This window comes from Lysinibacillus sp. FSL M8-0134, from assembly GCF_038069745.1.
GTDB lineage: Bacteria > Bacillota > Bacilli > Bacillales_A > Planococcaceae > Lysinibacillus > Lysinibacillus irui.
Genome location: NZ_JBBPAJ010000001.1, coordinates 3,339,645 through 3,570,330 on the forward strand (window position 1 = coordinate 3,339,645; position 230,686 = coordinate 3,570,330).

Here is a 230,686-nt window from a genome sequence, read left to right on the forward strand (position 1 = left end):
TGGGCGTAGATCAAATAGTTCACGAACCCATTCTACGATTTCACTTTCTTTCACTCTGCCTGTACCAAATGTATCGACAGCAATGGAAACAGGTTGTGCAACACCAATCGCATAGGCAAGTTGTACCTCAGCGCGGTCTGCTAATCCAGCTGCTACAATATTTTTCGCTACATAACGTGCTGCATAAGCTGCTGAACGGTCTACCTTTGTCGCATCCTTACCTGAGAATGCTCCACCACCATGACGCGCGTAACCACCGTATGTATCAACAATGATTTTACGTCCTGTTAACCCAGCATCTCCTTTTGGTCCACCGATTACAAAACGGCCAGTTGGGTTGATGAAATATTTCGTGTTAGCATCTAATAATTCACTTGGCACAACAGGTCCAATAACAAATTCTTTTAAATCTGCTTGAATTTGATCCAGTGTTGCCTCTTCATCATGCTGTGTTGAAATAACAATAGTATCCACACGTACTGGTACATTATTGTCATCATATTCAATCGTTACTTGAGTTTTACCATCAGGACGTAAATACGCTAATTCTCCTGATTTACGTACTTCTGTTAAACGACGTGCTAATTTGTGTGCTAAACTAATTGGTAGTGGCATTAACTCTGGTGTTTCATTACATGCGTAACCAAACATTAGACCTTGGTCACCAGCACCAATAGCTTCAATATCAGCATCTGTCATTGAGCCTTCACGCGCTTCTAATGCTTGGTCAACACCTTGTGCAATATCCGGTGATTGTTCACCAATAGCCACAAGCACGGCTAAGTTTTCAGCATCAAAGCCATATTTACCGCGTGTATAGCCTATTTCGGCTACAGTATCACGAACGATACCTTTAATATCTACATAAGTAGAAGTTGTAATTTCTCCTGCTACTAATACTAATCCTGTTGTTACAGTAGTTTCACACGCTACACGTGCATTTGGATCTTCTGCTAAAATAGCATCTAAAATGGCATCCGAGATTTGGTCACAAATTTTATCTGGATGTCCTTCTGTTACACTCTCTGATGTAAACAGTCGACGGTTTGTCATTTGGTTTTCCTCCTATTACTTTTACGAAAAGTAGTTGTGTATGAATACGGTACTCATTACCCATGTCAAGTCCGCTCCTAAGGATTGAACTCTCAAGCCGTTACTGCTGCTTTTAACACGAGGATTTCGAAAGATCCGTCATTATAATAAGGAAAGAACTACATATACTTACCTTTACATTCATTTTAAACAATAAAAAAATCCTTTACTCACGTTACTTTACATGAGGAAAGGAATAATGACTTCGTAACCTTTCACTCTTATCGTTCAAGGGATGTTCCCTTGCATCAGGTTGGCACCAACGCATGTCGTGAAATGATTCATGCAGGTTGCCGGGTTTCACAGGGCCTGACCCTCCACCAGCTCGGGATAAGAGTATCCGTTCAATTGTATGTTACTGAAAAGGTCGAACGTTGTCAAATATTTTCTAATGTATTACTGTATAGAAAGGAAGGAACTGATTAAACAAAAACTTTTCATACTTGGATGATGATGTAAATAGAAGCAAATTAATCCCTACAACATACCTAGCATCTTGTGGTAACATATGTGTGGCTCAATTTTTATGCCTAATTACAGTAGGATTGATTGGATTCTACTCGAAAAACATTATTTTTTGTCAGTTTATTGAAAAGTGATAAAAACTCTAAAATAATTTCTTAATTAGTATAGATTATTTAAGCAATTGTGTTATACTATTTTTGAAATTAAGAAAAAATCCCTCTAAATCAAGGGAATACTATAAAAAAGGATGGTATTTAATCGATGAATTCAGTAGAAATTGCAAACGAACTGAAGGAATTATTAAACGGCGGTAACATTAATGTTCAACTTTCAGTACCACAATTAGCAGAAAAAGCTACATCTCGTGGTGAAGCAATGTTAACAGTAGATGGCGCAGTTCGTGCAGAAACTGGCAAATACACTGGTCGTTCACCTAAAGATAAATATACGGTAGAAGAAGAAAGCACAAAAGATCAAATTGACTGGGGTAAAGTCAACCAACCTATTTCTTCTGAAGTGTTCGATAACCTATATGTAAAAGTAATAAAATATTTAAAAGAACGTGACGAGTTATTCGTATTCAAAGGCTTTGCAGGTGCTGACAAAGATTCTCAATTAAGCATTCAAGTGATTAATGAATACGCTTGGCACAATCTTTTTGCTCATCAATTATTTATCCGTCCAACTAAAGAAGAATTAGCTTCTCATGTTGCAGACTTCACAGTTATCTCTGCTCCTAACTTTAAAGCAGATCCTGCAGTTGATGGTACATCTTCTGAAACATTCATCATTGTATCACTTGAAAAGAAAATTATTTTAATTGGTGGTACTGAGTATGCTGGTGAAATGAAAAAATCTATTTTCGGTATCATGAACTACTTATTACCACAACAAGGAATCCTTTCAATGCACTGTTCAGCAAACGTTGGTGAAGCTGGCGATGTGGCATTATTCTTCGGTCTATCTGGTACTGGTAAAACGACTTTATCTGCTGACCCAGATCGTAAGCTTATCGGTGACGATGAACATGGCTGGTCTGATAATGGAGTGTTCAACATTGAGGGTGGTTGCTATGCAAAAACAATCAACCTTTCTGCTGAAAAAGAACCAGAAATCTACAATGCAATCCGCTTCGGTTCTGTTTTAGAAAACGTAGCTGTTGACCCAGAAACTCGTATTTGTGATTATGATGATGGTTCATTAACAGAAAACACACGTGTTGCTTATCCAATCCAATACATCGAAAATATTGTTGATCCATCTGTTGCAGGTCATCCAAAAACTATCATCTTCTTAACAGCTGATGCGTTTGGCGTATTACCTCCAATCAGTAAATTAACAAAAGAGCAAGCAATGTACCACTTCCTAAGCGGTTTCACTTCTAAACTTGCTGGAACTGAACGTGGTGTAACAGAACCAGAACCAGTATTCTCTACTTGCTTCGGTTCTCCATTCCTTCCACTTCCTGCAACAGTGTATGCAGAAATGTTAGGTCAAAAGATTGACGAGCACGGCGCACAAGTATTCCTAGTAAACACTGGTTGGACTGGTGGCGAATATGGTACAGGTAGCCGTATGAAGCTTTCTTACACACGCACAATGGTACGTGCAGCAATCGATGGCAAATTAACAAATGTAGAAACAACACAAGATGCTGTCTTTGGTTTACACATTCCAACAGCAGTTGAAGGTGTACCTTCTGAAGTGTTAAACCCTCGTGAAGCTTGGGCAGATAAAGCTGCTTATGATGAAAAAGCGGCTGAACTTGCAGGTCTATTCAATGAAAACTTCAAGAAATTCACAAACGTTTCTGAAGCTATCATTACACTTGGTGGCCCATTAAAATAAACTAGATACAGAACAAAGGGAACGAGTCACTCGTTCTCTTTTTCTTTATTCTGAATGGTAGTATAGGGAGTTACGTATGATTATTTTTAAGTTAACTACAATTGTATGATTAGTAGTGTTATCTTGGAAAAAGGCATAACCTGATAAAAGTAATCGTGGTGAATTTCGTTTTATTGACTCCTTTTTTCTTTCATTACCTGTTATAGAATATCTGTACCCGAATAAAGGTAAGAAAAAACAAGAAACCTTCTTCTTGTTCATGTTGGCAAAGCAAGGGGTAGATTTCCGTTCCGCCAGCGTCCTTTCCTGGGGGCGTCCGATAAGCCGCTTCACTCACTTCGTTCGCTCCAGGGTCTTATCTGTGACGCTAATCCCCAAGGAGTTACGCTGGCTCCACTCCAATCAACCATACTGCAAAGGTGTTTTTTCCATGTCCTTTTTTTCTAGGCGAACAAAATAGCCCATCCTTACTAATAGAAAGGATGGGCTATTATTGGTAAATGTCGGGAGAAGAATAGTCACACATTAATAAATGAGTAATCTATGAAACCTTTGGCTAAAAGATAATTCGTATCTGAAACGAATAGCATATTCACCTTTCACCACATTCCATTGATTGTTTTGTTCTCTCAAATTACATACTTCAATTTTCTTTGTTTCAATTATTGTTGTTTCATCCATTGGCAAAGAGCGCGGACGGTTTCTCGATTTTTAGCAGGTGGGTATTGATGGGCATAGTTAGGGTCATACCATGTTTCGTATGTTTTATTAGCCTCGTCTAAGAAAAAGGCCAATTGTCTAGCATGTTCGATATCAACATTTTCATCCCGATAGCCATGGATAATTAATACTGGAGCTGTTATTTGCTCAACTTCGAAAAGCGGTGTTCGTGCATCATAAGCTTCAGGTACACGATTCGGTGTTCCTCCAATCACCCGTTTCATCATTCTTCGCATATCTGTTCGCTCCCAATAAGTAGCTGTTGCATCAGAAACACCTGCCCATGTGACGACAGAGGTGATATCCTTTCTTAAAATAGCTGTCCAAAGAGCCATAATTCCCCCACGGGAAAAACCAAAAACATGTATATTATCATTGCAAAATTGTTTGAGAACATCTACAGCATAGACTGCATCGTAACGGTCTGCACCTGCAAATTCGTCACGACCTTCTCCACCACGATTTCCACGATAGTATGGAGCAAACACAATAAAGCCCTGAGCTGCAAATTGAGCAATACGTGATGGTCTTACCATTCCAATGCTTTGCATGCCCCCTCTTAAATATAAAAAGCCATCATATGTACCTTCTGCCTTTGGCTCTGCTAATAATCCTTTTATACGTAAACCCTGTGATAAATAAGTTATTTCAGTTAACCGTATGGCTGGATTTGGTGAAGGATAGGCTCGCTTTTCTACAATTTCACCATTGTTTGTCACGATGTTTCAACTCCTCCAGCATTTTTCTCATGCCCTCATCCTTCATATGAAAGCTTAAGTTAGGATGATGGATGAATTCTTCATCTGTTAACCAAAGCATGCCCGATGTTTCTAGATCAAATTCAATATGCTCTTGACCTGCAAATTGTGCAGTAAAAACTGTTTTACAAAATTTCACTTCATCGTGAACCGCATATTCTGCGAACCATTGCAGATTTTTCACATGGACACCCGTCTCCTCAAAAACTTCCCGAATAGCTGCCTCCTCTAAGGTTTCGCCCTCCTCTAATTTGCCCCCTGGCACCTCTACACCACGTCGTTTATGGATAGTACATAGCCATTTATTTTCATGCTTTAAAAAAACAAGGACATGCTTGGGCTCTACTTCAAATTCCCCTCTTGAAAAACTTAAATCGACTTGTAGGCCATGTAAATCTGTAAATGTTAGCATAGTTTCACCCTCACGTTCTTTCTTGATGAAAACAGAAGCAACACTCACTCATTGCTCCTATTTTATGGACAGAATCTCTCGTTGATTCCTTTTTATAATGGACACTAGATGTTAATTATTATCATCCTCTAGCTTATCTATGTTAACTATAGTGTAATCCAACAAAGACAAGCAACTCTAAATTACAGCAAGCAAAAAAGCGTGCTTCATACGAAGACACGCTTTCGCTTAGATTACTTGCTTCCCATCAAAATAAACAACAGGACTTTTTACAACACAATCAATATGAACATCTGCCGCATTTGCCCCACCAAATGGCACATTACTGCCAAATGCAATATGGATTGTTCCATACACCTTTTCATCCTCTAATACATTACCACATAGGATTGCACTTTTATTGGCTCCGATGCCAAACTCTGCGATTACTCTACCATTACCTTCGCCCAGTAATTGCAGTAATTGTGGACCATCTGGGCCAATTGCCTCTTCTAAACGTCCATTCTTGATTTTTAATAATAATGGCTCCTTTAGAACACCAATATTAGCAATTGAACCATCCACTAAAATTTCGCCATTTGCAGATGTTTCGATTGGGGCAATATAGGATTCTCCTGAAGGGATATTCCCGTGCTCCCCTGCTTGACGAATGATTCCTGTAGAGGGAATTCCTACACGTTTTTCTACACTGAAGGTCAACTCATGTCCACCTTTAACAATTCGAATATCGTTTGCCGCATCGAGTAGTTGGACATATTTTCCCACCAACTCTTCTATTTCCTGTGCATTTGCATGAAGTGCACCTTGCTTAAGCATCTCCAATGTAACACCTGGCATTGTCGCTACGCGTCCACCATGCTCACAGGCATTTTTACGTGCCGCTGTATGAGTTAAGGAATGTGAGGTAATACAAAGCGTAACATCAGCATTAGCCATAAGTGTCGATACTGCAATGATTGGCTCCTGACCAGATTTTTCTAGTAACGGCATGACCATAAACATTGTCTTAGCTGTAATCGTCAGCCCAGCTTCATAAAAAATTTTCGCAATGTCTTCCTTGTGAATATCCGTCAAAATCAATAATGTTTCTGATGATTGAACATTTAAATTACCTTTTAAGATAGTAAGTGCAATGTCATGTAAATGTTGCATAATAGGACTCCTTAATTAAAATTCAAATGATATCTCCGAATAATTCCTTCTATTTCATTTCTGGCCTCTGTTAAAGGGCCTAACACTTCTGGAACACGTTCCTCGGTAAAACGATAGATGGGTCCCGAAACAGTAATCGAGGCGACAACCTGTTCTTCACTATTGAATATTGGCATAGCGAGCGCCAAGACGTCGACAGAGTATTCACTATTACTTAGTGCATAACCACATGCACGTATTTTTTCAAGCTCTGCACGTATTTCATTGGCATCTGTCATTGTATTATTTGTATAGGCTTTTAAGGGTTCGTCAATAACCTTTGCAATTTGCTCTTCATTTAGGAATGCAAGCATAGAGCGATAGGAGGCCCCTACGTAAAGCGGAGACCTACTCCCTCTTGAAACAGTAAATTTCACCTTATTTACAGGTTCTGCTTTTAGTAATGTTAACGCTTCCAGTCCATTCAAAACTGTAAAAATAGCAGTTTCACCAGTGACATCCTTTAATTGATCAAGAACTGGCATACATAGCTGATCTATGTTTAATGAATCATACATATTCATACCAATTTCCCATAATGCAATACCAAGTGAGTATTTTTTAGTTACGGGATCTTTCGTAATAAAGCCATTATTTTCAAAGGTTTCAAGAATGCGATATAAATTTGTATGATTCATATTCATCGCCATTGCTAACTCTCTTCCGCCCCATGTGGGCTTTTCCTTTGTAAACATTTTTAAAACTGCAATTGATAAATTTAACGTCTTTAGCATATCTCTCATCCTTCTGATCTATTTATCTGTACAAACGGCTGCAAATCTTTCGCTTAAGGGGGAATAATTGAAAGATTTAGCAGCCGTCAGCACCTGATATCACTTTATCAAAAGTAAGAGAGTAGCTAATCTCTTACTTTTGATATAGGAAATCAACAGCAGCAGTAATATATACTTTTGCACAGCGTACGATATCCTCAACACGCACTTTTTCATTATAACCATGAATACTTGGCAAATACGCTGGACCATATTGTAATACAGGAATGTCATATTGTCTGAAATGTCGAGCATCACTGCTTGCCCATTGCATCACACCATATGCCTCTTGACCTGTAACAAATGAAATATTGTCCACAATCGATTGACACACAGGATTTTCAGCTGGCGTATAATTCGCTACGCTTTTGAAGCCAAAACGTTGAATCGAATAATCGATAGCTAAACTATCTAGTTTATTCTTCAAAATTTCTGTTACTTGTTCTTGTGTAATACCAAAAGGTAAGCGACAATCAACCTGTACCTTACAATAATCTGGGATAACGTTGGACTTCGTACCTCCCTCAATTGTACCAATATTTACAGTAATTTTCTCTAAAACATCTTGATATTTCAATCGATCTTTCTCCACCTCACGCATGTATTTCTTTGATACTTCGATAAGTGGCTGTACTTCTTCAGGAATGGAAATGTCCATATCCCATAATGTACGAATCTCTTGAATAGCTCGAATGGCATCGACAATAGCATTTCGTCCAGCTAAAGGAGATAGACTTCCATGTCCTGGTTCCCCACGTACTTCTAATTCAAACCAGTAAGAGCCCTTTTGTCCGATTGTAGGATTCAACGGTGAAGACGGCTCTGCAATTAAACAGCCATCTCCTTTTACTAAACTTCGTTCTAACAACCAAGGAACACCATATTCTCCACCCGTTTCTTCATCTGGTACGATCGCCAACGTTAATTTGCCTGGTAATTCAATATCCATTTTCTTCAGTAGCTTTGTCGCAAAAATAATACCCGCTAAACCAGCTTTCATATCACTTGCACCACGACCAAGCATCCAGCCATCCTTTACCTCTCCTGAGAATGGATCGAAATCCCACTTCGATAAATCGCCCACAGGTACAACATCTGTATGACCACAATAAACAAGTTCTTTTCCTTCACCATTACCAATAGAGGCAACCAAGTTAAACATTTTATCTGCAGCTTCATATTTTTGGTACGTAATGCCCACTTCATGTAAATAATTTTCGATAAAGGCTGTTATTTCAGTCGTATCTCCTGGAGGGTTGACACTGGGAATTTGAATAAGTTTTGAACAAAATTCAATTAATTCATCTTGATGATTTTCGACTGCATCGAGTAATTGCATTTTCAGTGCTTGTAAATCATTCATGTGTGTGCACCTCATTTCCTTTCGTTTGTAAGTGACTCATACTACCATATAAATTTTTCATATGGGTAAATTGTTCTTCATCATAGAAGGAGCACTTCTTAGCACCGTATGTTTTTGCTACTTCCAAGACAAATCGCACAACACTTTCAACATCTGTAACATGTGTTGCACCTGTCGCACAGCCTGCCACGACAGATTCTGTAGTAATCGCCACACCAACAACAGGGCTGGATGTTGCAACAGCTGGTTGTAAAATACTATTAATATGATATAGACCATTTCCATAAGGTGTAATATCTTGCATCGTAATCGGCAGTACAACTGGTGAAATTCCTGCTGATTGCGTATAAGCATGTAAAAGATCATCACTAATTTTCAATATGTAACCTTCTTTGACTGTTGGTGTAATAGCAAACCCTTTATGGTTACACACTTGATTGCCTTTTGTTGTATCAATCGAGAGAATCGCATCCATCGTATCTTCTACTTCATTTTCGTTCATGACACTAATATCCACCGGTGAGTTCATAAATGGCACCGGCTCATGTGGTAAGGTTGGTGCTGTTGGACAAATATGCGTCGAGAAAATAACATCTCCTTCTAACTGATCACCCTTAAGGGCCATATCAATGGCTTTAGCTGCTCCTGCCATACATGCTAGAGCGCCATCTCCATCCGATACAAAGCCTGTCATTTCAGGGCGTGCTCCAATACCCCCTAAACGACCAATAATTCCTAATGTAGGTGCATTCCCACCTGAGGATTTACCATTCTTTCCTTTCACTAGAACGCGAACAAAATCTGTTGAGCCACTTTCACCTTGAATCGTTTTTACTTTGACATCTGCTTTTGAATCAATATCGTGTAAATACTCTTTAATTGTTTCTCCATTTACATTGATACTATCCATTACCTCGTATAATTCAATAACATGCTTCAATGACATAATTAGTCCGCTCCTTTTTCTATTAACTAAATTTTATTTATATCGATGATACTTCTTGCTGTATTGACTTGAATAAATGACATGATACTTGATGTGTCGCTGTCACTGTATCAAGTGTAGGTTGGACCTCTGCACATTTTTCTGTAGCAAAGCGACAACGCTTGTGGAATGCACAGCCACTCGGAGGATTTACCGGACTCGGAACATCACCCGATAAAATAATCCGTTCCTTTGAATCGAAAGGATTTTCCTTAGGAATGGCTGATAACAGGGCTTGTGTATATGGATGTTGAGGGCTTTCATAAATTTCCTTGTATGTGCCAATTTCCACAATTTTACCTAAATACATAACTGCAATGCGATCACACATATAATTCACGACATTTAGATCATGTGAGATAAATATATAGGTTAAGCCGAAATCTCTCTGTAAATCTTTTAATAGATTGATAACCTGTGCTTGGACGGAAACATCTAACGCTGAAACAGGTTCATCACATACAACAATATCTGGATTGAGTGCAAGGGCACGAGCAATATTAATGCGTTGTCTTTGACCACCCGAAAATTCATGTGGATGACGTTTTGCATGGTATGCACTTAATCCCACTGTTTCAAGTAATTCAATGACACGCTTTTTGCGTGATGCTTCATCACCCATACCATGGATGACTAAAGGCTCTGCAATGAGATATTCAATTGTTTTACGAGGATCCAGTGATGCATAAGGATTTTGGAAAACCATTTGTATCGATTTTCGGGCAGAACGGATATCCTTTGTATTTAAACTAGCTAAATCTGTTCCCTTAAACTCCACGACTCCCTCCGTTGGTGAAATCAGCTGGTTGATTAAACGGGCAACCGTTGATTTACCACAACCCGACTCGCCAACAATCCCAAGTGTCTCTCCTTTATATAACTCAAAACTTACGCCATCTACTGCTTTCACAAATTGAGTCGATTTTTTAAAAGGAATTGAACTTTTAATTGGAAAGTGCTTTTTTAAATTACTTACCTTTAAAACAAGTTCATTGTGCTGTTGCATTAAAAATTCCCTCCTTCCTTGCGACAATTTGTTCTTTTGATTGTAAATGACAAGCCACAAAATGATTATCCTGCACTTCCACTAAGTCAGGAACAGTACTACGGCAAAGATCTGTTGCTAAAGGACACCGTGCTGAGAAATGGCAGCCGCTATGTGACATAGTTAAATCTGGTGGACTACCAGGAATGGCTGGTAATCTTTGTTGACCTTGTGTGCCCATTGTAATTTGAGATTCTAATAATCCCCAAGTATAAGGATGTAACGGTTTTTCATAGAGTTGTCTTGTCGTTGTAGATTCCACAGTACGTCCTGCATACATGACATTTACTTTGTCACAAAGCTCCCAAACGACACCTAAATCATGCGTAATCATAATGATGGCTGTATCATGTTCTTGCTGTAATTTCTTCATCAAATCAAGAATTTGAGCCTGCACGGTTACATCCAGTGCAGTAGTTGGTTCATCGGCAATGAGTAGCTTTGGATTACAAGCAAGTGCAATAGCAATCATGACACGTTGACGCATTCCACCTGAAAATTCATGTGGATACATTTTCAAACGCTTTTCAGGTTCAGGAATGCCTACCATTTTCAACATATCTACAGCTTTGAAAGCAGCATCCTTTTTCGATATATTTTCATGTGCTTGGATGACCTCTATAATTTGATTGCCCACGGTTAGTACAGGATTCAAGCTTGTAATTGGATCTTGGAAAATCATCGACATTTCATTGCCCCGTACATTACGCATTTCTTTCTCAGAAATAGCCATTAAATCACGGCCATTGAATTGAATTTTTCCATTCGTTATCTTTCCTGGCGGAGATGGAATTAAACGCATAAGAGCAGTAGCAGTCACACTCTTTCCTGACCCTGACTCTCCCACAATACCTAATGTTTCCTTCTTATTTAATTGTAAATTAACTCCATTGACAGCTTTCATCGTAGAGCCGCTACTTTTAAATTCTACTGTTAAATTTTCTACATCTAGTAAACGTTCAGTCATGACTCCACCCCCTTCCATTAGACTTTCATTTTCGGATCTAATGCATCGCGCAATCCATCACCTAAAAGGTTAATACCAAGAACTGTTAGTAAAATACAAATACCTGAAAATGTTGCCATTTGGGGGTTTAATACTAAAAAGTCTTTACCATCCTTTAAAATACTGCCCCAGGAAGCGGTTGGTGGTTGAACCCCTAAACCTAAAAAGCTAAGGGCTGCCTCTGAAATAATAGCGCCTGCTGTACTCATCGTTCCGTAAACAATTAATGGTGCTAAACAATTCGGTAGTATATGACTAAAAATTACCCGTCTATGTGTAGCGCCTAAAGAATGAGTGACTTCGATAAATTCTTCCTCTTTAACGCTTAATACTTGGCCACGAACAAGCCTTGCGAACCCTGGGATATTAGCAATACCAATGGCAACAATAACATTGACAAGCCCTTGTCCTAATACCGTCATTAACGTAATCGCTAGTAAAATGAATGGAAATGCGAAAAGACCATCCATTGTGCGCATGATAATAGAATCAATACGACCACCAAAATATCCTGCAACTAAGCCTAATAACGTGCCAAACACAGCGCCAAATAACACTGCTGCAATGCCAACAATCATTGAAATTCGAGTACCATAAACTAACCGACTAAACAAATCACGACCATAGTTATCTGTTCCTAGTAAATGTCCCTCGGTATTCATAGGTAAAAATGATTTACCAACAAGCATTTCATTCGGTGGATGGGTAGCAATCAGAGGTGCAAAAATAGCAATAATGCCCATCAACGTTACAATAATTAAGCCAATTGATGCTAATTTATTTTTTAGCAACTTCCGCAACAATGTATTTCTTTTTCTCGTTTCATTGACGATTGCTTGAGTCATTATTATTTTTTCCCCCCATCCGATTCTAAGTTGACCTTAGGATTTACAACTTTATAAAGCACATCGACGATTAAGTTTATAAGCACAAAGATAAACGCAATGAAAATGACAGTTCCTTGTACGACTACAAAATCACGTTTATCAATAGCGTCTACAATCAACCGCCCCATACCAGGCCAACTAAAAATAGTTTCTGTTAAAACCGCCCCACCAAGTAAATTTGAAATTTGCATACCTAGTACCGTTAAAATAGGTGTTAGCGCATTTTTAAATGCATGTTTCCCAATCACTAAATATTCTTTGATCCCTTTAGATCGAGCTGTTTTAATATAATCTTGTGAAATAACCTCTAGCATACTAGAACGTGTAATCCGTGCGAAGGTCGCCATTGGAATTGTTGCTAAAGCAAATGCTGGCAAGATTAAATGCTTCACATATGTCCAAAGACCATCACTGATATTCCCCATCCCAGTCGCAGGGAACCAACCAAGATTGACACTGAAAAATAAGACAAGCATAATCCCCAACCAAAAAATTGGCATAGATACACCGACTAATGACACAAGCATGACAATATAATCAATGATTGTATTTTGCTTTCTAGCTGCTAGGATGCCTGCTGGTATTCCGATGATGACGGCTATTAACAAAGCTGCTAATGCAAGTATGACTGTGTTAGGAAATCTTTCGATAATAAGCCCGATGACAGACTCACTATAAGAATAGGAATATCCTAAATTTAACTGCGCCAAGTCTCCTACATATGAAATAAATTGTGAAGGCATTGATTTATTTAAACCTAGCTCTTCTCTTAAATTTTCTACATCTTCCACACTGGCTTGTGGCCCAAGCATAACTGCAGCTGGATCGCCTGGAATCATTCGCGTAATAATAAAGACGATAATCCCTACTACTAGCAGTGTTGGAATAAGGTTCACTAACCTTTTTAAAATAAATGAGCCCATCTTATGCAAGACCTCCTTTTCATTATTAGAATCAGTGGTTCATATTGTGAATAACCAAATACTACACTACATAATAATTGTTTGTAAATATATTTTTTCTGAATCTTTTTAATTTTGTATTTACTTTCTATTTACAAGTGTGCTAATTTTATTGTCGAACCTACCATTTTTGAATCAACGGTTCATATTGTGAAACATAAATTAAGGAGGCTAGCGTATATGAAGAAAATCAACGTAAAAAAATCTTTACTACTACTCTTTTTAACTTTAGTAATTGGTGTTTTAGCAGCTTGTGGTGGGAATACAGAGAAAAGTAATTCAGCAGATGAAAAGGATGGAGAAGTCACTGCAGGTGGCACATTAAATATTGGCCTTTCAGCCAATGCCAAAACATTTGACCCTATCAAATATACGGGGGTTTATGAATCGCAAGTTATGCGTCAAATGGGTGATACTTTAGTTGTTTATAACAAAGATTTATCTGATATCATTCCATCTTTAGCAACAGAATGGAAAGTTTCTGATGATATGTTAGTTTATACGTTCAAATTACGCGAAGGTGTGAAATTCCAAAAAGGTCAATACCAAGATGGACGTGACATGACAGCGGAAGACGTTAAATATTCATTAGAGCGCTCTGCCAAAGAATCCGCTATGAATCGTTTAAGTGGTGTGACGGAAGTTAAAGTGTTATCAGATTATGAAGTAGAAATTCACTTAGCGACACCGAATGCTGCACTCCTTGCTATGCTAACGGATGCAGGAAATATCATTATTCCAAAAGAAGAGGTCGAAGGATGGGGCGATAACTTCTCTGAACACTTCATTGGTACTGGTCCATTCCAATTAAAAGAATGGAAAAAAGATCAAGAGGTAAAACTAGTTCGTCACGAAAATTATTGGGGTGATAAGCCGAATATCGATAACTTAACAATGAAGTTTATCTCAGATCAAAACATGATGACGAATGCATTACGTTCTGGTGATATTGATATTGCCATGGATGTTAAAGGCCAAAATCGTGAAATCATCAAGCAAGATAGCAATCTTGAACTTTTAACGAATCCTGGTCTATCTATTGTTTATCTTGATCTTAACAATAAGGTAGGTCCTACTGCTGACAAACGTGTTCGTGAAGCTATTTATATGGCAACGAATGTTGAGGAAATTATTTCTGGGGTTAACCAATGGGGTGGTGGAGATGTTTCTTACTTACCATTACCACCTGGTTCATGGGGGTATGATCAATCGTTAATTGATTTAGTACCAAAATATAATCCTGAAGAAGCTAAAAAATTATTAGCAGAGGCTGGCTATCCTGATGGCTTCAAAACAGAGATTTTTGTGTCAGAAGCACGTGTTCCTTACGCTACAATTTTCCAAAGTCAATTAAAGAAAAACCTAAACATTGATGTAGAAATTAAAGTGCTTGAATGGGGTACTTACAGTGATACTGTAGCAAAAGGAAATGCCCCAATGAACATTGGGGGCTGGACTTGGTATCCAGATCCTTATTTCTTCCTTTATCAGTTATATCACACAAATCAAATTGGAGCTTTAGGTAATGGTAAAGGCTATAGTAATCCTGAAGTAGATAAATTATTAGAACGCGCGGTATCAGAAACAGTTGTTCAAGAAGAAAGAGCAAAATTATACCAAGAAGCGTTAAAACTAATATTAGCAGATGTACCACGTATCGAATTAGAAGCCACTCAAACTGTTGCAGGTGTGAGTAAAAAAGTACAGGGCTTTGAGGTCTCTGCCGATAATTCCGTACAAATTGTGCATCCAAACGGTACGAACGTATCAATCGCAAAATAATTAAACTAGAAAAGTGGAGATCTTGTCTCCGCTTTTCTCTTCATAAGGAGAGATCTGATCGAATGACTCGATATATAAATGGACTTGTTTTTAACTCTGAGACTCGTAGCTTTGATAAACAGTCGTTTCAAGTACAGGGGCAATACTTCGAACAATCTTCTCGTACAACTGAAACAGAAATAGATTTAGATGGTTATTATATTACACCTGGCTTTATCGACAGTTGTTCACAAATTGGTTTAGCTGAAATAGGGATTCGCTGGGAGGGCGATGATAGTTATGAATTTGATTCCCATCTTCAATATTCTGTAGTTGATGGCATTTATCCATTTGATGCAGCATTCCAAAAGGCAGTCTCTCATGGAGTAACAGCATCGCACATTGTTCCCTCCCCTAAAAGCTTAATCGGTGCGAAAACAGCCATCATCCATCATACACCTACAACGGTCGATGAAATGGTCCTGATAAAGGATGTTGCTTATTCCTTCTCCATCGGCCATCAGGCAAAAAGTACATTTTTTGCTGAAAAGAAAAAGCCATTAACTCGTATGGGAATTGCCAAAATAGTAAGGGAAACATTGCAACAAATTCAGCAGCAAGAGCCACGGATTAAAAAAATTGTTATTCGGGCCCATAAAGCAGTAGATATTGAATTTGTTGGACGACTTCAACAAGAATTTGGCACTATTTTCGATTTTCATATTATTCATGGTACTGAAGTTCCTTTACTTAAGGGTGAATCCTTTAATACGGTCATTGCGGGACCAACATTTCGCTATATTGAGCATAATGAGATGATGGCACTATCGCCAAAACTTTACCGTCATCTGTCCAATCAACATATTCCATTTGTTTTTTGTACGGATCACCCTGTTAGTAGTACATCCCACCTAACTTTAGAAGGTTGCCTAGCCGTAAGAGAAGGAATGACACGCCAGGATGTTCTGTATGCATTAACAACAGGGGCTGCTAATTTTCTAGGTATAGCCCATAAAACAGGCGCTATTTGTGATGGACTTCTAGCTGATTTTGTCATATGGGATAAGCATCCATTAAATTTAGACGCCCAAGTTGTCGCTACTTATATTAAAGGGACAAAAGTTTATGCACGGGAAGAAGGGTTGACAGAATGATTATTTATCACCATGCAAAAATTTTCACAGTCGATGAACAAAATAATATTTTTGAACAGTTATGGATTGAGGATGGGCGAATTGTTTATGTTGGTCCAGCGAAGGATACTCCTCCCGATGCTGAATTAATTGATCTACAAGGAGCATATGTTACTCCTGGATTAATTGACATTCATGCTCATGTCGGAACATGGGCAGAAGTAACCGAAGATATTAATGATGCCAATGAATATAGTGAGCCCTTTACACCACTTATGCATGCTTTAGATAGTGTAGATATTCGGCACTTTTCTTTTCAGCATGCGCTGGAAGGTGGCGTGACAACTGTGCAAACTGGGCCAGGCAGTGCTAATGTTATCGGAGGCATTTGGAGCATCCTTAAAACAGCAGGACCTACCCTCGCCTCCCGTGTTCTTATAGAACGAAGTGGATTAAAAGGAGCATTAGGTGAAAATCCTAAAAATGTCTTTGGCAATCAATATAAAAGAAAGCCTATGACGCGAATGGCTATTGCCCAGCTTTTACGAGATGGTTTCCAACGTGCGAGTCGCTTGAATGAACAAGAACAAACGGATCAAATCAACCACAACACAGAGTTACGCCCATTTATTGAGGTGCTACAGGGTGACATGCCCCTTCGCATTCACTGCCACCGTGCAGATGACATTATGACAGCTATACGAATCGCCAAAGAATTTAATGTAAAGCTTCACTTAGAACATTGTACAGAAGGTCATCTTATTGTTGATGCAGTTAAGAAGAGTGGCTTTCATGCAACACTTGGTCCCTACATGCTAACGCCATCTAAATATGAAACACGCCATTCTACACCAGCAATTGCAGCTATTTTTAAAGAGCATAATATACCTTTTGCCATTATGACGGATCATCCGTTTATACCGATTCAGTATTTAAAATATTGTGCAACAGAAGCCATTCGCTATGGTTTAGATGAAGAAACAGCCATTAAAAGTATTACGATAAATGCTGCTAAGCTTGTACAGCTTGATCACCGAATCGGTAGTCTGGAGGCAGGCAAGGATGCTGATTTTGTTGTTTGGTCACACCCTATTTTTGAAACAGAAGCAAAGGTTTTACAAACTTATGTAAATGGAAAAAAATATTACGAAGCGGAGTGAGCACGTTGAAACATTCAAACATTGCCGTTGTCACAATTGGTCAAGCCCCTCGCAAAGATATGGCTAAAGATATTCAGCAATTAAGAGAATCCGGTCTCCATGTTCAAGAATACGGTGTACTTGATTTACTCTCTTCCGATGAAATTGCTAGGCTATCACCAGCTATTAAAGACACAGATGTTTTAGTGACACTTCTAGCAAATGGTGAGCAAGTAAAGTTAAGTAAACAAAAGCTTATGCCCTATATTCAGCAATGCATTAGTAAGCTACACGAATTCACTTGGGTATTACTTATGTGTACTGGAGACTTTACGAATAAGCTTTCTTCTAACAATCTATTACTTCCTGATCGTATGATGACAAATTTAGTAAAAGGGTTACATACAGAATTAACACTTGGCTTAATAGGTCCTGAGCCTGAACAACAACATACTGTTGCTGACAAATGGCAAAAAGCACAGTTCAATGTAATGTTTTCAGCAAGCTCCCCCTACCACTTCAATGCTCGACATCTATTAGCAAAAGCACGACTATTAGAAGATAAGGGAGCCGATTTGCTTATTCTTGATTGTATGGGCTATTCTTCAACAATGAAAAATACTATTAAAGATCAACTTTCTATACCTATCATTGTGCCGAGAGAAGCGGTTTTTACCATATTAAAAGCCATTAGTTAAGATTGAAAGAGGTCACTGTCCATTCAGTGACCTTTTCCTTTTTATTTAAACACGCTTATTGAAATAAGGAAGCTGTTCCACGAAAGCCTTTGTATCATCATCCCCATATTCATGAACGAGTGCATAAATTTTCATTAATCGCTTATCTATTTCATCATTTTCTCTATCTAAGTGATACTGTATATACGGTAGCTGGGCACGCCATGCATTTGAAATTTCTAACAGCTGCATTTGCTGAAAGATTCTTTCAAAAACATCTAATGCTTGACGATCTACGTTCAGTTCAAAGTTCCACGGCCCTGCATATGGATTTGTATAATACGTTCTATTGGCAAGTGAAAAATATACGCGCTGACGATCCATCTTACGATTCACTCCTTTTTCCATAGTATGGAGAGAAAGGAGTCGTTTTATTCGCTTGAATGTCAAACTTCCTTCACAATTAAAACGGTACTATAATTTATAATAGGTATGATGAACAAAGAACGGAGTGAATACTATGAGTTTAACTACGCTCTTAATAATTGCAGTTATTATTGTTATTACAATTGCGACGATTATTAGTGTCAACCGTGCTTATGCCTTTAAACATACAATCGATGAAAGGCCGAAGCAAAATCATCAAGAAGAGCCATAAACATAGCCTTTTTAATAATATAAACTTGGAGTGAAAGCAATGGGTGTACCTTTACCAATTATCATTATGATTGCCATGATGATGCTAATGTTTGGTCTTTCTGTCATTATTATTATGAAGAAAAAAAATAATATTTTTACTCAAACAATTGATCCAAAGCCTGAACAAATGACGTCTCAGCAAAAGGATGAACAACGATGAAATACCCCTTTATTTGGCTCATTCAGTTTTATCGAAAATTCATTTCACCGATGACGCCCCCTACTTGTCGTTTCCATCCTACATGCTCTTCTTATGGACTAGAAGCTTTTCAAAAGCATGGGGCAATAAAGGGCTTTATCTTAACTATTACCCGCGTATCCAAATGCCATCCGTTCCACCCTGGTGGCTTTGATCCTGTACCTGAAAAATGGCCTTCGAAAAAGAAATAACTTTCGAGGGGCATTTTTTTCTTGTACTTTTTTAAGGAGTAGGTTATTATAAGAACTGTTCTAAAAAACAAATCGTAATCATTACTATTTAAGAAAGGGATTTTCTTATATGAAAAAACTATATTTAGTATTGCTCGTTGCCGTTCTTGCTGTATTTACTGCAGCATGCGGAGACAAATCGACGACTTCCCAAAAGACTGAGGAAAAGGATACGTTAACAGTCTATACAACTGTCTATCCTTTAAGCTATTTTGCTCAACGTATTGGAGGCGATTATGTTGACGTCTCTTCTATTTATCCAGCCGGTGCAAACGAACATACATTTGAGCCTACACAAAAAGATATGATGAACTTAGCAGATGCCGATATCTTTTTCTATATTGGCTTAGGACTAGAGGGCTTTGTGGAAAATGCTAAAAAAACATTAGCAAATGAAGATGTCACAATGGTGGCAACTGCTGATAATGTTTCAGATGAAAAGTTAGCTGTAAGCACAGGCCATGTTCATACCGAAGAAGAACATGAAGCAGACGGACATGACGACCATGATCACGCAGCTACAGAGGAGGAGCACGATCATGATGGGCACGGACATGACGAGCATGAGCATGGTGACATCGATCCACATGTTTGGCTATCTCCTACAATTAGTCAAGATTTAGCACTTGCTATTAAAAATACACTAGTTGAAAAAATGCCTGCTCAGGAATCGACTTTTAATAAAAATTACGAAGCTTTAGTAAAAGAGCTACAAGATTTAGATAATAATTTTAAAGCGATGACAGACAAAGCACAAAACAAAACATTCTTTGTATCACATGCTGCATTTGGCTATATTGCAGGTCAATATGGCTTAACACAGGTGCCGATTGCCGGCTTAAATTCACAAAATGAGCCATCGCAAAAAGAATTAACAAAGATTGTAGATAAAGCAAATGAATTGCATATACACTATATTTTATTTGAACAAAACGTATCTTCTAAATTAGCAGAGGTTATTCAAAAAGAAGTTGGCGCAGAATCTCTTGTACTGCATAATTTAAGCGTGCTAACAGCTGATGATGAAAAAAATAATGAAACGTATTTCACATTGATGCAAAAAAATATTCAAACATTAGAAAAAGCTTTGAACGATCAATAAATGAGTAAGGAGGTGCCCCGAAAATAGATGGGACACCTCCTTTATTATGACGTATTTTTCTTGTGGCATACGTTTTTCCGTACGATAGATAGACGTTAGCTTACTTGTTGATTTTAGCATCGTTTTACGTTTTGCTTTTGAATGATTTACTACACTCTCTACTACTACCTTTGGCCATTCATTAAAATCGTGCAGAACAACAGGGTTTTCCTCTGTTTGTTTTTGTGTCACAAGCATTGTAGGCTGTAATTGTGTTACTGCTTGCCTATTCTCTGCAATTATTGAAATCCCTGCATTTTGATTAAAGCTTTGTTGTAAAGGCATTGTCAAACTCTGTCTTTTCGTTTCTTTTTGTATATCTGTATATTTTTCACTAGTTGCTGCCGGGAAACGGGCGTAGTCCCAAGTATGGTCTTGTGATAATTGGCGATCCGACACTAAAAAATATTGATAGCGTACTTCACCCTTACGATCTGGCAATGGATCATCCCACGTCACATCAATATGATACCACTCATGATCAAGCTTCACTAGCACCCAAGCATGAAGCTGTTCACCCACTTTGCCTGGTACATATTGCACTTCAAACCCTAACATCTCCAGCATTCGATATAACACTAACGCATACGCCTGACAAACTCCCTTATTTTCTGTAAGCAAAGTGTAGGGCGAATATTGACTTCCTTCTGTTTCCTTAGAATATTCTGCTGTTAAAACAATAAAATCATGTGCAGCCTGTAATTTTTCTATGTCACTTAATCCATGCATAGGTGCAGTAATGGTTGATAAAGTTTGCTCAACAAAAGCTGCCTCTGTTTGTGAAATATGGTAGGTAAATGCAAATTCGATGACAATATTATTGTTATAACCATCGTATTTCCATTTAAAACTAGAAATATTAGTATAAATATAAGAGTTTTGAATCGCAGTTTTCGTAATTTCTGTTAGTTCATCTTTTATCTCGGATATGTCACCAGTATAGCGTATTGAGAATTCTGTAGAGAGCTGCATAACTTCTTTATTAATGAGAGATTGTAGAGTTTCAATTGAATGAGCAGTTGCTACATTATCTTCTTGATAGTTTGCAAATACTTGCACATGACTCATTTGTAGAACAAATAATATAATGACAACATTATATATATATTTCCTCATATGAGTCATTCTCCTTTACTAAATAGTTTATGCCTCTCTTTTTTTATTATGTTAATGAATGTTTAATTTCATGCTAAAAGTTTAAATGTTTTGCATGATGGATTAGCCGTTTCCATTTTTAAAAACAAAATAAAAAAGAAGCCTCCATACGAAGACTTCTTTTCATCTATTTTTATTGTAATAATTTCCTTCTCAGCAATTTATCCGCTCCATTTCTCGGTAGACTGTCTGTAAATATAATTTCTTTAGGCATCTTATATTTAGCAAGTTTTTGTAAGCAAAAGGCCTGTAGTTGCTCAACAGACACTGGCTCATTTAACACAAGGAACGCAATGGGAACCTGCCCCCATTGCTCATCATCTACCCCACATACACCCGCTTCTTTGACCGCAGGATGTGTAAGTAGTACATTTTCTATTTCTGCTGGATAAATATTCTCGCCCCCAGAAATAATTAAATCTGCCCTACGATCAATCACATACAAGTATCCATCTTCATCTAAACAACCGATATCTCCCGTATGTAGCCAGCCATCAATCGTGGCATTTTTATGTGCAAAACGGCCAATATAGCCAGGTGTGACATGAGGACCTCGAATACAAATTTCCCCCTCACCTTTATCATTAGGATCTGCAATTTTTATTTGATTAAAAAATAAAGGCTTGCCAGCAGAACCGATTTTTTGCATGGCGTCTTCACTCGCCAAAGTAGCCGTTTGTGAAGATGTCTCTGTCATCCCATAGGTTTGCGCAACGGCTAAATTTAGAGAATGTGCTCTCGCTAAATAATCGACAGGCACCGGCCCTCCTCCAGCTAACATTAGCTTAAAATGAGGTGAAGCTTTCATATTGCGCTGCTCTAACGTATGTAGGATTCGTTCCAACGTCACCGCGACAACCGACATATGGGTTACTTCTCCGTCTATAATGTTTTGTGATATCGCTTCTGCATCAAATTGATCATATAAATAGACCTGATTACCATATAAAAGTGAACGTACTAATATGGAAAACCCACTAATATGAAATAAAGGAACTGCACAAAGCCAAACATCTTGAGGCTGCAGTCCAATATTTAAAACAGAGGCTGTTGCGCTTGCCTGATGGTTCCCAACTGTTTGGCGAACTCCCTTTGGAAAGCCCGTTGTACCTGATGTATACATAATAGTAGTTGTTTGATCTAATGGCCATTCCTTTTCAATAGTTAACTCGCCTTCCCCCCCATTTTCAATCGATGAAAATAAGTAATGGGCTGTTTCAGGAGGCAACTTCTCTATATCTTCATCTGCGATTAACACTGTCACTGCCTCTGAATCTTCTAGTTGATAGGCCAGCTCTTCCGGCGATAGTCTACGATTAAGCATCACCATTTCACATTGTAAATGCATGCAGGCATACATCATCATGACCAGTTCAGGCTTAGTTGGTCCCATAATTGCAATTCGATCACCCTGCTGAATACCGATCCCTACTAGTTGACGAGCACGTTTTATAGATAATTCATTTAATTCCTGAAAAGTCCAGCTTTGATTTTTATAAGCTAATGCCTTTCGTAACGGTGTTAAATATGCTCGCTGTAAAATCCAATTTGGATACATCTTCGTCACTCCAATCCCCTACATCTTAACGCTTAATCATCTATTTTGTCTATTTGCATGTCTGTTATTTTAGGGATGCTACTCGCTACTTTTATTGTAATGTCCTGCTCCTCTATCCTTCACTTTCCTAGTTCTATCCTTCACTTTACGGGCTGTATCCACCACTTTATTAATTCTATCCGCCTCTTCTATCGTAACCCCTTGCTTTCAGGCATAGAAAAAGCTCGTATCTCTAAAGATACGAGCCTTAAACCCTTTAGAATCAAGGGAATCTTGGGAATTGACCGAAATCTGGTTGACGTTTTTCTTTGAAAGCGTCGCGACCTTCTTTTGCTTCATCTGTTGTGTAGTAAAGAAGTGTAGCGTCTCCAGCCATTTGTTGAAGACCTGCTAAGCCGTCTGTATCTGCATTCATCGCTGCTTTTAAGAAGCGTAGTGCAGTTGGTGACATTTGTAGCATTTCTTCACACCATTGAACTGTTTCATCTTCTAATTGCTCATAAGGAACAACTGTATTGACTAAGCCCATATCAAGTGCTTGTTGTGCATCGTATTGACGGCAAAGGTACCAAATTTCACGTGCCTTTTTATGTCCAATAATACGAGCAAGATAGCCTGAGCCATAACCAGCATCGAATGAACCTACTTTTGGTCCAGTTTGTCCAAAGCGAGCATTGTCAGCAGCAATTGTTAAGTCACAGACAACATGTAAAACGTGACCTCCACCAATTGCATAGCCTGCTACCATCGCTACTACAGGTTTTGGAATTACACGGATTAAACGTTGTAAATCAAGAACGTTTAGACGTGGAATTTCATCTTCTCCTACATAGCCACCATGACCGCGAACTTTTTGGTCTCCGCCAGAGCAGAAAGCATGTTCACCTTCACCTGTTAAAATAATTACACCGATATTTTTGTCATCGCGTGCTCGTGAAAATGCGTCAATCATTTCCATAACCGTTTTAGGACGGAATGCGTTACGCACTTCTGGACGGTTAATCGTAATTTTTGCGATTCCGTTATAGAACTCATACTTTATGTCTTCATAAGTATGTAATGTAGTCCATTGACGTGTCATTGAATAGCCTCCTATATCATTAAATTCGTCTCGTTACTAGCGAGGCGCTAACGTAATATTAGATTACGTTAAATACTCCTCTACTATTGTAGCAAACTCAGCGGGATTTTCCACATGAATTGCATGTCCAGCGTCATTTACCGTCATATGGCTAACAGTATTTAATAGCGCTTTCATTTCTAGTGCAATTTCACAGAATTTCCCATCCATTGAACCGGTAATTAGCAATACAGGGACTGCTAACTGCGCCAATCTATCCCAATTTGAAGGTTGAGCTCCTGTACCAATACCTCTCAAGCTGCCCGCTAGTCCCTCTTTCTTCTGTGAAAGTCTTTCTGCTCGAATGACCTGTCTTACACTTTGAGGTAGACGATGCTGTGTACTAAAAAGCGGTATGTTCTCCCATGCATTCACAAACGATTCCAAACCATTTGTTAGAATTTTTTGTGCCAGTGCTTCATCTAGCTCACAACGCTCCTTACGCTCTTCTTCTGTACGTAAGCCTGGAGAGGCGCTTTCTAAAATAAGCTGATGAATACGATCTGGATAAGCCAGGGCATATGATAGAGCAATTCTACCACCCATTGAGTATCCTAACAGTGTAAAGTTTTCTAGATGCAGCTGGCAAAATATTTCTTCTAAATCTTGTAATTGTTCCTCCATGGAGAAACGTTGACAGTGCTGTGGAATAGCCGTTTGTCCATGTCCAATTAAATCAATGGCAATGACGCGTACATTGGGTAGGGCCTGTGCTAGATTGTGCCATGTAGCCGTGCTTCCCGTAAATCCATGTAATGCAACGAGTGTATGGATCCCATTTTGATTCCATATCTCAATATGCGTTTCAAGACCACGAATCATTAAATTTGTCATGCTTTTAACTCCGTATTAATACGTTTCCATAGCTCACGATGGGCAGTGACATTCTCTGTTCGATCAGTAAATATTTCAATCAAACGTAAAGGACGTTTTTTGCTTGTAGAAAATTTCTCGGAAAGCTCGGCAATCGTTTCTACACGGATATAATCCATATCATACATATTGGCAATATCACGGAATTCAAGGGCTGTTGGTGTGCCAAATAAGTCCTCATAATGAGCTTCCACTGTTGACTGTGGTAAATAAGAAAAAATACCGCCACCATCATTATTCATGACAAGGATCGTTAAGTTACATTGCTGATATCTTGAAGCAATGAGACCATTGATATCATGTAAAAAGGCTAAATCACCAATTAGTAAGAAGGTTTCTCGGCCATTTCCTTGACTGAAGCCCATTGCCGTTGACACTACGCCATCAATCCCATTTGTACCACGATTTGCAAAAATACGCAGATCCTTCGGTGTAGCTAGTAAAAATGTATCGATATCACGCACTGGCATACTGCTGCTAACGAAAATATCACTACCACCAGGAATCATTTTCAGTAAACGACTGACCATGGCTCCCTCATCTTTTTCTACTTCTGAATATTGCTCGATATGCATAGCAGCAAGCTGATTCGCTTTTTGCCATTCAGCTAGGTAAGTCTCCTCAATAGCAGTTTTCGTAATAGCTAGTTGAGTCAGCCACTGATCGATATTGGCATGAATAAAATGCGTGGAAACGCCCGTAGCATCTCTAAACATTGGGTCTTCATCAATAATCACATAGGCATTTGGCTGTGATTTTGTGATGAATTGCATGATAAACTTCGAGACAGGCTGTGCCCCTAAGCGTATAACTGTATCTGGTTGCACCAGTGCTTTGAAGTCATCACTTTTCATAATGGCATCGTAGGTAGTCACAATATATGGTAAGCAATCCTCTGGTACGGATGCCCGCATATTCGATAAACTCTCAACAATTACTGGCCACTTTAGCTGACGCACAAACTCCCAAACGATGGCTAAATCCGTGCCAAGAGCTAGTTCACCTATTATAACAAAGCCTCTCTTCGTCGATTGTAAAATAGAGGAGAGCTCCTGTTGATCGGCAGTTGTTGGGATTAGTTGTCCCATACTGCTGTGCTTGAACGTCGCTGTTGGTAGTTCATTTCGAAAATCAATTAATAAAGGCTCTCGGAAAGGTACATTGATATGTACTGGACCAAAAGGCGCACTCGTTGCAATAGCTACAGCACGGGCAAGATGACGCTCAATAAAAGGTAATGTTGGATCAGCACCATCTGCTAACGGAAAATCAACACTCCATTTTACATGGGAACCATATAAATTAGGCTGATTGATGGCCTGTGGTGCGCCGACCTCTCGTAATTCATGAGGACGGTCAGCTGTTATGACAATCAGTGGAACACGTGCATAGCTTGCCTCCACAATTGCAGGAAAATAGTTTGCTGCAGCTGTACCTGATGTACATAATAGAACAACAGGCTTAGCTGTGGCCTTCGCTAGACCTAACGCAAAGAATGCAGCCGAGCGCTCATCTACTTGACGATACATTTTTACTTGATTTGTAGAAGCAACAGCATAGGCAAGTGGTGTTGAACGTGATCCTGGACTGACTACCACATTTTCTACACCCGCTTGTACTAGCGATGCGACCATTTGATAAACATAATCTGTTAATATTTTCCGTTCACTCATGTAATTGTCCCCCTAGCGCGCGAAGCATTGGACGGAATTTTACTAATGTTTCTTCATATTCAGATTGTGGTTCTGAATCTGCTACAATCCCTCCGCCTGCATATAAATAAGCTTTATCGCCTAGTAATGCAGCCGAGCGGATCGCGACTGCAAATTCGCCATTACCCTCTGCGTCTAACCAACCAATTGGTGCTGCATACAAACCACGATTCATAGGCTCATATTTACGGATGGCTGCCAACGCTTCTTTACGTGGTACTCCCCCTAAAGCGGGTGTGGGATGTAAAGATTTTGTAAGCTGTAAGATTGTAGCATCCTCATTTAACTGACCTTCTACAGGTGTATATAGATGTTGGATGTCTCGTATTTTTAATAGGCGAGGTTTGTCAGGTACCGTCATGTTCACACAATTTTTGCGGAATGTGTCCGCAATCATATCCACAACATATTGATGTTCTCCACCGTTTTTTGGGTCATTTAGTAAACTTTGTCCATACGCTTCATCTTCTTCTGCTGTTTTTCCTCGTTTAATTGAGCCAGCAACACAAGACGAAAACGCACGGCCTTCTTCTACCTTAACAAGGCGTTCAGGCGAGGCTCCAAAAAATAATAGATCCTTATGCTCTAAACCAAATAGATAGCTTTCTGGCTGCTCATGAATTATTTGAGAAAGCACTTGAGGTGCAGATACAGATTCTTTAAATTGCAAGGCAAGTGAGCGAGCAATAACCACCTTATCTGCCTTCTTCTGCTTAATTAATGCTGTCACTTGGTCGATTGAGGCTAAATAGGGCTCCTTATATGGCTCAAAATAACTTGTAATTTCAGGTTTTGTATACGTTTTCACTTCTTTAACCTGCGCTGCGTGAATTAAATGATCTCGCTCTTTCCTTAGAGCTTCTAGCTTACTCTCCGCCTGCTGATCTTGTGTTAAAAGATGAATACTTACGTAAGCTTTATCATCACGGATTACAAGTTGAAACGTTGCTAGTGCAAAATAAGCCTCTGGGAAATCCGTCCATTCCCCATCGACATTATTTTGTGGATCAAATGTAAAACCACCAAATAAAATGGGCTGTAGCTCGCTTTGTCCCTTTTGACAGTTTTTCGTTAAGTTCTTCCACTCCGCTTCTACAGCATCAAAACGCTCATTTTTTGCATTGTTTTGAATGGTATGGGCATGTCCCAGCCCTACTAATGTCATTGTTTTTTCTCTATTTTGCCAATAAAATCGTTCACCTTTATAACGCTCCTCACCTGCCGCATAAAATGCAAGTGGAGATAAGCGACTTACTTCAATTGTTTCCATATAAAAATGAAGGCTTTGGCCCAAATAGTCCACTTCTACTTCTGTGGCTTGGTACCACTTCTGTTGCATGAAAATTACCTCCGTTGTTGCAATGTACATAATTAAAATGATGAATCAAACACATCATTTTTTGGTTGGCAACAGTGTCATTCTTACTGTTGCTAATACCCTATTTTTATTTTCAGTTCATAAATGCATGTTCTATTGTATCACTTTTTTTCATTTAACAGTATGTAATAAGCTGTGAACCTACCCATTTTCTCAATCTTCGTTTAAAATAGAAAGAGTCGACAACATTTGAAGGAGAGAAAGACCTTATGACCAAAGTCATTGAAGCTGATAGGGGTTTTAAAGTTTGGTGGCATTTAACGCGTCCACATACTTTAACCGCTTCATTCGTTCCAGTATTCCTAGGAACAGCAATTGCTCTAGCAATTGAACAAGAAACAATTGATTTTGGACTATTTTTTGCTATGCTCATTGCAAGTATGCTTATCCAAGCAGCAACGAATATGTTCAATGAATATTACGATTACAAATTAGGATTAGATAACGAGCATTCTGTTGGGATTGGCGGAACCATCGTCCGTCATGGAGTACAGCCAAAAACAATTATGATGATTGCACTAAGCTTTTATGCTATTGCCATGCTTCTTGGCATTTACATATGTGCCTCAACATCTTGGTGGTTAGCAGCTGTAGGCCTTGTTTGTATGCTTATTGGTTTCTTATATACAGGAGGACCATACCCAATAGCCTATTCCCCATTTGGAGAGATTGTCTCTGGAGCAGTAATGGGCATGGGAATTGTGTTAATTGCCTTCTATATTCAAACGCTTACAGTGACACTCGATGCTGTGTTGCTGTCTGTACCAAGTATGATTTTAGTCGGAGCCATTATGTTATCCAATAATATCCGTGATATTGTGGGTGATACAGAAGGTGGAAGAAAAACTTTAGCTATTTTAGTAGGACGTGATAATGCCATTTCTGTGTTATCTGGCTTTTTTATCGTCTCGTATTTATGGGTCATTGCCCTTGTAGCAGTTGATGGCATTACTTTTTGGGCATTAATTATCTTCCTGAGCATTCCGAAACCATTACGTGCCATTCAAATTTTCCGAGACAAAAAAGAAGCCAAAGAAGTGATGCCTGCGATGAAATATACAGCGCAAACCAATACATTCTTCGGCTTCCTATTAGGAATCGGTTTATTAATTCATTATTTCTTTTATTAAAAGATGCGGCAGCCTTAACGGGTTGCTGCTTTTTTTACATAACGTCTGAAATTTTGACTTGCAATACCATGCACTTCCGCGTCTGAAAAACGTGCTCGTAATGCCTCTAATAAATTTTGCGCTTCTCCTGCATGTGCTAAGCCATTGACAGTCCGATCAATACCATCAAAATCTGAGCCTAGCCCTATATGCTCTACACCAACTAGCTTTGCTAAATGCTCCACATGATCGACTAGATGATCTAGTGTTGCATCTCGATTAATGAAGAGTGGAAAATAAACAACATGGATATGTCCCCCATGTTCTACAAGTGCCTTTGCCTGTGCATCTGTTAAATTACGTGGGTGGTCACAGAGTGCACGAGCATTACTATGACTTGCAATAATATGCTTCGCTAATGGCAACACATCCCAAAAGCTTTGTTCATTTAAATGGGAGACATCAATAATAATATCCCGTTTATTTAGTAATTGTATGACCTCTTTACCAAATGGCTTCAAACCAAGACTTGCATCCTGCTCAGCTCCATGTGCAACAGCATTCTCTTCATTCCATGTTAAGCCGACTAATTTTACGCCCGCATCGAGTACTGCTATCAGCTTTGCTAGATCTTCTCCAATTGCACTACAGCCCTCTAAACTTAATATAGCTCCTATTTCATGTGGAGCTAAATGGTCTAACTGTGCCCAATCTGTAATATGCACCATGCCCTCTGTTTGTAATACATGGGTATGAAATGCTTCGATTTGACGCATGACCTCAAGAAATTGAAGATTTTGTGGGATTTGCGGGTCTATAAAAATGGCGAACACTTGAGCCTCTACTTGCCCTAATTGCAATCTTTTTTGATTGGCATGTAAACGCCCATCCTCAGCAAAATTTGCCGATTCAAGAGTAGTTAACTTTAAAAGCGCATCACAATGTAAATCAATAATCTTCATATCCTCACCTCTACAGTTATTATACTGCTTCCATGAGGAAAAACAGACTAAATTTTATCCTGTGGCGTATCGGAAGAGCCAAATTCCTCAAGCTCAATAAAATCATCTGACTTTGGCATTGAAGAAAGAATATCTTCTTCCACTGGTCGTAAATTGTCTTCTTTCTTTTCCGCATGCTCCACACAGGTCAGAGCTTGCGGCATTGCCTCTAAACGACCAATTGGAAGCTCTTTACCACATACCGCACATTTGCCGTATGTGCCGTCAGCCATTGCTTGAAGGGCTTCTTTTATTTCCTCTGCATTATCACCGCGATGTTCATCAATAGCCATTTCTGTAAGTTGATCCGTTAAATCACTAGCATTATCAGCTGGATGATTATCATAATTCGATAGCTCTGTCGCTTGTGGTCGCTCCGATTCCTTTATTCGTTGTTCTATTGTTTGTAATTCTTGCTCTAGTTGTCTTTTAAATTTTTGCATAACTTGTTGATCCATAAAAATCCCCTCCTCATGCCTTCATATTTTCCTCATTTACGATTTCTAAAACATGTCAGCAATAAGGATGCTTTTATTTCCTCGTATAAGCTATAATCGCATCATGTAAAAATTGTGCTGCTCCCGTCGCACTTCGCTCGTCATAGTAAGCAGTAAAACGTTCATCCGAGATATACATTTGAGCTAGCCCAGCATGTGCCTCTGTTGAATATTCCTTCCACGTAAAGCTCAGCCAGCGTTTATGCAACTCAGCTACTTCCATCGCCAAGTCACTTGTAGCATCACCAAGCTCCATTGCTTCTGCTAAACGCTCAAACATTTGCTGCTCTAACTGCTGCATTGCTTGATATTGTTGTTCTGTCATATTCATCAGCTTAGCATTCGAAGCATCCACTGTTTCATCTCCATATTTGGCGCGAATTTCTTGGCCATATTGCTTTTCATTATCCTCGATTAACTTTTCTTTAAAACCTTTAAATTTTTCTTCATTTGACATTGGTCGTTCCTCCTCAATGGATTGTATTGTTTTTTCTACTGTCTGCAAGATGGTTTCAAGCTGCTCCTTGCGTTGAAGCAAAGCAGCTCTATGTGTTTTTAGCGCCTCGGCATGTTGAAAGTTAGGCGCCTGAATAATGGCCTGAATCGTTGCTAGCTTCATATCCAATGCACGATAAAATAAAATCTGCTGTAGCATATCAATTTCATATTGGCCATAAAATCGATAGCCTGCCTCATTGGTTCTAGCTGGCTTCAGCAGCCCAATTTCATCATAATAGCGTAATGTTCTCGTACTAACTCCCGACATTTGGGCTAGCTCTTGAATTGTATATTCCATGTTGTCACCTCCCACTAATGCTACTGTAAACTTTGACGCAACGTTAAGGTCAATAGCAAAATGAAAATAAATTTTCTAAACCATATTCATCCTTTCAGTTCATATAATTCCATAAATACCTATAAAGCAATTTTTACTTGCCGATATGAATAGTAAATATTTCACAGGAGCGTGATAGGATGAAGTGTCCAAATTGTCAGCATGAGAATCTTTCAGACAGCAAATTTTGCTCTGATTGTGGCAGTAAACTTATGAATTCATCATTATTAAAACAAGGTATCCCAACATGGGCAATTATCGTATTATCGGTCTGCTTTCTTGCCATCGGTGGACTAGGCTATGCATATTGGGACTTTTTCACTGATAAAAAGAATCAAACTACTACTTACTCAGAAGTAAATGATAAGCAACAGGTAAATACACAGCAAGTTTCCTCTGAAGAACTCACAAAAAAACAAGAAGCTCATGCACAGCAGGTTGATCGTGTCACCCTAATAAAGGAAATTCAACAAAAGGTATTCACGGTCCTCAGTAACAATAGTCAAGGTTCTGGCTTCCTGTATAAAAAGGGTGGTTATGTTATTACAAATGCACATGTTGTTCAAGGAGAAGTGGATGTCACGCTTCGTAATGCCAATGGTCAAGAATCACCAGGAACGGTTATCGGTATATCAGACCGCTACGACATTGCTTTAATTCATGCACCTAGCTATCAAGACACACAACCGTTGGGAATTGAAACAACCGAATCACCTATTGGCTTAGAGGTTATTGCATTTGGTAGTCCACAAGGCTTTGAAAATTCAGCATCTATTGGCTATATAACAGGCAATAAACGGGACATGAAGCTTGAAAACTTTATTTATAAGCAAATTTATCAGGTAGATGCACAAATTGATAAGGGGAGTAGCGGTGGCCCATTGGTTGATGTCAATACAGGCAATGTCATAGGGATTAATTCTCTACTTTACACAACTGAAACAAGTACTAACTTTGCTTTCTCCATCCCTCTTTACAGTATGCTTGACCAATTTGAAGGATGGGTTGCTAAACCACTTTCTGCAAATGAGGTTCGTGCTGTTGCGAATGTTTATGAAAATAGTCAACAATCCACTATTGAAACAAAATCCACTAACGAAACAGATGCTTTGCTAGCAGGGCAATTCGTGCAAGCATTCCGTCTCTATTACGAGATGGCACTGAATGAAGGTGATTTTTATTGGATTATTGATATGCTTGCACCTGACAGTTCAGCTTATCAAGAACTAGAGAAATATATTAATGAAATTGCCTATCAAGGACATTACTTCTATTTTACTAATAATGAAGTGCTAGATGTACAATATTCAAATGGTCAATATTTCGTGGATATGAATGAAACATTTGATTTTTATGATGCACAAGGGAATTACCAATTCTATGATCGCTATAAAACCTATACAGTTATAACAGATGATTACGGTGCTTTTAAAATTTCTCACATTACCATTCACTAATAATTTCTTTGTCATTCGAAAACAAGGAAAAAAACAATCAATCGGAATGCTTTTAAAGTGTCTCAAAGGTTAGACACTTTTTCTTGCACTTACTACCTCAAATTTTCCCTTCATGATCAACTTCTTCGTCTATCATTTTTTATAAGAAATAAAAAAACTATACATTCATCTAATGCCGATGAATGTATAGTTAAATGATTAATTATTTAACAAAAATTTCTTCCACTTGATCTAGCATAATGTTGGCTGCTAAAATGCCTCCAGCAGTATTCCAAATAACATCATCTACTTTATGTGCATTGCCTTTTTGAACAGCCGTTAGGTTTTTCCAAAGTGGATCTTGTGTCCACTCCTGTTCAGTTGATAATGCTGAATCATCACCTGTTGGCATGTACGTGAAGTAGAAAATAACATCCCCATCCATTTGAGGAATTGCTTCTTTTCCTACTTCAATCGCTAAGTTACCTAATTTTGCATTATCTTTAAATAAATCTGCTTGTGCTGGCACACGTTTAAATCCTAAAGCATCAAAAATAACGCCTGAGAATGAATCTGTGTAATAGATACGAGATTTATCTGCCATAAAGCGTACAAATGAAACTTCTTGGTTTGTTTGTTCTCCAAGCTTTTCTTTCAGCGCTAGTAACTTATCTTCGTAGGCTTTTAGCACCTCTTGTCCCTTTGTTTCTTGATTTACTGCTTTTGCGTATAATTTAAAGTTCTCTTTCCAATCACCACGTAATGTGTCTGAAAACACAGTTGGCGCAATTTTGCTAAGCTTCGCATAATCTTTTTCTTGTCGTAATTTATTACCGATGATTAAATCTGGCTTTAAAGAAGCGATTTTTTCGATATTAATTTCATGTTCGATACCGACAACTTCCACACCGTCCATTTGATCCTTAATGTGATCATACCATGGATCGCCTGTCCAAGATTGTACTGCACCTACTGGTTTAATTCCTAGTGCTAATAATGCTTCTGTTCCTTCATTTGTTAAAACAACGATACGCTTTGGTGTATCTTTTACTTCAGTTGTACCCATTGCATGTTCGACACTGTATGCATTGCTTTCTTTTGATTTTTCATCTTTGGTAGTATCTTTAGAATCGCCACATGCTGCTAGCACAAAAATAGCCATAACAGCTAGCAAAACTAATAGTTTTTGAAATGCTTTTTGCACCTTTTCTTCCTCCATTGTATATGATAAAATGTTTAGGCATATTAGACGAGAATGAAAATCACTTTCATCTAAGATCGATATTAATCGTATTGTATGTATCTATTAATGTCAATCATTAATTTAGTAATTTTTTAGAAAAGAGTATAGTTCAATATGATATTAAAAAATAATTATTCCAAGATAATGGCTTTACTAGTAGGGGTTGTTCTCTTACTTCTTTGTATGGGGATTAGTATTGTTTACGGTTATGCGAATACTTCTATTCAAACGACCTATGAATCTTTTATACAATTTAACAATTCAAATGAGCATATTATTATTCAAAATGTTCGTATTCCAAGAGCACTTATAGCCAGCTGTGTTGGTGCTTCGTTAGCTATTACAGGCGTGCTTATGCAAACCTTAACAAAAAATCCATTAGCCTCTCCAGGAATCTTGGGTATCAATGCAGGTGCAGGCTTTGCTGTTGTCTTTGCCATGATTTTTTTCCATATTTCCAGCCTGCAATCTTTTGCATGGATCGCATTTCTAGGTGCAGCAATCGCTGCTTTATCCGTTTATGCGATTAGTTTTTCAGGTAGGGATGCTGTTACTCCCGTGAAAATCACTTTAGCAGGGGCTGCCATTAGTGCACTTTTTGCTTCATTTACACAAGGTTTACTCGCTACTAATGAAGCTGAACTCGATCAAGTATTGTTTTGGTTAGCTGGCTCTGTACAAGGTAGAAAACTTGAAATTCTACTTTCTGTTCTTCCTTATTTAGTAATCGGATGGATAGCAGCACTCATTATTTCTTCCAAAATGAATATTCTTGCTCTTGGCGATGATGTAGCAAGAGGATTAGGATTACGATTAGGGCTGATGAAAATCTTAGTAGGACTTATCGTTATTTTTTTAGCAGGTGGCGCTGTTGCGATTGCTGGTCCCATTGGTTTTATTGGCATTGTCGTTCCCCATTTTGCGCGAAAGTTTGTCGGCACTGATCATCGATGGCTTATTCCTATGGCTGCGTTACTTGGAGGGATACTTTTATTGCTGGCTGATGTTGCGGCTCGTTATATTATTATGCCCCAAGAAGTTCCAGTAGGAGTTATGACGGCTATGATTGGCACACCATTCTTTATTTACCTTGCGCGAAAAGGTGGAAAAAATAAATGAAACATGTAAAAACAATTCGTTTACTTCAACAAAAATTTTCTTTTTTATTAGATGTACAAGCTGCAAAAAAATTAATGGTGATTAGTCTACTAGCAGTTGCTGTTTTCTTTTTTAGTGCATCATTTGGTGATTCTTTCATCAATCCATTAAAGGTTTTACAAGCTTTTCTTGGTTACGGGTCAGATTTTGATCAGCTAATCATTATTGATTTCCGAATGCCTCGGATTTTCATTGCTGCCTTTGCTGGAATGGCGTTAGCCGTAGCAGGTGCCATTTTACAAGGAATCGTAAAAAATCCACTTGCCTCACCTGATATTATCGGGATATCAGCTGGTGGTGGTACAGCAGTTGTTGGATTCTTAGCTATTTTCAGTGATTCTAATCACTCTTTAACAGTTAGTATAGAATGGTTACCATTAGCAGGCTTTATAGGAGCTACTGTTGTCGGATGTATTGTCTATCTATTTGCTTGGAAAGATGGTGTCACACCAAATCGTCTTGTCTTAATCGGTATTAGCGTGTCAGCTTTTATGCAAGCTATTACTACCATGTTAATGATTATCGGGCCAATTTATCAAGCAAGTGAAGCGAATAAATGGATTACGGGTAGTGTCAAAAGTGCAGATTGGGATCAAGTACAAATCGTTGTACCATTGATCATCGTTCTACTACTTATTACATTCTTTATTACACGACAGTTAAATGTTCAAGAACTAGGTGATGATACAGCGTCAAGCCTAGGGCAATCTGTTCAAAAAACACGCCTTTACTTAATCCTATTATGTTCCAGTCTAGTAGCGAGTGCTATAGCATTTGCTGGCGCCATTGGGTTTGTAGGATTAATGGCACCTCATATTGCACGACGCATTGTTGGTTCATCATTCGGTGTACTTATTCCTGCATCTGCAGCAATCGGAGCATTGCTTGTGATGATAGCAGATATTATTGGTCGTACTGCTTTTAGCCCGTTAGAAGTACCCGCTGGTGTCTTTACCGCTGCCATTGGTGCTCCCTATTTTATCTATTTACTATTTAGAAATCCTAATAAATAAAGGAGTCTATACTACATGACTGAATCGTTATTAACCAAATCCCTTACATTAAGTTATGGTGATTCCAATATTATCGAAGATCTCAATTTATCTATCCCTTTGAATGAAATTACTGTATTAATTGGAGCGAATGGCTGTGGTAAATCCACACTCCTACGCTCCATCGCTCGATTATTAAAACCTAAAAAAGGTTCCGTTCTATTAGATGGAGAGGATATTTTTAAATTATCAACAAAGCAGGTGGCTAGAAATCTTTCGATTCTTCCCCAATCCCCTGTTGCACCAGAAGGCCTAACTGTCCTACAGCTTGTGAAGCAAGGTCGCTATCCTTACCAAAGCTGGCGTCAACAGTGGACGGAAAAGGATGAAGAAATCGTATTAAATGCCTTAAGAGCAACAGGCACAGAACATTTACAAGATAGACCAGTGGATGAGCTATCAGGAGGACAACGTCAACGTGCTTGGATTGCTATGACGCTTGCTCAAGATACGGATATTATTCTTTTGGACGAGCCTACGACATACTTAGATTTAACTCATCAGATAGAAGTTTTAGATTTATTGTACGAGTTAAACCAACAGCAAAAGCGAACGATTATTATGGTATTACATGATATTAATCTCGCATGTCGCTATGCCGATCATATTATTACTGTCCGTGATCGTGGTGTCTATCGTCAAGGTAAACCAGAAGAAATTATGACAACTGATTTAGTTAGTCATGTGTTTGACCTTGATTGCCAAATGACGACAGATCCAATATTTGGTACACCTCTATGCATTCCATATGGAAAAGGACGTAGAATTTCATAGCTTCTTAGTAAAATTAAAAGCCTACACAGATTAAACTATCCTGTGTAGGCTTTAATTTATGGTAGCTATATTATAAATCTATGACTAAAATTAAAAAGTGCAGTAGATGAAATTCATCTACTGCACTTAGTATGACCCGTACGGGATTCGAACCCGTGTTACCGCCGTGAAAGGGCGGTGTCTTAACCACTTGACCAACGGGCCAATGGCGGAGAAGGAGGGATTTGAACCCTCGCGCCGGTTACCCGACCTACACCCTTAGCAGGGGCGCCTCTTCAGCCTCTTGAGTACTTCCCCAAATAAAAAATGGCTCCGAAGGCAGGACTCGAACCTGCGACAACCTGATTAACAGTCAGGTGCTACTACCAACTGAGCTACTTCGGAATAATGGTGGGCCTAAATGGACTCGAACCATCGACCTCACGCTTATCAGGCGTGCGCTCTAACCAGCTGAGCTATAGGCCCTTGGAGCGGGTGATGGGAATCGAACCCACGACATCAGCTTGGAAGGCTGAGGTTTTACCATTAAACTACACCCGCATAAATGGTGGGTCAGGACGGAATCGAACCGCCGACACTTAGAGCTTCAATCTAATGCTCTACCAACTGAGCTACTGACCCATTTCGTCCATGCTAAGCTTGCTCACTCTTTTGCTTCTCATGTTTTTCATTATAATAATGGCGGTCCCGACCGGGATCGAACCGGCGATCTCCTGCGTGACAGGCAGGCATGTTAACCGCTACACCACGGGACCTTTTGGTTGCGGGGGCCGGATTTGAACCAACGACCTTCGGGTTATGAGCCCGACGAGCTACCACTGCTCCACCCCGCGATAATGATATTCTGTTTCGAGTTTTTAAAGCACCATTTATAAAAATTTAAAACTGGAGGAGGTAGAGGGATTCGAACCCCCGCGCGGTGTTACCCGCCTGTCGGTTTTCAAGACCGATCCCTTCAGCCAGACTTGGGTATACCTCCGTTACACTATATAAATGGTGGACCTTGCAGGACTCGAACCTGCGACCGGACGGTTATGAGCCGTCTGCTCTAACCAACTGAGCTAAAGGTCCTTTAAGATGGCGGCAGAGGGGATCGAACCCCCGACCTTACGGGTATGAACCGTACGCTCTAGCCAGCTGAGCTACGCCGCCAGGATCTTTATACTGGTTATTTACTATGGTGGAGCCTAGCGGGATCGAACCGCTGACCTCCTGCGTGCAAGGCAGGCGCTCTCCCAGCTGAGCTAAGGCCCCATAATTTTAGGAAATGGTCGGGAAGACAGGATTCGAACCTGCGACCCCTTGGTCCCAAACCAAGTGCTCTACCAAGCTGAGCTACTTCCCGTTCGTTCTTTTGGCGCGCCCGACAGGAGTCGAACCCATAACCTTCTGATCCGTAGTCAGACGCTCTATCCAATTGAGCTACGGGCGCATAATAAATGGTGCCGAGGACCGGAATCGAACCGGTACGGTAGTCACCTACCGCAGGATTTTAAGTCCTGTGCGTCTGCCAGTTCCGCCACCCCGGCACATTTGGAGCGGAAGACGAGGTTCGAACTCGCGACCCCCACCTTGGCAAGGTGGTGTTCTACCACTGAACTACTTCCGCATGTGCATAAGTTTTTTTATCTGGCAATGAAAATAATGGTGCGGGTGAAGGGAGTCGAACCCCCACGCCTTGCGGCGCTAGATCCTAAGTCTAGTGCGTCTGCCAATTCCGCCACACCCGCTTATTATTATTTCAAAATGGTGAGCCATGAAGGACTCGAACCTTCGACCCTCTGATTAAAAGTCAGATGCTCTACCAACTGAGCTAATGGCTCGAAAAAATGGTGCCGGCTATAGGAATCGAACCCACGACCTACTGATTACAAGTCAGTTGCTCTACCTGCTGAGCTAAACCGGCATATGGTGGAGGATGACGGGCTCGAACCGCCGACCCCCTGCTTGTAAGGCAGGTGCTCTCCCAGCTGAGCTAATCCTCCTGGGTATTATGCCTAGCGACGTCCTACTCTCACAGGGGGAAGCCCCCAACTACCATCGGCGCTAAAGAGCTTAACTTCCGTGTTCGGTATGGGAACGGGTGTGACCTCTTTGCCATCATCACTAGACTATTTTATGTATCTTGTTTTGAAGTTGTTTACCTGTCCTTCAAGACAAGAATTATTGTATAACGTTTTTTAACATTGTGCAATACTTTTTTATAAAAAAAAGAAATTATTACTTTTTAAAGATATTTTTGTTAAGTAAGAGAAAATATTGCCCTGCAAAATATTATATCAATTGTTGTTTCAAAAGAAAACAATTATTTTTCTTGATATGTTTTATAGCCTAAAATCTATAATAAAACAAGTGAAGGCCTTATGATTTCCCTCACTTGTTATCTAATGAAATGGTTGAAAGCTCTATTGTTAATCTTGTAATTTCTTCAATTGTTGTCGAAGGGCCAAAAGAGATTCTAAAAAATTGACGTGCTGCTTCCAAAGAAAAACCCATCGATAAAATAGCCTTCGTTCCAGATTCACTATGAATATCACATGCGCTACCTGTAGAGATACAGATTCCCGACTCGTTCAGCTTTAAAAGAACATATTGGCCCTCTAATCTATCCATCATTACACCACAAATATTAGGTAATTGCTGCTTACATTCTATTAGCTTGCATGATTCAGGCAGTTTACTTTTTAAAACTCCTCTTAACATCACATAATGTTTTAATTCATATTGATAGTTTTCAATTGCAGCTGCAAAGGCCACAATTGCAGGCGTATCTAATGTACCTCCTCTTAAACCTCTCTCATGTGTCACACCTGGTGTTAATGCTTGCACGCGGATGGAGGGATTTAGATAAACCGCACCACACCCCTTTGGCCCACCTATTTTATGAGCCGAAATTGTAATAGCATCTATTCCTTTTGGTATAGCTAATTTTCCAAATGACTGAACACAATCAATATGACAGTAAACACCTGATTCTCCTGCCAGCTCTATTATTTTCTTCAAAGGCTGAATGGAGCCAATCTCTGAATTAACATGTTGAATGGTAATCAAAGCCGTGTCTAATCGTATTGTTTTTTGAAGTTCCTGCAAATCAATACAACCATCCTTCTTTAACGGCAATTTTGTCACTTCATACCCCATTTTCTCAAGTGTATTCAAAGCTGCGTGCACTGACGTATGCTCAGCTTGAGATGAAATAATATGCTTCCCTTTTTTAGAGGCTAGTGCTAATGACAAGATGGCCATAATATTTCCTTCTGTTCCGCTCCCAGTGAAAATAATACCATCGCTAGTTACGCCTAGAGCTTGCGCTACAACTTCTCTTGACTGTTGCACGAAATAATGCGCTTGTCCTCCTAGATCATGAAGACTTGAACTGTTTCCATAATAACGCTGCGCTACCCCTATATATGCATCAAGAGCTTCCTTCATCATAGGTGACGTTGCAGCATAATCCATATAAATCATCATCTTCTTCCTCTCTAATTCATCGGGTCTTGTTTTCTTTTTTATTTTATGTAAAGATAGGTGTCAAGACAATTGTAAAGAAGGTATAACTATGGATGTAAAGACAGACGTCCTTATCATCGGCAGTGGTATTGCGGCACTTCAGGCTGCTTTACTACTCGAAGAACATTTTCAAATACAAATTGTTACAAAATCTTCTGTTTATATGAGTAGCTCTTATCGTGCACAAGGTGGTATAGCAGCCGTTACAAGCAAAGAAGATCATATTAAACATCATATTGCTGATACATTGAAAGCTGGAGAATATCATCATGAAAAAAGAAATGTGGAAACACTTATAGAAGACGGCACTAAAATTATGCAGAACTATTTAAAAACTGGTCTCCCAATTGATCGTCACCTCGATGGAAAACCTGTTCTAGGACTAGAGGGGGCACATAGTCATCATCGTATTTTACATGCAGGTGGTGATCGAACTGGTCAAATTTTCATAGATTATTTGCTTCATAAACTTTCACCCAAAACAAAGGTCAATTGTTATGAAATGGCTTATGAGCTTTTACTGAATACAGATGGTGATTGTATAGGTGTACTCACTAAAGGCGAAAAAGGGATTAAACGCTATTTGGCTCATCATGTTATTTTAGCCACAGGAGGTGCAGGTGCACTTTATTCAAGCACATCCAATTATCCAAACAATACAGGAGATGGTATTGCTTTAGCATTTCGTGCAGGCGCTGCGATCAGTGATATGGAATTTATGCAGTTTCATCCAAGTTTACTATGGTGTGAAAATAAGGCAAAAGGTTTAATCTCCGAAGCTGTACGAGGTGCAGGCGGTACCTTTGTAGATGCACAGTGTAAACCTATTATGAAAGGCTTACATCCACAAGGTGACTTAGCCCCTAGGCATATTACGGCACACGCACTATTTACTAAACGTGCTGCTGGGGAGGAAACGTTTATTGATATTGCCACCATCCAAAACTTTGATGCAAAATTCCCAGCAATTGCTCAGCTCTGCTATGACAATCAAGTTCATTTGCAAGATGGTTTAATCCCTGTGGCTCCAGGTAGTCATTTTTTAATGGGTGGTGTTATTGCTGATGACAACGGTAGAACTACTATCCCAAACTTATATGCAGTTGGTGAAGTGGCTTGTACAGGTGTCCATGGAGCGAACCGTTTAGCAAGTAATTCTCTATTGGAGGGCATTACATTTGGTCAAAAAATGGCGTATTTCATTATTCAACAAGGTTGTCATCAAAAAAATTTTTTACTTGACCAACCTCAATATGCTGATAAAAAACCACCTTTATTTAGCAAACAGCAATTACAGCAACGTATGATGCAGTTTGTAGGCATCGTTAGAAATATCGATGATTTACAGTACTTTGTTCAGCAACTCCCCTCTCTACAATCTCTTCTTCACACTAATCTAGAGGGTATGGAGCAAGCAGAATTGGAACTATTTATGATGCATGTTGTCGCAACACTGATGACACATGCGGCCATTATAAGAACTGAAACACGTGGTGCCCACATACGTACAGATAAATCCGAAATGGATGCACAATGGGCAAGCCGGTGGATTATTTTTTCGCAAGGACAATTGAAAGTGAGGAACTCATTGTATGAATATCATCAAACTCGAGGAAATGCTCAAACAGTTTTTTAATGAAGATTTAGGTGATGGGGATTTATCGAGTGAATTTATTTTTTCAGCCGAACAACAGGGATCTTTTTCGTTTTATGCTAAAGAAAAAGGAATTTTTTGCGGAGCTCTCATTATTGAGCATGGCTTTCTTCTACTAGATTGTTCTATGGAAATTTATCTTCATAAAAAGGATGGAGAGACAGTAGATGCAGGCGATATACTAGCCGTGATAAAAGGTCCCTTACAAAAATTGTTAATAGGCGAACGTGTCATCTTAAATCTTATTCAACGTATGTCTGCCATTGCAACAGCTACTCACCAAGCAGTCCAAGAAACGATAGGTACGCATGCGAAAATATGTGATACTCGTAAAACAATGCCTGGCATGCGTATGCTTGATAAATATGCAGTGAGAGTCGGTGGTGCTTTTAATCATCGAAATGGACTGTATGATGCCATCATGTTAAAAGATAATCATCTTGCCTTTGCAGGTAGTATAACAAAAGCTGTTCAGACCGCTAGAGAGAAAGTCGGTCATACCGTGAAAATTGAAGTAGAAATTGAAACAAAGGAACAGCTAGATGAAGCCATCATTGCTGGAGTAGATATCATTATGTTTGATAACCGCAGTCCAGAAGAAATTCGAGATTGGCTTCCTTCTGTCCCCCCTACTATTGCAACAGAAGCTTCAGGGGGTATCACACTGGATAATTTAAAGGCTTATGCACAGTCAGGTGTTCAGTGGATTTCACTTGGTTCATTAACCCATTCTGTCAAAGCTTTTGATATTAGTGCACTTGTTCAAATGAAAGGAGCTCATTCCCTTGTCCATCACTAGTTTATTACAACAGACGACACTACTTCCTGAGCATTATCGGACATTATCCGTAGAGGAAATGGAATCTCGTATTTTAGCAATAAAGAAAAAATTAGGCTCTAAACTTTTTATCCCAGGACACCATTATCAAAAAGATGAGGTTATTCAATTTGCTGATGCAACTGGTGATTCTCTACAACTAGCTCAATTATCTGCCGCTAATAAGGAGGCTGAACATATCGTATTTTGTGGTGTACATTTTATGGCAGAAACGGCAGACATGCTGACAATGAAACAGCAACATGTCTATTTACCAGATATGCGTGCAGGCTGTTCGATGGCTGATATGGCGAATATTTATCAAACAGAACAAGCATGGCCAATCCTTCAACAGCTCTTTGGCGATACGATTATTCCTCTAACTTATGTCAATTCAACCGCGGCCATTAAAGCCTTTACGGGACGACATGGTGGTGCCTGTGTTACATCATCGAATGCAAGGGAGCTTGTTCAATGGGCATTTACACAAAAACAGCGTATTTTCTTTTTACCCGATCAACATTTAGGGAGAAATACCGCCTATGATTTAGGTATTCCCCTTGAAAATATGGCCGTTTGGAATCCTCATAAAAATATGCTCGAAACTAAGGAATCACTTGAAAACATCCAGGTTATTCTGTGGAAGGGTCACTGTTCTGTGCATGAGGGGTTTACAGTTCAACATACGGAAGTCATTCGCAAAGAACATCCCACAATGAGAATTATTGTTCATCCAGAATGTAGTCGTGAAGTTGTTGCAGCAGCTGATGATGCCGGCTCGACAAAATACATTATTGATACAATCAATCGAGCACCAAGCGGATCTGCATGGGCCATTGGAACAGAAATGAACCTTGTCAATCGTATCATTAAGCAACATCCAGATAAACATATTATTTCGCTAAATGAAAATTTTTGTCCTTGTCTAACTATGAACCGAATAGACCTTCCACATTTACTATGGAGTCTTGAAAGTATTGAACAGGGGCAACCTCATAATCGTATACAAGTAGATGAACATACTACCGCTGAAGCACTTAGCTCACTTGAAAGAATGCTTGTACGGGGGTAACAAGAAGAATTTTAAAAGCAGACATGTTGTTGTATCAATATTTCTGCTTTTTTTGTAAAGTTAAGGAGTTATGAAAAACGTCGTTCATTTTTTGATATGACTTATACTTTTTCATTAAGGATGTTGGAAAAAATATATTTATCAATTTACCAGTAAAAGATCTTAACAAATCAATCAACTTTTTTAAAGACTTAGGTTTTGAATTCAATCAACAATTTAGTGATGAAACAACAGCTTCAATGATTATTAGCGAAAATATCTTTGCATTAATAATGGTAGAAGAACGATTCAAAGGATTTACAAAGAAGGAGATTGCAGATACAGCTACTTCTGCAGAGGCGATATTATGTCTTTCCGCTGAAAACCGAGAACAAGTAGATCAATTAGTAAATAAAGCACTAGCCTCTGGTGGTAAACCTTACAGTGAACCACAAGATCACGGATTTATGTACGGCTGGGGATTCCAAGATGTAGATGGGCATATTTGGGAAGTAGTATATATGGATGAAAGCGCACTAAATAATGAGTAATTATATATCTATCTAAATATGAAAAAAACAGTAGCTGCAAATGCAGCTACTGTTTTTTAGTATGACCCGTACGGGATTCGAACCCGTGTTACCGCCGTGAAAGGGCGGTGTCTTAACCACTTGACCAACGGGCCAATGGCGGAGAAGGAGGGATTTGAACCCTCGCGCCGGTTACCCGACCTACACCCTTAGCAGGGGCGCCTCTTCAGCCTCTTGAGTACTTCCCCAAATAAAAAATGGCTCCGAAGGCAGGACTCGAACCTGCGACAACCTGATTAACAGTCAGGTGCTACTACCAACTGAGCTACTTCGGAATAATGGTGGGCCTAAATGGACTCGAACCATCGACCTCACGCTTATCAGGCGTGCGCTCTAACCAGCTGAGCTATAGGCCCTTGGAGCGGGTGATGGGAATCGAACCCACGACATCAGCTTGGAAGGCTGAGGTTTTACCATTAAACTACACCCGCATAAATGGTGGGTCAGGACGGAATCGAACCGCCGACACTTAGAGCTTCAATCTAATGCTCTACCAACTGAGCTACTGACCCATTTCGTCCATGCTAAGCTTGCTCACTCTTTTGCTTCTCATGTTTTTCATTATAATAATGGCGGTCCCGACCGGGATCGAACCGGCGATCTCCTGCGTGACAGGCAGGCATGTTAACCGCTACACCACGGGACCTTTTGGTTGCGGGGGCCGGATTTGAACCAACGACCTTCGGGTTATGAGCCCGACGAGCTACCACTGCTCCACCCCGCGATAATGATATTCTGTTTCGAGTTTTTAAAGCACCATTTATAAAAATTTAAAACTGGAGGAGGTAGAGGGATTCGAACCCCCGCGCGGTGTTACCCGCCTGTCGGTTTTCAAGACCGATCCCTTCAGCCAGACTTGGGTATACCTCCGTTACACTATATAAATGGTGGACCTTGCAGGACTCGAACCTGCGACCGGACGGTTATGAGCCGTCTGCTCTAACCAACTGAGCTAAAGGTCCTTTAAGATGGCGGCAGAGGGGATCGAACCCCCGACCTTACGGGTATGAACCGTACGCTCTAGCCAGCTGAGCTACGCCGCCAGGATCTTTATACTGGTTATTTACTATGGTGGAGCCTAGCGGGATCGAACCGCTGACCTCCTGCGTGCAAGGCAGGCGCTCTCCCAGCTGAGCTAAGGCCCCATAATTTTAGGAAATGGTCGGGAAGACAGGATTCGAACCTGCGACCCCTTGGTCCCAAACCAAGTGCTCTACCAAGCTGAGCTACTTCCCGTTCGTTCTTTTGGCGCGCCCGACAGGAGTCGAACCCATAACCTTCTGATCCGTAGTCAGACGCTCTATCCAATTGAGCTACGGGCGCATAATAAATGGTGCCGAGGACCGGAATCGAACCGGTACGGTAGTCACCTACCGCAGGATTTTAAGTCCTGTGCGTCTGCCAGTTCCGCCACCCCGGCACATTTGGAGCGGAAGACGAGGTTCGAACTCGCGACCCCCACCTTGGCAAGGTGGTGTTCTACCACTGAACTACTTCCGCATGTGCATAAGTTTTTTTATCTGGCAATGAAAATAATGGTGCGGGTGAAGGGAGTCGAACCCCCACGCCTTGCGGCGCTAGATCCTAAGTCTAGTGCGTCTGCCAATTCCGCCACACCCGCTTATTATTATTTCAAAATGGTGAGCCATGAAGGACTCGAACCTTCGACCCTCTGATTAAAAGTCAGATGCTCTACCAACTGAGCTAATGGCTCGAAAAAATGGTGCCGGCTATAGGAATCGAACCCACGACCTACTGATTACAAGTCAGTTGCTCTACCTGCTGAGCTAAACCGGCATATGGTGGAGGATGACGGGCTCGAACCGCCGACCCCCTGCTTGTAAGGCAGGTGCTCTCCCAGCTGAGCTAATCCTCCTGGGTATTATGCCTAGCGACGTCCTACTCTCACAGGGGGAAGCCCCCAACTACCATCGGCGCTAAAGAGCTTAACTTCCGTGTTCGGTATGGGAACGGGTGTGACCTCTTTGCCATCATCACTAGACTTGCACATGGATGTGCTGGCTTCTGCGTTGCAACATGGATGTTGCGTTCTTAGCAGAAGTTCCATTATTTTAAGCTTTAAAATACACAAGGTATTGAAGCTCTTATGAAAGAGTTGTTCTTTCAAAACTGGATAAACGTACATTGACTGCTTCAAACAATTTGGTTAAGTCCTCGATCGATTAGTATTCGTCAGCTCCATGTGTCACCACACTTCCACCTCGAACCTATCTACCTCATCGTCTTTGAGGGATCTTACTTACTTGCGTAATGGGAAATCTCATCTTGAGGGGGGCTTCATGCTTAGATGCTTTCAGCACTTATCCCGTCCACACATAGCTACCCAGCGATGCCTTTGGCAAGACAACTGGTACACCAGCGGTGTGTCCATCCCGGTCCTCTCGTACTAAGGACAGCTCCTCTCAAATTTCCTACGCCCACGACGGATAGGGACCGAACTGTCTCACGACGTTCTGAACCCAGCTCGCGTACCGCTTTAATGGGCGAACAGCCCAACCCTTGGGACCGACTACAGCCCCAGGATGCGATGAGCCGACATCGAGGTGCCAAACCTCCCCGTCGATGTGGACTCTTGGGGGAGATAAGCCTGTTATCCCCGGGGTAGCTTTTATCCGTTGAGCGATGGCCCTTCCATGCGGAACCACCGGATCACTAAGCCCGTCTTTCGACCCTGCTCGACTTGTAGGTCTCGCAGTCAAGCTCCCTTGTGCCTTTACACTCTACGAATGATTTCCAACCATTCTGAGGGAACCTTTGGGCGCCTCCGTTACCTTTTAGGAGGCGACCGCCCCAGTCAAACTGTCCGCCTGACACTGTCTCCTGCCCCGCTAAGGGGCATGGGTTAGAATTTCAATACAACCAGGGTAGTATCCCACCGACGCCTCCTTCGAAGCTGGCGCTCCGAGATCTCTGGCTCCTACCTATCCTGTACAAGTTGTACCAAAATTCAATATCAGGCTACAGTAAAGCTCCACGGGGTCTTTCCGTCCTGTCGCGGGTAACCTGCATCTTCACAGGTACTATAATTTCACCGAGTCTCTCGTTGAGACAGTGCCCAGATCGTTACGCCTTTCGTGCGGGTCGGAACTTACCCGACAAGGAATTTCGCTACCTTAGGACCGTTATAGTTACGGCCGCCGTTTACTGGGGCTTCAATTCGCAGCTTCGCTTGCGCTAACCACTCCTCTTAACCTTCCAGCACCGGGCAGGCGTCAGCCCCTATACGTCACCTTACGGTTTTGCAGAGACCTGTGTTTTTGCTAAACAGTCGCCTGGGCCTATTCACTGCGGCTCTCATGCGCTTGCACGCTCAAGAGCACCCCTTCTCCCGAAGTTACGGGGTCATTTTGCCGAGTTCCTTAACGAGAGTTCTCTCGCACACCTTAGGATTCTCTCCTCGACTACCTGTGTCGGTTTGCGGTACGGGCACCTCTCACCTCGATAGAGGCTTTTCTTGGCAGTGTGAAATCAGGAACTTCGTCCATACGGACTCGCCATCACAGCTCAACGTTACAGTGTGCGGATTTGCCTACACACACGCCTTACTGCTTGGACGCGCATAACCAACAGCGCGCTTACCCTATCCTACTGCGTCCCCCCATTTCTCAAACGGTGAGGAGGTGGTACAGGAATATCAACCTGTTGTCCATCGCCTACGCCTGTCGGCCTCGGCTTAGGTCCCGACTAACCCTGAGCGGACGAGCCTTCCTCAGGAAACCTTAGTCATACGGTGGACGGGATTCTCACCCGTCTTTCGCTACTCATACCGGCATTCTCACTTCTAAGCGCTCCACCAGTCCTTCCGGTCTGACTTCAACGCACTTAGAACGCTCTCCTACCACTGACATCGTAGATGTCAATCCACAGCTTCGGTGAATCGTTTAGCCCCGATACATTTTCGGCGCAGCGTCACTCGACCAGTGAGCTATTACGCACTCTTTAAATGATGGCTGCTTCTAAGCCAACATCCTGGTTGTCTGTGCAACGCCACATCCTTTTCCACTTAACGATTACTTTGGGACCTTAGCTGGTGGTCTGGGCTGTTTCCCTTTTGACTACGGATCTTATCACTCGCAGTCTGACTCCCGTGTATAAATATCTGGCATTCGGAGTTTGTCTGAATTCGGTAAACCGGGATGGCCCCCTAGTCCAAACAGTGCTCTACCTCCAGTATTCTCATCACGAGGCTAGCCCTAAAGCTATTTCGGAGAGAACCAGCTATCTCCAAGTTCGATTGGAATTTCTCCGCTACCCACACCTCATCCCCGCACTTTTCAACGTGCGTGGGTTCGGGCCTCCAGTAAGTGTTACCTTACCTTCACCCTGGACATGGGTAGATCACCTGGTTTCGGGTCTACGACCACGTACTATTTCGCCCTATTCAGACTCGCTTTCGCTGCGGCTCCGCCTTCTAAAGCTTAACCTCGCACGTAATCGTAACTCGCCGGTTCATTCTACAAAAGGCACGCTATCACCCATTAACGGGCTCTAACTACTTGTAGGCACACGGTTTCAGGATCTCTTTCACTCCCCTCCCGGGGTGCTTTTCACCTTTCCCTCACGGTACTGGTTCACTATCGGTCACTAGGTAGTATTTAGCCTTGGGAGATGGTCCTCCCGGATTCCGACGGAATTTCACGTGTTCCGCCGTACTCAGGATCCACTCAGGAGAGAACGAACTTTCGACTACAGGGCTTTTACCTGCTCTGGCGGACCTTTCCAAGTCGCTTCATCTAACTCGCTCTTTTGTAACTCCGTATAGAGTGTCCTACAACCCCAAGAGGCAAGCCTCTTGGTTTGGGCTCTTCCCGTTTCGCTCGCCGCTACTCAGGGAATCGATTTTTCTTTCTCTTCCTCCAGGTACTTAGATGTTTCAGTTCCCTGGGTCTGCCTTCAAGACGCTATGTATTCACGTCAAGATACTACGCGATTAAACGTAGTGGGTTCCCCCATTCGGAAATCTCCGGATCAAAGCTCACTTACAGCTCCCCGAAGCATATCGGTGTTAGTGCCGTCCTTCTTCGGCTCCTAGTGCCAAGGCATTCGCCGTGCGCCCTTAATAACTTAACCTACAGCTTTCAATACACATCGCATTTCGTTGTCAGCTTCACTCGTTCAATCAGTCACGTACTGAAGTACGCTCCTTCATTCACTCGATTGCTTCCTAGAACTGCTTGTGTCTTGAAACCTTACTAATGTTATTAAGCCTATAAAAAACTTAAAAAATAAATGTGTTTGTTACAATTTCAATGTCGTTTTATCCAGTTTTCAAAGAACAAGTTTTGAAGTATTTCATTCGGAAGAATGAACCTTCAAAACTGAACGCAAAACGTAATCTTACAAACCCTAGGTTTGTATTCCGAAATAATCCTTAGAAAGGAGGTGATCCAGCCGCACCTTCCGATACGGCTACCTTGTTACGACTTCACCCCAATCATCTATCCCACCTTCGGCGGCTGGCTCCAAAAGGTTACCTCACCGACTTCGGGTGTTACAAACTCTCGTGGTGTGACGGGCGGTGTGTACAAGGCCCGGGAACGTATTCACCGCGGCATGCTGATCCGCGATTACTAGCGATTCCGGCTTCATGTAGGCGAGTTGCAGCCTACAATCCGAACTGAGAACGACTTTATCGGATTAGCTCCCTCTCGCGAGTTGGCAACCGTTTGTATCGTCCATTGTAGCACGTGTGTAGCCCAGGTCATAAGGGGCATGATGATTTGACGTCATCCCCACCTTCCTCCGGTTTGTCACCGGCAGTCACCTTAGAGTGCCCAACTAAATGATGGCAACTAAGATCAAGGGTTGCGCTCGTTGCGGGACTTAACCCAACATCTCACGACACGAGCTGACGACAACCATGCACCACCTGTCACCGTTGCCCCCGAAGGGGAAACTATATCTCTACAGTGGTCAACGGGATGTCAAGACCTGGTAAGGTTCTTCGCGTTGCTTCGAATTAAACCACATGCTCCACCGCTTGTGCGGGCCCCCGTCAATTCCTTTGAGTTTCAGTCTTGCGACCGTACTCCCCAGGCGGAGTGCTTAATGCGTTAGCTGCAGCACTAAGGGGCGGAAACCCCCTAACACTTAGCACTCATCGTTTACGGCGTGGACTACCAGGGTATCTAATCCTGTTTGCTCCCCACGCTTTCGCGCCTCAGCGTCAGTTACAGACCAGAAAGTCGCCTTCGCCACTGGTGTTCCTCCAAATCTCTACGCATTTCACCGCTACACTTGGAATTCCACTTTCCTCTTCTGCACTCAAGTCCCCCAGTTTCCAATGACCCTCCACGGTTGAGCCGTGGGCTTTCACATCAGACTTAAAGGACCGCCTGCGCGCGCTTTACGCCCAATAATTCCGGACAACGCTTGCCACCTACGTATTACCGCGGCTGCTGGCACGTAGTTAGCCGTGGCTTTCTAATAAGGTACCGTCAAGGTACAGCCAGTTACTACTGTACTTGTTCTTCCCTTACAACAGAGTTTTACGATCCGAAAACCTTCTTCACTCACGCGGCGTTGCTCCATCAGGCTTTCGCCCATTGTGGAAGATTCCCTACTGCTGCCTCCCGTAGGAGTCTGGGCCGTGTCTCAGTCCCAGTGTGGCCGATCACCCTCTCAGGTCGGCTACGCATCGTCGCCTTGGTGAGCCGTTACCTCACCAACTAGCTAATGCGCCGCGGGCCCATCTTATAGCGACAGCCGAAACCGTCTTTCAGTGTTCCACCATGAGGTGGAACAGATTATTCGGTATTAGCCCCGGTTTCCCGGAGTTATCCCAAACTATAAGGTAGGTTGCCCACGTGTTACTCACCCGTCCGCCGCTAACGTCAAAGGAGCAAGCTCCTTCTCTGTTCGCTCGACTTGCATGTATTAGGCACGCCGCCAGCGTTCGTCCTGAGCCAGGATCAAACTCTCCATAAAAGAAATTTGATTAGCTCAAATTGTTTTGCTGGCATCAATTTTGATGTCCAAAATTTTGTTTCGTTCACTAGCCGAAACTAGTTACTCAAAACTTTATTGATTACGTTTTGCTTGTTCAGTTTTCAAGGTTCATTTTGTTTAAGTCGTTTTAGCGACTTTACTATCATATCTCATTCTCAACGAGAAGTCAACAACTTTTTAAAATTCTTTTTTAAAGTGTTCCTTCTTGTTAAGGACAAGTAATAATATATAATATATCATTTTTAAAATCAAGCATTTTTCATAAAAAATTTAAAGATCTTTTTTATATCAATTACAAACAATAGGATTCCTACTAATACAATTAACCCACCAAAGATTTGGGTAACGATTAAATACTCCTTAAATATCCACAATGCTAAAAGAGCTGCACCAACCGGCTCAAAGAGAATAGCTATTGAAACAACATTCGTACTTACGTATTTAATAGACCAATTAAATAAAGTATGACCAAATAAATTAGGTATTAACGCTAATAAGACAAACCATAACCAATCAGAAGAAGAATACGGTCCAAATGATTCTCCTTTAATTAGTACATAGATAAATAAAGTAATTGTACTCACTACATAAACAACCATTGTATAAGTCATTAACGATAATCTTTTGCGTACATCCTGTCCTAATAAAAAATAAGCTGTAGCAAGTGCACAAGCAATGAGCGCTAATATATCTCCGTAAAAAGCTGTCCCACTTACTTTAAAATCGCCCCAACTAATTAAAATACTTCCCGCAATAGCAATTGTTCCAGCAACGATTGTTTTCATCGTTATCTTTTCTTTAAAGAAAAAGTATGTCCCCACAAAGGCAAACAAAGGTTGTAGCGTTACCAGAACTGTTGAACTTGCGACAGAAGTATAGTTGAGTGACTCAAACCATAAAATAAAATGAAATGCTAAAAAGATTCCCGCGGCTGTGGAAAAAAGCCAATCACGCCTCTTTAATGTTGTAAGCTCCTTTGAATATCTCCCCAAAAACAATGGAAGCATTATTAAAACCGAAAATAGCATACGATAAAATGCTATAATGCCCGCTTCCGCTGATGCTAATTTCACGAAAATAGCGGACATAGATACTGAAATAACACCAATTACGATTGGAATGTACGGATGAATCTTCGGCTTCTCCATAAAATCACCTCCATCAATTTCGCTCTCCTATTTCTTACGAAAGAAAACAATTAAGTAACCCTCCCATTAATGAGAGAGCATTCCATACTAATGCTTCATTTCAGAAATAATAGATTCTTGCTGTATCAAGATAAAAAATACTTATATTTCCTTCCTTTCATGTTGTACAATACAAAAAAGTAATGGCACATATAATAATGACAGCTTGCATATCTCTTAGCAATACGAAATATCAATGGAGGGTTGTGTATGGAAACATTATTGGAAAATATGATTACATATGAAGTTGGCATAAAATTAGTTATTGCAGCCACATTAAGTTTAGTAATCGGTATCGAAAGGGAATTAAAGAAGAAGCCAGTTGGATTAAAGACAAGTTTGGTGATCGCTACTTTCAGCTGCTTACTTACCATCATCTCCATTGAAACAGCCTACTCAACTCCTCCCAGAGAAGATATTAATATTACGATGGATCCGCTTCGTTTAGCTGCACAAATCGTTAGCGGGATTGGATTTCTTGGCGCAGGCGTCATTTTAAGACGAGGCAATGACAGCATTACAGGTTTAACAACCGCGGCCATGATATGGGGAGCTGCTGGTATCGGCATCGCCGTTGGAGCAGGATTTTATATGGATGCAACATTAGCTGTTGTGATTATTGTTTTCGGAATCGAAATTCTATCGCCTTTTCTCATGAAAATTGGTCCTAAACGCATTCGCATGCGAGAGATTTTATTAAAAGTGCAAATAGATGATGACAACAATACAGAATCGTTTCTATTATTTTTAAAGGACAACAACATCATCATCGAAAATATTCGCATTAAAGATGTACATTTAAAAAATAATAGTGTTTTACACGAGTTGGATTTACGTCTATCTTTAATTGTTTCTGATAATTTATTGTCATTTTATCGTTCATTACGAGAACTATCCTATATAGAAAAAATCGAAATGGAAATTTTAAATTAGTTGGAGGATTTTTTATGGCAGAACTATTTAAACTACTAAAGGATGGCAACAAACCCTCCCTTATGGCGGCATTTGTAAATGCCTTTTTAGGAATTATCAAAGGAGCCGCCTTTTTCTTTACAGGTAATGTAGCCATGTTTGCAGAAATGATGCACTCTCTTGGTGACGCAGCAAACCAATTTTTTGTATATATAGGTTCGGCCCTTTCAAAAAAGGCACCTACTAAAAAGTTCCCCGGGGGCTTCGGCCGTATTGTCAATTTGGTATGCCTATTCGCCGTTATTATAGTAGCTATACTTTCTTATGAAACAATAAAAGAAGGCTGGCATCATTTCATTCACCCTGCCGGTGAGTCTAGTGGGGTACTTATTGCACTTGGCGTATTGTTAATAGGGATTGTTTTAGAGGGCACAGTACTGGCTAAAGCAGCTGTAGAAGTACTACATGAAGCAGGACAAGAGAAAGCTGGAATCACATCTATTATTAAAGCATTTCCTTTCTTAAATCGCGCAAAGCCTGCAACTAAATTAGTCTTTATGGAAGATTTAGTCGCTACAAGCGGGAATATTTTAGCCTTTGCCGCTATCGTGATTGCTTATTTTACAGGTTGGGGCAGAATAGAAGGACTTGTTTCGATGATTATCGGGGCGATGATGTTCTATGTTGTCGGTAAGGTTTTCCTCGATAATGCACGCGGCGTCATTGGAGAAACAGATGAAGAGATGTTAAATCATATCGCTCACCTTGTAATGGATGATCCGAACATTAAAGACATTGTTCGTCTTGAGGTAATTAAAGAAGGGGAATTTTTACACGTTGAATTAGTTGCTGAAGCTGACCCCCATCTATCACTTGCTTTTTTAGATGATGTTCGCGATCATTTAACTGAGGTCATATTAAGTCAAAAAGGGGTATCCAAAGTAGCGATTTTATTCGATGAAGATGATGGAAAAACTAACTGGGTACATGTCGGAGAAAGACCAAACAACACTATATAATCATAAAAAAACAAATAGCCAATTGCCGTATTTCAGGCAGTTGGCTTTCTTTTATACTAATTTTAAATGGTTGCGTCCGTCATCACTATTCACTTCATTTAGATCTTCAGGGATATTCTCGTACCCCACAAAGACATGATTGGTAATCATAAAAGTGAGCAATCGGTTACAAGCAATGGTCCTTCTTTTACCATTCTGTTGAATGACGATTTTCGAAAATTGTAATGTTGCTTGTCGATTCGCTAAAGCATATTCTTCTGCATTATGAATGTCTCTACCATCGACATGACAGCCTAACACAAAATTACCAGCGAATGAATCCTTTAAAACGTTTGGATGCATGGAATGATAATGTACTTCAGCAATGGAATCTTCCATATTCATCAATTGATGGGCTACCAAATAATGCTTCAAAGCACCTTTTAGGTCAATTGCTATAGCAGTATCTGCTAAAATTGTTCGATAATACACCGTAACAATTTCAGCATTCCCTAGATACGGCTTTACTTCTACAACAATTTCTCCTGAAGGACGAACAAATAATTGTACAATTGCTTTATTTACACCATCTGAAAAAATAATAGTCGTTTGCCCAAAACGTAAGCTTTTGAATAATATACTCTGATCAACAATGTATCCTGTAATAATTTTATCATTTTCAATTTGCAGTGATTTTGCTTCAATTCCCAATACTTCTACACAATTTTGCATTTTATAAACATGCTGCTGAAACGGTATCTCGATACAGCTTAATGTAACGATACGGTCCTCTAGCAATTGTTTCAACATTTGATCCCTCTCCTTTTTGTTTAATAGTGTAATTATTTTAATAAAGATGACTGAACAACTTCTGAACACCCCTACATTAATTGAGCAATTACGACAAAAACCTATCTTTCCCCTTCATTCACAGAAGGTTTCTCATAACAAAAATTTGATATTATAGACCAAAAGATACATTGAACAAAGTGACTTTTATCACTACAAAACCCCAAAAAATATAATTACCTCCATTTTGTATCTATCCATTTCATTATACACCAAGGACTTTAGAAACATCTACGACATTATTCAACATAAATCGTTATTTTTTCTAAACCTTTCAACAAAAAAGTGTGAGACTATAATCACAGTCTCACACTCATACCTTATAAAGAATTTCGCAAAATTGTTCTGACATCTTCCTCATGCAATTTATTAAAGTTTCCAAATGGACCGTTCTGCATTGCATGCTCTACAATCTGTTCAAATTTCGAATCATCAATATGATAATCAGCCAAACGATCAGGTGCACCTAATGATGTCCAGAATGCAGATAAACGATCGATGCCTTCGTAAGCCACTTCTTCTGCTGTCTTGTTCGTTGCATCGACGCCAAATACACGTGTCGCTATACCGGCAAAACGCTCTGGATTGACTGGCACACTTAAGCGCATCCAATGTGGCTGAAGAATAGCTAAACCACCCGCATGTGGAATATCATAGACAGCCGAAACAGCATGTTCAATATTATGTGATGCCCAATCACCACGAGAACCAATCGATAAAAAGCCATTTAAGCCAATTGTTCCAGCTAATAGAATCGTTTCACGTAACTTAGTATTTTCTAAATCCTCTAGCAATTTTGGTGCAGTCGTAATGACTGTTCGTAATACCCCTTCACACATCTCATCAGTAATCGGGGTATTCGTTGTATTATGGAAATATTGTTCGAATACATGTGACATCATATCAACAATCCCATAAACAGTATGGTTTTTAGGTACGGTCACTGTATAGGCAGGATTGAGTATTGAAAATTTCGGGAACGCTGCTGGGCTACCCCAGCTTAATTTTTCCTCTGTAGCAGCATTGGTAATGACTGACCCCGAGTTCATTTCTGAGCCAGTAGCAGCAAGTGTTAATACTGTTCCTAATGGTAGGGCTTGCTCTACAACTACCTTACGTTTAACGATATCCCAAGCATCTCCATCATATTTTGCACCCGCAACGATTAATTTAGAACAATCAATAACAGAGCCGCCGCCAACTGCCAGCACTAAGTCGATTCCTTCTGTTTTACAAATCTCAATACCACGTCTAGCTGTTTCTACACGTGGATTTGGTTCTACACCACTTAATTCAAAAATCGTTTTACCAGCCTGCTGTAATTTGTCCATGACAGCCTTGTACACACCGTTAGCCTTGATGCTTCCACCACCATAAACAACTAATACTTTTTTTCCATATAGCTCTAATTCTTTCGGCAGCTTTTCTAGCGCATCCTCACCAAAATGTAGCTTCACTGGGTTATAAAATGTAAATGAATCCATGTCATTCGCCCCTTTCTTCTTGGATTTTCTCATATTCCTGTTGAAGAAAGCAAAGATTACACTTTCGACATGTAATCATTATAAATTTTATGAATGTTCTCAGGGACAGGCATATTAATCTCCGCTAATTTTTCCTGAATGGCTTCGTAGCACTTCGTACAATCCTGTTTTTTATTTTGCGAGATTAAAAATTTTAACAAAAGAAACATATACTTTTCATTAAATTCATCTAGCTCTAGCAATTTTTGCAGGCAATTATATTTCAACAATGAATTAACAGAATTTGAATGGGCAATATATGTTTCAAGCACATGCATTACACCCTGCTTTAAACGAAGTCTCATTTGAATAGCCCATGAATATTCCTCCTCAGCTAAAAAATCACCTTCATAGCAATTCAATAGTTGCTGAATGGAATCTTCATCATGCGCACTCTGTTCCAATAATTGGTTCAGATAATCAAAATCACTTTTAATTTCTACATTTAATTGATAGTGGTTATTAATTAATTGAATGGAATCTTGCATTCCATTTTCTTTTAGCAGTTTTCTTAATTGATAGATCGTCGTATGTAAATTACTTGTCGCCTTCTCAAAATCTAAATCTGGCCATAATTCCTCTATAATGACAACATTCATCATAGGCTTTTTTTGATGAAACCATAGATATAAAAACAGCTCGCGTGTCTTCCTAGTACGCCACTTAATGACCTCCTGCTTAGCATCGAGTAAATAAAAACTGCCTAAAGTATGCGCATATATAGAATTCTCATTACGAACGGGTTGTGCTTCTACTTGTAATTGCATTTTCTTCTGCGCTTTTACTAATGCATTGACCAGTCGTTTTTCATGGACAGGCTTTAATAAATAATCTGTTGCCTCTACTTCAAATGCATCCACAGCAAATTGTGCATGGGCCGTCACAAAAACTATTTGTAAGGATGGATGCTTTTCTAGCAATTGTTTAGCCACTTGCATACCATGCATATCAATCATTTCAATATCTAAAAAGACAAGATCAACTGACTCTTTTTCAAGAAAACGGAGGGCATCCGCTGCATTTGTAAATGCCCCCTTGATGTCAATCTGAAATTGCGTAAGCCGCTGTAGCATGATGCTTAAAACATCGATTGCCATTTTTTCATCATCAACAATAATTATGTTCATGCTCCACCACCCTCTGGTAATAAAACGACAATAGTGGTCCCTTTTCCTTCCTCGCTGTATAAACGTAAACTTGCATTTTTCATTAATTTGAATTTCTTTAACGGATTCATAAAGCCAATACGGGTACTTTCTTCATTTACCAGCTGATGAAGTTTTTCCTCAGGGATACCCACACCATTATCATAGATTTTAATGCGGACAAACTGCCCCTCACGCTGTACACTGATCTCTACTGTACCGCCCTCTTGTTTTTTAGAAATACCATGGAAAACAGCATTTTCAACTAATGGCTGAATAGATAATGCAGGAATCATTAAATGAATGGATTCATCAATATCATATTTAATCGTTAAACGATCACCAAAACGCATCTTTTCAATATATAAGTATGCTTTTACCAGCTCCATCTCTTCTTCAACAGAGACAAAGCTATTTCGATAATGGACATTAAGCTTGGCTCGGAAATACGTTGCCAAACAATAAAGTGCTTCACGAGTATTGTCCATATCCGTATAGCTCAAACCAATAATTGTATTAAGCGTGTTATACACAAAATGTGGCGTGACCTGTGAATACAAATAATTCATTTCTACTTCTATGGCATCTATTGAAGATTGACGAACAGCTAACAAAGATTCAATGCGAATAAATAATTCATCCATTGAAATAGGTTTTTGTAAGTAATCATTTGCACCAACTTTTAAAGATAATACTAAATCAGAGTGCTTCATGATTGCTGTTAAGATAATGATCGGCAATTCCAGCATATCATATTGTTTGCGTACTCGTTTACATAACTCATAACCAGACATCCCATTCATCATTAAATCTATTAACATACAATCTACTTTATTTGCTTTAATATAATCTACAGCATCAAAGCCATTATCAACAGCTATCACTGTATATCCTTTGACAGCTAATGCGTCAGCTAAAGCTTTTATATTGACATGATTGTCATCCACAACAAGTATTTTTTTATCATTTCCTTTATGAATAAGTGGTAAGTTAAGCTGGAGTACCTCAGTAGTTGTCTGTGTGACAATCGCAGGTGATTGCTCAATGCTAACATTTTCACCAGTTGCAAGTGGCATTGTAAACGTAAAGGTTGTCCCTTGTCCTAACGTACTTGTTACATGAATGTCACCATTTAATTTTTCTACAATATTTTTAGTAATACTTAATCCCAAACCGAGCCCTTCTTTTTTATGTTGATTATTTACTTGATAAAAGGCATTAAAGATACGATCTAAATCCTGTGCAGGAATGCCAACGCCTGTATCACTCACTTGGATCACCATATGCTCTTCATTGACATAAGCCGTCACTACGATTTCGCCATTTTCTGTGTATTTCATGGCATTATGCAGTAAATTATAGAGCACTTGCTTAAAGCGTAACTCGTCTGTCCATATAGCTGGAAGCGCTAAATCAACTTCAGCATGTAAACGGACTTGACTATTCTTAGGCATCACACTAAGAATTTCTTCTACTACCTCATTGACAACAGAGATAGGGACTTGACGAGGAGAAACTCTTACTTCACCCGTCATTTGGTTGGATGAAAACAATAAATCCTCTACTAAATGTCCTAAACGCTGTGTGACATTATGGATCAAAATGACTTGCTCCTGTTGCGTCCGCTTCAACGGTCCCTGCCCACCTTCCATTAAGGTTTTTGATAAATTTAAAATACCATTAAGGGGGGTACGTAATTCATGGGATGTTTTTAGTAGAAATTCATCCTTCATTTGATTGTGTGCTAGCAATTCTTCTGATAAAGTTTGGATTTTCTCAAATGCTTGATTAGCCCGGTAATTTAATAATGAAGCAAAGCCGAATAAGATCAGTAAAAACAGCACAAATTCTGTATAATCAATCGGTATACCAAATATAAAATTAATAACAAGTAAAATCGTATAACAACAAATAGCTGAAATAACGATTAATACATAACGAACACCTTCAAGTCGATTTAACATCACCCGGATCAGAATCCAAACATTATAGAAAATAACGGGTAACGTTACACTGATATACGCTATTTTCCTCAGGAACACCTCTAAATCAGAAGACGCTCTTGCATTTTGAGTAATTGGATTGTAAAAACCGTAAAATACAAAAACAACACTGAGTAAGGCCACAAGCATATAAATAACTTTTCTCTTTTGTAATTGTGGGTACATCGTATAAATAAATAATGTTAAAGAAAGGAGCGCTATTGGAATCGAACCTAGCTGTAAACGCAATTGATCGATTGGTACTATATCAGAAAATAATAGGAAAAATACTTTTTGATTAATAAACGACATATAAAATCCTAATGAAATCGTAAATAGGCCAAAAAACAGTTCTTCTTTACGTCTACGATTCTGTATATAGGTAAAAGTATAAACGACCCCAATAACGATATGCCCAATGCTGATTAATGCATCTAAAAACACTTTCCAATTATAATGCTGTTGAATAACCTTCTTTTTGCCAAATTCAATAGGATAGACGATACCAGGCTGAAAATTATTGTAGTTCACAACATGAATAATGATGTCTAATTCTTTATTTTCACTATAGGCGTAGACAGTATATCTATCATCATTTTCAGAGCCATATTCGCTTAGCACTGTACTTACTTTTCCTTTAGCCCCTACCTCTACACCATTTAAAAAAACACGATTAGCCTGTCGAATTGATCGAATATATAACCCATAAAATCCATCTTTCGGAACCTCTACTTTGACGTGGTAGGTGCCAACCTCAATCCCTTCTTCATTTGGCTGTACATATTTCCCCCAATCAAAAGGAACATCAAGTGTAAGCCGTGTATTTTCATAGTTATCAAGCTTTTCCCATGAAGGAATTAAGACATTAGGATAAAAAGCCCATTCTCCTTCTAGCTTTATTGGTTTTTGTAATTGCTCCTCCTCTATTTTTACAACACCTTCATGTACCGTTTGAAGATGATTATTGGAGAAATAATGCCAATTGCTAAAGAAAAAGACCATAACAAACAGCATGATAATACTCACAATAAGTAGGATATTCTTTTTCATTATCACGCCTCCGTAGACGAGTAAATTCTTATGTATGTTAACATCATATTGCTTATGTTTTTTTCAATCAACTCCTTTTGAATAGTAACATAGAATGCATGAACAAAATCTGAACAAGAAATCATTTGAATGAATGATAAATCTATTAAAAAAACAGGCTAAGGATTTTACCCTAGCCTGTTTAAACTATCATTATTTTGAAAGCTGTTCTTTGCCATCCTCATCAATAAAATATTTGTGAGAGTTAGCTGCTTCTTCGATTTCTTTGAAAGCCCAGTGTGTAGCTTTCACATCTGGGAAGCTTGGTTTTGCCACACCTTGTAATGGACCACGTTCAAACATGCGGTTCATCATCACAACAGCCTGTGCACGTGTTAACGCTGCATTTGGTGCAAAGCTTCCATCCTCAAGACCGTTGATGTTGCCTGAGGCGCGATTTGCTTCTATGATCCATTGTGCCCAGTGGCCTTTTGTATCCTTGAATGTAATAGCTACCCCCTGTTCTACTGAAAACTGCTTATAGTTGGCTACGACTGCTGCCATTTCAGCACGCGTGATGTTGCTATTTGCATGGAAGTTACCATTGTTATCACCATTCATAATGCCTTGTTCTTTTACAAAGGCAATCGCTCCTGCCGCACTATGATCTTTTGCTACATCTTTAAATGGTGCTTTATGGACTGCTTGTCCTTCTGTGTAGCCTAAAATACGAGCCATCATGATCGCTATCTGTGCACGTGTTACATTCTTATCAGGACCAAATGTGCCATTCGGGAATCCTTTAATATAAGCCTCGTGCTCACTTACCTCTGGTTTTTCAAATTGAATAATCGTAAATGTACTAAACTTCTCTACAGTGAAACGTAGACCCAGTTCACCCTTCGCCATTGTTACAACTTCAGGGAACACTACTTTTTTCTCGCCATCTGAGTGTTCAATGAATACAGCTAATTGATCAAGAAATGCTTGACGCTCTGCTGTCGCTGTTGGTACATTCACTCCTTTTAAAGGTAGTGTCACTTGCACTGGACGACTTGGCATATTCGTTTCAATTGTCATTGGACGTGCTACAACATGTACATCATCACTTTGTAGTGTCTCACGTACTACTTGCTCTGCTTTTGCACGTTCCTCAATTGCTTGACGCTCACTTTCCTTCTTCACTGGTACTAAACGGAAGTAGAAGCTGTCGTCGATACCTTCCATTGAACTATGCGGAATCGCAATATGACCATTTTCCGTAGAAATTTCTAATGATAAACCGTTGTCTCGTAACGTTTGTAGAGATTGTTTTGGTACTTCTACCGTTACTTGATCCACTTCATCATTCACATCAGGAATAACAATACGTGCAATGCTATTACCAATTTGTTTCGCTTTTTCTACTGCTTCTAGTGCTTGCGCTGGTGTTAAGTTGACAAAGTCTGTTACGTCACCATTCACATGCTTCGTACGTTCAATTTCCACTGTTGTTTTTTCAAGTGGGTTGTCACCGTCAATTTCAAGTTCTACCTGAATTTTTGTTTTTGTTTCACTTGGTGTCGGTGGTACTGATGGTGTTGGATCAGGCGTCCATGTACCTCCGCCGCCTGAATTACCTCCACCTGTATAAGCTTCACGGTATATTTTAATCGAGTAGTGTTTCACATTGCCGTTCGCATCTGTCACGGTGATCACAATGATATTTTCCCCTACTTGTAGTGGAATTTGTTCAAGAGTGCCTAGTTGTCCATTGACTGTTGTTGTCACCGAAGCACCTGGAATAATTGGTGTTGCTAAGAACGATAATTGTGATGTGGCATAATCAACGTTCATTGTATAATCTGTTACTTCTGAAGAGAAGCTTGGACTTAATGTGCCTTGAGATGGTATTAATGAGCCTAGACCTGGTGTTAATACAGGTGGCGTTTTTGTATTGATAGTAATCGTCTTGTTAATCGAAGTTGTTTCGCCATCTTTTTCTGCCGTTATTTCAACTGTGTAATCACCATCTGGTAAATCCTTTGTTGGCTCAAAGCTCCACGTACCATCTGGGTTCACCGTTACAGTTGGTGTGTCGATGACATTTCCAACTTTATCCTTAATTGCTACGGTTACTGTTGAACCTGGTGTTGCCGTTCCTTTGAACTCCGGCTTCGCTGTTGCAACTTTATCACCGATTGGCTCAGTTATACCCACTGTTAGGGCTGTTGTATCTACTGTAACCTCTTTTGTTTCCGTTGCTGTTTTGCCATTTTTTTCTGCCGTTACTTCAACTGTGTAATCACCATCTGGTAAATCCTTTGTTGGCTCAAAACTCCACGTACCATCTGGGTTCACCGTTACAGTTGGTGTGTCGATGATATTTCCAACTTTATCCTTAATTGCTACGGTTACTGTTGAACCTGGTGTTGCCGTTCCTTTGAACTCTGGCTTCGCTGTTGCAACTTTATCACCGATTGGCTCAGTTATACCCACTGTTAGGACTGTTGTATCTACTGTAACCTCTTTTGTTTCCGTTGCTGTTTTGCCATTTTTTTCTGCCGTTACTTCAACTGTGTAATCACCATCTGGTAAATCCTTTGTTGGCTCAAAGCTCCACGTACCATCTGGGTTCACCGTTACAGTTGGTGTGTCGATGACATTTCCAACTTTATCCTTAATTGCTACGGTTACTGTTGAACCTGGTGTTGCCGTTCCTTTGAACTCCGGCTTTGCTGTTGCAACTTTATCACCGATTGGCTCAGTTATACCCACTGTTAGGACTGTTGTATCTACTGTAACCTCTTTTGTTTCCGTTGCTGTTTTGCCATTTTTTTCTGCCGTTACTTCAACTGTGTAATCACCATCTGGTAAATCCTTTGTTGGCTCAAAGCTCCATGTACCATCTGGATTCACTGTTACAGTTGGTGTATCGATGACATTTCCAGCTTTATCCTTAATTGCTACGGTTACTGTTGAACCTGGTGTTGCCGTTCCTTTGAACTCTGGCTTCGCTGTTGCAACTTTATCACCGATTGGCTCAGTTATACCCACTGTTAGGACTGTTGTATCTACTGTAACCTCTTTTGTTTCCGTTGCTGTTTTGCCATTTTTTTCTGCGGTTACTTCAACTGTGTAATCACCATCTGGTAAATCCTTTGTTGGCTCAAAGCTCCATGTACCATCTGGATTCACTGTTACAGTTGGTGTATCGATGACATTTCCAACTTTATCCTTAATTTCTACTGTTACTTCTGAACCTTTTGTTACAGATCCTTCGAAAATTGGTTTCGATGTTGTAATTTTATCACCCTCTGGCTTGATTATCTCAACAGTTGGCGCCTCGACAAATACAATCTTTTTGGATGCACTTAATGCAAAATTTTCATCCTCTGGCATGCCACCATACTCGATAACGTAACCTTTAACAGACGGATCATTAGGCCTATAATCATTCCATTGTCCAGGATTAGATTCTTTTGGCCCAAAAATATGCGCTACATATTCACCAATACCGTTATAATCATTTGGTTCACCCGATTGCCAATTACTATACATATCTGGTTCAATTTTCCCAGGTGAATAACCCGTATAAAACTTCAAACCTTTTCCTTGATCTATTAGCCCCTCTGGACCAGTTACCCATCGCCAGTCACCAATTTGTTTAGGGAAAGTTCCCCCATCAGGATTATTATCTACATTTCGTTCGATATCTTTAGCACCAATCCAACCAAGACCTAACGTCTTTTCCTTGACAAAGTTATTTTCGTTTTTACCTGTGATTGTAACAAGATATCCTTTTCGGCCAAAGTAATTTTTTTCTTCAGCTTCCTTTTTTGCATTAAACCATGTAATAGGAGCATCTTTGTTTATATATTCATAAAAGTGTCCATTCTCACTAAATGCTAATGCACTACCTAATGTGAACGTTATATTACGATCCGTTTGATCAGTTGACGTTGTTGTAAATGTTACACTTCGTAGTATAGCTTGATAGTCTTCAATTGATGCTTTACCACTTAATGTTAGTATCCCTGTTGCAGGATTGAAATTACCTGTAATACCATTTACATTTGTATATTCAAGTTTGTCCTCTGCTTTGAAGTTTTCAATCGCTACAGTTGCGCCGTTTAAATTATCTTCATATCCATTTAAAACACTCGAGTCAAGTGTTACTCCTGCATCTACTACAACAGCGCCATTTTCAATTTTATTATTCACAATAACAGCCACAGTATCCCCTGGAGATGTTGTGATAGCTGGACCGCCAGTTGTTGATTTTTTAAGGTTCTCTCTTGCAGTATCTAAAGCAGTTAATGCTTCATCTACTTGTTTCTGTGTAGCGTTTGGATCTGTTAAAACCCCTTTTGCTACCGTTAAGGCTTGTTGCAATGCTTCCCAAGAAGATGTTGTCCATTCTGCTTCTTGTAAATTTTCAGCATCAATATTATTTACTTTTGTCTCCATATCCTTTTTATCTATATACTGTACAAATGTGAAATAACTACCATCTTGTAATCTATTTTCATTGATTTGGAATGTGCCTGATTCTTTATCCATAGAAACAGCTACCGTAGAATCACTCATAAAAGATTCTTCTGGACTTATATACAACGCTAATGTATATAAGTCTTTATTTAAACCATCAACTTGTAACGTAATGTTTTCGTCTTGCCATGTTCCGTTTTTCTCTACTTTAAAGATACGTTCCATTCTTTTAGCTGCTATTTTGGTAGTATCGTTAACCAATGCTAGTGTCGAAGGTAAATTAGCTTCATCAATGTTAATGTTATAATCCTTGGCACGATTATTATCGCTAAATGTTAAGAATGATAAATCAGGGATTTCTGCATTATTTGCACTGTTGGAAGGTTCAATAGTTTTCCCTACTGCCATTGTAACTAATGCGTTCGTATCTACTGACTTTGATTGCTTTTGGTATAATACACCAGCATCATCACGACCAATCCCTGTAATACGATAGCCATAGCCTTCATTCTTTTCAGCTGTCCACATTGATGAACCATCACTTGCGATATAGTCACTCTGCAATGTAATGCCATATTTTAATGCAAGATAGCTATTCACCTTTTGTCGTTCATCAGGGTCTAATTTTCTATTAAAAACAATAACTTCTGAAAGATCACCATTTAAAACACTACTATGACCTGCCCCAATGTAATATTTAAGAGTTCTAGAATTATTACTGTGATACAGAGGTGTATTTTCATTTTTTTGTTTTAGCAGTTCCCCATCTAATGACAATGCCCAATCATTAACAGCACCCCACGTATTTAATATTCTTGGTTGAGTCAAACTAAGTACATTAGGAATGATTTCTCCTTTGTCCGAACCAAAATATGCTTTAAGATTTGTATTTTGATATTTCGGGCTCTCATCTGTACTTCCACCACCAAATTCAAAAGGAAAACCTGTTGAAGAAACAGAATCATTTTTTTGAACTGAAAATATTTCTCTTTCTGTTTCATCAATATTAAACTGATCTGTTGAATACCAAACCAACTTATTAGAAGTACTAGTCATTCCAGCATTAAAATTAATTTTAGACTCACTATCTGCTTTTGTAAAAGTTTCTCGCGCTGGTACCCATTTTCGAGTAACATCTGCTAAATCTTTTAAATTAATAACATTATTATTAGCATCATATTGCCTACTCTTACCAATATCAACCCAAGAGAGTAAATTCTCACTTACTCCTCCTGGTGTTCCTGTTGTTGCAGCTTCAGTGTTCATCGGAGCTACTGATAAAGATAAGCTGCTTGCTACTAATGACATTGAAAGTACCGTAGCACAAGAACGTTGCCACCATTTTTTCTGTTTCCTCTCCATTTTTAAACCTCCATTCAAAAACTCTTTTATTTCAATTATTTTCGCTACTCCCTCCTATAATTCTAGTATTTTCAACACATTCTAATGTACTATATTGTGTCTGAACAAAATCTGAACAAAAGGCTCATTATACTGGTTTTATCTAATCGTAATAGTTCATCTGTTCAGATTTTGTTTAGGCTGCATCTGTATAGTTAGGGTTACTTTAAGGAAAAGGGATTTTGCTATGGTTATGCTTATAATTGTCGTTTTTTGTTGTATCCTGTTGATCGGGGGAATCATTACGTTTAAATATCTTCAGGTACGGAGAGTTCGGCAGGAGAAAAAAATGATGTTAGAGCAGCGACTTGAACATCTTATTTATACGAATAAACATGAAAAAAACGAGCCATCCGATTAAGGAATGACTCGTTTTTCGATCTATTGCTTACACCCATCCACGGAAGCGAGAAGCTTCTGCAGTACGGCGAACACCTACCATGTAAGCTGCTAAGCGCATGTTGATGTTACGTGTTGTAGCTGTTGTATATACATTATCAAATGCTTCAACCATTTTTTTGTATAGACGTTCTTCCACTTCTTCTTCTGTCCAGTAATAACCTTGGTTATTTTGAACCCATTCAAAGTAAGAAACTGTCACACCACCAGCAGAGGCTAATACGTCTGGTACAAGTAAAATGCCACGCTCAGTTAAGATTTTAGTTGCTTCTGCAGTTGTTGGACCATTTGCTGCTTCTACTACGATATTGGCTTTAATATTGTGAGCATTGTCAGCAGTAATTTGGTTTTCAATTGCAGCTGGCACTAAAATATCACAATCAAGCTCTAATAATTCTTTGTTTGAAATTGTGTTTTCAAATAAAGTTGTTACTGTTCCGAAGCTATCACGACGATCTAATAAATAGTCGATATCTAAACCTTCAGGATCATGAAGTGCACCATAAGCATCTGAAATACCGATTACTTTTGCACCTAAATCATGCATGAATTTCGCAAGGAAGCTTCCTGCGTTACCAAATCCTTGAATAACAACGCGAGCACCTTTAATATCAATACCACGTTTTTTCGCTGCTTCTTCGATTACGATTGTAACACCTTGTGCAGTCGCACGGTCACGACCTTGAGAACCACCAAGTACTAGTGGCTTACCTGTGATAAAGCCTGGAGAGTTGAATTCATCCATGCGGCTATATTCATCCATCATCCATGCCATAATTTGTGCGTTTGTAAATACGTCTGGCGCAGGAATATCTTTTGTTGGTCCTACGATTTGACTTACTGCACGTACGTAGCCACGGCTTAAACGTTCGATTTCGCCCATAGACATTTGACGAGGGTCACAAATGACACCGCCTTTACCACCACCGTATGGTAGGTCGACAATACCACATTTCAATGTCATCCACATTGAAAGCGCTTTAACTTCCTCTTCAGATACTTGTGGGTGGAAACGAACCCCACCTTTTGTTGGTCCTACTGCATCATTATGTTGTGCACGGTAACCAGTAAACACTTTTGTTGTACCATCATCCATTTTCACTGGGATACGTACTTGGAGCATGCGAAGCGGTTCTTTTAGTAATTCATACATTGCTTCATCATAGCCAAGTTTATTTAGAGCATCTTGAATGACATCTTGTGTTGATGTGAAAAGATTTAAGTTTTCAGACATTATTAAATCGCCTCTTTGTTTTTTTTAATGATAGTTATCGGCATCATTGTAACATACTTCCGAATTAAAATGTGAACATTTTGTTAAAGTTTAAATACTTTTTCAATTTGTTCGATTGACCAATCTAAATCCTCTTGAGAAATCACTAGTGGTGGTGCAAAACGGATAACTGTATCATGTGTTTCTTTACATAATAAACCTAGTTCTTTTAGTTTTTCACAGTATGGACGAGCAGCCTCTGTTAATTCCATACCGATAAATAAACCACGACCGCGTACTTCTTTAATGACTGGGTTGTTAATTTCTCTTAATTTACCTTTGAAATATTCGCCAAGCTCATGAGAACGCTCTGCTAATTTTTCATCAAGTAAAACTTTAATAGATGCAATAGAAACTGCACATGCTAAAGGATTACCACCAAAAGTTGAACCGTGTGAGCCTGGGTTGAAGACACCTAAGATGCTACGGTTTGCAGCCACACAAGAAATTGGGAATACACCGCCACCTAGTGCTTTACCTAGGATGTACATATCTGGCTCTACTTCTTCCCAATCACAAGCAAACATTTTACCAGTACGTGCTAAACCAGCTTGAATTTCGTCTGCGATGAATAATACATTGTTTTCACGGCAAAGTTCACGAGCTGCTTTTAAGAAACCTTCTGGAGGAATAACGATACCAGCTTCACCTTGAATTGGTTCAATTAAAAATGCAGCAGTATTTGGTGTAATAGCCGCTTTTAATGCTTCAAGATTACCGTAATCTACTAGTTTAACGTTTGGTAACATTGGACCGAAGCCACGACGGTATTCTTCATCAGAAGATAAAGATACAGCTAGCATAGTACGACCATGGAAGTTACCATTACATGCGATAATTTCAGCTTTACCATCTTCTACGCCTTTTACATCATATGCCCAACGACGAGCTGCTTTAAACGCAGTCTCTACAGCTTCAGCACCTGTATTCATTGGTAATACCATTTCTTTATTTGTTAATTTACCTACTAGCTCATACCATTCACCTAGGTTTTCACTGTAAAATGCACGAGAAGTTAACGTTACTTTATCTGCTTGCTCTTTTAAAGCAGCGATAATTTTTGGGTGACGATGACCTTGGTTTACAGCTGAATAAGCAGATAACATATCTAAGTATTTGTTGCCCTCTGGATCTTTAACCCAAGCACCCTCAGCCTCTGAAATTACGATTGGCAGTGGATGATAGTTTGCTGCACCAAAATTTTGCGTTTGTTCAATAACTTGTTGACTTTTTGTCATATCCTGTTCTCTCCTAACTAAATCATAATAAAAACTCTATGGAAGAAAGGGACTATGTATCTCTATAAGTAGAATGATTAACCAATAATTCAAACGGTAAATTTGTTCACTTCTCCAAAGTAAACTACCATGTCATGTTACGGTTTTAGCCAGGGGTAGCATTACCTGGAGAAGTATCCCAAATTCATTTGAAATGCCTCAATTTCTACTTATTTGAACAGCCCTAACGTCAATTTGAAAATTAAAGCATTTCTGAAGTTGTTTTAGCTTGCATATGCAGTTGTAGGTAGTCTGGGCCACCAGCTTTTGAGTCTGTACCTGACATGTTAAAGCCACCAAATGGTTGGTAACCTACGATTGCACCTGTACAGCCACGGTTGAAGTAAAGATTTCCTACATGGAATTCTTCACGAGCTTTTTCTAAATTCATACGGTTCTTCGTGATAACTGCACCTGTTAAGCCGTATTCTGTGTCATTTGCGATGTCAATTGCTTGGTCAAAGTCTTTTGCTTTTGCAATCGCAACAACTGGTCCGAAGATTTCTTCTTTCATAATACGAGCTGAAGGATCAACGTCAGCGAATACTGTTGGTTGTACGAAGTAACCTACTGAATCGTCAGCTGTACCACCAGCTACTAGACGGCCTTCGCCTTTACCGATTTCAATGTACTCAGTAATTTTGTTGAAAGCGGCTTGGTCGATAACTGTTGCCATGAAGTTGCTGAAGTCTGTTGGGTCTCCAACTGTTAAAGCGTTTGTTAATTCAACCACGCGCTCTACTACTTGGTCATACACATCTTCTACGATGACTGCACGAGAACATGCTGAACATTTTTGACCTGAGAAACCAAATGCTGATTTCACGATCGATTGTGCAGCTAACTCTAAATCCGCTTCTTTATCGACAACGATTGTATCTTTACCGCCCATTTCAGCGATAACACGTTTAATCCAAATTTGACCTTCATTTAATACAGAAGCACGTTGGTTAATACGTAAACCAACATCACGTGAACCTGTGAAGCTGATGAAGCGCGTTTTTGGATGATCGACTAAGTAGTCACCCACTTCAGCACCAGAACCTGGTACGAAGTTAACAGCTCCTGCTGGAAGACCAGCTTCTTCTAATACTTCGATAAATTTATATGCTATAACTGGAGTTGTTGACGCTGGTTTTAATAACACTGTGTTCCCTGTTACTAATGCAGCTACTGTTGTACCAGCCATGATTGCAAATGGGAAGTTCCAAGGAGAAATCACGATACCGATACCTAATGGAATGTAGTCATAACGGTTGTATTCACCTGGACGGCTTTCTACTGGGTGGCCATCTTTAATGCGTAGCATTTGGCGACCATAGTATTCCATGAAGTCGATTGCTTCTGCAGTATCTGCATCAGCCTCTGCCCAAGGCTTACCAGCTTCTTTTGTTAATAATGCAGAGAATTCATGTTTGCGACGACGGATAATCGCTGCTGCTTTGAAAAGAACGTCTGCACGAATAGCTGGATCAACTTTTTTCCAAGTCTTAAATGTTTCATCTGCTGCTTGCATCGCTTTTTCAGCTAAATCTTTGCTCGCTTTTGAAACGCGACCAATTACTTCTGTTTTCTTTGCAGGATTGTACGAAACGATTTTATCTTCAGTTGTAATGCGTTCGCCACCGATAATTAGTGGATAGTCTTGACCTAAGTAACCTTCAACTTTATTTAAAGCCTCTACATAAGCATTGTAGTTTGCCTCTTGTGAAAAATCTGTGAATGGTTCGTGTTTGTATGGAATCATACTTAATCCTCCCTTGTGAGATCTATTTGGGTATGCAAAAAACATTGACGCAAAATATCTTTGCGTATAAAATATTCTTACACTTATTATAATGCAAAATTTCGTTGCATATTTCAAGTAAAAAATTTTTGAGGTGCACTTTTTTATGAAAAATTCTGAACCTTTACTACCTTTTTATGAGTTTATTGCAACAAATGTATCCGTTGGTATTCATGCAGTAGACCTATCTGGTAAAACAATTATTTACAACACAAAAATGAAAGAAATTGAAGGATTTCATTTTGATGAACTTGCAGATCGTTCAATTATTGAAATGTTTTCCTTTCGTCAACACGAAAGTACATTAATGCGTGTTTTACAAACAGGAAAAAAAGAAATCAATGTAAAACAATCCTATTGGAATAAAAATGGCCATGAAATTACAACAATCAATGATACTTTTCCACTTTTTGTTGAAGGTAAGCTGATTGGAGCAATCGAATTTGCTCGTGATATTACTTCTTTGGAAAAGCTTGTTTATCAACCCCTTCGTCGTTACGATGAACCCCTAACATTTGATATGATTAAAGCTGACTCTGAAGCAATGAAGCAGGTGATCGAGAACGCTAAAAAAGCTGCTGCCGTAAAATTACCTGTCTTATTAATTGGCGAATCGGGCACTGGGAAAGATTTAGTTGCTGAAGGTATTCACCATGCTGCTTCTCCGGATCCTGACGCCTTCGTAACACTCGTTAGTCGCCGCTCAGCTCAATCGGTTCTTGATAAATTACAACAGCTTTTAGAAGAAGATAAAGAGTATACCTTTTTCTTTGAACGCATAGATTTTCTGAGCTTAGACATTCAAGAGCAGCTGTTAGATATACTACAATCGCTTCCCCAGTCCAAATATATGCTGATTGGAAGTGTAGGTAGTGACCCTATTACATTGATTGCCGAGAAAAAGCTGTCAAAGTCTCTTTATTATTTCTTTGCAACAATGGCTATTACCATTCCTAATTTAACGGATCGAAAAGAAGATATTCTTCCATTTGTCGAAGATTATTTTAGTCGACATCGAGAACGATTTGCCTCACAAGTCACTGAACTTGCACCAGATGTACAAGAATTATTTTTACAATATGATTGGCCAGGCAATTTAAAGGAACTTGAGCTACTACTGGATGAAATTGTGTCCTTTATGACAACGGAGTCCACTGTTACTTCAGATTTATTGCCTTTACATTTCCGCTTCAAAGTACAACAGCAAGACACAAACAATCGAGAGCCCGAGTTCTTTATGTTTCATCAAAATCATAATGTCATGCCACTTGATGCTTATTTGCGTGAAGCCGAATCATATTATGTGCAAAATGTCTTAAATTTATATGAGGGCAATATTACAAAGGCAGCAAATGCGCTTGGAATGAGCCGACAAAACCTACAATATCGAATTCGCAAACTAAAAAAACAATAGTAAAAAAACGAGGATACCTTCATTCGAAAGCATCCTCGTTTTCTTATTGACCGGATTGTTCAATCCAGTCCTGTAATTTATCTTTTAAGGAATTAAAACCATTTGCATCCGATTCATCTACACGGTCCTGCAATGATTTGCGTGGTGGTGCATCTTTTTTTCTTACTGTTGCTGGGCGATCCTGTAGCGCTCTCATCGATAAACTTATTTTTTCGGCCTCTTCATCGATTTCAAGTATCTTAACCTCTACTTCTTGCCCAACAGCTAAAAATTCACTAACGTCCTTCACAAAGCCGTATGTTATTTCCGAAATATGCACAAGGCCTTGCGTATTGTCATCTAATGCAACAAATGCACCGTATGGTTGAATACCTGTAACTTTTCCGGTCAACACGTCTCCTAATTCATATTTTTTTACCATAACCTTTGCCCACTTTCTATTTGTTTGCTACGTATATATCGCTTAAATTATAACATACGAGTAAAAACGGGGCAAAAAATCTCCTTACTCGGAAATGGCTGTAATGATGCAACGTTTTTCACCTTTTCCTGTAGTCACTGTACCTAACTGGAAGGTTATATGCTGACCAATTAGTTGAACTGATTCTGGCTTAACACCAGCTTTAATGGTTGTATGAGAGGCATCTGTTGCATAAAGAATTGTAAAATGTTCCATCCCATCAAATGGAGACACTTTCCTTAAATCGACATCTTGAGATAGTAACTGCTTAGCTGTTTCTTGATCACCTTTACCTTGTGCATATAAGAATAGGCTTACAACGTTTATTGGATTCAATGATTCTAGAATGCTATCATCTTTACTTGTTATATAGGCATTGTAAAGGGATTCAGTTTGATAAATCCATCGAAAATCAATACGCAAACTTGTTGCACCATCTTCTGATTGTCTGTAGACATCATTACTTAAACGAGAAAGCTCTATCCCAATATCCTGTTTTGTTAGCTGAACTAGTGTTTTGGATTTCCCACTTCCCTTAAATTCTTCAACGATAAATTGTGCGGTCAAGCGCATCGATTCTCCATACTTCCCATTTGCCGTATCCTTTAATAGCTTTATATGTTTGGGTGAGTATCTCATTTTGTCATCAATACCTTTTAATAATACAAGCCAGGCATTTTCGAACTCTTTGTTTAAATTTCTCACTTGGATATCGAGCCCTGATGTTGATAGGTCATTTACTAATGTTCTTTCGTATAACTTTAAAATACGAGCAGATTCTTCTGCAGAAAATCGTAAATCCTCACCATTGAATAAAGAGCCCGTAGCCAAATATTTAAAATAGCCTAATACATCAGGATGAAGACGGTCAATAGATACTGGTGCATCATTCATAAAAATGGGATTTGTTCTAAAACTATAGTTTTGTCCATCATAAGACAACTCAAAATATTGTTTTTTGGCCGTTGCAATTAACTGATTTAGCTCTTTAGGATAATCTTTCTTTTTTTGTGACAACACCGTATTATAGTGGGAAAGCTCATTTGTATAATATTGTAAAACGCCTTTCGTTGGGTAGTAATATTTGCTAAAGAAATATCTAGACTCGCCAAATGACATCGGTTTTTTGTTCTTCTCAATTCGCTCAATCATTTCTCGAGGTGTTTGCAAACTATCTAGTATTTCTTGCTCTAACTGCGTTAAATATTTTGAATCATAAGCCATTCTATTTAACACTATTTTTTTATTTTTAGCTTTATCATTGTATATATAGTCCGCCGTTTCAACAAACGAAAGTTTCTTAAAGTCATCCTCAGGTATATTCAACTCAATGCGTGTTTTTTCACGTTTATCTTGATACTTCTTTTGTAAACTAGAGAACCACTCTTCATAGCTGCTTTCAATCTTTTCTTCATCTGACTGAACGAATGCTGAAGGATACATATAAGACGAAATTAAAATACCTACCAAGAGCACACTGGCAATGCTAGCGATCCATACAGCCGTTTTTTGCCACTTTGCAGAAGGCTTTTGAGCCATATTGACGCTTTCTAAAGATTCTCTTGCGTAATCCTCGGCATCAATTTGCTGAAGAACTCGTTGTGGATCTAACTGTGATTCCATTCGCTCATAGGATTTATTCAGTAGTGCCATACGTTGCTCAAATTGCTTATCATCCATTTTCAACACTCCCCTCCTGCATTAACGCTGCCTTTAGCTTTTCTTTCGCACGTAATAATCGCACTTTGACCGTAGATAATGAAATATTTAAGACTTCAGCGATTTCTTCGTATTTTAATTCGTGGAAATAATACAAAACGAGAGGATAACGGTATTTTTCATCAAGAGCTTGAATAGCACTGTGTAGATGCCTGTCCTCTTCGAACAAAAGTACATTATCTTCTGCTGATGTATAGGCATTTTGTTGCTGAGCATGGAGTTTGTTCTCTTTTGCCTGCTGTCGTTGTTCCTTCCGATAATAATCACGTGTTGCATTTAAAGTGATTTTATAAAGCCACGTTGTAAATCGATCCTGTTTAAATTGATGTAAAAACCGATACAGTTTCACAAATACTTCCTGTGAAACATCAGCTAAATCGTTTGTATGTACACCACATTGAAAGGCAAACTTTTCAACGGTTCGTTGATGAATGCGGATAAGTTCAATATAAGCATCTTTATCCCCTTTCTGTGCCCTCGCTATTAACTCAGCTTCCGTCAACATGATCCCTCCTTTTGTTAATGGAACGAAACTTCTCATCCAATTGTTACAAACTTTTACTCAAAAAGGAGTACCTTCCTAATAAGTTACCAGTCTAGTTCCTATCCACTGGGAATGAACAAATAGCCATCATCAATATTCTGATAATAGCTTGTGTTATGCGAATATTGAGGTAAAATAAAACTTTAGTATAAGGAGGATTTATTTTCGTGTCATCGAGAGATCAATTTACAACTAAAATTGGGTTTATATTAGCTGCTGCAGGAAGTGCAATTGGGCTAGGGGCCATTTGGAAATTTCCTTATATGGCAGGTACAAATGGCGGCAGTGTCTTTATTTTATTATTTATTTTATGTACATTCTTTATTGGCTTACCAGTGCTCATAGCAGAGTTTATGATTGGTCGACGAGGACAAAAAGATGCTGTTACATCATTTAAGGAACAAGCACCAGGAAAGCCTTGGTATTTAATTGGCTGGGGCGGTATGGTGATTGCGGGCCTTATTTTATCATTTTATAGTGTTGTTGGTGGATGGATTTTAAGCTACTTAGCACGCGCCATTTCGTTTAAGCTGACGAATGCTAGTTCAGACATCAACTACGCTGATTTATTTGGCACTATTATTTCCAGCCCAATTGAAGCAGTGCTTGTACAAGGACTATTTATGTTGCTAACAGTGGTCATTGTGTCAGCAGGTATTAAGGGTGGAATCGAAAAAGCAAGCACATGGATGATGCCTCTACTCTTCATTTTCTTTATTGTGTTAGTGATACGCTCCTTAACTTTAGATGGAGCAATGGAAGGCGTTAAATTTATGTTTGTACCTGATTGGTCTTACTTTAACGCTGAAACGTTTTTAATGGCATTAGGACAAGCATTCTTCTCACTAAGTGTAGGTATTGCTGTAATGATTACTTATGCCTCCTACTTGTCTAAAACCGAGAAGATTGGTAACTCTGCGATTAATGTTGCATCCATGAACATTATCATCTCTTTACTTGCGGGTCTTGTTATTTTCCCTGCAGTATTTGCGCTTGGCTATACGCCCGATCAAGGGCCGGGTCTCGTATTTATTATTTTGCCAGCTGTCTTCGAGCAGTTACCTCTTGGTGGTCTTTTCTTAACAATCTTCTTTATCCTATTACTTTTTGCTACAGTCACTTCTTCCATTTCCATGTTAGAAATAGTTGTGGCCATTGCGATTGGAGACAAACCTGAAAAGCGTAAAAAGATTGCTTGGATTGGCGGCATTATCATTTTCATCTTCGGTATTCCAAGTGCGCTATCATTTGGTATATTATCCGATATAAAAATTTTAGACCGCTCTATTTTTGACTTTGTTGATTTTATGACAAACAGCATAGGCATGCCTATTGGAGCCTTTTTAATTTCTATCTTTGCAGGTTATTATTATACAAAGGATATTTCGCGTAAGGAATTGGCTGCATCTAGCTTCATGTTTACTATTTGGTTCATGTTAATTCGTTACGTTTCCCCTATTGCTATATTCATTATTTTCATTCAGGGAATCCTACCTTTATTTAAATAAGAAGTGGCCTCAAATATGCAATAAAAAAGAGGTTGTCCCATGACAACCCCTTTTTTATAAGAAAAATGCAAAATATTTTAAATAATACATTTTGCTTCAAATTTAATCGCAATCAGTTTATAAGAAATGGCTACACAATCTTCAAACGGTATCCATTGTTCAAACGAATGCTCATATGTTTCTTGAATTACTTTTGCAAGAGTTGAAGGATCATCAATTCCTTGCAATGCCGCTACAACATCTGCTGTTTCCGTATCATAATGGTCTGGACCTAAGTGGAATGGATCCCACTCCTCTAGCAGATGGACAGCTGCTTGATTCATTTTTATATTTTCCAAAATACTCACCTATTATCCTTTGATCATACTCGTATGATACCATAGTAAATAAAAAAGAAAAGAGTGATTTGCTTGTCTATTTTTGATCAAACTATTAAACGTCGTTGTACAAATTCCGTAAAATGGGACGCAATGGAAAAAGTTTATGGCTTACATGATGCGTCTGATATCTTGCCAATGTGGGTAGCTGATATGGATTTTGCAGCTCCAGCAGCTGTTTCAAAGGCATTACAGCAACATGCAGCACAAACTGTTTTTGGTTATAGTTTTATTGGCGAAGATGCAATCCAGTCAATCGTAGACTGGCAAAATACTCGTCATGACTGGCATATTGACAAAGAGTCTATCGTATTCTGCAATGGTGTCGTCGCTGCTTTAGCCAATAGCATTGTAGCTTTCACTAACCCTGGCGACAAAGTACTCATCTCCTCACCGGTTTATCCACCATTCTTTAACATACCGAAAAGTAATGGTCGTGAAGTTATAAGCTGTCCATTAGTTGAAAAAGATGGTACCTATGTTTATGATTTTGAAGCGTTTGAACAAGCATTAGCGCAAAATGTGAAAGCCTACATATTATGTAATCCTCACAATCCAGGGGGTTATGTATGGGATGAAGCAACTTTAAAAGAAATTGTACGACTTTGCGCTAAATACGATGTCATCATTATTTCTGATGAAATTCACGCTGATTTAATGATCAATGGGGAAAAACACATACCTTTAGCAAAAATTGCAGGAGATGAAATTAATCGTGTTGTCACGTGTATGGCTCCCACTAAAACATTTAACTTAGCAGGAATTCAAGTTTCTTATATGATCGTGACAGATAAGAAAAAACGTTTACAACTAGAGGCAATTAATATGGCTAGTGGGCAAGGCTCACTGAATACGTTTGCCTCTGTAGCACTTCATGCCGCTTATACTGAGGGCTCAGCTTGGTTAGATGAACTACTCACATATATTTCTGCCAATATGGACTATGTAAAAGCCGAGTTAGAGCAGATTCCAGGCATTCGCGTGACGAAACCACAATCCACTTATTTAATTTGGATTGATTACAGAGAGCTAGCTCTTGAAGAAAAAGATCTTATGAATCGCTTATTAGAAGTAGGTAAGCTTGCATTAGAACCAGGGACAAAATACGGTGAAGAAGGCCGAGGCTTCCTCCGTATGAATGTAGCTTGTTCATTTGAAACCGTACAAGATGGTGTAAAACGATTTAAAAAGGCTTTTGAACAATAATAAAGAAATAAAAGAATGGGATATCTCCACTTTGGTAGATATCCTTTTTATGTTTAAAATGATTATTTTGTGGAAAAGTATCTTATCAATTGGATGTAAAGAGAGGTGTTTTTCATGAGCTTGGCTCCATTAACGATTAAACGCGCATATATGACGTTCCTTTTTCCCTTTGCCTATTCCACTAATAATCGTGAAAAGATTGGTGATGTACTATTACAAGAAGGCTTTTCCTTTTTCACGTTGAATAACACCACTCTTGAAGAAGCATTTTATGGTGATATAACGATTATCCATGAGGAGCTTGCTCAATTTTTCTATCCCTTTTTAGAGGATAAATTATTTCCAAACGAAATGGACAGTCCTGATTTTATCCGTTTTTCAAAAGCATTCTATATACAAGGTTCCTTACAACATCAAGAAAGTCACAGCCATTATGACTACGAGGTGATGAGTATCGATGTGACACTATGTCCCTTTGGGAATGGTATTGTCACTGTACGGACAAGCATGACAGATACCCCAAATGATCTTAGTGATATTTTGAATTTTATTCACTATTTTAGAGTGTTAGAGGCTAAGTTGCGTGAGGAAAAGGGAGCCAGTCATCTTTTTTCATTTGGCCATTGTTCATCCACAAGTGAACTATTATTTAAGCATTTCATCCCCTATTTACGGCCTTTTCTACTGCACCAACAAGATCATAGCTACGAAGGCTTACCTTTTTTTGAGGATGAGCGCATGTTAGCATCTGCTTATTTAATAGCTGAGGAAGAAGCAGAAATTTTACCTGAGCATTTATTTCGATTAGGGCAAGTGGATGGTAGGACACCAGATGGCAAGCCTTTTATATCTAGCACGAATCCTCAATATATCTCTAATTATGTGCAAGAACACGCTCATACACGATGGGCACCTAACAGTTATATTATCACCTCATCACAGGCACAAATAACGATTACAAATAAGCCTTTTGATAAATGTACTCATAGTATTCAGGAATTTATGGGTACCCATTATTACAATCTGTTCATTCATTATTTTTATAAAATGATGCTCTTAAAGCTGTCCTATGAATATAGTGAAATAAAGTGGGGCAAAGATAAACAGGTTGTCAACGAATTAATCGAGCTCATCACAAAGTTTTCTGCTCGTTATTATTTTGAAGAAGTCATTGTTCGAACAGAAGGCAGAGAAATATCTCAAATGCTGCGAACGTATTTCCGTATAAACGAGCACTATGTGGAAACGAAAGAAACATTGAACAGCTTATACCGAACACAAGAAGATCAATCAGATAATCGCAGTAATAATTTACTGTTTATCTTAACTGTATTTACTGTTGTGTCGGGTATTTACGGTATGAACTTAGTCATTGAAGGTTGGAAGGATAGCAGTGATTTTGAGAGTATATGGAGCTATACACTGTTTGAATGGGTAGCCTTTATTACCGCATTAAGTGGGATTGGCTTATCCCTAATCCTTGTTTTTGTCACTGCCTTTAAAACGCTACAAAACATGGTTCGTCGGGCTAAAAGAAAAATGTAAATAAAAGAATCTGTCTCCAGTGGAGGCAGATTCTTTTTAATTAAATATTCTGTTGGTTGTTTGTACTTTTCTTCTCTGCTAAGATACGCGCTTCAATTTCCTTTGATTTCATTTCTTGCTTCTTTGAAATTTTTCGGAAAAGCGTAAACACGATGATACATAAAATAAGCATGATTAAAAATTCAAATGCCGCTGGAATATATCCTGATTTATCTTCAGGGAAATATAAAAATTGGTACATTAAATTTTGCATACTCTACACGTCCTTATAAGAATTATTCAAAGACTGTAATTGACTCAATTTTCACATCTTCTAATGGCTTATCACGGAAATCCTTTTCTACATCTGCAATTTTATCTACAATGTCCATACCTTCTACAACATGGCCGAATACTGTGTGTTTATGGTCTAACCAAGGTGTACCACCGTTTTGAGCGTAAGCTTCAATAATCTCTTCTGGGAAGCCTGCTCCTTGTAATTGACGAAGCATATCACTTGGAAGGTGCTTCATTTGTACAATAAAGAACTGAGAACCATTTGTGTTTGGACCTGCATTCGCCATTGATAGCGCACCACGAAGGTTAAATAATTGATCAGAGAACTCATCCTCGAAAGAATTACCCCAAATAGATTCTCCACCCATACCAGTACCAGTTGGGTCACCGCCTTGAATCATGAAATCTTGAATAACACGGTGGAAAATGATGCCGTTATAATAGCCTGATTTAGCATGCCCTAAAAAGTTCTCAACAGTTTTTGGTGCATGTTCCGGGAACAATTTAATTTTGATAGCACCTAATGTTGTGTTCATTTCTACAAGCACTTCGCCTGCTTGTACGTCTGTTGTTAATTGTGGAAACATGGAAGTCTCTCCTTTAGTGATAAATTTCAGTTTCAATGAAAAAGATGACATTTCATCCTTTCTGACCTCATTTTAGTCTAACATACTTCCTATTGGTTTTCTTCATCAAAGTATTGACGATTTTTGCACTTTTAACATTCATTCTCAAAATGCTGGAAATAGGTCCGACCGAGTATTTGGAATCAATCCAAAATATGTTATTCTGATGAAGGATTTATAGAAAGAGTGGAGGCACACATGAAAAAGGCTTTTGGTTTTTTTATTATACTTCTTTCCCTACCGGCTCTATGGTGGATTAGTACCAACATCCGAACAGAAATCAATACAGCACAAGCACATGAACAGCAGATTTCACAGGCTATTCATTTGCCTGAAGTACAAACACAGCTACCTGTCACACTGAAAGATCAAGACGGGCAAACATTTAGTGAGGAATATGTCGAATGGCGGCAGCCACTAACCTTACAAGAAATTCCACAAATTGCCCAGGAAATATTCATCACAAGTGAAGACGCTGATTTTTATGAGCATATCGGCTTTGATTTAAGTGCAATCATAAGAGCAGTTGTTGCGAATTCGAATAGCAACACCACTTCCCAGGGAGGTAGTACGATTACACAGCAACTCGTTCGAATGCGTTATTTATCTGATGAAAAAACATACGAACGGAAATTAACAGAGCTTTTCTATGCTTATGAATTAGAAAAAGAGTTTGATAAAGAAACGATTTTAACAATGTACCTGAATGAGTCTTATTTTAGCAATCAAGTGTATGGCATTGGTGGAGCAGCTACTTATTATTTTCAAAAGCCACTCCAAGAATTATCCATTGCTGAAATAGCCTTTATTGCAGCTATTCCAAATAACCCCTCACTTTATAACCCGTTAAAAAATTTCGATCAAACTAAAGCGAGGCAGGAACGATTATTAGATACACTTGCAATAAATGGGGCTATTACAAAAGAAGATGCAGCTACCTATAAGGCTGCACCGATTACATTGAATATTAAAGATAAAATTCAAAGTTATCCAATGTACAGTACCTATGTACTCCAAGAGTTAAAATGGTTAGTTGCAGAAAAGGAAGGTTACGCCGATCGACTGAGTAATACCGATAATGAGGAAGAAAAGAAAGCAATTAAGGCACAACTAGACAAACGACTGGATACCTTATTTCAAAATGGACTAATTATTAACACGGCTCTTGATCCAACTAAGCAGCTACACGATGAAGAAAAAATATCAGCCATTCTAGGAACAGGTGAATTGCAAGCAGCAGGTGCTGTCATAAATAATCAATCGAGAGAAATTGTTAGCCTGTATGCAGGAAAAAACTATGAAAAGTTTGATTATCATCGTGCATTCCAAGGAACCCGTCAGCCAGGCTCAGCCTTTAAGCCACTAGCCGTCTATGCTCCTTTTTTTGAAACGACAGCACATACACCCGATTCAATTGTGAATGGAGGTCGTTACTGTGTTGGCTCGTTTTGTCCGCAAAACTATGGGGGCTATACCTATGGAGATGTGTCTATTCGAACAGCCTTTCGACACAGCTATAATACATCTGCATTGCGTCTCTTTCAAACAGTTGGCGTGGAAACGGCCTTCCATTACTTAGACCGTTTTCACTTCCGCTCCATTGTAGAAAAGGATCATAATTTTGCCGCTTCTTTAGGGGGGCTTACCTATGGTGTGACAACACTAGAGCTGGCAGACGCATATACAAGCTTTATTGACGGATCTTATGCTCTAGCCCATAGCATACGGAAAGTCACTGCTTTAGATGGTACAGAACTTTATAGTTGGGATACACAGCGCGATCAAATCTGGTCTCCTAAAACCGTAAAATACATGCGGGAACTGCTTGCAGATGTTGTAGCAAACGGAACGGGACAGGGTGTCTATAGTAACAGCAGCTACGTTGGTGCAAAAACTGGAACAACGAATGACTATCGTGACTACTGGCTTGCTGGACTTAATGATGAATATACTGCAGCTGTATGGCTAGGGTATGATAAGCCTCAAACGATGCAAAAGTTAGAGGAATACAAAATCCATCATCAATTATTTAATGTTTTACTTGAGTAGAACTAAAAGGTAGCAGTCTTGAAGCGACTGCTACCCTTTTTAGTATGTGTATCTAATTTGCAAACGGCAAACTTGCCAAAATACCATTGTATAGTTTCAACACAACATAAATAACAAGTGTTAAAAGAATAGTCCACATAAAAAGCTCAAAGATTAATAGACCGATTGTGCTGCTCATTGACATGAATTGGCTCATTTTATAGATAAGGTAAATAAAGTATGTAAACACCGTAATCACAAAAATACCTATTAAAACATAAATAAATTGAATGGCAAATGCCGAACACATTGCACCTATAAATAAGATAATATAGCCGCTTCGAGCCTGACTAACAGTTGCTCCATCGTTGTCTTTAGAAAAGAACAGCATACCTAACTCATGAATCGTTTCCCCTACTAGTTTAAGTGCAGAAAATAACATAAAAAAAACAATGGCGAAAACGATAAGGAGAAATACACGTAATTCAAAATCAGATAAAAATTCCCGCATACCTGAATAAACGCCAATCGATTGAAAAATCTGTAAGGATTCGCCAACAGCATACATGCCAAATGTCAAACTAAACAATAAAATTGTAATTAATGGTAAATAACCATAGATATATGGATTCCTCATAAAAAATTTTTTTCCTCTATTTTTATTGATAACTTCCTATTTATAATATAACGAAAATTCTTCCACGACCGCAAGCTAAATCCCATTAGTGCATATGCATTCCCAATTAAAGTACGTTATAATTGATATACTTACCTGCATAAAGGAGGGTTTTTTTGTTACAAGTACTTTATATTTTCATTCCAATGCTTGCTGCAATATTAGTGCCATTATTATATAAACGCATGAAAAATATTCACACAGGCTGGTTTGTGCTTGCTGTACCTGCTACGCTTGCGGTTATTTATGCAACATATATTGCTCAAGTGTCTAAGGGGGAAGTATTCACTGCAGAGCTTCCTTGGATTCCATCGCTTGATATTTCCATCGTCTCGTATTTGGATGGACTAAGCTTATTATTTTCTTTACTCATTACTGGAATTGGCTCGTTAGTCGTACTTTACTCTATTTTTTACTTAGATAAACATAAAGAAAAATTACATAACTTTTATGTTTACTTACTGTTATTTATGTCAGCCATGCTTGGAGTAGTACAGTCAGATCATTTAATTTCATTATATTTCTTTTGGGAACTAACCTCTATTTCGTCATTTTTACTCATTGGCTATTGGTATACTCGTGATGCCTCTCGTTTTGGCGCACTCAAATCAATGATGATTACGGTTGGTGGCGGCTTAATGATGCTAGGTGGCTTCGTTCTTCTTTATTTAATGGGTGGGACCTATTCAATCCGAGAATTGATTGCCATGGCACCTAATTTAGTAGAACATCCTTTATTCACTTGGTCACTTATTCTATTGCTCTTAGGAGCATTTACAAAATCCGCACAATTCCCATTCTATATTTGGCTACCTGATGCAATGGAAGCGCCTACACCAGTTAGTGCCTATCTGCACTCTGCAACAATGGTAAAAGCAGGTATCTATTTAGTTGCACGATTTACACCGATTTTTGCAGCCTCAGAGCTATGGGTGTGGCTTGTTACGGGTATCGGTATCTTAACATTATTCTGGGGTTCCTTCTTTGCAGTGAAGCAAACGGATTTAAAAGGTATCCTTGCATTCTCTACAGTAAGTCAACTTGGTCTTATTATGTCGCTCTTAGGTGTAAGTGCAGTTGCCTTTCATTCTAGCGAATCCATAGATACGATAAAATTTGCGGCATTTGCTGCTATCTTCCACCTGATTAACCACGCTACATTTAAAGGTAGTCTATTCATGATTGCCGGTATTGTCGATCATGAAACAGGTACACGAGATATTCGTAAGCTTGGTGGGCTAATGAGTATGATGCCGATTAGTTTTACAGTTGCGGCAATAGGGAGCTTATCAATGGCTGGTCTTCCACCATTTAACGGCTTCCTAAGTAAAGAAATGTTTTTAACTGCTATGCTTGCACTTCAAAAGTTTGAATTTTTCGGCTTTGATACATGGGGTGCTTTATTCCCTATTATCGCTTGGATTGCTAGTATATTCACATTTATTTATAGCTTTTATTTTGTTTTCAAAACATTCAATGGAAATTATAAGCCTGAACAATTACCTCATAAGCCACATGAGGCGCCAATTGGGATGTTAATTTCCCCTATACTTTTAGCAGCTTTAGTTGTGACAATATTCTTTATTCCGAACTTTATCGGGAATACCTTTGTCAAGCCAGCTGTTCAAGCCATTCAACCATTTTTATATGATACACCTCAAGCGATTAATATACATGTAGAAGCTTGGCATGGTATTACCCCTGAGCTACTCATGACTATAGGGATTGTTATTATAGGTGTACTGTTATTTGTAGCCTTACCAAAATGGCAAGGAATGTATCAAAGATTCCCACAAGCATTCACACTCAACAATGCTTACGACAAAATTATGCAGGGATTAGATACTGGATTAAACCGTCTATCACGACTATATATGACAGGCTCTATGCGTCATTACTTACTATATATGTTTAGTGGTATAGCTATTATTGTCATCGGCTCTCTTTTTGTAAAAGATGCCTTTAGTATTTCATTCGAAGAGACCTCACCAATCAAGCCATATGAAATTATCTTAATCTTGGTGTTATTGATTGGAACAGCTATTACTATACTGGCAAAATCTCGTTTAACAGCTATCATCGGTCTTGGTGCTGTTGGATATACAGTTGCATTATTCTTTGTCATTTTTAATGCGCCTGATTTAGCGCTAACACAGCTAGTTATTGAAACCATCTCTGTAGCACTATTTTTATTGGCGTTTTACCATCTACCTAAGCTTGGTAAACGCGAAGAGCGTATGAGATTTCAGTTAAATCGAGCTGTTGTTTCCATTGCAGTTGGTGTAATGGTGACGCTTGTTGCACTATCATCACATTCACAAAAACTTATTCCTTCCATCTCTAAGTACTATGAGGAAACCGTTTACTCAAAAGCTGGTGGTGGAAATATTGTCAACGTAATTTTAGTAGATTACCGTGGCTTCGATACATTATTTGAAATTACAGTGCTAGGCATTGCCGGTATGGCCATCTTAGCCATGATTAAGCTACGTATGAATAGAAAGGAGAAAACACATGAAAACAAATGATGTGATAATACAATTTACAGCTAAAATTGTATTTTTCATTATTTTCTTCTTCTCCATTCATATCTTTTTAGCTGGTCACTACACTCCTGGGGGAGGCTTTGTTGGGGGACTGTTAACTTCAAGCGCGATTGTTCTTTTGGTGTTAGCCTTTGATATTAATACAGTTCGTCATATTTTACCTATTAATTACACGTATCTAACAGCAATTGGCTTACTTTTAGCCCTTGCTACAGCGGCATTTCCCATGTTTGTAGGGAAACCGTTTTTCACTCATTTCTTTGATTATTTCGATTTACCGCTTCTAGGCAAACAGTCCTTACACACGGCTATGCTTTTTGATAGCGGTGTCTATTTGGTTGTTGTCGGCGTTACGATGACCATTATTCAAACGATTGGGGAGGATGAATAATGGAAATAATTATGGCCTTTGTGATCGGCTTTCTCTTTATGGCAGCTGTCTACTTACTATTATCGAAAAGCTTATTACGTATTATTATAGGCACGGGCCTGCTCAGTCATGGTGCCCATTTACTAATCTTAACAATGGGTGGTCTTGGTGGGGAAGCACCTCCCGTTTTAACTGAAGGATCTAAAACTTTTGCAGATCCATTACCTCAGGCACTCATTTTAACAGCTATTGTTATAAGCTTTGGGGTAACAGCTTTCTTCCTGGTACTTGCCTATCGTTCCTATCAGGAGCTAAATACAGATGATATTAGCTTAATGAGAGGAAGTGATGAGGATGAATAACTTCCTACTACTGCCCATTATCATCCCGTTTTTCTTTGGCATGATTTTAATGTTTGGGCAAAAAAATCTAACGTATCAACGATCATTTTCATTACTTGGAATTGGACTTGCTTTTATTTCAGCCATTTCCCTACTTTTTAAAGTGAAAAATGATGGTATTCAAAAAGTTACCTTCGGAGACTGGCCAGTTCCTTATGGGATTACTATGGTTTCTGATATGGTATCCGCGTTACTCGTCACAACGACATTGCTTATTGCATTTTTTGTTGTTTGGTATGGCTTTGGTTCCATTACTAAAGAGCGTGAACGCTTCTTTTATTATCCTGGTATTATGTTTATTTTAACTGGGGTAAACGGAGCCTTTACAACAGGCGATATTTTTAACCTGTTCGTTTTCTTTGAAGTATTGCTCATGTCTTCCTATTTACTGATCGTTCTAGGTGGAGAAAAGGGCCAACTGAAAGGCTCTATCAAGTATATTTTAATTAATGTTATTTCATCAGCCTTATTCGTTATTACCGTTGCCTTTTTATATTCGGTAGTAGGTACATTAAATATGGCGGATATTGCCGTCAAAATAGCTGATATCAATCAACCAGGGATTATTACAGTTATTGCTGTCCTATTTTTAATGGTATTTGGACTAAAAGCAGCTATTTTCCCACTCTATTTTTGGTTACCTACTTCGTATGCAGCAGCACCTATTCCGGTATTAACACTATTCGGTGCCCTGCTTACAAAGGTTGGTGTTTATGCTATTGCACGTACCTATACACTGTTCTTTGTACACGATTTATCCTATACGCATGATTTACTAATGGCATTAGCTATCGCTACTATTATTGCGGGTTGTATTGGGGCTTTAGCCTATTTTGATATCAAACTCATTATTATCTACAATATTGTCATTGCAGTCGGCGTCATTTTATTTGGAGTCTCCCAAATGAACGAGGTTTCATTAAAAGGGGGTATGTTCTATTTAATTCACGATATGCTTATTAAGGCCGCGCTCTTTATGTTAATTGGTATTATCATCTACATTACTGGTACATCCGATTTGCGTAAGATGGGTGGTCTCATGAAGAAATATCCTGCTCTTGGTTGGTGTTATTTAATTGCAGCCTTTGGTCTTGCTGGTATACCTCCACTTAGCGGGTTTGTTGGAAAGTTGTTGATTGTACAAGGTGGCTTTGAGGCTGGAAGTATGTGGAGCAGTATTTTCATATTAGCCTCTTCACTACTCGTGCTATTGTCCGTGATCCGTATCTTCCTTTATGCCTTTTGGGGTGAGGAGAAAAACACACATGGCACTATTAACAAAGCAAACTATAAAATGCTGTTTATCCCTACGGCCCTTTTAGTGATTATTTCTGTAGCATACGGGGTTGGTTCCGAATGGGTAACACCATTTATGGACGATGCTGCAAAACTATTACATGATCCATCTATCTATATAGATGCTGTAATGAAGGAGGACTAACACTATGGCATTTCAAATGATTTTAAACTTTGTCCTTGCCTTTGTATGGATGTTCCTTTCCTCTAATTACACAGCAGCCGGCTTTATTATTGGGTTTATAATGGGGATTATTTTACTGATCATCATGCGGAGATTTTTCAAGTCACGACTTTATGTCTACCGTTTATGGGCCCTTCTAAAATTAACTTTGCTGTTCTTTAAAGAATTAATATTAGCCAATGTGCAAGTTTTGAAAGTTGTGTTAAAACCTAAATTGGATATGCAACCAGCCTTTTTTGCATATCCTACTGTGCTAACACAGGACTGGGAGATCACTTTACTATCAAGTCTAATTACTTTAACGCCAGGAACAGTTGTCGTTCATGTTTCAGATGATGCGAAAACATTGTATGTACATGCCATTGATATTAGTGATGTAGATGAAGCAATTGCTTCCATACGAGATTCATTTGAGAAAGCAATTTTGGAGGTGAGTAAATCATGACAACATTTATTATTGCAGTCATTGTAGTGATTTGCTTATCGATGATTGCTGTCATATATCGAATGGTAAAAGGCCCTTCAGCATCTGACCGTGTTGTAGCTTTAGATTCCCTTGGTGTATCACTTATTTCCCTTATTGGCCTATTTTCAATCTTAGTGGAAACAAGCTTCTTCCTTGAGATTATTTTATTGCTAGCAATTTTATCGTTTATCGGTACAGTGGCCTTCTCTAAATTCATAGAGAAAGGAGATATCATTAAACGTGACAATTCTCGCTAATAGTTTAGTTATCTTTTTCATTACAGTTGGTGCACTGTTTATTGTCGTGACAGCGATTGGACTTATCCGCTTACCTGATTTGTATACGCGTGCCCATGCCGCTTCCAAAAGTGCCACACTCGGTGTTATGTGTGTACTAATCGGTGTATTCTTTCACTTTTGGCTGATTGAAGATCATTTCAATCCACGTATATTACTGGGGATACTATTCCTCTTCATTACTGGACCTGTTGGTGGACATATTATGACTCGTTCCTCCTATATTGCTGGTGTAAAGCCATGGAAAGGGACAGTACGTGATGAGCTAGGTCCTGAAATTGACAGAATGAAAAAGGAACAAAATGTGAAATAAATATAGAAAAAATCTGCTCGATGGTCCTCTCGAGCAGATTTTTTCGTTAAATATATCCCTTGGCTGTTAAAATATCCGTCAGCTGTTCAACGCATTCCTCTATGGAATATTGTTCTGTATCCAAAATAACTTCTGGATTTTCTGGTTCTTCATACGGTGCGCTAATTCCTGTAAAGTTAGCAATTTCCGCATTTCTTGCTTTTTTATACAGACCTTTTGGATCTCGTTTTTCACATATTTCTACCGAACACTTAACAAAAACCTCAAGAAATTCGCCATCTTCTACAAGCTCGCGTACCACTTGGCGATCCTCCCGATAAGGCGAAATAAAAGCTGTTAACACAATTTGACCGCCTTCTATAAATAGCTTAGAAACTTCTCCTATTCGGCGAATATTTTCCTTTCTGCCTGCCTCATCAAATCCTAAATCCTTATTCAAGCCATGACGGACATTATCACCATCCAACACGAAGGCTTGATTACCTCTTTCAAATAATCTCTGAGCAAAGGCATTTGCTACCGATGATTTTCCTGAAGCAGATAAGCCTGTAAACCATAATATAAAGCTATGATGTTTGTTTTTTGAACGGCGCTCCTCTTTCGTAATGGAGGCTTCATGCCAAACGATGTTTGAGCTCATTTAACTACCTCCTTTCGCATGCCTTTAATTAGGACGTCTACCACTTCTTTACGACTGAATGTGCTTGGAGGCACTTCTCCATTTCGTAGCATTTCACGTACTTTTGTTCCTGATAAAATCACATGAGCCGAACTATCGTGTGGACACGTTTTTGTCGTAGCCATTCCCTCGCATTGTTGACAATAAAAACTATGCTCAAATTTTAATGGGACGATGCCTAATTCATCTTCAGTAAATTGCTCAAAGATTTTTTGTGCATCATACGTACCATAATAATCACCTACACCTGCATGATCACGACCTACAATAAAATGAGTGCAGCCATAATTTTTTCTCACTAGTGCGTGAAAAATAGCCTCTCGTGGTCCTGCATAGCGCATAGCTGCTGGGAACACACCTAATTGAACACGATTTTCAGGATAATAGTTTTTCAATAAAACTTCATAGCTCTCCATTCGAATTGCAGCTGACACATCGTCCGATTTTGTTTCACCAACAAGAGGGTTTAGAAATAACCCATCAATCGTTTCAAGTGCTGCCTTCTGAATATATTCATGTGCTCTATGGACAGGATTACGAGTTTGGAAGCCGACAATCGTCTTCCATCCCTTTTCAGCAAATAATTGTCGTGTTTCCACTGGATCAAAGGAATATGTAGGAAACTTTCGAGCGATACGGTTGATTAATGTAATTTTTCCTCCAACATACATTGCAGGTCGGTCATGAAGCTTTTGAACTCCAGGATGGGCTAAATCCTCCGTACCATAAACGAGCAATGCCTCTTTTCGCTTATTCGGTTCATAAATATCTGCCACTTCAATAACCCCATAAATTACATCATTAAATACTAATGTAGCTTCATCACCAGGCTCTAGCGTTGCAGCTTTCTCTTTTGTAACAGGTAAAGTAATAGGAATACTCCATACTACTCCAGATGCTAAGCGGCTTTGTTCCACGACTGACTCATAGTCTTCCTGTGTTAGAAAGCCTTCAATTGGGCTATAGCCTCCTATCGCAATTAGCTCTAAATCACTCAATGAAATTGCATCCAGCTCTATCTTTTTGTGAATCGTTGTAATATCCTTTTCTGGATTAAATGCTTGCACAAGAAGACCACCATGTGGTTGTAAACTCATTAAAATCTCCTCCTAATTCTAGCGAATTACTAAGTTTTATATATTAACATATATTTATAGGAACTAATTTAAATGCCTTCCCCTGCATCATAGATAGATTGCTCCTCTTCACGCATTGTACGCATTAAACTAATGACTCCCAGTGTTCCAACAATAATACTGCCAATTAAAATAATGGCGTAGAGATCCTTCTCTAAAAATAGCTGTACTAGAAAATAAGAAATAGCTAACGAAAAGATGGGCGAAACAATCCAAATGCGAATAATTTTTTTCACAATATGCTGATGAAAAATTTGTTTCCCATTCTGTGCCATACCCATTCCAATAATGGATGAAGACGTTACTTGTGTTAATGGAACCGGAAGTCCAAATATTGAACTAATCCCTACAAGAAGTGCACCTGTACTAGATATTAAAATTCCTTCTGCTTTTTTAAAGCGCACAATTTTTTTGCCGTTTGTTTCAAGAACACGTTTGCCAAGTAGCATAGCGCCGATTGCGACAAAGGCCCCACCAAGGATAATACCTGTCGTAACGTCCATCATACCTGCACCAACAAGTGGTCCAACTGCATTTGCCACATTGTTCATGCCAGCCGAAAAAGCTTCAAAAAATCCAGCCAATACTAGAAGGATCGTTAAAATCGGACGATCTTTTAGCTGTCCTCTACTTTGTAATTTATATAACAGCTTGCCAAATATAAGAGCTATAATAAAAGCTACAAGTGGTACAATAATCCAAAATGAGATGATAACAAGCAAAGAATTGACGAATAGCACTTTATAGGCAATACCAACCCCAACAACTGCACCTACCGTTACTTCACTTGTTGATAATGGTATGCCTAGAAGATTGGCAAAAAACAAAGAGCTTGTTGCTGAAATTAAAATAATGACAACAATTTTTACCGTTATATACTCCTGTGGCATAATGCCAGAGCTAATCGTTTTGACAACTTCTCCTCCGCCTAATATCGCTCCACTAAAAACACCTACTGCGCATAACAGCAATGCTTGCCACGCTTTTTTGATGGCACCTGCACCATAAGCAACCCCCATAGAGGCTGCTGCTCCGCTAGCACCTATATTCATCGCAAAAAATAAACTAATCGCTATTGCAAAATATTCAAGCATGGCATAACTCCTTTACTCATGTAACCCGCACTCTGTTTTACCCGACCCTTGCCATCTGCCCGACCGTAAATCATCCATTGTAAATGCTGGCTTTGTACAATGCTCACAGCCAATACTTGGATAACCTTGATCATGCAAAGGATTGTATGGCAGATTGTGCTTAGAGACATAGCGCCAGACATCCTTCCAAGTCCAATGAATCAATGGACAAACTTTAATGGATGTAAATTTCTCGTCGCGATTAAGAAAATTTGTTTGTTGACGTGTTGGCGACTGTTCACGACGTAAGCCAGAAATCCAAGCCTTTTTCCCTGACAAAGCTTCATGTAAAGGCTTAATTTTACGAATGTCACAGCATTTATTTGGATTTGACTTCCATAGTTCATCGCCATATTGTGCAGCTTGTTGTTCAAGTGTAAGTGCAGGCTTTTTCATAACGATGTTTAATAGCGGATATCTTTCTTTAACTTTATTAATAGTTTCATATGTTTCTTTAAAATGAACATCTGTATCTAAAAAGACAATCTTCGCATCAGGCCTTACCTTTGAAATAAGATCAATGAGTACTATTCCCTCAATACCAAAGCTACATGCATAGACGATTTCATCCCCATATTCTTGAAAGCTCCACTTTAACACCTCCAGTGCTGCCTTATACGTTTCATCGATTTGAAAATCAATGGTTGGTTCTTGCCAATTTGCATATGTTAACATCGAATCCCCCTCATAGCGAAAAAAGGCGTTCTAACAACAGACACAGTAAAACAGGTCTTTGTTAAAACGCCTCTAGTTTGACTAGCCAGCTCTTTATTTAATGATTGCTCACTAGTAGTTGCTACCTCGTTCTTCAATCATTTTTCTTATTACCAAATATATACTAAAGTACACCTAGCAGTCAACTAGGTTTTTAAAATTTTTAAATAATCCCACTTTTTCAATTCTCCAGCTGCATATGATGAATGGAAAATTGAAAATAAAAAATCTTTTTATAATTCCTTGTTGACTAATAGGAAATATATGTTTAATGTATTACTAAAGCTTTGACACCAACAATAACATGCTGATCAGAGGATCTGAAGGCCATCTACCCATGAGGTGAATTCACTATGGGGGGTGGCCTTTTGCATTCTTTAGACAGAAAAGGAGCGAAATGATATGAAAAAAAGAAAATTTGTACTGCAATCAATAGCGCTAATATCTTTATTAGCTTTGGGCTTAACAGGCTGTGGGCGTGCTAGCTCAGACAAAGAAGCAAGTGGCCAGGATGCAAAGAAATCTGTAGAACTACTAAATGTCTCCTATGATCCGACACGTGAGCTTTACGATGAATTCAACAAAGACTTTATTAAAAAATGGAAGGATGAAACAGGTCAAGATGTCACGATCAATCAATCTCATGGTGGATCTGGTAAACAGGGGCGGGCGGTGATCGATGGGCTTGAGGCTGACGTTGTCACACTTGCACTAGCTTACGATATTGATGAAATTGCTCAAACGCGCGATCTCTTGGATAAAGATTGGCAGACAGAGTTTGATCATAACTCTACTCCATATACATCAACCATTGTTTTTTTAGTACGTAAGGGTAATCCAAAAAACATTCAAGACTGGAATGACTTGATTAAAAAAGATATGTCTGTCATTACACCAAACCCTAAAACTTCTGGTGGTGCACGTTGGAATTACTTAGCTGCTTGGGCTTATGCTGGGAAATTATATAACGATGATGAAACAAAAATAAAACAATTTATGAAATCACTATATAGCAATGTAGAGGTACTAGACTCCGGAGCTCGTGGTGCCACTACAACATTTGTAGAACGAAAAATCGGTGATGTCTTAATTGCATGGGAAAATGAGGCATACTTATCTCTAAATGAATTAGGTAAGGATGAATTTGAAATCGTTACACCTTCATTAAGTATTTTAGCTGAACCACCAGTTGCTATTGTCGACAAAATTGTTGATAAAAAAGGGACACGCGAAGTAGCTGAAGCTTACTTACAGCATTTATATAGCGATATCGGGCAAGAAATTGCTGCGAAAAACTATTATCGACCACGTAATGAAACGATTTTGGCGAAGTATAAAGAACAATTCCCACAGCTTGAACTTGTCTCAATAGATGATTTTGGTGGCTGGGCACAAGCACAAGCAACCCACTTTAAAGATGGTGGTACCTTTGATGAAATATACGTACCACAATAAGGAGCGTTTTAATGAGTAGTTTAATCCGTCTTAAAAAATCGCATCGCATTATTCCAGGCTTTCATCTATCACTCGGTTATACAATGCTTTATGTTAGTTTACTAGTGTTATTGCCACTTTCTATGATTTTTATTCATACCATGTCATTAAGCTGGACGGCGTTTATAGATATTATTACAGACCCTCGTGCTGTTGCTTCTTATAAAGTAAGCTTCAGCACAGCGTTAATTGCTGGTTTACTCAATGTTATTTTCGGCACAATTATCGCTTGGGTTCTTGTTCGTTACCAATTTCCCTTTAAACGAATCATCGATGGACTTGTCGATTTACCTTTTGCCTTACCAACTGCTGTCGCAGGCATTGCTTTAACGTCACTCTATGCACCAAATGGTTGGATCGGCCAATTTTTCAATTTTAAAATTGCCTTTACACCTCTTGGTATCATTATTGCCTTAACTTTTATCGGGCTACCCTTTGTTGTGCGAACAGTTCAGCCTGTATTACAAAATAGTAGTGCTGAGGTGGAAGAAGCTTCAGCAAGTCTTGGCGCAAATCGATTACAAACCTTCCGTAAAGTTATTTTGCCTGAGCTATTACCCGCCATATTAACTGGCTTTTCGTTAGCCTTTGCTCGGGCATTAGGTGAATATGGCTCTGTTGTTTTTATTGCTGGAAATATGCCGATGAAAACGGAAATTACGCCATTAATCATTATGACAAAGCTAGAGCAATATGATTATGCGGGTGCAACAGCAATAGCAGTTGTCATGCTTGTCACATCCTTTATTTTGTTATTCACCATCAACTTCATACAATGGCTAGCTAATCGTCGCTTTGTGCATTAGGAGGTACGTTATGGAACAATCAACTTTTATTCAACAGTCAAATAAAGCTGTCACAACGTCTGCTGCATTACAGGAGCCTCGTATTATTCGCTATACGTTAACTGGCATTGCCTTCGCTTTTTTAGCTTTATTTATTGTGCTGCCGTTAGTATCTATTTTTATTACTGCCTTTCAACAAGGAATAGATGTTTATCTAGCAGCTATTACACATCCAGATGCATTAGCAGCTATTAAACTTACTCTTATTGTTGTGGCGATTACGGTACCATTGAATGCTATTTTTGGTGTAATGGCTGCTTGGGCACTCACAAAATTTAATTTTAAAGGAAAAAATCTTTTACTTACCATTGTTGATCTACCTTTTGCAGTCTCGCCTGTTATCGCAGGTTTAGTGTTTATTCTTTTGTTTGGCTCTCAGGGACTATTTGGTGATTGGCTGTTCGCAAACAATATAAAAATTGTTTTTGCCCTCCCTGGTATTGTTCTCGCCACTATTTTCGTCACGTTGCCCTTTGTAGCACGTGAGTTAATCCCGCTCATGCAGACACAGGGAACCTCTGAGGAGGAAGCGTCTATTTCACTTGGTGCTAGTGGTTTTAAGACCTTTTGGTATGTCACATTACCGAATATTAAATGGGGACTGTTTTATGGGTTAATTTTATGTAATGCCCGTGCTATTGGAGAATTTGGTGCTGTCTCTGTTGTATCCGGTCATATTCGAGGTTTGACCAATACGATGCCACTTCATATTGAAATTCTTTATAATGAATATCAATTTTCAGCAGCCTTTGCTGTCGCATCTTTAATGAGTGTCATGGCAATCTTTACATTAGTAGTGAAAGACATGATTGCCTGGAAATCAAAATCTAGTTAAAAGGAGATCGTCACTATGAGTATACAAATTCAGAACGTATCCAAAAAATATGGTTCCTTCCAAGCATTAGAGGATGTATCAGTCCATATTCAATCTGGAGAGCTAGTAGCATTGCTTGGCCCTTCCGGTTCAGGAAAAACCTCTTTATTACGTGTCATTGCAGGGCTTGAAGCTACTGATGTTGGGGACATATTATTTGATGGGCAATCTATAACCAATCAACATCCAAAGGAACGCAATGTAGGCTTTGTGTTTCAACATTATGCACTTTTCCGTCATATGACGGTCTTTGATAATGTGGGTTATGGCCTAAAGGTTCGTCCAAGAAAAAACAGACCTTCAAAGGAAGAAATAACAAAAAAAGTAATGGAATTGTTGCAACTAGTTAAACTTGAAAATTTATCTGACCGGTATCCAACGCAGCTTTCCGGAGGGCAACGTCAACGTGTAGCACTAGCAAGAGCACTGGCTGTAGAGCCTAAAGTCCTTTTATTAGATGAACCATTCGGAGCCCTTGATGCAAAAGTACGCAAGGAGTTACGTCGCTGGCTACGGAAGCTGCATGATGAGTTTCATATTACAAGTATTTTTGTTACACATGACCAAGAGGAAGCACTTGATGTAGCTGATCGTATTGTGGTCATGAACAATGGCAAAATTGAGCAAATTGGCAGTCCAGACGAGGTATATACAAATCCTAAAAGTCCGTTTGTTTATGATTTTTTAGGCAATGTCAATCTTTTTAAAGGGCGCTTACATAATGGCAAGCTCTTGCATGGCGAAATTGCACTTGATGTACCTGATGCTTTAACACATACTGAAGACAACGCCATTGGCTATGTACGCCCGCATGATATTCATATTGAGAAAACAAGTGTTCCAGGTACGGTTCCTGTTATAATCAGTCATATTCATTTGTTAGGCCCTATTGTTCAGATGGAGCTACGCCGTGAGGATCTTGATGAGTTTTTAGAGGTAGAGTTATCTAAAGAGCAATTTCATCATCTCCAGCTTCATGTTGGCGATCAAGTATTTGTAAAGCCGAAACAATTGAAGGTTTTTATACCTGAGGATTACTCTATTTAAATAGAATTTTTGTGGCAGGTGGAACGGATATCCCCCCTCACCCTACCCATCATCTTTTTCTAACAACATAAAACCATGTAGCAAAGAAAATGCTACATGGTTTTTAAGATTAGTGAAAATCTCTTCCATCATACACGGCTGTTACATACCCAGCGCGAATAACAAAGTCTCCAAAATGCTCGCCCTCTAAACGTTCCTTCGCAAAATGTAGAAGAATTGGGCGTAGCTCTGCTAAAATTTCCTCTTCGCCAATATTTTCACGATAGATTTTATTTAAGCGATTGCCTGTAAAGCTAGCACCTAGGTACATATTATATTTTCCTGGCCCTTTACCGATAAAGCCGATTTCCGCCATAGCTGCACGTGAGCAACCATTTGGACAACCAGACATACGAATGACGATCTCGGTTTCATTTAAGCCCGCTTCATCAATAATCTCATCGATTTTAGTAATTAGAGAGGGTAAATAGCGTTCTGCTTCAGCCATCGCTAAACCACATGTCGGTAAAGAAACACAGGCAATAGAATTGCGACGTAAAGCTGAATAATGGGCCCCATCCGTTAGCTTGTATTGTTCAATAATCGTATTTATTTTGTCCTTGTTCTGTGGTGTTACATTACTAATCATTAAATTTTGGTTTGGTGTTAAACGAAAATCACCTGTGTGTACCTTAGCTATTTCTCGTAATCCAGTTAACAACTGATAATCCTCAAAATCTTTTAAACGACCATTTTGAATGAATAATGTATAATGCCAATTGCCATCAGACCCTTTAATCCAGCCAAATTCATCACCTGTACGCTCAAATGTATAGGGGCGAGCCGGCTGAATTTCCCAGCCTAGACGACGAGTTAATTCTTCTTGGAACCATTCAAGTCCTCTTGCATCAATCGTGTATTTAAAACGTGCATTTTTGCGAACAGAGCGATTTCCATAATCACGCTGGATCGTCAGTATTTTTTCTGCTGTTTCTAGCAATTTATCGGGTGTAATAAAGCCAATTACACGAGCAAGCTGTGGATAGGTATCATGATCACCATGTGTCATACCCATTCCTCCGCCAACAGCAATATTAAATCCGATAAGTTCGTTCTTTTCAACAATGGCAATAAGGCCGATATCCTGTGAAAAAACATCTACATCATTACTTGGTGGAATGGCAATTCCAATTTTAAATTTACGTGGTAAATATTGAGCTCCGTAAATCGGTTCAATTTCTTCATCCTGACTATCTACTACCTTTTCTCCATCCAACCATAATTCATGGTATGCACGCGTTCGAGGTAATAAATGCTCACTTAATTTAGCTGACCAATTATACACTTCCTCATGCAATGCAGATTGATTTGGATTCACATTACACATCACATTGCGGTTTACATCTCCACATGCTGCAAGAGAATCCAATAACACTTCATTGATTTCCTGCATATATTTTTTCACATTCCATTTTAAAATGCCGTGTACTTGAAATGCTTGACGTGTTGTTAATTTTAAGGAACCATTCCCATACTTTCTTGCCATTTCATCCATAACAAGCCATTGAGCCGGTGTAGCTGCTCCTCCAGGTGTTCGTACACGAACCATAAATTGATAGGCTGGTTCTAGCTTTTGACGTTGACGCTCATTGCGAAGATCTCGATCATCCTGTAAGTAACTGCCATGGAATTTCATTAGACGATTATCATCCTCAGGAATACCAGAGCTTAATGGATCATTCATCGATTGCTCAAGTGTTCCACGTAGGTAATTACTTTCGGTCTTAATACGTTCTACATCGCTTGGTTTCCCAGGCTGTGGAGGTAATACTATTTTTTCTGACATTCCTTATCGCTCCTTTAATCCATAACACTTCGGTGTTTTCTGACACACCTAAGACCCCGCTTGCTAGCAAAGGTTCACTATAGGTTTTTTAACATGCACGAAATACTGTTAATAAACGTCCCGTTGGTAGCGTTTTTGCTGCTTTAATTCTTTCACAAAGGATTTTGCTTCTTCTGGTGTTTTCTGTCCTTGCTGCTCAATAATTTGATGAATGGTTGCATCGACATCAGCTGCCATTGATTTTTTATCCCCACATACATAAATGACCGCACCCTGCTCAAGCCATTCATAAAAACTTGCTGCATGTTCTTGCAATTTATGTTGAACATATACTTTTTTCTCGGTATCCCGTGAGAAGGCAACATGCATTTGGCTTAATGTGCCAGAAGCAAGCCATCGTTGCCAATCCGTCTGGTAGAGGAAATCCGTGACAAAATGTTGATCACCAAAGATGAGCCAAGCTTTCCCCTCAATGCCTAACTCCTCTCGTTCTTCTAGAAAAGCACGATAAGGAGCAACACCTGTGCCCGCACCAATCATAATAATTGGTGTATCCTCATTTTCTGGTAATCTGAAGTTCGGGTTTTTATGAACATAAATTGGTAAAGTATCGCCGGGTTGAATGCGTTCTGATATACTACCAGAGCAAACACCAAGACGTTGTCTACCATTAGTCTCATAACTTACCTTACTAATCGTTAAATGAACCTCTTCACTATTGGCCTTTTGGCTACTAGCTATGGAATAAAGTCGTGCTGGAATTTTACGGAGCATCTCGACAAATTGCTGAGCACTCCAAGTAAAAGGTGCAAAATCCTCTACTACATCAAGTAAGTCTCTTCCCTCTGCATAGTCCTTCCAAGCATTAGGCTCTTCCAATAGCTTTAAAAACTCAGGATGTTTTGTATAGGCACTAACTTTTTCAAGTAACGGCTTAGATAACACGGTAATTTCTAACTTTTTCTGTAGAGCCTGCTTGATAGTGATTGCTTCATCCAAAACCGTCACTTCGGTTTCTGGATTAAACTCCAGTGCAGTCAATAATGCACTAACTAACTGTTCATCATTCTCCGGTTGAATCCCAATACTATCTCCAGGTTCAAAATGAAAATTAGCGCCCTCAATAGATAATTCAAGATGACGTGTTTCTTTATTAGAGCCGCGACCATTTAAATTAATATTTTCTAACACTTCAGCGTAAAATGGATTTTTTCTTGAATATGTAGAATCTCCTAGACCTTGGTTTTCTTTGGTTTGTGTTGCTGTTACTGCTGTCGTCTGTTGCAGAAATTCCTTTTCTACGGCTAAGAACCATTGTGCAGCTGCGTCATCATAATCCACATCACAATCAGTTCGAGGAACAATTCTTTTTGCGCCTAATTTAGCAAATTGTTCATCAAAATCCTTACCAGTCTTACAGAAAAATTCATAGGAGCTATCCCCTAAAGCAAGAACTGAATAGTGTAAATGCTCTAGTTTTGGTGCACGCTTACTATGCAAAAATTCATAGAATTGAATCGCTTGATCTGGTGGATCTCCCTCTCCATGTGTACTGACAATCAGTAAGAGATTGGTGATCTTTTTTAAATTCGTTGCTTTAAATTTCCCTAGGGATGAAATTGTAACATCTACATTCTGGGCTTTTAAAGCTGACGCGTATTTTTCCGCTAATCCTTGACTATTGCCTGTTTGCGAGCCATATAAAATCGTCATTGTTTTTGTAATAGGTTCGACCGCTGGTAATGCATCTTCAACAAGCGCTTCAAGTGTTGCTTGTGGTGCACTTAAATAGCCGTTTAGCCATATTTTCTGTTCGATTGTTAATTTAGGAAGAAGCTCATTTAATAGCTTCACCTGCTCTTCATTAAATGGACTATTTATTACTTGCAATTTCAATCTTTGCCACCTCACGAATTATCATTTAATCCTCTTTCAAAGAAATTATCGAAGTCTTATTTTTTCCTTTTTTTCTATTTGAACCACATAAGAGTTTTGAACAATCAATGTAATTGATCCGTGGTTCACTGTATTTAACATTTGGCGGACATTATCTAATGCTAGATTTACATTTTCTGCCCTTTTATCTACCATTACGAAACACCTTCCTCTTTAACTTGTAGTAATTCATCAATACGTTCCACTAACACCTTTTTTACATTGTCGTCATAGCCTAAGCTTTCACATAACATGATGTTCTTGCTGTCAAAGCCCTGTAATTGTTTGGTAATGCTTTGCCGTAATATACCTGTAAATAATAAATAGGGTACGATAAAGACTTGTTGTTGCTCCACTTTTGCTTGTTGAAGCCAGTCTTCAAATGTTGGTCCCATCCCATATAAAAAGCATGTTTCCACTGAATAATAGTTATATTTAGTACGTAACCGCGCGGCAATTTTAGCTAAATCTCTTTTGACGCTTGGATCACTACTCCCACGCCCAATAAGTAAAACACGGGCATTGCGATTAGGTTGCTGTTTTTCTATAATCCTAGCTTGTAAGGTATCAATTAATCGTTCATGGATTCCAAGAGGCTCACCATAAGTGAATTTTACATAAGGATATTGTTTTTGTGCTTTCGCAATTTCTATCGGAATATCTTGCTTTGCGTGTTGGGCAGCCAGGAGCAGAATGGGCACCACAGCAATCGTTGTTGCACCCTTTCGTATACAGCTTTCAATTCCTTCAGCAATTGTTGGTGTTGCAAGCTCTAAAAAGCATATTTCCTGAATAGATACATGGACTGCTTGTTGAACTCCTTGAAGAAATGTTACGGCTTGCTCTACACCTGCCTTGACACGACTACCATGTGCAATATATAAAATAGCCTGCATAAATCCACATCCTTACCCAGTAATTTGGACTGGCTGTGGATGGTTACTCTCAAACCATTGAATGGTTTCTCTTAGTGTCACAACCTTCCCCACTAAAATGATGCTAGGGTTTTGAATATTTTCTAAACAGACATTTTCTTCAATTGTGGCTAAAGTACCCGTAACCGTTTTTTGCTTAGATGAAAAAGTGCCCCAATGAATAACGGCTACAGGTGTTTCTTCATCACGTCCATATTTGAGTAGCTGTTGACGGATGTATGGCAGATTACCAACCCCCATATAAATGGCAATCGTATCGATCCCTTTTGCAAGACTTTCCCAACGTATAGCGTCTTCCTTACCATCTTGCATATGCCCCGTAACCATGGCAAAACTTGAACCTAAATCTCGATGTGTCACAGGAATCCCTGCATAAGCTGGTGCTGCTATACCCGACGTAATACCAGGAACAATTTCAAATGGTATATCATTCTTAGCTAGTACCTCAGCCTCCTCAGCTCCTCTGCCAAAGACAAATGGGTCTCCTCCTTTTAATCGTGTTACGACATAGCCTTGCTGTGCGTAACTGACAAGTGTTTGATTGATATGCTCTTGAATCATGGCATGCTGTTGTGGTAATTTACCGCAAAAAATTAATCTAGCATCTTTCTTTGCGTAGGCTAATAGCTCTTTATTTATGAGTCTGTCATATAAAATGATGTCTGCACATTCAATACAACGTAATCCTTTGACCGTAATGAGGTCAACATCCCCAGGACCTGCACCTACGATATAAACTTTCCCCATTTATTTCACTCCTCTTCTGTACAAGACACATTGCTTTCGAAAAAAACAATTACTGAATCAAGATAAAGAAAAAAGGCCAATATTATTCCTTAGACACAAAAATGTCTATGAACAATAATAGCCTCTAGTTTGCTAGTCAGCCTCGTATTTAATTCTTAGTAATATAATAAGAATAATAAATAATTTAGTATATTCTGTCAACACCAAATTTGCACCATGTTCAATAAATACAAAAAACCAGTCGCCGATTTTGAAACCGACAACTGGTTGATCTTTTATGTGCTTACCATGGTCTACGATATCTCGGACCTGGTCGAAAATATGGACCTGGCGGATATGGTCGATAGTTTGGATAATATGGATTGTAAGGATATTGATTAAATTGAGAGCCAAGGAAACTTCCTAAAAACCCACCAAAAAACGGTGCGCCAAATGGCCAAATAAGACCACCAAATCCTCCTCCTGGGTAACCTCCGAAATTGCGCATATGCTACCTCCCCTTTTTACTCTATCGTATGAAGGAAGACACATCTATCATATGTATAATGCCTAATCTATCGGGATTAGTACCTGTAATCATAAAAAATCAGCGGGAAAACTCCCGCTAATTGATATGGTCTATTATTTTTCTTCGCCTAGACGTTGAACAAAATTCGCAAGCGTACGAACCATAACACCTGTACCGCCTTTTGGTCCTAAATCATGAACAGCTACCGCATCAGATGTGCCAGCAATATCTAAGTGAATCCATGGTGTATCACCAACGAATTCTCCTACAAAGCCCCCACCGAAAATCATATGACCATCACGGCCAGGAGAGTTATTTAAATCAGCTACATCTGACTTACGAATTCGTTTTTTATCGTTCTCTGTTAAAGGCATGCGCCAAACAAATTCATCAGTTTCTTTTGCGGCTTCCATAAATGCTTCAAAGAATGCATCATCATTCGCAAGAGCACCTGTTTTATCCATACCTAATGCAGTAATGACGCCGCCTGTTAAAGTAGCAACATCGATAAGTGATGTAGCCCCTTGCTGTTTAGCATATGTAGTCGCATCTGCCAGAACTAAACGTCCTTCTGCATCCGTATTTAACACCTCAACTGTTTTTCCACTATACGTTGTAATGACATCATCTGGTTTAAATGCTGTATCAGAAACCATGTTGTCTGTAGAACCGATAACAGCTACGACGTTTTTATTTGGGCGCAGTTCACCGATAATGTTCATGGCACCAAGTACAGCAGCGGCACCGCCCATATCACCCTTCATACCAACCATCGAGTCTTTTGGTTTTAAAGAATAACCACCAGTATCATATGTTACACCCTTACCAACAAGGCCAATCGGATCTTCAAAATCTTCAGTCGCTTTATATTTTAAGGTAATTAATCGAGGTTCCTCATAAGAGCCTTGGTTAACACTCAAAATACCACCCATGCCTAGTTCCTCTAGTTGGGCTTTACCTAAAATCTCTACTTCAAAGTTGTATTTAACTGCAAGAGATTCTGCATAATTAGCTAAATCCGTTGCTGTTAGTAAGTTTGGCGGTAAATTAATTAAGCTACGAGCTTCATTGACAGCATCTGCATAAATGACACCTACTTCAAAGCTGGCTACTACCTCATCTAAATCCTCTGAGTTTGTTACTAGATGAACAGCATCGATTCGTTTATCTACTTCATTTGATGTTGTTTTGTAATGCGGAATCGAATAATAGCCAAGGCCAATTCCTTCACCCGCTAAAAATGCTACATCTGCTGCAGTAATTGAATCTGTTGTAAACGATTCAAGCCAAATGGAATATTCTTTTACTTTTAAAGCTTTTAATTCTTTTCCAACTAAGCCAAATGCAGCTCGAACATCCCCTTCTGTTAGGTTTTTACGCTCATCCAGTCCTACAAATAAAATACGCTTAAGGTTGGCATGTTCCTTCACAAATGGTAACTTTGTTAGTTTCTTTAATTCAGTTGACACATCTCCTGCACTAATCCACGCATCAAGTGATTCACCATAAAATGATGAAAAGCTTGTCCAGTCCTGCATTTGTTCACGATGTTTTGTGACTCCCACCACTAATAGTTCAGTAGAAATCGTTTCAAATGTTTTTGCTTCTTTTACAATATGCATGTAAATTCCTCCATTCCATTACTATTATAACGAAGTTTCTGAAAAGCGCGTAATATTTGCCTATATCTTCTTTTAGAAAATAATGAATGTTATAATAAAAGCAATTATTTGTGAAGGTTGTGATGAATTTGAGTTTACTTCAAAATACCCCATTACTAATTGCCCTCTTTGCAGTACTCTTTGCCCAGTTTGTCAAAATCCCCATCCATTTTTTAATGACTCGACAAGTAAAATGGAGTCTCTTTACTTCGACAGGTGGTATGCCAAGCTCTCACTCCGCTTCTGTCACTGGACTGGCAACCTCTATAGCTTATGAGACAGGCTTGGATTCCCCCATTTTTGCGGTAGCTGCCATGTTTTCAATTATCGTTATGTACGACGCAAGTGGTGTTCGATACCAGGCAGGGCAACATGCAGCTATCCTCAATCAGCTACGCAAGGATTTCCAAACATTACTACATGATTTAAAAAAATGGCCACAGATGGATGGACAGGAGAAAATGGAGGAATTGAAAACACTATTAGGTCATAAACGAAGTGAGGTATTTTTTGGGGCTCTCACAGGAATTTTTATCGCCATCATAACCTACGAGTTTTTCATATTGTAAACACTCTGACACAGCCTTTAAAAAGGAGCTGTGTTTTTTTCTATAAAAAAAGTATTCCTCCCTCGATTGAAAGAAGAATACTAACCACATTAGAACATTCGGTATCCACTTTTTCGTAAAAAAATCATCACAATGCCCGCCACAATCGAACCTGCAAAACCACCTGATAAAATAGCAATATCTACAAACTGAAGAGCTTGTAATTTATCGATTAACGCTGGAAATGCAGAGCCTGGCTTAAATATATAATCTAAGAAGCTGACTTCATCAACGATAAAGATGACAACAATTGGATACACAATCGCCATTAACCACGTCATACGTAACAGCATATTTAATAAGAATCCGATACCAAAGAACATGACGAAAAATAACAAAATAGAAATGATTAACTGTACTAATGAAACTGGACCATCCATATATGTATAACCTCCGTTTTCCTCTCATTAGTTTACATGATTACGACAACGCTTTCAATGAACATATCCTTGATTTCGCTTGTTCGACATATTTAGGAAAATCACTGATTTATCATCGTCTGTTAACTACGATTAACGTTTGCGGGTGTTCACTCTTCTTCCGCGGGTATTCACTCTTCTTCCGCGGGTGTTCGCTTCTCTTCCGCGGGTATTCGCTTCTCTTCCGCGGGTATTCACTTCTCTTCCGCGGGCGTTCGCTTCTCTTCCGCGGGTATTCACTTCTCTTCCGCGGGTATTCACTTCTCTTCCGCGGGTGTTCGGTTCTCTTCCGCGGGTGTTCACTTCTCTTCCGCGGGTGTTCACTTCTCTTCCGCGGGTATTCACTTCTCTTCCGCGGGTGTTCACTCCTTTCCTTTTAACTAAAAAAACTATTGAAGACAAATACTTATCTTCAATAGTTCTACTATTACTTTATGAAGTTGATTGGGTTAACAAAAACTTAGGTGATTTCCAAAGCTGGGCCCACTTTTTAATGGCTGTGATGACAATTAATAGACCGAGCATTAGCATAATAACCGATAAAATACCGTTTAACATATTGAAGCCTGCAGCTGCTGGATTCCAATATACATTTTTAATCATCCAGTAGCCGGCAACATTAACAGTGACGTATAAATAAGCCAATGGAATAAAGCATGTCAATGCATAAATTCGCTTATCAGCAACCTTTAATACCATCGTCACCCCACATACTAAACCAATGGCTGCCATTAGCTGATTGGATACTCCGAACAATACCCAGATGGAGCTAATATCGCCTGAATACAATAAATACCCCCACATAAAGCAAGCAAGTGCACTAGCAAAAATTGTTCCTGGCACCCAATTAGTACGCTTTAATGGTTTATAGACATTGCCTCCAAAGTCTTGTATTAAGTAACGAGCTACCCTCGTTCCTGCATCGATTGCAGTTAGAATGAAAACAGCCTCAAACATGATGACAAATTGATAGAAATAAGAAGATAAGTTCGCAAACCATGGAATCCCTGTAAAGATATCCGTCATCCCGACAGCAAGTGTTACAGCTCCGCCTGTGCGCCCTTCTAAGTCCATGCCAATACTTTGTGATAAGGCTTGTAAATGAACAGGCTCCATTCCTAATGTAGCAAACACAGCTGGTGCTGAATTAATCGCAAAATAATCTGCTGGATGAAGTGCCGTTGCAGCAATTAATGCCATTACACCTACTAAAGATTCTACTAACATAGCGCCAAAGCCTACAATACGTATATCTTCCCAACGGTCAATCATTTTAGGCGTTGTACCTGATCCTACAAAAGCATGGAAACCAGAAATGGCACCACAAGCAATTGTGATGGATACAAACGGCCAGACAGGACCTGCTATTACTGGACCACCACCATGAATAAACTCCGTAAATGGTGGGAATTGAATAGCAGGGTTGACGAAGAAGACACCAATAATTAACGCAATGAATACCCCAATTTTCATGAAACTACTTAAATAATCACGTGGAGCTAATAATAGCCACACAGGTAAAGCTGCAGCGAAAAATGCATAGATCGGTAGGATAATTGCTAACGTATCACGATCAAATGTTAAAAATTCACCAAAAGCTGTACCTTGAATAAGCGGTCCTACAAATACACCAATCATTAATAAAATAAAGCCAATAGTTGACGTAACAATTAAATTACCTGTTTTACGATAGGCAATCCCCACGAGCATGGCGATAGGAATAGTAATCCCTACTGCAAATGTCCCCCATGGGTTGCGTTCTAATGCACCTAGCACTACCATCGATAGGCCAGCCATTGTAATCGTAATAATAAATAGCATCGCAAGGCCTGTACAGAAGCCCGCAATAGGACCAAGCTCCTCCTTCATTACTTCCGATAATGATTTACCACCATGACGCATGGAAGCAAATAGCACAACTGCATCATGGACTGCCCCACCAATTACCGCTCCTATTAATAACCAGAGTAGTCCAGGTAAATATCCAAACTGTGCAGCCAAAATTGGTCCAACTAAAGGTCCTGCTGCGGCAATTGCTGCAAAATGATGCCCAAATGTTACCCATTTATTCGTCGGAACATAGTCCTTACCATCTTCCAAAGCGTGGGCGGGTGTGGGCGTATCATCTTTTATTTTGAGCACCTTCTTTGTAAAGAAAATGCCATACAAACGATAGCTGATCATTAAAATACAAATCGAGCCTATCACAATTGTAATCGCATTCATCTCAAAACCCCTTTTACTTTTTTTCACATCATAGCAAAGGAATGTCCACATTATTCACAAAATTAATTGAAATGTCAGAAATCAATGTTGAAAGGTAGTATTCTATTGTTGAAATGCAACTATTTTGAGAGGTCGAAAATTTTTCGAACATCCTTCATATACAGCCTACTTACAGGAATTGAATGTCTGTTATGCAAGATTAAATTATATTTAGAATTGCTCCAAGGCTCCAGTTCCACAATATGCTCTAAATTGACTATAAACGCACGGTGGACACGCACAAAGCCTTTTAACGATAGCCTCTTTTCTAAGGCTGCTAATGACTCGGAAGCAAAAAATCTTCCTTGTTCTGTCACCACAACTGTTTTACTATCTTCAGATGTACAATATAAAATATCCTGTACTTTTATTAATAAAATTCGATCGTTGATAAAAACTGTTAATTTATCAAGCTTATCCAACTGTGACCCCTTTATTTCTTCCAATGTTTTTACCTGAGCAGCTCGTTTTTTAGCTATTAACTTTTCTACAGCTATTTGTACCCGCTGTGCCTCAAAGGGTTTCAAAATATAATCAAATGCATTCACTTCAAATGCCTGTAATGCATAGTCATCATAGGCCGTAGCAAAAATAATTTCAGGTCTCTGTTCATTTAGCAAAAGCTGTCTGGCTAAATCAAGACCATTATTCATCCCTAATTCAATATCTAAAAATACACAATCTACCTCTTCAAGCTGTGATTCTTTGTAAAATTCCTCTAGATTTTCAGATTCACCACAAACATTGACTAAAGCCGTTTGCTCTAACAAATAACGTAGCTCAGCCCTTGCTAATGGTTCATCATCAACAATATATACATTCAATTTCGTCTACTCCCATCTAGTCGCCTTTAACGGCAGTTGAATCATAATTTTTGTTCCTACATCTAACGTACTTGTTATATGAAAATCAGCCTCAGAACCGTAAATTTCATGTATTCGCTGATAAATATTCCATAACGCCGTGCCTGTCCCATGTTCCGATTCCATAATACGTTTGCCCAGTTGTTTCACCTGTTCCTTCCTCATGCCACAGCCATTATCCTCGGTCAATAGCAATAGTTTGTCGTTCACGCGTTGTACTTTGACATAAATTTTGCCTTCCTTACGATTTTTAAAGGCATGGTAAATAGCATTTTCGACGAGTGGCTGTAAGGTAAATGGAGGGATTTGTACATCAAAGAGTGTTTCATCCATTATAAATTCAACTTCATAGCGATTTGGAAACCTTGTTTGCTCAATGGATAAATAAGCTTCAACATGATCAATTTCATTCTTCAATGGAATGAGCATTTGTCGTGCGCCCTGCAGATTGCTTCTAAAAAATGTACTAAGCTTGATTAATAAAGCTCGCGCCTCATCCGCATCTGTTCGAATTAAGCTTGATATAGTATTAAGGCTATTAAAGAAGAAATGGGGATGGACTTGTGCTTGTAACGCTTTAATTTCAGCATCCTTTAATAATTTCCGTTGTTGTTCACTTTCAGCATATTCAAGCTGTGAGGAGAATAGTCTACTTAAACCCTCCGCCAATTCCTTCTTCACCCCTGTCAAAGAATCTGCTTTAGTGAAATAAAGCTTCAAGCTTCCTACTGTTCGATGCTGCACCTTCAATGGTAGGACAATGGCAGCACTTAATGGACACCCTTCATGTGGACATTGAATTTCCTGTTCAGATGTAGCCATTAAAATTTTGCCTTCCTCTAATACCCGTTTCGTCAAAGCCGTCATTATTTCACGATGTATTAAATGATGATCCTCACCAACTCCAACATGTGCTAACACGCCATTTTTGTCAGTAATAGCGACCGCATCTACTTTTATTTCTCTTTTAATAATTTCAGCAACCGTTTGGCACGATTCTTCATTTAAGCCTTTTCGAAAATGCTCAATGGTTTGTTGGGCAATAGAAAAAGCCTGATGTGTTTGTAATGCCTTTGTCCGCTCCTCTTCATCAATAAACGTTTTAATAATCATAAAAAACAAAAATATCCCAAAGGCATTCATTAAAATCATAGGCATCGCAATTAATGATACTAACTGCAAGGCCTGTTCAAATGGCTTCGCGACTACTAAAATCACCATCATCTGTATCGTTTCCGCGCAGATTCCAATGATGACAGCTTTCTTATAGGAGAAAGTTTGCCGTATTTTGAAACGTTTACTTAAACCACCTGTAATAAAACCAGCTAGAATCGTCGAAACACCACATGCTATTGCTGTAAAGCCCCCTAGTGTAATACGATGAATACCTGCAATAATACCTACACAAACACCAACAAGAGGTCCACCAAAAATACCCGCAATGGCGACACCGATTAATCTCGTATTGGCAATGGCCTCCTCTGCATTGATCGTACTATGTATCATCTGATTTAAAGGATGGATGGTACCACTTTCAATTTTAATCCCTGTATAACTACTGATAATACATAGGCTACTAAAGATGATAATAAGCCATATTTTTTCCTTCGTTCCTTGCTCCTGAAACAACTTCTCTCGAAACAGTCGCCACCTTGACATTAAAAAGGCAAACACAATGATCAGCCCGACTCGCTCTAACATAAATAAAAATAGCTCCATCAAGGTTCCCTCCTGAAGCCCTATCATTTTTTAAAGAACAATCGATAGGAAGTATAACCAAAAATATCCCCAGGATTAATTCCCTCGATCGCTTCTAATTGATGTTTTTCAAATTGATTGGATGCCATTTCCTTTAACATCACAGAGGTCGTTTCATCTTGTGCTAGTTCCTGTGGATACAACCATTTCGCTTCTAATATTTCTTTTTCCTGAATGGTAACCTGCTGTCGCGCATCTAGCATATGACAATAGAATATGGCCATATTATCACTAATATCATCACGGATAACACCTGTTCTAAATCCAATTAAGCCCGATACTTTACAATCGATTCCAGTTTCTTCTTTGATTTCACGAATGACCGCCTCATCTACTGTTTCACCCGCATTCACAAATCCCGCTGGCAAGGACCAACGCCCCTTCAGTCCACTATACGTCTTTTTAACAACTAACCATTGCCCATGCTCGTTAACTGTAACACCGGAAACACCTAACCATATTTTCCCTCGATCTTTTCTCATAACCTTCACCTCTATCTCCCTATTATACCTGCTTGCTTTCAATGGAATGAAGCATTTATTCTGAATTTTACGGCTAATCCACATTAAAAAGGCCTCTTCCATTGAACATCAATGAAAGAAGCTTTTTTATTGTACATCGACTGCTATTTCATCAAAGAGAGACTCGCCGATGTAAACATGTAACTCCCATACCCCAGCTGACGGGAAATCCATTAAAGTAGGAAAATGTGTATCAGCACCATTGTTCGGACTTAACCCAATTTGATTAGAATAAGCCCAAACCTTCCCATTAGAATCTTTTAATATTTTATGTTCTTTTCCCTCTTCATCAATCCCTATAATCTTTAATGGGCCCTCTAGTTCTTCCTTCTTTCCCCAAAAGTGCCACATATACTTATTAGCTTTTCCATGTACAATCGGTTGAACCTCAGACTCTCCTTTCTTTCCTGAACCAATTAAAAAACCAAGCCTTCCTTCTTTTCCAATTAACACATATTCACCTTCAGTCCCATCGTCAAAAGTCACAGGTAGTTTAAAATTTGGACTGACAGTCATACGCTCATCATCAGAGCATCCCATTAATAGAACAGTGAACAACAATCCCGCAAAAAGCCGCTTCATGCCTAACCTCCTTATCCAAAGTAAATTGGGTCTCTATTATTATTTAAACAAGTTATGAGTTCTCTTTTGAAATTTTCATTTTCAATAAGTATGAATGCTGTCTCCAAATCGAAAAAACCAACCTCTAAACTTTCATTACTTGTTTGACATGTACCACTAATCGGCATTCCGATCCACCACATATTACAGACATTACTCTTTACTTCCTGTGAAACACCGCAAAATTTTATAATTTCAATATCTATTCCCGTTTCCTCTTTTACTTCTCTAATAACCGCTTCTTTAAACGTTTCATTCTTTTCTACACAACCACCCGGTAACTCCCACCCCCTAATCGGATCTTTCTTTAAAAGGATTTTATTCTGATGATCTACTACTACTGCACCTGAAGTAATTTTAAACAGTTGTATGATTCTCATCTCCTCTATTATTTAGCAAAAAACATTCCCTCTATAATAAATTACCATATTCCTACCATTATATATGATACCTTGTTACAATTCACAATAGGTATTTTTACTTGCTATAGGAAGGAGATTATAATGATCATTAAAATGAATCATCTAAATATGAAAGACTTTAATAAATCCAACGAGGGTTTCATGGTCTCTGGTAGAATTATACCGACCTTAGAGAATAATGTTTGGAGCTATACAGAAGAAATATTTACTCAACCATACGTTAAGAAGTACGAAGATGATGAAATAGACATCAGTTATATTGAAGATGATAGGAAAGCTGTATTTTTTTATTACGTGGACAACAACTGTGTTGGACAAATAAAGCTCTGTTCGAACTGGAATGGGTATGGACTTATTGAAGATATTGCTGTTAAGAGTGCTTATAGAAAAAATGGTGTTGGAACGGCATTAATCAATCAAGCAATGAAATGGGCTAAGGAAAACAATTTATGTGGACTGATGCTAGAAACACAAGATATTAATGTATCCGCTTGTTATTTTTATGCTAAAAATAATTTTGTTATTGGTGCCGTTGATACAATGCTTTATTCAAACTTTCCATCAGCCAATGAACTAGCAATTTTTTGGTATTATAAATTTTAGATATATTGTTGTTTTGAACAAAAGGACTTGTGTTTAACTAAACAAGGAGGGGCAGTTCATAGTAAAAAACGCTCCCCTCCGTTATTTCAATACGGAAGAAAGCGCAGGTTAGCATTCATATTCAAATATTCGTTAAACCAACGATCAACTCGTTGGTATCATTACGTAAGCATGACATCCTATTGTCTGTTCAATGAATTACTCACAAACCTCAGGTGTACCTTCACGCTTTGCTGTTCTGAAAGACGTACCACAGCCACATGATGCAATGGCATTTGGATTATCGATTGTGAAGCCACCGCCCATTAGCGATTGTTTATAGTCAATTTTTGTTCCCATCAAAATCGGCGCATCTTCACGGGAAACAAGAATTGTTAAACCATGCTGTACATCTTCAAAATCATCTTCTTTTTTCTCTTGATCAAAATGCATGCCATAGGATAGCCCGCTACAGCCACCACCATTTACTACTACGCGTAAAAAAGAACCTTGCTCTTCATTATGCTCCATCATTTCATTAATATGAAAGCCAGCAGCTTGTGTAATTTCAATAACTTGCTTTTTACTTGTCATCCCAATCACCTTCCTTCTTACGTATTATCATATCAATTTTGACCATTGTATGACAAACATTCAGCTTCAAGTCGATTTTTAGTCATAATTCTAATATTCTTCACTTTATTAGTTCATTTTATTCATGTTTATAAAAACACCATTGGTATAATAGTTACAATGACTTCTATGCAGGGGGTAATATATATGGAGATTTCACCATATTATGAAAAACAAATTCAGTGTTTGAATTGTAAGAAAGAATTTCCAACGTTAAAAGTTCGCTCTAAGTTTATCAAGGTAGATCATACAGAAACAGATTTCCAGCCAATTTATTCAGATGATGTGAATGCGCTTTATTACAATGTCTTTGTTTGTGAGCATTGCGGCTTTTCCTTTACAGAAGACTTCACAAAATATTTTGCACCAGGTATCCAGGATGTCATACGCACACAAATTACGGAAAAATGGGTGCACCATGATTTCAAAGGTGAACGTACTGTATTTCAGGCGATTCAAGCTTATAAACTTGCCTTTCTCTGTGGCACAATTAAAAAGGAAAAAAATGTAGCAATTGCTGGATTAGCTTTACGACTTGCATGGCTTTATCGTTCTTTGAACAATAGTGGACAAGAGGAACGCTTTATGAAGTTAGCACGTGATCATTATATGGAATCTTACTCAACTGAAGATTATAGCTCCACACAAATGTCAGCTGTTCGTATTATGTATATGATTGCTGAACTATCTAGACGAATAGGGGATATTGAAAATGCCACACGCTTCCTTTCAAGAGTTATTGAAAAGCAAAGCTCAGGTGGCGAAGCAAAAATTATCGATATGGCGAAAGAACAATGGGCTATTATACGTAAGGAAAAAGAACATGCACGTCATGTGTAATAATTAAAAAAGTTCTAGCTGGCGATCAGCTAGAACTTTTATGATGACTTAGAATACTTGCTCTACTTCCACAATACCTGGTACTTCTTCTAATAAAGCACGTTCAATACCAGCTTTTAGCGTAATCGTAGAACTTGGGCAACTACCACAAGCACCTAATAAACGTAGTTTAACAACGCCATCCTCTACATCTACTAATTCACAGTCTCCACCGTCACGTAGTAAGAAGGGACGTAATTTATCTAATACCTCTTGAACTTGGTCATTAATTGTTGCTTCTGCCATTTATCTCGACTCCTTTCCTTATAATGATTATAATGTTAGCAACAGAAAAAATCCAATAATGAATCACAAGGAGAGTAAATACTATGCAACCAACGAAACCTATGATTGAAATTTATGGAACAGCTGTCATCTGTGCTAGCTGTGTCAATGCCCCATCTTCAAAGGATACATATGAGTGGCTACAAGCAGCCATCAATCGCAAATATCCAGATCAAGCATACGATATTCGCTATATCGATATTGAAGGTCCAATTGAGAATGACCGCGACCAAGAATATGCGACACGTATTCAAGAAGATGAGTTCTTCTACCCTCTTGTCCTTATTAATAATGAGGTTGTTGGAGAAGGCTATGTCCAGTTAAAGCCTGTATTTACAGCACTTGAAAACTTAGGCTTTGTTCCAGACGAAACGGTATAGCAAAGGCAAAGGGATTGTTTCAAAATGATTTTGAAACAATCCCTTTCAACTAATTAATCATTTTGACGTTTGTAATACCATAGTAATCCTGATTTCATCAAGCGAGCGATACGACCTGTTACTGTTGTATCAGCTAAATACACAAAGCCTTGTTTTTTACCAAGAGCTCCCATAAAGCCTTTTAATTTAATATCCGGCATTTTCTCTGGTAATTGCTCACCTTTCCAACGCATACGAAGTACTTTCACGATTTGCTCCGCTTGTTCCTCAGCCAATTGGGCTGTTGGTGGCAAATCTGATGCAGCACAATCCCCTACAACATAGACATGCTCATCATCAAGTACATTAAAGTATTGCGTTACAAGAGGTCGATCATGTTTATCCTTCTCAACATCTAGGTCACGAACGATTTTGACAGGTTGAACCCCAGCAGTCCATACGACAGCATCAAGTAAAATTTCATCATCATGATTGAAAATTTTACCTGCCTCCACTTTTGTAATATTAGAATTGGCAACGACATCTACATTATGTTTTACAAACCAATCCTTGACGTATTTACTTAGTTTTTCTGGAAAATCCTTTAGAATACGTTGACCACGGTCAAATAATTTTATTTTTAAATCTGAACGACTTTCACGTAGCTCACTTGCAAGCTCAATTCCACTTAAGCCAGCCCCTACAATTCCCACTGTAGATCCAGCCGGTAAACCACAAAGTGCTTGGAATGTAGCACGAGATTGTCCCATTGTTTGGATGCTGTATGTGTTCTCTGCAGCACCTGGTACACCATGATATTTATCTTCACAACCTAGACCAATGACTAAATCATCATATTCAATACGTTGTCCGTCTTCTAAAATGACTACTTTTTCCGCACGATTAATTTCAACGACTTCACCATATATAGCTGTTAAACGTTCATGTTCTGGGAAGCTTACACGAATTTCTTTATCTGTTGCAGTCCCTGCTGCTAATGCATAAAACTCAGTTTTTAAACTATGGAATGGGGCTCTATCTACTATAACTACCTCTCTGTCTAATGGCAGGTTATTTAATAGACGAAGCATGACACGCATATTGCCGTAGCCGCCACCTAAAAGTACTAATTTTCCCATAATAGTCTCCTTTTATGTCTCTTTTAATAATTGTTCACAAAGTATCCACAAACGAGTATAACTGATTGTGAGAAGTTTCACAATATCAGAATGAAATTTTGTGAAAGATTTCACAAAACAAACGAGAACTTGTTGATTTCGCACGTTTTTATACGTAATTACTAACGATTTTCCCTTTATCTGTTATAAAAAAACGTTCCTTTACCTTAAACTTAAATAATTGACGAAAATCGTAAAACCGAGTAGCATTACTTTGGTGAGGTGACATGGATGAATCCAATGGTTGAATTTTGTATTAGTAATTTAGCAAATGGCTCTCAAGCAACTTATGAAGTACTCGAACGCGACCCGAACATCGACGTTTTAGAATATGGCTGCCTCAGTTATTGTACAAAGTGCTCAGAATCTTTTTATGCCATTGTAAACGGTGAATTAGTCGAAGCTGATTCTCCCGATGCATTAACAAAAGCCATTTATCAGTTTATTGAAGAAAATCCATTATGGTAGTTTTTCTTAAATACCTATATGAATAAATTTGAACAAATAAAAAGGATGTTATGCTAAAACAGCATAAACATCCTTTTATTACTTTAATACATCCATTACATATGTAGGTCGACTTTCTTTCTCTAGAACAACCTTGGTAGGCGTAACGCCAGTATTTACGTGGATGGTGTCACAGCCAAAATTAATGCCACACATAATATCCGTATCATAATTATCACCGATCATTACCATATCTTCTTTAGTAAAGCGATGCTCTATAGCGATCATTTCTAGCATGGCTGGTGATGGCTTACCTATGTAGATTGGTTCAACATCAGCAACCTCACCTACTAAGCGAGCAAAGGAACCATTACCGGGTAAGAAACCATATTCGGTTGGGAATTTAATATCTTGATTAGTAGCAACAAAAACGGCTCCCTTTTGGACAAAAATCGTTGCTCTAGCTAGCGCCATATAATCAAGCGTACGATCAATCCCCATAACAAATACATCCGGCTCATCCTCAACAGGCACAATATTTTCATTAAGTAATGCCTGTCGAATACCATCTGTACCCATCATGGCTACTTTTTTACCTGGAAAATTAAGTGCCACATACTTTGCTGTTACCAATGCACTTGAATAAATATGCTCTAATGGTGCCTTTATACCAATAGACAATAAAGCTTCTTGCAGTTGTTCTCGCGTCTTCGAAGAGTTATTTGTTACATAGAATGGCTCGATTCCTGCTTGCTGTAAACGATGAATAAAAGCAACCGCAGAAGGAATTCCTTCCTTCCCACGGTAGACAGTGCCATCTAAATCAAAACAATAGGCTTTATATTGTTTCATTGATGATCCTCTGGCAAAAATGCAGAAACTGGCCCTAATTCATTTGTTAAATAATTATGGACCGCTGGCGAGAATTGCTTAAGAGCTGATAAATTGTCTGTTAATACATTGATAACCTCTTGGATATCTACATCTATAAACTCGCGTACAAGCATTTTACGCAAGCCCACAACGGCTTTATATGGTGCTTCCATTTCAGCAGCTACAACTTTTTCATCGACTAAAATATCAATAATATCCTCGTAGCTTCCTGGATCGCGCATAATGAAACCGTCAATCATTAAATTTCCTACATCCATCATTGACTCCATAATGTTGTGTCCAATTCGCTCGATAGCTAATTTCTTTATATCATTTTGAAGCCAGTTATCCTCTGACTCCAAAATTGCTAATAGCCCATCTAAGTACTGTAAATTTTTTGTGATTTTATTACGATCTACAAAATACACAAGGAAAGCCCCCATTCAAATCATTAAAAGTTGATAGTCTTTTCTCTTCTATAGTACCATAACTATAGGATTGGAAGGAGATTAAAAGATGGAACGTTTTTTTTTATATGATGATGTCGAAGATACAAAAACACGCTTTGTTAGTTTTGCTGGGAAAAAGTTACGTTATGATTTAGCTATTTTACAATCAGGCCGCTTCTTTGGGAAAGTACTTGTCATGGATATCCAATTTGGTCGCTTTGCTATTATCGGCCCTGATGATGTAGAAGAACCAGGTTATTTAGAACATGTGTATAATCGCACAGAGGAAGAAACAATCGAATTACGAGAATATTTACGTGAATTATTGAACTAACACCTTTTATAAACTGCCCCGTAAACGTTAGAAACAACTTTTAACGACTACGGGGTGTTTATATATGGCATAAAAAAATTTCGCAGCTCTAAGCTATTGCGAAATCTTTTTACTTATAGTCTTTTTACTTATAGCTATTTATTTAAAGTGGATGGATTATCTTTATTATGTGGCTTGTCTTTATTTTCATTATCATTTTGTTTTTTCGCTTGCTCATTTTGACCAATGACAGCTAAATCATCTACACTTAAATCAAAGCCAAACCCATATTCCTCTCGATCTAATGGCTTTTTATTACGTTTTTCCTTTGCCAATATGATCACCTCCAATCATAAATTATCCTTTTTTTTATGATTTATACTTCTTTTTTATCATAATATTAAGCCGTTGCATCCTTAATAATCCATTGCGCAGCGCTAATTAAATCTGGAAAGACAGCATCAGCTAATGGGTCTTGTTCCCCTAGGAATACACCCTTTGTTCCCGCTCGTTTTCCTGCCATAATATCCGTATCGGTATCTCCTACCATATAGGATTTTGATAAATCAATATTATATTTCTTCCCTAGATCCACAATTAATTTACTATTGGGCTTTCGGCAAGCACAGCCAGACTTTGGCTTATGCGGACAATAAACGACTTCGTGGATGGTTGCTCCCTTTTTCTTTAACTCCTTCACCATATGCTCATGTATTTTTTGCAAGCCACTTTCCTTCATAAAACCTAAACCTACGCCACCTTGATTTGTCACGACAAAAACATAATCAAAATGCTTATTTAGCTTTTTTATCGCTTCAGGTACATGTGGCAAAAAATACAGATCTTTCGGCTTATTCACGAATTTTACACGATTCGTTAGTACTTCATTGATGACACCATCACGATCTAAAAATACGGCTCTTTTCATTTCAACACACCTTTGATAGCTGTTTTGAGCTTTAGTTTTCCCCAATTTTTCTAAAGATAACAAAAACAAAGAAAAAACCTGATGCCTAGCACATCAGGTTTTAGTAATTTATTCTGCTAATGATTCGTGATCTGTTGGCTTTGATAGCTCATTCGCATCCAATACTTCTGGTTTTTTCGTGACTTTACCAGTTTTCCGTAGGACAAAATAAGCACAGCCAAAATTACAATACTCATATAGGTAATCTTGCAACGTACTTATTTTCGTATCAAACGTTGATTTTTGATTTTTATCATCAAAAAAGCCCTTTAAACGTAATTGGTTATAGCCCCAATCGCCTACAATATAATCATATCTAGCTAAGATATCTGAGTACCTTTCCTGGAAAACATCCTCCTGAAAGGCTTCTCGATAGTCTTCTATTAGTTCATATTCTAATCCTTCAACTATGATCAAAGTGACACCACCCTTTTTGTTCAGCCTTGACGTTTAGAATTCTGCTTGTAATTGACGTTCTTTTGTTGCAGCATTTACTTGTTCGTCAGCATGGTAACTACTACGTACAAGTGGGCCAGCTTCACAATGTTTAAAGCCTTTTTCCATAGCGATCTTACGCAGTTTACCAAATTCTATTGGTGAATAATACTTTTTAACTGGAAGATGCTTTTTCGTTGGCTGTAAATATTGTCCAATCGTCATAATATCTACATTATTCGCACGTAAATCATCCATTACTTCTAAAATTTCTTCGTGTGTTTCACCTAATCCAATCATTAAAGATGATTTTGTTGGAATATCTGGCTGCATCTCTTTAGCCAAACGAAGGAACTCTAAAGAGCGTTCGTATTTTGCACGAGCACGTACTCTTGGTGTTAAGCGACGTACTGTTTCAATATTATGATTTAAAATATCTGGTTTCGCATCCATAAGCATTTGAAGGTTTTCCTTCACTCCACCTAAATCTGATGGTAATACCTCAACAGATGTGAATGGACTTTTACGGCGAATAGCACGAACTGTTTCTGCTAAAACCTGTGCACCGCCATCCTTTAAATCGTCACGCGCTACCATTGTAATAACCACGTGTTTTAGGTTCATAATAGCTACTGAATCTGCAACACGCTCTGGTTCTGCTAAATCTAATTCATTAGGTAAGCCTGTTTTAACGGCACAGAAACGGCATGCACGTGTACATACAGATCCAAGAATCATCATAGTAGCAGTTCGTCTTTCTCCCCAACATTCATGGATATTTGGACAGCGAGCCTCTTCACAAACTGTATGCAGATTTTTTTCACGCATTAGCTTTTTAAGCCCTTTATATTCATCATTCGTGTTTAGTTTTATTTTTAGCCACTCTGGTTTTCTTAAATGTTCTTCTTTACTTGTAGGTTTACAAGATGTCATACGAATATCGCCCCTATCAAAAATATGCATTTTTTAATATTAACTATCTTCACTGTTGTCAATGTAACATATTAAATGAACTCCAACAACTATCACAACAAACATTTCTATTTAAATGGGACAGGTATTTCAATGGAAGGTTGAGGTGCATCACTGCTATTTGTATAAATGTTTGGAACAGGCCCTCTTGTTAAGCCCATTGCTACAGGGATATCCTGTGCAACGGTTGAAGATTTACTTGCAAATGGGACAATAATCTGGACATTTACTTCTAAATGAATGCCTACCTCCACATAGGCACTGTTAATCCCAAATTCTTGAATGGAGGATGTCACATTGCTATGAACGTTCCCAATTACGTGGAAGCGAATCGGGATTTTTGGTCCTAGATTTCCGAGCAAAGGGATATTAGCCGCCTGACCAAGTGGCACAAAGAAAACTATACCATCACCTTCTTGAATTCTGTTTATATCGTATTCAACATTCTCTAATTCAGGTAAATGGGATAATTCCCCTTGTTCAGCTTGCTCTAAATACATTTTGACAAGCTCTAATGTCTCCGCTCGAACACGATTAATAATTTCCGTATTAAATTTTGTCGTCATCATTTCAGACGTACCTGGAGGAATATCTTCAATGATATCATTTACATCTAATACATTGGAGGTACGCGAATTAATTGCTTTACTCACAACATATGATGCAATTTTATTGGTCTGTACTTCAGCGTATTGCAAATAGGTGGGCATGAGCCTTTCATTTAAAAAATAAATAAATAATATAAGGCAAGCAACCATACTAATAATTAAAATGGTTAATCGATTAAGACGCATTCCCCTTCTACTATATGAGCGTAATTTCATTCTTTTTCGAGGGAAAAACAAAAAAATCTCCTCCTGTTCCATAACGTATGAACAGGAGGAGCAATTTATTCTACTTTTGTAGGAACCACATAATCTGTCTCAACATTTTCGATTGTCACTCCAGGATAGTCCACTAAATTAATTTCATATGTAGCTGCGAGCAATTGATTTTGCTCCTCAAAAATACGAATCCACGGCAATGCTGCATCTAATGGATTTTGTCTAGAGACAATACCACGTCGTCCATCAGATAACTTTAAAATAACGCCATTAGGATAATGGACAACAGCTCGTTTTAAAGCTTTTACAATTCGTGCATCAAACAGAGTACCAGAGCCCGCTTCAACGATAGCTAGTCCTTGTGAGGGCAACATCTTTTCACGATAAACACGATTTGTAGTAACAGCATCAAATACATCAGCAACGCCAATAATCTTGGCAAATGGATGAATTTCAAAGTCTACAAGGCCTCTTGGATAGCCACTTCCATCAATGCGTTCATGATGTTGAAATGCACAGTGTGCCACAAGCAATGAGATGGAATGTAAATTGCGCAATAAATCAAAGCCATAACGAGCATGCATTTTCATTGCTTCAAACTCCTCATTTGAGAGGCGACCTGGCTTTGTTAAAATGTCTTTCGGTACCATTAGCTTACCAACATCGTGCAATAATGCACCAATCCCTATCAAGCGTAAATCCTCAGCTGAATAGCCAAGTTCTTTGGCAATCGCAATAGAATACAATGTCACTTGGAAGGAGTGTTGATAAAGATATTCATCAAATAAATAAGCATCTGTTAGTATCGTTAAAATTTCATCATTGCCTGTAACAGCCGAAAGTAGCTCATCTACAATGGAGACAATTGTTTTAGATTGCTGATCTAAAATATAAGAGGCATTTACTTGATTTAAACCATCAATTGATTGGAATGAATCCTTAATAGTTGTAATGACTTTACTTCGCATAGCTGGTGGAACTGTCTCTTCTACTTCTATGCCATTAGAAATTTCATCGTCAATATATAAATAGTGTGTATTTAACTGTTGAAGTCTTTGAATAATACGGTCATTAATGACAACATCTTTCTTTAAAAGCGGATGACCTGCTTCATTCCAAATGGTTCTTCCTAATACCATTCCTTCTTTTAATACATCGATTGAAATTAATCGCATGACTTCTTCCCCAATCCATTCTTTAAGCTCTCTCTATTGCTTAAAGAATCTTTGACCATAATCTATCATAATGTTTCGTAAAAATTCAGGTAAAATATATTGTTTCTTTGCATATTTAAAACTTGGATAAAAATAACCAAATGTAAACAAATCTAATGTTACAAGTTTATAAATGTGATCTTGATCCGCCAACTTACCATTAATTAGTAATTGCCGATTTTCATTCATTGAAAAGCCATATGTTAGCATTTTGCCAAAAATAACGCCTCTAAAACCTAAGCCTTTTAATTCAATATAGGGCCACTCTTCATTTTTAGATTGCATATAAATTTCTTTCATTTCAGCAACGGATAATTCAATTATACATAAATTAATAGGATGCGGAAAAATACGATGCAAATCTAAGGCTGTTACCGTTCCTTTAGGCAGACCATCTAAAAATATCCCTGCATTGAATAATGCACAATCGGCACCGCTTTTTTCTAGAATAGCTTGGGCAAATAAATCAGATAGCTGTGAATAGTGGAACCATTCTTTGTTGTAGGATTTCGTCGTTGTAAAGACTGGAGTGTTTAGTATTCTATTCCCTTCATCCTCGAAAAACTGGACCCTTTCCTGTTCGTTTTGAACGATTGGCAAATCCTTATTATGAATTAAAGTATCCTTTTTTTCAACAATTTTCCTCATTTTTTTATCGTATTCAATGACAAGATGGCCAGTATATTGTCCAAATTTCCCTCCTCCTGTCAGTAATACACCATTAATGAGTTTGCCGGTTGGCAGGACATGATGTGTATGGGAGCCGAATATCACATCAATTTCTGGACATTCTTCGGCTAAAAGCTCATCCTCTGTAATGCCTAAATGTGATAAACACACAATAATGTCTACCTCTTTGCGGAGCTGATGAGCTAGTTGTAGTAGTGTACTGCGTGGCTCGTCCATTTGCCAATTTAATTCCTGATAATACACTTCAAACATAGCCGTGGCTGCTATTACACCCACCTTTGTACCTGCTTCGGTTGTTAACACAACATAGGGCTTCATCCACGCAGGATTTTTCCCCGTAGTTGAATAGACATTTGCGACCACGACATCAAAATTTGCATTATCATACAAATGAAAGAGCTCTTCGTGGGATAATGTAATACCTTCATTATTACCGATAGTCACCACATCGTACCCTGCATCATTTAGTAATTGTACATTACCTTTACCAACAGTTGCCTCTGTATAGATATTGGAGCGGTCTAAATGATCGCCAACATCAAATAAATAGCTTGTTTCCCCTATTTTTGCCAAACTGTTGCGCATCTCTTTCACAAAGCTTTGCATTCGTGGCCAATACTTAAAATGACTGTGCAAATCATTTGTGTGAAATATATGGATCTTTTCAAGCATTAAAGCCACCTCATTTCTTTAGCTACCATACTTAAGCCAATATGCCTTCAATGATGGATCGAATTCCTAATAATAATAAAATAATCCTTAGTGCAAGAACAAGCGTATCTGATTTAATTTTTTTATTTAATGCTGCGCCCAATTTTGCGCCAATATATGCTCCTGGAATAACAGGAATGGTATAAAGCCATGGAACATGTCCCAAAGCAATATGACTCGCAGAATTAACAATGGACGTTAAAAATACCATAAACATGGATGTCGCCACTGCAACATGTGGTGGAAATAAAAACAAAATAATCATGGCTGGTACAATCATCGAGCCTCCACCAATGCCAAACAACCCTGAGGCAAAGCCAATACCAAATGTTAATGTAATCGCAAACCAAATAGGATACCCATAGACAAAGGTTTGTCCTTCAGAGTCTGTAAATTCTTGTTGCATCCCGTTTTTTACAAACCACTTCACTGGCTTGAGCTTGTCACGGACAAGCAATATAATTGATAAAATAATCAATAGAATACCGAAATACAAATTAAAGGATGGTAATTCCAATCCTTTATTCACCCAAGCACCTAGAATGGTACCTGGAATGCTTCCAATAAAGAATATAAACCCGCTTTTATAGTCTACTGTTTTGGATTTCATATAGCTTAGCGTGGAGGCAAGTCCTGTGAAAATCATCATAACTACAGATAAACCGACTACTTTTTGTGGTGTAATATCTGGAATCATGCCAAGATTTAAACCAATGTATAACGTTGCTGGCACGAGCACAACGCCACCACCTAGCCCAACTAACGAGCCAATTAGACCAGCAAATAAAGCAATGACTACTAATAAAATAAACTCCATTATAGTTCCCCTTCAAATATGTTTAATTGTTTAGGTGCTAACCCGACATCTTTAATATTTAAAATGCTTTGTAGCTCCTTTGCGTTTTTCGCTGCATGATTACCTGAATTATTATTAAATAATACGAAGAGTTCATGGACCTCCGATTCGAGCTTTAGCATACTTTGTCCAAGCTGTTGCAATTCTTCTTTATTATAATCATATAAAAAGCGAACTTTACGCCAATTTTCTGCGTTTCCTGTGTTTCGCCATCCATGGATATTACGACCATGGATACGAATAAGTGCCTTATTGGCAGTTACTTCAGGGTAGAAGGGGACGGAACCTACACCAGCCTGTGGTTCATCACAAATCGTATGAATAAATTGATGTTCACGTAAAAAATTCATTGTCTGCTGAACAACATGATCTGCATACCATGTTTGATTGCGAAACTCTATCGCTACTTCAAAATCCTTAAGTTGCTGCCGAATATATAATAAATATTGAACATTTTTTGCCTGACAATCAAACCATGGTGGAAACTGAGTTAAAACCATTCCTAACTTTCCATAACGTTTAAATTCATGGGCACATTCGATAAAAGCGTTGAACATGTCATTTTTCGATTCAAAAGGAATATCTCCCCGCAAATGTCCGGTCATGCCTTGATAGGCCTTTACGACAAAGCGGAAATTTTCTGGTGTATCCTCACACCATCTACGAACATGCTCTTTAGATGGTATAGCATAAAAAGAAGTATCGACTTCAACTGTTAAAAAATGACCTGTATAATCGAATAATTTATCCTTTGAGGGAGTCACTCCACTATAAAGTGAAGGGTGATCACCCCATCCAGTTAAACCAACTACAATCATGTGACATCCTCCTCTATGTACATAATCATAGCACACAGCATGACACTACAAATAAACATCATGTAAAAAATATCGCTTTCTTTTGAACATTACAATGAAAAGGTTTGTCTCTTCTCGAGAATTTATACAAACGAAAAAGCATGAGATATATTACATTGTCCTCATGCCATTTGTTTTAACTGTCTAACAACATTTAAGTAGCTCTATTAGTATGTAGACTTGCAAGGCGAGCTATAAAAAAACCCTTGCCACAAATTTAATTGTGACAAGGGTTGGTTAGTAAATTAACCGATAGAACCTTCCATCTCGAACTTGATAAGACGGTTCATCTCAACTGCGTATTCCATTGGTAATTCTTTTGTAAATGGCTCAATGAAGCCCATTACGATCATTTCTGTCGCTTCTTCTTCAGAAATTCCGCGAGACATTAAGTAGAATAATTGCTCTTCAGATACTTTTGAAACTTTTGCTTCATGCTCTAAAGAAACATTATCATTAAAGATCTCATTGTATGGAATTGTATCAGAAGTAGATTGGTTATCCATGATCAGTGTATCACACTCGATGTTAGCACGTGCACCACTTGCTTTAGGACCGAAACGAACTTGTCCCATATACGTTACTTTACCACCTTGTTTTGCAATCGATTTAGAAACGATTGTTGAAGATGTATTTGGTGCCATATGGATCATTTTTGCGCCAGCATGTTGGTGCTGTCCTTTACCTGCTAATGCAATGGATAATGTCATACCACGAGCACCTTCACCCTTTAGGATACATGCTGGGTATTTCATTGTTAATTTAGAACCGATGTTACCATCAATCCATTCCATTGTACCGTTTTCTTCTACAACTGTACGTTTCGTTACAAGGTTGTAAACGTTGTTCGCCCAGTTTTGAATTGTTGTATAACGGCAATATGCATCTTTACGTACAACGATTTCTACAACCGCTGAGTGTAAAGAGTTTGTTGTGTAAACAGGAGCTGTACAACCTTCAACATAGTGTACGTGAGCGCCTTCATCTACAATAATAAGTGTACGTTCGAATTGACCCATATTTTCAGAGTTAATACGGAAGTAAGCTTGTAATGGAGTTTCGACTTTAACACCTGGTGGTACATAGATAAATGATCCACCTGACCATACAGCTGAGTTTAATGCAGCGAATTTATTGTCAGTATAAGGAATAACTTTACCCCAATATTGTTTGAAAATATCTTCGTTTTCACGTAATGCTGAGTCTGTATCTTTGAACACAATTCCAAGATCCTCAAGGTCTTTTTTCATGTTATGATAAACTACCTCAGATTCGTATTGAGCAGATACCCCAGCAAGATATTTTTGCTCTGCTTCTGGAATACCTAATTTATCAAAAGTAGCTTTGATTTCATCAGGTACTTCATCCCATGAGCGTTGTGTTGCTTCTGATGGTTTTACATAGTACGTAATTTCATCAAAATCTAAATCCCCAAGATCGCCACCCCATTGTGGCATTGGTTTTGTATAAAAAGTTTCAAGTGCTTTTAAGCGGTACTCAAGCATCCACTCTGGCTCTTGTTTCATATTAGAAATTTCACGGACGATTTCTTCAGTCAAACCACGTTTTGAACGGAAAATTGATACGTCCTTGTCATGGAATCCGTATTTGTAATCGCCGATATCAGGCATTTTTTTAGCCATCGTTTCTCCTCCGTTCATTGAGCTGTATTTTTCTGTACATCCTTGCCCTGAGTGAAAGTTTGTAGCTTTCACTCAGGTAACAAGGAAGTAAGTTTTATTTCACACCTTTTTCCATCGCTTTCCAAGCTAATGTCGCACATTTAATACGTGCAGGAAATTGTGATACACCTTGCAGTGCTTCAACATCCTCAAGGTCATATTTATCGCTGTACTCTTCGCCCATCATCATTTTAGAAAAAATATCGGAAAGCTCTACTGCTTCCTCTACTTTCTTCCCTTTGATAAGCTGTGTCATCATCGATGCAGAGGACATAGATATTGAACAGCCTTCACCGTCAAATTTCGCATCCTCTACAACACCGTCTGTCACTTTCAATGTTAAGTGAATACGGTCGCCACAAGTTGGATTGTTCATATCAATCGTTACAGCATCCTCTTCTAAAGATCCTTTATTACGAGGATTTTTATAGTGATCCATAATAACTGAACGATATAGTTGATCTAAATTATTAAAAGACATCGCCAAAATACTCCTTCGCAGAACGTAACCCTGCGACTAAACGGTCAATATCCTCCTCTGTATTGTACAGATAGAAGCTTGCTCGTGCTGTCGCTACTTGCTGAAGACATTTCATTAGTGGCTGTGCACAATGATGTCCTGCACGAACAGCAATACCGTTCATGTCAAGCACCGTTGCCACATCATGTGGATGTACATCATCTAAGTTAAATGTCACAAGTCCACAACGCTTCATTGGGTCACGTGGGCCGAAAATTTTTAAACCGTCGATTGTTTCAAGCTGATCCATTGCATAGCCCGCAAGCTTATGCTCATGCTCCGCAATTTTATCTAGCCCAATATCAGTTAAGAAATCAATAGCGGCACCTAAACCTATTGCACCTGCAATAATAGGGGTTCCACCTTCAAATTTCCACGGTAATTCCTTCCACGTTGACTCATAAAGCCCAACAAAGTCAATCATTTCGCCACCAAACTCAATTGGCTCCATTTTTTCAAGGTGTTCCTTTTTACCATATAGTACACCTATTCCTGTTGGACCGCACATTTTATGCCCAGAGAAACCTAAGAAATCGACATCCAAATCTTGCACATCAATTTTCATATGTGGGGCAGCTTGAGCACCATCGGCAACCATAACCGCTCCATTAGCATGTGCAATTTGAGCAATTTCTTTAATGGGATTAATTGTTCCAAGTACGTTTGAGGCCATTGATACCGAAACGATTTTTGTGTTAGGCGTAATCGTCGCACGTACTTTTTCCAGACTAATCGTGCCATCTGCTTCTAGCTCAATATATTTCAATGTCGCATTTTTCTCTTTAGCTAGCTGTTGCCAAGGAATAATATTGGAGTGATGCTCCATTTGCGTAATGACAATTTCATCACCCTCGGCAACATTTGCACGTCCATAACTTGATGCTACTGTATTTAAAGCTGTTGTTGTACCACGTGTGAAAATAATTTCCTGTGTTGATTGAGCATTTATAAACTTTCGAACCTTTTCACGTGCACCCTCATATTTATCTGTAGCACGGTTTCCTAATGTATGCACACCACGATGTACATTAGAATTATCAAATTCATAATAAGCCTTAATGGCCTCAATCACTTGAACAGGTTTTTGAGACGTCGCTGCACTATCAAGATAAACAAGTCTATGCCCATTTACATCTTGATTCAAAATTGGGAAATAGCTTTTAATGTCTTTATTCATCATTAGCGAACTTTCCTTTCAATAACCTCCGTCAGTTGCTTTTGAACGCCTTCGATTGGTAATTGCGTAACAACTGGCGCAAGGAATCCATGGATAACAAGGCGCTCTGCTTCTGCTTTCGAGATACCACGACTCATTAAATAGTAAAGCTGTAATGGATCTACTCGACCAACAGACGCTGCGTGTCCTGCTGTTACATCATCTTCATCAATTAAGAGAATTGGGTTTGCATCCCCACGAGCTTTTTCTGATAGCATTAATACACGTGATTCTTGCTGTGCATCAGCTTTTGTCGCACCATGCTCGATATAGCCAATACCGTTAAAGATAGATTGTGCTGCATCCTTCATGACACCATGCTTTAGGATATGCCCGTTAGAGTTTTTACCCCAATGACGAACCTCTGTAGTGAAGTTAAGTTTTTGTTCTCCACGACCAACCACTACTGTTTTAGTATCTGCATGAGAACCGTCACCAATTAAATGCGTAATGTTTTCAGAAATCGTGTCTGAGTCATTCATTAAACCAAGAGCCCAGTCAACTTTAGCATCACGAGCTAAACGTGCACGACGATTTACGTATGTTGTATAGCCTTTTGCAAGGACATCTACCGCACCGTATGTTACTTGAGCATTATCTTGGACTACAACTTCCGCAATAATATTCGCTTGGCCTTTTGCCTCTTCCACTGTAGAAATATATGTTTCCACATATGTTACAGCAGAGTTTGCTTCTGCTACTACTAACACGTGGTTGTATAGTGAAGCTTCTGCATTATCGTTTAAGAAAACAACTTGAAGTGGTTGTTCAATAACTACATTTTTTGGTACGTATACAAACACACCACCATTAACAAGTGCAGTATGAAGTGCTGTTAACTTATGCTCATCCACTTTAACTGCTTCAGTCATAAAGTATTTTTGTACAAGCTCACCATGTTCACGAACTGCTGTAAAGATATCGGTATAAATAACACCTTTATCTGCAAGCTCTTGTGATGTCTTAATGTAAGCTGGTGTATTATTACGTTGAATATATAGGTTTTCCTGTGCTTCAAGGTCAATTAAACCTTTTGCTTCTTCAGGTAAAGCGTCCAATGAAGGGAATGCCTCACTATGAACTGTAAATGTTGGGAAGTTCATGAAATCCCATTTTGTAATATTAGTTCTATCTGGTTTTGGCAAATCTAAACCAGTTACTTTGTCTAGTGCTGCCGCGCGAAGCTCTGTAAACCAAGTTGGTTCACCGTTTGCTTCTGAGAACGAGCGCACGTCCTGTACTGTTACAGGCAAGTTAAGTTCCACTGTCATGCTAGTTCGTCCTCCCTCTTATGCTTCTTGTTCTTCTGTTTCTTCTTCGATACCTAATTCTTTTTTAATCCAGTCATAACCATCTGCTTCTAAACGTTGTGCAAGTTCTGCACCACCAGATTTAACAACACGTCCTTGCATCATTACGTGTACATGGTCTGGAGTAATGTAGTTTAATAGACGTTGATAGTGCGTAATCATTAAGCAGCCAAAGCCTTCACCGCGCATTGCGTTGATACCCTTTGATACTACTTTAAGTGCATCGATATCAAGACCAGAGTCGATTTCGTCTAAAATAGCAAATGTTGGTTTAATCATCATTAATTGAAGAATCTCATTACGTTTTTTCTCACCGCCAGAGAAACCTTCATTTAAATAGCGTTGAGCCATATCTTCATTCATTTCTAGGAATTCCATATTTTTATCTAATTCACGGATAAATTTCATTAATGAAATTTCATCGCCTTCTTCACGACGTGCATTAATGGCTGAACGTAAGAAGTCAGCATTTGTTACACCTGCAATTTCAGATGGATATTGCATAGCTAGGAATAATCCCGCTTGAGCACGCTCGTCCACTTCCATTTCAAGTACATTTTCACCATCAAGCTCAACAGTACCTGAAGTTACTTCATATTTAGGATGACCCATAATAGCAGAAGCTAGTGTTGATTTACCAGTTCCGTTTGGTCCCATGATTGCGTGAATTTCATTTGTATTAATTGTAAGATTTACGCCTTTTAAAATCTCTTTCCCGTCGATAGCAACGTGAAGATCTTTAATTACTAAAGTTGACATGAAAATACCTCCATAGTGTTCAGTGAATGGGTCAACCATTCCTTAATTATCATCATTCTAATCTTAACTGAAAATCGTTCTCTATGCAAACCATTTCAATTACTTTCCTACTTCTTAAATAAAATCTTGAAAAATAAAGGCTTTGTAAGCATTTTCAGATTATTACTACTTGAACTAGATAATGAGAATGGACTTTCTTCATTTTCAATAAAATATCCCTAAATGAGAATCGATTTCATCTAGCTACATAGTGAAAACCTCTTGGAAAGTGCTAATTGTAGCGGTTTTGTGACAAATATGCATAAACAACATATCTATACTATAACCTATTTCATTAAAATGGAATCAATAAAAGAAGATATTTATATGATGTTTCTTTGAGACTTTACTATCCCAAACTATCCTACGAGATAGCATGCTACTTTAACTTTTATTTTGTCGTTACCAATCACTTTTCATCTTAAATAATATATAATTAAGGTAAAACCAATCTTATAATTAGATTAATAGAGGTGAATTATTAGTGGAGTTACGTCAATTACGCTATTTTGTAGAAGTTGCTGAACGTGAGCATATTTCAGAAGCCGCCGAGCATCTCCATGTAGCCCAATCTGCCATTAGTCGGCAAATCGCCAATCTTGAAGATGAGTTAGGTACTCCATTATTCGAGCGTGTTGGACGAAATGTTAAATTAACCCCTATAGGGAAGACGTTTCTAGAACATACCATAACAGCATTAAAGGCTATTGATTTTGCTGCCAAACAGGTGGAAGAATATCTTGATCCTGCTAAAGGCTCGATTAAAATTGGATTTCCAACAAGTTTGGCAAGCTATGTCCTTCCTACCGTTATATCAGCCTTTAAACGAGAATTTCCTGATTTACAATTCCAACTGCGACAAGGATCTTACCGATTTTTGATTGATGCTGTCAAAAATAGAGAATTAAATCTAGCCTTTCTGGGTCCTCTTCCCCCAAAGGACGAATCGATTCAATCCACAATCCTGTTTACTGAAAATATTGCTGCTCTTTTACCGGCCAATCACCCATTAGCTAAAAGAGAGAGTATCCAGCTTGCAGAGTTAAGAAATGATCTATTTGTATTATTTCCCGATGGCTATATTTTACATAAAGTCGCGATGGACGCTTGTCGAGCTGCTGGCTTCTTGCCAAATGTAATTTCTGAAGGGGAAGATTTAGATGCACTAAAAGGATTAGTGGCTGCTGGCATAGGTGTTAGCCTATTACCTGAAAGCTCCCTTTATGATTCTGCCGCTCGATTTACTGTCAAGGTTCCGATTGAATCTCCCACAATACCTAGAACAGTTGGTATTATCTCCCCTGTTAATCGAGAAATCGCACCATCAGAAGTCATATTTTTAGATTTTGTGAAAAACTTCTTTTCCCGCCTTTCCCAATTCCAATAAAAAAATCGCCTTTTGGGCGATTTTTTTATTATTCTGTTGATTGCTCAGCAATCCATTCTATTGTTTTCTCTCCTAAGCCTCCTGCACGCCATAATACAACGTCATGATAGCTTTTCTTCTGTACGTAAGTAACCCATTTTTCTAGCGTTTCTTGATCAGCATACCAAACTTCATGGCTGACATTATTGTCATCTACATATGAAAAATAAACGGCTCCACTTGCTTGATCACGCTGCTTAGCTGCTTTTCTATCGGCTAGTAATTGTTCGGCCTCAAGCTCTGTTAAAGCGACTGTTTTGCCCTGAGCTACCCAATCGAAACCTCCAGTGGCAAAGGCGATAGCTAAATCTTGATTAGACTTCTTTATTTTTGTTACTAAATCATCTAGAAAAGAAAAAGTAGCTTTAGCACCTGGCCCACTGTGATAACCATGAACATTATAGGCCATTACTGTATAGTGAGGTCCATCTGGCAATTTCACATCAAAAGGAAAGCGTGGTTCGAGTACAACATGCAATGTAACATCCTTTTTGGAAAGCTCTTGGTAAAGCTCTTCTAAAAATAGGATATAGTTTTGAAGGTCATCTTTAGCCACCTTTTCATAATCAATCTCAATGCCATTTACTTGATATTGTTCCACAACCCGCAAAATATTTCCAATATGCTTTTGCCTTGCTGAGGAATCCTGCAATAATCTATGCAAAAGCGTGCTATCCTTTTGAACAGATGGGGCATTCTCTGTTACATAATCATTGATGAGTGTTAGGATCACATGATGGGAATCATTAAATTGCTGCTTGGTCTTTTGCAACATATCTACGGCATTTTCTGTTAACAATAGTTCATCCTTGCTATTAAAATATGCGCCAAAAACACGTATATCTTGTAATCCAAGTTGAGAATTTTCCACATCTTTCATGGCGGATTTATTTTGCCATTCTGGTAACCAAATAGATAATCGGAGCTTCTCCTTATCGTTAAATTCTTCCTTTGCTTTAGCTGGCTGTTCTTTACTATTACTACAAGCTGTAATAAATAGTAGCGCAATACAAATAAATAACATAATGTTCTTCACTTGACTCTAATTTCACCCCGATTTAGAAGGTCTCGATAAAGAAATCAACGACATGATTAAATAACGCAGTGGATTTATACTTAACCTTTTCGAAATTCGTATATTGGTTCGTAAAAATAGTTTGATCGTTTTTATCTGTAATCAAAATATCTTCAATTAATGTATCGTAAATATCATCTGCATACTGTTCATGTGAAGTGTTCTTATTACTGTACAACGCACCAAATCCAATCTGTGCCCCTTGTAATTTCGGATTTATTTGAACGGTCTCGGATAATACATTATCTACATCTATTTCTATTTTATCCTTATTTATAGCAATGTTAAATACTCTTTTTTCCGTTAGGTTTCTTGGGTACTCTTCTTCATCTATACGTGACCCTTTTTGCGTATCATGGTAAGTGTAAACTGTTGCTTTATTAAATGCGTATTCTTCTTCATTCCACTTAATTTCATTTAATGGAAAGCGTTCTTTTTCGACAATTCCCCCGCCTGGTAATTTTTCACTTATTACAATCTCATTATCGACTAGTGCAATTCGTAAATAACTATTTGTTTTTTCATCATAATTTACATAGAAAGCTTGTTGGCCAACCACATTCCCTTTAAACGCAAAATTCACATTATATTGATCTGGCAGTTGCTCCTTTAGAAGAATTCTGCCTTCACTTGATGGAGCTGAAGTTAAGGTGATCTCATTATTTTCATATTCTGCCGCACCATTTATCACTTCCCAGTGTTGAGCTACTTCCCGATCTCCTATTTTAAATTGTACGTTTTGTCTACTGGCCTGTCTGATCTTCATCATCACATGATTGGTTGACCAATATGGCGATACTTGTAATCGGCTTAAATTATAAAGATCTGCCTCTTTATCATTGTAGGCCCCTAATTCTCGATTAAAATGCATACGAAACTTGTCCTTAATTTCTTTGTTATTGACACTTTCCACGAGAGGATCCATATTGTTATAAAGTGAGTTTGCATGCATAATTGCGTAGGCTTTAGGGACTTCCCCCAGCTCTTCATGATAGATATCCTGCATTAAATTGTAGTCCTTCTTAATTCGAGCCTCCATCTCTTGTCGAGTTTCACTTGGTATCATATATTGATTACGAATAAAATCCATTAAATAGTGATTATAGTATTCTATTGTTGTTTTATTCGGTACGTTGTTTTCATCGATGACGCCTAAGGACTGTCCTTTATCATTAAAAATATTAATATAAGTTAACCTATATCCATTGGAGCCCATTTCCCAATAACCACTTTTTTCCATCAACTTTAAATCTTTAGGCTTTAAAAATTTATTATCGGTTGTATCCATTTTATTGGCATACGTAAACATCGTTGCCTTATAATTTAATTTTTCCATAATATTTTGAGCAAAAATACTAGAATCTGTACGACCATCTTCAAATGATAGATACAAAGCTTTTTCCGGCAATGGTTTATCATGCTGATAGAAGTCTAAAATATCCTTTTGAGTAATAGTTTGATACCCTTGTTTTTCTAACAAAGTTAATTGTTCTTCTAAATTCTTTTTAGACACATATTTAGGTGATTCATTTCTACTGACACCAAAATAGGAAAGGGCAATAAAACCCTCTTTATTATTTAATGGAACTGTTTCAGCTCCTCTTTTCTCTGTTAGAAAAACAGCTTTAATTAAAATGACAGCTAACAATACTACTATAATTAATTGAGCGATCGAACGAATGATTTTCCGACGATTTTTTTTAGCTGGCTGAAGCTCTACACTTTTTCCGTTCATTCCTTCTCACCCTTTTTTCTAATTTTCAACATCGAAAATCGGGATTTTCGTAATTTTTGCTTTTCCATTTTCTTTTCCTTCGCTAGAACATCCTGTGGTGTTTCCCTTGTCCCCCATGTAGATTTCCAAAAAGTCACCCAAGCAACTGGCATCTGCCATAGCAAAATAAATTCATAATAAAGGACAAAGATAAAACCAAATCCCCATAGTTTACTTTTTCTAAAGAATAGATGAGCCAAACTCATTAGCATGGCCATTAATAGTAAACCTATTAAAAACGTTGTAGGAAAAATACCATACATGACTGGTACATAAATTAAGTTATAAACAACGACAATCGGTGCTGCAATCGGCACAATTAAACCGATAATGAAGAAAAGGAACATAAACGGTTCTTTTTTCCACATAAATAAAAATGCGCGCAATGATTCTCGAAGCCAAGAACGTTTCCATCTCATTTGCTGGGATAGAAAAACTTTTGTGTCAGATGGAACAATTGTCGAACAAATGGCATTGTCCTGATAGCCTGTTCGATGTGTTTTTAAAATATAGTTCGTCATACTACGGTCATCACCAAAAGTTGCTGGCTGACCAAGAAATTTTTGATTAAGCCAAGCTGTTTCATTTTTTAAAATTAGCTCTTTTCGGTAACAGGCTAGTGGTCCTGATAAGCAAGTAACCGTATCAAACCATGATTCAGCTGCTTTCATGATACGGAAGGCAATATAATAACGAACCGTTTGTAATTTAGTTAGCGCATTCGTAAATTTATTTTCAACCTCTGTTCGACCAGCCACACCGCCCATTTTAGGATCTTGAAAAGGTTGTACTAAATTGCGGATTGCATGTGGTTCTAAAAAACTATCTGAATCCACAAAAACAACTAAATCATGCTTTGCTTGATGAACACCCGCAACTAACGCTTCCCTTTTCCCACCATTTTGCGGAAGCTTATAAAACTTTAATCGATCATTCGTCTTAAATCTTTCACCCTCCTGATGAATAAGGTTAATCATGTCGTTTGCCTTTTCCTCTGTACGATCCGTTGAACAATCATCAACAACGATTACTTCTAATTTATCCACTGGGTAATATTGATTGATACAACTAGAAATCGTGCGGTGAATCCACTCTTCCTCATTAAAGACTGGGATAATAATGGAGACACCTGGTTCAAACTTCGGATTGATCGGTACACTTTTATAAAAAATACCAAATAAATATCTACTTAATAGAAATGTTGCTGCAATAATACTATAAAGATATAAAAATTTATTAAACCTAAAGTAAATCACACTTTCTGCTCTCATTAACATGACAATAAGCGATACGACCAATAAAAATAAACTGGCCATAAAAATAGAAATGCCCCAACGTTTTTTTGTCATATATTCGTTTAAAGGCTGTAAAAATTCACAGGCAGCATAATAACGTAGTTCTCCATCCACTTCTTTTGTAAAATAACGGACAACCTTAGCCTTTAACTTCACTTTAGCTTCATAGCCCTCAGGCATTGCACCACCCGGTATAGTGAAATTCATTGTTAAAATTTCATCTATTAAAAATTGATGAGGTTGATTAGAGTAAACGAGGATACCCGTTACCGAAATATCCTCTGCATAAAGTTTTTCTACGCTCACTTGGCGTTTTGCCCTTTTAATATGAACCTCAAAATGAGTTTCGTAGCGTAAACTCAATTGTTGAAGTCGATAAATTTCATTCACATCTGTCGGATCAATTTCCTCTTTCTGATAGGATGCTCCACGACGATTCACAAGGCTCCTTACATTTTCGGGATCGGGAATATTTGAAAGAATCCTACGGTCAGAGCGTGGTATCGTTAAGATCTCTTTTTTTGTTTTCATTGTTCATTCACATCCCTATTTGAATCTTCTTCAATCCAAGTTGACATTTTGCTAAAGCTATAACCATCTTCTAGAAGTTTTTCAATGATGAGTGGAAGTGCTTCTACCGTGTTTGTCCCATCTAGGATATGCATAACAATGACCTTTCCGGGCGCAACTCTAGAAATCACCCGGTCGTAAATATCTTGTGCTGAGTAATCTAAATTCCAATCAAAAGAAGCGATATCATACATAGCAATCGTTTTGATTCCCGCAGCAGTAATGATTTTAGCTGTTCGTTCATCCATGATTCCTTGAGCTGGTCGGAAATAAAGAAGTGGCGGCTCTTGTAATGCATAGGTTAATGCCTGATGTGCCTTCACTAAATCCGCTTGTAAGTCTTCTGGTGTCATCTTTGTAACATCTAAATGGTAATAGGAGTGGCTTGCTACCTCATGTCCTTCCTCTACAATCATCTTCGCTAATTGCGGATTCTTCTCTACTCCACTTCCTATTAGGAAAAAAGTGCTTTTGATATTATATTTACGTAATACATCCAACACTTCTTTTACTCTTTTTTCATGTGCCCAATCATCAAAAGTGATAGCTATTTCCTTTTTGGTTGTCTCTTTTCGATAATATAATTTTGGCTGGACTTGCTCATAATTTAAATTGGGACTAACAGCATCATATCCAGCAATCTCTTCCACTGACTTTGTTAAATAACGTTCATCTAATAGATCACTTAAGGTAGTAATAGTATACTCGCGTTCTTTAGCTAATTGAGCTAATAATGGTATTGCATCAATAATGGCTGGATTAATGTATGTGTTGAGATGAATAATAGAGCCCCTATCAATATATTTACTGATATAATTAATCAGCTCCTGAGCACTTTGCATTTTTCTATCAAGTGGGTTAATAGATAATCCAATAACAGCTTTCATATCAAGCGCCTTAGCTGCTAAGCGCATATTATCGGTAACGTCGCCTGAACGACTACGAACAAATTTTGGTGTATAGCCTAAATGCTCTTCAAAAATTTGATTGGTTAACATAATTTCTTCATACGTTTGCTCATAATTCAAGGTCGATACATCTGGAAATGTTAATGTACCGTTTTGCACCTCATGTCCTCTTTTTAAGATATCTTTCACAAGCTCTGGCTCCTGAGCAACACGCATTCCGTCCAGAAAAAAGGTAGCCTTCATATTCGAATCATCTAGTTTCGTTAATAGCAACTTCATCGTGTCGTTATCTGCTAAGCCATTAAATGTTAACGATACTTTCGGCACTACAATATTGGCATGACTGATTACATCACTTTTACTTCCATCAGATTTTTTAACCTCTATAGAAGAATCGATGGGATGAATCGTTTCTTGGGTCGCTGTCTGACATCCCGCTAAGAATAGTATGATGAGCAGACCACATAGTTTTAGTAGTTTCATTTCCTATGAATTCCCCTTATAATTTGTAATAATTTTTATTTTCGAACAAAAAATGGGTATTGCGTGTATCAAAAATTAAAGAAGCTTGTTGATCAATTAAAGAGTAATCAATAGTTGAATGATTCGTTAAAATTAATACTGCATCTGCTTGTTGGATTATTGGTGCTGTTAATGCAACCGTATCGAAATGCGATTGTTCGATAGAGAATGTTTGTATAAAAGGATCAATGATCGTTAATTGGCATTGTTTATCTAGTAGTTGTTGAATAACATGAAGTGCTGGCGATTCACGTGAATCATTTATGTTAGGCTTATAAGTGACACCAATGACAACAATATTGGCTCTATACAGCTCTTTATTTTGAATACGTAAGTAATTACTTAGTCTCTCGACTACAAAGTTGGGCATTGAGTCATTGATTTTATCAGCTGCTTCAATTAACGTTGCAGAGATACCATGTTGTTGCCCAGCCCATAGTAGATATTTGGGATCGACTGGAATACAATGTCCTCCCACTCCTGGCCCTGGTGTAAATGGCATAAAACCATACGGCTTTGTAGAAGCTGCATCAATAACTTCCCAAATATCAATGTTCATCTTATAGCAAATCTGACTTAACTCATTTACAAGGGCTATATTAATTTGGCGAAAAGTATTTTCAAGTAATTTCTCCATTTCAGCCACTCTAGGGCTTGTCACAGTACACACATGTGTATGAAGGACTGTTTCATAAAAAATTTTTGATAATTCTAGGCATGTGGCTGTTATTCCCCCAATGACTTTAGGTGTATTCGACACGGAAAAGGTGCTATTTCCTGGATCAACACGTTCTGGTGAATACGCTAAAAACAAATCATGACCAATAGCAAAACCATATTTTTGTAAAATAGGCTGGACCATTTCTTCTGTTGTCCCAGGGTAAGTCGTACTTTCAAGAATAACTAGCGTATTCGCTTTAATATTTTGTCCAATAGCATGCGTTGCTTCCTCGATATATGAAATATTAGGTGTCCCATCAGCAGTAGTAGGTGTAGGTACACAAATAATCACAACGTCTACTTGTGAAAGCATAGAAAAATCTTTAGTTGCTTCAAGTTGTTTACTTTCGATTGTTTGCTCTATATTTTCTCTCGGTAAATCAGCAATATAACTTTCACCATTTTGCAACTGTCTGATTTTTTCTTGATTCTTATCAAAGCCAATAACCTTAAATCCTTTTTGAGCCATTTCCACAGCAAACGGTAAACCTACATAGCCAAGTCCGATCACTCCAATTGTTGCTTTTTTTGTTTGAATTTTTTTCAATAAAGCTGTACTCAGTGATTTCGTTTCGATTGTCATTAAAATTACTCCTTTAATTAATCTGTTTTTCAATTTTTCGTTATTTTAACCGAGGAAAGTATTCCATAAAGTAATGGTTCAATTCCAGTCATTCTTTGTAAAAAGCCCCCTTCAACATTCAAACTTACATATGTCTCTTTAGTCGAAATAGATCAGTAGGATTACATATCATTCAAAATAAATTTATTAACGTTTATATAGTACTAATTGAAACTGAACAATTTCTAAACAATTACATTCTCGGTATTAAAGACCTATCATTTAAATAAATACACCGTTTTATCATTATAAAAATATCCATTTACAATACTTTTACATTAACCATTAACTGTAAAATAAAAATACTTTGTTTAGAAAACTTTTTCTTTCTACAATTCTAAAAATCCCCTTAATCGCCGGTTGTCCACCGACACTTAAGGGGATTGATAAATAATAAAAAACTAAGGGCAGAACAATCTACCCTTAGCTTCTTTAATATGCTTTAAATAATTTTTGTAAAATATAATAGGATTGTTTTAAGCGCTCTTCGTATTTTGGTACTTGCCATGTTTCCCATGTATAAGCAGACAGTGGTGGTAAAACACCATTAGTAGCTGCTGGCATAGATTGAACAACGTTGTTCTCTTTATCTACAAATAAAGCACCAATATAAATATTGTCTACTTTAACGGAAGCCTGATTACCATCTTTATAGAGGTCACCTATAAACTCACGTTGACTTGGATCTTTGGCTTGAATCAATAACCAAGGGATGCGAAGTTCTATAACATTATCTTCAGCCCAAGTATAATCAACTAGAGAATCATAGTCTTTCGCTTCTGGATTAGCATTTCCTTGATGTAATTTTCCTGTTTCATAAATACTAAAATCAGTCGTTCTATTTTGCTCAGGTAAAAATAGTTGTTTATTTAACACATAGTAAATAGGGGCGAACTTTCCACTATTTTTCATAGCATTAGCCATTCGAGGAGCAACTAAGTTTAAACGGTGGCCATATAAATAATCATAAAAATCGTAGTATTCATCAATAACAACCCGAGAATCACCATTTTTATTGAGCTCAACTATAAAATCAATACCATTTGAAAACGTCATATTTTTTATAGATGTAGCAGACGTATTTCCTTGATCTGGTACAACATCTAATAAAATGCGAGGGGAGGTTTGGGCTAACTCCTCACTTTTTAATTTAATGTACAAATAGCGCTCGTCATAGTCTACTGCAAAATCTGTTGGATTGTTTGGTGTAGTATCATATAGCTGTTTACCCATCCATTCCGTTGTCTCGCCATCTACTTTTACCTTCATTCTATCAAAGCTTAATAAACCAAACTGTTGCTCATTTGTTTGGGCATTGGACCAAAATGGTCGACGATTCGGATCATCATAATCCATCGTATTCCACGTTCGTTTAAACCACTCATCTTGCCATGTAAAAACAAGTCCTCCCATGAGCCCTTCATGCATAATATCCTCAAATAAATGTTGAAGTGTTTCTCCCTGTGCTTGTTCTGACATTTGCCCCTGATTCCAACCATATACATTATCATGTGTTTTACCACGTGATGCAGGGATACCAAATTCCGCAATAAGAACTGGCATATTATGAGCTTCATGGAGCTCTTTTAAATAACCTGCATAGCTATTTTTGTTCCCTCGGAAATCGACATAATTTAAATAATCTTTATCAAAATTAAAGAAGTCAGGGTAGTAAGGATACACATGATAGGAAGCAAATTGTCCCGGTGCAGTCATCTCTCCTTTTGTATAAATAACATTTGGATTGACCCCTACTAAATCTTCATCCTCAGATGGCTCTGACGGATGTTCAAGAATGTCAGTTGTGACCCAGTTCGTAAAACTCATTGGACGTAGCCAGTTATATTTTTCCTTTTCATAAACTGACACAAGATCCATTTGTTCTGCTAGCCAATGCTCAAATGGAGAGGCATCCTTTGTTTCAAAAAAAGTACCGTTGTATTGACCAATATTTGCATGTTTTTCATTCGTTCCAACAACCATATGTGGATACCATTCGATTCCTAATACCCATCCTATAACATATTTTGATACGTCTACATCATACAAACCAGATGCATGTCCTGGTTGAGGCTCCACATAGATATTTCCATGAATGACATCTACCATTCGTTTCATTTCTAATTGAAAATCTTCTAACGTATCTTTATCATAGGCGTCCAATGAATTTGATAAGCCCTCTTCATTAATCCAAACTCCATGTAAAACATATAATGGATTTTTTGGATGTTCTTCATTATATTTAGCAAGTGCTCTATAAAAGCCGGGTGGATGTAATGTATAGACTCGTATCGTATTAGCATTCATGTCTGCTATTTGTTTAAACCATCGATAATATTCCTCTTCAGTAATTGCTGCTTCTCCAGGAAAGGCACCAGGTTTCCCCATTCCGATATTGACACCCTTAAATACGATTGGTTCCCATTTGCCGTCTCTTCGCACTTCAAAAGATTGTCCCTGAATCCGTGCATTATAGTTTAATTTCTCATGATTCACAGTATCCTGAACCTCTTTGTGCTCAAATGAATCAAATATTTTATGCATTACCGGGATGTAAATGGACCAATAAAACGAACTGTCTGCATACTTCTCAGCATATTTATAGATTGTTGGTAACCCTTTTATCTTATAAATATTTGGTACCCTTGCGATATCATTAAAATCTCCCGCAAAATAATAACTAGATGTGTAGCGCTTATCTTGACCTACAATTGCTGCAAATTGTTCTGGAATACCATTAGCCTTTAACAGCTCTGTTCCCTTTTTCGTTAAATCCCATTTATAATTTGCAAGAGCATCTTCAGCATATTTAGGTGTAATAATATCAAACCAATAATCGTATTGCGCCCTTGCAGATGAATGAAAGAATTTTTTACCATTTTCAGTAAACTGTACTTGAATACCTGCAGATTTAACATGCTTGTCCAATTCAAGTACAAGTAGCTCTTCTGTTATTTCATTAAATAGTAAAAATCCTCCACCCTTATATGACCAATTATCGCCATGTTCATCGATAACCCATTGCGGTATTTCTAAATTTTTATGATAATCAAGCTCATCGAAATAACGCCCGATCCAGCCAGACCATGTGATTCCTAAATAATCCTGTAATTCTTTACGAACTTCCTCTGATGTTGGTGAAGCAAACGTGTTATACTCAGCAATTAACATGCTCTTCTTTTTGCTGGCTAAGCGTTCGACGATTGCCTGCCATTCTTTCTGTTCAAGTCCTCCAACAATTTTTTCAGAACGTTCACCTAAACGTTTTGTTTGTTGCAAATCATCTTTATAAACTCCGTACGTATCTGCCAAATAAATAACATCATAGTCACTATAATCATTTGGCAACTTCTTTTCTACAACACTTTTAGTTTCATCATTTGGAGCTGTTCCATAGTAATCGCGTTCTACGTCATAAGGTTCATTATTTAATCTATATTTATAATGGTTTAAAAACCAATTCACCCCTAAGTGCTCTCGGTAAGACTCATTCGGAACCGTTTTATCTATAACGGCTACATTTAGCTGTTTCTCATCTTCCAAGTACCACCATGCAATAGGGATTATCATGAGGCCTAGTACGACCATAATCCCTATATAGATTCGTTTCATACACTTTTCTCCTTTTCAGCAATGCCGACACGTTTCATATTACCCCATTCACTTTTTCTTAAGACAAAACGAACTAATCCCTCACAGCGCCAGAATAATGTTAGTGGGCGATACCAAAAAATTTCTGTAAACGCTAAAAGAATCATACGTAACAACTCTCGTTTTTTCGGATACGTATTCATACTCCACGATTCAAACAATACTGCCGCTATTGAAAAAATAACACCATAAATAACGAATAGTAGTAGCAGCATGAGCGCAACTTCATAATAAATTTTCCCTAAGAAAAAGGCTATGACAATATAAATATATCCACCTAACTCCACAAGAGGCCCTAGACATTCTACTAGCCAAAAATACGGGAACGAAAGAAATCCAATCATGCCATATCTAGGATTCAAGGTCATTTTTTTGTGCTTCCATAGACTTTCAAATAACCCTTGATGCCACCTTCTTCGTTGATTGCGCAGTACCCCTAATGTTTGAGGTGCTTCCGTCCAGCAAACTGGGTCGGGTACAAATTCAATACGTTTATTTTCTTTTTTTTCTTTTATAAGTCGATGAATATTCACTACAAGTTCCATATCTTCGCCAATAATATTGGTTGAATATCCACCTGCTTCAACAGCCCATTTTTTAGAGAAAACACTAAATGCTCCTGAAATAATAAGGACTAAATTGAATTTACTTAAGGCTATTCTCCCCATTAAAAATGCCCGCAAGTATTCGATTACTTGCATGATTACTAAGTAATTACTAGGTAATTGAGTCTCATAAATAGAGCCAAACTGCATCTTTGCGCCATTTGCAATACGAATATTACCACCTGCTGCAATGACCTCACCATCAGATAAAATGATAGGCTTCATCACCCGCAGCAAGGATTTTTCATCTAAAATGGAATCCCCATCAATGGAGCAAAAATACGGATATTGAGAGACATTAATACCCACATTTAATGCATCAGCCTTACCACCATTTTCTTTATCAACTAAAATACAATTTTTATAGATTTCAGATTCATATATTTGCTTAATATCTTTTGTAGGGATGTTAGTTCGGACAATTTTGTTGATTGACTTCATTTGAAAATGTTCGATGACCGTTTGAAGGGTTTGATCTGTAGACCCGTCGTTAATAATGATAATTTCAGTTTGAGGATAACGTAAATTCAATAATGAATAAACTGTATCTACAACCCCTACTTCTTCATTGTAAGCAGGAACAAGTAACGACACGGGTTTTGAATAAAAAGCATCTATATGTGCATCATCATACTCTGATAGATCGAGACGATAGCGTTTTCTTAAATCCAGCATAGCAATGATGAACATTGTACAATATGAAACGATAACGAACAGCATATAAAATAAAATAATGCCCCCAAAAAACATCATGCAATAGTCAATTATTTTCATTTACTTCCCCTCTTTTCTCGCTGCAATTTCCTGGGCCATTTCAATTGCATATTGGTCATTTGAGGATTCAATGAATTGCTGTAATTTAGCTATACCATGTCGATCTTCTACAATCGTTTTTGCCGCTTGAGAACGTACCCACCAATTCTCATCTTGAAGAAGTTGCTCTAAATAACTATAAGTGTAAGTAAGCGGTACATGCTTAAAAATTTTGGCAACCATTAACCTTGCTTCCCACATTTCTGAAGTCACAAAAGGGATAAAGGGATCCATCTCATCAATAATACCTATTTCATAAAGGCCTTTTAATGCTCTGATGTTTATTTCCGTCGTATCATGGTCTAATAATTTTTTTAACTCCTCCAAATACTCCATCTTTCTTTTTACAGCAGCAGTATCAATAACAGCAAATTGCATATTAGCTGGCAAGCTATTAAAATCGTGGAAAAATTGAATAAATACATTATCATCTAATAATACAAACAGTCTTCTATATTCACTTTCAGCGTAATTTACATTGGAATTTTTTATTTTCTCCATAAATAAATCTGGTTGGAAAAGGGAGTATATTTTTAATAACTGGAAATGTTCTTCATCTGTAATGTTATTTTTTTCGAATTCTTGGCACTTCGTTAGCAATTGATCTATTTGTAAGTCTGCAATTCGATAGAGGGCATTCATTCGAATACTCCATCGTCTACTTGATAAATCTTTTTCGTAGAATGCTTTTAAATATTGATTGGAGAATTGTTTAATTTTTAGTTCCAACTGTTCATTCCTTATATTCTTTAAATAGGATGAAAAAATTCTTTCAATAGCTTCAACTTGCGCCCTTCCTCTAGGTACCAATACGATACTAAATAGTGCGTTATTGAATAAGTAATCATACCAAAGTTGAGAATAATTTTGTAAATAACGGTCACGAACTTTTTCAAAATAGCTTTCACGCTGTCGCTGAACAAGTAAATACAGTAAAAAGATAAAGAGCACAACTAGTAAGAAGGAAATTATTGCGAAAAGCGTAGAAATAGTCAGCTTGATCATAGCCAAAACCTCGCAAAAGTTCTTTTAATTTTGGCTTCGAGCAAACGTAAATTAAATGGTTTGACAATATATTCATCAACACCGCCTTCATAAGCATTAAGCGCTGCCCCTTCAGAATTGCGTTCTGACATCATATAAATAATAAATTTCTTTTCATTTGGCATATGTCGTAAGATATGCAATATTTCTAAGCCATTTTTTAGAGGTAAAATATCATTCATAAGAATTAGATGCATATGCCCTGATTTATAATCATCTGATTGTAAAAAGCTATAACCATCCTCATAAGCCTTTACATCCAGAGTAAAATGAGGGATATCTATTTGGTTAAGCGTTGACTCTAATACTTGTCTAAAAATAGCGTTCTGTTCAATAATACTAACTTTCACTAATTCTGTTGGTTGCTCACTATAATCTTTTACTTCTGCTATACTCCAAGTTAATTGCTCATCCTCTGATAGCATTTGTTTATTTTTATTTAACAACTCTTCAAAGATAACGTTATTATTTCTTATTTCTGTTATAGAGGCCTTTAATGCAATATGTTGAAACTTCCGTTCTGCTTTTAGGATGGCAAAAATTCGTTTTAAAAATGCTTTAGCTTCTACATCACTACTTTGTAAAAAAAAGATACCCCAATGATTTCCATCGGATAATTGAAAAAGCAAATCTGTCTTACGTATTTTCGATTGTAAAAATGAGGTAACTTGATCATTCGTGGTTTCATTTGGTTGTGTAGAATTAGCTCTTTTTAAAAAGACTGCTGTTATTGTAAGGCGTGATCTAATAACACTTTCCCGCCATATTTCAAAGTAGCGTTCTACTTCATGTTCTTGCATGATATCATGGGCGAATTTTATATCATTCATTAGAATCACTCCCTATTTGTTTTTCTATATTATTATTTTCTATCATTTATTTAATAAATTAACAACAGTATTATAGTAAAAAATATAACTAGACAATATCTGAACATACCTATACGTCATAAAAAGTACATAGTTGAGGATAATTAATCATCTGTACCCTTTCTTAGGAAAGGTGGGCTTCCCAATGACCGAGATGAAAAGCAACCGCCTCGCTTTTTTCAAGTGACATTCTCTTTTTTCAATAACACAAAAGGGTACATAAGTCATTAAACTTATGTACCCTTTTGAAGAATTTTCAATTCTTATTTTACCGGCACTACTGCACCTTTCCATTCTTCTAAGATGAAGTCTTGGATTTCTTTCGAAGTTAATACTTCTAATAATTTTTTAATTTCTGGTTTTGTTTCATCACCTTTACGTACAGCAATGATGTTTACATATGGAGATTCTTTGTCTTCAAGAGAAATAGCGTCTTCGATTGGGTTTAAGCCGTTATCAATAGCAAAGTTAGAGTTGATTAATACTGCATCACCTTCGTCATTTTCATACATTTGTACAAGCATTTCTGGTGCAGTATTCGCATCGAATTTAAAGTTTTTAGGATTTTCTTCAATATCCTTTAATTCAGCTGCTGTTTTATCAATACCCTCTTTTAGTTTAATTAAGCCTTTTGCTTCTAATAATGATAGCATACGACCATGGTCGGATACTGAATTAGAAAGTAAAATTGTTGCTCCTTCAGGAAGGTCCTCTAATGATTTATATTTTTTAGAGTAAATACCGATTGGTTCAATATGAACGCCACCTGCATTAACGAAATCATAGCCATTGTCTTTAATTTGTAACTCTAAGTAAGGAATATGTTGGAAATAGTTTGCATCAATTTCTTCTGACTCTAAATCTTGGTTTGGTAAAACATAATCTGTATATGGTTCAATCTCAAGATCAATACCTTCTTTTGCTAAAATCGGTTTTGCCTTTTCTAAAATAACAGCATGTGGTGTGTTAGAAGCACCTACTTTTAATGTTACGTTTTCTTTGCTATCTGATTGATCATCTGATGCTGAATTAGCATCTTCTTTTTTATCAGTACCACAAGCTGCTAAAGCTAGGACAAGTATTGATAAAAATAATCCTGCCAATAATTTCTTCATTTATGACACTCCCTTTTACTTTGTTTGAAATATGTTAGCGGTAAGAACCGGAATAACCTCTAATGTCTTTCTAGCGTTTATCGATTTTATCGGTAATGACATCACCAATCCATTGAATGATAAATACAACTACTAAGATCAAAATAGTTGCCATTAATGTCACATCTTGGCGATTTCGTTGGAAGCCATCTAGGAAAGCTAAGTTTCCAAGACCACCTGCACCGATAATCCCTGCCATCGCAGTGTAACCAACAAGTGCTACAGCCGTTACGGTAATACCAGAAATCAGAGCTGGTAATGATTCAGGGATTAGGACTTTCCAAATAATTGTGGACGTTTTAGCCCCCATTGAACGAGCTGCTTCAATGACACCTTTATCAATTTCGCGTAATGCAATTAAAACCATACGAGCGTAAAATGGAGCTGCACCAATAATTAAGGCTGGTAAAGCCGCATTTGCTCCGCGAATTGTCCCAAGTAAAAACTTCGTAAATGGAATTAATAAAATAATTAATACGATAAATGGAATGGAACGGAATATATTAACGAGTGACCCCGTTAAAAAGTTAACAATTTTATTAGCCCATAACTGATTAGGACTTGTTAAAAATAGCAAGATACCAATAACCAATCCAAGAATAAATGTGACAACTGTTGAAATAGCTGTCATATACAATGTTTCATACGTAGCTTGCCACATATTTTCCCAGTCTACGTTCGGAAAGAGATTAGTTAGCATTTGCGATCACCTCCGTTTGAACTTCGACTGTATTTAAATAATGTAGGGCATCAGCCACATTTTCCTTAGAACCATCAATTTGCACAATAAGTGTACCGTATGCTCCATTTTTCGTTTGCGAAATATTGCCATGAACAATGCTTACTTCCACATCGAATTTTTTAACAAGATGTGAAATGACGGGCTGTTCCGTTTTTTCACCAACAAAGATCAGCTTGACAAGTTGACCAGTTGGGTAGTTTGCTTTGATCTGTTCCACTGTATCCTTTGTTTCTTTTGTGTCGGTAATCTGGGCTACAAATTTCTTAGTAATAGCTGCTTGTGGTGCTTGGAAAACTTGCAACACCTCACCACGCTCTACAATTTCACCAGCCTCCATTACGGCTACACGATGACATATTTTACGGATAACGTGCATTTCATGGGTAATCAATACGATCGTTAACCCTAAACGTTCATTGATATCAACTAGTAAGTCAAGAATAGCATCTGTCGTTTCAGGATCCAGTGCAGATGTCGCCTCATCACATAGTAAAACTTCTGGATTATTAGCTAATGCTCGTGCAATCCCAACTCGCTGCTTTTGACCACCTGAAAGTTGTGATGGGTATGCCTTATCACGTCCTTCTAAACCTACAAGTGAGATTAACTCCTTCACACGGGCTTCTCGTTGAGCTTTTGGAACACCTGCAATTTCCAGAGGGAAAGCGATGTTTTCAGCAACTGTTCTAGACCAAAGTAAATTGAAATGCTGGAAGATCATACTTACCTTTTGTCTAGCAGCTCTTAACTTTTGCCCTTTAATGGATGAAAATTCTAGATTGTTTACTGTTACCGTTCCTGTTGTCGGTTTCTCTAATCCATTTAATAAACGAATCATGGTACTTTTACCGGCACCACTATAGCCGATGATGCCAAAGATTTCACCTTTATTTATAGTAAGGTTGACGTCTTTGACTGCCGTTAATTCGCCATTTGCTGTTTTGTATTTCTTCGTAATATTTTGAAGCTGAATCATAGCGAATACTCCTTTTCTTATATAAAAAAACCCCTTCACTCATAGACAAGTAGAAGGGGTCACGTATGATACGTTAAACCGTTCTCTCATCTTTCAAAGAAAAATCTTTGGGTGATTTGGCACCTTTTCACATGGTGATGGTTGCCGGGCTTCATAGGGCACTTCCCTCCGCCGCTCTTCATAAGAGTTCGATATATTTAATGTTTTAGTAATATATTTGATACTTTACCACGCTAGTAATGTTCAGTCAATTGATTTTTTTAACAATTCGTACAAAAAAGGTACAGATTGAAAAGCATAAATTTTATCTGTCACTTTCCCGCCATCAGTAACAAGTAAACATGGGACACTTTCAATTTGATGCTCATAAGCAATCTGCTCTAGAAAGTTGATATTTGCTTTGCCGATTTGAAGCTGTGGCAGCAATTGTTCAATAACTGACAGCATTTTTGATGCCACCGCACATGTTCCACACATCGGTGTATATAAATAAAATGCAGCTTTTTCACCCGACTGTATAGCCGCTTCCCACTGCTCTTTTGACCATTCTTCCATTGATTTCACGCAACCTTACAAAATATATTCATTATGGATTGAGAAATGAGCACGCAATAAAATCATCGCTAACACTTTTCTTGGTGTTGTCTCTACTTCCTTATATGTTGGCATTGTACGTAAATGCTCAGCCTCTGGATAATGTCTGTCCATTAATGCACGTAGCTTATCGCCAGACGTATCTGCATCAAAAAAAGTGAAAAGCTCACAGCCCTCATAAGGATCGAGTAGCTCTTCTAATTGATGCACACCAATTGTACCATTCGTACAAAGTATTGTAACATTCTCATTTAAAATAGGCTCAATTTGTAGCTTATCTGAGCGTCCTTCTACGATCAAGCATTTTCCCTCGAACATTACGCCACCTCCAATTAGACATCCCCACTTATAAGTCATTATATAACAAAAAACGCCGGTAGTTTCCGACGTTTTTCGATTATAGCTTGTCTTATTCAGCGATCATTTCTTCGTATTGCTCTGCTGTCATAAGTTTTTCAACTTCAGATGCATCAGCAGGCTCAACAACGATCATCCATGCTTTTTCATATGGTGATTCATTAACGAATTCTGGGCTATCTTCTAAATCTGCATTGACTTCAACTACAGTACCTGAGATTGGTGCATATAATTCAGAAACAGTTTTAACTGATTCTACGCTACCGAATGGATCATCTGTTTTGATTTCGTCGCCAACCTGTGGAAGCTCAACGAAAACGATATCTCCTAATTCAGATTGTGCGAAGTGAGTAATACCAATACGTACTTTTCCATCTTCTACTTTTACCCATTCATGTTCTTCAGAGTATCGTAAGTCTTTAGGTGTGCTCATGCAATAAACCCCTCCATAAATATGTAATATATTCACTTTCAGTGTGCCATACTTCTCCTATAAAAACAAGATTCAATTACACCTCTAGGTAATTGAAAGCATATTTTTTCGAGTTCGCTTCAAAAATTAGAAACATCCATCGGAGACATTATTTTCATTCAGATCATGCCTTACACTTCCAAATAGAGGTAAGTCCTTTATCACGATCAAGACGGCTATTTCCAAGTTTGCTCAAAATCAGCTTCTTTAAACCCTAACGTTACTTTTTTTCCATCAGTCACGATAGGTCGTTTAATTAACATACCATCAGAGGCAAGTAGCTCAAGCTGTTCCTCTTCCGTCATATCAGCCAGCTTGTCCTTTAAACCAAGCTCACGATATTTCATACCAGATGTATTAAAAAACTTCTTTAAAGGTATTCCACTTGCCTGCCATAAAGCTGTTATTTCTTCCTTTGTAGGTGGTTGCTCTACAATGTGTACCTCTTCATAGGAAACTTCATGATCATTTAACCACTTTTGCGCTTTTTTACATGTTGTACATTTAGGGTAATGAATAAATTGAATAGTCATTAATATGCTCCTCTACTGTCTTTTTCTGTAGTATACCATCATAATTGTTTTGAATGGAGGAACTTCTCTCATTTTCATCAGTCTATCCATCTGTTTTGCTTTTTTATCCGTCACTTTTATGATTCTCTATTTTGCAATTTATTGGTATCGCAAAAACTAGCTACCCAAAAGAGGATAGCTAGTTTGCTACATTGATGATTAAACGATATATTTTTCTGCTTCGATTAATTTTACAGATGCTTCACGTTTTTTCGCAATTAAGTTGTATGGGTTATTGCGAGTTAGCTTACGAAGCGCAGATAATGTCATACGCGCTACATCACCATCTGCTGAAGCAAGAATTGTATCTTTTGCTTCTTTTTCGATTTCTGCAAATGCTTCTTGGCAGAAGATTTGTGTATAAAGCAATTTTTGATGTGCTTTTTCAGCGCCATCACGAGCAATTGCTTTTTCTGTACGTAAAACAGCCGATTCCATCGCAAATAATTGGTTAGCGATATTCGCAATATTCACTAATACTTCCTGCTCCTGATCAAGCTTTGCACCAAAGCGTTGCGCTGCTAAACCTGCTGCTAATACAGCAATCTTCTTCGCATTTTTCACTAAATATTTTTCTTGAGCAAGTGGCTCTGTACCGATATCTTCTGGCATTAACATTAGAAGCTCTTGCTGTAAGTTTTGGGCAACCTGTAATAGTGGTAACTCACCTTTTAGCGCCTTTTTCATAAATGTGCCTGGTACAATCATGCGGTTAATTTCATTTGTACCTTCAAAAATTCGATTGATACGAGAATCACGATAAATACGCTCAACCTCGTATTCAGCCATAAAGCCATAGCCACCATGTAGCTGTACTGCTTCATCTGCAATGTAATCTAGTGTTTCTGAACCAAACACTTTTGCAATAGAGCATTCAATTGCGTATTCTGCGATAGCACCTGCAATCACTTTTCCTTGCTTTTGCTCTTCAAGGCTTAACTGACTTAAACGATCTTCAAACAGACCAACCGTACGATAATTTAAAGATTCCGATGCATACAGTTGAGAAGCCATTGTTGATAATTTCTCTTTAGTAAGATTGAAACCAGAAAGCTTTGTTTTAAATTGCTGACGTTGGTTTGTGTATTGAATTGCTAACTCTAATGCACGTTTAGAGCCACCAATTGTGCCCACACCCAGCTTATAACGACCAATATTTAAAATATTAAACGCAATTACATGCCCACGGCCAATTTCACCCAATAGATTTTCTACAGGTACTTCCGCATCTTCTAACACTAATGTACGAGTTGATGATGATTTAATCCCCATTTTCTTCTCTTCAGGGCCAACTGAAACGCCGTTGAATGCACGTTCTACGATGAATGCAGAGAATTTATCGCCATCAATTTTCGCGTAGACAACAAACACATCTGCAAAGCCTGCATTAGTAATCCATTGCTTTTCACCATTTAAAATATAATGTGTTCCTGCATCATTAAGCTTCGCAGTTGTTTTTGCTCCAAGGGCATCTGAACCCGAACCTGGTTCTGTTAATGCATAGGCTGCAATTAACTCCCCAGAGGCAAGCTTAGGTAAATATTTTTTCTTTTGATCTTCATTACCGAAAAGAACGATTGGTAATGAGCCAATCCCCACATGAGCGCCATGTGTAATAGAGAACCCACCTGCAACAGACATTTTCTCAGCAATTAAAGCAGAAGAAACTTTGTCTAATCCAAGCCCTTCGTATTCTTCTGGTACATCTGCTCCAAGTAAACCTAATTCGCCTGCACTTTTAAGAAGACGCACTGAATGCTCAAATTCATGGTGCTCTAAGTTTTCAACTACTGGTAATACTTCATTTGCTACATATTCCTCTGTTGTTTTAGCAATCATTTTATGCTCATCAGTGAAATCTTCTGGTGTAAATACACGATCTAATTCCACATCTTCAATAAGAAATCCGCCGCCTTTAATGAAATCAGTTGTTTTTTCAGTCATGTTTAATTCCTCCCAATGTATCTATTTTGATTGTCTAATCCCCTAATAAGTGACACCTCAGCGCCATAAATTCATCGTCCCTATAAAGAGATAGCTGACGCTTCGATTGCACTCCAAAAACCATGTTTCTTGGCTTAACATATCTATAGAAAAGCTTGATGTATACAATGTTCGGAGGCAACCGTAAACAGTACACCTCAAGCTTATCTAGCAAATTATTAAAGAATTTCAAATACCCCAGCAGCGCCCATACCGCCACCAATACACATTGTTACTACGCCATATTTCTTACCTTGGCGCTTCAATTCATGAATAAGCTTAAGTGTTAAAATGGCTCCTGTTGCACCAAGCGGATGACCTAACGCAATGGCTCCACCATTTACATTGACTTTTTCTTGGTCGATCCCTAAATGACGTACGACCTGTAATGATTGAGAAGCAAATGCTTCATTGATTTCCCATAAATCTATATCCTCTATGGATAAACCTGCGATTTCTAACGCTTTTGGTACAGCAACAATTGGACCGATCCCCATTACTTCGGGCGGTACCCCTCCAACAGCAAAGCCTAAGAATTTTGCCATTGGCGTTAGCCCTTGCTTGACAGCTTCTTCACGGTCCATTACGAGTACAGCAGCAGCACCATCAGAAGTTTGAGAGGCATTACCAGCCGTTACACTGCCTTTTACATGGAAAGCTGGACGTAGTTTTGCTAAACCTTCAACAGATGTACCTGGACGTACCCCTTCATCCATACTAAATGTGAATTTTTTCACTTGTGGTTTATTTTGATCATCTACATAATGCTGTTCCACTTCGATTGGTACAATTTCATCATTGAATTTACCTTCTTTAATGGCCTTTTCAGCAAGCTCATGTGAGCGAACAGCAAAAGCATCCTGGTCTTCTCGACTAACATTGTACTGGCGAGCCACTTCCTCAGCTGTATGGCCCATCCCCATATAATATTGTGGAGCCGTTTCAGCTAACGTTGGATTTAGGCGTGGTGTATTTCCAACCATTGGCACCATACTCATAGACTCTACACCACCAGCAAGAATCGCTTTGGAATGTCCGAGCATGATTCGTTCTGCCGCATAGGCAATCGCCTGTAAACCTGACGAACAAAATCGATTAATCGTTAGAGCAGGTGTTGTATCTGGTAACCCAGCAAGTGCACCAATACTACGTGCTACATTCATCCCCTGCTCCGCTTCTGGCATCGCACAGCCTAAGATTAAATCATCAATCGGTCCTTCATAGCCCGCTCTTTTCAATGTTTCTTTGACTACAACAGCACCAAAATCATCTGGTCTCACCGTTGCTAATGAACCTTTTTTTGCTTTTCCTATTGGAGTTCGTGCTCCTGCTACAATAACGGCTTCACGCATCCTATTAATCCCCCTTTGTTTCATGTGCAAGATTGATCTATTTCGTCATTTAATTACGAAGTGGTTTACCTTTTAACAGCATATGTTGCATTCTTTGCTGTGAAAGTGGATCAGCAACAAGGCTTAGGAACGCCTCACGCTCTAAGTTTAATAAATACTGTTCATCAACTAATGTGCCGTATGGAACCTTACCACCTGCAATAACATAAGCTAATTTTTTAGCAATTTTTAAATCATGTTCACTAATAAAGCCTGACTCAAACATCCCTTGCGCACCGATGAGTAATGTACCGTAACCTGATGCACCGACAACAGGCACTTTTGTAGGTACAGGTGGTTGATAGCCTGCTTCATAAAGCGCTAAAGCCGCTTGCTTTGCATCATATAATTGATGATCTGGGTTAACGGAAATACCATCTGCAAAGTTTAAGAAGTTATTTTCACGTGCTTCTTCGCCAGAAGTTGATACCTTAGCCATCGCAATTGTTTCAAATACTTTATTGGCAATATGTTGATAGTCTACCTCTACGCCATTTGGCAAGCCCTTAAGGAATTTTTGATAAAGCGCTTTATTTCCGCCACCGCCAGGAATTAAACCAACGCCTACTTCCACTAAGCCCATATACGTTTCCATCGTTGCTTGGATATGCGCAGCTGGTAGACAAACCTCTGCTCCACCGCCTAATGTCATCGCAAAAGGTGCTGCCACAACTGGCTTACGGGAATATTTAATTTTTTGCATAGCATCTTGGAATGACTTAATGACGAAATCTAGCTCGAAGATATTATCATCCTGTGCTTCTACTAAAATCATTCCTAGATTTGCGCCAACGCAGAAGTTTTTCCCTTGGTTACCGATAACTAGGCCCTTGTAGTTAGCCTCTACTTCATCTATTGCAAAGTTAATCATTTGGATAATATCTAACCCAATTGCATTCGATTGTGAATGGAATTCAAGTAATGCGATACCATCCCCTAAGTCTATTAAACTAGCACCTGTATTTGATTTAATGACACCATGCTTTTTCTTATAACGTTTTAAATTAAGCTCTTTTTCATTAACTGGCACTTTCACATATTGTGACCCATCGTAATAAGCTAAATCGCCATCTATTTCAGAATAGAATGTCTCAAAACCATTTGCCAGCATCTCTTTAACAAATGCAGGTACATCAAGACCTTCTGACTCCATTTTCGCTACAGAGTCTTTTACGCCAAGAGCATCCCAAATTTCAAATGGTCCTTGTTGCCAGCCGAAGCCCCATTTCATGGCATTGTCAATGGCTACGATATCATCCGCAATTTCACCATGTAGCTGAGCAGAATAAATTAATGTTGGTGCAAAAATCCCCCATAATAGCTCACCTGTACGATCCTTCGCATATGTTAATGCTTTGACTTTATTAGCTAAACCTCGCGTTTGTTTTGCCATTTCAATAGAAGGAGTTTTCAACTTTTTCACTGGGCTATAAGTTAAAGTTGTTGGATCAATCTCATGTATGTCCTTACCTTGTTTAAAGAAGAACCCTTGACCAGATTTAGCACCTAGCCAGCCATTCGCGACCATTTTCTGTAAAAACTCTGGTACAGCAAACACCTGCTGCTCCTCACCTGTTGTTTGATCATAAACATTTTTAGCTACATGAATAAATGTATCTAATCCCACAACATCCAGTGTACGGAAAGTAGCAGATTTCGGACGACCAATAAGTGGACCTGTTACAGAGTCTACTTCACCAACAGAAAAACCACCTTTTAACATTTCCTGTAAAGTTATAAGTAAACCATACGTTCCGATACGATTCGCAATAAAGTTTGGTGTATCCTTTGCTAATACAACACCTTTCCCAAGCACGTCTTCCCCAAACGTTTTCATGAAGCTAACTACTTCAGGCGCAGTTGTATTAGCAGGAATTACTTCTAAAAGTTTTAAATAGCGAGGAGGATTGAAAAAGTGCGTTCCAAGGAAATGCCTTTTAAAGTCGTCTGAGCGTCCCTCTGCCATTGCGTTAATACTAATTCCTGATGTGTTTGAACTGATAATTGTTCCTGGTTTACGAACAGCATCAATTTTTTCATAGAGACTTTGTTTAATTGGTAAATTTTCAACTACAACTTCGATTATCCAATCTACATCTTTTAGTTTCCCTAGATCGTCTTCAAAGTTGCCAACCGTTAGTAGTGATAAATTTTTCTTAGAAGTAAGTGGTGCTGGCTTTTGCTTTAATAACTTTTGCAAAGCTCCGTTTACAATACGATTTCTTACAGCTGGATGCTCTAAAGAAAGACCCTTTGCCTCTTCCTCTTGCGTCAGTTCCTTCGGTGCAATATCTAATAGTAATGTTGGTATACCGATATTGGCTAAATGTGCTGCAATTCCAGAGCCCATCACCCCAGAACCTAGAACAGCTGCTTTTTTAATGTTGTAAGTCACAAGCAATTCCCCCTTATTCTCCCATTGAATGAATAGCCATTCATTTTTTGGCCAAAAAAATATCAAGTGTACCTTAGTGTTTTTTCGTCCTGTTGTTGGATGAAATTCATTCCAGGCAACTAAGCCCGACTAAGGCTTATCTTCGTTCTTAACTCACTTTTTAATGAATGAAGATAAAACTACTTTTCTGTTTTTAGTGTAGATTATTTTGTCTAATTTAGCAATCTTTTTTCAAGAATTATTTTTGCAATATACATCTTTTTCTGTTTTTTACGAGCTAAAAGCAGACAATAAGTAGCAATCAAAACGGCCAAACAGAAAACTTTCAGCTTAAGAGAAAAATGTGTAGAATGGAAAACAAGGAGAGTGAATATATAATGAAAACAATTACTACAGCAGATCAATTTAATGAACTAATCGCGGGTGACCAAAAAGTACTAGTGAAATTTTACGCTGGCTGGTGCCCAGATTGCACACGAATGAACATGTTCATCGATCCAATCATTGAAGAGTACAACCAATATGACTGGTATGAGCTAAACCGTGATGAGCTTCCAGAAATTGCAGACAAATATGATGTAATGGGAATCCCAAGCTTATTAATTTTCCAAAACGGTGAAAAACTTGCACATTTACACAGTGCCAATGCAAAAACACCTCAGCAAGTAACAGAATTTTTATCTGCTCAACAATAAAGAGCAAAGAGCTGCATTTCATTGAAATGCAGCTCTTTTTAAAAGGAGATTGTTATGCACAAACAATTAGTTCTACTCGGTACATCACAATATGATACATCGATTGCACCAAGCTATCGTTATTCTGCCTGTGGACCTACTACCATTCACGTTATGTTAAACTTTTTGAACAAATCAGCCCCTTCAATAAATGAACTCTACAAGCTGCTCGGTGGCACAAAAATTGGCTTATTTAAATGGCGACTTATCCATAATCTCCGTCGACTATATCCAACTTGGGATATTCGAAATTGTTCATTAAAAGAAGCTTTACAGGAGATTGACGCCGGTCGCCCCGTTGCTATGCGTTTTGATCGTTACTTTAGCCTTCAATGGCGAGATAAAAAATCGGCCTTTGCCTATCATTGGGTACCGCTAATTGGCTATGACATAAAAAATGGCGACCTATCGTTAATTTTTCATGATAATGGTAGACCTCATCATGAAAGTACTATTCGTCGAGCTTTCTATAAAGATAATGAGAAGGTGTTATCGTTTGTTAAAATTAAACCTCAATAGCGCTTATTTATAAAAAATAAAAAGCAGAGCATATTACTATACTCTGCGTTCATTGTTAAATAAGGGAATACAAGGAGCGTGCGTGCTTGGCGATTAGCGTGTAGCCACTCTCTTCTATTTCTTTAAAAATATGTGGTTCATAGCTTGGTAACGCTAGGCTTGCAAAATCTGCTTCAATTGGTACATCGGTTTGAATAGTTGCAAGCTCATGGGATAATTTTAGCATGTCCAAATTTTCCTGGATTTTTGTGCGTTGGCCTGGCTTTAATTCACCAAGTGATTCTAGAATCTTGTCAATTGAGCCATATGTTTGAATGAGCGTCAATGCTTGCTTCGGACCAATACCCTTGACACCTGGATAGCCATCACTAGTATCGCCCATAAAGGCTTTCACCTGTGCAAACTGCGTTGGCTCTATACGATATTCTTCTTTAAAGCGTGTATGTGTATAAATATCGTACTCTGTGTAGCCCTTTTTCGTAAAGGCAATTTCTGTAGAAGGTCTTAAAAGCTGAAGCAAGTCTTTATCCCCACTAATAACCGTAATATCTGCCTCATCCTGCCATTTAGTAATCATGGAACCAATTAAATCATCTGCTTCCATACCCTTCACACCGAAATTTTGCCAGCCAATTTGCTGCGATAATTTTTTCGCCATATCAAATTGAGGCAGCATTTCCTCTGGTGGGGCTGGGCGATTTGCTTTATAGCCATCAAATAAATCATTGCGGAACGTATGTGCCCCCATATCCCAGCAAACAGCCATATGCGTTGGCTTCATAATTGATTGTGCTGTTAAAACATGACGTACAAATCCTTGGGCCCCATTCGTCGGTGTCCCATCTGCCAAGCGAATAAAATGTCCCATTGCAGCTGAGGCAAAAAATGAACGGAATAACAGTGCCATACCGTCAACAATCAATAGTTTTGGTTTTGTTGTCATATAATTTCCTCTCTATTACAAATACAAAGTTTGTATAAAATAAAATGTTTCCTATTTTACATTATAACAAACTTTCACTAATCAGCATTGTCAATACACGGAAATACTATTACTTTACGGCGTAACCTTCCCTTTTTTTGAAATACGATTACGGTGATCAAGTTGAATGCCTGTTAACCACTGTAAAAATGCTGTTACCCCAATTTTAACGGTTTCCGGACGTAGCATTCCTTCCTTAGGATCAGCATAAACAAAATCAATATGACGAACTCCTTCATTTTCTCCAATCAGCTTGAGAATATCAAATAATTCGTAGGCCGTTAAGCCACCTGGTGTTGCTGCAGGAACGTCACGAGCAAACATAATATCTAGAGCATCTAAATCTACTGAAACATAAATACGATCTACTTCATACATCAGCTGACGAAGCATTTCACGAATTGTGAGCTGTATACCATCTCGTCGCATTTGCTTTAACGTAATCATATGAATCCCTTGCTCTCTTGCGTAATGAATCATTTCAGGTGAATTGAAAAAGCCATGCAAACCGACATTATACACATGTTTCCCCTCAACAACTCCTGCTGCCATTAACTGATGAATGGGAGAATCTTGTGCTAAACCAACCTCTTCTTGATTCCTTGCATCTAAGTGTGTATCAATCTGAATAATGCCAATCCGATCTTGCGGAAAAGCATTTTTTATACCTCTTAAGGAACAGGCAGTAACCGCATGATCTCCTCCAATCAAACAAGTAAAGCTTTTTTGAAAAGCAATACTTAAATTTTCCGCTGCTGCTTCGATGGCAGATTCAGAAAGCATACGATCTTGTTCATGAATCGCCACATCTCCTATATCCACGACTGACAGCGCACGTAAATTAACCTGTTCATCTAAATTATATGATTGAAAACTAGGCCACACTTTACGAAATTCAGTTGGATATTGCGCTTTTGTTGATCCTCCACTGGCATACGATAAAAGCGCACCATAAATTACAATATCCACATCATTTGGATTCGGATTAGCTTGCTGCTTTATCCATTGATGCATTGCTGATCCATTTTCTTGCTTCCACTGGCATTCCGGTTGAATAAACATTATTCTCTACCACCCTTCATATCTTTTCCATCCAAGTTAAATTGACCTACATAAATTTTTACTTTCCGCAAAATGTCCTGCCATAAAATTTCTATTATTATAGTACCATTCGTACATTCATTTTCGTCATTGTTTTACTTTTTTCCTCTTTTCTTTTGAAATTTCTCAATTAGACAACAAAAAAGCAAACTAGAAACCGATCTAGTTTGCTTTCAATAACGAAAGGGTGATTTTCATATTGTGAGTTGGCCTTATATCTTTCATTTAAAGTGAGGAGCACCATAGTTAGGAGCGCTTTGCTCAGATTTTGGAGCGGTTACCTCCTCTTTTGGAGTGCTTTGTTCACACTTTGAGCGGGTATCACAACCTTTGGAGCGCCTTGCCCTTACTTTCGAGCGGTTACCTTCTCTTTTGGAGCACCTTGTCCACACTTTCGAGCGGTTACCTTCTCTTTTGGAGCACCTTGTCCACACTTTCGAGCGGTTACCCCCTCTTTTGGAGCGCCTTGCCCACACTTTCGAGCGGTTACCTTCTCTTTTGGAGCACCTTGTCCACACTTTCGAGCGGTTACCTTCTCTTTTGGAGCGCCTTGCCCTCACTTTCGAGCGGTTACCTTCTCTTTTGGAGCGCCTTGCCCTTACTTTCGAGCGGGTACCACAACCTTTGGAGCGCCTTGTCCACACTTTGGAGCGGTTACCCCCTCTTTTGGAGCGCTTTGCCCTCACTTTCGAGCGGTTACCTTCTCTTTTGGAGCGCTTTGCCCTCACTTTCGAGCGGTTACCCCCTCTTTTGGAGCGCTTTGCTCACACCTTCGAGCGGGTATCACATCCTTTGGAGCGCCTTGCCCACACTTTCGAGCGGTTACCTCATCAAAACTATTTCTGCTGTTTAAAGTGGCTTTGGCATAGCTCAGCAACTTCATGCATGGAATAACTTTGAAAATTGTATTGGCTGCGCAACTCTTGATAATAGCGTAATAGCTCTTCCAGCATCGCTAAATTTTTATCAATGTGCTTGCCAAAGTTATGAGGGTGCCACCATAAATGATAAAATGCTTGCGCCTTTGCAGCTTCGAGCATACTTTCCTTAATACGTTTTACTTTTAACCCTTCGAATACGCGCAATGGACCACAATAAGGCCTTAAAAAGGCACTTGACCGAATATTAATGAGCTGCGCCTCTTGCATTTCTGCTAGTGTTGCCATATGGTGTCCGGTTAGATTCCAATAGCTATCTAGCCATTTCTTTGCTCCGAAAAGTCTGCCCTTCTTCGTAAACTTTTGAGCTTGATACAATGTATGGTTTTCAGTTCCTCTGTAGCAAATATAGCCAGCTTCTGAACACGCTGATAAATAGTCTTTGTTTATTTGGTTACGTGGAAAGACAATGGATTTCATCGGAGCGATATATCCTTCACTAATTGTTTTTGTAGCATGTAAATCGGCACGAAAAGCTGCCTCTGTTTGCCCCTTTTCCAAGCAATAGAAATGGGAGAAGGTATGACTTCCTATTTCCTGATGTGGTGTACGTTTAATATCCTCGATTAAAGATTTACCAAAATGTAAAAGATCCTCTTGTTCATTTTCGCCTACTTTTGCTAGCTGTGTATGTGCAGCAAAGCGCATATTTTCATATTTCACAGGGATACCTCGTAAATAATGAGCCATTTCTGCCTTTGATTCTGCAAACAATAATCCGACTGTAGCCCAAGTCGCATGAATGTCATATTGCTCAAATAACGTTAGTATTCTGGGCAAGGCTTTACGTACACCATATAGGTTTTTATTGTATTGTCCATATCGAAAAACGTCATGGACACCCCAATTTAGCTCAAAATCTAATGAAATAACGAGACCCCCACCATTCATGTTGCTACTTCCTCCATTTTTGTACACCTAATAGCAGTGCACGTATTTTTGATTGGGTGATGTAGCCTGAGTAGACATGGACAATTTGGCCACCAAAGCTTAGTTTAAAGGCTCGTACATTATGACTATTTGTTAATTCACCCATATCATATAAAACAAAACCTTGCTCCTTTAAGTGGAGTAGATTATGCCAGATTAAAAAACGATTGGCATAACGGATCGGTCGTTTTAAATGTGAAGGCATAGCTGATGCATGACAAGTAGCCTCGTAAAAAGACATCGCTCTTTTCTCATGAACAATATCTAATCGATAGCACAGTGTTTGTCCACAAATACTCTGGATCTCGGATAATAATAATGCACCCTGTTCATTTAGGAGCATGAGTGTTTCCATTTGTGACTTGCCAATTGCTTCAAGCTTTTTTCTTTTGGCAAACTGATTGTAGAATTGCTGGAAGGCTCGCAAGTTGTCCATCGAGGGCTCTTTGTACAAAATAACTTGATAAAATTCTTTTTGGGCCCGTCGAAGGATTTTACGATTCCCTTCTGAAAGTGCTAAATATAACGAAAGCTCATGCTCTTGCAAATGAATGTGAACCGTTTCGCTTTTTACAAGCTTTCTGCTAGGTACAAGTGAATGTGTATAGCCTACAACTTTCATTGAGTTTCGAACATTTGCTGGCTTTTCTAGAAGATAAAAATGCTGCATTGCGATATTCCATCGCTTACTTTTAATGGACAGAATGAACATCGCCCCCACTCTCCGTATATTTTTCTACACGATTTCGCTCAAAGCGAGCGAATTTAAAATGTTTCATTCGAGAAATAGGTTTATAGCCTAGCTGTACTAAGCGCTTACGCTTCCGCCATTGCCAAAAGCTTGCCGTTACCCATAGTGTTTGTGCCGGTTTTATTTTTCGAAAATAAGCTGTAATAATATCGATTTGTTTGAAAACATCATAGGCTAAAAAATAGGTCTGCTTCGGTAACGGTTCTATAATCCGCAATGAATCGACTCGCCAATTTGTGGCATGTAACGCAAAGGCTGGTTTATTCGTTTCTGCAAAGGAGTCTTTATAAATCGTATATCCCTTATAAAAGAGGGCAATGACTTCCTCCTGATCAAGCTGCATCGCTTCCTGAATCGACATTTCTTCAAATAAGTTACCAACAGGCTGCTGTGGCGATACATCCTCTGAGGGAGTTAATTCATACAGCTCCACTTGTTTCATACGAACAAATCTTTCTACGAATTGTTGTCCATATTCTAGCCAATCTTTTAGCTTTCCATACTTTACTAAAAAACGTAAATGACCTAGTGAATTACGCTTCCAGTCCACAATTCGCTGATTACTTTTTACGTATTCCTTAAGTCGTTGCTTTAATGATAAAAATCCTGTCAGTAAATTTGTACGTTTCGAACCACTGCTGGCAAGCATATGCCTTGTAAAATCAATGCTAGAGCGCCAGTCAAATTTATAAGGCTCATAGCCAATACTCATATCAAATAGGCGATAATTGGCTGCGAACGTTCGCTGAATGGTTTCTTGATTGACGATACGTCCAGCACCAAATAAATTAAATGTTGGCTCATGTGCAAGAGCGTAAGTTACATAACGCCCCCGACAGCAAAGTCCATATGTGAAACCAATCCACTGATTTTCAAAGACAAGTGCATCGACCTCCACCTGTAAGGCCTCTCCCTTTAGCATTGTTAAACGTTCAAAAAAGTCTCTTTTCTTACCCTTTGTAAATTCACTTGTATCAATCTTTTTTGCCCAACGACGATTAAATAATCGAAACATTTGCCAAAGCTCGTCCTGCGATGGAGCACGTCTTTCTAATGAGCCTAAATTTCGTAGCTTTCGTTCGCGTCGATCGACACCATGCATTTTTCGTCGTTGATTGAAATGATGTTGAAAATCTACTTCCGAAAATGCTAGATACGGTGTCACTACACGGAATATGCTTGTACGTAATTGTCTTTCAACAAAATATTGCTCCAAGATTTTAGTAGATGCTTTACTTTCTAATAAGCCATGAAGAGAAAAAACAACGTGTCGATATTTTTTAATCAGCTCATCAAATATAAAGGTTGCTGCTTGGAGTAACCACTGTTGTTTAGCGACTATCCCGGTATAGTTAGCAATCTGTTTACCTGCAAATGTATACACCCTTATTCCCCATCGAATAGACACCGTAAAGGGGAAAAAGGCGATGATTGTCCCCTCATGTTCAATGGCATAAAGCTCTACACGTTCTTTCCGTCCAACAATTTGCCACCAATTATAAAACCAAGCAAATTCTATAAATGGGTTATCATTGTCCTCTGCTTCTAAAATGGCATCCCAAATTTCCTTGTACCACATAAGCTCATCATCAGTTCTAATGCGAATTAATTGCAATTTAATCCCCTTTCTTCGCTAGTTCTGAAACAGCTTGCTGATAGACCATTATTGTTTTTTGATACATAGGGGTAAACGTGAAATACTGCAAATAACGGCATTCACTTACATTCCCCATTTGTTGCCTTAAATCGGCATCCATTATTAGTTGGTGTAGCCTCTGCTTTAATAATTCAAAATTATCTCGTTCTACTAAAAATCCATTACCATGATCTTCTACGAGCTCTTTTACACCACCTACATTTGTTGCAATAATAGGGAGACCTACACGCATCGCTTCAATAATAGAAATCGGCAAGCCTTCCCAATCTGACAACAAGACAAAAATGTGGCTTTTCTCAAGATAAGAATGGACATCTAATTGATTGCCTAAAAATGTTATACGTGCTGTTAAACCAGACTGTTCAACAAGTTTTTCTAGGTCAGAACGGAGTGAACCATCTCCAATTAGTTGAAGATGCCATGGAATATGCGTCAGCTCCGCCAAAGCCTTGAGTAAGATATCCTGCCTTTTTGGCACTTCAAAACGAGCAACCATAACAATGATTGGCTGCTCCAAAAATGTTCTTTCAGTTGTTGTCCTTTTCTCTATTAGATCAATGCCATTATGAATTGTCAGTAATTTATGTGCAGGAGCCACCTCCTTCATTAGTGCTAATTCTCGATCGTATTCGGATACCGTAATAATTTTTGTAGTAAATAGCTGAACAGATTTTTCCATCCGATGGTATAGCAGCTTTTTCTTTTGTGGAACACCTTCTGTAAAACTCCAGCTATGTGCTGTAAAGATAGTTGGAATTCCTAGTAAACTACCAACTACACGACCTATGATACCTGCCTTGGATGAATGGGTGGCTACAATATCTGGTTGTATTCGTTTAAAGACAGCTCTTAATTGCCAGAATGATTGAAAGTCTTTCGCTAAATGAATCGCTCGTTGTAAGGAAGGTATATTGATGACGGGAATTTTCAGTTCTTGCAAGCGCCACAGTGATGGCTGATAGGAGCCCGTTACAACTGTCACCTCATGTCCATCTTGTTGTAATTGGATAGAAAGTGCCTCCACATGTTTTTGAGCACCTCCGACCTTATCCATTCTTGTAATAAGCTGAACTATTTTCAGTACTGCCACTCCTTATTTTTTAATAAGCACCCGTTCTTGCTACGATGACATAAATAGTCTTCAACATAATTTGGATATCCATCCAAAAGGAGAAATTTTCAACATATTCAATGTCATACGAGATTTTTTGTCCATGTGATATATTCGATCTACCATTTATTTGAGCAAGCCCCGTCAATCCTGGCTTTACCTCCAGTCGCCGAGCTTGTAAAGAGTTATAAGCATTTGTAATCGTTGGAACTTCCGGGCGTGGACCTACAATGCTCATATCACCCTTTAGCACATTTAAAAGTTGTGGGATTTCATCAATACTTAGCTTTCGAAGGATAGCGCCCACTTTTGTGATACGTGTATCTTGCTTCGTTTTAAAGTAATAATCATCAGGGATACCATTAGCACAAATAGTCGGCATATTTACTGGAACTGCCTGAATACACATTGTTCGTAGCTTCCAAATCACAAAGCGGTGATGATCGAGGCCAGTTCGTATTTGTTTGAAGAAAATGGGGCGACCCGTTGTCATGAGTAAAATGAGAAAGACTATTAGCATAAGAGGAATCGTTATAAAAAGTAAAATTAAAGCCCCAATAATATCAACTATTCTTTTGCCGTACTGACCATAGAATGTGAGATTCTGAGCTGTCTGAACGTGCAATACATCATCCTTTGCATTTTTTTAGCACTTAACACTATATATTCATTTTGTACATTTCTAGAACTAGTATAGAAAAAGTGCTCCCTTTAAGAAAAAAAGAGTTATGTCAGCGTCATATGCTGAATAACTCTTTTTGCCGTATTATATGCTTGCTTCTAAAATTTGAACATCACATTCAATCAAAACATTCCCCTTCACCGCTTTACTTATCATACAAGTCTGTTCCGCCTTGTGTGCTAAGCGCTCTATTCTTTTTGCAAGATGTTCCGATAGCTCTTGGACAACAATTGTTGGTTTATGGACAATTTTTTCATAAGTAAAAACGCCATTTTCTACGCTTACAAACCCATGAGCCTGCATGGATAAAGACATAACATCTATTTCCGATCTTTCAAGCAGAGCAGCTAAGGTGATTAAATAACAGGTTGCCGCTGCACCTAAAAGCATTTCATCTGGATTTGTACCAATCCCTGGACCATTCATTTCCTGAGGAATAGATATTTGCGTTTGTAAATTGCTTGATGTTATGTTCCCTGTCCCATTTCTTCCGTCCGCCCAAGTTAAATCCATTGTAAATTTATGCTGAACCATCGTTTATATCCTCCTTTATTTTTGGCTAAGAAAAATGCGAAATATTTATCGTAAGGCAAGCAAGGCGTAGCTTAAAACCTTTGCTTTCTTTAACTCTACCACATTTTCAACGTGATGCTTGAAATCAAAAATTGCGTTGAGTACTTCGAACAGCCACCAGTAACTTCAAGTGCAGTTTGAATCCCTAGCAAAACATTCAACCTCACTGTGTTTCGAAAGAACCATTGCCATAGCTCCACTATTAGGGGTGATTTCCTTTATCGTACAAAATCAACCATTATTTTACGAAAAACAATGTGATAATTTTTATGGTAGAATAGAATAAATAATTCTTTAGGAGATTTTCAAAATGATTTTAACAAAGCAAGAAGCAATACAAGCATTAAAAAAGAACAAGTTCATCGGTTTTACGATTACAACAGGAAATATTATTATGAAAAAGATTAATAAAACCGATTATAATATTTTTGTCTTTGAAGAAGGGAAAGAAAAACCTTTACGTTATGTTGGTTCTATTATGAACGTAATGGCGACAATGAGTGATAAAGCCTCAAATAAAGACTTTTTCATTGTTGAACAGTTACCATCAGAAAATAGTGCTGTAGAAGCTCAAACTACTGAACATGAGGCAACAACAGAAGAAAAAGTAACACCTGTTAAGGAAAAAGAAGAAATTGTTGCTGAAGAAAAAGAAGAAATTGTTGTTGAAGGAAATGAGGAAAGCCGTGCTATCGCTGGCTATGAAGGATTATATGAAATGACGGCAAGTGGTCGAATTATTACGGTCCGTGAAAACCGTGCGTTAGCTCGTTGTAATGATGAGTACGGCTTCCATATTGCACGCTTAACGAAGGATGGCAAAGCAACTAGTCATAATGTTTTTGAACTTTGGAAACAAACATTCCCAGAACTAGAGCAAACTCATTTTAAAGGTGCTTTAAAAGCAAAATATGGTACAGGCTGTAAGCTAATCGATAAACCTGGTATCCACTTTTAATCATGAAACACCCTCAGCTTTTTTGCTGAGGGTGTTGTCGTTTAGAATTGATATATTTTTCGCCATTTGAACAACTGTAAGATACTGATTTTCTCCACTTTACGGAAACCCGCTTGTACCAACTTTCGCCTTCTTTTTCTATCAAACCACGGGGCAATCGTACAAACGGCTCTTCCTTCTCTCTGGACATCAGCAATGATATCAACGAGTTGCTGACTATCATACTCTCTTATATACGACATATTGTCTGCTAGCTCATAGGAATAGTTAGCAGCTTCTTCAGATGCTATTTTATCATGCCTCTTATATATAATTTGATCACCATTTCCCAAAAGTCGATAGCCCCTATAGAAACTTGAAATATAGTTTGCTCGCTCATGCATCTCCGTAATATCCTTCATTGATACCTCTTGAAAGTTCACTTGCCCGAAAGCATATTTTTGTTCTGCTATATAAACATCTAAAATATGTACTGCTAAAAATCGTTGTATTATCCTAACTGAAGCTCTTAACCAATCTTTTATTTTCGCGTGCTTCACAAAATATCGTAGTTCTCCTAAACGGTCCCGCTTCCATTTTACGAGCTGATGATTATTCGTTAACTGATCTTTTAAGCGATCTCGTAAGACCATCCAGGATCGAAGTACACGCTCTTTTGTTCCTTTCGTACTCATAACAAATTTTCTTGTAAAATCAATATGGGTATACCATTCAAACTTGTATGGCTCATAGCCACTTCCTAGATCATAATAACGATAGCCTACATCATGTGTTTTTAACATATTTTCTTTTTCAATAATGCGGCCTGGGCCAAATAGATTGAAGTCAGGCTCATGTCCCATTGCCAGACAAAAATTACGCTCTCTACAGCAAAGGTCAATCGTAAACGCAATCCACCGGCCCTCAAATTGCAGGCTGTCCACCTCTACTCGCAATGCCTTATCGGAGACCTTGGCCAATCGCTCGTAGAACAATCGAGTCTGATTTTCTGTAAAACCACTTTTATCAATTTTCTTTTGCCACCTTCTCGTAAATAACGTAAACATGTCTTGTAAATGATGGTGATTTTCTTCTTGAAATGCTACATGACCAAGTAACTTTAATTTATTTTCCCGACGCTTCAAACTTTTGAATTTTTTTCGATGCTTCTGCAAAAAATTATCAAGTGTGATTGATTGAAAATCTATATAAGGCGTGACAGTCCGAAAAATGGAATGTGGCATCTGATATTCTATTGCAAATTTTTCTAATTCTTGAGAGGTATTTTTACTTTCTAACAAACCATGTAACACCATTAAATAACGCTTGTATTTTTTTGAAAGCTCCTTCAGCATAAAGTTAATGGAACGTTCAAGCCAATTCTTTTCAGCGACTACTTCCATATAAGTCGCAAACCCTTGTCCCAAAAAGCCAAAATGATGCACTTTACCAAACCGTACTGTATGCACTAACGGAAAAAAGGCAACTGCTACTCCTTGATATTCGACTACATAAATCTCAACATTGTCATGAGTACCTAATGTTGTCCACCAAGTTGAGACCCACTCGTACTCAATAAAAGGATTATCATTGTGCTCTTTTTCGAGTATTGTTGACCAAGTACTTCGATAGGGCTCTAATGCTTCAATAGTCGTGATGAGTTTATACGTAAGCAATTTACTATATCGCTCCTTTTTTCCATTATCATCGCCATACATGTTGTAGCCACTATATTCTTAGCAAGAAAATATTAGAACATTTCATCCACGTGAAAGCCCTTCCTTATCACAGTCATAGGAAGGGCTTAGTCAACTTTATATTTTTACAAGTGGTACTTCATCTTTTTTTACGGCGTTTGCCATATGTGTAGTCGCCACAAAGCTTAATGTCATACCAGGCCCAATCGTAGCACCTGGTCCAGGATACGTCTCTCCCATGATTGACGCTGAACAATTACCTGAAGCATATAATCCTTCGATTGGTTCGCCATCTGCCTTAATAACCCGAGCATGTTCATCCACTACCAAGCCTCCCTTTGTGCCAATATCGCCTGGATATATACGTAATGCATAGAAAGGAGCTTTTTTGATCTCTGCTAAATTTGGATTTGGCAATGTTGGGTCCCCATAGTAATTATCATAGGCACTATCACCACGATAAAAATCATCATCATGACCATTTCGGGCAAAGTCATTAAAACGATTTACTGTCTCTATTAGACTTTCAGGCAGCACATCCATTTGTCTAGCAAGTTCTTCAATGGACTCTGCACTTTTCACGATGCCATGATCAAACCAGCTTTTTGGGAAGGCTTGTCCTGGGAACAGACCTGTAAAAATATAACGGCTTTTAGCAGAGGCATCAATGACTATCCATGAAGGAACAGCCTGTTGCGTGGTCTTTTGATGCTCGTACATGGTATCTACAAATTCATGATAAGGAGCCGCTTCGTTCACAAAACGCTGTCCTGCGCTATCTACAACAATCATATTTGGTACGCCCCTGTCCGCTACTAGGAAGAAGGGTTGTCCTTGTGGATCAATAACAGAAGGCGCTCCCCACACTTTATCCATTAAATCTAATGTAGCGCCAATTTTTACACCTGGTTCTATAACGTCACCTGTTTGTCCCTCTGGTGAAGAAGTCCATGCAGCGTTCGTTGGGCTTGGTAAATATTGTTCTCGAAGTGCTTGGTTGTGTGAAAAGCCGCCTGATGAAAGAACAACACCTTTCTTTGCCTCAATTCGCAGCTCTTGTCCATCTCGTTCCACAATGATCCCCATCACTCGACCCTTATCCATCATAAAATCTTTAAAGGCCGTTGATAGCCAAAGCTCACCATTTGCCTCCGCTAGCGATAGTCGTAAACGTGCTACTAAAGCTTCACCTAACGCAACTGGCTCACTTTTTGTCACCTTTGATTTTACTAGGCGCATGCCTAATTTCAGTGCAGTTGTTTTACCTTTTAACGTCCGTGTTATCATATTAACTTTATGAAACTCATAGCTATTCATTGTAAAGCCCTTAGTTGATAGAGTTGCTCGACGCATAGTATGCGCTAAAGAGCCCATTTTCGTTAAATCGAAAATTAGTGGTTCAATGGAACGTCCCTGAGACAAGCCCCCTGGTTTTTCTGGATAGTAGTCCGAGTAACCTTTTGCATATTGGAAACGCATATGCTTAGTTTTATTGTATAAAAATCGCAACATTTCTGGGCCTCTTGTAATATAGGCCTCCTTTAAAGCTTCAGGCACTCGATCACCAACTGTTGAATCTAAATATTGGCGTGCAAGTTCATGTGTATCTGGAACACCTGCACCTTTAATAACATGATTATTCGGAATCCATAAGGCACCGCCTGAAATAGCAGAAGCACCACCATAGCGATCCGTTTTTTCAATTACTAATGATTTCAAACCTTGTAACTTTGCTGTTAAACCTGCTGTCAATCCCGCAGCTCCAGAGCCTACTACAACTACATCATAACTTGCATCCCATTTCATTCAACCATTCCTCCCTTAATGAGCTAAATCGATGAATCTGGTCTTCCTATTAAAAAGTATAGAATTAAACTAATATTCAGTCAATTTTTCCATCCCAACATTAAAAAAAGGAGCGTCGACGCTCCCTTTAAGGTTTTAAAATCACTTTAATACAGTTATCTTCACGGTTACTAAATAGTTGATAGGCTTTACTTGCTTCCTCTAATGGTAGCTTATGTGTAATTATGTCAGTCGGATCAAACTTTCCTGCAGTGATTAAATCAAATAATTTTGGCATGAGATGAATAACAGGTGCCTGGCCCATTTTTAGAGATATATTACGTTCAAACAGATGTCCTAATGGAAATTGATTGTACTTAGCGCCATAAACACCTGTAATTTGGATTGTGCCAAATTTGCGTACTGCATCCATTGCAATTCGCAGTGGGCTTAATGTTCCTCCTTGTACTTTCATTTTTTGTCCTATAGCTTCTAAAGGTGTTTTTTTCCCATCCATACCAACGCAATCAATGACAACATCTGCTCCACCTTTCGTTATTTCACGAATATAAAAAGCCACTTCATCGTAATCGTCTAAATTAATAATTTCAACATTGTTCATTTTTTTCGCGTGGGCTAAGCGATAGCTAATATAATCAACAGCAATTACTCGCTTTGCACCCTTCATCCATGCAAATTTCTGTGTCAATAAGCCCACTGGTCCACAACCTAACACCACCACTGTATCGCCCTTTTTAACTCCCGCATTTTCCACACTCCAATAGGCAGTTGGTACAATGTCCGATATAAATAAAAGTGCTTCATCCTCTAGCTCACAAGAGTCAGGAATGACAAAGGGCATAAAATTGCCATAGGGAACATGTAAAAATTCAGCTTGTCCACCAGGATAATTACCATAACGCTGGGTAAAGCCTACGTACCCTCCTGAATCTACTCCAAGATTGTCATTGGAATGATCACATTGACTTTCCATAGCATTGTTACAATAAAAGCAATCTCCGCACGATACATTAAAAGGTAGGATTACACGGTCCCCCTTTTTCACCTTGGTCACATCTGACCCCACTTCTTCTACAATGCCCATTGGCTCATGTCCAATCACATAATCTTTATACGTAGGAATAGCTCCCTGGTAAATATGCAAATCTGAACCACAAATGGCTGTCGAGGTAATACGGACAATGATATCATCCTTCTTTTTAATAGCTGGGTCCTCTACATTTTTAACTTGAATGTCTTTAATCCCTTGATATGTTACTGCCTTCATGTCAACATCTCCCTTTTACAAATTATCAAGCATCGATTCTGACACTATTCTCTCCTTCTCTACCCGACAGTATGCACAACAAACTTCCTTTATAGATTGTATACAGCCAAGTGGACAGAAAGCATAATCGTTTCTAGTTAGCATATATTTGGTAAAACAGCTTTTAGTTTAAGATAGGGCGGAGGAATTTACAGGTGAGTGCAATGATTCTTGGTGGATTTCTATTTTTTAGTGTGAGCATAGGAGGCGCGATTGCCTGGATTTTCTCTAAGCTATTTCAGCATACAACGCAAGGGCTATCTTTATTATGCGGGGGTTTTTTAGTCGGCTTACTGGTGCTAGATATCATCCCTTCTTCCTTTCAAATCTATCAGTCTTTCGGAGTCATTCTTGGTATTTTTATTGGTTACTTCATCTTTCAGTTATTAGATACCCTATTTCATGCTTCCCATGCACAAAATCCCTCAGTCTCTCTATTAACGCTAGCTATGATTATCCATACTATTCCCATTAGTCTCACCGTCGGCAATTTACTAGGAAACGCTGCATTAAGTATTTCGCTCACTGCGTCCATCATTCTTCATCATGTGCCAGAAGGTTTTGCTCTATCGACTGCACTCATTTCACAGGGTGAAAGGCTTTGGAGACTTTTTATTTATTTCTTTATCTTCTCTATTTTCTTTAGTCTTTTCATTTGGCTTGGACAATATTGGGCCTTAACCGAAAAGGCACAGGGCATTTTAATGGGGATTTCCATTGGATTGATTGCGACGGCCAGTATTTCTGAATTCATTTTGCATCAAATCCAAAAAGTCTCCTTCCGATCATTTTTTATGTATCTTTTCTTAGGCTATTTTCTCAGCTATATTTTCCATATTCTCGTTGAATAAAAAGGGGTGTCTCTATGGATATGAGACACCCCCTTTCCTATTAAGCTTCTTCACTCAATAGCAATAAAGTCATTGTTAAAATTTTTGAAACCTCTGCACGAGTTAGATTGCCTTTTGGATTAAATTTGCCATTCGTGCCATTTAATATTCCTAAATGCTGCAATAGACCAATAGCTTCTACTGTTTCTTTACGCATTTGGTTTTTATCTGTAAATGTGTTGTTTTTACTTACTTGAGAGAGGTCAACTTCCATTGCTGTTAAGTACCTAGCAGTGATATAGGCCATTTCTTCGCGTGTAACAGGCTTTTTCGGCTGGAATTTGTCGCCGTCGAAAATATCTATTAAACCATATTCTTCAAGAATAGCTACTTCCTTTGCACCCCAGAAACCATTCAGATCCGTATAAGAAGCAGGACCCTCATAATCTTCATTCACATTTAAGCCAGAGGCACGGAAAATAATAGCTGCCAGTTCTCCACGAGTCACTTGACCATTTGGATTAAACGAAGTTGCCGTTGTGCCATTAATGATGTCTGTTTGATAGAGCAACTGGATATAGCTCTCAGCCCAATGCCCAATAGCATCCTTGAAATAACCACCTGGTTTTAACTCAACATCTGCACGACCAAAAACCATGATCATCCCATTTAAATCTTCAGCACTAACCGCTTCCCATTTACCAGCAGTATAGATTTCACTCTTGAAGCCATTTCCAGTTTGTGTGATTTTTATTTGGATGGCATTCCCGAATATTCTCTTAAATTCCTCATAGTTTTCCTTAAATTCTTTTTCTCCCTCAGGATAAAGATTTGTACCATCTTTGTAGGATTGAAGAATCGCCTCTAACGAAACCTTTACCGTAATACTATTTTTTGTTGTAACAATCGTTACCTCATTATTTTCAAAGCCTATTTTAGATAGCAGCAACATTTTATAAACATCTTGATAAGACATGGCTTGTAATTGATTTGTGGCTGCAACAGCTTGCTTTGGATGGATGATACTTGCCACATCCACAGCTTCCTGTGCATATGCCTGCCCGCCAAATCCTCCTGTAAAACATGCAATACTTAGTGCTCCAGCTAACATTATTTTTTTCACTGTTCTTCCCCCTTAGATTCATAAAATCAGTGTACTAAAACAACAGTTTGTAAATCTATAATAAAATGTAAATTATGCAAGAATTATATAAAAGACCTATTTTTCACATATTAGCATTTTACTACTTCAATTTTTCAATTCGGAAGGAGTCCAACAAAGAAATACGATAATTTTTTATTGCTATAAGAGAAATTCACTCAAATTATAATAAAACATGTCGCTTTACATGATACAAATGTAACCTAAATTTATGAGTAGGTATAAAGTAGAGGAATGCCCTAAATTTAGTAAGTAGCTGCTTGGAATGGTTATCAGCTTAGAATTATATATCTAGCCCTTGAATTGCAATAGATGGCGGAAAGCTTTGCCCATTGCTGGGATCAATTATAAATAGAATATCTTGTTCAAGTATTGGATTAAAAGACTCCACCATTTTTGGCATCTGTTAATCGTTTATGTATTCATGTCATTAATCGACTCTTTGAGAAAACCATTGTTCAATTATATAAATACTGCATATATGTTGTGTCTTATTTGGAGCCCTGTAGTAACCTTTAAGGGGCTTATAGTACATCATCGTCATACACCTAATCATGATATAAACAACAGGAGTTTCAATGTGTGGTTTTTAGTATGGTAATTAACTTTTAAAACACCGCCATTTGGCGGTATTTTAACTAATTGGCACGTCGCTGTTGAATGGTAATAAATAGACCAAGTAAGTGATCAGTTGTCATTACACCTTTCCTTAAATCTTCTAAATGTGATTCTTGAATAACCCCTTCTTTGATTGCTTGTGCTATATAACTATCCGTTTCTGTACGTATTGCTTTCGAAGCTGGGTTCCATGCTTGAGCCACTTTCGTCTCCTCCTCGTTTTCTACGATAATTAACTGGACTTTCTTTTTACTGCTGATAGGTACAATGACTTGTCCCTCTAATTTATAATTAGCTGGCATCTTCCAAGATTTCGGTACCTCGAAATGAGGTCGATCTTTATTACCTGTCCAATCACCACCCCATGTTATTCCTAGCTTACGAGCAATAGCTCCTACTCGTGTTAAAGTAACTTCATCATACAAAGATTGCGGGGGACCAATTGCAATATCCCATGCAAGGCGTGATGTATGATTGCTACTCAATGTCCAAGTTACAATTTGCCCTGGTCTAGTTCGACCTTGTGCATATAGGTAATTTTGTCTTTCCTGAGAACGATATGTTTCAGTAATAAAAATATTATTTATTCCTTCTTTATAGCATTCTTGAAATAATAAACGACATGCTATTTGAGCCACTGATAGCAACTGATCTAAATCTCTACAAGTCGTTGTTATATTCGTACTCATTTGCTGTCACCCTCATCAGATTGATCTTTTACAATCGCTAAAATATTTTTGATGAAATTTGGTGTTGGCAACCCCATCTTCGTTCCATTTTCGGTAATTGAAATAAATTCAAGGACGCAAAATGCAATAGCTGCTCCATCACCTGCATACTCGATCCCTGGAATCACAAAAGCAAGCAGGTAAATAGAACCTACCAACATCAAATAATAGATTTTTCTAATAATACCATTAACACCAATACGACTATTTAAATTATGATTAACAATTCCCGACAATATCCCAGTAATATAATCTATAGCCATAAATCCTATTAAAACAGTTACGGCAATACCCAAACCATTTACTGAGTATGAAATAAGAGCTCCAATAAATCCACCCAATGTCCCTATCCATTTTTCCACTTCACCACTTCCTTTTTGTAGAAAAGGCCTTCCATATATAGAAGTATGGAAGGCCTTTAGATAAGTTACGAATATTGTTGTTCATATTAGTTATTTTCTTACTTCTCCGCTGATTTGATTAAACTCTTGCTTAATTTTTTGTATAAGTGTGGGTCGGTTGTTTCCAAACGTTGCTTCAATGCTAAATCCTGTAGTTTCATAAATCTCTTTTATATCTGTTATTTGTGCATCCATCGAAATATTCCAATCAGAATTTTGGATGGTAATAACATCCCCTAAGTCATAATCCTTTTGATATTCAAATGGACTATTTGTTAAAACTTGTCCCTCTAAATACTCTTCCTGCATGAATTCTTTTAATTGTTGTTTTCCACGATCAACTAAAGCTTCAGTTATTTTCTCCTGTGATATTAATTGTTGATTTTCATCAACTTCAGCAATATCTCTTGCATCAATAAAAACTTCATGGCGTTTTGTTGATGTATAGTCACCTACCTCGATGATTCGCCGATCCACACCTTCACCTTGTCCAGCAACTATTGCTAGATTTTTGTAATTTAATTCGCTTTCTGTGTAATGCAATGATTTTAAACTTTCAAATTGAGGTGAAAAAATGACGGGTGGATTAACTGATTGCCCTACTGTTAAATTCCTACCTTCCATAACATCAAATATCCACTTTTTATTTTTTAAATCCAGTGTTACATCCCAACCTAACTTACTCGATAAAGAAAGAATGTTCATGTCTTCTGCTAAGTTTTTAAATCTAGTCGAATAACTTAGTTGTATACCACGCTGCTGATCAGTTTCTATTAACAAATGTGGTATTTTTCTTTTACTATTAATCGGATTCACAAGATTCTGATATACATAGTATTTCATTACAGTTTCAGCTGTACCGGTCTTTATATCATATGCATTATTTGCAGGGGGAATGGTAATACGCTGAGCAATAATCGATTTAAGAGAGTACCCCTTAATGAGCCAGTTTTCCGTAACCTTCCCACTTTCATCTAATTCAATTTCTCGATGTTTAATGATAAAAACCTTATTCAAATCTGTACCGATCAGAATAAGGTTATCTTTTAATAAAGTGTTAGCGTATTTTATATGGCGATTTATTCGTAATTCTATTGTTCCTACATCATACCATGAACGATTAAAAAACATGGACTCATAGTTGTCAATTTCAGCTAATATATCCATGTTTAAGGATAATATTCGGATAGGCTTGTTCATCCTAAACACCTTCTGTATTTAACCAATATTTTATCCCTCCAACTTTTTCAATTTCACTTTTTATAAATATTCACTTCTCTCATCCCCAAGCTTGTACTGTAATCACCAAAGTTTGAGCAGAGATTGTTGTAGAAGAATGGTAAGTCAATCTTACACGCACATAATTTCCATCAATAACAGTTTGGTATGTGCCATCAGTGTGAAAATACTTTGATACATTTGCCATAATAATACCATTACTGGTTGCACCACCTGCCTGACGAAAACTAGATTCTCCAGCGGTCAAAGATATGCTTGTTCCTGTCCTTTTTGAATTATTATCATAAGAAAAATCATGACAAATTATATTTGCGTGTTTAATGGTAAATCCAGCATCAAAAAGGAACTCAAGTTGATGTCTTGCTGCTGTTCCTACTTCGAATAAGAAGTATTGTTCTCTATATTTGAATGTTTGAATAGCTCTAACATTTTTAGCAATCGTCGCAAACTCTGCTGTTGGAGATGTTGCCACTCCCATGTCAGTAATAGCGCTTGCGACTAATGCTTTCCCATTACTGACAGATTGCTTTAAACCTTGTAGACTTGGCCCCCATGGTGACCACTGACCATTATAAAAATGTCTGATTTTCATATCTGCTTTATCACCAAGATATGACCTAGCAAATTGAGATCGACTACTATTTGGCCCAACAGTATTATAAAATATTTGGTCAATATACCAAAAATTATTACTACCTTCACTTTGAGCATTAGCATGGTTGGTAATTAAAATCGAATCTAGAGATGTATTTGGATCAGGATAATCCACACCAACTGATTTATCAGCTGCTATAAAATCTGCTTTCTTATCCCATTTTCCACGTTCTCCATCTTGAAGGTGCTTACTGTTGTCCGCAATATGTTGCTTCAAAGCATTATCATCAAAACTTGGCAAAATGTTACTATCAGCCCACGGACAAATATCATTTGTTCCACGTTCATCTACAACAGCTTCAGCTGAAATAAATGTCTGTCCCCCTACTACAAGAACTTGAGCTAAACTAATCTCGTAAAAATTTGCTGTTTGGGTTAATGGTGGTGCAACAGGATTTGCAGACGCTACACCCTTTTTAATAAATGCTTTGACATATCTTGCCTCTGTACTTAAATCCATTCTAATAACTATTCTGTCGATACGACTATTTCCAAGTGACTCCGTATCATGTAGCAATTCTTTTAAACTATCATTTTCATAATAGCGCCCTAATATAAATGCAACCCCTGTGTCAATGGTTGTCATCATATTAGATCCATTTGCTGTAACGTTTAATTGATTGCCGGCTGCTTTTAGAATGCCAGTATTTATTAACGTTTTAAAATAATCAGTAAACTCTTGAGCACTATATTCTCTATCATATGTTCCATCTTCTCTTTGTACTGGATCAAAAAATTTATATTTTTCTGCCATTTCATCACATCCTTATACACTTAAATATCTTTTTTTATACTTTACGTATACCTCAGGATTTCCACTATCAGTAATAAATGCAACCCTATTTTCACCTACCTCTAAGTGAAAGAAGGTTGACTGTAAATCAATGTAGTGGAATGCATTTTCTTTAACACCATTAGGATTCTCTATCTCGACTTTTTTATTGCCAAATGATGTATCAAGAATAAGTTTGTAGCCTATAGGTATTTCTCGATTTACACGAATAAATTCCCCAGTTGTTATATTGGTAATTTGGGGATTTACAACAGGTCCTCTGAACTCTACTACGATTGGTGTTGGTACATCACCATTATTAATTAGCACTTTCGAGTCACCTCGTGTTGCAAAACGTACAGGGAAATAAAAAGGAAATCTAAAATTACTAACAAAGTCTTCTAACTTATAACTTTCAGTAGAAAATGCCTGCCAAAAAGGTGAAGGACAAAGAAAATTAATAATAGTTCGTTGAAATCTTATGCCATTGTTCTCTCTTCCCACACCAAAAACTGGTACATTTTCAACAACTGCTTGAATTTCTCGTTTTGTATTTCCTTTAATGTAAGTGAGCTTTCCAAGCCCAAATTTAGGATTGCATATAGTAACAAGCAGCTGCCGCTGTTCTAACATTGATAAGGTGTTTTCTGCCAATACTGCAACATTTAAAGCTATCGAACGCTGTTGTAGGTAGCTGTCTATATAAGTGCTACCGTCTTGAAATGGCGCAGATTGTGTTTGAATATCAGCACTAATATCCGCTTTCCCCTCAACAGATTGTAATAAGAAGGGCTTTTGATTGGAGAATTTAATGGATTGTCCACGTGCGTTTGTAAATATTACCTCTTCAATCATCAGATCATCCCCCATTCCATTGCTAATTGACGTTGTACTTGTTTATTTTTTCGGGCTATTTCTGACGGTGAAGGGTGACTATCATATATATAAATATTTGTATCTCCATTAGTATAGGTGCGAGATCTATCAATTGATGTAGCTTGGGAAGAACTTATACCTTTATAACCATCCATAGTTGAAGCTAACTGCTGTGTTGCAGTTGCAACCCTACCTGCCATATCATCAATCCCTAAAATTAATCCTTGGCCAATATTAATGCCAAAACTACGCATAACACGTGAAGGACTATGAATACCCAAGTTTTTCCGAACTGTATCTTCAACACTATCTGTTAAGTCATTCATTACTCCTTTTAGATTATTTTTTCTCTCGGCCATTCCAATTTCCCAGCCCTCGATTGTGTTTCTTCCAATAGCCATAAATACTCGAGACGGAGATTTAATACCTAGGATTTCCATTGCCCAGTTTGGAATAAGTCCTGCTAATTCTTCAATTTTCCTACGGACATTCCCAAACATATCACCTATTCCTGAAATCAAACCTAAGACAATGTTTTTACCTATACTTGCTAGCTCAATATTTTTCAAAAATGACTGTGCCTCATTCCACTTTGTTTCGATTTTATTTTTGACCTCTGTCATTTTGTCTTCGACTGTGGATTTCATCTCTTCTATTTTCCTACCAGGCCAAGCCTTTATTTCTTCCCAAATACGTATGGTGTCTGCTTTCATTTCTTCCCATTTATTCGAGGCACTTGCTTTAATATCATCCCACTTTTTTGAAGCATTATTTTTAAAAACTTCCCACTTGGAAAGTACTTCTCCAGTTTCCCAATTTACTTTATTTACATGTTCTTCAGCTTGGAGTTTTGCTTCACTAACAACTTTTTGATGCATAGATTCAGCGTTTTTAATGGTTTCATCTCGTTTACGAGCAGCTTCATCAATCACAGCTTGTGCCTCTTCTGCAGACATGGCACCAGTTTCATCTCGTTGTCTTATTGCCCACTTGTATGTTTCGTTGTATTGATCTTCAGCATCTCGTATAACATCTTCTTTTTGTTTCAAGGAGTTTTGGACAACTTCAGCAGCTTGCTCTGCTGAAATCTTTGAGGCTTCATTTTTTAAACTTTCTAAAATAATCTTTTGCTCTACCTCACTATCAGAAAGATACTTTATTGCATTCTCCTTCATCATTTCTTGAATCAAATTAATTTCCTGTTGCTCTGCTTCTGTTATACTTCTATTGTTTTCAGCAGCATTTTGATAAATTTCTGTAATTCGTGCCTTTCCATCTGTAATAACCATTTGTTGCTTTGCGTGACTCTGTGCAACACGTTCTAAAATACTTGCTTCCTGCTCTTCAGTTAAAGCATTACTTGAAGCAAAATGGTTCTGCATTGTCTCAAGTTCTTGAGCATGATCAGCTTGCATTTCAGCTAACACTTGATCACCCATATCGCTATAAATGGCTATCATATTTGTCGCCATCTCTTGTGTTACTGTTTCTCCAGACCATGCTAGTTGATTAAGTGCCACTGTTGCTTGATCTGATAACTCTAAAAAGCTTCCTACTGACTCTGCAGTAGCTTCAGATACTTTCCCTTTCCAATCTTCCACCTGAATAGATGATTCATTAAGGTCCTTAGTTACTGCATATGCTGCGATTCCAATAGTTGCAAGTGCACCGACAGTAAGACCTATTGGTCCCGTTATTAAGGCTAAAGTAGCCCCTAATGCCGTGGTCGCCCCACCTGCAGCTCCAATTGCCACTGAAAATCCACCAATCGCGGTTACAATTGATCCAATACTTGAAATTAATGTTCCTCCAACTACTAGTAGAGGGCCAATAGCAGCTGCTAAACCTCCAATAATGACAATAGTATTTTGTGTTTCAGAAGATAAACTGCTGAACTTCTCTATCCAGGGTACAAAAACATCAAGAACTTTTTGAATAATGGGAATTAACACATTTCCGATGCTTATACCTACATCTACCAGTTGATTTTTCATTATAGCTATTTGAGATTCTGTCGTTTGATAACGCTCAGCTGCTTTATCAGATAAAGCCGTGTTTTCCTTCCAGGCATCTGTAGAAGAATTAACAGCTGATGTAAGTAAATCCGAAGCACCAGCCATACTTAAAAGTACATCAGTTTCATCACCATTAACCCCTAAATCTGCAAGCACATCTTTTAAGTTAGCTCCACCTTCAGACGATTCAGCTAACCCTTTTACCAATGCATCTAACGCAGAGGCCGCATCTGTTTCGAATGCCTTTTTAAAATCGGCACTAGTCATGTTAGCTACTTTAGCAAAACCAGATAAACTTTCACCGCCATCACCAACTGCCTTTTGAATCTTTTGCAAAACTGAAGTCATAGCTGCTCCCCCAGTTTCTGCATTAATCCCTAGGCTCGACATAGTAGCAGCGAGTCCCATTATTTGAGCTTCAGTTAAACCAATTTTAGAACCTTGCTCAGCAAATCCCATTCCCATCTTCATAATGTCGGAGGCAGCCACACCCATTGTAGTACTCAGATCAACAATAGAAGAACCTAATCGATCAAAGTCTCCTTGCCCCATTCCTACAATATTTGCAAATTCAGCAAACTCTTTTGCTGCCTGTTCACGTGTCATCCCCGTTGAATTGCCCATATCAATAACAGCACGAGAAAATGAAAGTAGATGTTCTTCTGCAATTCCTAGCTGTCCTGCAGATTCAACAACTCCTGCAATTTCAGTAGCACTTACTGGAAGCTCCTTAGCCATACTACGAATTCCACTTTCAAGCTTCTTAAAATTTTCCTCACTTGTGTTTACAGTTTGACGCACACCAGCAAAAGCACTTTCAAAATCTACAGCAGCATTTAGGGCATATACACCAAAAGCTTTAACAGGAGCTGTAATCGTGGACATACTTTCTCCGACAGTCTTTAACTTTCCACCAAGCTCTTGAAATTTGTTCCATTTTGATGATTGTTCACTTAATTGCTGATCAACTTCTTTTAGCTGTGTATTTAAACTATTGTATTCAACAAGAGCTTCATTCACAGCAATTGCTTGTTTTTCTATTTCTTCAGTATTTGCTGAACCTGAGGCTATTAATTCATCATACTTTCTACGTTGCTCCGTAAAATTAAGGTTTGCAGCTTCAACAGAACGTGTTAGAATATTGTGTTTATTCGTTAAACCTTCCACCGAACTTTCATATTCATTACCTAGTGCTTGTAATGCCCTTAATTCAGCTCCCATTGCTGTCAAATTACGAGTTGATTGTTCTATAGAGCCATTAAAATTCGTTGTATTTAAATTAAGCTCAACAGCACTAATTTCTGCCATATTCAATCACCACCTTTATTCCATCACAACCAGGAAATTTCATCAGCTGTGACTTCCTCTACTTCATCAATATCAACTATTAGTTCGAACCAAAAATGAATATCCATTTCGTCTACCTCATGTAGTTTATAACCCTCTTTTATCAATTTTCTATAAAATAATTTAATATGTTGATAAGGAGTTATTTCACTTACTTTCCCTCCTCATCATTTATAATGCTTTTTGTTTCTAGTCCTCCAATGTTAAGAACACTATTAAAAACGCGCATAATTTCATCTTGCAATTTTCCTGCCTCTAACCCATCCCAAACATCATCCATTGTGAATTGGTTCTCAAACACATTGACAACAAAGGCAATCATTTCATCAAACGTTTCAACAGAAATTTCATTTCCTTCTTGTCTCATTTTCTCATTCATTTTTAAAGCATTGCGAAACACTCGGGCTTTCACAAAGTCATTTGAAAATTGTTTTTCTTGTCCATCAATTTTTAACGTAATTTGCATTTCGTTATTCATCCTTTCTAGTAACTTTCTATTCTGAATAAAGAAGAAACCCTATAAAGGGTTTCTTTTTTTAAGGCGTTACAACAGTTTCACTTGGTTTTGCGACAGAGGCAAAGAATGTTTCGGCTGTCACCGTTACTCCTGCATCTCGTGTGTCTACCGTATGTTTAATTACTCCATCAATTAATGGCAATGCCTCACCACCGAATGGATATACCTTGTAACCTGTTTCACCTTTCTTACGAGTCGAATTTGTTTCTTCACCTAATTTCAATTTTGCCTTTAATAGCCAAACAAGCTTAGTTCCCGATTCAAATCCAATAGCAATTGGATTCGGTGTATCATTTGAATTTGTAATGATACCTCCTTCTGCTGACTTCTTATGCCCGTACCAATCTACTAGCACTTCAGTAGGTAAATCAGCCGTTTCCCCTGCAATTGTAATCGAATCCAATTGTGCTTCCTGATCTACTACGCGGTCACCTGCATCTAAATGCGCTTCTGAGAAGTTAGGTGTAAGTGTCATGGAAATAGGCATGGTTAAAGTTTTAACTTCACCCCATGTCTCTGTTTGTTCATTTGTCATTAGTGCATAATGAATACGTTTTAAGCTAAGTTTTTGTGGTTTTTCATTTAAAATTGTCATTTACATGACCTCCATATTTTTGATTATTATTCATCACAGAAGACGAATTGAAGTACCCTGTTATAATGGGATTCACCGGCAATATAAGGCTCATCATATTCTAGAATCCGTTCAAATTCTGCATTTCCCATCAAATGTTTAATACTCTCTGCTAGCTGATGATAGTTTATATTGGACCATACATTAATTTGAATAATCCTCTCAGTTTCAATTTCGTTTCCACCAGCTACAAAGATTGGCTTTGCACTTATTTCTAAAAAAGTAATAAACTGATTTGGTTTTTCGGAATCTTTAGGAAATCCATTAAAAATGATAGGCAAACCTAATGGCTCTAAAATAATAGGAATATGATTCATTAGATCCTTCATATTTATTTCTCCTAACTCATTGAAAAGTTATAAAGCACAGTCAATGCTAGATTTTTAATATATTCCCCTTAAGTGAATGAAAAATTGAACTTCTAAAATAAAGAATCAATTCAACTACAGTCATTCTACAATTGTTGATTTTTTGCAAACTAAAAACGCCTACTGACAATAACTCAGTAGACGTTATCTTTTGATCTCTTTTAATCACGTTTTTTCACCACCTTTCAATAATATTTTTAATACTGCTAGCTACTTTCAACCATATTTTTAATTTCAGCCATACTATTACAAATACTTTGTTTCAATGTAGACTCAATTTTCTTTAACTTATCAAACTGGAAACTATTAACATTTTTCATTTCAAGATATAGTTTCCTTAATTCGCCTTGAAGTTTTCGTATATTATCATCAGTGTAATAACATACGTATTCTCGGCTACAGTTAGGGCAAGAAAAATAGTTTTTTTCAATTGTATGGTTCAGTCTTTCTTTCTTAAAATATTGAACATAGAATTTATAACCACATGACTTATTACATTTTGCATATAGTACTTCCATCCAATCGTCTCCTTATATGAGTATTTTAAAAGACCACTCTATTTTGAGTGGTCTTTAGCTAACATAATTCATGTAAAGTTAACATTTCATATCACAATCTTCTACATTAACATCATATAATGGAATTTCTATACTTTCTATTCAATCATCTGAGTGTCAGTAAAAGGAAAGAAACTAAAAATAATTTTCAGCTAAAATGTACTTCAAATAACCGAACTTTTACATTACCATCATATTACGAGTTAGCAATCCTTTCTATACAATCTAGTTGGTGTCAATTAAGTGAAAGCTATAATTTAGGCAATAGAAAAGACCACCTTTAACAAAAGTGGTCACTCCATTATTTAATATTCATAAGATCCTACTAATCCAATTAATTTGTTAGTTTAATTTCATGAGCAAATTTTATCATCTTCGCAATTTCTGCATGCTTTTTGTAAATATAACTTGCACTGTAATTTAATACTTCCGCTATTTCTTCTAATGTCATGCCATCCACATATTTCAACTTTAATATTTTATGATTCAGTCCACTAAACTTGCTAATAAGGTCCAAGAAATTTTTCTGTTCCATCAGTTTAACTTGCAACTCTCGTTCAATTCGTTCAATACGTTCTTCAAGTTTCGCTCCATCCGATTCAGCAGTAAGTTTTACCCCAGCCAAATCCCCAGTAACCCATCGTTTTAATTCTTTTTGTGATCGCTCAAGGTTATATTCTAAAAAAGCAATTTCATCCTCAATTTGCTGGTAATCTAGTAACCATTCGTACATATATAACACCCACCCTTTTGGATTTCTGAATTTTTTTCTAATTTCACTTTTGAACTGTTTACATTTTATAAAACACCTTTAAACGGTATTTCATGTGAACAACTTACTTCTTCTCATTTCTTTTTTACAACGATATCTATTATATTGCACTTCTAACTCCCCCTATTATCCAAGTAATTTATTAACCATATAACAAGTTATCTCCAATATAGTACCTTTAAACGGTATAGTCAAGATAAAAATACTCTTAAACGGTATTATTAGGTTTACATCACTACTTTTTATCAGTATTATTATTATAAGGTGGTGATGAAATATGGATAACTCGGATAAATTAAAGAGGGTTTTTTCAAAAAACTTAAAACTTCAATTAGAGAAGAAAGGTTTAAATCAAACAGACATGGCGAGGGAACTAAATATACCTGAAACAACTGTATCTAATTGGATGAAAGCTAGTACGTACCCTAGACACGATAAAATTCAATTAATGGCAGACTATTTTAATATAAGACGCTCTGATTTAACAGAAGAACAACCAACAAACTTAATAGAGGTACAGCCTAACTTTGTTAAAATTCCAATTTTAGGTGTGATCGCTTGTGGAGAGCCGATAATCGCACAACAAAATGTAGAAGGGTATATGTACGAGTTTTCAGAATTACTGCCAACAGGTAATATTTTCGCTCTTGTGGCTAAAGGTGATTCAATGGAACCAACCATACCAAACGGCTCTAAAGTGCTTATAAGGGAGCAGAGTGAAGTTGAATACGGTGAAATAGCGGCTGTACTTGTAAATGGTGATACTGAAGCGACTCTTAAACGCGTAAAAAAACAGGGTGATACGATTTTACTTATGCCAGATAACCCCAAACATGAACCTTATATAGTGGATGAGAATAATCCTGCAAAAATTATTGGAAAAGCTATTAGTTTTAAGGTTACATTATAATTTCACAGTCATAGAAATAATAATTAATGAAAAGATAAAAGTAAAAAATTTTATAGATTAAGCATGTCACTCAATTGGGTGACAATTTTTTTATGACTAATTTTTAATGTAAATTCGCACATACTACTCAAATAGAGTTTTTAACTAGCCATCCATTCTTTTTATACTTATATAATATCAGGGGCTATCATTTGATTTTTATTCGAGGGTAGAAGTAGTATGGAATTGTAACAAAGGAATATCTACATATCCCAACTATTATATTAATGTAACAATTTCGAAGGAGGAATTTCGATGAATTATCAAAACATTACGGTTGCAGGTAGTGGTGTATTAGGAAGTCAAATTGCTTATCAGTCTGCGTTCAAAGGGTTCAATGTAACAGTTTACGACATTAACGATGAGGCTCTAAAAAATGCACAGGACCGAATCACAAAATTAAAACCATTGTATCAACAAGACTTAGGTGCAACTCAAGAAGAAGTGGATGCTGCCTATGCACGTCTTACCTTCAATAGTGACTTGGCTCAAGCCGTTGCCAATGCTGATCTTGTAATTGAAGCCATTCCTGAAGTTGTTAGCATCAAAACAGAATTTTATACAAATCTTAGTAAAGTAGCGCCAGCAAAAACAATCTTTGCTACGAACTCATCTACTTTATTACCAAGCCAATTTGCTGAAGCAACTGGCCGTCCTGAGAAATTTTTAGCGCTTCACTTTGCTAATACGATTTGGAAAAACAATACAGCAGAAATTATGAAGCACCCAGGTACAGATATGAAGGTATTTGATGAGGTTGTTGAATTTGCACGTGCAATCGGCATGGTACCACTGCCATTATATAAAGAACAACCTGGCTATATTTTAAACTCATTGCTCGTGCCATTTTTAGATGCAGCTGAATCTTTACTTGTAAAAGAAGTGGCTGATCCAGAAACAATTGATAAAACATGGATGATTGGTACAGGCGCTCCACTTGGACCATTTGCTATCCTAGATATCGTTGGCATTAACACTGCTTATAACATTGTGGAAGCGAAAGCAACTGCTACTGGTGATGACAATATGAAAAAATTGGCAAACCTCTTAAAAACAGAGTATATCGAAAAAGGCAAACTAGGTCGTGCAACAGGTGAAGGCTTCTACACATATCCAAATCCAAGCTTTGCAAAACCAGATTTTCTAAAAGGCTAATGATATCGAAAGAGCAATTGTCCTCTTTAAAAGGATCATTGCTCTTTTCCTTAGTTTATATAAAAAAATCCCAAAAACTAGGTGTATCATTAAATTCTTGCGTTGCCAGCTTTTCAATAATTTTTAATTTGATCTCCTGTTCCAAGTCCTCTCTTTCCTGATAGCTTGTTTGGTGAAGACATTGCTTAATTTTTGGTGTAAAGTTCTCGATAATCATTAACGTTTCCTCATTGTAGTTGTTTTCCATTCCTAGTTCACCTCTTTTCTAAGCATGTGATGAAGTTTATTTAATGCCTTTCGATGAAGATTGGATATATTCTGAGGTGTTGTTTGTAAGCTTTCAGCAATAACTTTTATAGGACTGTCTTTTACATAAATCATTTCTAAAATTTGAAGTTGCTTGTCTGTTAACTTTCTTAATGCTTTAAAAAGCTCTTCATTTTCAACCGTATCTAATAGCCCTTCTTCAATCCTTTCATCTTCCCCTGCACTGTCAAACTCTGATATGCCGTTGTCTACAATTAATAAGTAACGGTTTTGCAATCTTCTCCTTTTTTTATCAAAATCCAAGCTAAAATAATAAATTAAACTGCTGACATATTTTATTTTTCGAACCCTTATATAGTGTGATTGGAAAGTTTCATCAACCATTTTCATATTACAATCGGTTGGATATAAGATAGCATTTTGAACCAAATATAAATTTTTAGCATCAGCCAAAAAACTACTGATAATTGGATTTTTAACCTGCTCTATATTCCTGCGAAAAAACTCTTCTATTTTTTGATGCTCATTACACATTTTCATCACTCCTATAGATCCGCCTTCTTTGATAAATAAAGTGAATATCATATATCTATTATAAACCAAAAACAGAACAAATGTTCTCAAAAATATTTATTCATATTGATTTTATAAAGAGACATTTCACTTTTTGTTGTAAGGCACAACATTAACGAAGGAGGAAGATGACATGATAACACTCGAAACGATTCAAATATGGGTAAGCCTAATTGGAAATTCTGGTTTCCCTATTGCCATCACCATCTATCTCTTTATACGCTTTGAAAAAAAAATTGAGGATTTAGAAGCAGCCATCATGAAGTTATTAGATAAAAACGAGGATTCATAATAAGAATTTACGGTAGCACCCTTTTTAAAGAGTACTGCCGTGTGACTTAACCGTGCATTTGCATACCATATATGTAAGAACAAATAGTTAGATGGGGGGAATTTTATGGATCTTATAGTGACCATTTTTCTCATGCTAGATATTCCCTATAATTACTTTCACGATTCATTCCCCATTATGATTGAATACTTGGGGATTCTTGGATTTTGGCTAGCACTCCCATTATCGGTCATTGTTATCTTGCTAAGTATATGGTTACTTATAAAGAAAGTGGGCATTGTTAGCTCTTTACTTATTCTTTTTACGACAGCCATTCTTTTATATTTTGCATTATATTCATTGTTCCTTTGATACTCTCCATAACCAAATTGAAGCCTTTGAATGTGCATACTTCAAAGGCTTTTTCTTTCTTAGAAAAACAGTACCATATAATCCTCATCAAAATATTGCTGTCCTATTTTTAAGGCGTTTCGCTCTGTTCCAAAAACGCGAAAGCCTAACGATGTGTATAAACCTTTTGCTGAATCATTGGAAGAAACAACTGTTAAATTAATCTGCTCGACATCTACTAATGTCTTTGCTTGATTGATCACTTCTACCATTAGTTGCTTTCCTATGCCCAATCCCCGTTTTTGGGGAGAAACATAGACAGCAAAAATGCTCGCTTTGTGCTTGAGCTTCACTTTATTTGCTTGCACTAATGTCGCTACTCCAAGCAAATCCCCCTGGTTAAATGCCCCAAATGTAAATGTTCCCTGCCCTTCGATTCTACTTGCAAACGACTCAAGCGATATATCCTTTTCTTCCTCAAAGCTAGAGCCAAATGCCTCAGGATTCGTTTGTAGTCCTTCCAATCTCAATTCTCGATAAACTTCGGCCTCTGCTGCTGTTAAAAGCCTAATATTCATTCTTTTCCCTCCCAAAATACTTTTCATTTTTATCGACCATAATGAAGAGCATTTAATGTACATTGTTAACAAATTCCATAAAGTAGGAATGAGGTGAATGGAATCTAACAATATAGCCAAATATTTTTAAACATTACAGGAGCAACGAACCTTACCTACCAGCTACTCATTTACTATCACAGGAAGGAACTATGGCGAGTAACACATGAGGGAAAAGCTCCATTGGTGAACACTTTTATCACCTCCATTTGATTCAGAAGAGCTACATACAGCAATTGCCCACTATTAATCTTATTCAAGAGATTCAGTTGTTGGCTATTCATGAAAGGCATCACTTTACCATCATTCAAGAAATGGCTGTATAAAAAGAAAGGAGGTCTTTGTAGGTTACTTTCCTCAAAGGCTTTTTTATATGTAGTTCATCTTATCAATGTTATATTTCCTTCGAAAATTGATAATATATCAATTATTGATACGAATGTCTTTTTTCAATGAAAAGGATAGTTATACATTTAAACACCTTAATATAATTGATATATCTTTCATTTTTATTAAAACCCTCAAACCAATATACATACACTAAACAGAAAAATACGACATTATTCAGCAAATCACGACGCATAATATTGACACAGTGTCATTTTTAAATTAGTATATGCTTATATTCACAAGATTTATAGCAATGACAGAAAGAAGTTGATCTATGAAAGGTATTATCTACACAAAGGGGCTGAAAGAATGGTTAAAAACAATCACAGTATGGAAGACATTATGGAGCGTGAGAAAGGTTTAAATAAGGGGTTAAAAACGAAGCAAATCACGATGATTGCCATAGGAGGTGCGATTGGAACTGGGTTATTTCTTGGCAGTAGTTTAGCAATTGGTCTCGCTGGTCCAAGTGTTATTCTTAGTTACGCTATAGGAGCTTTGATCGCACTATTATTAATGGGTTGTCTTGCTGAAATGACGGTTGCACATCCTACAACTGGTTCATTCGGTGCTTATGCTGAAAAATATGTAAATTCATGGTCCGGCTTTGCTATTCGATATTCTTATTGGTTTGCATTAATTTGCTCAATTGGTACAGAGGTCACAGCGGTTGCACTTTATATGCGCTACTGGTTCCCAAGTGTACCAAATGCTGTGTGGATTATATTGTTTGCTGCTATACTGCTTTATGTAAACGCTACCACAGTAAAATTATTCGGTGCTGTAGAATATTGGTTCTCGGTTGTTAAAATCGTCGCGATTGTCGGCTTTATTATTTTAGCTACGGTTGTTATTTTTGGAGCAGATAGCTCTTCCAACATTGGTATACAAAACTATTTTAATAATGGAGGCTTTTTCCCACATGGCTTCTGGGGTATGTGGATGGGGATTTTTATCTCATTATTTAGTTACTTAAGTATTGAAATGATTGCAGTAAGTGCTGGGGAGGCTGAGGATCCAAGGAAAGCTGTCCCAATAGCATTAAAATCAGCAGTAATACGTCTAATTTTATTCTATATTGTCACGCTTATCCTGATGCTCATGATTGTTCCTTGGGGAATGGCTGGTGCAGACAAAAGTCCATTCGTTAAAGTAATGGAGATTTTAAATATTCCTGGTGCGGCATCCGTCATGAACTTTGTTGTCCTAATTGCGGCGCTTTCGGCTATGAATAGCCAGCTTTACATTTCAACTCGCATGATGTTCTCACTTTCAAGAGGTGGCTTTGCGCCAAAGAAATTAGGTGAGCTCAACAAAAGACAAGTACCCACGAAGGCATTGTTTGCATCTATTATCGGTATTGTCATTGCGACAGTATTCTCTATTTTTAAGCCAGAATCAGCTTTATCGCTTATGATTTCAATATCAAGCTTTGGTGCAATGTTTGCATGGTTTATGATTTTTATCACCCATTTATTTTTCCGTAAAAAATACAAGGCAAAAGATGGAGAAAAACTGCCAGTACGTATGATTGGTTATCCTTATTTAACAATCCTAGGTGCCGTTTTATTAGCTTCAGTTGTATTATCAACATGGTTTTCTCCTGACTTTAAGGCAACATTACTTGTTGGTTTCCCATGGCTACTCTTCATTTCCATCTGTTATTTTGTTTGGAAAAAAGTAAATGAAGCGAGAAATCGTGTCATTAAAAATGAGCTTGAGGAAGAACATATCATTTAACACAGTTGCTTTACCGTCGACATAGATAAGATACCTCCAAGACAGATAGGGATAAGCTGCCATCTTGGAGGTATTTTTCTGAATTTATTCCTCATTAAAAGCCTGAGTCCCTAACTACCGAACTCAGACTGTTTAATATTATTAAATCCTTCACTTTTTAGAGTGCTATAATACAAGCTGACCTTTTAGAAGGTCCTCTGCACTTTCATATGGTAGCTGTAATGCTTCAGCAACCTTACTCATCGTAATCTTACCTTGATAAACATTCAAGCCTTTTCGTAATGCTTCGTTTTGTAATAGTGCTTCCTTATAACCATTTGCTGCAATTTGTAGCGCATACGGCAATGTCACATTTGTTAAAGCCATGGACGATGTTTTTGGCACCGCACCTGGCATATTACCTACTGCATAATGCACAACACCATGCTTTTCGTATGTTGGATGATCGTGTGTTGTCACATGGTCTGCTGTTTCCACAATTCCACCTTGGTCAATAGCTACGTCTACGATAACAGAGGCTGGCTGCATATCCTTAACCATGTCCTCCGTGACGAGTCGTGGCGCTTTAGCACCAGGAATAAGTACTGCACCAATAACCAAGTCAGCTGTTTTGAGTTGTTCTGCAATATTAAAGCTATTCGATATTAACGTTTGAATACTATCACCGAAAATCTCTTCAAGCTGGCGTAGGCGTGCCGGATTAACATCTAGAATGGTTACGTTTGCACCTAACCCTACAGCAATTTTTGCTGCACTATAGCCTACAACTCCACCACCTATAATGGTTACATTGCCCTTTGCTACACCTGGCACGCCACTTAGTAATATGCCTTTACCGCCATTTGTTTTTTCTAAATAATGTGCACCGATTTGCGCAGCCATTCGTCCAGCAACTTCTGACATTGGAGCAAGTAGCGGCAGGCTACCATCTGCAAGTTGGACCGTTTCATAGGCAATGGCCACCACTCCCTTTTCTAATAACGCCTTCGTTAATGCTTCATCGGCTGCTAGATGTAAGTAAGTAAATAATATTTGCCCCTTGTAAAAATAATCGTATTCCGAAGCGATCGGTTCTTTTACTTTCATGACCATTTCTGCAGCCCATGCATCCTTCGCTGTTGGAACAATTGTTGCACGGACTCCATATATTGCTCATCTGTAAAATTTGAACCAAGACCTGCGTTCGATTCAATTAGCACTGTATGTCCCTCAGCTATTAAAACACTAGCACTTGCAGGCGTTAACGCGACACGATTCTCCATTACTTTTATTTCCTTAGGTACACCAATAATCATCTAATTCCCACCTTTTTTGTTATGCTACGATTTCACGTTCGTTTTTGAATTGCTCATACAACTTTTCATCCATAATGGTCTTTAAAATTTGCATAACTTCATAAACTTCCTCAAATGAGTTGTACAGTGCCACAGGTGCAATACGTATACCATTTGGTGCTCTAAAATCAGGAACAACTCCCTTCGCCTTCAATGCCTTACAAATACGAGCTGAATCTGAATGTGTAAGATAGACATGACCACCGCGCAAGTCATTGTTCACTGGGCAATTTAATGCAAAGTCGTAATCACCTAAATAATAATTGTATAGTTGAATAAAATACTCTGTTAGCTGCATGGATTTCTCACGAATGCGTGTAATTCCTACTTCATTAAAAAGTTCCAGTGCACCTAGTAGTGGTGCTAGGCTTAATAAATGTGGTGTCCCCATTTGGTAGGCACTTACATTTTGGGCTTGTATAAGGCTTGTTTCCATATCAAATTGCTTCGCTTTATCGGAACTGAACCAGCCTGCCAATCCAGGCTTTGTACCAAAATGCTTCTCATGTACAAACAACCCAGCAACTGCACCAGGTCCTCCATTTAGATGTTTATAGTTACACCAGAAGGCAAAGTCTACATCCCAATCATGAAGGGAATGCTCTACAGAACCAACTGAGTGGCAAAGATCAAAGCCTATTAAAATACCACGTTGATGCGCCTCTTTTGTTAACGCTTTCATATCTAGAATTTGACCGCTTCTATATAACACGCCAGGTAGTACAATCAAAGCTACATCTTCTGTCATTGCTGCAACAATATCCTCATGCGTATAATAGTGCCCGTCCTGACTACGTATATATTGAATATGCTCCTCGATATTTTCGTAGTGTAAACCTAGCTGGCTTTGTACAGCATATAAATCTGTTGGAAAGTTTAATTCGTCAATAACAATTTTTGTTTTCTTGCCTTTTGGCTTATAAAACGTTGCAATCATTTGATGCAGGTTAACAGTAGTAGAGCCAGTTGCAATGACTTCCTCTGGTTTCGCACCTACGATCTTTGAAAGCTGAGCACCTACCTGCTCTGATAAAAAGAACCAAGGATGCTCCCCTTGTGTCCATCCATCAATGCCATGCTGCTTCCAAGAATCCAAAAGCTTCAACAAGCTAGCCTCTGCTCTCTTTGATAACAGTCCTAATGAATTCCCATCAAAATAAATTGTGCCTGGTTGAAGATAAAATTGTTCTCTAAATTCTTTTAAATCATCATTTTTGTCTAAAAAAGCTGCGTATTCTCTTGTAGGATTAAATTCCATTATAAACACCTCACTTTTGAAATGATGGTAGCATTGCAATCTATTAACCATCTTATACTCATCTTATCAAAAAGTGACACAGTGTCAATATTTTTAAAAGAGGAATTTTTAAGTTTAAAATCTAATTTTTATCACATTAAACAGAAAAACCTCCAACAAGGGAGGTTAATCTATATAGAGGCCTTTAATATAAAAGTGTACAATTAATTCTACGTTTTCCTCGATCGAAACATTTTTATCTTGCAAGCAACGCCAAAGGAAGTTCTCATTTATGTGATACCACATATGCGCTACATCCTTAGCATTTAAATGGGGTAAGGCAATATTATTATGTTGTACATATAAAATATCCTTCTCAATATGATCAATAAAATGTTGCTGGACAAGAGACCATTTGTGACGTATTTCCTCTGACACACCAATCGCCTCTTGCACTAGCCTCATCAATTTCTCATTTTCAATACCTTGTTTATTGAACGCTTTTACCTGATATGTAATTTGCTCCCTCGCCTCTTCCTTTGATTTTGGAACAAAACTTAGCTTCGCAATACTGTACATTTTTTCAAGAAGCGAATCAATTATTTCTATTAACAGGGCATCCTTATTAGAAAAATAAACGTATGCTGTGCCATGGCCTACACCAGCTTCTTTAATAATTTGCTTCATTGTTGCTTTCTGAAAGCCCAGTTCAAAAAAAACCTTTTTCCCCGCCTCAATTAATGTCTTGCGTGTTTCATGAGCACGGTCTTGCTTTATCTGACTACGATTCTTCATAATACACCAACTTCCACTTTCTCTATGCCTTTATTATACAAAAGATACACTACTATTACTTTCCGATGTCATTAATGTACGATCAAATGACTACAATCACTAAAGGAGCATTCGTAAAAACTGTTCAAAATGCACGCCTGCCTCGGGTGGAACTTGCTCCTTCGATGTTGCTTCAATGGCAGCGGCTAAAAATGTCTCCGCTAGCTTCATGGACTCCACTAAATCTTGCCCACGCATCATGCCACCCATTATGATGGATGCGAATAGATCCCCTGTGCCTGAATAGCTTTGACCGTTGTAGTTGCGAATACTATGAAAAGACCGCTTCGCATCGACATACATATTCCCAACATAACGCTTGTCCGCATCTGCTACTGGTGGGTTCAAGCCAGTAATAATGACATTGGCTCCAGTTTCCTGCTGTAGATGTTGACCTGCTTCTTCTAGGGCATGAATATAGTCTAAATCATTTTGATAGCTCAGTAGCTTTTCATATGGCAAGCCCGTAAGCAAGCAGCATTCCGTAACATTAGGGGTAATAATGTCCGCACACTTCACTAATTCTTTCATCCGATCAAGTAATTCTCCTGTGAACATTTTATAGACTTCGCCATGATCGCCCATTACTGGATCAACAAGCAATGTCGTTTTATCGGAGTGAAACACGTCTAAAAATCGAAAGATATTATCTATTTGCTCCTTCCCTGTGACAAAGCCTGTGTGAATACCGTCAAAGGTAGCCCCTAGCTTGCTCCATTCGTCTACGAAGAAATCCATCTTTGACGTTAAATCTTCACAATAAAAGCTCGAATACCCAGTTTGCGCCGTTAAAATAGCTGTTGGTAGCGGCACGGCTTGCACACCCATCACAGATAGCACTGGCATCGCAGCTGTTAATGAGCATTTCCCAAAGGAAGACATATCCTGAATGACAGCAACTTTTTTCATCATACATTCCACCTTACTAATCCTGCTTATACTCATCTCATCGTATCATAATTAGAAGAATGCGAAAATAACCTCAATCTGACCCCTAATTTTTTTATAAAATTGACACTTTCACAACAGTCAGTCCTTTGTTAAAGTAAAAATCATCAAAATATTCATCATAGTGAGGAAGAGACAAATGCAAAATATACAAAGGCCATCATCCTATACAAAATCACGCACCAAAACATTTGATTTAGTTATTACAGCGATTTTAGCAGCACTTGTTTTCGTTGCTACAATGTTTATCAATCTAAAGCTACCGTTTGGTCAAGGTGGGCTTATTCACTTAGGGACATCCATGCTTTTTATTTCTGCCATTTTATTTGGGCCTAAAAAAGGAGCTCTTGCTGGAGCAATTGGAATGGGCTTATTCGATATCGTAGGGGGCTGGTTAATTTGGGCACCTACTACTATTATTTCTCGTGCATTACAGGGCTTCATCGTTGGTAAAATTGCTTGGTCAAAAGGTCATAAAGGCGACAATATTGGATTCAACATTTTAGGTGCAGTAGTATCAATGCCTGTGATGATTGCTGTGTACTATATTGGGCAGGCCATTATGTTTAATAGCTGGGTTGCACCATTGGCATCCATTCCAGGAGACGTCATTCAAAACATCGTTGGTTTAATTATTGCCATCCCTGTTTGTGTAGTGCTAAAAAAAACACCCTATTTCAGAAGGAATTTTTAAATTGAAACACGCCATCTTGCTGTTTAGCCCACAGCTTAGATAGCGTGTTTTTATATTTTGTCAGTATGCCAAACAAATGATTTTACAGATAAAGTGAAACTAGCCTAGTTCTTTTTCATACTATAAGGTGGAGGTGTAAAAATGCCAAGAGTAAAATATCGCGATGCAGACGTTGCTTTAATGGCTAGGATGATGAGAGCTGAGGCTGAGGGTGAAGGAAAACAAGGCATGTTATACGTTGGCAATGTCATTGTAAATCGCGCAGTAGCAACTTGTTTAGATTTTAACGATGTCAGAACAATCGAGCAAGTGATTTACCAGGTACAAGGAGGAAACTTTTCGTTTGAAGCTGTTCAAAAAGGTAATATGTTTTATCAAAGAGCAAGAGAATCCGAAAAAAGATTGGCGAAACAGAACCTAGACTACTGGCGAGATCATCCAGCAAAATACGCACTTTGGTACTTCAATCCATATGCGCCATGTCCCCCAACATGGTACGGCCAACCGTTTACTGGTCAATTTAAGAACCATTGTTTCTACGAGCCCGCACCAGGAACTTGTGAGAGTGTTTATACGGGGTAAGAGATTACTTGAGCTACGTTAAAAAGTATTTTCATCGCGATTCCGTACCTGTAAGCTTTTCAAAGTGCTGAATTAAAAAAAGCTGAAGGAATAGTTGTTCCTTCAGCCTTTTACTACTGCTTATTTTTTAATCTTTACATATTTGCTATAAACATAGCCCGTTTTATCTTGATAAGCTATTTTATACCAGCCTTGCACTTCACCTAAAATGGCAATTTCAGTATTCTTTGAAATTGTTCCAATTACTTTTCCTGAGTTCGATGGCTTTGAACGTACATTTAAGTGATAGGCCGTAACAATGCCTTTAGGTGATTCTGGTTGAGTAACAACAGGCTTTGATTTGTCTGGAGCTGGCTTACTTGGATCCTCAGGCTTTTCTCCCGGCTTATCTTGTCCCTGTTCAGCCTTAGGATTATTCATTGCTTTTACCAACTTCTGATAAAATTCGCCTGTCGTTTTAACCCCAGCAAATTGGCTTGCATCAACATTTGCTTTTGTTGCTAGCTCTTTTATTTCTTCTTTTGTAATCACATCTTTTACATTAATAGATGCGATATTTGTATATTTTCCATCTTCTGTTGTAGGGATAGATAAAATGTCTTTATTGATTAATTCAACAACAGCAGCACGAGCTGGCGATTTCGTATCAACTCCAATGATTTTCCAATTATTTTGGATCACTGGCTCATACACACCGTTCATCTCTTCTTTTAAATATCGAATGGCTAGATTACGGATAGTACCTCCTGTTTCTCCATAGGCACTTTCTTCTTTAGAGGACCAGATCATATTGAACTTACGCCCTTCAAGTGCTTGACCTTTTGATACAAGAAAATCCATTCGATAAGAGTTCATACCAAGCTTTAAATTGTCTTCCATCTTAATTGGCGTACCGTCTAATTTGCGTAGATTTTTGATTCTGTTACCTGGCTGCTCCGTTAAATCGATGTCATATTTTACATTTCCGAAATAATCATTCGTACTATATTTAGAGGAACGACGAGTTTTATCAAAACTAATCGTCACATCTCCATCTCGTGTGCTATTAAAATAGCCAACTGCCCATTCCATATAATCTTTTAAATCTTTGCCCGTCACTTCATAAACAGATACTTCTCCACCAGCAAATTGATAATTATAAGCGATATCCTTTTTCTTAATAGGGCCTACATCCAATGAAGCTTTATCATTATCAATTTGATGCGCTACTACATCTGCCTTACTATAATGTAGCATGACCTCATGGAAAAAGTCTGATAAAGGTGTTTCTTGAATGTGTACAGTTGGTATGCCTTTAATTTCATTTTTAGGGACAAGATTTGTTCCTTTAAGTTGTGCTACTTCGATATTAGCATCTTTACGTGCAAACTCATGGTATGGCTTCAACGTTTCTTCTAGTTCTTTATCAGATTCAACGAATGTTCCATCTTCTTTCTTTACTGGAATAGTCGAAGCATCTTTTTCTTTTAGCTCTAATTGTTCGCCTTGGCGAGTAAATGTTAAATCAATACGTGAAATATGTGTGCCATATTTATTTGGCTCAGTTATAAAAACGCCGTTCACATCTTCTTTATTAATTAGAACATGATTATGCCCTGCAAAAATAGCTGCAAGCTCTGGAATAGCATTAGCCATTTCCTTTACGCCTGTCCCAGGAACACCATTTTCATTTTCTAGCCCCATATGCATCAGGCCAATCATAACATCTACTTTACCTTCTAATTCCTTAACAACCTTTTTAGTCTCTTCTATTGGGTTTTTGATCACTAATCCATCTAAATGATTTGTGCCCTTCTCATACTCTGTAATTAACGGTGTTACCATGCCAATAACGCCGATCTTAACACCTTCACGCTCAATAATTGTATAAGCGGGTAAATAACGTTCTCCATTTTCTTTATAAACGTTCCCAGCAAGTCTTGCTCCATTAAATTGGCTAGAAACTTTATCTAAGACATCCAAACCAAAATTGAACTCATGATTACCATATGTCCAAGCTTCATAGCCCATTTCATTGACTGCGACCATCATTGGGGATTGTGGCTGATCATTGAATAATTCTGCAGAATTATCCTGTATTAAATCTCCATTTTCCAATAAGATAGTATTCGGATTTTCATGACGAATATCTTTAATAATAGTATATAACTGCGTTAAACTTCCTGTGAGATTTGGTCCATCCACCGCATAATCCCAAGGCATAGAGCGGCCATGAATATCTGACGTAGCGAGGAGTGTAATATGTATATCTTTATCTTCCTCTTGTGCATTGACAGGCGTTGGCGTAACGACAATTCCTGTTGCCAGAATCAATACTGCCATACTTAGTATAGATATAACTTGTTTCAATCGATTCATTTCCTAGTTTTCTCCCTTTTAATTCTGAATTTTAAGATGCCTAACCAGTGTAGCATGTATGGTGATGCCTAACCAGGTAAAATCTATCATAAAAGTAATATCATTTCATAGTTTTAACAGATTTTAGCGTGAGTAAGAGGAAAAAAGCTATAGTAAAGGGATATTGAATAAGAGTTCAATACCCCTAATCAGACTTATATCTCATAGAATCCACTAGCCATTGTCAATCTGCGCTCTCTCTCGCTTTTCCTTTAATAACAGTACGCCCATCAAGCCGATCACGGAGAATAGGACTGGCGAAACGAAGCCATAGTAATATCCATCACTTACATTGCCTGTGGCTGCTTGAAAATAATCTAAAATATAACCAAAAATAATTGGTAGCAATGCTGCACTTAGAAAGCCCCCTGTATTAGCAAAACCAGAAACGATACCAGATTCAGTAATAGGGAACGTTTGACGAACAGCCGCAAAGGTTAAGGCACTGGCGCCATAGCCAAAGCCAATAATAAAGAACAGTACGATGAGCACCCAAAATGACGGATGCCCTTTTACTATAAGAAAGGAAAACCAACTCAATAAAACGGTCATTTGAATAGCGATATAGGGTCTTTTAATTGTTCCTAGCCAGCCGGCAACCCAACTCATTAAAGGAGCTCCTATCAGCGCCCCGATTAGGCCAATCATAATTAGCTGACTAGCCTCTGAACGTGTCATTTCATACATGTCGATGCCGTACGGTACTGCCCACGAACTAATAAAACCAACATAACCTCCAACAACTCCAAAATGACAAAAAAATAAGGCCCATGCTTGCCTACTTGAAAATATTCTTCTTATTACTATAGAAGTTTTTTCACGAGGTACTTCCTCAGTGATCACTGCTGGTTTCTCTGGAATGATACGTTTGGTATTTTTCACAAGCACAAAATAAAGAAGCCCACCACATAACAATAATAATAAGCCCGTTGAAAAAAATGTGATACGCCAACCAAATAAAAGAATCAATGTAGCAAAAGGAACTGTTGCCAATAAAAAACCTAGACTCCCTGTCATACCTGCAAAGCCGATTAAGCGAACAAACTCCTTTTTATGAAACCATTGTGCCAAAATAAGCACCATATTCACCCATATGGTCGCGTCCCCTACCCCTGTTAACATTCTAGAAAAAAACAGCACAAACTCATGTGTACCTAAGCTGTAAAGAATTGTCCCTAATCCTGTAAGCGTAGCACCAAAGATGAGAAAAAAATTCGGTCCAAAGCGATCTGCTAAAATCCCCATAGGAATCTGCAAACTTGTATACACAAAAAATTGGATACTCGTTAATAGCCCGATAGTGGAGGCTGTTACACTAAAATCCCTCATCAATTGGTCTGTAATTAACCCTGGAGCAGTTCTTTGACTTGCCATTAACAAATAGGTAAACAATACAGAAACAAACACAATCCACCTGTACCTATGATGTTGTTTGCCCAATAATCACTACTCCTATTAGCTTTTATTTTATATATATGTAATTTTGATTGTAAGGAAGACCAGCTTTTTCAAGAATAAAACGCACCTAATCGATACTAGGTGCGTTTATCCCTATATTATACGGCGGGCTGAGGCTGTTCACTGACATGTACTGCCGGTTTACGATCTTTCCAAGGCATTGCTTCCTCTAATTGTCTACCTAGCTGTAATAGCGTCAGTTCATCTGCAAATTTACTTGTAAATTGTAGACCGATTGGTAGGCCAGATTTACTTTCGGCTAAAGGCAATGATAAGGAAGGCTGACCAGTAGCATTGAATAAATTTGTAAATGGCGCATACGTAAAAATTTGCTCTGTCCATTCAACAGCTGAAATGTTAGGATTATTGGCATTTAATTCACCAATTTTCGCAGGGAGAGTGCCGATTGTTGGGGTCAATAAGATGTCGTAGTCTTCAAAAAAGCCCGCTACTTGACGTGAAACAACTGCATTTGTATGAATAGCTTCTAATAAATCAGCCGCCTTTAACTGACCACCATATTCATAGCATTTCCAAATGGCTGCTTCAATATTTTCTGGAGAAACTGCTTTACCCGTCCCCGCTGCTGCACCCTGAATCATTTGATAAATATTCGCTGTCCAAATAGCAACCGTCGCCTTTGTAAATGACGCTTGCTCATATTTCGGACGAGCTTCAACTACTTCGTGTCCCAGGTCCTTTAACATTTGAACAGTTTTATGAACAGCCTCTATGCATTCAGGGTCTACAAATGCTCCGGAATTTGTTTCTGTTGTCCAGGCAATTTTTAAAGGGCGTACTTTTTCATGGATTAGCTGTCCGTATGGTGCATGTGTTACTTCTAATTTGGAATAGCTCCCTAAATCAGGACCTGCTACTTGATCCAGTAGCACCGCTGTATCACGAATTGTACGAGTTACAGCGAACTCGATTGCAATACCATTTAAAGGCTCGCTATTGAATGGACCAGCTGGAACTCTTCCTCGTGTAGGCTTTAATCCAACTAACCCACTACAGGAAGCGGGAATACGAATAGAACCACCACCATCATTCGCATGGGCAATTGGTACAATACCACTCGCAACAGCTGCTGCTGACCCACCACTTGAACCACCTGGACTATGCTGTAAATTCCACGGATTACGTGTGGCACCATAAATAACTGCTTCAGTAGCTGCATTATAGCCAAACTCAGGTGTAGTCGTAGTACCTGCTAAAATCAAACCAGCCTTTCTAAAGCGCGCCATTAATTCACTATCAACAGGCATAACTGTATTTTCCCCTATACGACTCCCCATACTATGCGGGACACCCTCTGCATGTAACACAAGCTCTTTAATTAAAAACGGAACACCTGCAAACGGAGCGTTTTCATCAACCTTCTCAATGGCTTTATCAGCCTGCTCTTCTAACACACTAACTACCGCATTAATGGATGGGTTTACTTTCTTTATCCCTTCTAACGCTAGTTTTTTTAGCTCCTGCGGTGTTACTTCCTTTGATTTAACTAGTTCGGCTAACCCCATGCCATCATATGATGCATACTCTTGTAAATTCATATCATCACCTCATATAGTAGTAATCTTACAACTATAATGTAATGAATATTCTAATTATTTAATATTACCCGAAAGGATAATTCTCCTCAAAGTAGAATATAAAAGCATAAGAGAGAAACGAGGTGTTTTCATGTTTTACGAAAATGATGTAGAAAACATTCTTAAAGCTAGCTATCATATTTCAAATATGAATGTAAAACAAAGTAATGAAAGCTTTAAAAGAGAACTGTTGCAAATGTTAAGTCAACATCTCGACTATCACCATATGCTTTTTTGGGAACTATCAAATAACGAATTAAATGCCCCAGTGCTTTTTAATATAGAAGGTCATACGATTAATGATTACTTACAAAGCTATAAACACCTTGATCCATTACACCCTCAAAATATAAATTCACAGCATTCTATTCACCTAATGACCAAGAATGAAATTATGTGCCCTCAAAAACAAACACACTATAAAGAAGTCTTTTTAAAAGAAAATCGCTATAAAGATGAAATGGCCATGTATTTAAAGGTAGACAATAAACCCGTAGCAGTTATCGGCTTTTTAAGAACATTGGGCGAGAAGCTATTTAATGAAAAAGATATGTTAAAGCTAGTATATTTGAAAAGAAATATCGAAAACATGTACTCCCTACATCACTATTCACAGCCCTCTATCCTATTTGAAATGACAGAACGAGAACGTGACGTGTTGAATTTTGTTTTCAAAGGCTTAAAAAATGGAGAAATCGCCCAGCAATTATTCGTCAGCGAAAATACCATCAAAAAACACCTTCAAAACCTCTACAGAAAATTTCAAGTAACCAATCGCACCCAACTGCTGGCAAAGTGTTTAAAGTATATTGACCATGTTTAATAGGCTCCTTCATAGAATTCAAAGGTAGTGTAAATTGGTTTCAAATAAGCTTCTACCCCTCATATATGATTTTATTATACTAATGAACGATTGATTTAACAGCTTCCAATTTTTCCTCCGTAGAAAAAACTGCATCACCAATTGGTAGAGTGTGTCTATCAATTGGTGTGCAGTTCTGATTTTGACTCTATCTATAGGGGAGAAGGTCCCACCCCATATCCTTTTTCTTAATTACTTTGTACTTTATAAACTTTACTATCAAGCTGTCTATTTATTGCCTGCTGTAAAAATCGTGTAGCGGTAAACAATTTTTCTTCATCAATATTCGTTTGCACGCCTAAACGATGCAGGAAATTCACTAAATCATTCGTTGCCACATTACCGCTTGCACCAGGGGCATAGGGGCACCCCCCTAAACCTCCAATAGCACTGTCGTATTTTGTAATCCCCAGCTCAAGTGCTGCAAATATATTCGCTAAAGCACGGCCATACGTATCATGAAAATGAAGGGCAAACAAATCACTATCGTATTGAGTGAGTAACTCTGATAAAATAGCCTTTACTTGTACAGGATCCGCTACACCAATCGTATCACCGAGTGAAATTTCAGCTACACCCATTTCTAAATAGGCATCAATTATTTTCTTGACTGTTTGAAGTTTTACTTCATCACCAAACGGACTGCCAAATACAGTTGAAATATAGCCTCTTAACGGTATACCTTCCCGATTTGCTACTTCGGCTACAGCTTTTAAGTTTTGCAAAGATTGATTAATTGAAGCGTTTACATTACTTTGATTATGCTCCTCAGAAGCAGATATAAATAAAGCAATATCATCAACCTTTTGTTGGATGGCTCCTTCTATCCCTTTCATATTAGGCACAAGAGCTGCATACGTTATTTTTTCATGACGTGTGATTTGCTCGAATACTTCATGATGATCGGCTAAAGCCGGTATCCACTTGGGACTAACAAAAGAGGATACTTCGATATGGCGGACACCTGTTTCACTTATTAAGTTAATCCATTGCACTTTCAAATCAGTTGGAATAAAAATTTTCTCATTTTGTAAGCCGTCACGCGGACCAACTTCCCTTATTTCTACTGCTTTTGGTAAGTTCATCAAGATACACTTCCTTTAATTAAATGCCGAACAGCTGTAGCATAATCCAGCTTGATGCGTAGAATACCATGAATTGCACACCGGCCCCTACACCTAAAATACGATTTAATAAACCACCAACAGTTGCGACTGTAAATGTTAACACTACTCCTAGTAATTGTGCCTCGTTATAGGCAAGCAAAAACGCTAATCCGATGAACATCGCTACGATTGCTTCCTGGCTAATATATTTCAATACTAATACAGATGCTTTACGTGCATAATTCATCGCAAATGGATAAGCAATCAAAGCGGCTACACTAATACCGATTAACCCAAAAATGAAAAAGTCCCATGAAGACATTAGCGTGTGTAAGTTGTTAACTGGATCTACTGTAAAAATCGGTGGTGCATTAAATAAAGGTGATGCTGGTCCAAGTGCTACTGGGCTTAACGGAATACCGAATGCAATTAATGGAATAATCGCTTCAGCTATATAAGTCGATTCCGTTACACCATTCATGACAGTAAGACTCGTTGTTGATTTTTTATAGGCACCTTTTGTGCGAGAGCCTACAATTTCTCCCATCAAAGATGTCATCCCAACAGGACTGAAGACAAATGTAAGGGAGGAAAGAAACGTTGTAATGCTCGTAAAAATGATCTGCCTTTTCGATAAAATTTTAAATGGATTCGGGAAATAGCCTTTCCAAGACTTCGTTTCGGGAGCAAGATTATATTGATTTGGCTTACTGCGAGCTAGATCATTTTTAGCAACAGAAGAAGCCGCCATTAAAATATTACAAAACATCGGTCCAATCGCAATTCCTAAAAAGAATGTAATACTTAAATGTTTATCCAGCATCGCGAAGCTAACGCTATCTAAAGCTTTTATGAAAAATGCAAATGGAATAATAATTAAAATACTTGCCCATTTTCCTTTTGAAAAGAATGCGATTAAAATAGCGGCAAGTGTAAAAATGATGCCTGATGAAGATTTAAAAAAATCGGCAAATTGACCTAAAAACTGACCTAACAGTACAGCTGTTGGTAGGGCGATAAATGCACCGATAACGCCGCCAGAAATCATTTTACGTAGTGCAACGTGCGGCATCCCTAAACGGCGTAATGTATTGGCATGGTCGATCAACGGTACAGCCGTTGTATCCCCTGGAATTCCTAATAACGCAGTTGGGACAGCATGTGTTAAATGCTTAGCTAACACGCCTGCCATGAAAAAGGCGAATACCCCTTCAGGAGGCGCTCCCAGCAAAATAACTAACAAAGTAATTGGTACCATAATCGCTGTTTCATCTGTACCCGAAATAAGCCCAATGACAGTAAAGATAGCTGCACCAAGAAGTGCAAATAAAAGAGCTATTAAATAAATACTCATTTTTTATCCGCTCCTTTCAAGCCTTGTAAGCTAGAAAGAATACCAAAATCCTCAAGCTCTTTTTTTGTCACTGGATCTTCCTCGATTAAACGTATTTCCTCGTCTATATCAATTTGTAAATCCTCAAATGCTTCCTTTAAAGAATGACTAGATGCCTCATCTTCTACTAAAATACGCTTTGGTTTAAAAAGAATCGTATTAATAGCGACAACAATCAGAATACCCGTGATTCCTGTTAACAGTGAATAAGAGTTAATCATTTGAGGGTCGGCAAACTTCGGAAAAACCCACTGACCAAACTGATAGCCTAAAAAGCTTGCGGCAACGCTTAAAATAATTGAAATAATCAACTGATTGCCAGAAACCGTGTCTCCTAAAATTTCAATAAACTTCTTTTCCTCTACCTTTTTTTGCTCATTGTATGGAGTATTCGCCATGTATTATTCACCTCGCAGAGAGTTTGTAATCTCTAAAACACGATCATAACGGAAATCCTTCTCTTCTACCGCCTGCTGCACAACACGATCAATAATATCGCCTGTTGCCCCAGCCATTACAGCCAAGTTTTTCGCATGCAGACGCATATGACCAGATTGAATACCCTCTGCTGAAAGTGCGCGTAAGCTTGCTAGATTTTCTACTAATCCTACTGCGGCAATGTAGCTAGCTAGCTCCTCTGCAGATTGCACATCCATAATTTTTAGCGCTGCTTTTGCAACAGGGTGAGTCTTTGTAGCCCCTCCTACAATACCAACAGCTAATGGCAATTCCAACGTACCAACAAGATTGCCTGCTTTATTTAGCTCCCACGTCGTTAAAGAGCGATATCTACCAGAACGAGCAGCATAGGCATGAGCACCAGCCTCAACAGCACGCGTATCGTTACCCGATGCCAATACCGCAGCTGTAATACCATTCATAACCCCTTTATTATGTGTGGCAGCCCGATACGGGTCAGCATCTGCAAATTCGTAAGCACTTACAATATTTTTGGCAATTTCTATACCGCCAAGCATATCTGTCGAGAATTCACCACGCGCACGGACAATACGCTTATCTGCTAAATTTGAAATAATTCGGAGCACAACTCGTCCATTTGTAATCCGTTCGATTAATGGTGACACAGATTCTGCCATCGTATTGACAGCGTTTGCCCCCATTGCATCCTTCGTATCTACGATTAAATGGACGACAACCATTGTTTCTTTTGCTGTGTCGATTAAGTGTACTTCTATATCCTTGACTCCACCGCCTAACTTGACTAACGTTGGATCTTTTTCATTACAATGCTCGATGATCTCATTTTTATGTTCAAAAATTTTCGCCCTTGCTGCATGAGGGTCCTCAATATTTAATACCTGAATCTGTCCACGCATAACTGTTCCCGAGCTGGAAGTAAAAATACCACCTAACTCATATGCTGCACGAGCCGCATTACTAGCCGCAGCGATTACAGACGGCTCTTCCGTAGCCATCGGAATAAATACCTCCTTGCCATTCACCTTAAAGTTGGCCGCTACCCCTAGAGGCACTGAAATATGTCCAATAACATTTTCAACCATTGCATCTGCAAGCTCTAATGAAATTCCACTTTTTAAAGCTTCAACTTCCTCGTTGGTTAAATTTGATTTTTCAGCGATTAGCTTAATTCGCTCTTCTACTGAAAGTAAATAAAATCCCTTAATTCGTGAAGTCATCCCCATACCCCCAAAAATAAAAAAGTGTAATATAATTCAACTTAGTTGAATAACATTACACCAATTGTAAATTGTCTGAATAGTATTGTAAACAAGAAAATTGTATTTTCGATAATATTTACGTTTAAAGGAATGATTTAATCCTCAACATAAATTGTTAATACCTTTGAGTTTTCAGCAGAATTGTTAATAAAGATATGCTCCTTTTTCCCAGAAAAATACGCAGAGTCCCCTTCTTCTAAATTGTAAAATTTATGATCGTATTTCAAGACGATACTACCCGAAATGACATAAATAAATTCATCATTATCGTGTGTATAAGGAGCTAAATTTTCCGCCCCATTATGTACAGTAACAATAGAAGGATTGATATTGCTCATATAGCTCTTATTCGCTAACAGCTCATATTGATAGCCAAGTTCATTCGTTTCTACAGTCTCATGGCGTTCTTTTTTCGAAACAATCGAAATGCCATCAAATTGATCCTGAATAACAAACCAAGCCATTGGCACATCAAATATTTCCGCAATCTTGGACAATGTCACCAGACTCGGTGTCGCTTTACCATTTTCTATTTTTGAAATATGACTTTTCGTTAAATTAATCTGCGAAGCTAAATCATCCTGAGACATTTTATTTTTCTTCCGCATCTGCTTTATTTTTACTCCAACTTCTAGTAAGTTCATTTATTCCAGTCCCCTCGATCATTTCGGTTTTTACAATAACTATACTATATTTTTAAATGATGGATAGAAAAATACGGAGAGTATATTACTCCTTCATTGTCGTCTGTTCAATTAAATACAACAGGGTGTGCTGAAAGTTTCTCGACTTTTAGCACACCCTTATACATTATAGTGATGACATTCACATCTTTTTAGGCTGAATCCCGCGAATCGTACTTTTTGAGATTGTTGCATCATGCTCTACAATAAATATTTTGAGAGGCCAAAATCAGCTTAAGTTGAACTGAAGAAAGACCACTTAATTCAAAAGCTCTTGATAGAATCGATGACATTTTCGCCTTTGTCATAAAAACGTTCGAAACAAAAATGAAAATGAGATGGATATATTCTCTTAAATCATTTGTTTTTCAAAAAAGAGTTTCTTCCCTATGACAACAAATGCACGGAGTATGAACAAATAAAAATTCTAGGGTGGTACGGTACAAGAAATGTTAAGAGGAATGGATATCTGATAATAAGTTTTCTGTCATCGAATCTGCAATTTAGGAGAATAATAAAATCTACCGCAATTTTATTTTAAAGAAAAACATAGGGAGATTTTAGTCTTCCTATGTTTTCATTCAAATTATTGATCTGTTTGTTCTTGCTTCTTTTTCAAATACTCCGCACGTATTTTCTCAAGTTGCTGCTTTTTGTCAAATTTGGCTGGCTTGTGTTTTTCATGATACTTTGCCACAGCCACCTTACCTTTAGTATCCAATTGATATTTCCCCACTTTTGGTTCACCTACTTTTCCTGCCTTTAAAGAAATCTATTCAACAAATATAGTATACCTTATTTTGTTGATGTAAACCTTTTTCCTATAAAAGTATGCACGGAACAAATCCAGATCCTATACTTCGCCTCAACTTCAAATAGCTTTTTGACAGATTTAACTCGATTACTCGTATCAATTTCAAATTTTTCACCACTTTTAGATTGCCCACATGACATCGATATATCCATTAGGAACTATATAATCCTTCAACCCATTTGCCTCGAAATCATTTGCCCATTTACACTATAAAATTTTTAATTACCACGCCTTACATTTCCATCTATGTAGTGCCCCCTGTTTCTTTAACTTTTTACGTAACTTTACTTATTCAGTTGTTGGCTTGTACTGTTTAGGATATTTTTTCGCTTCTTCTTAAAAGTGAAAGAAATGCTTCAATGTCCTTTTGAACCTCCATAAGAATTTGTATAACAAGTTATCTTTATGTATAATTTCACCTATATAATGAACCTTAAAGGAGGCTTAAACATGGCTATCCCTACATACGAACAATTTATGTATCCATTTCTCGAATATTTAAAAGATGAACAGGAACACACATTAAAAGAACTATATGATTATTTACCAAAGTTCTTTCAATTAACTGAAAATGAAATTGAAGAATTATTACCGAGTGGCAAACAATCGATCGTTGTGAATCGTATAGGTTGGGCAAGAACTTACTTAAAAAATGCTGGCTTAATTGAAAGCCCGAAAAGAGCTGTATTTAAAATTACAGCACGAGGCAAGACAATTTTAAATGTCTCTTCCATTCATGAAATCAACGAATCTGTATTGAAACAATTCCCTGAATTTCTCGAGTTTAAATATGGAAAATCAAATGAGGATAATCCTGACCCCAAAATTGAAGATGAATCAAGTACACCTCTTGAAATGATTGAGAAAAACTATAATTTGCTGAAACATTCTGTACAGCATGAATTGCTAAATAAAATTATGGAATGCTCTCCAAGCTTTTTCGAGCAATTAATTGTCGAACTTTTAGTTGCAATGGGATATGGTGGTTCAATTAAAGATGCAGGTAGAGCTGTTGGTAATTCAGGAGACGGTGGAATTGATGGGATTATTAAAGAAGATGTCCTTGGACTAGATAAAATTTATTTACAAGGCAAACGCTGGTCCAATCCAGTATCACGACCAGATATTCAGGCATTTGTAGGGAGTTTACTTGGTGTCAAAGCCAATAAAGGTGTGTTCATCACTACTTCAAGATTTACAAAAGAAGCCATTGAATACGCACAGAATGTCGATCGCTCAGTCATTTTAATCGACGGTAAAAAATTAACGGACTTAATGTTTGAATATAATGTTGGTGTATCCAAGGAAACCGTAATTACTTTGAAGAAGATTGATTTGGATTATTTTGAGGAAAACTAATTAATACTTTTTGCAAAAGGGTGATTCGATGACAGTTTATCTATGGAAACAAAATGCTTTTTTTAATGATTTTAGAGAAGAAATCATTAATGTACATCCTTATCTCATTAATATTTCTAGTGCTTATATTTCGTATAAAGGTGCTCAACTCTTAAATAATATTATTGAAAATAACCAAATTAAAGGTGATTTACAAATTTATTGCAGTATTAAATTTGACGAAAAACAACCTGTTGAAACTTTAAAATTGTTAACTAGTTTTGCAACTGTTTATATTTTCACTGAACCTTTTCTACACAGTAAAGTTTACGAACTTCACACTGATTCAGGGATTACCACGTACACTGGCTCAGCAAATTTAACAGAGGGTGGTCTAAAAAATAATAATGAATTAATTTGCAAGACTACTTCGAATGAGGGTCAATTAGAAGAATTTTGGGTTAGTTTATGGGAAAACAGTATCTTAGTTGATGAAGAAGTTATTAACTTGTTTTCTGATTTACCAAAAGTATCTCAACCTCCAGAATTAGAAAGCTTTTATACTAAACTGAATAAAAAAATGAAACCAATCTTTGACAGACAAAGTTTAGAAAAAAAATATCCTGATCTATCGGATTTCTATTTTAATGTTGAAGATTACAGTATTTTTGATGAGCAATACTGGTATTCAGGATTATCTACAATAAAATCTAGACGAATGGCTACACAAGAAAAATTTTACGAGATTAACGAAGTTATTGAATCATTTGCAAAAAAATTAGATTTGTATCCTCATTATCTTGAAGCAAATCTAACTAGCGGAATTGTACCTTCTATTTATAACTTTGAACGTGTAACCGGAATCTGGATGAGATATGGAAAACACAAATCTGAGCTAAAACTATTTGAAGGAATTTCAAATTCCAAACAAAAGTCTGCAATCGAACAATTCCACAAACACGCATGCTTACAATTAGCAATCGGTTCTGATGGTTTACAGATGGGTATGTACCACAGTACCGCTAATGATGGCGTAGATAATGGTTATGTTGCGGACAATTGGTCAAAAGTTAAAGAGGATATTATAAATGTTTATTCTAAAATTCAAGGACATGGATTCGTATGGCGTTTCTATAACAATAAATTAATTGAATATGTAGCAGAATTTGAAATCGACAACCATACCGTTGATGAATTTCTCACTTTTTACAAAAATCATTATATGGATGGATATGAAAGTTTATGCATGAAATTTTATCACTGTGATGACGTAAAAATTCAAACATATAAACAAATTATTAATGAGTTACAGGATACTTTTATTGCTATTCTACCTTTATATACTGCTATGACTTACAGAATACCTAAATCTCAACGACTAATTTCAAAATAAATAATCGCCCCTCTAACAAATCGAGGGGCGATCATTCCCTAATTAACCTTCTCTCCACAAACCATCTGCTCCATCAATAAACTCATCCCTTCTGCTAATTCCTCTAGCTCGTTTTTGGAGAAACTGTTTCCTCATTTTTATCAATTCACATAAATACACCCATTTCCATTTGTCGTTTCATGCTAGCGATGTGGAATTGGATAAGGCGCGTTCTTTCCAGCATTCGGAAAAGCTTATCCACTTCCACGTAAACAATATTATTAACGTTCATCATGTTGCCTCCCTTTAAAGTTAAGTGGTTTCTTTTGCTTGTACGAGTGGATGCCTTTAATCCCTTGACTGCGAAAAGCTCGCTTGGACTGACCGAAATAATCAATCGAATTTAACGCAATTTCCACTTCAAATACAATCGTTTTCTTCCGAATGCACTTTTTTTCTCATCTTCTCACCTCCTTCACTGTTGGTTTTTCAAACTTATTCTTTTTAGGTAGTACATAGTTATCGTTTCAATTCAGCTGCTCACTTTTGGCGAGAGGCAGAGCAATGAGTCGTCTTCAAATAATAAAACGCTAAGGGGTCCGTCTTACACACTGGTTGGATTCTCAAGCTTCCCCTTAGCGATTTACAATGAAAAAACCCAACGACATTGACCAAAATCGGCCATACCGTTGAGCTTATAATCCACCTAACTTTTGCATTACAAAAGAGATGTATTCCTATTCAATTCTTACGTACTGATCGGATTCCTATATATGGAGACGGCGGGAGTCAAACCCTTTCCCAATAAAAAACCTCATTCCCAGTATTTATAAGGCTTTTTAGCTTTTTAATGAATTTCTAACTACGGATTTAACTACGATTACGAAAAAACTAATTTTTATAAACCACATTGTCTTAAGACTGAGAATACAGTATATAAATGTGATGGAATTATAAAATTTTATACATAAGTTGTTAATCTATGCACTCATGAGTAAATTTTGATGAGATAGTATCCTATTCCTTCAGCTTTTTTTCTACATACAAGGGCACTTTATTATAGTAATAATCATTTAACAAAAGATCCCATTTTCTTTGACTTACTTTATGCCTTTCTTCCAAAATCGATATTTCTTCAGAGAAGCAATTTGGACAAAATAATCCACGGTATAGACTCCCTTTTTTCATTAATTTATTATCTAAATCTAAAAATAAATCTGGAACTAGTTTAATATGCTCTTCACAAGAACATTGTATTTTTAATAAGAAGTGTTCTTCTCTTGAAGAAGATTTTTTATTTGGAATTAAATCTTTTTTAAACATTAAAAATGTTAATTCTAACGCTTCTTTAATCTCTTTTAATGCAACTGAGAAAAGTGTTGCTAATTCTCTGTAATTAAAGTCTTTTTCAGCGTTATTGTCAAACCTAATACTATAATGTTCTTTTGAAGCACTAATAACAAATGCAGATTGTCCAATAAACTTATGGTGGATTATATCATTTCTGTGTTCTCTTATTTTTTTCCAATGTGTCTTATTTGAAATATTGACCAACTTCCTTAAATAGGAATCACTTGTATATTTCTTTTTTATCTTCTTCACGAAGTTTTTTCCAGATAACACTTCATTACTAACGCTAGCATATTTTTTAAATTTATTATTCTTGTTATGTAAAGTACTTTGTTTTAAAATTTCCCATTCCTCTACTCCTTCTTTAACTCTTCTTGGTGTATCATTAATTTCAAGATAAGTATTTAATATTTGAAAAAGATGTTCCCATACAGATGTAATTCTCATTAATGCATGTTCTGCATGAAAGGATAAAGTACTTTCATTTACACTTTCACCTACTAATACCTGATAATAACAAACTGGGGTAATAACTTTATTTTTTATATTAGCTGTAAGTTTTTTCAACATATCGAGGTGTATTAAATCTTCTAAGTCTATAGTGCCTTCTTTAAATTCTCCTTCATCTACTTCATAATTGTTAATTAACTTGTTAACTTTGTCCGAAATTTCCGAATTAATTAGATATATATTATTAAACAATATTTCACTCCCTTAATTATCTTTCTATATTCACTTTATTAAATTCCACTAAGCAGAAATTTGGTTAATCACATTCAGAATGTCTAGATTATTGCATAATTCCTAAATAGTTAGGTACTATAATGTAAACTCAAGAATGTTTCTATTCTTCAAACTACTTTTCTACTTTAACATAATCTTATAGTTCGACTCCATATTCTTTACCTTCCCTAACATCAGCTAAAAGTTTTAATGCTGCATGAGAATATTTCCTATTCCCACTTGTTCTACCAGCTTTTATAAATACATGATATTTATTGTCTGTAGCTTTAATATCAATTCCTGTACTACGTCGAATTTCATAAATTAAATCGTCCGCTCCATGCCATCCTCTAAATCCTAAACTCTTACCTAATTTTGTTAATTTATATGGGAAATTAATATTAATATCACTTGATTCACTTACCATTGTAATAACATATAGATTAGGTAATGTCTTATCATCTTCCAAAATTTCAGATAACATTCCGAAATTTACCTCTACACTCTTACTCGGTATGTCACTTCTAACTAATTTATATGTTCTAGCCATTAAGGCTCTTAATAATTTGGGATGAACATTTTCGATTGCTTTTCTTGAAGCAAATGCACTAAGAATCCAATCATAATCTTTTGCAGTAATTGACTTCACACGTATCTCTTTGGAATTTATTAAAATGACTTTTTCAGTTTTAGGATTTAAGTGTTCTGAAATTTTATCGTCATATTCCGGAAAATAGATATTAGGTATAATCTCACCTTTTTAGAAATTAGTTCGTCAATATCGGATAATATCGATTGAATATTTTTGTCATTAGCGCTATACCCAATGAATAAAAACGGATGTTCAGAAAAAAATGGTAATAATTTAGCACTTAGATACTTTTTCTTATGTATAATTACGTCATAATCTTCCTCATTTAATATAATTTCATTATTATCCGAAACGCAAATATGAATTTTAAATATTTCCCCTATCCACATCGTATCTGGTCTTAAGACTTTTTGACCTACAATAGGTTGATATTTTACAAAAAGTTTTCTAAAAAGTTATCATAATTAGTAGTTATTAATGCGTGGAGCTGTATATCTTGTAAAATCTTAATCTCCTCTTTTAACTTTTCATCCTTTATTTCATCAATTGACTTAGGTGTGATTTCTTCTAGAATCTCTTTAATTTCAAACTTTATGTAAATATCTTTTGGTATTTCAGTGCTAAAAAACTCTGTTGGATAATTTTCTTGATTATCCCATGCCCATTCACGATAGTACTCAGTGTATATACTTCCTAACTCCGATAAACTTTTCGCACCTTGAAGATAGTAACCTGGACCATGTGGGATGATTGGGCAACGTTTTTTCAATAATTCCAGTAATTCCTTCCTATTAGGTGCATGAAAATATCTTTTAGAAAGTCCAGATCCAATAAATAGTATAGGTTGTGTACCCATTTCTTCTAAATTAGTTTGAACATCATTTATAATTTGTTCTTGATAACGAGAATACAAAATAAACACCACCTTGAATGAAATAAAAAAAACCTCTACTAACTTTATCAATCCAGTAGAGGTATGGCAATTAATTACATATTCAATTTGAATATACTTCAGCAATAATTCTTTTAAATTTGGCTAATATCGGTTATTATTAATCAACAAAGATCGCTTTTTGCATAAGCATTTGATTACACTGATAAAAAGGAACATCTGTATTACCAAGAACTGTCGGCGGAACATTTGAGAGCTCATTGGGGTTATCCATTGGGACAACAACACTCTTTGCACCGTTCTCGGATAACATTGTAACTTTATCAGCAAAATTATTTACTCGTTCAATAGCTCCACCAACAGAGATATTTCTAAGTACCGCAAGATTAAGCGTACATTTAAGCGAATAGATGTTTGATATAACCCTCCTATCAGATTAGTGCTTCTTCCAATTGATTATGAGTTTGAATGTTTAGATGGCAATTATCGTGTAGTGGCCATCCGTGAACTTGCTGAGAAAGCGGTAGAAATATTGCTGATAGTAATATGCTATTAAATATTCTTTACGAAAAAGATACACGGAAAATTAGACAAGATTTTGTGGATGTTAACCAAAATGCTAAGCAAACAAGTACATCAATTAATACCTTATTTAACACACGAGACAAAGTATAGTAGTGAATTTATTTGATAACATTGGTCATTTAACTGAAACTACAGAGTTACTTTCTTAATAACTTAAAAAGTGCTTTAATGGAGATTGCTGGGTATAACTCTCAATCTACAAAAACGTTAAAATTATCGATGAAGTTATCAGAAAGTGAAGATTACAAAAATACGGTTACAAAAAATGTCGAATAGTTCTTCGAGGAATTAGAAAACAGCAAGTATATTGCAGATATTATCTAATTTACGTGTTAAAAATTCTGCGATATTCCGGTAATCCGTAATAGCAATGTCTTAACAAGTGGGACTGGTATTATTGTAGCTGCACGAGTTGCAGGTAAATTTGTTGAAATTGCAAAGAATGAGCAATAATTAAAAGAGTATTTCCGTCAAATCGCTCAATTTAATTGGAGAAGAGAAAATTACGTGTTTACCAACAATATTATTGGTGATGAAAATATAATTTTAAACTCTCGTGATGCTATTAATTCAGCTACAAAAGCAGTTTTACAATCCTTGGATTATGTATAACGAAATGTTGAGGCCTCAGAAGAAGTAGAATGACGAAGATTAACAATAATAATTCAATACACTATATTTGCACTATACAATTCAAATAATGTTCCCAAGTGAAAGTTTGGACATACAAATAAAAGCCATGAATGTTGTTATATCAACGTTTCATGGCTTTCCTTGTGAAGATTTTTTAAACATATTTTTATGCATTTCTTCAAACGTCAGTCATGGCAATGCTTTAGTGGTATTTGGAGCACCGCTAAACCATCGACTTTAATGAATATGCTTATTTCTCATGTTGTAAATCCGCATTTTTCTGTCGCTAACCCGTATATGTTTCGAATATTTTATTCGTCAATTCAATTATTAATCGAATTTCTTTTTCCGAACTTTCCCTTCAATTCATATGTAAATAAATGGATAATCCGTTCTATTTCTAAGGAAAGGGATTTGATTGGTATTTTTAAATCAAATAGTTCTTTTGCCGTTACTTCTAGACTTGATTTTTTTTTAAGGTTTGCAAGTTTATATTTCTGTCTCCACGTTCTACTCCATCTAAATAGGATGTTTGTAACCCTGATTTTTCTGCCAGTCCCTCTTGGATAATTTTCTTATGTTTCCGAATTTCTTTGATGTTTGCTACAACATGTTCACTAACTGATCCATTTAATCGCCTCACTTAAAGACAATGCACCTCGCTTTTGAACTTGGTGACCATGTAAGCTGGTTTATCAACATTCAAATTTACTGTACACTAGACTATTTAGCGTCAGTTTATTAATGACATTCCATTATAAGTTATACACTAGGGGGGAGATGCCTCATCTTTCAGCTCACACTCTAAATACCGAGGGAAATAAGAATTAAACAACTAATCATTTAAGAATTCGTCCAAATAAACATCAGAATTTTTTTCTATTTCTATAATTTTTTTAATCAAAGCAATACTTTCAAAAGGATGCTTACTGTTAGCTGTTTCCATTGATAACATTATAGCGTCCACATTTTCTCTTACAGTATTAGCTATATCAGAAACTTCAGCTCTATTAGCTACACCCGAATTAGCAAAACACTCAAAAAACTCAGTTCCCACAATACATAATTTTTCTGCTAGTTGTGTTTTCTTTATTAAATAGCTTTGTAATAAAGGTACTATGGATGGGTCAGTATGTAATGCTAAGTCTCCTCTTCCTATCATAATCCCATCAGTTACTTCTAATATTTCATCAATATTTTTAATACCTTTTGCCGTTTCAATCTTAGCAACTAATTTTATTTCTCTATTTGGCCAATAGTCATTACATATATGTCTCATCGTCAAAATTTGATTTTTATTATTTGCAAATGATATACAAATCCATTCAGGGAAAAGGTTACTCTCCTTAAGACGAGAAAAAACTTCTAAATCCTCATCTACAATAACATCATAAGTTACATTACTATCAGGTAATACACACGAACTACCTTTTCCAATTTTTACATTTGAAGCTAGGCACTTCGTTACTAATTGTCCTTCTGATATATTAATATCCATAATTATTAAGGTAACCTTCCCATCTCTAAACTGAACTCGTTCACCAACTTTTAAATGAGGGAATAGTTTACGAATCCCCGGTATAGGAATAATATTGTTATCATCTAATATTTCAGCATCTGTAATTATATATTCTTTATCAACGATTAAATTTCTATATGAAATAGATGAGATTCTTGGCCTAGAGGAGGGGAGATCTAATAAAACATCTACGTTACTACCTGTCAACTTTTCAGCTTTTCTTATATTTTCAATGTATTCTTTTACATCTCTATCTCGGGAACCAAGGTGTAATCTAAAGTTATTAACCCCCATAAATATAGCTTTTTCAATATCTTTTATCGTTTTTAAAGTCGGACCAGCTGTGGCTAAAATTTGAGTATCTTTATCTATAGAAAATTTCATTAATTAAAATTCTCCCTTTCTAATCTAGGTTTATTTTATCCATTCTCTATTTCAATAATTTTCCTCATTAAGGAAATGACTTCTTCAGAATGATTATTATTATCCTGATTCCAATTTACTGTTAACATGTTGGCCTTTTGTCTAACTCCTAATGCAACATCAGACAATTCTGATCGATTAACTATCCCTGTTTTACTAAGGTTGGTTAAGAAATGACCATCAATTATTGTTTTTTTATTTAAGTGATGGCATTTTTTTATTAAGTTCCTCTGTATTTTAGGTAAATATTTTGGTGAGCAATTTAAAATTAATTCATCTCTTGAAATAAAAATGCCATCATATATTAATAAGATATCATCAATGTTATTGAAATCATATTCGTTACATATTTTAACTATTATTTCTGCATATTCCCATTCATTTTTTAACTTTTCTTTCATCGAATTCAAAGATTCCTCATCATAGTTAAGAGGTATAACTATAAAGTTAGGCTCTATTTTATTAAGCTTAAGATATTCTATAGTATAATCTAGCTCTTTTATATTTGAAGAAATATCTATTAATAATAATAATTCTCGATTCTTTCTTAGTTCATATAATATTTCTAAATTTACTAATTCTTTTGTTTTACTATCGTCTAAACGTAGGCCGAAATTATTAACACCTATTTTTATCATGTTTAATAAAAGTTCAGAGGATTCGTTTCCCTCCAGTTTTACTAATACTTGTGTAATTTTGTCCATTATGGAATCATCACCTATACTAAATTTTATTATCAAATTTAAAATCAGAAATTCTTATTAAATAAAAATCTTTACTTTCAATTTTCCCAAAGAGTTGCTGTTTAATTTTATTCATTTTTTTTATAATGGATACTGATGTTGGAATAGTCTTATCATTATCATTTAGTTTAATTAAATCATTTAATTTTAATTCTAAAGAAAATAATTTGAAAGTAGATGGGGAAAAATTGGAACTTAGCATATTTGAATTTTCTAAATAACCATTTGAATTATTAAACTCATACAGTATTTTCTTTAATTCTTCAAAACTTGAAACTGCTATATTTTTAATGTTTTTGATAACAAAATCTTCCTCCAACAATTCAATAATATTATCCCAAACTTTATCTACTTGAGGAAGTAAAATCATATCTACTGTTTGATAAAAATTCTTATTAATTTCCAGGAATTTATCCCTAATTAACGAAACGTCTCTATTAAAAAAACCATTTTCTTCAAACCAATTAATACCATAATAAAAACTACAATCAAATAAATCAGCTGAAAAATCAACAGGAATATTATTCATTTTATGGAATAGTGCCAGAGAAAATCTATGCGAGCCATCTACTAATTCAAAAAATCTATTCACTTTTATTGGATATGAATAATCAAATTTCCCATATTCAAATTTCTTTATTAGTTCTTGAAAAGGTTCATTTGTTATTTGACTTTTTGGGAACCATCTATGACTTAACATTCTTTTTTCTTGCATTTGTAAATATAAATCCATTCCAAAGTTGTTATACCCATAAAAGTTCTCAATTGCTAAGAGTCTTACAATTACATCATATCTATTAAATTCATTGTTTTTATTCCATTGAAGCGCCCACATCTTATTGATATTAATATTAAGATTAATTCCATATTCATTTCTAATAGAATATAACGTGTTCATATAATCACCTATTCAGTTCCCAATCTATAAAATCTTTAATATTTTCAATGCTATTCTCTTTAAATATTTCGTTAAAATTTGCTTTAGAGATCTCTTCATTTTTTTTTAGATTTAATATGTTTATTATATCCTCGGCTGTACTAACCAGATTCACATTATTATAATTACTATACAAGTATTCAAGTTCATTACTTGAATAACCGTTGTAAATAAAGGTTAATAAATTCAAAGCAGCTCCTTCATAAATAGCTGTCGAATAAACCCCTACTATACATACAGACTGTTCAAAAAAATAATATATATCCTTTTCATTACTATCAAAAACTTTAATGTTCTCTTTATTTAACAGCCATGGGTACTCATGCTTCCATTTATTATGTTCGAATGGGTGAGTTTTATATAAAATTGTGTATTCACTATTACTATCTTCCAATAAAATACTTAAATCAGCTGCTAGTTTACTTAACTCCACGCCTATTTTCCCTTGTGATAAGAAAGTTATATACTTATTTTTATTTACTTTTTTTAATTTACTCTTTTTTTCATCAAATAAAGGATAACCAACTGATATTAAATTATCATCTTCAATAGGAAATCTCACTCCTCTTTTCCAAAATTCGCCAAAAAGTAGAATTTTATCCGGGAAGTTATCCAACTTAATTTTCTTAAAGTAATTGACCATCAAAGGCTCATTTCGTGCGAACATCCCGTGCTGGAAATCCAGTGTAGGAATATTATTATTAGCTGCAATTCTATTCATAACTTGTTTAGTTCGTGTAGGTGAATAATACTCTAGAATAAGTTTAGGATTGATTTTTTTTATTAATTGCTCATATTTATGAGTTGTAAAACTTTCGTAAAGATAGAATTTACCAAAAAGATCTATATACTTCCCTTTATTTAAATTAACATTAAAAATTTCATCTAAGCCATTTAAAATTTTTTTAATAATTTTAATTTCTTTATTATTCAGAACTTTTATTCTAAAAACTTTAGCCAAAAATTTATTTACTCTATATTTCATTTCAAATAAGAATTCAATCCTATCAGAATATATTAAGTTACGAGTTCTAACTGGACTATAATGAGATTCAAAATCAGCCAAACTATCTACCCATAACGGCTCTTCAAGAACCGTATATTTATTGTTTATATGTTCCAATATTGGATCGAAAACGGTACAATCATAGAAACCTGCATTCTTAATTCTACGTGGATGTGTTAATATTAAAAGATCACTTTCCTCTACCTTTTTAAGAGGATTATTAAATACATACTTATATGCTTTATTTCTGATAAATAATGAAACAATACTATCATATTTTTTTTTATTCTTTAATTGAGTAAAAGAATCATTTATACATCCTTTTATTTTTAAAATATCACAATATACAATCTCTCTTAAATAAATCCAAATTTTCACATTTCCGATTGTGAGATCAAACAAATTATTTTTATATTCATATTCAATAAAATAGTCACAAATCTCTTTTTCTTTCATAGTGAATTATAACCCCTATTTATAAATTCTTCATGAATAACTTCAGTCATTAACTTTAAACATTCTTTAGAACGCTTTGCACCACTTTCTCCAGATAACATTAGAAAATCCGTACGTTGTTGAACCGCTAGAGAGATATCAGATAACTCGGAAAAACAAACTTCTCCTGTAATTGCAAACTTCTCTAATATTTGAGTTGCCACTATACTGATGACTTGTTTTTCATTTGCCAATTTTACTAGAGACTGTTGAACTGTTGGTATCATAGCAGGGTCTATATTCTGACATAAGTCTCCACGAGCAACCATAATTCCATTTGAACATTTAATAATATCATTTATATTATTTAAGCTATTTTGAGTTTCAATCTTTGATATAATTTTTATTTCATTTTCTCCAAATATATTATTTATCTCTTTTTTTAAAGTTTTAATGTCAATTCCATTTTCAACAAAAGAAATAGAAATCCAGTCAGGAACTAATTGATATTTCTTTAATCGCAATAAAAATTGCCTATCCTCTTTGGTAAGAAGGGTATAACTAATTGATTTATTATTTATAATTATCGAAGTTGATTTAACTATAGGCGACATACTCTTAATACAAATGGCCTTTAAAGTTTTTTTGCTTATATTAATAGATTCAATACGAACTTTCACCTTACCATCATCAAAATTAATAATGTCACCAACTTCAATATATTCAAAACATTCATCTAGATTATAAAGGGGTATACATGTTTTTATTAAGTTATTACATGAAATACAAGAATCATAAATTAGAACTTCTTGCCCCACTTCTAAAAAAGAATCCTTAAAATTATTACTAATTCTAGGACGCGATGATGGAAGATCTATCATTAAAATAATATCACTTCTCTTTTCCTTAGCTTTAAAAACATTACTTATGTATTGCAGATTATTTCTATGCCTTTTACCTAAATTAACTCTGTAATTCTTTACTCCTAATTCAAACGCATGTAATATATCTTCTGGGCTAAATAAGTGAGGACCCATTGATGCAAGAATTTTTGGTTTTCTCATAAAAATACTCTCCCAATTATTATTTTGTTACATAAACTTCTTTATATTATTACAATCTATTCGTGGAAGTTCGAAGCATTTTGCTAAATTGGTTTTATCTATGCTTCCATGTTTCACACAAAAAGATGAATGTATGTTTAATTCAGATAGAATAGATATAGTATCTTTATTATAACTACCGAAAGGATATGCGAATGACTTATTAACATGTTGAATGCCTATATTAGCTAATAATTCTATTGATTTTTTTATTTCCTTATATTGTATAGGATAAGAGCAATTTTTGAGATGGTAATGGTTATGTGTGTGTCCTCCAATATACATCCCTTCATTATATAAATCTTGAATTTGTTTAACAGACATGTACAAACTTAAATTATTAGTTTTATCTTTAACAAACTTAACAAATAATTCATCAATAATTAAATCTCTAATGGGAAGAGGTAATACATATTGAAGCATTTTTTTTATAAAGGATACCTTTATATTGTCCCATCTATTTTTAATCCCATATAAAGAAAAATACTCCTCTCGACTCTTTAGATTAAAATCACTTTTATATCTCTTCATAATTTCGAATAATTCAGATAAAGCTAGTTCTGTTTCTGTATTCAAAACAATGAGTTGTATTTTATTTACACTTAATAAATTGTTCTCTATTATACTAGTTGGTATGTAAAAACAACCTTGAATGTTATTTTTCTTTAAAATAGGAAGAACTATGTCATAATGTTCTATATAACCATCATCAAAAGTTAATAACACTGCATCTTTTTTCGATGAAATCTCTTTAAAGTTCAATAAATCATCAATATTTATTAGATTAAAATTACTTCGAAAATAATTAATTTGTTCTTCAAATATTTTAATATCTAAAAAATTAAACTTTAACCCTAATTCATTTTTATTTCGTATGAAATGATACATTATGGTATGTACTTTATTGTCCAATATAATTAATCAGCCCTTTAAATTTTTTTATATCTTCTAGTGAATCTATATCCAAGTCATATTTAATATCTGTAATAAAAGCTAATTCATTATCATTTAAACTAGTATATTCATTTAGATTTTCATCAATTTTATTTATGTATATTAATCCATTAACTTTATAATAGTTAGGTAATTCCTGTCTTCTTATTGTTGAATTAACATTTATAATACTTTTCAAACTCCCATCCTTATTTAATTCTCTTATAAAGTATGGGTGTTCAGTTACTTTTGAAACTGATACTAAAGAGCTCTTATTTGTTTCAACTATTAATTTTATTGCATCGTCAATGTGAAATTTCCTCCGCAATGGTTGAGTCGGTTGAAGAACAATTATATAATCATATACCTTCCCATTTAATTTTAACTTCTTTAAATCTGCCAAAATCACATCAATAATATTCGTTTCATCCTGGGCTAAGCTTGACGCTCTTAGAAAAGGGACTTCAATTGAAAAACTTTCAACATATTTTTTTGTGTCAATACAATCCGTAGATACTAGAATATCGTCTATATAGATTGATTTTTTTGCTTCATTTATAGTATAAAATATTAGTGGTTTTCCATTTATATCATACATGTTCTTTCTTCTTATTCCCTTACTACCTTTTCTTGCTGGTATTATTGCCAAAATGCTTTTTCCTTTATACATATGTTAACCTCTCTTCAATATTGTAAAATGGAATATCACTAAAAGTCTTTTCAATTTTACTATTCCATATTGTATCTGAGCATAGTATTGACATAAATCTTTCTGTACTCTTTCCATCACCAAACGTCCTTAGACATTTATTTTTTATCTTTAAAGCTTTGTCAATTGCCTTTAAAATCTCTGTTTGATTTTCTTCAATAGTTACGATATTGCTGTCTTTTAAGTTATATCTTCCTTTTTGACGATTACCGATATTAATTGTCGGTATTCCATAAACATTTGCTTCACGTATACCGGCACTTGAATTGCCTATTATGAATTTACAATATTTTAATAAAACAAGGAAATCCTCAAATTTTACTGAATTATAAAACTTGAATTTTTTTTCTTCCTTAAACTTACTATAAGTATTTCGAATAATCTCTGATCCTGTGTCATTGTTCGGTAATATAACAACATATTCATGATCTGTATTTGAAAGTGTATTCATTAAACAATTAGCTTTTTCCTTAAGGAGCTCACTATTTAATGTTGTTACTGGGTGATATATTAAAATGGCATATTTATAAATTTCTAGATTATAATTTTCCATAATAGTTTTATATGTAGGTAAGCTATCCGATAACATTATATCTATATCAGGAGACCCTATATTGAAGATGTTCTCTTTTTTTTCTCCTAATTGAAGTACTCGATTTAGCGCCTCATTGTTACTTACAAAGTGAAAATTTGATAGCTTAGTAACTGCGTGTCTGATAGATTCATCAATACTTCCAGATACTTCTCCGCCTTCAATATGTGCTACTTTTATGTTATTAAAAGATCCTATTATACTACCTGCTAAAGCTTCTAGTCGATCTCCATGTACAACTATTAAATCGGGTTGTACTTTTGATACAAAATTTTTTAAACCTATCATAGTCTTTGCAAGAGATTGATCCATGGAATTAGCTTGATTATCGTATATATGGATATTTTTATACCTATCCTCTATAAAGTATTTTTGTGTACATCCATATTCTTTTAGATTATGGGTTCCAGTTACAAATAAATGCAATTCAAAAAAATTGCTATCTTCAATACGTCTTATTAAGGATTTTATCTTCCCATAATCAGCCCTAGATCCTGTAACAAAAATTATTTTTTTCATTCGACTACCTCCCATTCTAGATGCTCCCCTTTGTTAATATCTCTAAGGGCTTTTCTGTTATATAGACTAGATAATGATTCAGCAGGTATGCCCCCTACATTTGGTCTTCTAGCAACAATATTTTGTGGTGTAAATTCTTGACCTTTAGCTATATTTTTTATTGCTACTACAGTAGCAAAGGCAAACTTAGCTGTATCCTTTTCTTCTTCTGCTGGCTCAATGTCACCACCTAACATTAAATCTATTTCTTTTGCAGTTATAATTAAACTTTTTAAATCATTCTTATCCATAGAACAAATAATATCAGGACCAATTCTTTCTTTTGTATCTGTAAAATGCCTTTCAATAATAGATGCGCCTAATGAGATTGCAGCTAAACTAGCATTACTGTTAACAGTATGGTCAGAGAAACCAATTACTTCATGAGGGAATTTAGATTTAAGAATAGATATACCACCTAGTCGAACTAAATGTGCAGGGGTAGGGTATAAATTGGTACAATGTAAAATTGCTAATGGAACATTCCGTTTTTTTATAATGTTAACTGTCTTTTTTATACTTTCAATTGTATTCATACCAGTTGATAATATAATTGGTTTTCCCTTTGATACAATATATTCAACTAGTGGAATATTATTGCATTCACCAGAGCCTATTTTATAAGCACAAACGTTTAATTTTTCCAGCCTATCAACAGCTTTTATTGAGAAAGGAGTACTCAAATAAATCAAACCTTTTGCTTCGGTGTATAGCTTTAACTCAAGTTCTTCTTCATATGTAAGTGCTGATTCCTCCATAATTTTATAAATTGATTTATTGGCATTAGCAGGTATAATATTCTTTGCTTCCTCACTCATTTCATACTCTGGTATATGAGTCTGAAACTTTACGATTTCGGCCCCAACAGCGGCTGCTGCATCTATCATTTCTTTTGCAATCACTATTGAACCATTATGGTTTATTCCAATTTCAGGGATAATAAGCGGTGGATGTTCTTCCCCTACCAGTCTTCCTCCAATATTCATTTCATTGGTTTTCATATATTTACCTCAGTTTCATAATTTTTTAATATGTCTAATATTTCAACTGTTTCCTCACCATCGTCGGTCATGTGTATTATTACATCATAGAAATAATTGGAAATATTATTTTTATATTTATCCCTAATCATTTCCTTTATATCTTTTACTTTTTTTGGTAAGTATTTTATTTTACCATCAATTACTCTAATATAAAATTCTGTTTCATCCGAATAAAATGAAATTACTGTACAAGTTAGAGTATGTTCTTTACATAATTCTATTTTTTTATTTATCTTCCATGGATCTATCCTATCAACTGAATAAACTTTATTCATAAATTCCTCAAATTGTAGACAATTATTAAAAGAAACAGTATGTATAGATTTAATATGAAAATGTATTTTTAGTGAAGATATGATTTCCTTGTTATATTTATATGCAACTGGCCATATAAGAGCCAAAAATTCTGTTTTATCAAAATTATTCATAAATAAACCTCCATTATTAGTTAAATATCATTACGTTGTGCATGTACATAAAAATTCTACAAGAATTAAGAATTTTTAAATAATTTCTAGTAACAAAGAATTCGACACTTAAAACGATACCATATAATTCTAATTATGGGAATAAATATATAAAATTTAATATACTTTCTTATTTTTTTGTTTTATAATACAACAAAAGGTATAAAATGGATAGTGAAGAATCTCGACACCTTCATTAATACCATATAATTCTATTTTTTGTGAATAAAATCAAAAAATAGCATATACTTTTGGAATTATTTGTTTTATAATACAATAAAAGGTAAAGGGTGATGATTTTGATTTTAAATAACCTAGAAAATATTATTAGTTATTTACCAAGCTATTTCGATAGCTATCTAACTGTTTATCTATCCGGTTCATTAATTGAAGGTTTTGGGAATAAATCATCAGATATTGATGTTTTTGTTATTTGTGAAGAGTTGCCTGATCCGGAGGATAGTGAGATTGAGGGTGAAGTATTTCTTCAAGGAAATAAAAATTTAATTCAAAACT

The 230,686-nt window shown here is 37.4% G+C and carries 208 protein-coding genes, 40 tRNA genes, 4 rRNA genes, 1 pseudogene and 2 riboswitches (2 of these 255 only partly in view); of the genes and pseudogenes, 59 read left to right on the forward strand and 194 right to left on the reverse strand.

The window, feature by feature from the left end:
• Positions 1 to 1,053: the 5' portion of a methionine adenosyltransferase gene (gene metK, locus MKY49_RS16920; protein WP_274794161.1), read on the reverse strand. The gene continues 144 nt to the left of window position 1, outside the view; 1,053 of the gene's 1,197 nt are visible here — the first part of the coding sequence; its start codon is at positions 1,051 to 1,053; the stop codon falls past the left edge of the window.
• 257 nt (positions 1,054 to 1,310) lie between these two features.
• Positions 1,311 to 1,429, reverse strand: a riboswitch (SAM riboswitch).
• A gap of 389 nt (positions 1,430 to 1,818) precedes the next feature.
• Between metK and pckA the strand changes: the two genes are divergently transcribed.
• Positions 1,819 to 3,405, forward strand: coding sequence for a phosphoenolpyruvate carboxykinase (ATP) (gene pckA, locus MKY49_RS16925; RefSeq protein WP_274794162.1), 1,587 nt, complete (start codon positions 1,819 to 1,821; stop codon positions 3,403 to 3,405).
• A gap of 662 nt (positions 3,406 to 4,067) precedes the next feature.
• Here pckA and MKY49_RS16930 read toward each other — a convergent pair.
• The 10 genes from MKY49_RS16930 to MKY49_RS16975 form a co-directional block, all read right to left on the reverse strand.
• Entirely contained in the window at positions 4,068 to 4,844 is a 777-nt protein-coding gene (locus tag MKY49_RS16930) for an alpha/beta hydrolase family protein (RefSeq protein WP_274794163.1), read from the reverse strand.
• Positions 4,828 to 5,295, reverse strand: a complete 468-nt coding sequence (locus tag MKY49_RS16935) for an NUDIX domain-containing protein (RefSeq protein WP_274797370.1) — start codon at positions 5,293 to 5,295, stop codon at positions 4,828 to 4,830. The genes MKY49_RS16930 and MKY49_RS16935 overlap by 17 nt, the downstream gene beginning before the upstream one ends.
• Before the next feature lie 228 nt (positions 5,296 to 5,523).
• Positions 5,524 to 6,447, reverse strand: a complete 924-nt coding sequence (locus tag MKY49_RS16940) for an aminopeptidase (protein ID WP_341386704.1) — start codon at positions 6,445 to 6,447, stop codon at positions 5,524 to 5,526.
• An 11-nt stretch (positions 6,448 to 6,458) separates the two neighbouring features.
• Positions 6,459 to 7,220, reverse strand: coding sequence for an IclR family transcriptional regulator (locus MKY49_RS16945; RefSeq protein ID WP_274794165.1), 762 nt, complete (start codon positions 7,218 to 7,220; stop codon positions 6,459 to 6,461).
• A gap of 133 nt (positions 7,221 to 7,353) precedes the next feature.
• Positions 7,354 to 8,622 carry a M20 family metallopeptidase gene (locus MKY49_RS16950; RefSeq protein ID WP_274794166.1) on the reverse strand — a complete coding sequence of 423 codons (1,269 nt, stop codon included), beginning with the start codon at positions 8,620 to 8,622 and terminating at the stop codon, positions 7,354 to 7,356.
• A complete protein-coding gene (locus tag MKY49_RS16955) occupies positions 8,615 to 9,568 on the reverse strand; it encodes a DUF1177 domain-containing protein (protein WP_274794167.1) in 954 nt (317 codons plus the stop codon). The genes MKY49_RS16950 and MKY49_RS16955 overlap by 8 nt, the downstream gene beginning before the upstream one ends.
• 37 nt (positions 9,569 to 9,605) lie before the next feature.
• Positions 9,606 to 10,613: an ABC transporter ATP-binding protein gene (locus MKY49_RS16960; RefSeq protein ID WP_341386707.1), complete on the reverse strand. Its 1,008-nt coding sequence runs from the start codon at positions 10,611 to 10,613 to the stop codon at positions 9,606 to 9,608.
• The gene (locus MKY49_RS16965) at positions 10,597 to 11,619 is read right to left on the reverse strand and encodes an ABC transporter ATP-binding protein (protein WP_341386708.1); all 1,023 of its coding nucleotides are present in this window, start codon (positions 11,617 to 11,619) and stop codon (positions 10,597 to 10,599) included. Before MKY49_RS16965 ends, MKY49_RS16960 begins: the two co-directional genes overlap by 17 nt.
• 17 nt (positions 11,620 to 11,636) lie before the next feature.
• Positions 11,637 to 12,503: an ABC transporter permease gene (locus MKY49_RS16970; protein WP_274794170.1), complete on the reverse strand. Its 867-nt coding sequence runs from the start codon at positions 12,501 to 12,503 to the stop codon at positions 11,637 to 11,639.
• Between the two features lie 2 nt (positions 12,504 to 12,505).
• Positions 12,506 to 13,468, reverse strand: a complete 963-nt coding sequence (locus tag MKY49_RS16975; RefSeq protein ID WP_312506637.1) for an ABC transporter permease — start codon at positions 13,466 to 13,468, stop codon at positions 12,506 to 12,508.
• Positions 13,469 to 13,687: 219 nt separating this feature from the next.
• On the opposite strand from MKY49_RS16975, the gene MKY49_RS16980 reads away from it, so the two are divergent.
• From MKY49_RS16980 to MKY49_RS16995, 4 genes are all read left to right on the forward strand, one after another.
• Positions 13,688 to 15,289: an ABC transporter substrate-binding protein gene (locus MKY49_RS16980; protein ID WP_274794172.1), complete on the forward strand. Its 1,602-nt coding sequence runs from the start codon at positions 13,688 to 13,690 to the stop codon at positions 15,287 to 15,289.
• A gap of 62 nt (positions 15,290 to 15,351) precedes the next feature.
• Positions 15,352 to 16,422, forward strand: coding sequence for an amidohydrolase family protein (locus tag MKY49_RS16985; RefSeq protein ID WP_322606005.1), 1,071 nt, complete (start codon positions 15,352 to 15,354; stop codon positions 16,420 to 16,422).
• Positions 16,419 to 17,561: an amidohydrolase gene (locus tag MKY49_RS16990; protein WP_341386709.1), complete on the forward strand. Its 1,143-nt coding sequence runs from the start codon at positions 16,419 to 16,421 to the stop codon at positions 17,559 to 17,561. The genes MKY49_RS16985 and MKY49_RS16990 overlap by 4 nt, the downstream gene beginning before the upstream one ends.
• A gap of 5 nt (positions 17,562 to 17,566) precedes the next feature.
• On the forward strand, positions 17,567 to 18,238 hold the full coding sequence (locus MKY49_RS16995; RefSeq protein WP_274794175.1) for an AroM family protein: 672 nt from the start codon (positions 17,567 to 17,569) through the stop codon (positions 18,236 to 18,238).
• A gap of 45 nt (positions 18,239 to 18,283) precedes the next feature.
• On the opposite strand, the gene MKY49_RS17000 is transcribed toward MKY49_RS16995, so the two are convergent.
• Positions 18,284 to 18,601 (reverse strand): hypothetical protein, encoded by a 318-nt coding sequence (locus tag MKY49_RS17000; RefSeq protein WP_016992524.1) that lies wholly within the window; start codon positions 18,599 to 18,601, stop codon positions 18,284 to 18,286.
• 136 nt (positions 18,602 to 18,737) lie between these two features.
• Here MKY49_RS17000 and ytzI point away from each other — a divergent pair, with 136 nt between their 5' ends.
• From ytzI to MKY49_RS17020, 4 genes are all read left to right on the forward strand, one after another.
• Entirely contained in the window at positions 18,738 to 18,875 is a 138-nt protein-coding gene (gene ytzI, locus MKY49_RS17005) for a YtzI protein (protein ID WP_341386710.1), read from the forward strand.
• A 39-nt stretch (positions 18,876 to 18,914) separates the two neighbouring features.
• Positions 18,915 to 19,076 carry a hypothetical protein gene (locus MKY49_RS17010; RefSeq protein WP_274794177.1) on the forward strand — a complete coding sequence of 54 codons (162 nt, stop codon included), beginning with the start codon at positions 18,915 to 18,917 and terminating at the stop codon, positions 19,074 to 19,076.
• Positions 19,073 to 19,306 carry a membrane protein insertion efficiency factor YidD gene (yidD, locus tag MKY49_RS17015; protein ID WP_274794178.1) on the forward strand — a complete coding sequence of 78 codons (234 nt, stop codon included), beginning with the start codon at positions 19,073 to 19,075 and terminating at the stop codon, positions 19,304 to 19,306. Before MKY49_RS17010 ends, yidD begins: the two co-directional genes overlap by 4 nt.
• Before the next feature lie 109 nt (positions 19,307 to 19,415).
• Positions 19,416 to 20,447, forward strand: a complete 1,032-nt coding sequence (locus MKY49_RS17020; protein ID WP_341386711.1) for a metal ABC transporter solute-binding protein, Zn/Mn family — start codon at positions 19,416 to 19,418, stop codon at positions 20,445 to 20,447.
• Here the strand turns inward: MKY49_RS17020 and MKY49_RS17025 are convergent.
• The 6 genes from MKY49_RS17025 to MKY49_RS17050 all read right to left on the reverse strand — a co-directional run bounded on the left by MKY49_RS17025 (position 20,421) and on the right by MKY49_RS17050 (position 28,243).
• On the reverse strand, positions 20,421 to 21,602 hold the full coding sequence (locus MKY49_RS17025) for a transglutaminase domain-containing protein (RefSeq protein WP_341386712.1): 1,182 nt from the start codon (positions 21,600 to 21,602) through the stop codon (positions 20,421 to 20,423). The genes MKY49_RS17020 and MKY49_RS17025 overlap by 27 nt on opposite strands.
• Positions 21,603 to 21,774: 172 nt before the next feature.
• A complete protein-coding gene (locus tag MKY49_RS17030; RefSeq protein ID WP_341386713.1) occupies positions 21,775 to 23,199 on the reverse strand; it encodes an o-succinylbenzoate--CoA ligase in 1,425 nt (474 codons plus the stop codon).
• A gap of 262 nt (positions 23,200 to 23,461) precedes the next feature.
• Entirely contained in the window at positions 23,462 to 24,280 is an 819-nt protein-coding gene (gene menB, locus MKY49_RS17035) for a 1,4-dihydroxy-2-naphthoyl-CoA synthase (protein ID WP_274794182.1), read from the reverse strand.
• A gap of 63 nt (positions 24,281 to 24,343) precedes the next feature.
• A complete protein-coding gene (gene menH, locus MKY49_RS17040; RefSeq protein WP_274794183.1) occupies positions 24,344 to 25,153 on the reverse strand; it encodes a 2-succinyl-6-hydroxy-2,4-cyclohexadiene-1-carboxylate synthase in 810 nt (269 codons plus the stop codon).
• Positions 25,150 to 26,865: a 2-succinyl-5-enolpyruvyl-6-hydroxy-3-cyclohexene-1-carboxylic-acid synthase gene (menD, locus tag MKY49_RS17045; protein WP_341386714.1), complete on the reverse strand. Its 1,716-nt coding sequence runs from the start codon at positions 26,863 to 26,865 to the stop codon at positions 25,150 to 25,152. The genes menH and menD overlap by 4 nt, the downstream gene beginning before the upstream one ends.
• Positions 26,858 to 28,243 (reverse strand): isochorismate synthase, encoded by a 1,386-nt coding sequence (locus tag MKY49_RS17050; protein ID WP_274794185.1) that lies wholly within the window; start codon positions 28,241 to 28,243, stop codon positions 26,858 to 26,860. Before MKY49_RS17050 ends, menD begins: the two co-directional genes overlap by 8 nt.
• 248 nt (positions 28,244 to 28,491) lie before the next feature.
• On the opposite strand from MKY49_RS17050, the gene MKY49_RS17055 reads away from it, so the two are divergent.
• Positions 28,492 to 29,412 (forward strand): 1,4-dihydroxy-2-naphthoate polyprenyltransferase, encoded by a 921-nt coding sequence (locus MKY49_RS17055; protein ID WP_312506644.1) that lies wholly within the window; start codon positions 28,492 to 28,494, stop codon positions 29,410 to 29,412.
• Between the two features lie 14 nt (positions 29,413 to 29,426).
• Here MKY49_RS17055 and MKY49_RS17060 read toward each other — a convergent pair whose 3' ends face one another.
• The 3 genes from MKY49_RS17060 to MKY49_RS17070 form a co-directional block, all read right to left on the reverse strand.
• On the reverse strand, positions 29,427 to 30,353 hold the full coding sequence (locus MKY49_RS17060) for a dipeptidase (protein WP_341386715.1): 927 nt from the start codon (positions 30,351 to 30,353) through the stop codon (positions 29,427 to 29,429).
• A 47-nt stretch (positions 30,354 to 30,400) separates the two neighbouring features.
• Positions 30,401 to 30,850 carry a TraR/DksA C4-type zinc finger protein gene (locus tag MKY49_RS17065; protein ID WP_312506646.1) on the reverse strand — a complete coding sequence of 150 codons (450 nt, stop codon included), beginning with the start codon at positions 30,848 to 30,850 and terminating at the stop codon, positions 30,401 to 30,403.
• 73 nt (positions 30,851 to 30,923) lie between these two features.
• Positions 30,924 to 31,685, reverse strand: a complete 762-nt coding sequence (locus MKY49_RS17070) for a MerR family transcriptional regulator (protein WP_274794189.1) — start codon at positions 31,683 to 31,685, stop codon at positions 30,924 to 30,926.
• A 179-nt stretch (positions 31,686 to 31,864) separates the two neighbouring features.
• Between MKY49_RS17070 and MKY49_RS17075 the strand changes: the two genes are divergently transcribed.
• On the forward strand, positions 31,865 to 33,181 hold the full coding sequence (locus MKY49_RS17075; RefSeq protein ID WP_274794190.1) for a trypsin-like peptidase domain-containing protein: 1,317 nt from the start codon (positions 31,865 to 31,867) through the stop codon (positions 33,179 to 33,181).
• A gap of 202 nt (positions 33,182 to 33,383) precedes the next feature.
• Here MKY49_RS17075 and MKY49_RS17080 read toward each other — a convergent pair whose 3' ends face one another.
• Positions 33,384 to 34,379 (reverse strand): ABC transporter substrate-binding protein, encoded by a 996-nt coding sequence (locus MKY49_RS17080; RefSeq protein WP_274794191.1) that lies wholly within the window; start codon positions 34,377 to 34,379, stop codon positions 33,384 to 33,386.
• Between the two features lie 138 nt (positions 34,380 to 34,517).
• On the opposite strand from MKY49_RS17080, the gene MKY49_RS17085 reads away from it, so the two are divergent.
• The 3 genes from MKY49_RS17085 to MKY49_RS17095 are packed head-to-tail and all read left to right on the forward strand — an operon-like array spanning position 34,518 to position 37,387.
• A complete protein-coding gene (locus MKY49_RS17085; RefSeq protein WP_274794192.1) occupies positions 34,518 to 35,522 on the forward strand; it encodes a FecCD family ABC transporter permease in 1,005 nt (334 codons plus the stop codon).
• On the forward strand, positions 35,519 to 36,574 hold the full coding sequence (locus MKY49_RS17090; RefSeq protein ID WP_341386717.1) for a FecCD family ABC transporter permease: 1,056 nt from the start codon (positions 35,519 to 35,521) through the stop codon (positions 36,572 to 36,574). The genes MKY49_RS17085 and MKY49_RS17090 overlap by 4 nt, the downstream gene beginning before the upstream one ends.
• A gap of 15 nt (positions 36,575 to 36,589) precedes the next feature.
• Positions 36,590 to 37,387, forward strand: a complete 798-nt coding sequence (locus tag MKY49_RS17095) for an ABC transporter ATP-binding protein (RefSeq protein ID WP_274794194.1) — start codon at positions 36,590 to 36,592, stop codon at positions 37,385 to 37,387.
• Positions 37,388 to 37,519: 132 nt separating this feature from the next.
• Here the strand turns inward: MKY49_RS17095 and MKY49_RS17100 are convergent.
• The 22 genes from MKY49_RS17100 to MKY49_RS17205 form a co-directional block, all read right to left on the reverse strand.
• A tRNA-Glu gene (locus MKY49_RS17100) sits at positions 37,520 to 37,591 on the reverse strand.
• Positions 37,592 to 37,593: 2 nt separating this feature from the next.
• Positions 37,594 to 37,684 (reverse strand) — tRNA-Ser (locus MKY49_RS17105).
• 10 nt (positions 37,685 to 37,694) lie between these two features.
• A tRNA-Asn gene (locus tag MKY49_RS17110) sits at positions 37,695 to 37,771 on the reverse strand.
• Between the two features lie 4 nt (positions 37,772 to 37,775).
• Positions 37,776 to 37,852: transfer RNA gene (locus MKY49_RS17115), tRNA-Ile, on the reverse strand.
• Between the two features lies 1 nt (position 37,853).
• Positions 37,854 to 37,927: transfer RNA gene (locus MKY49_RS17120), tRNA-Gly, on the reverse strand.
• 5 nt (positions 37,928 to 37,932) lie between these two features.
• Positions 37,933 to 38,008, reverse strand: a tRNA-Phe gene (locus MKY49_RS17125).
• Positions 38,009 to 38,066: 58 nt separating this feature from the next.
• Positions 38,067 to 38,142: transfer RNA gene (locus MKY49_RS17130), tRNA-Asp, on the reverse strand.
• 3 nt (positions 38,143 to 38,145) lie between these two features.
• Positions 38,146 to 38,220 (reverse strand) — tRNA-Met (locus MKY49_RS17135).
• A 53-nt stretch (positions 38,221 to 38,273) separates the two neighbouring features.
• Positions 38,274 to 38,366, reverse strand: a tRNA-Ser gene (locus tag MKY49_RS17140).
• A 15-nt stretch (positions 38,367 to 38,381) separates the two neighbouring features.
• Positions 38,382 to 38,458: transfer RNA gene (locus tag MKY49_RS17145), tRNA-Ile, on the reverse strand.
• 7 nt (positions 38,459 to 38,465) lie between these two features.
• Positions 38,466 to 38,539 (reverse strand) — tRNA-Met (locus tag MKY49_RS17150).
• A gap of 26 nt (positions 38,540 to 38,565) precedes the next feature.
• Positions 38,566 to 38,641 (reverse strand) — tRNA-Ala (locus tag MKY49_RS17155).
• Positions 38,642 to 38,655: 14 nt separating this feature from the next.
• A tRNA-Pro gene (locus tag MKY49_RS17160) sits at positions 38,656 to 38,732 on the reverse strand.
• Between the two features lie 10 nt (positions 38,733 to 38,742).
• Positions 38,743 to 38,819: transfer RNA gene (locus MKY49_RS17165), tRNA-Arg, on the reverse strand.
• A gap of 8 nt (positions 38,820 to 38,827) precedes the next feature.
• Positions 38,828 to 38,916 (reverse strand) — tRNA-Leu (locus MKY49_RS17170).
• A 5-nt stretch (positions 38,917 to 38,921) separates the two neighbouring features.
• Positions 38,922 to 38,996 (reverse strand) — tRNA-Gly (locus tag MKY49_RS17175).
• A 36-nt stretch (positions 38,997 to 39,032) separates the two neighbouring features.
• Positions 39,033 to 39,117, reverse strand: a tRNA-Leu gene (locus tag MKY49_RS17180).
• Positions 39,118 to 39,134: 17 nt separating this feature from the next.
• Positions 39,135 to 39,210: transfer RNA gene (locus MKY49_RS17185), tRNA-Lys, on the reverse strand.
• A 7-nt stretch (positions 39,211 to 39,217) separates the two neighbouring features.
• Positions 39,218 to 39,293 (reverse strand) — tRNA-Thr (locus MKY49_RS17190).
• A gap of 3 nt (positions 39,294 to 39,296) precedes the next feature.
• Positions 39,297 to 39,372, reverse strand: a tRNA-Val gene (locus tag MKY49_RS17195).
• Positions 39,373 to 39,382: 10 nt separating this feature from the next.
• Positions 39,383 to 39,498, reverse strand: a 5S ribosomal RNA gene (gene rrf, locus MKY49_RS17200).
• A gap of 262 nt (positions 39,499 to 39,760) precedes the next feature.
• On the reverse strand, positions 39,761 to 40,855 hold the full coding sequence (locus tag MKY49_RS17205; RefSeq protein WP_341386946.1) for a cysteine desulfurase family protein: 1,095 nt from the start codon (positions 40,853 to 40,855) through the stop codon (positions 39,761 to 39,763).
• 91 nt (positions 40,856 to 40,946) lie between these two features.
• On the opposite strand from MKY49_RS17205, the gene nadB reads away from it, so the two are divergent.
• The 4 genes from nadB to MKY49_RS17225 all read left to right on the forward strand — a co-directional run bounded on the left by nadB (position 40,947) and on the right by MKY49_RS17225 (position 44,970).
• Complete coding sequence (nadB, locus tag MKY49_RS17210; RefSeq protein ID WP_274794195.1) at positions 40,947 to 42,533, forward strand: L-aspartate oxidase; 1,587 nt, start codon at positions 40,947 to 40,949, stop codon at positions 42,531 to 42,533.
• Complete coding sequence (nadC, locus tag MKY49_RS17215; protein WP_341386718.1) at positions 42,490 to 43,350, forward strand: carboxylating nicotinate-nucleotide diphosphorylase; 861 nt, start codon at positions 42,490 to 42,492, stop codon at positions 43,348 to 43,350. The genes nadB and nadC overlap by 44 nt, the downstream gene beginning before the upstream one ends.
• Positions 43,337 to 44,440, forward strand: coding sequence for a quinolinate synthase NadA (nadA, locus tag MKY49_RS17220; protein ID WP_274794197.1), 1,104 nt, complete (start codon positions 43,337 to 43,339; stop codon positions 44,438 to 44,440). The genes nadC and nadA overlap by 14 nt, the downstream gene beginning before the upstream one ends.
• 113 nt (positions 44,441 to 44,553) lie before the next feature.
• Positions 44,554 to 44,970 (forward strand): VOC family protein, encoded by a 417-nt coding sequence (locus MKY49_RS17225; protein ID WP_341386947.1) that lies wholly within the window; start codon positions 44,554 to 44,556, stop codon positions 44,968 to 44,970.
• Between the two features lie 62 nt (positions 44,971 to 45,032).
• Here MKY49_RS17225 and MKY49_RS17230 read toward each other — a convergent pair.
• The 24 genes from MKY49_RS17230 to MKY49_RS17345 form a co-directional block, all read right to left on the reverse strand.
• A tRNA-Glu gene (locus MKY49_RS17230) sits at positions 45,033 to 45,104 on the reverse strand.
• Positions 45,105 to 45,106: 2 nt separating this feature from the next.
• Positions 45,107 to 45,197 (reverse strand) — tRNA-Ser (locus MKY49_RS17235).
• 10 nt (positions 45,198 to 45,207) lie between these two features.
• Positions 45,208 to 45,284, reverse strand: a tRNA-Asn gene (locus tag MKY49_RS17240).
• Between the two features lie 4 nt (positions 45,285 to 45,288).
• A tRNA-Ile gene (locus tag MKY49_RS17245) sits at positions 45,289 to 45,365 on the reverse strand.
• Between the two features lies 1 nt (position 45,366).
• A tRNA-Gly gene (locus MKY49_RS17250) sits at positions 45,367 to 45,440 on the reverse strand.
• Positions 45,441 to 45,445: 5 nt separating this feature from the next.
• Positions 45,446 to 45,521, reverse strand: a tRNA-Phe gene (locus MKY49_RS17255).
• Positions 45,522 to 45,579: 58 nt separating this feature from the next.
• Positions 45,580 to 45,655 (reverse strand) — tRNA-Asp (locus MKY49_RS17260).
• 3 nt (positions 45,656 to 45,658) lie between these two features.
• Positions 45,659 to 45,733: transfer RNA gene (locus tag MKY49_RS17265), tRNA-Met, on the reverse strand.
• A 53-nt stretch (positions 45,734 to 45,786) separates the two neighbouring features.
• A tRNA-Ser gene (locus tag MKY49_RS17270) sits at positions 45,787 to 45,879 on the reverse strand.
• Between the two features lie 15 nt (positions 45,880 to 45,894).
• Positions 45,895 to 45,971: transfer RNA gene (locus MKY49_RS17275), tRNA-Ile, on the reverse strand.
• Between the two features lie 7 nt (positions 45,972 to 45,978).
• Positions 45,979 to 46,052: transfer RNA gene (locus MKY49_RS17280), tRNA-Met, on the reverse strand.
• 26 nt (positions 46,053 to 46,078) lie between these two features.
• A tRNA-Ala gene (locus tag MKY49_RS17285) sits at positions 46,079 to 46,154 on the reverse strand.
• A gap of 14 nt (positions 46,155 to 46,168) precedes the next feature.
• Positions 46,169 to 46,245 (reverse strand) — tRNA-Pro (locus tag MKY49_RS17290).
• A 10-nt stretch (positions 46,246 to 46,255) separates the two neighbouring features.
• Positions 46,256 to 46,332: transfer RNA gene (locus MKY49_RS17295), tRNA-Arg, on the reverse strand.
• Positions 46,333 to 46,340: 8 nt separating this feature from the next.
• Positions 46,341 to 46,429 (reverse strand) — tRNA-Leu (locus MKY49_RS17300).
• A 5-nt stretch (positions 46,430 to 46,434) separates the two neighbouring features.
• Positions 46,435 to 46,509 (reverse strand) — tRNA-Gly (locus tag MKY49_RS17305).
• A 36-nt stretch (positions 46,510 to 46,545) separates the two neighbouring features.
• Positions 46,546 to 46,630, reverse strand: a tRNA-Leu gene (locus MKY49_RS17310).
• Positions 46,631 to 46,647: 17 nt separating this feature from the next.
• A tRNA-Lys gene (locus tag MKY49_RS17315) sits at positions 46,648 to 46,723 on the reverse strand.
• Between the two features lie 7 nt (positions 46,724 to 46,730).
• Positions 46,731 to 46,806: transfer RNA gene (locus MKY49_RS17320), tRNA-Thr, on the reverse strand.
• 3 nt (positions 46,807 to 46,809) lie between these two features.
• A tRNA-Val gene (locus MKY49_RS17325) sits at positions 46,810 to 46,885 on the reverse strand.
• 10 nt (positions 46,886 to 46,895) lie between these two features.
• Positions 46,896 to 47,011: ribosomal RNA gene (gene rrf / locus MKY49_RS17330) — 5S ribosomal RNA — on the reverse strand.
• Positions 47,012 to 47,172: 161 nt separating this feature from the next.
• A 23S ribosomal RNA gene (locus tag MKY49_RS17335) occupies positions 47,173 to 50,100 on the reverse strand.
• A 305-nt stretch (positions 50,101 to 50,405) separates the two neighbouring features.
• Positions 50,406 to 51,957 (reverse strand): 16S ribosomal RNA (locus tag MKY49_RS17340).
• Together the 16S, 23S and 5S rRNA genes with 20 tRNA genes alongside form the textbook arrangement of a ribosomal RNA operon.
• A 269-nt stretch (positions 51,958 to 52,226) precedes the next feature.
• Entirely contained in the window at positions 52,227 to 53,126 is a 900-nt protein-coding gene (locus MKY49_RS17345; protein ID WP_322612048.1) for a DMT family transporter, read from the reverse strand.
• Between the two features lie 249 nt (positions 53,127 to 53,375).
• Between MKY49_RS17345 and MKY49_RS17350 the strand changes: the two genes are divergently transcribed.
• The gene (locus MKY49_RS17350; protein ID WP_274794200.1) at positions 53,376 to 54,098 is read left to right on the forward strand and encodes an MgtC/SapB family protein; all 723 of its coding nucleotides are present in this window, start codon (positions 53,376 to 53,378) and stop codon (positions 54,096 to 54,098) included.
• Between the two features lie 14 nt (positions 54,099 to 54,112).
• Positions 54,113 to 55,096 (forward strand): cation diffusion facilitator family transporter, encoded by a 984-nt coding sequence (locus MKY49_RS17355; RefSeq protein WP_274794201.1) that lies wholly within the window; start codon positions 54,113 to 54,115, stop codon positions 55,094 to 55,096.
• 51 nt (positions 55,097 to 55,147) lie between these two features.
• On the opposite strand, the gene MKY49_RS17360 is transcribed toward MKY49_RS17355, so the two are convergent.
• The 8 genes from MKY49_RS17360 to pruA all read right to left on the reverse strand — a co-directional run bounded on the left by MKY49_RS17360 (position 55,148) and on the right by pruA (position 72,170).
• On the reverse strand, positions 55,148 to 55,885 hold the full coding sequence (locus MKY49_RS17360) for a hypothetical protein (protein ID WP_341386720.1): 738 nt from the start codon (positions 55,883 to 55,885) through the stop codon (positions 55,148 to 55,150).
• Between the two features lie 359 nt (positions 55,886 to 56,244).
• The gene (locus MKY49_RS17365) at positions 56,245 to 57,408 is read right to left on the reverse strand and encodes an iron-containing alcohol dehydrogenase (RefSeq protein WP_274794203.1); all 1,164 of its coding nucleotides are present in this window, start codon (positions 57,406 to 57,408) and stop codon (positions 56,245 to 56,247) included.
• Between the two features lie 56 nt (positions 57,409 to 57,464).
• Positions 57,465 to 58,574, reverse strand: coding sequence for a response regulator (locus MKY49_RS17370; RefSeq protein ID WP_312505795.1), 1,110 nt, complete (start codon positions 58,572 to 58,574; stop codon positions 57,465 to 57,467).
• Positions 58,571 to 61,624 carry a sensor histidine kinase gene (locus MKY49_RS17375; protein ID WP_274794206.1) on the reverse strand — a complete coding sequence of 1,018 codons (3,054 nt, stop codon included), beginning with the start codon at positions 61,622 to 61,624 and terminating at the stop codon, positions 58,571 to 58,573. The genes MKY49_RS17370 and MKY49_RS17375 overlap by 4 nt, the downstream gene beginning before the upstream one ends.
• 192 nt (positions 61,625 to 61,816) lie before the next feature.
• On the reverse strand, positions 61,817 to 67,435 hold the full coding sequence (locus MKY49_RS17380) for an Ig-like domain-containing protein (RefSeq protein ID WP_341386722.1): 5,619 nt from the start codon (positions 67,433 to 67,435) through the stop codon (positions 61,817 to 61,819).
• Between the two features lie 427 nt (positions 67,436 to 67,862).
• Positions 67,863 to 69,107, reverse strand: coding sequence for a Glu/Leu/Phe/Val family dehydrogenase (locus MKY49_RS17385; protein ID WP_036119847.1), 1,245 nt, complete (start codon positions 69,105 to 69,107; stop codon positions 67,863 to 67,865).
• Positions 69,108 to 69,190: 83 nt separating this feature from the next.
• On the reverse strand, positions 69,191 to 70,384 hold the full coding sequence (locus tag MKY49_RS17390; protein WP_274794208.1) for an ornithine--oxo-acid transaminase: 1,194 nt from the start codon (positions 70,382 to 70,384) through the stop codon (positions 69,191 to 69,193).
• Positions 70,385 to 70,625: 241 nt separating this feature from the next.
• On the reverse strand, positions 70,626 to 72,170 hold the full coding sequence (gene pruA, locus MKY49_RS17395; protein ID WP_274794209.1) for an L-glutamate gamma-semialdehyde dehydrogenase: 1,545 nt from the start codon (positions 72,168 to 72,170) through the stop codon (positions 70,626 to 70,628).
• A gap of 145 nt (positions 72,171 to 72,315) precedes the next feature.
• Between pruA and MKY49_RS17400 the strand changes: the two genes are divergently transcribed.
• Positions 72,316 to 73,623, forward strand: coding sequence for a sigma 54-interacting transcriptional regulator (locus MKY49_RS17400; RefSeq protein ID WP_312505803.1), 1,308 nt, complete (start codon positions 72,316 to 72,318; stop codon positions 73,621 to 73,623).
• Between the two features lie 43 nt (positions 73,624 to 73,666).
• Here MKY49_RS17400 and yugI read toward each other — a convergent pair whose 3' ends face one another.
• The 3 genes from yugI to MKY49_RS17415 form a co-directional block, all read right to left on the reverse strand.
• Positions 73,667 to 74,044, reverse strand: coding sequence for a S1 domain-containing post-transcriptional regulator GSP13 (yugI, locus tag MKY49_RS17405; protein WP_004228409.1), 378 nt, complete (start codon positions 74,042 to 74,044; stop codon positions 73,667 to 73,669).
• An 84-nt stretch (positions 74,045 to 74,128) separates the two neighbouring features.
• Positions 74,129 to 75,763 (reverse strand): hypothetical protein, encoded by a 1,635-nt coding sequence (locus MKY49_RS17410; protein WP_341386948.1) that lies wholly within the window; start codon positions 75,761 to 75,763, stop codon positions 74,129 to 74,131.
• Entirely contained in the window at positions 75,756 to 76,304 is a 549-nt protein-coding gene (locus tag MKY49_RS17415; RefSeq protein ID WP_341386723.1) for an RNA polymerase sigma factor, read from the reverse strand. Before MKY49_RS17415 ends, MKY49_RS17410 begins: the two co-directional genes overlap by 8 nt.
• 209 nt (positions 76,305 to 76,513) lie before the next feature.
• On the opposite strand from MKY49_RS17415, the gene MKY49_RS17420 reads away from it, so the two are divergent.
• A complete protein-coding gene (locus MKY49_RS17420; protein ID WP_341386724.1) occupies positions 76,514 to 77,854 on the forward strand; it encodes a sodium-dependent transporter in 1,341 nt (446 codons plus the stop codon).
• Positions 77,855 to 77,931: 77 nt separating this feature from the next.
• Here MKY49_RS17420 and MKY49_RS17425 read toward each other — a convergent pair whose 3' ends face one another.
• A complete protein-coding gene (locus tag MKY49_RS17425; protein WP_004228396.1) occupies positions 77,932 to 78,192 on the reverse strand; it encodes a DUF1871 family protein in 261 nt (86 codons plus the stop codon).
• Between the two features lie 72 nt (positions 78,193 to 78,264).
• Between MKY49_RS17425 and MKY49_RS17430 the strand changes: the two genes are divergently transcribed.
• On the forward strand, positions 78,265 to 79,437 hold the full coding sequence (locus tag MKY49_RS17430; protein ID WP_312505809.1) for a MalY/PatB family protein: 1,173 nt from the start codon (positions 78,265 to 78,267) through the stop codon (positions 79,435 to 79,437).
• A gap of 114 nt (positions 79,438 to 79,551) precedes the next feature.
• A complete protein-coding gene (locus tag MKY49_RS17435) occupies positions 79,552 to 80,982 on the forward strand; it encodes a hypothetical protein (protein WP_322605530.1) in 1,431 nt (476 codons plus the stop codon).
• Between the two features lie 40 nt (positions 80,983 to 81,022).
• Here MKY49_RS17435 and MKY49_RS17440 read toward each other — a convergent pair whose 3' ends face one another.
• Both MKY49_RS17440 and MKY49_RS17445 read right to left on the reverse strand, forming a co-directional pair.
• Complete coding sequence (locus MKY49_RS17440) at positions 81,023 to 81,235, reverse strand: hypothetical protein (protein ID WP_274794215.1); 213 nt, start codon at positions 81,233 to 81,235, stop codon at positions 81,023 to 81,025.
• 22 nt (positions 81,236 to 81,257) lie between these two features.
• Entirely contained in the window at positions 81,258 to 81,845 is a 588-nt protein-coding gene (locus MKY49_RS17445; protein ID WP_274794217.1) for a peptidylprolyl isomerase, read from the reverse strand.
• Between the two features lie 237 nt (positions 81,846 to 82,082).
• Between MKY49_RS17445 and MKY49_RS17450 the strand changes: the two genes are divergently transcribed.
• Entirely contained in the window at positions 82,083 to 83,933 is a 1,851-nt protein-coding gene (locus MKY49_RS17450) for a transglycosylase domain-containing protein (RefSeq protein ID WP_341386725.1), read from the forward strand.
• A gap of 52 nt (positions 83,934 to 83,985) precedes the next feature.
• On the opposite strand, the gene MKY49_RS17455 is transcribed toward MKY49_RS17450, so the two are convergent.
• Entirely contained in the window at positions 83,986 to 84,549 is a 564-nt protein-coding gene (locus MKY49_RS17455) for a DUF5366 family protein (RefSeq protein ID WP_274794219.1), read from the reverse strand.
• A gap of 155 nt (positions 84,550 to 84,704) precedes the next feature.
• Here MKY49_RS17455 and MKY49_RS17460 point away from each other — a divergent pair, with 155 nt between their 5' ends.
• Genes MKY49_RS17460 through mnhG form a run of 7 tightly spaced genes read left to right on the forward strand, consistent with a single transcriptional unit; the run spans position 84,705 to position 90,460 of the window.
• Complete coding sequence (locus MKY49_RS17460) at positions 84,705 to 87,116, forward strand: Na+/H+ antiporter subunit A (protein WP_341386726.1); 2,412 nt, start codon at positions 84,705 to 84,707, stop codon at positions 87,114 to 87,116.
• On the forward strand, positions 87,103 to 87,525 hold the full coding sequence (locus tag MKY49_RS17465; protein ID WP_274794221.1) for a Na(+)/H(+) antiporter subunit B: 423 nt from the start codon (positions 87,103 to 87,105) through the stop codon (positions 87,523 to 87,525). The genes MKY49_RS17460 and MKY49_RS17465 overlap by 14 nt, the downstream gene beginning before the upstream one ends.
• Positions 87,525 to 87,866, forward strand: coding sequence for a Na(+)/H(+) antiporter subunit C (locus tag MKY49_RS17470; protein ID WP_274794222.1), 342 nt, complete (start codon positions 87,525 to 87,527; stop codon positions 87,864 to 87,866). The genes MKY49_RS17465 and MKY49_RS17470 overlap by 1 nt, the downstream gene beginning before the upstream one ends.
• Positions 87,859 to 89,346, forward strand: a complete 1,488-nt coding sequence (locus MKY49_RS17475) for a Na+/H+ antiporter subunit D (protein WP_341386727.1) — start codon at positions 87,859 to 87,861, stop codon at positions 89,344 to 89,346. The genes MKY49_RS17470 and MKY49_RS17475 overlap by 8 nt, the downstream gene beginning before the upstream one ends.
• Positions 89,347 to 89,350: 4 nt before the next feature.
• Positions 89,351 to 89,830 (forward strand): Na+/H+ antiporter subunit E, encoded by a 480-nt coding sequence (locus MKY49_RS17480; protein ID WP_274794224.1) that lies wholly within the window; start codon positions 89,351 to 89,353, stop codon positions 89,828 to 89,830.
• Positions 89,827 to 90,108, forward strand: a complete 282-nt coding sequence (locus MKY49_RS17485) for a Na(+)/H(+) antiporter subunit F1 (protein WP_054610630.1) — start codon at positions 89,827 to 89,829, stop codon at positions 90,106 to 90,108. The genes MKY49_RS17480 and MKY49_RS17485 overlap by 4 nt, the downstream gene beginning before the upstream one ends.
• On the forward strand, positions 90,092 to 90,460 hold the full coding sequence (mnhG, locus tag MKY49_RS17490) for a monovalent cation/H(+) antiporter subunit G (RefSeq protein ID WP_274794225.1): 369 nt from the start codon (positions 90,092 to 90,094) through the stop codon (positions 90,458 to 90,460). The genes MKY49_RS17485 and mnhG overlap by 17 nt, the downstream gene beginning before the upstream one ends.
• Positions 90,461 to 90,506: 46 nt before the next feature.
• Here the strand turns inward: mnhG and cysC are convergent, their stop codons facing one another.
• From cysC to MKY49_RS17510, 4 genes are all read right to left on the reverse strand, one after another.
• Complete coding sequence (gene cysC, locus MKY49_RS17495) at positions 90,507 to 91,100, reverse strand: adenylyl-sulfate kinase (RefSeq protein WP_312505819.1); 594 nt, start codon at positions 91,098 to 91,100, stop codon at positions 90,507 to 90,509.
• Entirely contained in the window at positions 91,097 to 92,236 is a 1,140-nt protein-coding gene (sat, locus tag MKY49_RS17500; protein ID WP_341386728.1) for a sulfate adenylyltransferase, read from the reverse strand. The genes cysC and sat overlap by 4 nt, the downstream gene beginning before the upstream one ends.
• Positions 92,237 to 92,304: 68 nt before the next feature.
• Positions 92,305 to 93,369: an inorganic phosphate transporter gene (locus MKY49_RS17505; RefSeq protein WP_274794228.1), complete on the reverse strand. Its 1,065-nt coding sequence runs from the start codon at positions 93,367 to 93,369 to the stop codon at positions 92,305 to 92,307.
• 12 nt (positions 93,370 to 93,381) lie between these two features.
• Entirely contained in the window at positions 93,382 to 94,083 is a 702-nt protein-coding gene (locus tag MKY49_RS17510) for a phosphoadenylyl-sulfate reductase (protein ID WP_312505822.1), read from the reverse strand.
• A gap of 441 nt (positions 94,084 to 94,524) precedes the next feature.
• Between MKY49_RS17510 and MKY49_RS17515 the strand changes: the two genes are divergently transcribed.
• Genes MKY49_RS17515 through MKY49_RS17530 form a run of 4 tightly spaced genes read left to right on the forward strand, consistent with a single transcriptional unit; the run spans position 94,525 to position 98,382 of the window.
• Positions 94,525 to 95,577: a sulfate ABC transporter substrate-binding protein gene (locus tag MKY49_RS17515; protein WP_341386729.1), complete on the forward strand. Its 1,053-nt coding sequence runs from the start codon at positions 94,525 to 94,527 to the stop codon at positions 95,575 to 95,577.
• 11 nt (positions 95,578 to 95,588) lie between these two features.
• Positions 95,589 to 96,422: a sulfate ABC transporter permease subunit CysT gene (gene cysT / locus MKY49_RS17520; RefSeq protein WP_341386730.1), complete on the forward strand. Its 834-nt coding sequence runs from the start codon at positions 95,589 to 95,591 to the stop codon at positions 96,420 to 96,422.
• 10 nt (positions 96,423 to 96,432) lie between these two features.
• Positions 96,433 to 97,296 (forward strand): sulfate ABC transporter permease subunit CysW, encoded by an 864-nt coding sequence (gene cysW, locus MKY49_RS17525; RefSeq protein WP_322612062.1) that lies wholly within the window; start codon positions 96,433 to 96,435, stop codon positions 97,294 to 97,296.
• Between the two features lie 15 nt (positions 97,297 to 97,311).
• Positions 97,312 to 98,382 (forward strand): sulfate/molybdate ABC transporter ATP-binding protein, encoded by a 1,071-nt coding sequence (locus MKY49_RS17530; protein ID WP_341386731.1) that lies wholly within the window; start codon positions 97,312 to 97,314, stop codon positions 98,380 to 98,382.
• Positions 98,383 to 98,491: 109 nt separating this feature from the next.
• On the opposite strand, the gene cysI is transcribed toward MKY49_RS17530, so the two are convergent.
• From cysI to MKY49_RS17565, 7 genes are all read right to left on the reverse strand, one after another.
• Positions 98,492 to 100,207, reverse strand: a complete 1,716-nt coding sequence (gene cysI / locus MKY49_RS17535) for an assimilatory sulfite reductase (NADPH) hemoprotein subunit (protein ID WP_341386732.1) — start codon at positions 100,205 to 100,207, stop codon at positions 98,492 to 98,494.
• A gap of 108 nt (positions 100,208 to 100,315) precedes the next feature.
• Positions 100,316 to 102,103 (reverse strand): assimilatory sulfite reductase (NADPH) flavoprotein subunit, encoded by a 1,788-nt coding sequence (locus MKY49_RS17540; RefSeq protein WP_341386733.1) that lies wholly within the window; start codon positions 102,101 to 102,103, stop codon positions 100,316 to 100,318.
• Positions 102,104 to 102,148: 45 nt separating this feature from the next.
• A complete protein-coding gene (locus MKY49_RS17545; protein WP_274794236.1) occupies positions 102,149 to 102,298 on the reverse strand; it encodes a YezD family protein in 150 nt (49 codons plus the stop codon).
• Positions 102,298 to 103,038 carry a sirohydrochlorin chelatase gene (locus MKY49_RS17550; protein ID WP_341386734.1) on the reverse strand — a complete coding sequence of 247 codons (741 nt, stop codon included), beginning with the start codon at positions 103,036 to 103,038 and terminating at the stop codon, positions 102,298 to 102,300. Before MKY49_RS17550 ends, MKY49_RS17545 begins: the two co-directional genes overlap by 1 nt.
• Positions 103,039 to 103,050: 12 nt before the next feature.
• A complete protein-coding gene (gene cobA, locus MKY49_RS17555) occupies positions 103,051 to 103,824 on the reverse strand; it encodes a uroporphyrinogen-III C-methyltransferase (RefSeq protein ID WP_341386735.1) in 774 nt (257 codons plus the stop codon).
• A gap of 283 nt (positions 103,825 to 104,107) precedes the next feature.
• Complete coding sequence (locus MKY49_RS17560) at positions 104,108 to 104,311, reverse strand: uroporphyrin-III methyltransferase (protein WP_274794240.1); 204 nt, start codon at positions 104,309 to 104,311, stop codon at positions 104,108 to 104,110.
• A 134-nt stretch (positions 104,312 to 104,445) separates the two neighbouring features.
• Positions 104,446 to 105,954, reverse strand: coding sequence for a leucyl aminopeptidase (locus tag MKY49_RS17565; protein ID WP_341386736.1), 1,509 nt, complete (start codon positions 105,952 to 105,954; stop codon positions 104,446 to 104,448).
• Positions 105,955 to 106,076: 122 nt separating this feature from the next.
• On the opposite strand from MKY49_RS17565, the gene MKY49_RS17570 reads away from it, so the two are divergent.
• Entirely contained in the window at positions 106,077 to 106,562 is a 486-nt protein-coding gene (locus MKY49_RS17570) for a divergent PAP2 family protein (RefSeq protein WP_274794242.1), read from the forward strand.
• Positions 106,563 to 106,651: 89 nt separating this feature from the next.
• On the opposite strand, the gene MKY49_RS17575 is transcribed toward MKY49_RS17570, so the two are convergent.
• The 7 genes from MKY49_RS17575 to MKY49_RS17605 all read right to left on the reverse strand — a co-directional run bounded on the left by MKY49_RS17575 (position 106,652) and on the right by MKY49_RS17605 (position 113,428).
• A complete protein-coding gene (locus MKY49_RS17575) occupies positions 106,652 to 106,981 on the reverse strand; it encodes a YuiB family protein (RefSeq protein WP_025116669.1) in 330 nt (109 codons plus the stop codon).
• Between the two features lie 471 nt (positions 106,982 to 107,452).
• Positions 107,453 to 109,246 carry a carbon starvation CstA family protein gene (locus MKY49_RS17580; RefSeq protein WP_274794243.1) on the reverse strand — a complete coding sequence of 598 codons (1,794 nt, stop codon included), beginning with the start codon at positions 109,244 to 109,246 and terminating at the stop codon, positions 107,453 to 107,455.
• A gap of 119 nt (positions 109,247 to 109,365) precedes the next feature.
• Positions 109,366 to 110,109 (reverse strand): LytR/AlgR family response regulator transcription factor, encoded by a 744-nt coding sequence (locus MKY49_RS17585; RefSeq protein WP_322605518.1) that lies wholly within the window; start codon positions 110,107 to 110,109, stop codon positions 109,366 to 109,368.
• A 6-nt stretch (positions 110,110 to 110,115) separates the two neighbouring features.
• Positions 110,116 to 111,867 carry a sensor histidine kinase gene (locus MKY49_RS17590; RefSeq protein ID WP_274794245.1) on the reverse strand — a complete coding sequence of 584 codons (1,752 nt, stop codon included), beginning with the start codon at positions 111,865 to 111,867 and terminating at the stop codon, positions 110,116 to 110,118.
• Positions 111,868 to 111,890: 23 nt separating this feature from the next.
• Complete coding sequence (locus MKY49_RS17595; RefSeq protein WP_341386737.1) at positions 111,891 to 112,388, reverse strand: NUDIX hydrolase; 498 nt, start codon at positions 112,386 to 112,388, stop codon at positions 111,891 to 111,893.
• 126 nt (positions 112,389 to 112,514) lie between these two features.
• Positions 112,515 to 113,009 (reverse strand): DUF4871 domain-containing protein, encoded by a 495-nt coding sequence (locus MKY49_RS17600; RefSeq protein ID WP_341386738.1) that lies wholly within the window; start codon positions 113,007 to 113,009, stop codon positions 112,515 to 112,517.
• A gap of 11 nt (positions 113,010 to 113,020) precedes the next feature.
• On the reverse strand, positions 113,021 to 113,428 hold the full coding sequence (locus tag MKY49_RS17605) for an NUDIX hydrolase (RefSeq protein WP_341386739.1): 408 nt from the start codon (positions 113,426 to 113,428) through the stop codon (positions 113,021 to 113,023).
• A gap of 123 nt (positions 113,429 to 113,551) precedes the next feature.
• On the opposite strand from MKY49_RS17605, the gene MKY49_RS17610 reads away from it, so the two are divergent.
• Entirely contained in the window at positions 113,552 to 114,073 is a 522-nt protein-coding gene (locus tag MKY49_RS17610; protein ID WP_274794249.1) for a GNAT family N-acetyltransferase, read from the forward strand.
• Between the two features lie 198 nt (positions 114,074 to 114,271).
• Here the strand turns inward: MKY49_RS17610 and MKY49_RS17615 are convergent, their stop codons facing one another.
• Positions 114,272 to 114,646: a HesB/IscA family protein gene (locus tag MKY49_RS17615; protein WP_341386740.1), complete on the reverse strand. Its 375-nt coding sequence runs from the start codon at positions 114,644 to 114,646 to the stop codon at positions 114,272 to 114,274.
• Between the two features lie 186 nt (positions 114,647 to 114,832).
• Here MKY49_RS17615 and MKY49_RS17620 point away from each other — a divergent pair, with 186 nt between their 5' ends.
• Positions 114,833 to 115,525, forward strand: coding sequence for a DUF2225 domain-containing protein (locus MKY49_RS17620; protein WP_312505852.1), 693 nt, complete (start codon positions 114,833 to 114,835; stop codon positions 115,523 to 115,525).
• A gap of 48 nt (positions 115,526 to 115,573) precedes the next feature.
• On the opposite strand, the gene MKY49_RS17625 is transcribed toward MKY49_RS17620, so the two are convergent.
• A complete protein-coding gene (locus tag MKY49_RS17625; RefSeq protein WP_004228295.1) occupies positions 115,574 to 115,810 on the reverse strand; it encodes a NifU family protein in 237 nt (78 codons plus the stop codon).
• Between the two features lie 83 nt (positions 115,811 to 115,893).
• Between MKY49_RS17625 and MKY49_RS17630 the strand changes: the two genes are divergently transcribed.
• Positions 115,894 to 116,229, forward strand: coding sequence for a YuzD family protein (locus MKY49_RS17630; RefSeq protein WP_274794252.1), 336 nt, complete (start codon positions 115,894 to 115,896; stop codon positions 116,227 to 116,229).
• Between the two features lie 53 nt (positions 116,230 to 116,282).
• On the opposite strand, the gene MKY49_RS17635 is transcribed toward MKY49_RS17630, so the two are convergent.
• Positions 116,283 to 117,347: an NAD(P)/FAD-dependent oxidoreductase gene (locus MKY49_RS17635; protein ID WP_313471384.1), complete on the reverse strand. Its 1,065-nt coding sequence runs from the start codon at positions 117,345 to 117,347 to the stop codon at positions 116,283 to 116,285.
• A 270-nt stretch (positions 117,348 to 117,617) separates the two neighbouring features.
• Between MKY49_RS17635 and MKY49_RS17640 the strand changes: the two genes are divergently transcribed.
• A complete protein-coding gene (locus MKY49_RS17640; RefSeq protein WP_036119739.1) occupies positions 117,618 to 117,854 on the forward strand; it encodes a YuzB family protein in 237 nt (78 codons plus the stop codon).
• A 78-nt stretch (positions 117,855 to 117,932) separates the two neighbouring features.
• Here the strand turns inward: MKY49_RS17640 and MKY49_RS17645 are convergent, their stop codons facing one another.
• Positions 117,933 to 118,685: a TIGR01457 family HAD-type hydrolase gene (locus tag MKY49_RS17645; RefSeq protein WP_274794254.1), complete on the reverse strand. Its 753-nt coding sequence runs from the start codon at positions 118,683 to 118,685 to the stop codon at positions 117,933 to 117,935.
• Entirely contained in the window at positions 118,682 to 119,134 is a 453-nt protein-coding gene (locus MKY49_RS17650) for a DUF86 domain-containing protein (protein WP_312505856.1), read from the reverse strand. The genes MKY49_RS17645 and MKY49_RS17650 overlap by 4 nt, the downstream gene beginning before the upstream one ends.
• Positions 119,135 to 119,222: 88 nt before the next feature.
• On the opposite strand from MKY49_RS17650, the gene MKY49_RS17655 reads away from it, so the two are divergent.
• A complete protein-coding gene (locus tag MKY49_RS17655) occupies positions 119,223 to 119,489 on the forward strand; it encodes a DUF3055 domain-containing protein (protein ID WP_322605515.1) in 267 nt (88 codons plus the stop codon).
• A 134-nt stretch (positions 119,490 to 119,623) separates the two neighbouring features.
• Here the strand turns inward: MKY49_RS17655 and MKY49_RS17660 are convergent, their stop codons facing one another.
• From MKY49_RS17660 to sufC, 14 genes are all read right to left on the reverse strand, one after another.
• Entirely contained in the window at positions 119,624 to 119,803 is a 180-nt protein-coding gene (locus MKY49_RS17660; protein WP_274794257.1) for a hypothetical protein, read from the reverse strand.
• A gap of 65 nt (positions 119,804 to 119,868) precedes the next feature.
• On the reverse strand, positions 119,869 to 120,441 hold the full coding sequence (locus tag MKY49_RS17665; protein WP_341386949.1) for a D-glycero-alpha-D-manno-heptose-1,7-bisphosphate 7-phosphatase: 573 nt from the start codon (positions 120,439 to 120,441) through the stop codon (positions 119,869 to 119,871).
• 63 nt (positions 120,442 to 120,504) lie between these two features.
• Complete coding sequence (locus MKY49_RS17670) at positions 120,505 to 120,852, reverse strand: YutD family protein (RefSeq protein WP_274794259.1); 348 nt, start codon at positions 120,850 to 120,852, stop codon at positions 120,505 to 120,507.
• A 33-nt stretch (positions 120,853 to 120,885) separates the two neighbouring features.
• Positions 120,886 to 121,803, reverse strand: coding sequence for a lipoyl synthase (gene lipA, locus MKY49_RS17675; protein ID WP_274794260.1), 918 nt, complete (start codon positions 121,801 to 121,803; stop codon positions 120,886 to 120,888).
• 107 nt (positions 121,804 to 121,910) lie between these two features.
• Positions 121,911 to 122,708: a sporulation protein YunB gene (yunB, locus tag MKY49_RS17680; protein WP_322605514.1), complete on the reverse strand. Its 798-nt coding sequence runs from the start codon at positions 122,706 to 122,708 to the stop codon at positions 121,911 to 121,913.
• 23 nt (positions 122,709 to 122,731) lie between these two features.
• Positions 122,732 to 123,841 carry an HD-GYP domain-containing protein gene (locus MKY49_RS17685; protein ID WP_274794262.1) on the reverse strand — a complete coding sequence of 370 codons (1,110 nt, stop codon included), beginning with the start codon at positions 123,839 to 123,841 and terminating at the stop codon, positions 122,732 to 122,734.
• 33 nt (positions 123,842 to 123,874) lie between these two features.
• Positions 123,875 to 125,242: a bifunctional metallophosphatase/5'-nucleotidase gene (locus MKY49_RS17690; protein WP_322605513.1), complete on the reverse strand. Its 1,368-nt coding sequence runs from the start codon at positions 125,240 to 125,242 to the stop codon at positions 123,875 to 123,877.
• Between the two features lie 31 nt (positions 125,243 to 125,273).
• The gene (locus MKY49_RS17695; RefSeq protein WP_341386743.1) at positions 125,274 to 126,098 is read right to left on the reverse strand and encodes a sulfite exporter TauE/SafE family protein; all 825 of its coding nucleotides are present in this window, start codon (positions 126,096 to 126,098) and stop codon (positions 125,274 to 125,276) included.
• Positions 126,098 to 126,955 carry a DUF72 domain-containing protein gene (locus MKY49_RS17700; protein ID WP_341386744.1) on the reverse strand — a complete coding sequence of 286 codons (858 nt, stop codon included), beginning with the start codon at positions 126,953 to 126,955 and terminating at the stop codon, positions 126,098 to 126,100. Before MKY49_RS17700 ends, MKY49_RS17695 begins: the two co-directional genes overlap by 1 nt.
• Positions 126,956 to 127,239: 284 nt before the next feature.
• Positions 127,240 to 128,637, reverse strand: a complete 1,398-nt coding sequence (gene sufB / locus MKY49_RS17705) for a Fe-S cluster assembly protein SufB (protein ID WP_274794266.1) — start codon at positions 128,635 to 128,637, stop codon at positions 127,240 to 127,242.
• Between the two features lie 94 nt (positions 128,638 to 128,731).
• The gene (sufU, locus tag MKY49_RS17710) at positions 128,732 to 129,157 is read right to left on the reverse strand and encodes a Fe-S cluster assembly sulfur transfer protein SufU (protein WP_274794267.1); all 426 of its coding nucleotides are present in this window, start codon (positions 129,155 to 129,157) and stop codon (positions 128,732 to 128,734) included.
• A complete protein-coding gene (locus MKY49_RS17715) occupies positions 129,147 to 130,376 on the reverse strand; it encodes a cysteine desulfurase (RefSeq protein ID WP_274794268.1) in 1,230 nt (409 codons plus the stop codon). The genes sufU and MKY49_RS17715 overlap by 11 nt, the downstream gene beginning before the upstream one ends.
• Positions 130,376 to 131,683 carry a Fe-S cluster assembly protein SufD gene (sufD, locus tag MKY49_RS17720; RefSeq protein ID WP_341386745.1) on the reverse strand — a complete coding sequence of 436 codons (1,308 nt, stop codon included), beginning with the start codon at positions 131,681 to 131,683 and terminating at the stop codon, positions 130,376 to 130,378. The genes MKY49_RS17715 and sufD overlap by 1 nt, the downstream gene beginning before the upstream one ends.
• Positions 131,684 to 131,701: 18 nt before the next feature.
• Complete coding sequence (gene sufC / locus MKY49_RS17725) at positions 131,702 to 132,481, reverse strand: Fe-S cluster assembly ATPase SufC (RefSeq protein ID WP_445928408.1); 780 nt, start codon at positions 132,479 to 132,481, stop codon at positions 131,702 to 131,704.
• Positions 132,482 to 133,004: 523 nt separating this feature from the next.
• Between sufC and MKY49_RS17730 the strand changes: the two genes are divergently transcribed.
• Positions 133,005 to 133,907 (forward strand): LysR family transcriptional regulator, encoded by a 903-nt coding sequence (locus MKY49_RS17730; RefSeq protein WP_274794270.1) that lies wholly within the window; start codon positions 133,005 to 133,007, stop codon positions 133,905 to 133,907.
• A 28-nt stretch (positions 133,908 to 133,935) separates the two neighbouring features.
• On the opposite strand, the gene MKY49_RS17735 is transcribed toward MKY49_RS17730, so the two are convergent.
• The 19 genes from MKY49_RS17735 to MKY49_RS17825 all read right to left on the reverse strand — a co-directional run bounded on the left by MKY49_RS17735 (position 133,936) and on the right by MKY49_RS17825 (position 159,050).
• Entirely contained in the window at positions 133,936 to 134,982 is a 1,047-nt protein-coding gene (locus MKY49_RS17735) for a glycosyl hydrolase family 18 protein (protein ID WP_274794271.1), read from the reverse strand.
• A 22-nt stretch (positions 134,983 to 135,004) separates the two neighbouring features.
• Positions 135,005 to 136,756, reverse strand: a complete 1,752-nt coding sequence (locus MKY49_RS17740; RefSeq protein ID WP_312505870.1) for a polysaccharide deacetylase family protein — start codon at positions 136,754 to 136,756, stop codon at positions 135,005 to 135,007.
• Entirely contained in the window at positions 136,753 to 138,621 is a 1,869-nt protein-coding gene (locus MKY49_RS17745; RefSeq protein WP_312505871.1) for a glycosyltransferase family 2 protein, read from the reverse strand. The genes MKY49_RS17740 and MKY49_RS17745 overlap by 4 nt, the downstream gene beginning before the upstream one ends.
• Positions 138,618 to 140,051, reverse strand: coding sequence for a polysaccharide deacetylase family protein (locus tag MKY49_RS17750; protein WP_313471369.1), 1,434 nt, complete (start codon positions 140,049 to 140,051; stop codon positions 138,618 to 138,620). Before MKY49_RS17750 ends, MKY49_RS17745 begins: the two co-directional genes overlap by 4 nt.
• A gap of 16 nt (positions 140,052 to 140,067) precedes the next feature.
• Positions 140,068 to 141,393: a nucleotide sugar dehydrogenase gene (locus MKY49_RS17755; protein WP_313471367.1), complete on the reverse strand. Its 1,326-nt coding sequence runs from the start codon at positions 141,391 to 141,393 to the stop codon at positions 140,068 to 140,070.
• Positions 141,394 to 141,864: 471 nt separating this feature from the next.
• Complete coding sequence (locus tag MKY49_RS17760) at positions 141,865 to 145,044, reverse strand: hypothetical protein (RefSeq protein WP_341386746.1); 3,180 nt, start codon at positions 145,042 to 145,044, stop codon at positions 141,865 to 141,867.
• Positions 145,041 to 146,462, reverse strand: a complete 1,422-nt coding sequence (locus MKY49_RS17765; RefSeq protein ID WP_341386747.1) for a glycosyltransferase family 2 protein — start codon at positions 146,460 to 146,462, stop codon at positions 145,041 to 145,043. Before MKY49_RS17765 ends, MKY49_RS17760 begins: the two co-directional genes overlap by 4 nt.
• Positions 146,463 to 147,506 (reverse strand): HEAT repeat domain-containing protein, encoded by a 1,044-nt coding sequence (locus tag MKY49_RS17770; protein ID WP_274794278.1) that lies wholly within the window; start codon positions 147,504 to 147,506, stop codon positions 146,463 to 146,465.
• Positions 147,503 to 148,375 (reverse strand): response regulator, encoded by an 873-nt coding sequence (locus MKY49_RS17775; RefSeq protein ID WP_322611050.1) that lies wholly within the window; start codon positions 148,373 to 148,375, stop codon positions 147,503 to 147,505. The genes MKY49_RS17770 and MKY49_RS17775 overlap by 4 nt, the downstream gene beginning before the upstream one ends.
• Positions 148,376 to 148,677: 302 nt before the next feature.
• The gene (locus MKY49_RS17780; RefSeq protein WP_313470977.1) at positions 148,678 to 149,529 is read right to left on the reverse strand and encodes a MetQ/NlpA family ABC transporter substrate-binding protein; all 852 of its coding nucleotides are present in this window, start codon (positions 149,527 to 149,529) and stop codon (positions 148,678 to 148,680) included.
• 70 nt (positions 149,530 to 149,599) lie between these two features.
• Positions 149,600 to 150,268 carry a methionine ABC transporter permease gene (locus tag MKY49_RS17785; protein WP_312505881.1) on the reverse strand — a complete coding sequence of 223 codons (669 nt, stop codon included), beginning with the start codon at positions 150,266 to 150,268 and terminating at the stop codon, positions 149,600 to 149,602.
• Positions 150,258 to 151,286 (reverse strand): methionine ABC transporter ATP-binding protein, encoded by a 1,029-nt coding sequence (locus MKY49_RS17790; RefSeq protein WP_274794282.1) that lies wholly within the window; start codon positions 151,284 to 151,286, stop codon positions 150,258 to 150,260. Before MKY49_RS17790 ends, MKY49_RS17785 begins: the two co-directional genes overlap by 11 nt.
• A gap of 83 nt (positions 151,287 to 151,369) precedes the next feature.
• Positions 151,370 to 151,473: riboswitch (SAM riboswitch) on the reverse strand.
• Positions 151,474 to 151,529: 56 nt separating this feature from the next.
• Positions 151,530 to 151,841 carry a thioredoxin family protein gene (locus MKY49_RS17795; RefSeq protein ID WP_274794283.1) on the reverse strand — a complete coding sequence of 104 codons (312 nt, stop codon included), beginning with the start codon at positions 151,839 to 151,841 and terminating at the stop codon, positions 151,530 to 151,532.
• Positions 151,842 to 151,856: 15 nt separating this feature from the next.
• A complete protein-coding gene (locus MKY49_RS17800; RefSeq protein ID WP_004228229.1) occupies positions 151,857 to 152,198 on the reverse strand; it encodes a hypothetical protein in 342 nt (113 codons plus the stop codon).
• Positions 152,199 to 152,289: 91 nt separating this feature from the next.
• Positions 152,290 to 152,670, reverse strand: a complete 381-nt coding sequence (gcvH, locus tag MKY49_RS17805) for a glycine cleavage system protein GcvH (protein ID WP_004228227.1) — start codon at positions 152,668 to 152,670, stop codon at positions 152,290 to 152,292.
• Between the two features lie 215 nt (positions 152,671 to 152,885).
• The gene (locus MKY49_RS17810) at positions 152,886 to 153,242 is read right to left on the reverse strand and encodes an arsenate reductase family protein (RefSeq protein ID WP_341386749.1); all 357 of its coding nucleotides are present in this window, start codon (positions 153,240 to 153,242) and stop codon (positions 152,886 to 152,888) included.
• A 198-nt stretch (positions 153,243 to 153,440) separates the two neighbouring features.
• Positions 153,441 to 155,225: an acyl-CoA dehydrogenase family protein gene (locus tag MKY49_RS17815; RefSeq protein WP_341386750.1), complete on the reverse strand. Its 1,785-nt coding sequence runs from the start codon at positions 155,223 to 155,225 to the stop codon at positions 153,441 to 153,443.
• A 218-nt stretch (positions 155,226 to 155,443) separates the two neighbouring features.
• The gene (locus tag MKY49_RS17820) at positions 155,444 to 156,616 is read right to left on the reverse strand and encodes an acetyl-CoA C-acetyltransferase (protein ID WP_274794286.1); all 1,173 of its coding nucleotides are present in this window, start codon (positions 156,614 to 156,616) and stop codon (positions 155,444 to 155,446) included.
• A gap of 49 nt (positions 156,617 to 156,665) precedes the next feature.
• Positions 156,666 to 159,050, reverse strand: a complete 2,385-nt coding sequence (locus tag MKY49_RS17825) for a 3-hydroxyacyl-CoA dehydrogenase/enoyl-CoA hydratase family protein (RefSeq protein ID WP_341386751.1) — start codon at positions 159,048 to 159,050, stop codon at positions 156,666 to 156,668.
• 350 nt (positions 159,051 to 159,400) lie between these two features.
• On the opposite strand from MKY49_RS17825, the gene MKY49_RS17830 reads away from it, so the two are divergent.
• Positions 159,401 to 159,745 carry a thioredoxin family protein gene (locus MKY49_RS17830; protein WP_274794288.1) on the forward strand — a complete coding sequence of 115 codons (345 nt, stop codon included), beginning with the start codon at positions 159,401 to 159,403 and terminating at the stop codon, positions 159,743 to 159,745.
• 54 nt (positions 159,746 to 159,799) lie between these two features.
• On the forward strand, positions 159,800 to 160,303 hold the full coding sequence (locus MKY49_RS17835) for a C39 family peptidase (RefSeq protein ID WP_341386752.1): 504 nt from the start codon (positions 159,800 to 159,802) through the stop codon (positions 160,301 to 160,303).
• A 55-nt stretch (positions 160,304 to 160,358) separates the two neighbouring features.
• On the opposite strand, the gene MKY49_RS17840 is transcribed toward MKY49_RS17835, so the two are convergent.
• From MKY49_RS17840 to MKY49_RS17875, 8 genes are all read right to left on the reverse strand, one after another.
• On the reverse strand, positions 160,359 to 161,246 hold the full coding sequence (locus tag MKY49_RS17840) for a 5'-3' exonuclease (RefSeq protein ID WP_312505890.1): 888 nt from the start codon (positions 161,244 to 161,246) through the stop codon (positions 160,359 to 160,361).
• 114 nt (positions 161,247 to 161,360) lie between these two features.
• Entirely contained in the window at positions 161,361 to 162,347 is a 987-nt protein-coding gene (locus MKY49_RS17845; protein WP_274794291.1) for an agmatinase family protein, read from the reverse strand.
• 875 nt (positions 162,348 to 163,222) lie between these two features.
• Positions 163,223 to 164,215 carry a polysaccharide deacetylase family protein gene (locus MKY49_RS17850; RefSeq protein WP_312505893.1) on the reverse strand — a complete coding sequence of 331 codons (993 nt, stop codon included), beginning with the start codon at positions 164,213 to 164,215 and terminating at the stop codon, positions 163,223 to 163,225.
• 4 nt (positions 164,216 to 164,219) lie between these two features.
• Positions 164,220 to 164,966: a hypothetical protein gene (locus MKY49_RS17855; RefSeq protein ID WP_274794294.1), complete on the reverse strand. Its 747-nt coding sequence runs from the start codon at positions 164,964 to 164,966 to the stop codon at positions 164,220 to 164,222.
• Positions 164,947 to 166,620 (reverse strand): GNAT family N-acetyltransferase, encoded by a 1,674-nt coding sequence (locus MKY49_RS17860; RefSeq protein WP_341386753.1) that lies wholly within the window; start codon positions 166,618 to 166,620, stop codon positions 164,947 to 164,949. Before MKY49_RS17860 ends, MKY49_RS17855 begins: the two co-directional genes overlap by 20 nt.
• Before the next feature lies 1 nt (position 166,621).
• Positions 166,622 to 167,752, reverse strand: a complete 1,131-nt coding sequence (locus MKY49_RS17865; protein ID WP_341386754.1) for a glycosyltransferase family 4 protein — start codon at positions 167,750 to 167,752, stop codon at positions 166,622 to 166,624.
• 10 nt (positions 167,753 to 167,762) lie between these two features.
• Positions 167,763 to 168,398 carry a sugar transferase gene (locus tag MKY49_RS17870; protein WP_274794297.1) on the reverse strand — a complete coding sequence of 212 codons (636 nt, stop codon included), beginning with the start codon at positions 168,396 to 168,398 and terminating at the stop codon, positions 167,763 to 167,765.
• A gap of 141 nt (positions 168,399 to 168,539) precedes the next feature.
• The gene (locus MKY49_RS17875; RefSeq protein ID WP_274794298.1) at positions 168,540 to 168,989 is read right to left on the reverse strand and encodes an SACOL1771 family peroxiredoxin; all 450 of its coding nucleotides are present in this window, start codon (positions 168,987 to 168,989) and stop codon (positions 168,540 to 168,542) included.
• Positions 168,990 to 169,338: 349 nt separating this feature from the next.
• Between MKY49_RS17875 and MKY49_RS17880 the strand changes: the two genes are divergently transcribed.
• Positions 169,339 to 169,986, forward strand: a complete 648-nt coding sequence (locus tag MKY49_RS17880) for a 3-ketosteroid-delta-1-dehydrogenase (protein ID WP_322605882.1) — start codon at positions 169,339 to 169,341, stop codon at positions 169,984 to 169,986.
• A gap of 41 nt (positions 169,987 to 170,027) precedes the next feature.
• On the opposite strand, the gene MKY49_RS17885 is transcribed toward MKY49_RS17880, so the two are convergent.
• From MKY49_RS17885 to MKY49_RS17895, 3 genes are all read right to left on the reverse strand, one after another.
• Positions 170,028 to 171,683, reverse strand: coding sequence for a GNAT family N-acetyltransferase (locus MKY49_RS17885; RefSeq protein ID WP_341386755.1), 1,656 nt, complete (start codon positions 171,681 to 171,683; stop codon positions 170,028 to 170,030).
• Between the two features lie 96 nt (positions 171,684 to 171,779).
• Positions 171,780 to 173,468 carry an FAD-binding protein gene (locus tag MKY49_RS17890; RefSeq protein WP_341386756.1) on the reverse strand — a complete coding sequence of 563 codons (1,689 nt, stop codon included), beginning with the start codon at positions 173,466 to 173,468 and terminating at the stop codon, positions 171,780 to 171,782.
• Between the two features lie 127 nt (positions 173,469 to 173,595).
• Positions 173,596 to 174,735: a zinc-dependent alcohol dehydrogenase gene (locus MKY49_RS17895; protein WP_341386757.1), complete on the reverse strand. Its 1,140-nt coding sequence runs from the start codon at positions 174,733 to 174,735 to the stop codon at positions 173,596 to 173,598.
• 203 nt (positions 174,736 to 174,938) lie between these two features.
• Between MKY49_RS17895 and MKY49_RS17900 the strand changes: the two genes are divergently transcribed.
• On the forward strand, positions 174,939 to 175,625 hold the full coding sequence (locus tag MKY49_RS17900) for a ZIP family metal transporter (RefSeq protein ID WP_274797374.1): 687 nt from the start codon (positions 174,939 to 174,941) through the stop codon (positions 175,623 to 175,625).
• Between the two features lie 40 nt (positions 175,626 to 175,665).
• Here the strand turns inward: MKY49_RS17900 and MKY49_RS17905 are convergent, their stop codons facing one another.
• From MKY49_RS17905 to MKY49_RS17960, 12 genes are all read right to left on the reverse strand, one after another.
• Positions 175,666 to 176,727 carry an S-layer homology domain-containing protein gene (locus tag MKY49_RS17905; protein WP_341386758.1) on the reverse strand — a complete coding sequence of 354 codons (1,062 nt, stop codon included), beginning with the start codon at positions 176,725 to 176,727 and terminating at the stop codon, positions 175,666 to 175,668.
• A 677-nt stretch (positions 176,728 to 177,404) separates the two neighbouring features.
• The gene (locus tag MKY49_RS17910; protein WP_341386759.1) at positions 177,405 to 178,073 is read right to left on the reverse strand and encodes a M15 family metallopeptidase; all 669 of its coding nucleotides are present in this window, start codon (positions 178,071 to 178,073) and stop codon (positions 177,405 to 177,407) included.
• Complete coding sequence (locus MKY49_RS17915) at positions 178,070 to 178,474, reverse strand: phage holin family protein (RefSeq protein WP_274794305.1); 405 nt, start codon at positions 178,472 to 178,474, stop codon at positions 178,070 to 178,072. The genes MKY49_RS17910 and MKY49_RS17915 overlap by 4 nt, the downstream gene beginning before the upstream one ends.
• A 90-nt stretch (positions 178,475 to 178,564) precedes the next feature.
• Positions 178,565 to 179,713 (reverse strand): siphovirus ReqiPepy6 Gp37-like family protein, encoded by a 1,149-nt coding sequence (locus tag MKY49_RS17920; RefSeq protein WP_274794306.1) that lies wholly within the window; start codon positions 179,711 to 179,713, stop codon positions 178,565 to 178,567.
• Positions 179,714 to 179,792: 79 nt separating this feature from the next.
• Entirely contained in the window at positions 179,793 to 181,160 is a 1,368-nt protein-coding gene (locus MKY49_RS17925) for a pyocin knob domain-containing protein (RefSeq protein WP_274794307.1), read from the reverse strand.
• A 12-nt stretch (positions 181,161 to 181,172) separates the two neighbouring features.
• Positions 181,173 to 182,033: a phage tail family protein gene (locus tag MKY49_RS17930; RefSeq protein ID WP_341386760.1), complete on the reverse strand. Its 861-nt coding sequence runs from the start codon at positions 182,031 to 182,033 to the stop codon at positions 181,173 to 181,175.
• Entirely contained in the window at positions 182,033 to 185,377 is a 3,345-nt protein-coding gene (locus MKY49_RS17935) for a phage tail tape measure protein (RefSeq protein WP_341386762.1), read from the reverse strand. Before MKY49_RS17935 ends, MKY49_RS17930 begins: the two co-directional genes overlap by 1 nt.
• 190 nt (positions 185,378 to 185,567) lie before the next feature.
• A complete protein-coding gene (gene gpG, locus MKY49_RS17940) occupies positions 185,568 to 185,882 on the reverse strand; it encodes a phage tail assembly chaperone G (protein WP_274794310.1) in 315 nt (104 codons plus the stop codon).
• Positions 185,883 to 185,952: 70 nt separating this feature from the next.
• On the reverse strand, positions 185,953 to 186,528 hold the full coding sequence (locus MKY49_RS17945) for a major tail protein (RefSeq protein ID WP_274794311.1): 576 nt from the start codon (positions 186,526 to 186,528) through the stop codon (positions 185,953 to 185,955).
• A 26-nt stretch (positions 186,529 to 186,554) separates the two neighbouring features.
• Entirely contained in the window at positions 186,555 to 186,896 is a 342-nt protein-coding gene (locus MKY49_RS17950) for a hypothetical protein (protein WP_274794312.1), read from the reverse strand.
• Positions 186,897 to 187,141: 245 nt separating this feature from the next.
• Positions 187,142 to 187,453 carry a hypothetical protein gene (locus tag MKY49_RS17955; protein WP_341386764.1) on the reverse strand — a complete coding sequence of 104 codons (312 nt, stop codon included), beginning with the start codon at positions 187,451 to 187,453 and terminating at the stop codon, positions 187,142 to 187,144.
• Positions 187,454 to 187,826: 373 nt separating this feature from the next.
• Positions 187,827 to 188,225, reverse strand: coding sequence for a hypothetical protein (locus MKY49_RS17960; RefSeq protein WP_274794314.1), 399 nt, complete (start codon positions 188,223 to 188,225; stop codon positions 187,827 to 187,829).
• A 316-nt stretch (positions 188,226 to 188,541) separates the two neighbouring features.
• On the opposite strand from MKY49_RS17960, the gene MKY49_RS17965 reads away from it, so the two are divergent.
• Positions 188,542 to 189,174, forward strand: coding sequence for a LexA family protein (locus MKY49_RS17965; RefSeq protein WP_341386765.1), 633 nt, complete (start codon positions 188,542 to 188,544; stop codon positions 189,172 to 189,174).
• Between the two features lie 294 nt (positions 189,175 to 189,468).
• Positions 189,469 to 190,368: a 3-hydroxyacyl-CoA dehydrogenase gene (locus MKY49_RS17970; protein WP_322611067.1), complete on the forward strand. Its 900-nt coding sequence runs from the start codon at positions 189,469 to 189,471 to the stop codon at positions 190,366 to 190,368.
• A gap of 55 nt (positions 190,369 to 190,423) precedes the next feature.
• Here the strand turns inward: MKY49_RS17970 and MKY49_RS17975 are convergent, their stop codons facing one another.
• Together MKY49_RS17975 and MKY49_RS17980 are read right to left on the reverse strand one after the other, a co-directional pair.
• Entirely contained in the window at positions 190,424 to 190,615 is a 192-nt protein-coding gene (locus tag MKY49_RS17975; RefSeq protein WP_322611068.1) for a hypothetical protein, read from the reverse strand.
• A gap of 2 nt (positions 190,616 to 190,617) precedes the next feature.
• The gene (locus MKY49_RS17980) at positions 190,618 to 191,169 is read right to left on the reverse strand and encodes a sigma-70 family RNA polymerase sigma factor (protein WP_341386766.1); all 552 of its coding nucleotides are present in this window, start codon (positions 191,167 to 191,169) and stop codon (positions 190,618 to 190,620) included.
• 172 nt (positions 191,170 to 191,341) lie between these two features.
• Here MKY49_RS17980 and MKY49_RS17985 point away from each other — a divergent pair, with 172 nt between their 5' ends.
• Positions 191,342 to 191,500 carry a YvrJ family protein gene (locus tag MKY49_RS17985; protein WP_274794319.1) on the forward strand — a complete coding sequence of 53 codons (159 nt, stop codon included), beginning with the start codon at positions 191,342 to 191,344 and terminating at the stop codon, positions 191,498 to 191,500.
• A 105-nt stretch (positions 191,501 to 191,605) separates the two neighbouring features.
• Positions 191,606 to 191,851 carry a hypothetical protein gene (locus MKY49_RS17990; protein WP_341386767.1) on the forward strand — a complete coding sequence of 82 codons (246 nt, stop codon included), beginning with the start codon at positions 191,606 to 191,608 and terminating at the stop codon, positions 191,849 to 191,851.
• Positions 191,852 to 191,910: 59 nt separating this feature from the next.
• Here MKY49_RS17990 and MKY49_RS17995 read toward each other — a convergent pair whose 3' ends face one another.
• Positions 191,911 to 192,408 (reverse strand): GNAT family N-acetyltransferase, encoded by a 498-nt coding sequence (locus tag MKY49_RS17995; RefSeq protein WP_341386768.1) that lies wholly within the window; start codon positions 192,406 to 192,408, stop codon positions 191,911 to 191,913.
• A gap of 738 nt (positions 192,409 to 193,146) precedes the next feature.
• On the opposite strand from MKY49_RS17995, the gene MKY49_RS18000 reads away from it, so the two are divergent.
• Positions 193,147 to 194,577, forward strand: coding sequence for an amino acid permease (locus tag MKY49_RS18000; protein WP_341386769.1), 1,431 nt, complete (start codon positions 193,147 to 193,149; stop codon positions 194,575 to 194,577).
• Between the two features lie 165 nt (positions 194,578 to 194,742).
• Here MKY49_RS18000 and ald read toward each other — a convergent pair.
• The 4 genes and pseudogenes from ald to MKY49_RS18020 form a co-directional block, all read right to left on the reverse strand.
• Positions 194,743 to 195,872, reverse strand: a pseudogene (ald, locus tag MKY49_RS18005) (alanine dehydrogenase).
• Positions 195,873 to 195,891: 19 nt separating this feature from the next.
• The gene (gene kynU / locus MKY49_RS18010) at positions 195,892 to 197,178 is read right to left on the reverse strand and encodes a kynureninase (protein ID WP_341386951.1); all 1,287 of its coding nucleotides are present in this window, start codon (positions 197,176 to 197,178) and stop codon (positions 195,892 to 195,894) included.
• Positions 197,179 to 197,334: 156 nt separating this feature from the next.
• On the reverse strand, positions 197,335 to 197,943 hold the full coding sequence (locus tag MKY49_RS18015) for a TetR/AcrR family transcriptional regulator (protein ID WP_341386770.1): 609 nt from the start codon (positions 197,941 to 197,943) through the stop codon (positions 197,335 to 197,337).
• Between the two features lie 99 nt (positions 197,944 to 198,042).
• Positions 198,043 to 198,891 (reverse strand): pyridoxamine kinase, encoded by an 849-nt coding sequence (locus MKY49_RS18020; protein ID WP_341386952.1) that lies wholly within the window; start codon positions 198,889 to 198,891, stop codon positions 198,043 to 198,045.
• A gap of 178 nt (positions 198,892 to 199,069) precedes the next feature.
• Here MKY49_RS18020 and MKY49_RS18025 point away from each other — a divergent pair, with 178 nt between their 5' ends.
• Entirely contained in the window at positions 199,070 to 199,624 is a 555-nt protein-coding gene (locus tag MKY49_RS18025) for an ECF transporter S component (protein ID WP_312505920.1), read from the forward strand.
• Between the two features lie 141 nt (positions 199,625 to 199,765).
• A complete protein-coding gene (locus tag MKY49_RS18030) occupies positions 199,766 to 200,206 on the forward strand; it encodes a cell wall hydrolase (RefSeq protein ID WP_274794326.1) in 441 nt (146 codons plus the stop codon).
• A gap of 120 nt (positions 200,207 to 200,326) precedes the next feature.
• On the opposite strand, the gene MKY49_RS18035 is transcribed toward MKY49_RS18030, so the two are convergent.
• The 3 genes from MKY49_RS18035 to MKY49_RS18045 all read right to left on the reverse strand — a co-directional run bounded on the left by MKY49_RS18035 (position 200,327) and on the right by MKY49_RS18045 (position 205,620).
• Positions 200,327 to 202,564, reverse strand: coding sequence for a 5'-nucleotidase C-terminal domain-containing protein (locus MKY49_RS18035; protein WP_341386771.1), 2,238 nt, complete (start codon positions 202,562 to 202,564; stop codon positions 200,327 to 200,329).
• A gap of 213 nt (positions 202,565 to 202,777) precedes the next feature.
• Positions 202,778 to 204,043 (reverse strand): MFS transporter, encoded by a 1,266-nt coding sequence (locus tag MKY49_RS18040; RefSeq protein WP_341386772.1) that lies wholly within the window; start codon positions 204,041 to 204,043, stop codon positions 202,778 to 202,780.
• 116 nt (positions 204,044 to 204,159) lie between these two features.
• Positions 204,160 to 205,620 carry an amidase gene (locus tag MKY49_RS18045; protein WP_341386773.1) on the reverse strand — a complete coding sequence of 487 codons (1,461 nt, stop codon included), beginning with the start codon at positions 205,618 to 205,620 and terminating at the stop codon, positions 204,160 to 204,162.
• 130 nt (positions 205,621 to 205,750) lie between these two features.
• Between MKY49_RS18045 and MKY49_RS18050 the strand changes: the two genes are divergently transcribed.
• Positions 205,751 to 206,482, forward strand: a complete 732-nt coding sequence (locus MKY49_RS18050) for a response regulator transcription factor (protein ID WP_341386774.1) — start codon at positions 205,751 to 205,753, stop codon at positions 206,480 to 206,482.
• Positions 206,483 to 206,709: 227 nt separating this feature from the next.
• Here MKY49_RS18050 and MKY49_RS18055 read toward each other — a convergent pair whose 3' ends face one another.
• The 6 genes from MKY49_RS18055 to MKY49_RS18080 form a co-directional block, all read right to left on the reverse strand.
• Positions 206,710 to 207,606 carry a hydroxymethylglutaryl-CoA lyase gene (locus MKY49_RS18055; protein ID WP_341386775.1) on the reverse strand — a complete coding sequence of 299 codons (897 nt, stop codon included), beginning with the start codon at positions 207,604 to 207,606 and terminating at the stop codon, positions 206,710 to 206,712.
• 19 nt (positions 207,607 to 207,625) lie between these two features.
• Entirely contained in the window at positions 207,626 to 208,981 is a 1,356-nt protein-coding gene (locus MKY49_RS18060; RefSeq protein ID WP_341386776.1) for a tripartite tricarboxylate transporter permease, read from the reverse strand.
• Complete coding sequence (locus MKY49_RS18065) at positions 208,978 to 209,418, reverse strand: hypothetical protein (RefSeq protein WP_274794332.1); 441 nt, start codon at positions 209,416 to 209,418, stop codon at positions 208,978 to 208,980. The genes MKY49_RS18060 and MKY49_RS18065 overlap by 4 nt, the downstream gene beginning before the upstream one ends.
• A gap of 3 nt (positions 209,419 to 209,421) precedes the next feature.
• The gene (locus MKY49_RS18070; RefSeq protein ID WP_216485256.1) at positions 209,422 to 210,678 is read right to left on the reverse strand and encodes a hydroxymethylglutaryl-CoA reductase, degradative; all 1,257 of its coding nucleotides are present in this window, start codon (positions 210,676 to 210,678) and stop codon (positions 209,422 to 209,424) included.
• A gap of 137 nt (positions 210,679 to 210,815) precedes the next feature.
• Positions 210,816 to 211,364, reverse strand: a complete 549-nt coding sequence (locus tag MKY49_RS18075; protein ID WP_341386778.1) for a helix-turn-helix domain-containing protein — start codon at positions 211,362 to 211,364, stop codon at positions 210,816 to 210,818.
• Positions 211,365 to 211,989: 625 nt separating this feature from the next.
• Positions 211,990 to 212,139 carry a hypothetical protein gene (locus MKY49_RS18080; protein ID WP_012292280.1) on the reverse strand — a complete coding sequence of 50 codons (150 nt, stop codon included), beginning with the start codon at positions 212,137 to 212,139 and terminating at the stop codon, positions 211,990 to 211,992.
• A gap of 528 nt (positions 212,140 to 212,667) precedes the next feature.
• Between MKY49_RS18080 and MKY49_RS18085 the strand changes: the two genes are divergently transcribed.
• A complete protein-coding gene (locus MKY49_RS18085) occupies positions 212,668 to 213,576 on the forward strand; it encodes a restriction endonuclease (protein WP_341386779.1) in 909 nt (302 codons plus the stop codon).
• Positions 213,577 to 213,604: 28 nt separating this feature from the next.
• On the forward strand, positions 213,605 to 214,948 hold the full coding sequence (locus tag MKY49_RS18090) for a restriction endonuclease PLD domain-containing protein (RefSeq protein ID WP_341386780.1): 1,344 nt from the start codon (positions 213,605 to 213,607) through the stop codon (positions 214,946 to 214,948).
• Between the two features lie 145 nt (positions 214,949 to 215,093).
• Here MKY49_RS18090 and MKY49_RS18095 read toward each other — a convergent pair whose 3' ends face one another.
• The 5 genes from MKY49_RS18095 to MKY49_RS18115 form a co-directional block, all read right to left on the reverse strand.
• A complete protein-coding gene (locus MKY49_RS18095) occupies positions 215,094 to 215,219 on the reverse strand; it encodes a hypothetical protein (protein ID WP_341386781.1) in 126 nt (41 codons plus the stop codon).
• 725 nt (positions 215,220 to 215,944) lie between these two features.
• Positions 215,945 to 216,979: a hypothetical protein gene (locus tag MKY49_RS18100; RefSeq protein WP_341386782.1), complete on the reverse strand. Its 1,035-nt coding sequence runs from the start codon at positions 216,977 to 216,979 to the stop codon at positions 215,945 to 215,947.
• 178 nt (positions 216,980 to 217,157) lie between these two features.
• Complete coding sequence (locus tag MKY49_RS18105; protein ID WP_341386783.1) at positions 217,158 to 217,649, reverse strand: hypothetical protein; 492 nt, start codon at positions 217,647 to 217,649, stop codon at positions 217,158 to 217,160.
• 47 nt (positions 217,650 to 217,696) lie between these two features.
• A complete protein-coding gene (locus tag MKY49_RS18110) occupies positions 217,697 to 217,981 on the reverse strand; it encodes an SIR2 family protein (RefSeq protein ID WP_341386784.1) in 285 nt (94 codons plus the stop codon).
• Positions 217,982 to 218,025: 44 nt separating this feature from the next.
• On the reverse strand, positions 218,026 to 218,505 hold the full coding sequence (locus MKY49_RS18115; protein ID WP_341386785.1) for a hypothetical protein: 480 nt from the start codon (positions 218,503 to 218,505) through the stop codon (positions 218,026 to 218,028).
• Positions 218,506 to 219,030: 525 nt separating this feature from the next.
• On the opposite strand from MKY49_RS18115, the gene MKY49_RS23055 reads away from it, so the two are divergent.
• Positions 219,031 to 219,159, forward strand: a complete 129-nt coding sequence (locus MKY49_RS23055) for a DNA sulfur modification protein DndB (protein ID WP_445928409.1) — start codon at positions 219,031 to 219,033, stop codon at positions 219,157 to 219,159.
• A 1,000-nt stretch (positions 219,160 to 220,159) separates the two neighbouring features.
• Here MKY49_RS23055 and MKY49_RS18120 read toward each other — a convergent pair.
• The 11 genes from MKY49_RS18120 to MKY49_RS18170 form a co-directional block, all read right to left on the reverse strand.
• Positions 220,160 to 220,345 (reverse strand): helix-turn-helix domain-containing protein, encoded by a 186-nt coding sequence (locus MKY49_RS18120; protein WP_341386787.1) that lies wholly within the window; start codon positions 220,343 to 220,345, stop codon positions 220,160 to 220,162.
• A gap of 192 nt (positions 220,346 to 220,537) precedes the next feature.
• Positions 220,538 to 221,605: a pyruvate kinase gene (locus tag MKY49_RS18125; RefSeq protein WP_341386788.1), complete on the reverse strand. Its 1,068-nt coding sequence runs from the start codon at positions 221,603 to 221,605 to the stop codon at positions 220,538 to 220,540.
• A 35-nt stretch (positions 221,606 to 221,640) separates the two neighbouring features.
• Positions 221,641 to 222,348 carry a pyruvate kinase gene (locus tag MKY49_RS18130; protein ID WP_341386789.1) on the reverse strand — a complete coding sequence of 236 codons (708 nt, stop codon included), beginning with the start codon at positions 222,346 to 222,348 and terminating at the stop codon, positions 221,641 to 221,643.
• Positions 222,349 to 222,367: 19 nt separating this feature from the next.
• Positions 222,368 to 223,285 (reverse strand): ParB/RepB/Spo0J family partition protein, encoded by a 918-nt coding sequence (locus MKY49_RS18135; protein ID WP_341386790.1) that lies wholly within the window; start codon positions 223,283 to 223,285, stop codon positions 222,368 to 222,370.
• 4 nt (positions 223,286 to 223,289) lie between these two features.
• Positions 223,290 to 224,786, reverse strand: coding sequence for a hypothetical protein (locus MKY49_RS18140; protein WP_341386791.1), 1,497 nt, complete (start codon positions 224,784 to 224,786; stop codon positions 223,290 to 223,292).
• Entirely contained in the window at positions 224,783 to 225,829 is a 1,047-nt protein-coding gene (locus MKY49_RS18145; protein ID WP_341386792.1) for a pyruvate kinase, read from the reverse strand. Before MKY49_RS18145 ends, MKY49_RS18140 begins: the two co-directional genes overlap by 4 nt.
• 27 nt (positions 225,830 to 225,856) lie before the next feature.
• Positions 225,857 to 226,780: a polysaccharide deacetylase family protein gene (locus MKY49_RS18150; RefSeq protein WP_341386793.1), complete on the reverse strand. Its 924-nt coding sequence runs from the start codon at positions 226,778 to 226,780 to the stop codon at positions 225,857 to 225,859.
• Entirely contained in the window at positions 226,770 to 227,471 is a 702-nt protein-coding gene (locus MKY49_RS18155) for an acylneuraminate cytidylyltransferase family protein (protein ID WP_341386794.1), read from the reverse strand. The genes MKY49_RS18150 and MKY49_RS18155 overlap by 11 nt, the downstream gene beginning before the upstream one ends.
• Positions 227,464 to 228,621 carry a UDP-N-acetylglucosamine 2-epimerase gene (neuC, locus tag MKY49_RS18160; protein ID WP_341386795.1) on the reverse strand — a complete coding sequence of 386 codons (1,158 nt, stop codon included), beginning with the start codon at positions 228,619 to 228,621 and terminating at the stop codon, positions 227,464 to 227,466. Before neuC ends, MKY49_RS18155 begins: the two co-directional genes overlap by 8 nt.
• Positions 228,618 to 229,661, reverse strand: a complete 1,044-nt coding sequence (locus MKY49_RS18165) for an N-acetylneuraminate synthase family protein (protein WP_341386797.1) — start codon at positions 229,659 to 229,661, stop codon at positions 228,618 to 228,620. Before MKY49_RS18165 ends, neuC begins: the two co-directional genes overlap by 4 nt.
• On the reverse strand, positions 229,658 to 230,131 hold the full coding sequence (locus tag MKY49_RS18170; protein ID WP_341386798.1) for a hypothetical protein: 474 nt from the start codon (positions 230,129 to 230,131) through the stop codon (positions 229,658 to 229,660). The genes MKY49_RS18165 and MKY49_RS18170 overlap by 4 nt, the downstream gene beginning before the upstream one ends.
• Positions 230,132 to 230,469: 338 nt before the next feature.
• Between MKY49_RS18170 and MKY49_RS18175 the strand changes: the two genes are divergently transcribed.
• Positions 230,470 to 230,686, forward strand: the 5' end (the start) of a protein-coding gene (locus tag MKY49_RS18175; protein ID WP_341386799.1) for a nucleotidyltransferase domain-containing protein. 590 nt of this gene lie beyond the right edge of the window; 217 of the gene's 807 nt are visible here — the first part of the coding sequence; its start codon is at positions 230,470 to 230,472; its stop codon lies off the right edge, out of view.

Excerpts from the sequence above, each read along its gene's own strand:
- MKY49_RS17840 (WP_312505890.1), bottom strand. The coding sequence starts at position 161,246 with ATGACAACAAAACCAAAACTATTGATTGTTGACGGTATGGCACTGTTA.
- MKY49_RS17995 (WP_341386768.1), bottom strand. The coding sequence starts at position 192,408 with ATGAATATTAGGCTTTTAACAGCAGCAGAGGCCGAAGTTTATCGAGAA.
- MKY49_RS17530 (WP_341386731.1), top strand. The coding sequence starts at position 97,312 with ATGAGTATACAAATTCAGAACGTATCCAAAAAATATGGTTCCTTCCAA.
- MKY49_RS18030 (WP_274794326.1), top strand. The coding sequence starts at position 199,766 with ATGCCAAGAGTAAAATATCGCGATGCAGACGTTGCTTTAATGGCTAGG.
- MKY49_RS17455 (WP_274794219.1), bottom strand. The coding sequence starts at position 84,549 with ATGAGGAATCCATATATCTATGGTTATTTACCATTAATTACAATTTTA.
- MKY49_RS17760 (WP_341386746.1), bottom strand. The coding sequence starts at position 145,044 with ATGAAACGAATCTATATAGGGATTATGGTCGTACTAGGCCTCATGATA.
- MKY49_RS18015 (WP_341386770.1), bottom strand. The coding sequence starts at position 197,943 with ATGAAGAATCGTAGTCAGATAAAGCAAGACCGTGCTCATGAAACACGC.
- MKY49_RS17875 (WP_274794298.1), bottom strand. The coding sequence starts at position 168,989 with ATGGTTCAGCATAAATTTACAATGGATTTAACTTGGGCGGACGGAAGA.
- MKY49_RS17000 (WP_016992524.1), bottom strand. The coding sequence starts at position 18,601 with ATGGATCGTCAGCGCGTATATTTTTCACTTGCCAATAGAACGTATTAT.
- MKY49_RS17965 (WP_341386765.1), top strand. The coding sequence starts at position 188,542 with ATGGATAACTCGGATAAATTAAAGAGGGTTTTTTCAAAAAACTTAAAA.
- MKY49_RS18000 (WP_341386769.1), top strand. The coding sequence starts at position 193,147 with ATGGTTAAAAACAATCACAGTATGGAAGACATTATGGAGCGTGAGAAA.
- nadB (WP_274794195.1), top strand. The coding sequence starts at position 40,947 with ATGGATGTAAAGACAGACGTCCTTATCATCGGCAGTGGTATTGCGGCA.
- MKY49_RS17910 (WP_341386759.1), bottom strand. The coding sequence starts at position 178,073 with ATGAGTACGAATATAACAACGACTTGTAGAGATTTAGATCAGTTGCTA.
- MKY49_RS18065 (WP_274794332.1), bottom strand. The coding sequence starts at position 209,418 with ATGGCGAATACTCCATACAATGAGCAAAAAAAGGTAGAGGAAAAGAAG.
- MKY49_RS17610 (WP_274794249.1), top strand. The coding sequence starts at position 113,552 with ATGATCATTAAAATGAATCATCTAAATATGAAAGACTTTAATAAATCC.
- MKY49_RS17385 (WP_036119847.1), bottom strand. The coding sequence starts at position 69,107 with ATGTCTGAAAACTTAAATCTTTTCACATCAACACAAGATGTCATTCAA.
- MKY49_RS17775 (WP_322611050.1), bottom strand. The coding sequence starts at position 148,375 with ATGAATGATATAAAATTCGCCCATGATATCATGCAAGAACATGAAGTA.
- MKY49_RS17655 (WP_322605515.1), top strand. The coding sequence starts at position 119,223 with ATGGAACGTTTTTTTTTATATGATGATGTCGAAGATACAAAAACACGC.
- MKY49_RS17510 (WP_312505822.1), bottom strand. The coding sequence starts at position 94,083 with ATGTTAACATATGCAAATTGGCAAGAACCAACCATTGATTTTCAAATC.
- MKY49_RS18035 (WP_341386771.1), bottom strand. The coding sequence starts at position 202,564 with ATGAATCGATTGAAACAAGTTATATCTATACTAAGTATGGCAGTATTG.
- lipA (WP_274794260.1), bottom strand. The coding sequence starts at position 121,803 with ATGACATCTTGTAAACCTACAAGTAAAGAAGAACATTTAAGAAAACCA.
- MKY49_RS17445 (WP_274794217.1), bottom strand. The coding sequence starts at position 81,845 with ATGTTTCCACAATTAACAACAGACGTACAAGCAGGCGAAGTGCTTGTA.
- MKY49_RS17370 (WP_312505795.1), bottom strand. The coding sequence starts at position 58,574 with ATGAACATAATTATTGTTGATGATGAAAAAATGGCAATCGATGTTTTA.
- yugI (WP_004228409.1), bottom strand. The coding sequence starts at position 74,044 with ATGGTAAAAAAATATGAATTAGGAGACGTGTTGACCGGAAAAGTTACA.
- menB (WP_274794182.1), bottom strand. The coding sequence starts at position 24,280 with ATGACACGTCAATGGACTACATTACATACTTATGAAGACATAAAGTAT.
- MKY49_RS17365 (WP_274794203.1), bottom strand. The coding sequence starts at position 57,408 with ATGGATTCATTTACATTTTATAACCCAGTGAAGCTACATTTTGGTGAG.
- sufC (WP_445928408.1), bottom strand. The coding sequence starts at position 132,481 with ATGTCAACTTTAGTAATTAAAGATCTTCACGTTGCTATCGACGGGAAA.
- MKY49_RS17790 (WP_274794282.1), bottom strand. The coding sequence starts at position 151,286 with ATGATTCAGCTTCAAAATATTACGAAGAAATACAAAACAGCAAATGGC.
- MKY49_RS18165 (WP_341386797.1), bottom strand. The coding sequence starts at position 229,661 with ATGAAAACCAATGAAATGAATATTGGAGGAAGACTGGTAGGGGAAGAA.
- MKY49_RS17030 (WP_341386713.1), bottom strand. The coding sequence starts at position 23,199 with ATGTATCCAAATTGGATTTTACAGCGAGCATATTTAACACCGTTACGA.
- MKY49_RS17855 (WP_274794294.1), bottom strand. The coding sequence starts at position 164,966 with ATGTTCATTCTGTCCATTAAAAGTAAGCGATGGAATATCGCAATGCAG.
- MKY49_RS17205 (WP_341386946.1), bottom strand. The coding sequence starts at position 40,855 with ATGATTTATATGGATTATGCTGCAACGTCACCTATGATGAAGGAAGCT.
- MKY49_RS17745 (WP_312505871.1), bottom strand. The coding sequence starts at position 138,621 with ATGAAAACAAAAAAAGAGATCTTAACGATACCACGCTCTGACCGTAGG.
- MKY49_RS17740 (WP_312505870.1), bottom strand. The coding sequence starts at position 136,756 with ATGAACGGAAAAAGTGTAGAGCTTCAGCCAGCTAAAAAAAATCGTCGG.
- MKY49_RS17600 (WP_341386738.1), bottom strand. The coding sequence starts at position 113,009 with ATGAAGCGGCTTTTTGCGGGATTGTTGTTCACTGTTCTATTAATGGGA.
- MKY49_RS17785 (WP_312505881.1), bottom strand. The coding sequence starts at position 150,268 with ATGCTAACTAATCTCTTTCCGAACGTAGACTGGGAAAATATGTGGCAA.
- MKY49_RS17010 (WP_274794177.1), top strand. The coding sequence starts at position 18,915 with ATGGGTGTACCTTTACCAATTATCATTATGATTGCCATGATGATGCTA.
- MKY49_RS17075 (WP_274794190.1), top strand. The coding sequence starts at position 31,865 with ATGAAGTGTCCAAATTGTCAGCATGAGAATCTTTCAGACAGCAAATTT.
- MKY49_RS17640 (WP_036119739.1), top strand. The coding sequence starts at position 117,618 with ATGAATCCAATGGTTGAATTTTGTATTAGTAATTTAGCAAATGGCTCT.
- MKY49_RS18140 (WP_341386791.1), bottom strand. The coding sequence starts at position 224,786 with ATGAAAGAAAAAGAGATTTGTGACTATTTTATTGAATATGAATATAAA.
- MKY49_RS17595 (WP_341386737.1), bottom strand. The coding sequence starts at position 112,388 with ATGAGAAAAGATCGAGGGAAAATATGGTTAGGTGTTTCCGGTGTTACA.
- MKY49_RS17350 (WP_274794200.1), top strand. The coding sequence starts at position 53,376 with ATGGAAACATTATTGGAAAATATGATTACATATGAAGTTGGCATAAAA.
- MKY49_RS17810 (WP_341386749.1), bottom strand. The coding sequence starts at position 153,242 with ATGACTATTCAATTTATTCATTACCCTAAATGTACAACATGTAAAAAA.
- MKY49_RS17820 (WP_274794286.1), bottom strand. The coding sequence starts at position 156,616 with ATGCGTGAAGCCGTTATTGTAGCAGGAGCACGAACTCCAATAGGAAAA.
- MKY49_RS16970 (WP_274794170.1), bottom strand. The coding sequence starts at position 12,503 with ATGACTCAAGCAATCGTCAATGAAACGAGAAAAAGAAATACATTGTTG.
- sufD (WP_341386745.1), bottom strand. The coding sequence starts at position 131,683 with ATGACAGTGGAACTTAACTTGCCTGTAACAGTACAGGACGTGCGCTCG.
- MKY49_RS17410 (WP_341386948.1), bottom strand. The coding sequence starts at position 75,763 with ATGGATGATAAGCAATTTGAGCAACGTATGGCACTACTGAATAAATCC.
- MKY49_RS17765 (WP_341386747.1), bottom strand. The coding sequence starts at position 146,462 with ATGAAAATAATTGACTATTGCATGATGTTTTTTGGGGGCATTATTTTA.
- MKY49_RS17020 (WP_341386711.1), top strand. The coding sequence starts at position 19,416 with ATGAAAAAACTATATTTAGTATTGCTCGTTGCCGTTCTTGCTGTATTT.
- MKY49_RS17450 (WP_341386725.1), top strand. The coding sequence starts at position 82,083 with ATGAAAAAGGCTTTTGGTTTTTTTATTATACTTCTTTCCCTACCGGCT.
- MKY49_RS16990 (WP_341386709.1), top strand. The coding sequence starts at position 16,419 with ATGATTATTTATCACCATGCAAAAATTTTCACAGTCGATGAACAAAAT.
- MKY49_RS18045 (WP_341386773.1), bottom strand. The coding sequence starts at position 205,620 with ATGAATTTACAAGAGTATGCATCATATGATGGCATGGGGTTAGCCGAA.
- MKY49_RS18070 (WP_216485256.1), bottom strand. The coding sequence starts at position 210,678 with ATGACTTCACGAATTAAGGGATTTTATTTACTTTCAGTAGAAGAGCGA.
- MKY49_RS17880 (WP_322605882.1), top strand. The coding sequence starts at position 169,339 with ATGATTTTAACAAAGCAAGAAGCAATACAAGCATTAAAAAAGAACAAG.
- MKY49_RS16985 (WP_322606005.1), top strand. The coding sequence starts at position 15,352 with ATGACTCGATATATAAATGGACTTGTTTTTAACTCTGAGACTCGTAGC.
- pckA (WP_274794162.1), top strand. The coding sequence starts at position 1,819 with ATGAATTCAGTAGAAATTGCAAACGAACTGAAGGAATTATTAAACGGC.
- MKY49_RS17025 (WP_341386712.1), bottom strand. The coding sequence starts at position 21,602 with ATGAGGAAATATATATATAATGTTGTCATTATATTATTTGTTCTACAA.
- cysI (WP_341386732.1), bottom strand. The coding sequence starts at position 100,207 with ATGTCAGAAAAAATAGTATTACCTCCACAGCCTGGGAAACCAAGCGAT.
- MKY49_RS17800 (WP_004228229.1), bottom strand. The coding sequence starts at position 152,198 with ATGTTCGAGGGAAAATGCTTGATCGTAGAAGGACGCTCAGATAAGCTA.
- MKY49_RS17435 (WP_322605530.1), top strand. The coding sequence starts at position 79,552 with ATGAGCTTGGCTCCATTAACGATTAAACGCGCATATATGACGTTCCTT.
- MKY49_RS17090 (WP_341386717.1), top strand. The coding sequence starts at position 35,519 with ATGAAACATGTAAAAACAATTCGTTTACTTCAACAAAAATTTTCTTTT.
- MKY49_RS17400 (WP_312505803.1), top strand. The coding sequence starts at position 72,316 with ATGAAAAATTCTGAACCTTTACTACCTTTTTATGAGTTTATTGCAACA.
- MKY49_RS17345 (WP_322612048.1), bottom strand. The coding sequence starts at position 53,126 with ATGGAGAAGCCGAAGATTCATCCGTACATTCCAATCGTAATTGGTGTT.
- MKY49_RS16935 (WP_274797370.1), bottom strand. The coding sequence starts at position 5,295 with ATGCTAACATTTACAGATTTACATGGCCTACAAGTCGATTTAAGTTTT.
- MKY49_RS17885 (WP_341386755.1), bottom strand. The coding sequence starts at position 171,683 with ATGTATGGCGATGATAATGGAAAAAAGGAGCGATATAGTAAATTGCTT.
- ytzI (WP_341386710.1), top strand. The coding sequence starts at position 18,738 with ATGAGTTTAACTACGCTCTTAATAATTGCAGTTATTATTGTTATTACA.
- MKY49_RS17380 (WP_341386722.1), bottom strand. The coding sequence starts at position 67,435 with ATGGAGAGGAAACAGAAAAAATGGTGGCAACGTTCTTGTGCTACGGTA.
- MKY49_RS17815 (WP_341386750.1), bottom strand. The coding sequence starts at position 155,225 with ATGACTGAAAAAACAACTGATTTCATTAAAGGCGGCGGATTTCTTATT.
- MKY49_RS17605 (WP_341386739.1), bottom strand. The coding sequence starts at position 113,428 with ATGAGAATCATACAACTGTTTAAAATTACTTCAGGTGCAGTAGTAGTA.
- MKY49_RS17830 (WP_274794288.1), top strand. The coding sequence starts at position 159,401 with ATGGAAAACAAGGAGAGTGAATATATAATGAAAACAATTACTACAGCA.
- MKY49_RS17935 (WP_341386762.1), bottom strand. The coding sequence starts at position 185,377 with ATGGCAGAAATTAGTGCTGTTGAGCTTAATTTAAATACAACGAATTTT.
- MKY49_RS17580 (WP_274794243.1), bottom strand. The coding sequence starts at position 109,246 with ATGAATGCGATTACAATTGTGATAGGCTCGATTTGTATTTTAATGATC.
- menD (WP_341386714.1), bottom strand. The coding sequence starts at position 26,865 with ATGAGTGAACGGAAAATATTAACAGATTATGTTTATCAAATGGTCGCA.
- pruA (WP_274794209.1), bottom strand. The coding sequence starts at position 72,170 with ATGATTCCATACAAACACGAACCATTCACAGATTTTTCACAAGAGGCA.
- MKY49_RS16975 (WP_312506637.1), bottom strand. The coding sequence starts at position 13,468 with ATGGGCTCATTTATTTTAAAAAGGTTAGTGAACCTTATTCCAACACTG.
- MKY49_RS17770 (WP_274794278.1), bottom strand. The coding sequence starts at position 147,506 with ATGATCAAGCTGACTATTTCTACGCTTTTCGCAATAATTTCCTTCTTA.
- MKY49_RS17900 (WP_274797374.1), top strand. The coding sequence starts at position 174,939 with ATGATTCTTGGTGGATTTCTATTTTTTAGTGTGAGCATAGGAGGCGCG.
- MKY49_RS17960 (WP_274794314.1), bottom strand. The coding sequence starts at position 188,225 with ATGTACGAATGGTTACTAGATTACCAGCAAATTGAGGATGAAATTGCT.
- MKY49_RS17835 (WP_341386752.1), top strand. The coding sequence starts at position 159,800 with ATGCACAAACAATTAGTTCTACTCGGTACATCACAATATGATACATCG.
- MKY49_RS17635 (WP_313471384.1), bottom strand. The coding sequence starts at position 117,347 with ATGGGAAAATTAGTACTTTTAGGTGGCGGCTACGGCAATATGCGTGTC.
- MKY49_RS18075 (WP_341386778.1), bottom strand. The coding sequence starts at position 211,364 with ATGAACTTACTAGAAGTTGGAGTAAAAATAAAGCAGATGCGGAAGAAA.
- MKY49_RS16960 (WP_341386707.1), bottom strand. The coding sequence starts at position 10,613 with ATGCAACAGCACAATGAACTTGTTTTAAAGGTAAGTAATTTAAAAAAG.
- MKY49_RS17690 (WP_322605513.1), bottom strand. The coding sequence starts at position 125,242 with ATGCTTGAAAAGATCCATATATTTCACACAAATGATTTGCACAGTCAT.
- MKY49_RS18155 (WP_341386794.1), bottom strand. The coding sequence starts at position 227,471 with ATGTATAAAGGAAAAAGCATTTTGGCAATAATACCAGCAAGAAAAGGT.
- MKY49_RS17925 (WP_274794307.1), bottom strand. The coding sequence starts at position 181,160 with ATGGCAGAAAAATATAAATTTTTTGATCCAGTACAAAGAGAAGATGGA.
- cysW (WP_322612062.1), top strand. The coding sequence starts at position 96,433 with ATGGAACAATCAACTTTTATTCAACAGTCAAATAAAGCTGTCACAACG.
- MKY49_RS18145 (WP_341386792.1), bottom strand. The coding sequence starts at position 225,829 with ATGAGAAAACCAAAAATTCTTGCATCAATGGGTCCTCACTTATTTAGC.
- MKY49_RS17080 (WP_274794191.1), bottom strand. The coding sequence starts at position 34,379 with ATGGAGGAAGAAAAGGTGCAAAAAGCATTTCAAAAACTATTAGTTTTG.
- MKY49_RS17545 (WP_274794236.1), bottom strand. The coding sequence starts at position 102,298 with ATGGTAGATAAAAGGGCAGAAAATGTAAATCTAGCATTAGATAATGTC.
- MKY49_RS18020 (WP_341386952.1), bottom strand. The coding sequence starts at position 198,891 with ATGAAAAAAGTTGCTGTCATTCAGGATATGTCTTCCTTTGGGAAATGC.
- MKY49_RS17085 (WP_274794192.1), top strand. The coding sequence starts at position 34,518 with ATGATATTAAAAAATAATTATTCCAAGATAATGGCTTTACTAGTAGGG.
- MKY49_RS17050 (WP_274794185.1), bottom strand. The coding sequence starts at position 28,243 with ATGCAACAGAAGTGGTACCAAGCCACAGAAGTAGAAGTGGACTATTTG.
- sufU (WP_274794267.1), bottom strand. The coding sequence starts at position 129,157 with ATGTCTTTTAATAATTTAGATCAACTATATCGTTCAGTTATTATGGAT.
- yunB (WP_322605514.1), bottom strand. The coding sequence starts at position 122,708 with ATGGAACAGGAGGAGATTTTTTTGTTTTTCCCTCGAAAAAGAATGAAA.
- MKY49_RS17560 (WP_274794240.1), bottom strand. The coding sequence starts at position 104,311 with ATGCGCAATTTCGGAGGTTACCCAGGAGGAGGATTTGGTGGTCTTATT.
- MKY49_RS17485 (WP_054610630.1), top strand. The coding sequence starts at position 89,827 with ATGACAACATTTATTATTGCAGTCATTGTAGTGATTTGCTTATCGATG.
- MKY49_RS17070 (WP_274794189.1), bottom strand. The coding sequence starts at position 31,685 with ATGGAATATACAATTCAAGAGCTAGCCCAAATGTCGGGAGTTAGTACG.
- MKY49_RS17750 (WP_313471369.1), bottom strand. The coding sequence starts at position 140,051 with ATGAAACTACTAAAACTATGTGGTCTGCTCATCATACTATTCTTAGCG.
- MKY49_RS16940 (WP_341386704.1), bottom strand. The coding sequence starts at position 6,447 with ATGCAACATTTACATGACATTGCACTTACTATCTTAAAAGGTAATTTA.
- MKY49_RS17990 (WP_341386767.1), top strand. The coding sequence starts at position 191,606 with ATGGATCTTATAGTGACCATTTTTCTCATGCTAGATATTCCCTATAAT.
- MKY49_RS18060 (WP_341386776.1), bottom strand. The coding sequence starts at position 208,981 with ATGAGTATTTATTTAATAGCTCTTTTATTTGCACTTCTTGGTGCAGCT.
- MKY49_RS17890 (WP_341386756.1), bottom strand. The coding sequence starts at position 173,468 with ATGAAATGGGATGCAAGTTATGATGTAGTTGTAGTAGGCTCTGGAGCT.
- MKY49_RS17685 (WP_274794262.1), bottom strand. The coding sequence starts at position 123,841 with ATGCGATTAATTTCAATCGATGTATTAAAAGAAGGAATGGTATTAGGA.
- MKY49_RS17985 (WP_274794319.1), top strand. The coding sequence starts at position 191,342 with ATGATAACACTCGAAACGATTCAAATATGGGTAAGCCTAATTGGAAAT.
- MKY49_RS17095 (WP_274794194.1), top strand. The coding sequence starts at position 36,590 with ATGACTGAATCGTTATTAACCAAATCCCTTACATTAAGTTATGGTGAT.
- gpG (WP_274794310.1), bottom strand. The coding sequence starts at position 185,882 with ATGCAAATTACGTTAAAAATTGATGGACAAGAAAAACAATTTTCAAAT.
- MKY49_RS17480 (WP_274794224.1), top strand. The coding sequence starts at position 89,351 with ATGGCATTTCAAATGATTTTAAACTTTGTCCTTGCCTTTGTATGGATG.
- MKY49_RS17620 (WP_312505852.1), top strand. The coding sequence starts at position 114,833 with ATGGAGATTTCACCATATTATGAAAAACAAATTCAGTGTTTGAATTGT.
- MKY49_RS17980 (WP_341386766.1), bottom strand. The coding sequence starts at position 191,169 with ATGTGTAATGAGCATCAAAAAATAGAAGAGTTTTTTCGCAGGAATATA.
- sufB (WP_274794266.1), bottom strand. The coding sequence starts at position 128,637 with ATGGCTAAAAAAATGCCTGATATCGGCGATTACAAATACGGATTCCAT.
- MKY49_RS17945 (WP_274794311.1), bottom strand. The coding sequence starts at position 186,528 with ATGACAATTTTAAATGAAAAACCACAAAAACTTAGCTTAAAACGTATT.
- MKY49_RS16965 (WP_341386708.1), bottom strand. The coding sequence starts at position 11,619 with ATGACTGAACGTTTACTAGATGTAGAAAATTTAACAGTAGAATTTAAA.
- MKY49_RS17795 (WP_274794283.1), bottom strand. The coding sequence starts at position 151,841 with ATGGAAGAATGGTCAAAAGAGCAGTGGGAAGCGGCTATACAGTCGGGT.
- MKY49_RS18050 (WP_341386774.1), top strand. The coding sequence starts at position 205,751 with ATGTTTTACGAAAATGATGTAGAAAACATTCTTAAAGCTAGCTATCAT.
- MKY49_RS17970 (WP_322611067.1), top strand. The coding sequence starts at position 189,469 with ATGAATTATCAAAACATTACGGTTGCAGGTAGTGGTGTATTAGGAAGT.
- MKY49_RS17055 (WP_312506644.1), top strand. The coding sequence starts at position 28,492 with ATGACCAAAGTCATTGAAGCTGATAGGGGTTTTAAAGTTTGGTGGCAT.
- cobA (WP_341386735.1), bottom strand. The coding sequence starts at position 103,824 with ATGGGGAAAGTTTATATCGTAGGTGCAGGTCCTGGGGATGTTGACCTC.
- MKY49_RS17975 (WP_322611068.1), bottom strand. The coding sequence starts at position 190,615 with ATGGAAAACAACTACAATGAGGAAACGTTAATGATTATCGAGAACTTT.
- MKY49_RS17920 (WP_274794306.1), bottom strand. The coding sequence starts at position 179,713 with ATGAACAAGCCTATCCGAATATTATCCTTAAACATGGATATATTAGCT.
- MKY49_RS17630 (WP_274794252.1), top strand. The coding sequence starts at position 115,894 with ATGCAACCAACGAAACCTATGATTGAAATTTATGGAACAGCTGTCATC.
- MKY49_RS17355 (WP_274794201.1), top strand. The coding sequence starts at position 54,113 with ATGGCAGAACTATTTAAACTACTAAAGGATGGCAACAAACCCTCCCTT.
- MKY49_RS16980 (WP_274794172.1), top strand. The coding sequence starts at position 13,688 with ATGAAGAAAATCAACGTAAAAAAATCTTTACTACTACTCTTTTTAACT.
- yidD (WP_274794178.1), top strand. The coding sequence starts at position 19,073 with ATGAAATACCCCTTTATTTGGCTCATTCAGTTTTATCGAAAATTCATT.
- MKY49_RS17565 (WP_341386736.1), bottom strand. The coding sequence starts at position 105,954 with ATGCATATTGTAAAAGAAGCAAAAACATTTGAAACGATTTCTACTGAA.
- MKY49_RS23055 (WP_445928409.1), top strand. The coding sequence starts at position 219,031 with ATGCTATTAAATATTCTTTACGAAAAAGATACACGGAAAATTAGACAA.
- MKY49_RS17575 (WP_025116669.1), bottom strand. The coding sequence starts at position 106,981 with ATGGATGGTCCAGTTTCATTAGTACAGTTAATCATTTCTATTTTGTTA.
- MKY49_RS18085 (WP_341386779.1), top strand. The coding sequence starts at position 212,668 with ATGGCTATCCCTACATACGAACAATTTATGTATCCATTTCTCGAATAT.
- MKY49_RS17695 (WP_341386743.1), bottom strand. The coding sequence starts at position 126,098 with ATGGAGTTTATTTTATTAGTAGTCATTGCTTTATTTGCTGGTCTAATT.
- MKY49_RS17615 (WP_341386740.1), bottom strand. The coding sequence starts at position 114,646 with ATGACAAGTAAAAAGCAAGTTATTGAAATTACACAAGCTGCTGGCTTT.
- MKY49_RS16955 (WP_274794167.1), bottom strand. The coding sequence starts at position 9,568 with ATGTCATTGAAGCATGTTATTGAATTATACGAGGTAATGGATAGTATC.
- cysC (WP_312505819.1), bottom strand. The coding sequence starts at position 91,100 with ATGAGCTCAAACATCGTTTGGCATGAAGCCTCCATTACGAAAGAGGAG.
- MKY49_RS17440 (WP_274794215.1), bottom strand. The coding sequence starts at position 81,235 with ATGCAAAATTTAATGTACCAATTTTTATATTTCCCTGAAGATAAATCA.
- MKY49_RS18170 (WP_341386798.1), bottom strand. The coding sequence starts at position 230,131 with ATGAATAATTTTGATAAAACAGAATTTTTGGCTCTTATATGGCCAGTT.
- MKY49_RS17625 (WP_004228295.1), bottom strand. The coding sequence starts at position 115,810 with ATGGCAGAAGCAACAATTAATGACCAAGTTCAAGAGGTATTAGATAAA.
- menH (WP_274794183.1), bottom strand. The coding sequence starts at position 25,153 with ATGACAAATTTAATGATTCGTGGTCTTGAAACGCATATTGAGATATGG.
- MKY49_RS17930 (WP_341386760.1), bottom strand. The coding sequence starts at position 182,033 with ATGATTGAAGAGGTAATATTTACAAACGCACGTGGACAATCCATTAAA.
- MKY49_RS17845 (WP_274794291.1), bottom strand. The coding sequence starts at position 162,347 with ATGTTTATTCAACCGGAATGCCAGTGGAAGCAAGAAAATGGATCAGCA.
- MKY49_RS17475 (WP_341386727.1), top strand. The coding sequence starts at position 87,859 with ATGAATAACTTCCTACTACTGCCCATTATCATCCCGTTTTTCTTTGGC.
- MKY49_RS17645 (WP_274794254.1), bottom strand. The coding sequence starts at position 118,685 with ATGAAACAATATAAAGCCTATTGTTTTGATTTAGATGGCACTGTCTAC.
- MKY49_RS18095 (WP_341386781.1), bottom strand. The coding sequence starts at position 215,219 with ATGAACGTTAATAATATTGTTTACGTGGAAGTGGATAAGCTTTTCCGA.
- nadC (WP_341386718.1), top strand. The coding sequence starts at position 42,490 with ATGAATATCATCAAACTCGAGGAAATGCTCAAACAGTTTTTTAATGAA.
- MKY49_RS17390 (WP_274794208.1), bottom strand. The coding sequence starts at position 70,384 with ATGACAAAAAGTCAACAAGTTATTGAACAAACGCAAAATTTTGGTGCA.
- gcvH (WP_004228227.1), bottom strand. The coding sequence starts at position 152,670 with ATGAGCACACCTAAAGACTTACGATACTCTGAAGAACATGAATGGGTA.
- MKY49_RS16950 (WP_274794166.1), bottom strand. The coding sequence starts at position 8,622 with ATGAATGATTTACAAGCACTGAAAATGCAATTACTCGATGCAGTCGAA.
- MKY49_RS18125 (WP_341386788.1), bottom strand. The coding sequence starts at position 221,605 with ATGAAATTTTCTATAGATAAAGATACTCAAATTTTAGCCACAGCTGGT.
- MKY49_RS17360 (WP_341386720.1), bottom strand. The coding sequence starts at position 55,885 with ATGTTGAAACAATTGCTAGAGGACCGTATCGTTACATTAAGCTGTATC.
- MKY49_RS18090 (WP_341386780.1), top strand. The coding sequence starts at position 213,605 with ATGACAGTTTATCTATGGAAACAAAATGCTTTTTTTAATGATTTTAGA.
- MKY49_RS17590 (WP_274794245.1), bottom strand. The coding sequence starts at position 111,867 with ATGGAGCTATTTTTATTTATGTTAGAGCGAGTCGGGCTGATCATTGTG.
- MKY49_RS17465 (WP_274794221.1), top strand. The coding sequence starts at position 87,103 with ATGAAAACAAATGATGTGATAATACAATTTACAGCTAAAATTGTATTT.
- MKY49_RS17060 (WP_341386715.1), bottom strand. The coding sequence starts at position 30,353 with ATGAAGATTATTGATTTACATTGTGATGCGCTTTTAAAGTTAACTACT.
- MKY49_RS18025 (WP_312505920.1), top strand. The coding sequence starts at position 199,070 with ATGCAAAATATACAAAGGCCATCATCCTATACAAAATCACGCACCAAA.
- MKY49_RS17715 (WP_274794268.1), bottom strand. The coding sequence starts at position 130,376 with ATGATGAATAAAGACATTAAAAGCTATTTCCCAATTTTGAATCAAGAT.
- MKY49_RS17755 (WP_313471367.1), bottom strand. The coding sequence starts at position 141,393 with ATGACAATCGAAACGAAATCACTGAGTACAGCTTTATTGAAAAAAATT.
- MKY49_RS17065 (WP_312506646.1), bottom strand. The coding sequence starts at position 30,850 with ATGGATCAACAAGTTATGCAAAAATTTAAAAGACAACTAGAGCAAGAA.
- MKY49_RS17375 (WP_274794206.1), bottom strand. The coding sequence starts at position 61,624 with ATGAAAAAGAATATCCTACTTATTGTGAGTATTATCATGCTGTTTGTT.
- MKY49_RS17700 (WP_341386744.1), bottom strand. The coding sequence starts at position 126,955 with ATGATTGTAGTTGGTTTAACTGGATGGGGTGATCACCCTTCACTTTAT.
- MKY49_RS18110 (WP_341386784.1), bottom strand. The coding sequence starts at position 217,981 with ATGTGGATAGGGGAAATATTTAAAATTCATATTTGCGTTTCGGATAAT.
- MKY49_RS17850 (WP_312505893.1), bottom strand. The coding sequence starts at position 164,215 with ATGAATGGTGGGGGTCTCGTTATTTCATTAGATTTTGAGCTAAATTGG.
- sat (WP_341386728.1), bottom strand. The coding sequence starts at position 92,236 with ATGAGTTTACAACCACATGGTGGTCTTCTTGTGCAAGCATTTAATCCA.
- MKY49_RS18135 (WP_341386790.1), bottom strand. The coding sequence starts at position 223,285 with ATGAACACGTTATATTCTATTAGAAATGAATATGGAATTAATCTTAAT.
- MKY49_RS17955 (WP_341386764.1), bottom strand. The coding sequence starts at position 187,453 with ATGGAAGTACTATATGCAAAATGTAATAAGTCATGTGGTTATAAATTC.
- MKY49_RS17895 (WP_341386757.1), bottom strand. The coding sequence starts at position 174,735 with ATGAAGGCAGTAACATATCAAGGGATTAAAGACATTCAAGTTAAAAAT.
- MKY49_RS16945 (WP_274794165.1), bottom strand. The coding sequence starts at position 7,220 with ATGCTAAAGACGTTAAATTTATCAATTGCAGTTTTAAAAATGTTTACA.
- MKY49_RS17505 (WP_274794228.1), bottom strand. The coding sequence starts at position 93,369 with ATGCTTGAATATTTTGCAATAGCGATTAGTTTATTTTTTGCGATGAAT.
- cysT (WP_341386730.1), top strand. The coding sequence starts at position 95,589 with ATGAGTAGTTTAATCCGTCTTAAAAAATCGCATCGCATTATTCCAGGC.
- MKY49_RS17780 (WP_313470977.1), bottom strand. The coding sequence starts at position 149,529 with ATGAAGAAATTATTGGCAGGATTATTTTTATCAATACTTGTCCTAGCT.
- MKY49_RS17470 (WP_274794222.1), top strand. The coding sequence starts at position 87,525 with ATGGAAATAATTATGGCCTTTGTGATCGGCTTTCTCTTTATGGCAGCT.
- MKY49_RS17950 (WP_274794312.1), bottom strand. The coding sequence starts at position 186,896 with ATGAAGGATCTAATGAATCATATTCCTATTATTTTAGAGCCATTAGGT.
- MKY49_RS18130 (WP_341386789.1), bottom strand. The coding sequence starts at position 222,348 with ATGGACAAAATTACACAAGTATTAGTAAAACTGGAGGGAAACGAATCC.
- MKY49_RS17515 (WP_341386729.1), top strand. The coding sequence starts at position 94,525 with ATGAAAAAAAGAAAATTTGTACTGCAATCAATAGCGCTAATATCTTTA.
- MKY49_RS17550 (WP_341386734.1), bottom strand. The coding sequence starts at position 103,038 with ATGCAGGCTATTTTATATATTGCACATGGTAGTCGTGTCAAGGCAGGT.
- neuC (WP_341386795.1), bottom strand. The coding sequence starts at position 228,621 with ATGAAAAAAATAATTTTTGTTACAGGATCTAGGGCTGATTATGGGAAG.
- MKY49_RS17570 (WP_274794242.1), top strand. The coding sequence starts at position 106,077 with ATGAATTTGAGTTTACTTCAAAATACCCCATTACTAATTGCCCTCTTT.
- MKY49_RS18055 (WP_341386775.1), bottom strand. The coding sequence starts at position 207,606 with ATGAACTTACCAAAAGCAGTAGAAATAAGGGAAGTTGGTCCGCGTGAC.